This window comes from Flavobacterium koreense (assembly GCF_054776075.1).
The window spans coordinates 173,015-403,700 of the sequence record NZ_BAAHCF010000008.1 but is presented as its reverse complement, the minus strand read 5'-3'; the positions used below and the strand labels follow the sequence as shown (position 1 = coordinate 403,700).

At 31.8% G+C, this 230,686-nt stretch carries 199 protein-coding genes and 3 tRNA genes (2 of these 202 cut by a window edge); 119 read left to right on the top strand and 83 right to left on the bottom strand.

The window, feature by feature from the left end; genetic code table 11:
• Positions 1–1,073 carry the 5' portion of a tyrosine--tRNA ligase gene (tyrS, locus tag ACYU7A_RS05340; protein ID WP_460574706.1) on the bottom strand. The gene continues 223 nt to the left of window position 1, outside the view, so the window shows 1,073 of its 1,296 coding nt (coding positions 1–1,073); its start codon is at positions 1,071–1,073; its stop codon lies beyond the left edge, outside the window.
• Positions 1,074–1,203: 130 nt separating this feature from the next.
• Here tyrS and ACYU7A_RS05335 point away from each other — a divergent pair, with 130 nt between their 5' ends.
• The gene (locus tag ACYU7A_RS05335) at positions 1,204–2,205 is read left to right on the top strand and encodes an NAD-dependent epimerase/dehydratase family protein (RefSeq protein WP_460574704.1); all 1,002 of its coding nucleotides are present in this window, start codon (positions 1,204–1,206) and stop codon (positions 2,203–2,205) included.
• Here ACYU7A_RS05335 and ACYU7A_RS05330 read toward each other — a convergent pair whose 3' ends face one another.
• From ACYU7A_RS05330 to ACYU7A_RS05320, 3 genes are read right to left on the bottom strand one after another with little or no spacing between them, the layout of a single operon-like run.
• On the bottom strand, positions 2,206–2,580 hold the full coding sequence (locus ACYU7A_RS05330) for a DUF4296 domain-containing protein (protein ID WP_460574702.1): 375 nt from the start codon (positions 2,578–2,580) through the stop codon (positions 2,206–2,208).
• Between the two features lie 3 nt (positions 2,581–2,583).
• Positions 2,584–3,924 (bottom strand): dihydroorotase, encoded by a 1,341-nt coding sequence (locus ACYU7A_RS05325; protein WP_460574700.1) that lies wholly within the window; start codon positions 3,922–3,924, stop codon positions 2,584–2,586.
• A gap of 5 nt (positions 3,925–3,929) precedes the next feature.
• On the bottom strand, positions 3,930–4,655 hold the full coding sequence (locus tag ACYU7A_RS05320) for a polyprenol monophosphomannose synthase (protein WP_460574698.1): 726 nt from the start codon (positions 4,653–4,655) through the stop codon (positions 3,930–3,932).
• 104 nt (positions 4,656–4,759) lie between these two features.
• Between ACYU7A_RS05320 and ACYU7A_RS05315 the strand changes: the two genes are divergently transcribed.
• Positions 4,760–5,425: a DUF4271 domain-containing protein gene (locus tag ACYU7A_RS05315; protein ID WP_344816991.1), complete on the top strand. Its 666-nt coding sequence runs from the start codon at positions 4,760–4,762 to the stop codon at positions 5,423–5,425.
• An 18-nt stretch (positions 5,426–5,443) separates the two neighbouring features.
• Complete coding sequence (locus tag ACYU7A_RS05310; protein ID WP_345092103.1) at positions 5,444–6,193, top strand: uroporphyrinogen-III synthase; 750 nt, start codon at positions 5,444–5,446, stop codon at positions 6,191–6,193.
• A 79-nt stretch (positions 6,194–6,272) separates the two neighbouring features.
• On the opposite strand, the gene pckA is transcribed toward ACYU7A_RS05310, so the two are convergent.
• Both pckA and ACYU7A_RS05300 read right to left on the bottom strand, forming a co-directional pair.
• The gene (gene pckA / locus ACYU7A_RS05305) at positions 6,273–7,898 is read right to left on the bottom strand and encodes a phosphoenolpyruvate carboxykinase (ATP) (RefSeq protein ID WP_460574696.1); all 1,626 of its coding nucleotides are present in this window, start codon (positions 7,896–7,898) and stop codon (positions 6,273–6,275) included.
• A gap of 80 nt (positions 7,899–7,978) precedes the next feature.
• A complete protein-coding gene (locus ACYU7A_RS05300; protein ID WP_460574694.1) occupies positions 7,979–8,365 on the bottom strand; it encodes a DUF423 domain-containing protein in 387 nt (128 codons plus the stop codon).
• A 124-nt stretch (positions 8,366–8,489) separates the two neighbouring features.
• Between ACYU7A_RS05300 and ACYU7A_RS05295 the strand changes: the two genes are divergently transcribed.
• From ACYU7A_RS05295 to ACYU7A_RS05275, 5 genes are all read left to right on the top strand, one after another.
• Positions 8,490–9,251, top strand: coding sequence for a DUF3108 domain-containing protein (locus ACYU7A_RS05295; protein ID WP_460574692.1), 762 nt, complete (start codon positions 8,490–8,492; stop codon positions 9,249–9,251).
• A gap of 24 nt (positions 9,252–9,275) precedes the next feature.
• The gene (locus tag ACYU7A_RS05290; RefSeq protein ID WP_460574690.1) at positions 9,276–9,611 is read left to right on the top strand and encodes a hypothetical protein; all 336 of its coding nucleotides are present in this window, start codon (positions 9,276–9,278) and stop codon (positions 9,609–9,611) included.
• Between the two features lie 106 nt (positions 9,612–9,717).
• The gene (locus ACYU7A_RS05285) at positions 9,718–11,094 is read left to right on the top strand and encodes a saccharopine dehydrogenase family protein (RefSeq protein WP_460574688.1); all 1,377 of its coding nucleotides are present in this window, start codon (positions 9,718–9,720) and stop codon (positions 11,092–11,094) included.
• A 53-nt stretch (positions 11,095–11,147) separates the two neighbouring features.
• Entirely contained in the window at positions 11,148–11,618 is a 471-nt protein-coding gene (locus ACYU7A_RS05280) for an Lrp/AsnC family transcriptional regulator (RefSeq protein WP_298118511.1), read from the top strand.
• A gap of 25 nt (positions 11,619–11,643) precedes the next feature.
• Positions 11,644–11,922: a hypothetical protein gene (locus tag ACYU7A_RS05275; RefSeq protein ID WP_396143784.1), complete on the top strand. Its 279-nt coding sequence runs from the start codon at positions 11,644–11,646 to the stop codon at positions 11,920–11,922.
• Positions 11,923–11,970: 48 nt separating this feature from the next.
• On the opposite strand, the gene ACYU7A_RS05270 is transcribed toward ACYU7A_RS05275, so the two are convergent.
• The 3 genes from ACYU7A_RS05270 to ACYU7A_RS05260 all read right to left on the bottom strand — a co-directional run bounded on the left by ACYU7A_RS05270 (position 11,971) and on the right by ACYU7A_RS05260 (position 16,044).
• The gene (locus tag ACYU7A_RS05270) at positions 11,971–12,660 is read right to left on the bottom strand and encodes a zinc metallopeptidase (protein WP_460574685.1); all 690 of its coding nucleotides are present in this window, start codon (positions 12,658–12,660) and stop codon (positions 11,971–11,973) included.
• Positions 12,661–12,733: 73 nt separating this feature from the next.
• Positions 12,734–12,919: a hypothetical protein gene (locus ACYU7A_RS05265; protein WP_298304902.1), complete on the bottom strand. Its 186-nt coding sequence runs from the start codon at positions 12,917–12,919 to the stop codon at positions 12,734–12,736.
• 122 nt (positions 12,920–13,041) lie between these two features.
• Positions 13,042–16,044, bottom strand: a complete 3,003-nt coding sequence (locus ACYU7A_RS05260; protein ID WP_460574683.1) for a leucine--tRNA ligase — start codon at positions 16,042–16,044, stop codon at positions 13,042–13,044.
• Positions 16,045–16,264: 220 nt separating this feature from the next.
• Here ACYU7A_RS05260 and ACYU7A_RS05255 point away from each other — a divergent pair, with 220 nt between their 5' ends.
• From ACYU7A_RS05255 to ACYU7A_RS05235, 5 genes are all read left to right on the top strand, one after another.
• Positions 16,265–17,140 carry a cell division protein FtsX gene (locus tag ACYU7A_RS05255; protein WP_460574681.1) on the top strand — a complete coding sequence of 292 codons (876 nt, stop codon included), beginning with the start codon at positions 16,265–16,267 and terminating at the stop codon, positions 17,138–17,140.
• Between the two features lie 79 nt (positions 17,141–17,219).
• The gene (locus ACYU7A_RS05250) at positions 17,220–17,465 is read left to right on the top strand and encodes a DUF3098 domain-containing protein (RefSeq protein ID WP_298304913.1); all 246 of its coding nucleotides are present in this window, start codon (positions 17,220–17,222) and stop codon (positions 17,463–17,465) included.
• A gap of 80 nt (positions 17,466–17,545) precedes the next feature.
• Complete coding sequence (locus ACYU7A_RS05245; protein ID WP_345091915.1) at positions 17,546–18,355, top strand: undecaprenyl-diphosphate phosphatase; 810 nt, start codon at positions 17,546–17,548, stop codon at positions 18,353–18,355.
• A 3-nt stretch (positions 18,356–18,358) separates the two neighbouring features.
• Positions 18,359–19,042, top strand: coding sequence for a tRNA pseudouridine(55) synthase TruB (truB, locus tag ACYU7A_RS05240; protein WP_460574678.1), 684 nt, complete (start codon positions 18,359–18,361; stop codon positions 19,040–19,042).
• Between the two features lie 3 nt (positions 19,043–19,045).
• The gene (locus ACYU7A_RS05235) at positions 19,046–19,645 is read left to right on the top strand and encodes a hypothetical protein (RefSeq protein ID WP_460574676.1); all 600 of its coding nucleotides are present in this window, start codon (positions 19,046–19,048) and stop codon (positions 19,643–19,645) included.
• Between the two features lie 6 nt (positions 19,646–19,651).
• On the opposite strand, the gene ACYU7A_RS05230 is transcribed toward ACYU7A_RS05235, so the two are convergent.
• Entirely contained in the window at positions 19,652–20,242 is a 591-nt protein-coding gene (locus tag ACYU7A_RS05230; RefSeq protein ID WP_460574674.1) for a thioredoxin family protein, read from the bottom strand.
• Positions 20,243–20,423: 181 nt separating this feature from the next.
• Between ACYU7A_RS05230 and ACYU7A_RS05225 the strand changes: the two genes are divergently transcribed.
• The 4 genes from ACYU7A_RS05225 (at position 20,424) to ACYU7A_RS05210 (ending at position 25,173) form a co-directional block, all read left to right on the top strand.
• Positions 20,424–21,209 (top strand): patatin-like phospholipase family protein, encoded by a 786-nt coding sequence (locus ACYU7A_RS05225; RefSeq protein ID WP_460574672.1) that lies wholly within the window; start codon positions 20,424–20,426, stop codon positions 21,207–21,209.
• A 78-nt stretch (positions 21,210–21,287) separates the two neighbouring features.
• Positions 21,288–21,995, top strand: a complete 708-nt coding sequence (gene pyrH / locus ACYU7A_RS05220; protein ID WP_298304931.1) for a UMP kinase — start codon at positions 21,288–21,290, stop codon at positions 21,993–21,995.
• Between the two features lie 33 nt (positions 21,996–22,028).
• Positions 22,029–22,589 carry a ribosome recycling factor gene (frr, locus tag ACYU7A_RS05215; RefSeq protein WP_396143774.1) on the top strand — a complete coding sequence of 187 codons (561 nt, stop codon included), beginning with the start codon at positions 22,029–22,031 and terminating at the stop codon, positions 22,587–22,589.
• 103 nt (positions 22,590–22,692) lie between these two features.
• Positions 22,693–25,173, top strand: a complete 2,481-nt coding sequence (locus tag ACYU7A_RS05210) for a DUF5686 family protein (protein WP_460574669.1) — start codon at positions 22,693–22,695, stop codon at positions 25,171–25,173.
• Positions 25,174–25,215: 42 nt separating this feature from the next.
• Here ACYU7A_RS05210 and ACYU7A_RS05205 read toward each other — a convergent pair whose 3' ends face one another.
• On the bottom strand, positions 25,216–25,929 hold the full coding sequence (locus tag ACYU7A_RS05205) for a hypothetical protein (RefSeq protein ID WP_460574667.1): 714 nt from the start codon (positions 25,927–25,929) through the stop codon (positions 25,216–25,218).
• A gap of 57 nt (positions 25,930–25,986) precedes the next feature.
• The gene (locus ACYU7A_RS05200; protein ID WP_460574665.1) at positions 25,987–28,254 is read right to left on the bottom strand and encodes a cation:proton antiporter; all 2,268 of its coding nucleotides are present in this window, start codon (positions 28,252–28,254) and stop codon (positions 25,987–25,989) included.
• 185 nt (positions 28,255–28,439) lie between these two features.
• Between ACYU7A_RS05200 and ACYU7A_RS05195 the strand changes: the two genes are divergently transcribed.
• The 5 genes from ACYU7A_RS05195 (at position 28,440) to ACYU7A_RS05175 (ending at position 35,286) form a co-directional block, all read left to right on the top strand.
• Positions 28,440–30,860, top strand: a complete 2,421-nt coding sequence (locus ACYU7A_RS05195) for an efflux RND transporter permease subunit (protein WP_460574663.1) — start codon at positions 28,440–28,442, stop codon at positions 30,858–30,860.
• A gap of 52 nt (positions 30,861–30,912) precedes the next feature.
• Positions 30,913–32,346: an asparagine--tRNA ligase gene (gene asnS / locus ACYU7A_RS05190; RefSeq protein ID WP_298304945.1), complete on the top strand. Its 1,434-nt coding sequence runs from the start codon at positions 30,913–30,915 to the stop codon at positions 32,344–32,346.
• An 89-nt stretch (positions 32,347–32,435) separates the two neighbouring features.
• Entirely contained in the window at positions 32,436–32,825 is a 390-nt protein-coding gene (locus ACYU7A_RS05185; RefSeq protein WP_460574660.1) for a GxxExxY protein, read from the top strand.
• A gap of 170 nt (positions 32,826–32,995) precedes the next feature.
• Entirely contained in the window at positions 32,996–34,462 is a 1,467-nt protein-coding gene (gene rpoN, locus ACYU7A_RS05180) for an RNA polymerase factor sigma-54 (RefSeq protein WP_298304949.1), read from the top strand.
• Between the two features lie 218 nt (positions 34,463–34,680).
• Positions 34,681–35,286 carry a hypothetical protein gene (locus ACYU7A_RS05175; RefSeq protein ID WP_460574658.1) on the top strand — a complete coding sequence of 202 codons (606 nt, stop codon included), beginning with the start codon at positions 34,681–34,683 and terminating at the stop codon, positions 35,284–35,286.
• On the opposite strand, the gene ACYU7A_RS05170 is transcribed toward ACYU7A_RS05175, so the two are convergent.
• The 7 genes from ACYU7A_RS05170 to ACYU7A_RS05140 form a co-directional block, all read right to left on the bottom strand.
• Positions 35,281–36,042: a porin family protein gene (locus ACYU7A_RS05170; RefSeq protein WP_460574656.1), complete on the bottom strand. Its 762-nt coding sequence runs from the start codon at positions 36,040–36,042 to the stop codon at positions 35,281–35,283. The two genes, ACYU7A_RS05175 and ACYU7A_RS05170, sit on opposite strands and share 6 nt — an antisense overlap.
• Positions 36,043–36,106: 64 nt before the next feature.
• Positions 36,107–36,193 (bottom strand) — tRNA-Ser (locus ACYU7A_RS05165).
• A gap of 49 nt (positions 36,194–36,242) precedes the next feature.
• A complete protein-coding gene (locus ACYU7A_RS05160) occupies positions 36,243–37,268 on the bottom strand; it encodes an asparaginase (RefSeq protein WP_460574654.1) in 1,026 nt (341 codons plus the stop codon).
• Complete coding sequence (locus ACYU7A_RS05155) at positions 37,258–38,394, bottom strand: 1-acyl-sn-glycerol-3-phosphate acyltransferase (RefSeq protein ID WP_460574652.1); 1,137 nt, start codon at positions 38,392–38,394, stop codon at positions 37,258–37,260. The genes ACYU7A_RS05160 and ACYU7A_RS05155 overlap by 11 nt, the downstream gene beginning before the upstream one ends.
• A 65-nt stretch (positions 38,395–38,459) precedes the next feature.
• Complete coding sequence (locus ACYU7A_RS05150) at positions 38,460–39,227, bottom strand: TatD family hydrolase (RefSeq protein WP_460574650.1); 768 nt, start codon at positions 39,225–39,227, stop codon at positions 38,460–38,462.
• 141 nt (positions 39,228–39,368) lie between these two features.
• Positions 39,369–40,091 carry a tetratricopeptide repeat protein gene (locus tag ACYU7A_RS05145; protein WP_460574648.1) on the bottom strand — a complete coding sequence of 241 codons (723 nt, stop codon included), beginning with the start codon at positions 40,089–40,091 and terminating at the stop codon, positions 39,369–39,371.
• 4 nt (positions 40,092–40,095) lie between these two features.
• Positions 40,096–40,677 (bottom strand): RNA polymerase sigma factor, encoded by a 582-nt coding sequence (locus ACYU7A_RS05140; RefSeq protein WP_460574646.1) that lies wholly within the window; start codon positions 40,675–40,677, stop codon positions 40,096–40,098.
• Between the two features lie 323 nt (positions 40,678–41,000).
• Here ACYU7A_RS05140 and ACYU7A_RS05135 point away from each other — a divergent pair, with 323 nt between their 5' ends.
• The 9 genes from ACYU7A_RS05135 to ACYU7A_RS05095 all read left to right on the top strand — a co-directional run bounded on the left by ACYU7A_RS05135 (position 41,001) and on the right by ACYU7A_RS05095 (position 53,877).
• The gene (locus tag ACYU7A_RS05135; protein ID WP_460574644.1) at positions 41,001–41,447 is read left to right on the top strand and encodes a hypothetical protein; all 447 of its coding nucleotides are present in this window, start codon (positions 41,001–41,003) and stop codon (positions 41,445–41,447) included.
• 74 nt (positions 41,448–41,521) lie between these two features.
• On the top strand, positions 41,522–42,118 hold the full coding sequence (locus ACYU7A_RS05130; RefSeq protein WP_460574642.1) for a hypothetical protein: 597 nt from the start codon (positions 41,522–41,524) through the stop codon (positions 42,116–42,118).
• Positions 42,119–42,238: 120 nt separating this feature from the next.
• A complete protein-coding gene (locus ACYU7A_RS05125; protein ID WP_460574640.1) occupies positions 42,239–43,222 on the top strand; it encodes a hypothetical protein in 984 nt (327 codons plus the stop codon).
• 86 nt (positions 43,223–43,308) lie between these two features.
• Positions 43,309–45,315 (top strand): DUF7849 domain-containing protein, encoded by a 2,007-nt coding sequence (locus tag ACYU7A_RS05120; RefSeq protein WP_460574638.1) that lies wholly within the window; start codon positions 43,309–43,311, stop codon positions 45,313–45,315.
• 51 nt (positions 45,316–45,366) lie between these two features.
• Positions 45,367–45,780, top strand: coding sequence for a GxxExxY protein (locus ACYU7A_RS05115; RefSeq protein WP_460574636.1), 414 nt, complete (start codon positions 45,367–45,369; stop codon positions 45,778–45,780).
• A gap of 34 nt (positions 45,781–45,814) precedes the next feature.
• On the top strand, positions 45,815–48,400 hold the full coding sequence (locus ACYU7A_RS05110) for a CHAT domain-containing protein (protein WP_460574634.1): 2,586 nt from the start codon (positions 45,815–45,817) through the stop codon (positions 48,398–48,400).
• Positions 48,376–48,813 (top strand): retropepsin-like aspartic protease, encoded by a 438-nt coding sequence (locus ACYU7A_RS05105; RefSeq protein WP_460574632.1) that lies wholly within the window; start codon positions 48,376–48,378, stop codon positions 48,811–48,813. Before ACYU7A_RS05110 ends, ACYU7A_RS05105 begins: the two co-directional genes overlap by 25 nt.
• Before the next feature lie 69 nt (positions 48,814–48,882).
• Positions 48,883–51,174, top strand: a complete 2,292-nt coding sequence (locus tag ACYU7A_RS05100) for a T9SS type A sorting domain-containing protein (RefSeq protein ID WP_460574630.1) — start codon at positions 48,883–48,885, stop codon at positions 51,172–51,174.
• 84 nt (positions 51,175–51,258) lie between these two features.
• Entirely contained in the window at positions 51,259–53,877 is a 2,619-nt protein-coding gene (locus ACYU7A_RS05095) for a T9SS type A sorting domain-containing protein (RefSeq protein ID WP_460574628.1), read from the top strand.
• Positions 53,878–53,962: 85 nt separating this feature from the next.
• Here the strand turns inward: ACYU7A_RS05095 and ACYU7A_RS05090 are convergent, their stop codons facing one another.
• From ACYU7A_RS05090 to ACYU7A_RS05080, 3 genes are all read right to left on the bottom strand, one after another.
• Entirely contained in the window at positions 53,963–55,177 is a 1,215-nt protein-coding gene (locus ACYU7A_RS05090; RefSeq protein WP_460574626.1) for a TCR/Tet family MFS transporter, read from the bottom strand.
• Between the two features lie 88 nt (positions 55,178–55,265).
• Positions 55,266–56,489, bottom strand: coding sequence for a 2-oxoglutarate dehydrogenase complex dihydrolipoyllysine-residue succinyltransferase (gene odhB, locus ACYU7A_RS05085; RefSeq protein WP_460574624.1), 1,224 nt, complete (start codon positions 56,487–56,489; stop codon positions 55,266–55,268).
• 26 nt (positions 56,490–56,515) lie between these two features.
• Complete coding sequence (locus ACYU7A_RS05080) at positions 56,516–59,287, bottom strand: 2-oxoglutarate dehydrogenase E1 component (RefSeq protein WP_460574622.1); 2,772 nt, start codon at positions 59,285–59,287, stop codon at positions 56,516–56,518.
• Between the two features lie 115 nt (positions 59,288–59,402).
• On the opposite strand from ACYU7A_RS05080, the gene ACYU7A_RS05075 reads away from it, so the two are divergent.
• Entirely contained in the window at positions 59,403–59,945 is a 543-nt protein-coding gene (locus ACYU7A_RS05075; protein ID WP_460574620.1) for a hypothetical protein, read from the top strand.
• A gap of 40 nt (positions 59,946–59,985) precedes the next feature.
• On the opposite strand, the gene ACYU7A_RS05070 is transcribed toward ACYU7A_RS05075, so the two are convergent.
• From ACYU7A_RS05070 to ACYU7A_RS05060, 3 genes are all read right to left on the bottom strand, one after another.
• Complete coding sequence (locus ACYU7A_RS05070; protein ID WP_460574618.1) at positions 59,986–61,497, bottom strand: T9SS type A sorting domain-containing protein; 1,512 nt, start codon at positions 61,495–61,497, stop codon at positions 59,986–59,988.
• A gap of 243 nt (positions 61,498–61,740) precedes the next feature.
• A complete protein-coding gene (locus tag ACYU7A_RS05065) occupies positions 61,741–62,097 on the bottom strand; it encodes a hypothetical protein (protein WP_460574616.1) in 357 nt (118 codons plus the stop codon).
• The gene (locus tag ACYU7A_RS05060) at positions 62,090–63,064 is read right to left on the bottom strand and encodes a polyprenyl synthetase family protein (RefSeq protein WP_460574614.1); all 975 of its coding nucleotides are present in this window, start codon (positions 63,062–63,064) and stop codon (positions 62,090–62,092) included. The genes ACYU7A_RS05065 and ACYU7A_RS05060 overlap by 8 nt, the downstream gene beginning before the upstream one ends.
• Before the next feature lie 156 nt (positions 63,065–63,220).
• On the opposite strand from ACYU7A_RS05060, the gene ACYU7A_RS05055 reads away from it, so the two are divergent.
• The 5 genes from ACYU7A_RS05055 to ACYU7A_RS05035 all read left to right on the top strand — a co-directional run bounded on the left by ACYU7A_RS05055 (position 63,221) and on the right by ACYU7A_RS05035 (position 70,100).
• On the top strand, positions 63,221–63,751 hold the full coding sequence (locus tag ACYU7A_RS05055) for a YceI family protein (RefSeq protein ID WP_460574612.1): 531 nt from the start codon (positions 63,221–63,223) through the stop codon (positions 63,749–63,751).
• Positions 63,752–63,871: 120 nt separating this feature from the next.
• Entirely contained in the window at positions 63,872–64,468 is a 597-nt protein-coding gene (locus ACYU7A_RS05050) for a TetR/AcrR family transcriptional regulator (protein WP_460574610.1), read from the top strand.
• A gap of 10 nt (positions 64,469–64,478) precedes the next feature.
• Entirely contained in the window at positions 64,479–65,819 is a 1,341-nt protein-coding gene (locus tag ACYU7A_RS05045) for a TolC family protein (protein WP_460574608.1), read from the top strand.
• Between the two features lie 5 nt (positions 65,820–65,824).
• Entirely contained in the window at positions 65,825–66,892 is a 1,068-nt protein-coding gene (locus tag ACYU7A_RS05040) for an efflux RND transporter periplasmic adaptor subunit (RefSeq protein WP_460574606.1), read from the top strand.
• A gap of 31 nt (positions 66,893–66,923) precedes the next feature.
• Positions 66,924–70,100 carry an efflux RND transporter permease subunit gene (locus tag ACYU7A_RS05035; RefSeq protein ID WP_460574604.1) on the top strand — a complete coding sequence of 1,059 codons (3,177 nt, stop codon included), beginning with the start codon at positions 66,924–66,926 and terminating at the stop codon, positions 70,098–70,100.
• Between the two features lie 243 nt (positions 70,101–70,343).
• Here ACYU7A_RS05035 and ACYU7A_RS05030 read toward each other — a convergent pair whose 3' ends face one another.
• Positions 70,344–71,342, bottom strand: coding sequence for a TlpA family protein disulfide reductase (locus tag ACYU7A_RS05030; protein ID WP_460574602.1), 999 nt, complete (start codon positions 71,340–71,342; stop codon positions 70,344–70,346).
• Between the two features lie 159 nt (positions 71,343–71,501).
• On the opposite strand from ACYU7A_RS05030, the gene aspS reads away from it, so the two are divergent.
• The 20 genes from aspS to ACYU7A_RS04930 all read left to right on the top strand — a co-directional run bounded on the left by aspS (position 71,502) and on the right by ACYU7A_RS04930 (position 89,801).
• Entirely contained in the window at positions 71,502–73,253 is a 1,752-nt protein-coding gene (gene aspS / locus ACYU7A_RS05025) for an aspartate--tRNA ligase (RefSeq protein WP_460574600.1), read from the top strand.
• Positions 73,254–73,473: 220 nt separating this feature from the next.
• The gene (locus ACYU7A_RS05020; protein ID WP_298116537.1) at positions 73,474–73,674 is read left to right on the top strand and encodes a cold-shock protein; all 201 of its coding nucleotides are present in this window, start codon (positions 73,474–73,476) and stop codon (positions 73,672–73,674) included.
• Positions 73,675–73,876: 202 nt separating this feature from the next.
• Complete coding sequence (locus ACYU7A_RS05015; RefSeq protein ID WP_298303847.1) at positions 73,877–74,242, top strand: NADH-quinone oxidoreductase subunit A; 366 nt, start codon at positions 73,877–73,879, stop codon at positions 74,240–74,242.
• A 32-nt stretch (positions 74,243–74,274) separates the two neighbouring features.
• Positions 74,275–74,820, top strand: a complete 546-nt coding sequence (locus tag ACYU7A_RS05010; protein ID WP_298116535.1) for an NADH-quinone oxidoreductase subunit B — start codon at positions 74,275–74,277, stop codon at positions 74,818–74,820.
• Between the two features lies 1 nt (position 74,821).
• The gene (locus ACYU7A_RS05005) at positions 74,822–75,343 is read left to right on the top strand and encodes an NADH-quinone oxidoreductase subunit C (protein ID WP_460574597.1); all 522 of its coding nucleotides are present in this window, start codon (positions 74,822–74,824) and stop codon (positions 75,341–75,343) included.
• Between the two features lie 28 nt (positions 75,344–75,371).
• A complete protein-coding gene (gene nuoD / locus ACYU7A_RS05000) occupies positions 75,372–76,607 on the top strand; it encodes an NADH dehydrogenase (quinone) subunit D (RefSeq protein ID WP_298303839.1) in 1,236 nt (411 codons plus the stop codon).
• An 87-nt stretch (positions 76,608–76,694) separates the two neighbouring features.
• Positions 76,695–77,225: a complex I 24 kDa subunit family protein gene (locus ACYU7A_RS04995; RefSeq protein ID WP_396146636.1), complete on the top strand. Its 531-nt coding sequence runs from the start codon at positions 76,695–76,697 to the stop codon at positions 77,223–77,225.
• A 4-nt stretch (positions 77,226–77,229) separates the two neighbouring features.
• Positions 77,230–78,597 carry an NADH-quinone oxidoreductase subunit NuoF gene (gene nuoF / locus ACYU7A_RS04990; protein WP_460574594.1) on the top strand — a complete coding sequence of 456 codons (1,368 nt, stop codon included), beginning with the start codon at positions 77,230–77,232 and terminating at the stop codon, positions 78,595–78,597.
• Between the two features lie 13 nt (positions 78,598–78,610).
• A complete protein-coding gene (locus ACYU7A_RS04985; RefSeq protein ID WP_460574592.1) occupies positions 78,611–79,231 on the top strand; it encodes a hypothetical protein in 621 nt (206 codons plus the stop codon).
• A 53-nt stretch (positions 79,232–79,284) separates the two neighbouring features.
• Positions 79,285–80,331 (top strand): NADH-quinone oxidoreductase subunit G, encoded by a 1,047-nt coding sequence (locus tag ACYU7A_RS04980; protein ID WP_396146630.1) that lies wholly within the window; start codon positions 79,285–79,287, stop codon positions 80,329–80,331.
• A complete protein-coding gene (gene nuoH / locus ACYU7A_RS04975) occupies positions 80,331–81,362 on the top strand; it encodes an NADH-quinone oxidoreductase subunit NuoH (protein WP_345092030.1) in 1,032 nt (343 codons plus the stop codon). Before ACYU7A_RS04980 ends, nuoH begins: the two co-directional genes overlap by 1 nt.
• An 11-nt stretch (positions 81,363–81,373) precedes the next feature.
• Positions 81,374–81,919, top strand: coding sequence for a NuoI/complex I 23 kDa subunit family protein (locus ACYU7A_RS04970; RefSeq protein WP_298303831.1), 546 nt, complete (start codon positions 81,374–81,376; stop codon positions 81,917–81,919).
• A gap of 2 nt (positions 81,920–81,921) precedes the next feature.
• Positions 81,922–82,443, top strand: a complete 522-nt coding sequence (locus tag ACYU7A_RS04965) for an NADH-quinone oxidoreductase subunit J family protein (protein WP_298303829.1) — start codon at positions 81,922–81,924, stop codon at positions 82,441–82,443.
• 2 nt (positions 82,444–82,445) lie between these two features.
• A complete protein-coding gene (gene nuoK / locus ACYU7A_RS04960) occupies positions 82,446–82,766 on the top strand; it encodes an NADH-quinone oxidoreductase subunit NuoK (RefSeq protein WP_345092040.1) in 321 nt (106 codons plus the stop codon).
• Positions 82,767–82,772: 6 nt separating this feature from the next.
• Positions 82,773–84,668 (top strand): NADH-quinone oxidoreductase subunit L, encoded by a 1,896-nt coding sequence (gene nuoL, locus ACYU7A_RS04955; RefSeq protein ID WP_460574588.1) that lies wholly within the window; start codon positions 82,773–82,775, stop codon positions 84,666–84,668.
• An 11-nt stretch (positions 84,669–84,679) separates the two neighbouring features.
• On the top strand, positions 84,680–86,116 hold the full coding sequence (locus ACYU7A_RS04950; RefSeq protein WP_460574586.1) for a complex I subunit 4 family protein: 1,437 nt from the start codon (positions 84,680–84,682) through the stop codon (positions 86,114–86,116).
• Between the two features lie 61 nt (positions 86,117–86,177).
• A complete protein-coding gene (locus ACYU7A_RS04945) occupies positions 86,178–86,543 on the top strand; it encodes a four helix bundle protein (protein ID WP_344817038.1) in 366 nt (121 codons plus the stop codon).
• A 57-nt stretch (positions 86,544–86,600) separates the two neighbouring features.
• Positions 86,601–87,980 (top strand): NADH-quinone oxidoreductase subunit N, encoded by a 1,380-nt coding sequence (locus tag ACYU7A_RS04940; protein WP_460574584.1) that lies wholly within the window; start codon positions 86,601–86,603, stop codon positions 87,978–87,980.
• A gap of 115 nt (positions 87,981–88,095) precedes the next feature.
• On the top strand, positions 88,096–89,370 hold the full coding sequence (locus tag ACYU7A_RS04935) for a Y-family DNA polymerase (RefSeq protein ID WP_460574582.1): 1,275 nt from the start codon (positions 88,096–88,098) through the stop codon (positions 89,368–89,370).
• Positions 89,361–89,801, top strand: coding sequence for a LexA family protein (locus tag ACYU7A_RS04930; protein WP_460574580.1), 441 nt, complete (start codon positions 89,361–89,363; stop codon positions 89,799–89,801). The genes ACYU7A_RS04935 and ACYU7A_RS04930 overlap by 10 nt, the downstream gene beginning before the upstream one ends.
• 5 nt (positions 89,802–89,806) lie before the next feature.
• Here ACYU7A_RS04930 and ACYU7A_RS04925 read toward each other — a convergent pair whose 3' ends face one another.
• The 7 genes from ACYU7A_RS04925 to ACYU7A_RS04895 form a co-directional block, all read right to left on the bottom strand.
• Positions 89,807–91,477, bottom strand: a complete 1,671-nt coding sequence (locus tag ACYU7A_RS04925; RefSeq protein WP_460574578.1) for a sodium/sugar symporter — start codon at positions 91,475–91,477, stop codon at positions 89,807–89,809.
• Positions 91,478–91,596: 119 nt separating this feature from the next.
• A complete protein-coding gene (locus ACYU7A_RS04920) occupies positions 91,597–92,643 on the bottom strand; it encodes a UDP-glucose--hexose-1-phosphate uridylyltransferase (RefSeq protein ID WP_460574576.1) in 1,047 nt (348 codons plus the stop codon).
• A gap of 39 nt (positions 92,644–92,682) precedes the next feature.
• Complete coding sequence (galK, locus tag ACYU7A_RS04915; protein ID WP_460574574.1) at positions 92,683–93,852, bottom strand: galactokinase; 1,170 nt, start codon at positions 93,850–93,852, stop codon at positions 92,683–92,685.
• Between the two features lie 35 nt (positions 93,853–93,887).
• Positions 93,888–96,287, bottom strand: a complete 2,400-nt coding sequence (gene galA / locus ACYU7A_RS04910; RefSeq protein ID WP_460574572.1) for a beta-galactosidase GalA — start codon at positions 96,285–96,287, stop codon at positions 93,888–93,890.
• A 5-nt stretch (positions 96,288–96,292) separates the two neighbouring features.
• Entirely contained in the window at positions 96,293–97,303 is a 1,011-nt protein-coding gene (locus ACYU7A_RS04905; protein ID WP_460574570.1) for a glycoside hydrolase family 53 protein, read from the bottom strand.
• Between the two features lies 1 nt (position 97,304).
• A complete protein-coding gene (locus ACYU7A_RS04900) occupies positions 97,305–98,387 on the bottom strand; it encodes a glycoside hydrolase family 53 protein (RefSeq protein ID WP_460574568.1) in 1,083 nt (360 codons plus the stop codon).
• A 4-nt stretch (positions 98,388–98,391) separates the two neighbouring features.
• Positions 98,392–99,438 (bottom strand): aldose epimerase family protein, encoded by a 1,047-nt coding sequence (locus tag ACYU7A_RS04895; protein ID WP_460574566.1) that lies wholly within the window; start codon positions 99,436–99,438, stop codon positions 98,392–98,394.
• Positions 99,439–99,537: 99 nt separating this feature from the next.
• Between ACYU7A_RS04895 and ACYU7A_RS04890 the strand changes: the two genes are divergently transcribed.
• Positions 99,538–100,536, top strand: coding sequence for a GntR family transcriptional regulator (locus ACYU7A_RS04890; protein ID WP_460574564.1), 999 nt, complete (start codon positions 99,538–99,540; stop codon positions 100,534–100,536).
• Between the two features lie 36 nt (positions 100,537–100,572).
• Here ACYU7A_RS04890 and ACYU7A_RS04885 read toward each other — a convergent pair.
• Positions 100,573–100,652, bottom strand: a tRNA-Leu gene (locus ACYU7A_RS04885).
• A gap of 210 nt (positions 100,653–100,862) precedes the next feature.
• Between ACYU7A_RS04885 and ACYU7A_RS04880 the strand changes: the two genes are divergently transcribed.
• The 4 genes from ACYU7A_RS04880 (at position 100,863) to ACYU7A_RS04865 (ending at position 103,872) form a co-directional block, all read left to right on the top strand.
• Positions 100,863–101,804 (top strand): ribose-phosphate pyrophosphokinase, encoded by a 942-nt coding sequence (locus ACYU7A_RS04880; RefSeq protein ID WP_344817285.1) that lies wholly within the window; start codon positions 100,863–100,865, stop codon positions 101,802–101,804.
• A gap of 29 nt (positions 101,805–101,833) precedes the next feature.
• Positions 101,834–102,442: a 50S ribosomal protein L25/general stress protein Ctc gene (locus ACYU7A_RS04875; RefSeq protein ID WP_460574561.1), complete on the top strand. Its 609-nt coding sequence runs from the start codon at positions 101,834–101,836 to the stop codon at positions 102,440–102,442.
• Positions 102,443–102,676: 234 nt separating this feature from the next.
• Positions 102,677–103,297, top strand: a complete 621-nt coding sequence (pth, locus tag ACYU7A_RS04870) for an aminoacyl-tRNA hydrolase (protein ID WP_396143539.1) — start codon at positions 102,677–102,679, stop codon at positions 103,295–103,297.
• 44 nt (positions 103,298–103,341) lie between these two features.
• A complete protein-coding gene (locus ACYU7A_RS04865; protein ID WP_460574559.1) occupies positions 103,342–103,872 on the top strand; it encodes a hypothetical protein in 531 nt (176 codons plus the stop codon).
• A 44-nt stretch (positions 103,873–103,916) separates the two neighbouring features.
• On the opposite strand, the gene ACYU7A_RS04860 is transcribed toward ACYU7A_RS04865, so the two are convergent.
• The 3 genes from ACYU7A_RS04860 to ACYU7A_RS04850 all read right to left on the bottom strand — a co-directional run bounded on the left by ACYU7A_RS04860 (position 103,917) and on the right by ACYU7A_RS04850 (position 111,362).
• On the bottom strand, positions 103,917–106,562 hold the full coding sequence (locus ACYU7A_RS04860; protein WP_460574557.1) for a zinc-dependent metalloprotease: 2,646 nt from the start codon (positions 106,560–106,562) through the stop codon (positions 103,917–103,919).
• A gap of 124 nt (positions 106,563–106,686) precedes the next feature.
• Complete coding sequence (locus ACYU7A_RS04855) at positions 106,687–107,922, bottom strand: M43 family zinc metalloprotease (protein WP_460574555.1); 1,236 nt, start codon at positions 107,920–107,922, stop codon at positions 106,687–106,689.
• Positions 107,923–107,999: 77 nt separating this feature from the next.
• Complete coding sequence (locus ACYU7A_RS04850) at positions 108,000–111,362, bottom strand: zinc-dependent metalloprotease (protein ID WP_460574553.1); 3,363 nt, start codon at positions 111,360–111,362, stop codon at positions 108,000–108,002.
• A gap of 181 nt (positions 111,363–111,543) precedes the next feature.
• Between ACYU7A_RS04850 and ACYU7A_RS04845 the strand changes: the two genes are divergently transcribed.
• Entirely contained in the window at positions 111,544–112,473 is a 930-nt protein-coding gene (locus ACYU7A_RS04845; RefSeq protein WP_460574551.1) for a bifunctional riboflavin kinase/FAD synthetase, read from the top strand.
• A gap of 59 nt (positions 112,474–112,532) precedes the next feature.
• Positions 112,533–113,618: a biotin synthase BioB gene (gene bioB / locus ACYU7A_RS04840; RefSeq protein ID WP_460574549.1), complete on the top strand. Its 1,086-nt coding sequence runs from the start codon at positions 112,533–112,535 to the stop codon at positions 113,616–113,618.
• A gap of 68 nt (positions 113,619–113,686) precedes the next feature.
• On the opposite strand, the gene ACYU7A_RS04835 is transcribed toward bioB, so the two are convergent.
• Entirely contained in the window at positions 113,687–119,005 is a 5,319-nt protein-coding gene (locus tag ACYU7A_RS04835) for a T9SS sorting signal type C domain-containing protein (protein WP_460574547.1), read from the bottom strand.
• Positions 119,006–119,174: 169 nt separating this feature from the next.
• On the opposite strand from ACYU7A_RS04835, the gene ACYU7A_RS04830 reads away from it, so the two are divergent.
• Positions 119,175–119,603 carry a regulatory protein RecX gene (locus ACYU7A_RS04830; protein WP_460574545.1) on the top strand — a complete coding sequence of 143 codons (429 nt, stop codon included), beginning with the start codon at positions 119,175–119,177 and terminating at the stop codon, positions 119,601–119,603.
• A 40-nt stretch (positions 119,604–119,643) separates the two neighbouring features.
• Here ACYU7A_RS04830 and ACYU7A_RS04825 read toward each other — a convergent pair whose 3' ends face one another.
• The 13 genes from ACYU7A_RS04825 to ACYU7A_RS04765 all read right to left on the bottom strand — a co-directional run bounded on the left by ACYU7A_RS04825 (position 119,644) and on the right by ACYU7A_RS04765 (position 136,352).
• Positions 119,644–120,825 carry a beta-ketoacyl synthase N-terminal-like domain-containing protein gene (locus ACYU7A_RS04825; protein ID WP_460574543.1) on the bottom strand — a complete coding sequence of 394 codons (1,182 nt, stop codon included), beginning with the start codon at positions 120,823–120,825 and terminating at the stop codon, positions 119,644–119,646.
• 97 nt (positions 120,826–120,922) lie between these two features.
• On the bottom strand, positions 120,923–122,194 hold the full coding sequence (gene bioA, locus ACYU7A_RS04820; RefSeq protein ID WP_460574541.1) for an adenosylmethionine--8-amino-7-oxononanoate transaminase: 1,272 nt from the start codon (positions 122,192–122,194) through the stop codon (positions 120,923–120,925).
• Positions 122,195–122,295: 101 nt separating this feature from the next.
• Complete coding sequence (gene bioD, locus ACYU7A_RS04815) at positions 122,296–122,913, bottom strand: dethiobiotin synthase (protein ID WP_460574539.1); 618 nt, start codon at positions 122,911–122,913, stop codon at positions 122,296–122,298.
• A complete protein-coding gene (locus tag ACYU7A_RS04810; protein WP_460574537.1) occupies positions 122,914–123,321 on the bottom strand; it encodes a putative signal transducing protein in 408 nt (135 codons plus the stop codon). It abuts the gene before it with no gap.
• 7 nt (positions 123,322–123,328) lie between these two features.
• On the bottom strand, positions 123,329–124,486 hold the full coding sequence (locus tag ACYU7A_RS04805) for an aminotransferase class I/II-fold pyridoxal phosphate-dependent enzyme (RefSeq protein ID WP_460574535.1): 1,158 nt from the start codon (positions 124,484–124,486) through the stop codon (positions 123,329–123,331).
• The gene (locus ACYU7A_RS04800) at positions 124,483–125,007 is read right to left on the bottom strand and encodes a hypothetical protein (RefSeq protein ID WP_460574533.1); all 525 of its coding nucleotides are present in this window, start codon (positions 125,005–125,007) and stop codon (positions 124,483–124,485) included. Before ACYU7A_RS04800 ends, ACYU7A_RS04805 begins: the two co-directional genes overlap by 4 nt.
• Before the next feature lie 62 nt (positions 125,008–125,069).
• The gene (locus tag ACYU7A_RS04795; RefSeq protein WP_298307422.1) at positions 125,070–125,351 is read right to left on the bottom strand and encodes a F0F1 ATP synthase subunit epsilon; all 282 of its coding nucleotides are present in this window, start codon (positions 125,349–125,351) and stop codon (positions 125,070–125,072) included.
• An 85-nt stretch (positions 125,352–125,436) separates the two neighbouring features.
• Positions 125,437–126,948 (bottom strand): F0F1 ATP synthase subunit beta, encoded by a 1,512-nt coding sequence (atpD, locus tag ACYU7A_RS04790; protein ID WP_460574530.1) that lies wholly within the window; start codon positions 126,946–126,948, stop codon positions 125,437–125,439.
• Positions 126,949–127,173: 225 nt separating this feature from the next.
• On the bottom strand, positions 127,174–128,814 hold the full coding sequence (locus ACYU7A_RS04785) for a G-D-S-L family lipolytic protein (RefSeq protein WP_460574528.1): 1,641 nt from the start codon (positions 128,812–128,814) through the stop codon (positions 127,174–127,176).
• A gap of 34 nt (positions 128,815–128,848) precedes the next feature.
• Positions 128,849–131,716: a TonB-dependent receptor gene (locus ACYU7A_RS04780; protein WP_460574526.1), complete on the bottom strand. Its 2,868-nt coding sequence runs from the start codon at positions 131,714–131,716 to the stop codon at positions 128,849–128,851.
• 280 nt (positions 131,717–131,996) lie between these two features.
• Positions 131,997–133,847 (bottom strand): glutamine--fructose-6-phosphate transaminase (isomerizing), encoded by a 1,851-nt coding sequence (gene glmS / locus ACYU7A_RS04775; protein ID WP_460574524.1) that lies wholly within the window; start codon positions 133,845–133,847, stop codon positions 131,997–131,999.
• Between the two features lie 18 nt (positions 133,848–133,865).
• Positions 133,866–135,533, bottom strand: a complete 1,668-nt coding sequence (locus tag ACYU7A_RS04770; protein ID WP_460574522.1) for a DUF4270 domain-containing protein — start codon at positions 135,531–135,533, stop codon at positions 133,866–133,868.
• Between the two features lie 15 nt (positions 135,534–135,548).
• Positions 135,549–136,352 (bottom strand): glycogen/starch synthase, encoded by an 804-nt coding sequence (locus ACYU7A_RS04765; protein WP_460574520.1) that lies wholly within the window; start codon positions 136,350–136,352, stop codon positions 135,549–135,551.
• A 107-nt stretch (positions 136,353–136,459) separates the two neighbouring features.
• Between ACYU7A_RS04765 and panC the strand changes: the two genes are divergently transcribed.
• From panC to ACYU7A_RS04715, 10 genes are all read left to right on the top strand, one after another.
• The gene (panC, locus tag ACYU7A_RS04760) at positions 136,460–137,308 is read left to right on the top strand and encodes a pantoate--beta-alanine ligase (RefSeq protein WP_460574518.1); all 849 of its coding nucleotides are present in this window, start codon (positions 136,460–136,462) and stop codon (positions 137,306–137,308) included.
• Between the two features lie 14 nt (positions 137,309–137,322).
• A complete protein-coding gene (gene panD, locus ACYU7A_RS04755; RefSeq protein ID WP_298307399.1) occupies positions 137,323–137,673 on the top strand; it encodes an aspartate 1-decarboxylase in 351 nt (116 codons plus the stop codon).
• Positions 137,674–137,677: 4 nt separating this feature from the next.
• Entirely contained in the window at positions 137,678–138,637 is a 960-nt protein-coding gene (locus tag ACYU7A_RS04750; RefSeq protein WP_460574515.1) for a lysylphosphatidylglycerol synthase transmembrane domain-containing protein, read from the top strand.
• Between the two features lie 57 nt (positions 138,638–138,694).
• A complete protein-coding gene (locus ACYU7A_RS04745) occupies positions 138,695–139,849 on the top strand; it encodes an alpha/beta hydrolase (RefSeq protein ID WP_460574513.1) in 1,155 nt (384 codons plus the stop codon).
• Between the two features lie 37 nt (positions 139,850–139,886).
• Entirely contained in the window at positions 139,887–141,245 is a 1,359-nt protein-coding gene (radA, locus tag ACYU7A_RS04740; protein ID WP_460574511.1) for a DNA repair protein RadA, read from the top strand.
• A 39-nt stretch (positions 141,246–141,284) separates the two neighbouring features.
• Positions 141,285–141,749 carry a gliding motility lipoprotein GldH family protein gene (locus ACYU7A_RS04735; protein ID WP_460574509.1) on the top strand — a complete coding sequence of 155 codons (465 nt, stop codon included), beginning with the start codon at positions 141,285–141,287 and terminating at the stop codon, positions 141,747–141,749.
• 68 nt (positions 141,750–141,817) lie between these two features.
• The gene (locus ACYU7A_RS04730) at positions 141,818–142,573 is read left to right on the top strand and encodes a hypothetical protein (RefSeq protein ID WP_460574507.1); all 756 of its coding nucleotides are present in this window, start codon (positions 141,818–141,820) and stop codon (positions 142,571–142,573) included.
• Between the two features lies 1 nt (position 142,574).
• Positions 142,575–144,266 (top strand): DUF4139 domain-containing protein, encoded by a 1,692-nt coding sequence (locus ACYU7A_RS04725; RefSeq protein ID WP_460574505.1) that lies wholly within the window; start codon positions 142,575–142,577, stop codon positions 144,264–144,266.
• Between the two features lie 132 nt (positions 144,267–144,398).
• Positions 144,399–145,778, top strand: a complete 1,380-nt coding sequence (locus ACYU7A_RS04720) for a PQQ-dependent sugar dehydrogenase (protein ID WP_460574503.1) — start codon at positions 144,399–144,401, stop codon at positions 145,776–145,778.
• 1 nt (position 145,779) lies between these two features.
• Entirely contained in the window at positions 145,780–146,163 is a 384-nt protein-coding gene (locus tag ACYU7A_RS04715; RefSeq protein ID WP_460574501.1) for a cupin domain-containing protein, read from the top strand.
• 45 nt (positions 146,164–146,208) lie between these two features.
• Here ACYU7A_RS04715 and ACYU7A_RS04710 read toward each other — a convergent pair whose 3' ends face one another.
• The 3 genes from ACYU7A_RS04710 to ACYU7A_RS04700 all read right to left on the bottom strand — a co-directional run bounded on the left by ACYU7A_RS04710 (position 146,209) and on the right by ACYU7A_RS04700 (position 149,195).
• The gene (locus tag ACYU7A_RS04710; protein ID WP_460574499.1) at positions 146,209–147,249 is read right to left on the bottom strand and encodes an aldo/keto reductase; all 1,041 of its coding nucleotides are present in this window, start codon (positions 147,247–147,249) and stop codon (positions 146,209–146,211) included.
• 120 nt (positions 147,250–147,369) lie between these two features.
• The gene (locus ACYU7A_RS04705) at positions 147,370–148,335 is read right to left on the bottom strand and encodes an OmpA family protein (protein ID WP_460574497.1); all 966 of its coding nucleotides are present in this window, start codon (positions 148,333–148,335) and stop codon (positions 147,370–147,372) included.
• Between the two features lie 98 nt (positions 148,336–148,433).
• A complete protein-coding gene (locus ACYU7A_RS04700) occupies positions 148,434–149,195 on the bottom strand; it encodes an exodeoxyribonuclease III (protein WP_460574495.1) in 762 nt (253 codons plus the stop codon).
• 166 nt (positions 149,196–149,361) lie between these two features.
• Between ACYU7A_RS04700 and ACYU7A_RS04695 the strand changes: the two genes are divergently transcribed.
• Entirely contained in the window at positions 149,362–151,164 is a 1,803-nt protein-coding gene (locus ACYU7A_RS04695; RefSeq protein ID WP_460574493.1) for a GNAT family N-acyltransferase, read from the top strand.
• Between the two features lie 55 nt (positions 151,165–151,219).
• On the opposite strand, the gene ACYU7A_RS04690 is transcribed toward ACYU7A_RS04695, so the two are convergent.
• From ACYU7A_RS04690 to serS, 11 genes are all read right to left on the bottom strand, one after another.
• Positions 151,220–152,026 (bottom strand): M48 family metallopeptidase, encoded by an 807-nt coding sequence (locus ACYU7A_RS04690; RefSeq protein WP_460574491.1) that lies wholly within the window; start codon positions 152,024–152,026, stop codon positions 151,220–151,222.
• Positions 152,016–152,456 carry a hypothetical protein gene (locus tag ACYU7A_RS04685; RefSeq protein WP_396143610.1) on the bottom strand — a complete coding sequence of 147 codons (441 nt, stop codon included), beginning with the start codon at positions 152,454–152,456 and terminating at the stop codon, positions 152,016–152,018. The genes ACYU7A_RS04690 and ACYU7A_RS04685 overlap by 11 nt, the downstream gene beginning before the upstream one ends.
• Complete coding sequence (locus ACYU7A_RS04680; RefSeq protein ID WP_460574489.1) at positions 152,453–152,857, bottom strand: DUF2752 domain-containing protein; 405 nt, start codon at positions 152,855–152,857, stop codon at positions 152,453–152,455. Before ACYU7A_RS04680 ends, ACYU7A_RS04685 begins: the two co-directional genes overlap by 4 nt.
• Positions 152,858–152,860: 3 nt before the next feature.
• The gene (locus tag ACYU7A_RS04675) at positions 152,861–153,199 is read right to left on the bottom strand and encodes a TM2 domain-containing protein (RefSeq protein ID WP_298395397.1); all 339 of its coding nucleotides are present in this window, start codon (positions 153,197–153,199) and stop codon (positions 152,861–152,863) included.
• Positions 153,200–153,299: 100 nt separating this feature from the next.
• Positions 153,300–154,256, bottom strand: a complete 957-nt coding sequence (locus ACYU7A_RS04670; protein ID WP_460574486.1) for a 2-hydroxyacid dehydrogenase — start codon at positions 154,254–154,256, stop codon at positions 153,300–153,302.
• A 172-nt stretch (positions 154,257–154,428) separates the two neighbouring features.
• Complete coding sequence (gene mgtE / locus ACYU7A_RS04665) at positions 154,429–155,781, bottom strand: magnesium transporter (RefSeq protein ID WP_460574484.1); 1,353 nt, start codon at positions 155,779–155,781, stop codon at positions 154,429–154,431.
• Positions 155,771–156,550 (bottom strand): 16S rRNA (adenine(1518)-N(6)/adenine(1519)-N(6))-dimethyltransferase RsmA, encoded by a 780-nt coding sequence (rsmA, locus tag ACYU7A_RS04660; protein ID WP_460574482.1) that lies wholly within the window; start codon positions 156,548–156,550, stop codon positions 155,771–155,773. Before rsmA ends, mgtE begins: the two co-directional genes overlap by 11 nt.
• A 100-nt stretch (positions 156,551–156,650) precedes the next feature.
• On the bottom strand, positions 156,651–156,974 hold the full coding sequence (locus tag ACYU7A_RS04655) for a DUF4286 family protein (RefSeq protein WP_298309305.1): 324 nt from the start codon (positions 156,972–156,974) through the stop codon (positions 156,651–156,653).
• A 41-nt stretch (positions 156,975–157,015) separates the two neighbouring features.
• Entirely contained in the window at positions 157,016–158,788 is a 1,773-nt protein-coding gene (locus ACYU7A_RS04650) for a tetratricopeptide repeat protein (protein WP_460574479.1), read from the bottom strand.
• Positions 158,789–159,493: a hypothetical protein gene (locus ACYU7A_RS04645; protein WP_460574477.1), complete on the bottom strand. Its 705-nt coding sequence runs from the start codon at positions 159,491–159,493 to the stop codon at positions 158,789–158,791.
• Positions 159,494–159,571: 78 nt separating this feature from the next.
• The gene (serS, locus tag ACYU7A_RS04640) at positions 159,572–160,843 is read right to left on the bottom strand and encodes a serine--tRNA ligase (protein ID WP_460574475.1); all 1,272 of its coding nucleotides are present in this window, start codon (positions 160,841–160,843) and stop codon (positions 159,572–159,574) included.
• A gap of 180 nt (positions 160,844–161,023) precedes the next feature.
• Between serS and ACYU7A_RS04635 the strand changes: the two genes are divergently transcribed.
• The 4 genes from ACYU7A_RS04635 to ACYU7A_RS04620 all read left to right on the top strand — a co-directional run bounded on the left by ACYU7A_RS04635 (position 161,024) and on the right by ACYU7A_RS04620 (position 166,009).
• Complete coding sequence (locus tag ACYU7A_RS04635) at positions 161,024–162,943, top strand: M1 family aminopeptidase (RefSeq protein WP_460574473.1); 1,920 nt, start codon at positions 161,024–161,026, stop codon at positions 162,941–162,943.
• A 77-nt stretch (positions 162,944–163,020) separates the two neighbouring features.
• A complete protein-coding gene (gene rseP, locus ACYU7A_RS04630; protein ID WP_460574471.1) occupies positions 163,021–164,367 on the top strand; it encodes an RIP metalloprotease RseP in 1,347 nt (448 codons plus the stop codon).
• Positions 164,368–164,508: 141 nt separating this feature from the next.
• Positions 164,509–164,582: transfer RNA gene (locus ACYU7A_RS04625), tRNA-Asn, on the top strand.
• A gap of 218 nt (positions 164,583–164,800) precedes the next feature.
• Positions 164,801–166,009 (top strand): phage integrase SAM-like domain-containing protein, encoded by a 1,209-nt coding sequence (locus ACYU7A_RS04620; protein WP_460574469.1) that lies wholly within the window; start codon positions 164,801–164,803, stop codon positions 166,007–166,009.
• Between the two features lie 53 nt (positions 166,010–166,062).
• Here ACYU7A_RS04620 and ACYU7A_RS04615 read toward each other — a convergent pair whose 3' ends face one another.
• Entirely contained in the window at positions 166,063–166,311 is a 249-nt protein-coding gene (locus ACYU7A_RS04615) for a helix-turn-helix domain-containing protein (protein WP_460574467.1), read from the bottom strand.
• 97 nt (positions 166,312–166,408) lie between these two features.
• Between ACYU7A_RS04615 and ACYU7A_RS04610 the strand changes: the two genes are divergently transcribed.
• The 17 genes from ACYU7A_RS04610 to ACYU7A_RS04530 all read left to right on the top strand — a co-directional run bounded on the left by ACYU7A_RS04610 (position 166,409) and on the right by ACYU7A_RS04530 (position 189,380).
• Entirely contained in the window at positions 166,409–166,726 is a 318-nt protein-coding gene (locus ACYU7A_RS04610; protein WP_460574465.1) for a hypothetical protein, read from the top strand.
• A gap of 3 nt (positions 166,727–166,729) precedes the next feature.
• A complete protein-coding gene (locus ACYU7A_RS04605; protein ID WP_460574463.1) occupies positions 166,730–167,380 on the top strand; it encodes a hypothetical protein in 651 nt (216 codons plus the stop codon).
• Positions 167,381–167,691: 311 nt separating this feature from the next.
• Positions 167,692–168,039, top strand: coding sequence for a hypothetical protein (locus tag ACYU7A_RS04600; RefSeq protein WP_460574461.1), 348 nt, complete (start codon positions 167,692–167,694; stop codon positions 168,037–168,039).
• Between the two features lie 108 nt (positions 168,040–168,147).
• The gene (locus tag ACYU7A_RS04595) at positions 168,148–169,044 is read left to right on the top strand and encodes an AAA family ATPase (protein ID WP_460574459.1); all 897 of its coding nucleotides are present in this window, start codon (positions 168,148–168,150) and stop codon (positions 169,042–169,044) included.
• Positions 169,022–170,002: a DUF3871 family protein gene (locus ACYU7A_RS04590; RefSeq protein ID WP_460574457.1), complete on the top strand. Its 981-nt coding sequence runs from the start codon at positions 169,022–169,024 to the stop codon at positions 170,000–170,002. Before ACYU7A_RS04595 ends, ACYU7A_RS04590 begins: the two co-directional genes overlap by 23 nt.
• 93 nt (positions 170,003–170,095) lie before the next feature.
• Positions 170,096–170,320 carry a hypothetical protein gene (locus ACYU7A_RS04585; protein WP_460574455.1) on the top strand — a complete coding sequence of 75 codons (225 nt, stop codon included), beginning with the start codon at positions 170,096–170,098 and terminating at the stop codon, positions 170,318–170,320.
• A 543-nt stretch (positions 170,321–170,863) separates the two neighbouring features.
• Complete coding sequence (locus ACYU7A_RS04580; RefSeq protein ID WP_460574454.1) at positions 170,864–171,985, top strand: VapE domain-containing protein; 1,122 nt, start codon at positions 170,864–170,866, stop codon at positions 171,983–171,985.
• 118 nt (positions 171,986–172,103) lie between these two features.
• Complete coding sequence (locus ACYU7A_RS04575; protein ID WP_460574452.1) at positions 172,104–172,757, top strand: NUMOD1 domain-containing DNA-binding protein; 654 nt, start codon at positions 172,104–172,106, stop codon at positions 172,755–172,757.
• 148 nt (positions 172,758–172,905) lie between these two features.
• A complete protein-coding gene (locus ACYU7A_RS04570; RefSeq protein ID WP_460574450.1) occupies positions 172,906–173,175 on the top strand; it encodes a hypothetical protein in 270 nt (89 codons plus the stop codon).
• Between the two features lie 232 nt (positions 173,176–173,407).
• Positions 173,408–177,571: an AAA domain-containing protein gene (locus ACYU7A_RS04565; RefSeq protein ID WP_460574448.1), complete on the top strand. Its 4,164-nt coding sequence runs from the start codon at positions 173,408–173,410 to the stop codon at positions 177,569–177,571.
• A 270-nt stretch (positions 177,572–177,841) separates the two neighbouring features.
• Positions 177,842–181,357 carry a hypothetical protein gene (locus tag ACYU7A_RS04560; RefSeq protein WP_460574446.1) on the top strand — a complete coding sequence of 1,172 codons (3,516 nt, stop codon included), beginning with the start codon at positions 177,842–177,844 and terminating at the stop codon, positions 181,355–181,357.
• Positions 181,354–181,794, top strand: a complete 441-nt coding sequence (locus ACYU7A_RS04555) for a response regulator (RefSeq protein ID WP_460574444.1) — start codon at positions 181,354–181,356, stop codon at positions 181,792–181,794. The genes ACYU7A_RS04560 and ACYU7A_RS04555 overlap by 4 nt, the downstream gene beginning before the upstream one ends.
• Entirely contained in the window at positions 181,795–183,018 is a 1,224-nt protein-coding gene (locus tag ACYU7A_RS04550) for a phosphorylase family protein (RefSeq protein WP_460574442.1), read from the top strand. It abuts the gene before it with no gap.
• 117 nt (positions 183,019–183,135) lie between these two features.
• Positions 183,136–183,456 (top strand): GIY-YIG nuclease family protein, encoded by a 321-nt coding sequence (locus tag ACYU7A_RS04545; protein ID WP_460574816.1) that lies wholly within the window; start codon positions 183,136–183,138, stop codon positions 183,454–183,456.
• A 215-nt stretch (positions 183,457–183,671) separates the two neighbouring features.
• Positions 183,672–185,027, top strand: coding sequence for an alpha-amylase family glycosyl hydrolase (locus tag ACYU7A_RS04540; protein WP_460574440.1), 1,356 nt, complete (start codon positions 183,672–183,674; stop codon positions 185,025–185,027).
• A 95-nt stretch (positions 185,028–185,122) separates the two neighbouring features.
• Positions 185,123–187,141, top strand: a complete 2,019-nt coding sequence (locus ACYU7A_RS04535; protein ID WP_460574438.1) for a M13 family metallopeptidase — start codon at positions 185,123–185,125, stop codon at positions 187,139–187,141.
• Positions 187,142–187,277: 136 nt separating this feature from the next.
• Positions 187,278–189,380 (top strand): prolyl oligopeptidase family serine peptidase, encoded by a 2,103-nt coding sequence (locus tag ACYU7A_RS04530; protein ID WP_460574436.1) that lies wholly within the window; start codon positions 187,278–187,280, stop codon positions 189,378–189,380.
• A 406-nt stretch (positions 189,381–189,786) separates the two neighbouring features.
• Here ACYU7A_RS04530 and ACYU7A_RS04525 read toward each other — a convergent pair whose 3' ends face one another.
• Complete coding sequence (locus tag ACYU7A_RS04525) at positions 189,787–190,329, bottom strand: hypothetical protein (RefSeq protein WP_460574434.1); 543 nt, start codon at positions 190,327–190,329, stop codon at positions 189,787–189,789.
• Between the two features lie 134 nt (positions 190,330–190,463).
• On the opposite strand from ACYU7A_RS04525, the gene ACYU7A_RS04520 reads away from it, so the two are divergent.
• Positions 190,464–191,474, top strand: a complete 1,011-nt coding sequence (locus ACYU7A_RS04520) for a hypothetical protein (protein ID WP_460574432.1) — start codon at positions 190,464–190,466, stop codon at positions 191,472–191,474.
• A 105-nt stretch (positions 191,475–191,579) separates the two neighbouring features.
• Here the strand turns inward: ACYU7A_RS04520 and ACYU7A_RS04515 are convergent, their stop codons facing one another.
• The 3 genes from ACYU7A_RS04515 to ACYU7A_RS04505 form a co-directional block, all read right to left on the bottom strand.
• A complete protein-coding gene (locus tag ACYU7A_RS04515; RefSeq protein WP_460574430.1) occupies positions 191,580–194,720 on the bottom strand; it encodes a DEAD/DEAH box helicase in 3,141 nt (1,046 codons plus the stop codon).
• The gene (locus ACYU7A_RS04510; RefSeq protein ID WP_460574428.1) at positions 194,717–195,106 is read right to left on the bottom strand and encodes a (deoxy)nucleoside triphosphate pyrophosphohydrolase; all 390 of its coding nucleotides are present in this window, start codon (positions 195,104–195,106) and stop codon (positions 194,717–194,719) included. Before ACYU7A_RS04510 ends, ACYU7A_RS04515 begins: the two co-directional genes overlap by 4 nt.
• Positions 195,107–195,222: 116 nt before the next feature.
• A complete protein-coding gene (locus tag ACYU7A_RS04505; RefSeq protein ID WP_460574426.1) occupies positions 195,223–195,816 on the bottom strand; it encodes a 2OG-Fe(II) oxygenase in 594 nt (197 codons plus the stop codon).
• A 441-nt stretch (positions 195,817–196,257) separates the two neighbouring features.
• Between ACYU7A_RS04505 and ACYU7A_RS04500 the strand changes: the two genes are divergently transcribed.
• The 4 genes from ACYU7A_RS04500 (at position 196,258) to ACYU7A_RS04485 (ending at position 199,456) form a co-directional block, all read left to right on the top strand.
• Positions 196,258–197,589 carry an ammonium transporter gene (locus ACYU7A_RS04500; protein ID WP_460574424.1) on the top strand — a complete coding sequence of 444 codons (1,332 nt, stop codon included), beginning with the start codon at positions 196,258–196,260 and terminating at the stop codon, positions 197,587–197,589.
• Positions 197,590–197,847: 258 nt separating this feature from the next.
• On the top strand, positions 197,848–198,339 hold the full coding sequence (locus ACYU7A_RS04495; protein WP_460574422.1) for a nuclear transport factor 2 family protein: 492 nt from the start codon (positions 197,848–197,850) through the stop codon (positions 198,337–198,339).
• A gap of 78 nt (positions 198,340–198,417) precedes the next feature.
• Entirely contained in the window at positions 198,418–198,843 is a 426-nt protein-coding gene (locus ACYU7A_RS04490) for a hypothetical protein (RefSeq protein ID WP_344815923.1), read from the top strand.
• Between the two features lie 22 nt (positions 198,844–198,865).
• Positions 198,866–199,456: a globin family protein gene (locus ACYU7A_RS04485; RefSeq protein WP_460574420.1), complete on the top strand. Its 591-nt coding sequence runs from the start codon at positions 198,866–198,868 to the stop codon at positions 199,454–199,456.
• Positions 199,457–199,517: 61 nt separating this feature from the next.
• Here ACYU7A_RS04485 and ACYU7A_RS04480 read toward each other — a convergent pair whose 3' ends face one another.
• Entirely contained in the window at positions 199,518–200,465 is a 948-nt protein-coding gene (locus tag ACYU7A_RS04480) for an L-threonine 3-dehydrogenase (protein ID WP_460574418.1), read from the bottom strand.
• A 159-nt stretch (positions 200,466–200,624) separates the two neighbouring features.
• On the opposite strand from ACYU7A_RS04480, the gene ACYU7A_RS04475 reads away from it, so the two are divergent.
• From ACYU7A_RS04475 to ACYU7A_RS04465, 3 genes are read left to right on the top strand one after another with little or no spacing between them, the layout of a single operon-like run.
• On the top strand, positions 200,625–201,218 hold the full coding sequence (locus ACYU7A_RS04475) for a hypothetical protein (RefSeq protein ID WP_460574417.1): 594 nt from the start codon (positions 200,625–200,627) through the stop codon (positions 201,216–201,218).
• A 20-nt stretch (positions 201,219–201,238) separates the two neighbouring features.
• The gene (mfd, locus tag ACYU7A_RS04470) at positions 201,239–204,577 is read left to right on the top strand and encodes a transcription-repair coupling factor (protein ID WP_460574814.1); all 3,339 of its coding nucleotides are present in this window, start codon (positions 201,239–201,241) and stop codon (positions 204,575–204,577) included.
• A gap of 52 nt (positions 204,578–204,629) precedes the next feature.
• The gene (locus tag ACYU7A_RS04465) at positions 204,630–205,220 is read left to right on the top strand and encodes a hypothetical protein (RefSeq protein WP_460574415.1); all 591 of its coding nucleotides are present in this window, start codon (positions 204,630–204,632) and stop codon (positions 205,218–205,220) included.
• 176 nt (positions 205,221–205,396) lie between these two features.
• Here ACYU7A_RS04465 and ACYU7A_RS04460 read toward each other — a convergent pair whose 3' ends face one another.
• From ACYU7A_RS04460 to ACYU7A_RS04450, 3 genes are all read right to left on the bottom strand, one after another.
• A complete protein-coding gene (locus ACYU7A_RS04460; RefSeq protein WP_460574413.1) occupies positions 205,397–207,613 on the bottom strand; it encodes a M12 family metallo-peptidase in 2,217 nt (738 codons plus the stop codon).
• Positions 207,614–207,710: 97 nt separating this feature from the next.
• Positions 207,711–208,070 carry a YraN family protein gene (locus tag ACYU7A_RS04455; protein ID WP_460574411.1) on the bottom strand — a complete coding sequence of 120 codons (360 nt, stop codon included), beginning with the start codon at positions 208,068–208,070 and terminating at the stop codon, positions 207,711–207,713.
• Positions 208,071–208,161: 91 nt separating this feature from the next.
• Entirely contained in the window at positions 208,162–209,121 is a 960-nt protein-coding gene (locus ACYU7A_RS04450) for a S66 peptidase family protein (RefSeq protein WP_460574409.1), read from the bottom strand.
• 90 nt (positions 209,122–209,211) lie between these two features.
• On the opposite strand from ACYU7A_RS04450, the gene metG reads away from it, so the two are divergent.
• The 5 genes from metG to ACYU7A_RS04425 all read left to right on the top strand — a co-directional run bounded on the left by metG (position 209,212) and on the right by ACYU7A_RS04425 (position 215,136).
• Positions 209,212–211,272: a methionine--tRNA ligase gene (gene metG, locus ACYU7A_RS04445; RefSeq protein WP_460574407.1), complete on the top strand. Its 2,061-nt coding sequence runs from the start codon at positions 209,212–209,214 to the stop codon at positions 211,270–211,272.
• Positions 211,273–211,283: 11 nt separating this feature from the next.
• Complete coding sequence (locus tag ACYU7A_RS04440; RefSeq protein ID WP_460574405.1) at positions 211,284–212,288, top strand: adenosine deaminase; 1,005 nt, start codon at positions 211,284–211,286, stop codon at positions 212,286–212,288.
• A 10-nt stretch (positions 212,289–212,298) separates the two neighbouring features.
• Positions 212,299–213,732, top strand: a complete 1,434-nt coding sequence (locus ACYU7A_RS04435) for a hypothetical protein (RefSeq protein ID WP_460574403.1) — start codon at positions 212,299–212,301, stop codon at positions 213,730–213,732.
• A gap of 6 nt (positions 213,733–213,738) precedes the next feature.
• Complete coding sequence (locus ACYU7A_RS04430) at positions 213,739–214,428, top strand: HAD family hydrolase (protein ID WP_460574401.1); 690 nt, start codon at positions 213,739–213,741, stop codon at positions 214,426–214,428.
• Between the two features lie 84 nt (positions 214,429–214,512).
• Positions 214,513–215,136, top strand: coding sequence for a CatA-like O-acetyltransferase (locus ACYU7A_RS04425; RefSeq protein ID WP_460574399.1), 624 nt, complete (start codon positions 214,513–214,515; stop codon positions 215,134–215,136).
• Here ACYU7A_RS04425 and ACYU7A_RS04420 read toward each other — a convergent pair.
• The 4 genes from ACYU7A_RS04420 to ACYU7A_RS04405 form a co-directional block, all read right to left on the bottom strand.
• Positions 215,133–215,591, bottom strand: a complete 459-nt coding sequence (locus ACYU7A_RS04420) for a hypothetical protein (protein ID WP_460574397.1) — start codon at positions 215,589–215,591, stop codon at positions 215,133–215,135. The two genes, ACYU7A_RS04425 and ACYU7A_RS04420, sit on opposite strands and share 4 nt — an antisense overlap.
• A 221-nt stretch (positions 215,592–215,812) precedes the next feature.
• Positions 215,813–216,241 (bottom strand): HRDC domain-containing protein, encoded by a 429-nt coding sequence (locus ACYU7A_RS04415; protein ID WP_460574395.1) that lies wholly within the window; start codon positions 216,239–216,241, stop codon positions 215,813–215,815.
• Between the two features lie 22 nt (positions 216,242–216,263).
• On the bottom strand, positions 216,264–216,596 hold the full coding sequence (locus ACYU7A_RS04410; protein WP_298308794.1) for a single-stranded DNA-binding protein: 333 nt from the start codon (positions 216,594–216,596) through the stop codon (positions 216,264–216,266).
• 61 nt (positions 216,597–216,657) lie between these two features.
• Positions 216,658–216,981 (bottom strand): single-stranded DNA-binding protein, encoded by a 324-nt coding sequence (locus ACYU7A_RS04405; protein ID WP_344815910.1) that lies wholly within the window; start codon positions 216,979–216,981, stop codon positions 216,658–216,660.
• A gap of 396 nt (positions 216,982–217,377) precedes the next feature.
• On the opposite strand from ACYU7A_RS04405, the gene ACYU7A_RS04400 reads away from it, so the two are divergent.
• The 5 genes from ACYU7A_RS04400 to ACYU7A_RS04380 all read left to right on the top strand — a co-directional run bounded on the left by ACYU7A_RS04400 (position 217,378) and on the right by ACYU7A_RS04380 (position 222,336).
• On the top strand, positions 217,378–217,728 hold the full coding sequence (locus ACYU7A_RS04400) for a hypothetical protein (protein ID WP_298308789.1): 351 nt from the start codon (positions 217,378–217,380) through the stop codon (positions 217,726–217,728).
• A 79-nt stretch (positions 217,729–217,807) separates the two neighbouring features.
• Positions 217,808–220,165 carry a M20/M25/M40 family metallo-hydrolase gene (locus ACYU7A_RS04395; protein WP_460574391.1) on the top strand — a complete coding sequence of 786 codons (2,358 nt, stop codon included), beginning with the start codon at positions 217,808–217,810 and terminating at the stop codon, positions 220,163–220,165.
• Positions 220,166–220,172: 7 nt separating this feature from the next.
• Complete coding sequence (locus ACYU7A_RS04390; RefSeq protein WP_460574389.1) at positions 220,173–221,288, top strand: agmatine deiminase family protein; 1,116 nt, start codon at positions 220,173–220,175, stop codon at positions 221,286–221,288.
• The gene (locus ACYU7A_RS04385) at positions 221,288–222,097 is read left to right on the top strand and encodes an NAD(P)H-binding protein (RefSeq protein WP_460574387.1); all 810 of its coding nucleotides are present in this window, start codon (positions 221,288–221,290) and stop codon (positions 222,095–222,097) included. The genes ACYU7A_RS04390 and ACYU7A_RS04385 overlap by 1 nt, the downstream gene beginning before the upstream one ends.
• Positions 222,094–222,336: a CBU_0592 family membrane protein gene (locus tag ACYU7A_RS04380; RefSeq protein WP_460574385.1), complete on the top strand. Its 243-nt coding sequence runs from the start codon at positions 222,094–222,096 to the stop codon at positions 222,334–222,336. The genes ACYU7A_RS04385 and ACYU7A_RS04380 overlap by 4 nt, the downstream gene beginning before the upstream one ends.
• Here ACYU7A_RS04380 and ACYU7A_RS04375 read toward each other — a convergent pair.
• Together ACYU7A_RS04375 and ACYU7A_RS04370 are read right to left on the bottom strand one after the other, a co-directional pair.
• Positions 222,326–223,051, bottom strand: a complete 726-nt coding sequence (locus ACYU7A_RS04375) for a GLPGLI family protein (protein ID WP_460574383.1) — start codon at positions 223,049–223,051, stop codon at positions 222,326–222,328. The genes ACYU7A_RS04380 and ACYU7A_RS04375 overlap by 11 nt on opposite strands.
• A 64-nt stretch (positions 223,052–223,115) precedes the next feature.
• Positions 223,116–225,158 (bottom strand): M13 family metallopeptidase, encoded by a 2,043-nt coding sequence (locus tag ACYU7A_RS04370; RefSeq protein WP_460574381.1) that lies wholly within the window; start codon positions 225,156–225,158, stop codon positions 223,116–223,118.
• 135 nt (positions 225,159–225,293) lie between these two features.
• Between ACYU7A_RS04370 and ACYU7A_RS04365 the strand changes: the two genes are divergently transcribed.
• The 3 genes from ACYU7A_RS04365 (at position 225,294) to feoB (ending at position 228,458) form a co-directional block, all read left to right on the top strand.
• The gene (locus ACYU7A_RS04365; protein WP_460574379.1) at positions 225,294–225,989 is read left to right on the top strand and encodes an SCO family protein; all 696 of its coding nucleotides are present in this window, start codon (positions 225,294–225,296) and stop codon (positions 225,987–225,989) included.
• 127 nt (positions 225,990–226,116) lie between these two features.
• Positions 226,117–226,353: a FeoA family protein gene (locus ACYU7A_RS04360; RefSeq protein ID WP_345091368.1), complete on the top strand. Its 237-nt coding sequence runs from the start codon at positions 226,117–226,119 to the stop codon at positions 226,351–226,353.
• On the top strand, positions 226,353–228,458 hold the full coding sequence (feoB, locus tag ACYU7A_RS04355; RefSeq protein ID WP_460574376.1) for a ferrous iron transport protein B: 2,106 nt from the start codon (positions 226,353–226,355) through the stop codon (positions 228,456–228,458). The genes ACYU7A_RS04360 and feoB overlap by 1 nt, the downstream gene beginning before the upstream one ends.
• A 118-nt stretch (positions 228,459–228,576) precedes the next feature.
• Here feoB and ACYU7A_RS04350 read toward each other — a convergent pair whose 3' ends face one another.
• From ACYU7A_RS04350 to ACYU7A_RS04340, 3 genes are read right to left on the bottom strand one after another with little or no spacing between them, the layout of a single operon-like run.
• On the bottom strand, positions 228,577–228,972 hold the full coding sequence (locus tag ACYU7A_RS04350; protein ID WP_460574374.1) for a hypothetical protein: 396 nt from the start codon (positions 228,970–228,972) through the stop codon (positions 228,577–228,579).
• A gap of 19 nt (positions 228,973–228,991) precedes the next feature.
• A complete protein-coding gene (locus ACYU7A_RS04345) occupies positions 228,992–229,810 on the bottom strand; it encodes a ZIP family metal transporter (RefSeq protein WP_460574373.1) in 819 nt (272 codons plus the stop codon).
• Position 229,811: 1 nt separating this feature from the next.
• On the bottom strand, positions 229,812–230,459 hold the full coding sequence (locus tag ACYU7A_RS04340; protein ID WP_460574371.1) for a metal-dependent transcriptional regulator: 648 nt from the start codon (positions 230,457–230,459) through the stop codon (positions 229,812–229,814).
• A gap of 81 nt (positions 230,460–230,540) precedes the next feature.
• On the opposite strand from ACYU7A_RS04340, the gene ACYU7A_RS04335 reads away from it, so the two are divergent.
• On the top strand, positions 230,541–230,686 hold the 5' end (the start) of the coding sequence (locus ACYU7A_RS04335; RefSeq protein WP_460574368.1) for a transporter. It continues 598 nt past the right edge of the window; the window shows 146 of its 744 coding nt (coding positions 1–146); its start codon is at positions 230,541–230,543; its stop codon lies off the right edge, out of view.

The following is a 230,686-nucleotide window of genomic DNA, read 5'->3' as shown; positions in this document are numbered from 1 at the left end:
TCTTTAGCAATTTCGGCATTTGGAACACCATCAAAAACTTCTACAAAAGTAACATCATCCAATTGGGCTAAATCATCCATTGTTGGACTAAAAAAAGCATTCGAAGCAAAAATTGCTCTTTCTAACTCCTCTTTTCCGTGAACAAAAGTAGTTACTTCTTCTGCTAAACGTTTTTGTAAAACACGTAAATGTGGTGCTTCATGATGTTCTGCGATTAAAGCATCCACAGTATTTTTATCTAAAAATGTGAAAATCTTAATGTACTTTTCAGCATCAACGTCGGTTGTATTCAACCAAAATTGGTAAAATTTATATACTGATGTTTTATCGGCTGTCAACCAAACATTTCCACCTTCTGATTTACCAAATTTAGAACCATCAGCTTTGGTAATTAACGGACAAGTCATTGCATATGCTTTGGCACCTTCTCCATTCATTCTTCTCACTAATTCTGTTCCTGTTGTAATATTACCCCATTGGTCAGAACCACCCATTTGCAACAAACAATTTTGCGATTTGTACAAATGATGAAAATCGTAACCTTGAATTAATTGGTAAGTGAACTCTGTAAAACTCATTCCTTCACCAGTTTCTCCACTCAAACGTTTCTTTACAGAATCTTTTGCCATCATATAATTCACCGTGATTCGTTTTCCGACGTCACGAGCAAAATTGATAAACGAGAAGTCTTTCATCCAATCGTAGTTATTTACTAAAATTGGAGCATTAGCTGCAGTTGAATTAAAATCTAAAAAACGAGATAAAACACCTTTTATTCCGGCAACATTTTTTTCTAAAGTAGCTTCATCAAGTAAGTTTCTCTCATCAGATTTTCCTGATGGATCACCAATCATTCCAGTAGCACCGCCAACAAGAGCAATAGGTTTGTGTCCAAATTTTTCTAAATGAACCAATAAAATAATAGGCACCAAACTTCCAATATGCAACGAATCACTTGTTGGATCAAATCCAATATAGGTTGTTGTCATTTCTTTTAAAAGTTGTTCTTCTGTGCCTGGCATAATATCGTGCACCAATCCGCGCCATTGTAATTCTTCTACTAAATTCCTCATTTTATTCGATAATTTGCGCAAATATAGTTCTAAGATTTCAGATTTCAGATTTCAGATTTCAGATTTTCATAATTTGATTTAAAAAACTTTGTGACTTTGTGTCTTCGTGGCAAAACCATATCTTTACAAAATGATATTAGTTACTGGTGCAACAGGATTAGTCGGAGCTCATTTAGTACTTCATTTGTTAGAAAATGGTGAAGAAAATATTCGTGCTCTTTATCGAAATCAAAAAAATATAGAGAAAATAAAATCTCTTTTTGATTTGTATAAAAAAAGTGAACTATTCTCTAAAATAAACTGGACACAAGGTGATATTCTAGATGTTCCCTCACTAGAAATTGCTTTTGAAAATATTGATTATGTCTATCATTGTGCGGCATGTATTTCTTTCAACCCAGATGACGAAGATCAACTTCGAAAGGTAAATATTGAAGGAACCGCCAATATTGTAAATTTTTGTATTGACAAAAACGTTAAAAAACTATGTCACGTTAGTTCAATTGCTGCTCTTGGCGATTTAGCACAGCACGAAACCAGCATTACTGAAGAAACAGAATGGAATCCAGAAGTTTTACACAGTGATTATGCTATTTCAAAATATGGCGCCGAAATGGAAGTTTGGCGTGGTCAACAAGAAGGATTGAAAGTGGTAATTGTAAATCCGGGCGTTATTTTTGGACCTGGTTTTTGGCAACAAGGTAGCGGTGCTTTTTTTACTTCAATTGAAAAAGGAATTCCTTTTTACACTTATGGTTCTTCTGGTTATGTTGCTGTTACAGATGTTGTGAGAATAATGCGTCAATTGATGCATTCTGAGTGTAATGGAGAACGATTTGTATTACTTTCTGAAAACATTTCTTATAAAAACATAATCTACACTATCGCTGAAAAAATAAAGGCCAAAAAACCAAAAATAGAGGCAAAACCCTGGATGCTCAATATTGGATGGCGATTGGATTGGGTATTTTCTTCCATTTTTAGAACCAAAAGAAAAATATCTAAACATGCTGCGCAATCAATTCTAAATAGTGATGCGATTTCAAATGAAAAAATAAAAAACTATTTGAATTATGATTTTGAGGCTATTGACTCTTACTTAGATAAAATTGTAGTTCATTATAAAAAATAATTACTTCACAATTCCTTCTTCAAGATTTTGAACTGGAATTGGAGCACCGCTTAACTTCTTATTTTCTTTATCTAAGCGCTCTTTAACTTCTTCATACATTTTTTTATACTCTTTAATATCTGAAGCATAATATTGAGTACTTTTTGCGAAAGTTAAACTATCTACTTTATATTTTTCTTTTAAAAAAACACTTGCTTTAGGATAATTTCGAGTAGCCGAACCTTGATTTCTAGCCGCTTCTAGAATTGCTAAATCATAAATAATCTCTTTCATCTTATCCTTTTCGATAAGATTATCTGGCTTTTCAATTATTTCATTTTTGCAACTTGGTAGTACAAATGAAATTATAAATAAAATAAATACTATTTTTTTCATTTCTTATCTATCAAAAAGTAAACGTTTGCCAGCTTTAATTTCTTTGACTTTCGAATTTTCATAAACCAATTGTCCGTTTACAAAAGTATGTGTAATTCTTGATTTAAAATTGGTTCCTTCAAATGGTGACCAACCGCATTTGTATAGAATATTTTCTTTATTTACACTCCAAGGCATCGCTGGATTTACAATTGCTAAATCGGCATAAAAACCTTCTTTTATAAAACCTCTATTTTCTATTTTGAAAATCTTAGCCGGATTATGAGCCATTTTCTCAACGATTTTCTCCACTGAAATTTTACCTTGGTGATGCGCTTCAAACATAGCCACAACAGCGTGTTGAACTAATGGTCCTCCTGATGGTGCTTTTGTGTAAACTTGTTGTTTTTCTTCTAATGTATGTGGTGCGTGATCTGTTGCTATAACATCAATTCTATCGTCTAACAATGCTTTCCAAAGTCCTTCTCTATCTGAAGCGGATTTTACTGCTGGATTCCATTTGATGAAATTTCCTTTTGTAGCATAATCTTCGTCTGAAAACCATAAATGATGGATACAAACTTCAGCTGTAATTTGTTTTTCTTCTAACGGAATTTTGTTGGTAAACAAATCCATTTCTTTAGCTGTTGAAAGATGGAATACGTGCAATCTTGCTCCTGTTTTCTTAGCCAATTCTATAGCTTTGGAAGAAGACAAATAACAAGCTTCTTCACTTCGAATTAAATGATGAACCGTTGCAGGAATATCTTCTCCATATTCGGCTTTGTATTTTTCTAAATTAGCTTTAATGGTGGCTTCATCTTCACAATGTACCGCTATAAGCATCTTGGTATTAGAGAATATTTTTTCAAGAGTTTCAGGATTATCAACAAGCATGTTTCCTGTTGATGAGCCTAAAAATAATTTGATTCCTGCAACATTTTTCGGATTGGTTTTCAAAACTTCTTCCAAATTATCGTTGGTGCCGCCCATCATAAAAGAATAATTGGCATAAGAAGTTTGAGCCGCTATTTGATATTTATCTTCTAGTAATTCTTGTGTAACAGCGTTGGGTACTGTATTGGGTTGCTCAATAAAAGAAGTAATTCCGCCAGCAACAGCAGCACGACTCTCTGATTCAATATTACCTTTATGGGTTAAGCCTGGCTCACGAAAATGCACTTGATCATCAATTGCGCCAGGAATTAAATAATTTCCTTCGGCATCAATAACTTTACAATTGGAACTTTTGTGGCTAATGCTTTCGGCAATTTCTTTTATAAATTCGCCTTCAATAAGAACATCGCCTTCAAAAATTTTACCTTCATTTACAATCCTTGCATTTTTAATTAAAACGGTATTCATATTTTTTATAATCTATTAAATAACTTTTTTATTCTAAGAGATAAAACACCAAAAATGGCTTCTTTAATAATTGAACCACTCATTTTTGATTGTCCCTTAGTTCTATCCGTAAAAATCACTGGCACTTCTTGAATAATAAATTTCTTGGCAAATGCTCTGTATTTCATTTCTATTTGAAAAGCATATCCTATGAATTTAATTTTGTCAAGATTGATACTTTCTAAAACATTTCTGCTGTAGCAAATAAATCCAGCTGTAGCATCCATTATTTTCATTCCGGTAATCATTCTCACATAAACTGAAGCAAAATAAGACAGTAAAACTCTACTTAAAGGCCAGTTTACAACATTCACTCCTGTGACATATCTTGAACCAATGGCTAAATCAGCACCACCAAAATGGCATGCATCATACAATTTCTCTAAATCATGAGGATTATGTGAAAAATCGGCATCCATTTCAAAAATAAATTCATAATCATGAGCTAGTGCCCATTTGAATCCATGAACGTAAGCAGTTCCTAATCCAGCTTTTTTTGTTCTAACTTCAAGAAAAAGTTGATTTGGAAATTCTTTTTGAAGTTCTTTTACTTTATCTGCTGTTTTATCTGGCGAATTATCATCTACAATAAGAACATGAAAAGGTTTATGTAAAGAAAATACAGCTCTTACTATACTTTCAATATTTTCAATCTCGTTATAAGTTGGAATAATTACAATGCCGCAATTCATATTTGTTGATAAAAGTTTGTGCAAAAATACTCATTTTATTACTTCATAATCTTAATAAAATTATAATACTAATCAACAAATAAAATTTAGTAATTTTGCGGTTCATGATAGCATTAGAATTACATCCACGAATTATAGAAAACAAAGATTGGGCAACAATTATTTTTGTGCTTTCCTTATTTCTAATTGTTTTAGCAAAATCAGTCTTTGAAACGAGATTTAACGATTATATTCGATTAATTGTATCAGATAAATATACTAAAATATATCGAGAAAGTAGTCATTTAATGAGCGGATTTAATGTAATTCTATTTATAGTAAATATAATTTCACTTTCGTTTTTTATTCAATTAGTTTTAGTACACTACAATTATGGCATTAAAACCGATTGGATTCTTTTTACAAGAATTTTTACCTTATTGACCGTTTTTATACTTTCAAAATTTCTCGTAGAGAAGATTATTGCCGCAACATTTGGCATTGAAGAAATCATCGAGCAGTTTAATTTACAGAAAGTTACCTTCAGAACCTACATTGGATTACTACTATTGCCAGTTTCAATTATCCTGTTTTATGGTAATTATTCAACGAATTCTTTAATTATTACCGTAATTAGTATATTATTAATAATAAATTTAGTGACTTATCTTATTTCTTTGAAAAATTATCAAAATTTAGTATTCGGTAAGTTGTTTTATTTTATTTTGTATCTTTGCGCACTTGAAATAGCTCCATATTATTTCATATTTTATTTGATTACAAAAAATTAGAGTTTAAACATGGCAAATTTGAAAGTAAGAACGATTTTGGTTTCGCAACCAGAGCCAAAAGTAGAAAATTCGCCTTATTTTGATTTACAACAAAAGCATAAGGTAAAGATAGATTTTCGTTCTTTTATTCACGTAGAAGGCGTAAGCGCGAAAGATGTTAGAGCTCAAAAAATTGACCTTAACAATTTTACTGCAATCATATTAACAAGTAGAAATGCAGTAGACCACTTTTTTAGAGTGGCTGAGGAAATGCGTTATAAAGTTCCAGAAGATTTAAGATATTTTTGTCAATCAGAAGCTATTGCTTTTTATCTTCAGAAATATGTTGTTTATAGAAAACGTAAAATTTATGTTGGTCAAAAAGATTTTGCAGACATGAGTTCACTTTTCAAAAAATATAAAGATGAAAAGTTTTTACTTCCTGCTTCAGATCAATTAAATGCTGACGCGCCTGTGACATTAAACAACCTAAAAATCAATTGGACGCAAGCTGTTTTTTATAAAACGGTAATGAGTGATTTATCTGATTTAGCTGATGTTTATTATGATGTTTTGGCGTTTTTCAGTCCAACTGGAATTAAATCATTATTTAAAAACTTCCCAGATTTTAAACAAAATGACACGAGAATAGCTGTTTTTGGAAGCACTACTCAAAAAGAAGCTTTAGAACATGGTTTAAGAATTGATATTCTTGCTCCAACACCAGAAACACCTTCTATGACAATGGCTCTTGAGCGCTATGTTGCAGAAGCTAACAAAGGAAAATAAAATTTTATTTATAGTTATCAAAAAAGCCCAACATCACTGTTGGGCTTTTTCTTTGTTTAGGTATAGTTTGTTTGTTATTTTATAATTGTGGACCAGCATTTACTAAATTCTGTCCTTCAGCATTATCCGTATATTGCCCGAAGTTTTTAATAAATCTTCCAGCTAAATCAGTTGCTTTAGCTTCCCATTCGGCAACATTTTCGTAAGTATCTCTTGGATCTAAAATGGCTGGATTAACATCATGTAAAGAAGTTGGAACCTCAAAATTGAATGTTGGAATTACTTTAGTTTTCGCTTTCTCAATCGAACCATCAAGAATAGCATCGATAATTGCACGAGTATCTTTTATAGAAATTCGTTTTCCAGTTCCATTCCAACCAGTGTTAACCATATAAGCTGTAGCATTATGTTGCTCCATTTTTTTCACTAACTCTTCACCATATTTAGTTGGATGCAATGATAAAAATGCTTTTCCGAAACAAGCTGAGAAGGTTGGCTCTGGTTGTGTAACACCTCTTTCAGTTCCTGCTAATTTAGCCGTGAAACCTGATAAGAAATAATATTTAGTTTGCTCTGGAGTTAACTTAGAAACTGGAGGCATAACACCAAAAGCATCTGCTGTTAAGAAAATCACTTTTGTTGCATGACCAGCTTTAGAAACTGGTTTTACAATATTATGAATATGATTAATTGGATAAGAAACACGAGTATTTTGTGTTACAGAACCATCTTTAAAATCAATTTTTCCGTTGGCATCAACTGTTACGTTTTCTAATAATGCATCTTTTTTGATGGCACCAAAAATATCTGGCTCATTTTCTGCACTTAAATCGATGGTTTTTGCATAACATCCACCTTCAAAATTGAAAACTCCGTCGTTATCCCAACCATGCTCATCGTCTCCAATTAATTCACGTTTTGGATCTGTAGATAAAGTTGTTTTTCCTGTTCCAGACAATCCGAAGAAAACGGCTACATCGCCATCTTTTCCTTTATTTGCTGAACAGTGCATAGAAGCAATTCCTTGTAATGGTAAGTAGTAGTTCATCATTGAGAACAATCCTTTTTTCATCTCACCACCATACCAAGTTCCACCAATTAATTGTACTTTCTCAGTAAGGTTGAAAGCTACATAAACTTCAGAATTTAATCCATGAGCTGCGTAGTCTTTGAAACTTGTTTTTGAACCATTCATTACAATAAAATCAGGCTCACCAAAATTTTCAAGTTCAGCATCTGTTGGACGAATGAACATGTTTTTTACAAAATGTGCTTGCCATGCTACTTCCATAATGAAACGAACTTTCAAACGAGTATTTTCGTTAGCGCCACAAAAAGCATCAACAACAAACAATCTTTTCCCTGAAAGTTGATTTACTGTTGTTTCTTTTAACGCATTCCAAGTTGTTTGAGAAATTGGTTTGTTATCGTTTACCGCTTTTTCAGAATTCCACCAAATAGTATTTTCTGTAACAGCGTCTTTTACAATGTATTTATCTTTAGGCGAACGACCCGTGAATTCACCAGTCATTACGTTTACAGCTCCAAGTTCAGTCAACTGACCTTTTTCGTAACCTTGTAAACTTGAACTTAACTCTTCATTATATAAAAATTCAAAAGATGGATTGTATATAATTTCTTGGACATTTTTGATTCCATATTGTTCTAACGAAATCGATTTCGTAGATTGGGCAGTATTCTCCATAAAATTGTATTGTGTTGCAATTAATAAATTGACTGCAAAGGTAAAAATTAATTATTACAACGTTGTAGTTTATTAAAAAATTATGATTTTTTCTTTAAAAAATGTATTGTCAATATCGCCCAAGCCATTATTAATAGTAATCCGCCAATGGGAGTTATAAATCCAATTATTTTAAAATTAAAATCATTTAAACTATCTGTAGCCAATAAATAAATAGAACCAGAAAAGAAAATAATTCCTAAAATAGTGAGTACTAAAATTGTTTTTTTTGTTTTAAAACTCAAATGATTGTTTAATCCTAAAAAAAGCAAAAACAAAGCATGATACATTTGATATTTTACTCCAGTTTCAAATGTAACCAATTGATCTACAGTCAAAACTTTCTTTAAAGCATGAGCACCAAAAGCACCTAAAATAATTGCTGTCATCCCAAAAAAACCGGCTGCCGAAAATATTTTTTTATCCATAATAATCGTTCTTAATAATTTTTAACAAAAATATCAGTTATATATGGAATGCTAAAGGATTTTTATGTTTTCCTTTAGATTTTAACAATTATAAAATTTTATATTTGTACCATAATTTTAAGAAATGAAAAAAGCAACATTTATTATCGCTACTCTATTGATTTTCTGTTCCTTCACAGCAGATACGAAAGTAGTTATTCCATCAGGTGAAAAATTAGTTTATGCTGGTTCTTATAATATGAGTGGATTGATGACACAATTGGCTCAAGTAACCATGTCAACAGAAACTCAGAATACTTCAAAAAACACTTATTTACATTTGAATTGCGAATTAGCAACGTTTAGCAAATGGGATAAGTTTTTCAAAATAAGAGATATTTACGAAGCTTACGTAAACCCGACCACTTTAAAACCAAGTTTATATAAAAGAAGTGTTGACGAAGGTGGTTACACTAAAAAAGAAAAATACGTTTTCAAAGGAAATTCTGTCACAAGCACCTCAAAAAAAAGGAATAATCCCGAAACAACTCGTACTTTCAATATTGGTGCTTCGACTCTAGATGTAGTATCGTTACTTTATAAAGTAAGAACTATCGATTTTTCGAAAATGAAATCGGGACAAACTAAATCATTTACCATTGTTTTTGACGAAAAAGAAATTCCTGTTACATTGAAGTATATGGGAACAGAAAGCGTTAATGCCGGAAATCTTGGACAAAAAGAATGCTACAAATTATCTATTGGTGCAAAAACTAACAAGCTGAAAGGAACAGACAAAAACCTAATTTGGCTTACTGCCGATGCTAAAAAAGTGCCTGCATTAATGAAGTTTAGTATTCCTGTTGGAACAGGACAATTAGCATTAACTTCTGCAACTGGAATTTAATTACTGATATAAATTCAGCATAAAATGAGAAAGACTTTATTAATTTTATCGTTTGTGTTTGTTATCTTGAGTATTGTTTTTTCAATTCTTCCATTTGACACTTTAGCTCTTTTACCAATTGGAGTTGCCTTGATTTTGATTTTTATAACTTTTAAAAAGTCAGATGTCAATCAACGTAAACTTGTTAAATGGTTGTTTGCAATAACTTATATCTGTGCAATATTTGTATTGGGGAAAACTTATCTAATAAAAGATGAAGTGGAAAAAGACCAACAATTTGAACAACAAAAAATTGAAACTAAACAAGAAGCAAAAAAGGAACTTGAAGATTTAGAAAAAGACCTTGAAGGTTTAGAATAAAATATCAAATTCTAAAATATAAATTCCAATTTCCAATTTTAAATGTTGGGATTTGGAATTTTTTTATTGGAATTTCTTTAGTTTTGTATCCAATTACAAACAAACCATGAGAAACATACTAATCATAGGCGCAGGTCGTTCGGCTTCATCTTTAATTCAATATCTTTTAAACAAATCTGTTGAACAGAATCTTCATATAACAATTGGTGATTTATCTTTAGAATTGGCTCAAAGAAAAACCAACAACCATCCAAATGCAACAGCAATTCAATTGGACATCAACAATGAAACACAACGTCATGCAGAAATTCAAAAAGCTGATATTGTAATTTCGATGTTGCCTGCTCACATGCATATTGAAGTTGCAAAAGATTGTATTACTTTCAAAAAACACATGGTTACTGCATCTTATGTTTCTGATGCAATGCAAGGTTTGGATGCTGCTGCCAAAGAAAACGGGTTGATTTTCATGAATGAAATTGGGCTTGACCCAGGAATTGACCACATGAGTGCCATGAAAGTCATTGATGAAATTCGTGAAAAAGGCGGCAAAATGATTTTATTCGAATCCTTCTGTGGTGGATTAGTTGCTCCAGAAAGCGACAACAATCTTTGGAATTACAAATTCACTTGGGCACCAAGAAACGTAGTTTTAGCAGGTCAAGGTGGTGCAGCAAAATTCATACAAGAAGGCAAATACAAATACATTCCTTACAATAAATTATTTCGTAGAACCGAGTTTTTATTAGTAGAAGGCTACGGAAAATTTGAAGGTTACGCCAACAGAGATTCTCTAAAATACAGAAGCGTTTATGGTCTTGACGACGTGTTAACTTTATATCGTGGAACTATCAGAAGAGTTGGTTTTTCTAAAGCATGGAATATGTTTGTCCAACTTGGAATGACCGATGATACTTATGTAATGGAAAATTCTGAAACTATGAGTTTCCGTGAATTTACTAATTCTTTTTTACCTTATCATCCAACGGATTCTGTTGAAATTAAAATGCGTTTGGCTTTAAATATCGAGCAAGATGACATTATGTGGGACAAATTATTAGACTTAGATTTATTCAACCCAAACAAAATTGTTGGTTTAAAAAATGCCACTCCTGCACAAATTCTAGAACGCATTTTGAATGATAGTTGGACTTTACAACCCAACGACAAAGATATGATTGTAATGTATCATAAATTTGGTTACGAATTGGATGGAAAACAACAACAAATTGATTCCAAAATGGTGTGTATTGGTGACGATCAAACCTACACTGCTATGGCAAAAACTGTTGGTTTACCTGTAGCAATGGCAACATTACAAATCTTAAACGGAAACATAAAAACGCCTGGGGTTCAATTACCAATTAGAAAAGAAGTTTACGAACCTATTTTGAAAGAATTAGAAGAATTTGGAGTGATTTTCAAAGAAACTGTAATGCCTTACATTGGTTATAATCCTGATAAATTGGTAACCACTAACTAATAGTTGTTTTAATTTAAAACAAAATATATACTTTTGCTTTAAAATTATAACCAATGAAAATCAATCAGCTTCAAATTGAAATTGACGGAATCGATAAAGAAATTCTTCGTTTCTTAATGGAAGATGCTCGAAAACCAATATTGCAAATCGCCAATAAAATAGGAATTTCTGGAGCAGCAATTCACCAACGATTGAAAAAACTAGAAGATGCTGGAGTGATTTCGGGTTCTAAATTTATTGTAAACAATAAAGTTTTAGGTTATAAAACTATGGCTTTTATTGGTGTTTACTTAGAAAAAGCGGCATCCAATGCTGAAGCTGTAAAAGAATTAAAAAAAATTCCTGAAGTTTTAGAATGTCATTACACGACAGGAAATTGGAGCATTTTAATCAAAATTATTTGTAGAGATAACGAACATTTAATGCAACTTTTGAATAAAAAAATCCAACCTATTGATGGCGTCTCTCGAACAGAAACTTTTATTTCATTGGAACAACAAATAGAAAGACAAATACAACTTTAGATATTAGATTTTAGATATTAGATATATGAACCTCAACAAATTTTCAAAAGAAAACCTTACAATTGCTTTTTACACTATCTATATTTTGATAGCAGGTATTTGTTATGAACTTTTTCCTGGTGATGCAAAAACGCCTAATTTTGGTGTGCTTTTGTTCTATTTATTTGTTCCTATTAGTTTGATTTACTTTATGGTGCATTTAGTTCGTCAATTGTATAGTGGAAAAAGTCATGTGAAATGTCTTATCATACATGGAGTAGTTTGGTTGTCAATACTTATAATTTTATCAACCTTTGTAAAATAAAAAAATCCGTCTGTTATAGACGGATTTTTGTTTTATACTCGATTCAAATTAATCATCATTACTCCTTCCCATAAAGATAGAAATATAATATAACAAAGTTCCTATCGAACCAATTGCAGCTACAACATAAGTTCTTGCAGCCCATTTTAGTGAATCTTCTGCTCCAGCATATTCGGCTTGGTTTACCATATTTTTATTTTTCAACCATGCTAAAGCTCTATTACTTGCATCGTATTCAACTGGTAGCGTAATTATCGTAAACAAAGTTGTTGCAGAGAAAATCACAATTCCAACAAGTAATAACGATGGAAAAGTATTTACCATTAGTATACCAGCAAGTAAAATCCATTGAACGATATTGGATGCAAAAGAAACAATAGGTACCAATTTAGAACGTAATTGCAACATACTATATGCCGTTGCATGTTGTACAGCGTGTCCACATTCGTGAGCGGCAACTGCTGCAGCAGCGGCATTTCTTTGATTATAAACTGATTCACTCAAGTTAACTGTTTTATCAGCCGGATTGTAATGATCCGTTAATTGTCCTGGTGTTGAAATTACTTTTACATCATAGATTCCGTTATCTGCTAGCATTTTTTCAGCAATTTCAGCACCAGACATTCCGTTTTGTAAATGCAATTTTGAATAAAACTCGAATTTGCTTTTCAATCGGTTGCTTACGAACCAACTCATTAGCATGATAATTCCAGCTAAAACCATATATCCCATTCCCATAATTTTATTTTTAAAGTTTATAAAGTAATATCAAATTACAAGCCAAATTTAAAAAATGACAAGTTGACATTTATTATCTACAAATAGTTATAAACGCAATCAACTCACTAGCTTCATAATAAGTAAAAGAAATATTGACTATTTCATATCCTTCATTTACCTTTTTATCAAGAAAATGTTCAACTTCTTTAGCTAATTCCTCTTTCATTCCGCCAAAACCAGCAGTTTTCTTTAGAATGTGAACTTCGTGTTTTTTCATTGTACTTGTTTCTTACTTATACGTAAAAAATGAAAAATGTTACAAAATAGATATAAAAAACCGCAAATTCGCGAATTTCAATATAGTAATTTGCGAATTTGCGGTAAATAATAATTGAAAAATTATCCCACCAAGTTAATCACTTTTCCAGGAACGATGATTACTTTATTTGGTGTTCTTCCGTCTAATTGTTTTATGGTTCTTTCGTCTGCCATTACAATTTCTTGAATTTGCGGAACGGTTAAATCTAAAGGTAATTTAATTGTGAAACGCATTTTACCATTAAAGGAAACTGGATATTCTTTTTCAGATTCTACTAAATATTTCTCTTCACAAATTGGGAAAGCTACAGTTGAAACTGAACCTTCATGACCTAATTGCGACCATAATTCTTCAGCAATATGTGGTGCATACGGCGAAACCAAAATCGCTAATGGCTCTAGAATTTTTCTGCTATTGCATTTCATAGTAGCCAATTCGTTTACACAAATCATAAACTGCGAAACCGATGTATTGAACGAGAAATTCTCGATATCTTCAGTAACTTTTTTGATGGTTTTGTGTAATGATTTGTACATTTCTGCTGTTGGTTCGTCGTTTGTTACAATAGAACCATTATCATCAAAATACAAACGCCATAATTTCTTCAAGAAACCAGAAACTCCTGTAATTCCTGCAGTATTCCATGGTTTTGCTTGTTCCAATGGACCTAAAAACATTTCATACAAACGCAACGTATCCGCACCATAATCATTGCAAATATCGTCTGGATTGACCACATTGTATTTCGATTTTGACATTTTTTCTACTTCGCGACCAACGATATATTTTCCATCTTCTAAAATGAATTCAGCATCTTTATAATCAGAATATAACGGATGATTTTTGAATGCTTCAATGTTTAATTCATTTGTGATATCGTTTATAACAGATAAATCAACGTGAAGTTGTTGAAAATAAGAAATTAATTTTCCCCCATTACTTAATTCTATTATATCATTTGAATTAGGGTATTTATTTAAAACTTTATCAAGCATAAAAAACATAAATCCTGAATTGTTTTTGGAAACTTTATCATACATACCCTTTCCAATAAATATCGAAGGAAAACTGTTTGGCAAACCTCTTAAATCTTCTACATTATTTCCGTATTTATCTTCTATCTTCCATAAAACTCTATAAACAAACGCACTCATTCCCAAAATCATTCCTTGATTAATCAATTTTTTGAATGGTTCTTCTGTTGGTGCGTAGCCTCTATCTTTTAGGAACTTGTTCCAAAAACGAGAATATAATAAATGTCCGGTTGCGTGTTCGCTTCCGCCTATGTATAAATCTACGTTTTCCCAATATTTTAGTGCATCGGCTGAAGCAAATTCGTTTTCGTTGTGTGCATCCATATAACGCATCCAATACCACGAACTTCCTGCCCAACCTGGCATCGTGTTCAATTCTAAAGGAAAAATAGTTTTGTTATCAATCAAATCATTACCAACCACTGAACAATTCACACTATCCCAAGCCCAAGTTGTTGCGTTTCCTAATGGCGGTTGTCCGTCTTCGGTTGGCAAATATTTTTCTACTTCTGGCAAAACGATTGGTAAATGTTTGGCATCAATCATTTGTGGCAATCCGTTCACATAATACACAGGAAATGGTTCACCCCAATATCTTTGACGAGAAAAAACCGCATCACGCAAACGGTAATTGGTTTTGCCTTTTCCTTGTCCGATTTTCTCTAATTCTTCGATGATTTTTTTTGTTCCGTCTTTGTAACCCAATCCGTTTAAGAAATCAGAATTTACTAATTCGAAACCACCTTTTTCACCATAAGCTGCTTCGGAAATATCTTGATTGAAAATGTTTTTAATTTCAGGCATTCCGTGAATTCCCTTAAAGAAATTTGCAAAAGCATAATCACGCTCATCACCACATGGAACTGCCATAACTGCGCCTGTTCCGTAACCAGCCAAAACGTAATCGCCAATCCAAACCGGAATTGGTTCTTTGGTAAATGGATGTTCGGCAAACGCACCTGTGAAAACTCCAGAAATGGTTTTTACATCGGCCATTCTTTCTCTTTCCGAACGTTTTGCAGTGGCTTCAACATAAGCCTCAACCGCTGCTTTTTGTTCTGGAGTTGTAATTTGTGAAACCAATTCGTGTTCCGGAGCCAAAGTCATGAATGTTACTCCGAAAATAGTATCAGGTCTTGTAGTAAACACTGAAATACTGCCTTCTGCGTTCTGTAATCTGAAATCAACTGAAGCTCCAACTGATTTTCCAATCCAATTTCTTTGTGATTCTTTTATCGATTCACTCCAATCGATAGTATCTAAACCTTGTAATAATCTTTCGGCATAAGCAGAAATTCGCATCGACCATTGTGTCATTTTTTTACGAATCACAGGATGTCCGCCACGTTCTGAAACTCCGTTTACGATTTCGTCATTTGCCAAAACGGTTCCTAATGCTGGACACCAGTTAACTTCGGTTTCAGCCAAATACGTTAATCTATATTGTAAAAGAATTTTTTGTTGTTCTTCTGAAGAAAAAGCATTCCATTCAGAAGCTGAAAATGAAACGATATTGTCATCACAAACTGCATTTACTGAAGTATTTCCTTCATTTGAAAACAAAGTAATTAAAGTTGCAATATCCTCTGCTTTATCAGTATTTTTATTGTACCAAGAATTGAACAATTGAATGAAAATCCATTGGGTGTGTTTGTAATAATCGGCATTTGAAGTACGCACTTCCCTACTCCAATCGAATGAAAATCCGATTTTATCTAATTGTTCACGGTAACGCGCAATATTTTCTTTGGTGGTTGTATCTGGATGTTGCCCAGTTTGAATAGCATATTGTTCTGCTGGTAAACCAAACGAATCATATCCTTGTGGATGCAACACGTTAAAACCTTTGTGACGTTTGAATCGAGCAACAATATCGGATGCGATATAACCTAGCGGATGTCCAACGTGTAATCCTGCTCCAGATGGATAAGGAAACATGTCCAAAACGTAATATTTTGGTTTTTCGCTGTTATTTGATGCAGCAAAAGTTTGGTTTTCTGCCCAGTATTGTTGCCATTTGGCTTCGATTTGTTCGTGAAAGTATTTCATTCGTCCTTTTTACATTAAAATTTTAGCGGCGATAAACATTGCTATTGTAAGAATTTACTTTGTTAATTTTTTTACTTAAAACCTTGAAAGTTAATCGAAAGTTAATGTCTACGCTAATTGGCCACAAATTTACATTTATTGTACTAAACTCAAAACTTTAAACGTTATAAACTATGAATAAACAAATTCTTTATTATTTTTACGGCTTAAATTACAATGTATGTCATCAAATTTCGATAAATTTCAAAAAAGAAGAGTAATCACTTCCTATGTTTCAGTTGTGATGAGTGTGTTTTTAGTATTATTTTTACTAGGAATGCTTGGTCTTTTCATTATCAATTCTAAACGTTTATCAGATAACTTTAAAGAAGATATTGTAATGACTGTTTTCTTTAAAAACGAGGCTAACGATACTGTTTTCAAGAAATTTGAAGCTGAAATGACAGCTGGAAAATTTGCTAAAGATTTCAAATATGTTTCAAAAGAAACTGCTGCCAAACAACATAAAGAAGTAATTGGAGAAGATTTTATGCAATTTCTTGGAGTAAATCCATTGCAAAACTCCTATGATATTCACCTAAAAGCAGATTATGTAACCAATCCTGGTTTCTCTAAAGTGGAAAGTCAAATACGTAAAAATCCTTTGGTTGCCGATGTAGTTTATGACAAACAATTAATCACATTAGTAAACGACAATGTTAGAACCATAAGTATGTGGGTTTTAATTGTAAGTGGTGTTTTTGCTTTTATTTCTGTTTTGCTAATTAATAGTTCGATGCGTCTTTCTATTTATGCCAACAGATTCATCATTAAAACTATGCAGATGGTTGGTGCTACAAAATCATTTATTAGAAAACCATTTGTAAAAAGAAGCATTATTTTAGGAATTATTGGAGCTGCTTTGGCTGTATTAGCATTACTTGGAGTTCTTTTATATGTATCAACAAACTATCCTGCATTGGATATTTTTAAAGATATTGAATTAACTATTGTAGTTTTATTGGGAGTTTTAGTTCTTGGAGTTTTAATAACTTGGATAAGTACTCACTTTGCAACACAACGTTTCTTAAATTTAAGAACTGACGACCTATATTAGTATTCAGTGTTCAGAAATCAGTATTCAGATAAAAATAAAAATAACTTTCAGTACTAGTATTGAAATAAATTCAGCATAAATGAAAAATAACGAACAAAAACCAGATTTTCTTTTTGATCAAATCAACTATAAATTTCTTTTAATTGGAATTGCAGTTATTGCCTTAGGATTTATATTAATGTCTGGTGGTGGAAGCACTGATCCAAAAGTTTTTAATGAAGATGTATTTAGTTTCAGAAGAATTAGATTGGCTCCAACAGTGGTGTTAATTGGTTTTGGAATTACAATTTATTCTATTTTCAAAAATCCTAAGTCTAGTAAATAGTGAATAATAATCAGTGAATAGTTTTATAATTCTATTTACTAATTACTTTTTACTTATCACTCATCACTAATTACTGAAAAATGGATTTACTTCAAGCAATTCTTATTGCAATAGTAGAAGGATTAACAGAATATTTACCTGTCTCTTCAACCGCTCACATGATTTTTACAAGCTCTTTCTTTGGTATTCAAGAAGATGATTTTGTAAAGTTATTTCAAGTTTCAATTCAATTTGGAGCCATTCTCGCAGTTGTAGTTTTGTATTGGAAAAAGTTTTTTGACTTTACAAAAATCAATTTCTATATCAAATTGGCTTGTGCAGTTATTCCTGCTTTAGTTTTAGGAAAAATATTTGATGATAAAATTGATGCCGTTCTTGGTAATCCTATTCCAATTGCAATTGTTTTAATTCTTGGCGGAATTGTTCTACTATTCATTGATGGACGATTTAATACTCCTACAGTTGCTAACGAAGAAGATATTACAATCAAAAAAGCCGTAACTATTGGTTTTTGGCAATGTTTAGCCATGATGCCTGGAACAAGTCGTTCTGCAGCTTCTATAATTGGAGGAATGCAACAAGGATTGACAAGAGAAACTGCTGCAGAATTTTCGTTTTTTCTTGCAGTTCCAACAATGTTGGCGGTTACTACTTACTCGCTTTTCCTTAAAACTTATGAAGTTTCACAATTGAAAGGATACGAATTATTAACCCAATCTAGTGAGAATTTAAAATTGTTTCTTATAGGAAATATCGTTGCCTTTGTTGTTGCTGTAATTGCTATAAAATTCTTCATCGGAATCATTAAAAAATATGGTTTTAAACCTTGGGGTTACTACAGAATTATAGCTGGAATTATTTTATTGACTTATTTTTCTTTAAACAAATAAAATTTGGAAACAGCCGAAGATTTTCTTGAAGGTCAAATTCTTTTAATTGACAAGCCGTTAACTTGGAGTTCGTTTCAAGCAGTGAATAAATTGAAATACATTTTAAAAAGAAAATACGATTTACCCAAAAAATTCAAAATTGGTCACGCTGGAACTTTAGATCCATTGGCTACAGGTTTATTAATTATTTGTACAGGTAAATTCACAAAGAGAATTACAGAAATTCAAGCACAAGCCAAAGAATATACTGGAACAATTACTGTTGGAGCAACTACGCCAAGTTACGATTTGGAAACTGAAGTTGATGCTACTTTTCCAACCGAACATATTTCGGAAGCCTTAATTCTAGAAACAACCAAACAATTTCTTGGGGAAATAGACCAAAAACCACCTGTTTTTTCTGCTATCAAGAAAGATGGAAAACGATTATATGAACACGCACGTGCAGGAGAAGAGGTTGAAATTGCCTCAAGAAAAACTACAATTCACGAGTTTGAAATCACTAGAATTGCACTACCAGAAATAGATTTTAGAGTGAAATGTAGTAAAGGAACTTACATTCGCTCCTTAGCATTTGATTTTGGAATTGCACTTAATTCAGGAGCGCATTTAACAGCTTTGCGAAGAACAAAAATTGGTGATTACGATGTAATTAATGGCGTTTCGCCTGAAGCATTTGAAAATTAATTTATGAAAAAAATCTTCTTTTTTCTTTTTACCTTTTTGTCAATAACCACTTTTTCACAAACACAAAAAGACACAATAACTGACAAGAAAAGTCATTTAGAATCCTATAAAGAACAAGAAAAATCAAAACCCTTAAGTGATAATGGTCAATTTTTTATATTTGACATAAGTGTTCCGTTCAGAGGAAATGAAACCTATGGTGAAATTGATGAAAATGGAAATCGAAGTGATTACTGGTTTCTTCCTGATGGAATTGGAGCAAAATTTGGCTACGGAATTCATTTCAGCGAATGGATTGGACTGAGTTTGAACACCGGATTTGATGTCGTTGCCCAACAAAAACTATTCAGCGTTCCTGTTTATGCTTCCATAGTTTTAACACCAAGAATTAATGATGACGTTTCTTTATTATTTCAATATGGTTTAGGAAAATCTTTCGCAATAGGACGCGGTAATCTCTCAGGTTACTACAACAAATTTAGAATAGGTGTAGGTGACGAAATTATCATTTTTGCTGATGTCAGTTTAAATGGATTTGCAGTTAGAAACATTGAAAACACCGGAAGTATCAGTTTGGGATTGACCATTCCGGCATTTAAATAATAGCTATTAAAGTAACTCCATAATTTCCTTTTGAGTAGAAATTCCCTTGTCTTGCAAGTACCATTTTTGTAGTTCAATTTTAGCAGTTTCGTCAACAATTCCGTGAGCTGCTTTATAATCTAAAATTAGTTGTTTAGCGCCTTTTGGTCTAGGTCCAAAATCATTTATAACTTCGTTAGTAGCTTTATCAATAATAATTAACTTCGGAATTGATTTGGTTCCATTTGTCAAAAATAAATTCATCAAATCTTCATTATCATCACGAAGTACAATTCTTAAATCTATTTTATCTGAAACTTCTGCCATTTTATTAATAACTGGAAGTATTTGCGCAGCATCACCACACCAACTTTCTGAAATAACCAACCAAGTATATTCTTTAGACAGATTTTGTAAAATAGTTTTTACTTCATCAACAACTTGAATGGTTTTATCCAATCGATGTAATCTTGCTTCGTTCAATTGCGTGTAATGTATTAGATCTTCTCTTTGTTCATGACCAGTAGTTTTATCTTCTTTAGCCAAATCAGTTACAAAATCTCTATATTCTTGGTATGAAAAACTAACTTTCAAGCTTTTCTCTATAATTGAATTCATATGTAAATATTATTTGTTTTTTGGTGCATATGTATCGCTATTTTCATTGGTGTTTGCAAGCAAACAGGTTTGTATATGGCGATTTCATCTTTGTTAAATTTATTCTGCAAAATTAGTTTTATTTTTACAAATGAAATGTAACAATAATTACACTGAGGCGTAATCTAAACAAAAAACTGCAATGGATGTACAATCAAAATCAATCGGTTTGGCTTTATCTGGTGGTGGTTCGAAAGGAATTGCTCATGCTGGTGTTTTAAAATTCCTTGAAGAACAGAACATCAAACCAACACAAATTGCAGGTTCAAGTGCAGGAGCCGTAGTTGGTTCGTTGTATTCTTGGGGTAAAACACCAGAAGAAATTTTGTCTTTTTTTAAATCAATTTACTTTTTCCATTGGAAACATTTTACCATCAAAAAAGCTGGAATAATAGATTCTGAATCGTTCAGAAAATATTTTGAAGATATTTTTCAAGATGCAAAAATGAGTGATTTGCCAATTCCAATGCATGTAACTGCTACCGATATGGTTAAAGGAAAACTGAAAATTTTTAATAATAGTTCTCGAATTGTTGATGCTATTCTTGCCTCTTCTGCAGTTCCGGGTGTACTTTCTCCTTATGAAGTTAACGGAAATTTATATAGTGATGGTGGTATTTTAAATCATTTTCCAACTGATGTTTTGCAAGGAAGGTGCGACAATATTATTGGTGTTTATGTTAGTCCGATTCAAAAAATTGAAGCTAAAGATTTGAATTCTATCAAAGCTGTTACTACAAGAGCGTTTGATTTACTTTCTGCTAATTCTAATTTTCAGAAATTCAATCATTGTGATTGGGTTATAGAACCTGAGGAATTGGTGAACTTTAGTACATTTGAAACCAATAAAACTAAAATGGACAGCATTTTTGAAATTGGTTATCAAGCTGCAAAAAAATCATTTGAACAATTGAAGGATAATTTTTAAATTACTATTTCATAAAATCATATAATAACTATATTTGCACTAGAAATACACAACCTTGTTCAAAATAAATAACTACTAATGAAATACAAAAGAATACTTCTAAAACTGAGTGGTGAGGCATTAATGGGTGAAAGACAATATGGAATCGACCCAAAAATTTTAGCCGAATATGCTAATGAAATTAAGCAAATTCACGACAAAGGTGTAGAAATTGCAATAGTTATTGGAGGTGGAAATATCTTTAGAGGTGTTGCCGGAGCAAGTAACGGAATGGACAGAGTGCAAGGTGATTATATGGGAATGTTAGCAACCGTTATCAACGGAATGGCATTGCAAGGAGCACTAGAAGACAAAGGAATGTTGACTCGTTTACAAACTGCTTTAAAAATTGAAGCTATTGCTGAACCCTACATTAAGAGAAGAGCTGTTCGTCATTTAGAAAAAGGAAGGATAGTTATTTTTGGAGCAGGAACAGGAAATCCATATTTCACAACTGATACAGCTGCTGTTTTACGTGGTGTAGAAGTTCACGCTGATGTAATATTGAAAGGAACTAGAGTTGACGGAGTTTATACTGCCGATCCAGAAAAAGATAAATCTGCTGTGAAATTTGATTATATCTCATTTGAAGATGTACTTAAAAAAGGATTGAACGTAATGGACACAACAGCTTTTACTTTAAGTCAAGAAAACAAATTGCCAATCGTGGTGTTTGACATGAACAAAAAAGGAAACTTACTAAAAATCTGTGAAGGCGAAAATGTCGGAACAGTAGTAAATATATAATTAGAAAACTTTTAGAATAAAATCTGAAATACAATGGAAGAAATTGACTTTATAATTGATGAAGCTAAAGAAGCAATGAATGGTTCTGTAGCACACTTAGAAAAATCTTTTTTAAATATTAGAGCTGGAAAAGCTTCGCCACAAATGTTGGGTAGCGTTTTTGTTGACTATTATGGTTCACAAACGCCTCTTTCTCAAATTGCAAATGTGAATGTTCCTGATGCAAGAACTATTACTATTCAACCTTACGAAAAAAGCATGTTACAACCTATTGAAAAAGCAATTATGATTGCTAATTTAGGTTTTAACCCAATGAATAATGGTGATTTAATCATCATCAGCGTTCCGCCACTTACTGAAGAGCGTCGTCGTGATTTAGTAAAGCAAGCAAAACACGAAGCTGAAGAAGCAAAAATTGGTATTCGTAACCATAGAAAAGATGCCAATACTGATATCAAAAAACAAGAAAAAGAAGGCGTTTCTGAAGATGTTTGTAAAGTAGCGGAAGAAACTATCCAAAAACTAACCGATAGTTTTATTAAAAAAGTAGAGGAGCATTTAGTTCAAAAAGAAGCTGAAATAATGAAAGTTTAATTTTCGTTAAATGTATATTAAAATCCGTTCGATAGTTCGAGCGGATTTTTTTATTCCTACATTTGTCATAATTCTTTTACACGATTTAAACAAAATCATCTTAATGAGAAAATTTTGGATTTTTCTATTTATTCTGTTTTGCAATTATGCTATTTCGCAAAAAATAATGCAAGGTCAAGTAATTGATTATGACACCACTGTTCCAATTGCTTTTGCAAAAATCACTCACAATAACAAAACTATTTCATCCAATTGGGAAGGTAAATTTACTATTACAATAACCGATGATAAAAAACCCATAGTTGTCACATACAAAGGATATTATGATAAGAATTATCATTTAACTGTTGGCGCCAAATTTCTAATCATAAAAATGGTAAATAATAATACCATGAAAGAGAAAGAAATTTTTTCGGAGAATCAAGTAAATCTTATCATCAAAAAAGTCATTGAAAACAAGAAAAGCAATCAACCAGAAAAAGCTTTAAATACTTTTGAATATAAAAATTACGAACACTTATTGGTAACTGCAAATCCAGATTCTATTTCCAGTAAAATTGATACGCTTTACAAAAAATCTCTTTTTGGAAGAAAGAAAATGCAATTTGATTCTACCAATTATAAATTTAAAAAACTAGTTGAAAACCAACATATTTATCAAACTGAGAAAGTAAATTTATTACAACACAACAATTCTGGCACCAAAGAAACCTTGATAGCTTCAAGAATGGCTGGATTCAAAAAACCGCTTTATGAATATTTAGGATTAAATTTAGTTTCCTATTCATTATACGAAAATAGCTTGGATATTCTTGAAATTCCTATTCGAAATCCAATCTCAAGTTATGGAAGAAAATTGTTTGTTTTCAAAATTATTGATACTGTAAAAATTCAAGATAGAACGGTTTACAGAATTTATTTTCAACCTAAAAAATTAAATTCCAATAAATTAAGAGGATTATTATTTGTTGATGCTGAAAATTTCGCCATTGCAAAAGCATTTTATAGAATTTACGGAATTGTGAATATTAATGCTACTTACACCTTTAATTATCTAAAAGATCATAAAGTTTGGTTTCCTGAGAAAAGAAAATTTATTGTTGTAAAAGGAAACAATAGTGAAGATTTAAAAGTTTTTGGAGGAACCATAAAATTCAATTCAAGCATTGAAGGTTTGCAAAAAGACGCTTCCGACCAAATGTATCTCAAACTAGAATCTACACCATACGATGTAAAAATAAATGAGGCGGTTTCCTTCAAAACACCAAGTATCAAGATTGATGTTCCAGAAGCTAGTATGTCTAAGCCAGACTCATATTGGGAATCTTTAAAAAAAGACACTTTAGACAGAAGAAGATTGCGTACTTATACCAATCTAGATAGTTTATCTGTAGCGGAAAATATTGAACAAAAAATCTTTTTGGGTAAAAAAATAATCAATGGTTATGTTCCGGTAAGTTTTGTAGATATCGACTTAAAAACGTTGATAAAATTTAACAATTATGAAGGTTTTAGATTAGGAATTGGTGGCGTTACAAACAATAAACTTTCAGATAAATACAAAATCAGTGGCTACGTTGCTTACGGATTTAAGGATGACAAATTGAAATACGGAATAACACCTTCCTATTTACTAAACAAAGAAACTAATTCCTGGGTTAGTGCTTCTTATGTAGATGATTTGAGTGAAATTGGTCAAATCCAATTTGCTACACAATCACGTCGCTTTAAGATTTATGATCCACGACCAATAAATATTTCTACATTTTACAATCACAAAACCTATTCAACATTTATTGAAAGTAAATATGTTCCCAAAACTGACATTTATTTTGGTCTTGCTAGAACAGAAATTCAACCACTTTTTGGATATATTTATAATGCAAATGATAAATTGTATTCCAATTTTACTTTTACAACAGCACAGTTTGCGATACAATGGAGTCCTTTTAGTGGTTACATGCAAACCTCATCTGGACGACTTGAAATTGAAAAAAAATTCCCGAAATTCTCTTTTCAATTTACAAAATCATTTGAAAACATTCTCGACAGCAATTTTGACTTTTCAAAAATAGATTTGCGTATTACTCACGAAATTCCATTTCTTTCTGGACAAAATACTTCGTTAATTTTTCAAAGCGGATTTGCTTTTGGAAACGTTCCATTGACACATTTATATAGTATTGCGCCAAATAATTTAAATCGTGAAACGTTGTTTAAACGAATCACCTTTGCCGGAAAAAACAGTTTTGAAACCATGTTTTTCAATGAATTTTTCTCTAGTAAATATGTGAGCTTTCACGTAAAACACACTTTCAATAAAGTGAAATTAGCTTATAAAATAAAACCACTAATTTCTGTTGTAACACGAATGGCTTGGGGTGAAATGGACAAACCAGAACAACACATCGGACTACAATACAAAACTATGGAGCGAGGTTTTTTTGAAAGTGGTGTTGAAGTCAACCAAATTTTCAAAGGATTTGGATTGACCTTTTTTATGAGATATGGACCGAATGCTTTGCCAAAATTTGAAGATAATTTTGCTTTGAAATTGAGTTATGTTTTAGATTTAGGGTTTTAAGTAAATCACATTATGAAAATAAAAATTCATTCGTTTGATTGATTATTTATTATACTCAACATCTTCTATTAATGGTTTATAATTTTTAAATCTGTGAAAATAACCATTTTCATATTTCTCAATTTTTAATAATTTTTCCTTTCCGTTATTGCTAATATACTTTACTTTCAATGTGTCATCATATATTTCTACATTAGCAAATTCTCTTAAACTATCCTTTTCAATTTTAGCAAAAGCCGTTTGAGAACCTGCATAAACCCTGAAAGCATCAATGCAATTTAATTCTTTGTTATAACGTATGTTTGGAAAATTTTCTGAATTTTTGATGAATTTTAATTTTTCTTTTTCAAAAATAAATAATTTTCTAATTGTATTTGCTCCTCTTCCAGCAATTGAAGATTGAAAAGTAAAATCGTTAAATCCATCATTATTAAAATCTTCAATTTTTGGATCACAACTTAAAACGCCATCTTTTAAAAATTCTAACCTTTGAACTTTAATCCAATTTGTTCCTGCCTTTTTGTAAAGATTGATTTCTACATAAACACTATCGGGACTTCTGTATTTTTTTAAATTGATTTTAAATTTTCTTTTTAAACCAATTTCCGTGCTATCGGTAAAATTTTCTTCAAGCTCAATTTTTTGAACTTTTTCTACTTTTGATAGATTAATTAAAGATATTTTGTTCTCTTTTTTTCTTTCACTTTGACAATTAATCAAAGAAAATGACAAGAAAAGCAAAAATATATTTCTCATTTTTTTACTAATTTATTAATCTAAAAAAAACTCAATACTAAAAATTAATTTTTAATTCTATGGCTTAATAATCAAAACAGAAGGAATATTACTCAACCAAACGCTTTCTGAATCAACTAGATTTTTCCAACTTTCTAATGATATCATCATCATGTCTTGTTGCAAAAGAAAACCAGCTTTCATTTGACTTTCATCAATTATTGAGATTTTATCAGCATAAGAATTTTGAAGTGTATTAATTGCGTTTTCAATTACAAAATTATTTTTCACCTGATTATTAATGTCTAAAATGGTGATTTTTGTATCGTTATTATAAATCAACTTTTGCGAATATTCCATAAGAAAAGTATCATCTGAACCAAATATTGGAACAAAAACTTCGTCTACTTTTACTAAGTCTTTATCAATTAAAATTCCAAGTGGTTTTTTAGTTTTTGAAATCACTAAACGTGTTCTATCATCAAAAGGAGAATTTTCAAACAAACCTTCTTTTCCAGTGAATTTGTCTAACAACCTATCCGGATTGATAATTCTGGTTGTAAAACCAAGTACTTTTCCAAGAAACGAACCTTCAAAAATTGATTTCCCTAAACCAACCAAAACCAAATCATATTCACCTCTTACAGCAATATCTGCAATGTCAGTTTCAATATCAATGGTTGATTTGAATATTGTAGTCAACTTTTGATTTAAAACTTCAGATTCTTCCAAAATGGGTTCAAAAGTTTCTTTTTCATATTCCTCAAGATTATAAGAATGAACTTCATCACTCAAAGACAAGTGCAGAGCAGTAACGTTGCAATTCTCTTTCTGTTTTTTTATAAAACTATTGGCCAAACGCAATAATGATTTTCCTTTTTCATTGTTTCCAAAAGATATCAAAATCTTAAAACTACTATTACTAATTTCTTTAGGAATAATAACTTCTCTTCGCTTGAAAAAATAATTAATAATATCAATTGCTGGACCAGTCATGAAAGTTGTTACCAAAGCCATGATGACCATCATTGTAAAAACTTCAGCAGAAAGAACTCCTAAATCATAACCAATATTAAGAACAACCAATTCCATCAATCCTCGAGTATTCATCAAAGCTCCAATGGTCAAACTATCACGCCAATTTTGTCCAACAAATTTTGCTGCTAAAGCACTTCCAACAAACTTTCCTACAACAGCAACAAGAATAATCCATCCTGTAATTTCCCACAAATAAGGATCGTTTATCAAACCAATTTGGGTTCGTAAACCTGTGAACACAAAGAACAACGGAAGAAGTAAAATCAAAGCTACATCTTCAACTTTTTCTATAAAAATCTTTCTAATATTGATAATATCTGGCATAATAGCTCCAGTCATGAAAGCACCAAAAAGCGCATGTATTCCAATAACTTCAGTTAAATATGATGAAATAATTAAGGTCAAAAGAAAAATAGCTACAACAGGTTTGCTCAAATTATCTCTTTTCGCATATAAATCTCCAATTTTTTTGAGGAACGGTTTTACCACAAAAAGCATCATCAAAACATAAACTGTTGCTAAAAGAATGATATAAAGCGAACTCATAAAAGTTCCTGCTTTTACAATTGCAATAACGGCTGCAAGTAAACACCAAGCAGTAATATCATCGGCTGCAGCACAAGTAATTACAATAGTTCCGAGTTTTGTTTTATGGATGCCTCTTTCTTGAACAATTCTTGCTAAAACTGGGAATGCCGTTATACTCATGGCAATTCCCATGAACAAACTAAACGATAAAAACTCAACACCTTGTGGTGCGAATTTGTGATAGATAAAATAGGATAATCCAATTCCGAGTGCGAAAGGAAAAACGATACTTGCATGACTAATTACAACGGCTTCGTTAGCTTTGTTTTTCAAAACCTTCAAATCGAGTTCCATTCCTATGACGAACATGAAAAGAATTAATCCAATTTGGCTTAAAAACTGTAAATTTCCTAAAGATTCAACAGGAAAAAGCATGGCAGAATATTCTGGCATGTACATTCCAACAACTGATGGACCTAGAAAAATTCCGGCAATAATTTCACCAATAACACTTGGTTGTCCAATTTTTCTGAAAATCCATCCAAAGAAACGAGCCACAATTATTATGGTGATAATTTGCAATAACAATATTGCTAAAGGATGTTTTAAGTTGTGTATTAGTGAATTTAGAAATTGGCCAAAAAGGGAATCATTAGATGTTTTAGCTATTACATTTCTTCCTATTTCTAAAGATTTTCCTTTAGTAACAATCCAAAACATAAGTGCAATAAACCCTCCAGTTACACCAATATAAAATATTCCATTCTTAAATTTCCTCATTTTCCTCAAGCAACTTTTTTTACACTACAAATATGAGAAAACTTAATTGTAAAATTGTAAAATGATATAAAATTAATATAAAATTTACCTACAGAAGTTTAAGTCAAATTTCTACACAAAAGTATGATTTAGTTCTTTAATTTCAAGCGCTTTTCACTACCTTTGCACTCGTTTTAAATTTTCAAATGAAAAAGTTATCAGGTATTGGTTTTTGGGAATTAATTGCCCGAATTATCCTTAGAAATAGAATTTTACTCTTGTGCTTAGTTGTATTAATTACAATTCTAATGGCTTTTCAATGGAAAGACTTGAAATTTACTCACACAGAAGCCAACTTAATTCCAGCTGATGACAAGGTAAATCTAGACTATAATAGCTTTCTAAAAAACTTTGGTGAAGAAGGAAATCTTATAGTTATTGCTACAAAAGATAAAAAATTATTTACTCCAGAAATTTATAAAAAATGGAGTGAATTAATGCATCAAATAAAATCTGACAAAGAAATTGAATTGGTAATCACCGTTGATAATCTTCAAAAACTTACCAAAAACGACTCATCACAAACATTTGAACTAAAACCTTTAGTTGATCAATCAAAAACGCTTGACGAAAATTATTTAAAACAAATCAAATCGGAATTGTTCAACAAAATGCCTTTCTATGAAGGTTTGTTGTTTAATAAAAAGTCAGGTGCTATTCGATCTGCAGTTTATTTAGATAAGAAAATTGTAAATACTATTGCTAGAAAAGAATATGTTTTACATAATCTGATTCCGAAATTAAATAAATTTAAAGAGGAAACAGGAATTGAATTGCATACCTCAGGAATGCCTTATATTAGAACATTAAACGCCAAAACCATAGTAGACGAAATTGGAATATTTATTGGAGCAGCTTTACTGATTACTTCCTTAATTTTCTTCTTTTTCTTCCGTTCGTTTAGAGCTACTTTAATTTCTTTGGTTATAGTAATTATCGGTGTAATGTGGTCTTTTGGAATCATTGCACTTATGGGTTATGAAATCACGGTTTTAACTGCTTTAGTTCCAACTTTAGTAATTGTAATTGGAATTCCGAATTGTATTTTCTTCATTAATAAATACCATCAAGAATATCAAAAACACGCCAATAAAGCCAAAGCGCTTCAACGTGTAATTACAAAAACCGGAACGGCAACGTTGATGACTAACTTAACAACTGCGTTTGGTTTTGCAACTTTTATTGCTACAAATAATACTTTATTATCAGAATTTGGAGTAGTAACATCAATAAATATCATTGCTATTTATCTGCTTTGTTTGATAATAATTCCAATTTTCTTTAGTTACATTCCATCGCCAATTCCAAGACATCTTGGACATTTAGAACGAGAATATTTAACTTCTTTCATGAATTGGATTGTTCGAACTGTAAAATTCAATCGTGTTGGAGTTTATGTAACCGCTGTAATTCTTTTAGTCTTTGGAATCATCGGAATTTATGAAATTCGAATTTCGGGAAGTATTATTGAGGACATGCCTAAAAAATCGGCTTTCTTTGACGACATTCGTTTCTTTGAAAAAGAATTTGATGGTGTAATGCCTTTGGAAATTATGATTGACACCAAAAAGAAAAATGGTGCTATGAAGTTGACCAATTTGCGAAGAATGGAAGACTTGGAAGAAACGATAACTGATATTCCTGAACTTTCTAAACCATTGTCAATTGTAAATGTTGCCAAAAGTTTCAACCAAGCTTACTACAACGGAAATCCTGATTTTTACACTTTGCCTTCACCAAACGAAGAGTTTGCGTTGTTGCCTTATATCAAAAATTCTCTTAAAAATTCAAAAGACAATCAGTTGAAAAGTTACATTTCTGATGATGGAAGTGTAGCTAGAATCACCACCTTCATTAAAGACGAAAATGGTGAAAAGATGAAATCAATTGAAACACAATTGAGAAATAAAATCAACAAAATATTTCCATCACCAAAATATGAAGTGATTATCACTGGAAAAGCATTAGTTTTCCAAAAAGGAACTAAATATTTATTAGATAATTTATTATCATCATTATTGTTTGCATTTTTAATTACAGCAGGATTAGTAGCAATAATGTTCCGTTCGTTTAAAATGGTTTTGGTATCTATTATTCCAAATTTATTACCACTTTTAATGACCGCAGGTTTGATGGGATTTTTTGGAATTCCGTTAAAACCATCTACGATATTAGTTTTCGGAATTGCTTTCGGAATGTCAGTTGACGATACGCTGCGATTCTTAGCTCAATATCGATTAGAGCTTTCTAGAAACGATTGGAAGATAAAAAAATCGGTTTTTGCAACCTTTGACGATGCCGGAATAAGTATGTTTTATACATCAATCGTATTATTCTTTGGGTTTTCGGTATTCATGCTATCAAGTTTTGGTGGAACCATTGCTCTTGGTGGATTGGTAGCTTTAACCTTGTTTTTCGGAATGTTATCTAACTTAGTTTTACTGCCATCATTAGTATTAACTTTGAATAAAACATTAGCAAACGAACAAGAACTAAAAGAGCCAACTTTTGATATTTTAGAACATACTGATGAAGAGTTGGACGAATTAGAAAAGAAAAATAATTAATTTATATTTGCATAAGATATCTGATATCTAATATTTAAAATCTAATATTAAAATGAAACATACAAAAGTTAAAGACTTATTAAATAGCTCGAAAGCGAATTATGAAGTAAATGCAAAAGGTTGGGTTAGAACTTTTAGAAACAATCAATTTATAGCGTTGAACGATGGTTCGACAATTAACAATATTCAATGTGTTGTCGATTTTGAAAACACACCTGAAGAAACTTTAAAAAGAATTACAACTGGTGCAGCTGTTTCTGTAATTGGCGAATTAGTAGAAAGCAAAGGTGCAGGACAGAAATATGAAATTCAAGTTTCTAAATTAGAAATTTTGGGTGACTCTGATGCTGAGAAATTCCCAATGCAACCTAAGAAACATTCATTAGAATTTTTACGTGAAAACGCACACTTAAGAGTTAGAACTAATGCTTTTGGAGCAATTATGAGAGTTCGTTCTGTTTTGGCTCATGCAGTTCATACTTATTTTCAAGAAAAAGGATTTGTGTATGTAAACACGCCAATTATTACAGGTTCTGATGCTGAAGGTGCTGGAGAAATGTTTAAAGTTACGGCTTTACCATTTGACAACACACCAAGAACAGAAGACGGAAAAGTAAATTATAAAGAAGATTTTTTCGGAAAAGAAACTAATCTTACGGTTTCTGGTCAATTAGAAGGTGAAACTTTTGCAATGGCATTAGGTCAAATTTATACATTCGGACCAACATTTAGAGCTGAAAACTCTAACACATCTCGTCACTTAGCTGAATTTTGGATGATTGAACCAGAAGTAGCTTTCAATGATTTGAACGACAATATGGATTTGGCTGAAGATTTTATCCAATATGTAATTAAATACACAATGGAGAAATGCCAAGACGATTTGAAGTTTTTAGAAGGTCGTTTGTTGGAAGAAGAAAAATCAAAACCACAAGCTGATAGAAGCGAAATGGCTTTATTAGAAAAACTAAATTTCGTTTTAGAAAACAATTTCAAACGTGTTTCTTATACTGAAGCTATTGATATTTTAAGAGATTCTACTCCAAATAAAAAGAAAAAATTCAACTACATCATCAACGAATGGGGTGCAGATTTACAAAGTGAGCACGAAAGATATTTGGTTGAAAAACACTTTAAATGTCCGGTAATTTTATTTGATTATCCAGCCAATATTAAAGCATTTTACATGCGTTTGAACGAAGATGGAAAAACGGTTCGTGCCATGGATATTTTGTTCCCAGGAATTGGAGAAATCGTTGGTGGTTCGCAAAGAGAAGAACGCTACGATGTTTTAGTTGAAAAAATGAAAGCATTAGGAATTGACGAAGAAGAACTTTGGTGGTATTTAGATACAAGAAGATTTGGTTCGGCAGTGCATTCAGGTTTCGGATTAGGATTTGAAAGATTGGTATTATTTGTAACAGGAATGTCTAATATTAGAGACGTAATTCCTTTTCCAAGAACGCCACAAAACGCAGAATTCTAAGACACGGAAATTTGCCGCGAAGACACTAAGACACAAAGATTTAATTGATTTGTGACTAACTATTTTATAAGCCAATAACATTTTTATATATGCCATCAGAAAGAATTGAAGAAATAGCGAGAGTTATTGTGAACTCAGCATTTAAAGTACACAAAGAACTTGGACCAGGATTGTTAGAAAAAATTTATGAAGCCTGTCTTGCTTATGAAATTGAAAAAGCAGGATTAATTGTAAAAAGACAAGTTGATATTCCAATTATATATGACGGAATACAATTGAATGAAAAATTAAGATTAGATTTGATTGTTGAAAATCTTGTCATTATTGAAACTAAAGCAGTTGAGATTATAAATCCTGTGTGGCAAGCACAAATTATTAGCCACTTAAGATTAACAAATAATGAATTAGGATTTTTAATTAATTTTAATGTTCCATTAATTAAGAATGGAATAAAAAGATTTATAAACACAAAAAAGTAGCCACAAAGGCGCTAAGACTCAAAGAAAAAGTTTAAATTTCAACCTTTTCTATATTATTTTTTTAAATAAAAAAACTTTGTGCCCTAGTGTCTTCGTGGCAAAGAAAAGAAAAAAAACTTAGCGACTTTGTGCCTTCGTGGCAAGAAAAACAAAAAAATTAGTGACTTAAAATGTTAAAGCAAAACTTACAATTCAAATTATCTCAGAAATTATCTCCTCAACAAATTCAGTTGATGAAGTTGATTCAATTGCCTACTTTGGCTTTTGAGCAACGATTATTGGAGGAAATGAATGAGAATCCGGCATTAGAATCGGGTAAAGATGAAGAAGAAGTTTATGAAAAGGATGAACTTGACAACAATGACGAATATGATGATTATGAAGGAAGCGACAATATTGAAGCTGATGACATAAACATCGACGAATATTTGAGCGACGACGAAACACCAGATTACAAACTTCAATCAAATAATTATAGTGACGATGACGATGATCGCGAAAGTCCATTTGCTGCACCGGTAAGTTTTCATCAAGATTTAATTAATCAATTGAATACTTTTATACTTTCAGACGAGCAAAGAGATATTGCCGAATTCCTTGTTGGAAGTATTGACGATGATGGTTATTTACGTCGTGACATTCAAGATATAGTTGACGATATGGCTTTTACTCAAGGTATTTATACTGATGAGAAAATGGTTGAAAAAATGTTGCACATCATTCACGAATTAGAACCTGCTGGAGTTGGTGCACGTGACTTACAAGAATGTTTGCTATTGCAATTGAAACACAAAACTCCAACAGAATATGTTGATTTAGCCATTGATATAATCGGAAATCAATTTGATGCTTTCACCAAAAAACATTACGATAAATTATTACAGAAATACGGAATTTCTCAAGATCATTTGAAAAAAACAATTCATGAAATTGAAAAATTAAACCCAAAACCAGGAGGTTCTTTTACAGGAAATAATAAAGTTACCGAAAACATTGTTCCCGATTTTGCTATCAGAATTAACGATGGTGAATTAGAATTAACTTTAAATGGACGAAATGCTCCATCATTGCACGTTTCAAAAGATTACCAAGAAATGATGCAAACGTATAAAGATTCGAGAGACAAATCGAATTCTCAAAAAGATGCCGTGCAGTTTATTAAGCAAAAATTAGATTCAGCTAAATGGTTTATTGATGCTATAAAACAACGTCAGGAAACACTATTTGTTACCATGAATGCCATTATGCATTTTCAACAAGAATATTTCCTTGATGGTGAAGAAACTTCAATGAAACCGATGATTCTGAAGGACATTGCTGATATGGTTGGTCTTGATATTTCAACTGTTTCTCGTGTTGCAAATAGCAAATATGTTGACACGCCTTATGGTACAAAATTGATAAAAGAATTCTTCTCTGAAGCCATGAAAAATGATCAAGGTGAAGATGTTTCTACTTTAGAAATTAAAAAAATTCTTCAAAATACTATTGAAGAAGAAGATAAAAGCAAACCACTTCCAGACGATCAATTGGCAGAAATTTTAAAGGAAAAAGGTTATCCAATTGCTAGAAGAACTATTGCAAAATATCGTGAGCAATTAGATATTCCTGTGGCTCGAATGAGAAAGAAGATTTAATCTGAACTTGTTTCAGATTCTCAAAATAAGGAGCGAATGGTTTGGGCTTTTCTTGGTTTCCATATTCCTGCTATACATTACAATCCTTTATTTTGTTGCCTTCGAGTAGCCTCAGGCAACAAAATAAAGGATTTTCATTTCTATCAGGGCTAGTTTGGTTTTGTCTTTTGTAAAATTAGAATTTCAAAACGACTATATTTGTATAAAAATAACTCATTTTGAAAAAAATACTTCCTTTTTTTTCGTACCTCTTCCATCCTATTTTCATTCCGATATTGGGAACGGTTTTTTATATACTTTTTGGAGGTAATTATTACATAACAGAACAATATTATTTGCTATTGCTTCAAGTAATTATAATTACATTTTTCCTTCCACTGTCTTTCTTTTATTTACTTAGAACTTTTGGAAAAGTAGACACCATAATGCTCTCTGACTTGTCGCAAAGAAAAATTCCGTTGTTAATGCAAATGATTTTAACTGCAGTTTTAATTCAGAAAAGTGTTACTATAGAACGTTTTCCTGAATTGTATTTTTTCTTTCTTGGAGGAATTGGTAGCACCTTTATTGCCTTCGCATTAATTTTTGTCAAAATCAAAGCAAGTATTCACATGATTGCAATGAGTGCTCTTAGTTTTTTTGTAATTGGATTGAGCATGCATAATGAGTTAAACATCATTTATACCATTGCATCATTGTTTTTAATAACAGGAATTGTTGCTTCATCGAGATTAGCAATGAAAGCTCATACAATAGAAGAATTAATTATAGGATATGCAGCAGGAATGCTTCCGCAGGTGCTTTTGTGGATACTATGGCTATAAAATATAAAATTGTAACCCAAGGTTAAAAGTGGTCATTTTTATATCTTCACCATTAATTTTTGCTGATTTATAGATTGGACTTAATCCGTAATAAGCATAAAAATTCCAAGTATTCCAACCAGCTGCCATATAACAACCATATTGGAATTTATTCAAATCCGTATTAGACTTGTAAACTTTTGTTTGAACGTCATTCACAAATTTGTATCTATCACCAATTAAATAACTCAATTTGAAACCTGTATAAATTCTCCAAAATCTATGAGAATCTGGTGTTGAAGAACGCCATCTAAATTCAATTGGTAAATCTAAATAATGTAGTGAAGTTTTATTCTTGTCATAATAAATATCTGACGACAATATTTCATAAGTATTTTCAGTTTTACCAGCAACTTCTAATCTATTTTGATATAAATTATCGTTATAAATATTTAATGAATAACCTAATCCTGTTGCGATTGCAATGGTTCTATTTTTATTAATCGGCATGTCTCTCAAAAAACCAATACAGAAACCTGAAGAAAATTTGTTTTGATTAATTCCGCTTAAATTTTTCAAACTGTTGTAAGTAAAATTCAAATAAAATTGATCTTCTCTGTATAAAGAATCTAACACCTTTTTTTCCACAACTTCTTCCTGCGCAAAAGCACTAAAAAAGAAAAATAAAGTTATTATGGAAAAATAAAATCGCATAAACTGAGAATTATTTTGATTAGGATATAGAATTTGAAAACTTCCTTTAATTAATTTTAGCAACTAAAATGGGATTCGAACTCCTGCTTTAATTAATTTTTTCTAAAAATTTAAAAAAACATCTTAGCAGAGAGGATGGGATTCGAACCCACGATACAGTTACCCATATACAAACTTTCCAGGCTTGCTCCTTCAACCACTCGGACACCTCTCTAATTGTTGTACAAAGAACAATAAAAATTAGCAATAATCAAAGCGAAAGGTTAATCCATTTCTCCTCGCAATGACGTTTCAAAAATGGTTTTAAAAACATTTGAAGCTACTTTTTGACCTAATAAATACATTAGTTTTGTAATTGCCGCTTCTGTTGTAATATCTTTTCCAGAAATTAATCCGATTTTTTTTAATTGTGTGCTTGTTTCATATTGACCCATACTCACACTTCCACCAGAACATTGCGTTACATTGATGATATACAAACCATTTTTGATGGCTTTTTTCAAAATTTGAATAAACCATTCTTCCGTAGGAGCGTTTCCTGAACCATAGGTTTCTAAAACTATTCCTTTTAAATTTGGTATCGAAACAATAGCTGAAAAAACAGACTCACTTATGCCAGGAAACATTTTTACAACTACAACATTATCATCTAATTCTTTGTGAACGAGAAGTTTTTTTGTGTTTTTTGGTAATAAAGAAGCATTATTTACATTCAAATGAACTCCTGATTCTGCCAATGCAGGATAATTTGGCGAAGTAAACGCATTAAAATGTTCAGCATTAATTTTAGTCGTTCGGTTACCGCGATATAATTTGTACTCAAAATACAAACAAACTTCTTGAACGACCGGCTTTCCTTTTTGTTGTAAAGAAGCAATTTGAATTGCAGTGATTAAATTTTCTTTGGCATCCGTTCTTAAATCTCCTATCGGCAATTGTGAACCTGTAAAAACAATAGGTTTAGAAACATTTTCAAGCATAAAACTCAATGCAGAAGCCGAATAAGACATCGTATCGGAACCATGTAAAACTACAAATCCATCAAATTGAGCATAATTATCTTCAATAACCGAAGCAATTTGAACCCACTTTTCGGGATTCATATTAGAAGAATCTATAGGTTTTTCAAACGAAAAAGTTTCTATTTGACAATCTAATTGTTTCAATTCTGGAATTTTATCCAACAATTGATTAAAATCAAATGCTTTTAAAGCACCTGTTTCAAAGTCTTTCATCATACCAATAGTTCCACCGGTATAAATCAGAAATATTTTTGGTTTAGATTGCATTCTCGTATTTGGATTTATTCACAACAGGATTGGCATACATATTTAAAAAACTTTCTACCATAAAATCATTGGTTACATCAATCTTCATTTCCAATCGTCTTTCAAATAATGACTTTTCGTCTTCTGTATATTTGTCTGAATATTTGTTAGTCTTATTCAATAAATCATAAGCGATATAATTAGTTGGCCACAATTTATAAGATTGCAAAATAGAATCATCAATAACTTGCGCCAATGCCTGAATTTGCTTGTTTGAATTGTCATTTTCAGCTGAAATTAAATCTAATTCAGTATCTAAAACATCACCAACGTGAATATGAATTCGCTTTTTCTGACCAATAATTCCGCTTAATAAATTTACGAAATCTTCGTTTTTATCTTTTACATAAACCTCATCGTTAGCTTCTGCCATAAGTTGAGGCATTTTCAAAGCATCCGTTGGATCATATTCGTACGAAATTGAAACTGGAACAATTTTTAATTTCTTAAAATAATCCATTAAATTGACACCATCAGAACCCATTCCGAGCATTTTTAAAACTCCTGAATGTGTGGCGTCATTGCCATCTTTAGTTCTTCCTTCTCGTTGAGCAATCCAAACGGAACGGTTTTCTCTTAAAAGTAAATGTCCAATATATTCTGACATTAACTTAGAACTTTGCAACAATTCTCTTGGAGACAAACCTCTTTGAACCAAAAAATTACGATTTAATTTTGCCAATGTATTCATGAAATCTCTTTTCACAAGATTATCACCAATAGCAGAAGCCGTCATCACTAATCCATGATCAAACAAACAAACGTTCAACAAAGAAGTGTCTAAAATTATATCACGATGATTAGAAATAAACATATAAGAAGTGTTTTTTTCTAATTTTTCAAATCCAGAAGTAGATAATCCTTCCGATGATTTTTGCAATACTTTTTGAATCGCTTGATAGATAAAATTGCATTGAAAATCTCTGATAGAATGCGTACGTTTCAGTTGCTCTTTCCATACCTCATCATCAACATCAGGAAACGTAAAATTCATTATCGCTTTCATCATCGGATGATTTAACGACGCTTTTATAGCATCATTAACCTCGGTTTCATAAAACGGACGAATGGCGTCAAATTTTTGCATTTTAAATTTCATTTTTAAGAAAAACAAAATAACAAAAAATTTATGACTTTTTGATTATATAATGGTTAAATCCCAAAAATATCCTTAGAATTTTCTGTTGTAATTCGAGCAATTTCTTCAATGGGAAGATTATAAATTTCAGCCAATTTTTGAGCTACCAAAACGGTATAACTGCTTTCATTTCGTTTGCCACGATGTGGATTTGGAGCCAGATAAGGCGAGTCGGTTTCGAGAACAATATGTTTTAAATCGATATCTTTCAAGAACTGATCAATCTTTCCGTTTTTGAAAGTTGCAACACCACCAATTCCAAGTTTTAACCCTAAAGAAATGGCACGTTCTGCTTGAGAAAAATCACCTGTAAAACAATGAAAAATTCCGAATAAATCATTGCTTTTTTCACCTTCAAGAACTTCAAAAGTTTCATCAAAAGCATCTCGACAATGAATATTTATTGCTAAACCTTGCTTTTTTGCCAATTGAATTTGTTGTTGAAAAGCAAATTGTTGTTCTTTTAAAAAAGTTTTATCCCAAAATAAATCAACTCCTATTTCACCAACAGCATAAAACTTTCTTTTGGCAAATTCTGCTTCCACATGAGCCAATTCTTCAAGATAATTTTCTTTTACATAACAAGGATGTAATCCCATCATCAGGAAAACATTCTCAGGAAATAACGCTTCTAAATCATACATTTTCTGTGTATAAGTTGAATCAATCGACGGAATAAAAAATCGAAAAACTCCTGCATCAATAGCTCTTTGAATAGTTTCTACTCTATCGTCTTGAAATTGGGAAGAATATAAATGCGTGTGTGTATCAGTGAAAATCATTTTTTGTATTGTAAGTTGAACACTTCGACTCGCTAAGTGTAAAAGTTTTGAGTTGCAAAAGTAAGGAAAGAAAATGTGAAAATCATTAAGCACAAAAGCCACAAAAAAATAATTCTTTTGTGGCTTTTGTGTTTGAAATGTTTAATCCAAATCCTTCAACAATTTCTGCGCTTTTACATAATCCTCGGCATCGGCTGGAACTTGATTTAAGTAGGTTTTGCATTCATCAAACTTATTTTGCTTTAAATTGGATAATGCCAAATACCAAATTGCTTTGTCTTTATAAACTGAAGTTCCTGATTTAATATTGTTCAATAAAATTTCAGCTTTGGTATAATTATTAGTTTCAATTAATGCTATAGCATAATAATATTGCAACTCAGGATTGGTTAGATTTTGCACTTTCTCAAATGCTGAAACTGTTTTTTTATAGTCTTTATCATTAAATGCTTTTTGAGCTTCATTTAAAGTTGCATCTCCAACGCTTCGTTCCATAAAATAGGCATTTTCATGTTGATTATAATCGTCATATTCAGGATTTCCTTGCATCATAAACCAAGTACCAAAAGCAAGAACAACAGATGCCGCAACTGCATAATAGAAAGGTTTGAAAGCAATGACCTTTGATTTTTTAACTTCTTTTTCAGCAAAATTTTCTCTAGAAATTGACTTCAAATTTTCTTTGAAAGCAATAGTTTCTTTATCAAATTTAGTTGCTAAAAACTGTGTTGTTTCTTTATATAATTCAAACTTTTCTTGTAACTCAATGTCATTTTGAAGTTGGTTTTCAAATTCCAATTTTTCTTCTTGCGACATTTCGTTATTGAAATAATTTTCGAATGTTATGTACAATTGCTCGTTCATGACTTTAGTATTTTAATGATTTGTATCTGTTTGATTGCTGAATCATTTCGGTTAACTGACCCGTGCAAAGCGATTTCTTTTTGCGCACATAACCATACGTAACGTTCAGTTTTTCGGCTACTTCTTCCATCGTTTTGGTTACAAAACTTAGTTTGAGTACTTCTTGACATTTCTCGCCTAGCTTTTGAAACATTTCGTCGAATAACGATTGCTTTTCATCAAAAACTTCGGTTTGAAAAGTCATTTCTTGAACCGATTCATCTATAGATACATTATCATCCTGTAATGTTACCTCTTTATTGGATAATTTTTTTAATTCGTTGAGCCAACGTCTTTTGCATAGTAAAAAAAAGTAGGCATCAAACGGACAACTTAATTGCAAACCATTTGTTTTAGCTTGATTGTAAATAGTAATGAGAACTTCCTGGATAACATCTTGCGCTTGATCATCGTCACCGCTGTTGGTTCGGATGTAGCTTTTAACTTTTGGAGCAAACTTCTTATATATAGATTGAATAATACTGGAATTATTTTGGAGTAATCCATCGATATATAATTGGTCTGGATGAATATTTTTATCTGTCATAACTACCTTATTTACTGCTAATGTAGAAAAAAATTAATAATTGAGGTAACAAATTATAACACGAGTTGATATAGTGATATAAAGTTCATTGAAATAGTGTTTTAAAAAGTTAATCAAAATAATTCAGATTGTAAGGGTAACAAATTAAAACTACAATTGATATAAAGAAAAATACATCAATTAAGATTTATAAAGTTTCAAAAAGAAATTTGAAAAAATAGGGTAACAAATTAAAACACCAATTGATATAACAATAGAATCTGAAATAAATTCAGATTAAACAAAATCAAAACAATTAATAAAAATATTAAAACTTAGAAATCATGAAAAAATCAATCTTAACATTAGCAATCGTGGCATTATCATTTTCAAATATAAACGCTACAGAAGTAACAACAACTTCAAACACAATCGAAGCAACTTCAACTCTTACAAGAGATCAAATTAAAGAAGTATATGATTGGAACGTAAGAACAAATCAAGGTAATTATTCTGGAACAGCAAATTCATTGGAAGAAGCCAAAAGAATGATTGAATTGTCATCAGTAGGAGAAATAGTTTTAGATAGAAAAATTGAAAGTTTCTTTCAAGTAAAAGAAACCGTTTCGTCTAACAAAGTGAGATTATACTTCTGGGAAGTAACTACAAATTCTGGAACTGCAAAAGGGTTTTCAAGCTCTGAAAGTCAAGCCAAACGAATGATAGAATTAGTAAGCACAGGCGATATTTTAAGCTATAAAATTATACAAAGTGCCGATTTTGTAAAATAATTTAAAAAATAGGGTAACAAATTAGTTTCCCAATTGATATAACACTATAAACAACATTAAAAAACTTAGAAATCATGAAAACATTTAAAAACATCGTAACATTATTCTTTTTAGGATTAATAATCAGTAGTTGCTCAACAGGAACAACTCCAGTTCCAGTTCCTCCTTGTAGTTCAACAAACACCATTTTCAATCAATTGTATGCCAATGTGGTTACACTTCCTGGACATCAAAACAATATTACATTTGATACAGAAATTCACGAATACACTTTTACTTTATCTCAAAACAAAACCATTTGTAGTATTGGATATCAAAGTCAACTAGCAATTGCAGCTGTTCCTTACAAAATGGAAATTGTAGACAACAATACTAATACTGTTATTTATACTGGCAACCATGTTTTCTCTTCTGCAAATACAAGTTATGTTTCAATAACTCCAACACCAATAATAGCCAATCAATCTTACACCATAAGAAGAACAATGCTTTTAGCAAATGCCGGAAATAATTTTTCAAATATCATAGGAAGAGTTGTACATCAACCTGGAGCATTAGTAAGTTTTCCTCAAACTTTTGGGATAATGACTATTACTGGAGCCAATTTTTACCAAAATGGTGGTCCTTTAGTAAATATGGGAATTCCTTACATCGATTTTGCTTATTACTAGTAGATTAAAAAAAACTTTCAAAACTGGGGTAACAAATAATTATCCCAGTTGATATAACAATATAAAACAAAAAGAATCTGAAACGAGTTCAGATTGAAAACATCAAAAAAATTAGAAATTATGAAATCACTTAAAAACATCAGCCTTTTATTTTTAGCAACATTAGTTCTAACAAGTTGCTCAAACGACGACAACAATTCTGAAGTACAACTTCCTCCAAGTGCAGCACAATTTGCAAACATTAGAGAAACTGCTTTAGAGAATTTGACACAACATTTTACAATGACTGCCGGAACCGGAACAGTAACATTGACCTCTACAAAAGGAGTAACTATAATGATAAATGGAAACTGTCTAACAAAAAACGGAAACCCAGTTACTGGTGCTGTAGATATAGAATATGTAGAACTTTTTGATAAAGGACACATGTTAACTACCAATAAACCTACAATGGGTTTGATGCCAAACGGAGACAAAAATCTTTTAATTTCTGGAGGAGAATTTTATATCAATGCAACACAAGGTGGACAACAATTAGCAATCACTTGTAATATGGTTTTACTTGTCCCATCAAATCTTACTGAAAATGCTATTGATACTGCCATGACATTATGGGATGGAAACATGGATAATCCAGAAAATTTAGTTTGGGAAGCAGCAAATACAACACCTGCAGGACCTCAAGGTGGCGGAGTAGGATTTGAACAAAACAGTTATTATGTTACTTTTGGAAACTTTGGATGGTCAAATGTAGATAGATTTTATAGTGATCCAAGACCAAAAACGACTTTACTTGCAAGTGTTCCAAACGGATATGATAATACCAATTGTGCTATTTATTTATCGTATGATGGCGAAGGACAAAATGCTTTAGCAAAGTTGGATACTTACAACCCAACAACTAAAAAATTCAGTGAACATTATGGTCAAATTCCAATTGGTTTACAATGTCATGTGATTTTTGCAACAGAAGAAAATGGTCAATGGAGATATGCCATAAAAGGAGTTACTGTTGCTGCAAACGATGAATATACATTCACACTTGGCGAAACAACTGTTGGTTCTGAAGCACAACTTGTAGCAGCGATAAATGCAATTCAATAATAGTTAGGTTAAGTTTATTTTTGGAAAAGCGGTGATTTATTCATCGCTTTTTGTTATTTTTATAAATGCTAACCAACCTTTTTACAATGAAAAAATTAGTTTTACTCCTGTTTTTAACTACCTTTTTTTCTTTTTCTCAAACAAAAGTAAAAGATACAGTTACCAGAAAAGCTACTATTAGCTTTGATAAAAAAGGAAACTTGGTTTCTTTAAAACCAGAAACTCCTCCATTAAATCAAATTGCAGGTGCACCACCAGCAAGTTATAGTTACTTTTGGGAACTTGGCGATGGCAGTTATAGCAAAGCTAAAGAACCTAAAAAAGTATATAAAAAGAAAGGCGATTACAAAGTAAACCTTGCTGTTACAAATAATTATGACAATGGAAAACCACCTTCTACTCGACCAAAAACTGTTGCTATAACAGAAATTACTGATGACAAATCGGAGGATATTGCTTCTATTGAAATGGAAGATGGATTTAAAATATTCAACAATCGCGAACCAGTTCCTGAGGAAGAAATGATTATCGTTTTGAGTTATCAAAATCTTCTTGATTATGTTTCTAGCGGAAAATTATACTTGTTTTACAACGATAAAGAGTTTAAAAATAAAAACTTCGAACTATTAGAAACCCGAACACATTTTGGAGAAAGAGAAATTATTGAAAACGGAATTGCTTCTGTTGACGACAAAAATAATTCTAATGAAAATGTAGCTTCAGTTGATGATTATACTTATTTCAAAAAATCCTTTTCTACTGAAGATGAAAACTTAGATATGACTTTAGCAGAAAGTAAAGCCCTATTTTCAGATGTTAAAATTTTAGAATTTGATGCTATGAATTCTAAAGAAACTCGCAATGTTTTTATGAGTTTCAAAACAACTCCAGACATGATTAAAGACACTAGCGCAACTGTAAGAATGCGTGGCGTTTATGTTCCAGATAGAAACTACAAAAACCATAAAAAGAAAACACTAGAAATGGAGATTGTAACGTCACACGATCCTAATAAAATGTCTAGTAACGGAACTCTTATCAATTATAGATTGGTTCGATTTAAAACATTAAACTTCAAAACGCGCTTTCAAAATGATGGTGAAGGTCCGGCAAGAACCATTAGACTTGAAACCGATATTCCAGAAATGTTTGATAAAAAAACACTTCAAATTGTTGATTTATATCCCAAATGTCCAATCTGTCCTAAAAATGAAATTGTAAATTACAGTTGTTTGGATACGATAATTAAAAAGGACCAAATTCATTTTACATTTAAAAACATTTATCTTCCTGGAAGTCAACAAAAGAATGTAAAAGAACGCGATTCGACTAAAGGATTTGTAAAATATTCATTGAAATTTGCCAAAGATTTTCACAAGATAAAAACCAAAAGTAAAACGTCAATTTTCTTTGATAAAAACGAACCAGTAATTACCAATTATGCTGTAACAAGATTCAAACCCGGAATTTCAATTGGAGCAAAAGCTGGATACAATTATTTTCCAGATCAAGAAAACCCAAAGAGTTTTTTTGTTGGAGCTACAATTTCCCCATATAAATCTTATCGCTTTTATTGGCAATCGGAACTATATTTTAATCATCTTGAAACTGGCGGAAACAATACTACTTCACCTCTACTCTTGCAACAATTTTCGCCTCCAATTATACTGAGTAATGGAATTGCAGTTGATGCTGCTTTTACACAAACATCAAGTTCCTCAAAATTAACTAGAAATTTAATTGATATTGTACCTATTTCTTTACGTTATAACATCAACAATTATATTGGTGTTGGCGCTGGACCTCAACTATCCTTAATAATGAATGAAACTATAGAAAATGATTTTACAAAAAAATATTATGCTGTAAATTTTGGTCAAAATCCACCAATTCCAGGAAATGAAATAACCGATTTACAAGAATCTAATAGTTCAAAAACTACTTCAAAAAATTTCTCAAAAACCCAGACTAGTTTGTTTGCAGATGTAACTTTTGGCTTTGCCAGAATTGGACCAAGTGTTGGAATTAGATATTACAAAAACTTTGAAAAAGAGTTTGATTACTGGCAGTTTTATGGTATTTGGAAGTTTTAATTTTTTAAAACACAAAAGGCACAAAAGATTTATTCATAATATGATTGTTTAATGAAATTAACTAAAAGCTACTTAAAAGATTTAACGTACCAAATTAATGGTGCAGCGATTGAAGTCCACAAAGAAATTGGTGCAGGACTTTTAGAAAGTATTTACCATAAATGCATGATGCGTGAACTTGAATTTAGAGGTATAGAGTTTAAATCAGAACTTAAAGTACCTCTTTATTTTAAAGGTGTTAATTTAGAAACTGAACTTAGATGTGATTTACTAATTGAAAAATGTATTGTGGTCGAATTAAAATCAGTAAAAGAGTTTTCACCAATTTATGAAGCTCAAATATTAACCTACATGAGATTACTTGAGGTTCCAAAAGGTATTATTTACAATTTCAATTGTGTCAATTTGTACAATGAAGGGCAAAAATCATATGTAAATCATCACTTTAGCAATCTAGAAGAATAAAAACCTTTTGTGCCTTTTGTGTTTATAATAAATTATGCGGAAAATAATTCTTCTTTTCTTATTCACTCAAATGCTGTTTTCTCAAAGTAATGCGGTTACTTTAGAAGATAAAATCTATTATGCAATAGATGTATTTGTTGCAAATCCAAGTGATGAAAATTTGAAAAAACTGGAAATTTCAGAAAAAACATTTCATCCAAAATCAAAAGCTGAAATTCTTGCTTTGGTAATTTTAAAAAGTAATAAAGCTTACTATCAAAATCAATTTGGATTAACCAATAAAGCTATTTCAAGTTATGAAAGTGCATGGCAGTTGTTTCAAAAAAACAAACTTTCTGACTATGATATAACCGAATTCTGTTTAAAACCATTAGGTAATCTTTATACTATTATTGGGGATTATGACAATGCAGAAAATACCATAAAACAATACTTTTACATTGCTAATGTTGAAAAAAATCAGGCACAAAAGTATGCGGCTATTCTCAATTTATCCAATGTATATCAAAACTCAGGCAGAATTAATGAGGCAATCGATTTACTTGAAAAAACAATAAAAACAGAAAGATTAACTGCTACACAAAAAGGTGTTCTATTGAATAATTTAGGAAATAATTATTTTCTGAACACTAAATCTGACAAAGCAGAAAGTTCCTATTTACAATCAATTTCTTTATTAAAATCAGATAAATCTCAAATTGAAACTTTATCAAATGCTTATAGAAATTTATCAAAATTAAACCTTTATTCAGATGTGAAATTAGCAGATTCCTATTTTGAAAAAGCACGAAATGAGTTCAACAAATTATCAAATTTAGAACCACGAAAAAAAGCTCAATTTTGTATTGAAGAAGCCAATTTGTTATTCAAAAAAGGAAAAATATCGGAGGCAAATATCAAAATCAAAGACGCTTTTACGATTCTGATTCCTTATTATAACATATCTAAAGGCAATCTTCCCAATAAGAATTCTCTTTATGCAGAAACTACTTTATTAGATGCTTTAGATTTACAAGCCGAACTATTTTTAGCACAGAATCAACCAAAAAAAGCATTAGAAAGCTATCAACTTTCTTTTCATATAGAGGAGTTGTTTCAATCGCTTTTGGTTTATGAAAACTCTAAAATAATTTCGCAGATTAGAAACCGAAATCGAACCGAAAAATGTCTTGACATCTACTATTCGCTTTATCAAAAAGAGAAAAAAGTAATTTATCTAGAAAGTGCTTTTATATTGCAAGAGCAAACAAAATCGGCAGTTTTAAGGCAAACTATTTCGAAAAACAAAACAATTTCAAGAGAAGAAAAACTAATTTTAGAACAACTTCAAAATTGGAATACTATAATTAGCAAAGAGCAACAAAAATTAGATTCAGCCGATATTTCTGTAATCAATAACGCCATCAAAAAGCAAAATGAATTGATGCTATTATTGAAATCGAAAACGTCTGAAAAATCAAATGAATCCAAAATAGTTGCTATTAATAATTTGTATTCAAAATTAAAAAAAGACAAGGCAACTTTAGTTGAATATTTCTATGGTCAAAACAGACTATATAGTTTCACTCTAGAAAACGGAAATATAAAGTTAGATTTTATTAAAAATGACGAAAATTCCATTAGGACAATAAGATCATTTATTGATTATTTTTCTGATAGTGAAAAGATTACAAATCATGTTTCAGAATATAATCATGATGGATTTTTAGTTTATAAAATGCTGAAACTTCCAGCAAAATCAACTTATAAAAACCTCATCATTATTCCAGATGGAATACTAACTTTTCTTCCTTTTGAAGCTTTGATTACTAAAGAATCTAAGACAACCAATTTTGCCAAAATGAATTATTTATTGAATGATTTCACAATTGGCTATAATAATTCTGCTTCATTCTATTTGAATTCGGTTCCGTTTAAATTTGATAAAGAAACTGTTCTAGGTGTATTTCCGATATTTGAAAAAACCAATTTAGAACTAGCTTTTTCCAAAAAAGAAATGGAAGCTATTCAAGAGAAATTTGATGGAAGTTATCTTTCAAAAACCGAAGCAACATTTAAAAATTTCAGTTCAAATGCTCAAAATTATTCCATTCTTCATCTTTCAACACATGCCGATTCAGGCGATATTATAGATCAGGCAAATATCAAATTTTATAATTCCGAAATCTTATATTCTGAGTTATATAATTTAGAAATCAACCCAAATTTAGTGGTTTTAAGTGCTTGTGAAACAGGAATTGGCAAACTTTATAAAGCCGAAGGAGCCATGAGTATTGCGCGAGGATTTCAATTTGCTGGAGCTCAAAATCTGTTATTCTCCTTATGGAAAGTAAACGATTTTACGACTTCAATTTTGATGGAAAAATTCTACTCCAATATAAAATCTGGCAAATCCTATTATGAAGCTACCAATAAAGCTAAACTTGATTTTCTTTCTGATGAATCGATTCCAAACGCAAAAAAATCACCTTATTATTGGAGTGCCTTTGTATATTACGGAACATTAGAAACCAACTCTAATGGAAACTATTTTATTTGGTTTTCCATTTTAGGAAGTGCAATTGCTTTACTTTTGCTATTCAAAATTTTAAAAAAATGGAAGAACTCCAAACAACTTTAAAGAAAAACAATTACAAAAAAATTGCTTTCAAAGTTTCTAAAACCCAGCATTTACTGATAAAGGCAAGTATTAATGGCGTAAAAGGAAACTTTATTCTAGATACTGGTGCAAGTAATAGTTGTGTTGGATTTGAGAGCGTTGAATTATTTCAACTAAAAGCCAAAAAATCTAAAACTAGAGCTGCTGGAGCTGGTGCTACAGGAATGTTTACACAAATTGCAAAAAACAACACCTTACAACTTGGTAGATGGAAAGAAACTGATTTTCATTTGGTGGTTTTCGATTTATCACATGTAAATGAAGCATTACAACAATATAAAGCCAAACCTGTTCAAGGAATTATTGGCGCCGATATTTTATTACAAGGAAAAGCTATTATTGATTACTACAATCATTGTTTGTATTTGAAGTAATTCTAAATATCATTTAGAAGAACAATTCTTATATCTTTTTTAATACATTTGATACTTAATAATTTGATTATGAGAAAACTTTACACTTCAATACTTTTATTTTTTCTATTGACATTGTCTTTAAGTTCTTTTGGGCAAATTGTAGCTAATAGTAATAATATCTTCACAACATGCGGTTATTATGGGAATAATCCTTCGGATAATGTGCTTTTTAACGATACCTTAAATGGTAATGCCTTTTCTTATACTGATGTGACAATTACAATCATAAATAATCCATACAATGGTATTATAGATTTAGATATTGATCCATTATCCTCAAACTATGGTTTTTTGATTATGTATAATCCGACTATTTATGGTCAATTTACAATAGCATATCAAATATGTGAAGTAGCCAATCCAACAAATTGCGATATTGGCTATGTAACACTTTACAATGATCTTATTCCTGTTATGGCAAATGATGATGATTTTAGTGGAACTCCTATTGATAATTCTACTGGTGGAACCACTGCAAGTGTACTTTTAAATGATTATTCACCTTGTTATTATGGTCCACTTATTGGAAACGCTACTGTCTATGCAAATTCATCACTTCCAACTGGATTAACTTTAAATCCTGATGGTACAATATCAGTAGCAGTAAATACAATTCCTGGAGTTTATATTATAAGTTATACAGTTTGCGAAAATATGAGTGGAACCTGTGATAGTGCTTCAGCTTTCGTTTATGTGACTGGTGTTACTAATATTGTTGCTAATTATGATGATTTTAGCAGTCCAAATTATCCAAATTCAATGACTCCAAGTGTATTAAATAATGATACTGTAAATGGATATCCTGTAAGTTTTAATGATGTAAACTTTACACCACTTAATGTTCCTGTTGGATTTTCATTTACTGGAAATGGATATATTCTAATTGACTCAACTGTTCCCGAAGGAACATACAATATTCCATACCAAATATGTTCTAATATAGGTCTAGGTTGTTATGTGAATTATGCTTACGTAGTAGTTTTGAAAAATAGAATTTTAGGAAAAATAAAATTTGACGCTAACAATAATGGTTGTGATACTGGAGATGCTTATTTAAGCAATATTCATGCAAAAAATATTAACGGAACTACAACTTATACTTCTTATTCAAATTATTATGGTAATCAATATTATTTGATTGGAGATGCTGGTACAAATACGGTTTCAATTAATTTACCAAGTTATTTTACAGTAACTCCAGCAAATCAAGTTTTTAACTTATCTACGCCAGGAACTATAACTGCACCAGATTTTTGTGTAACTGCTAATACTAACGTTGATGACTTAGAAGTTGTATTAATTCCATTATTTAATGTAGTTCCAGGATTGCCTGCAATTTATAATGTCTGGTATAAAAACAACGGAAGTACAACGCTTAGTGGACAAGTTAGCTTTCAATTTGATAATAGTAAAATGACATTTTCATCAAGTAATCCGTCACCAAATAGCAATGTTGGAAATCAGTTGACCTATAATTTCACAAATTTAGCACCATTTGAAAGCAGAATGATAAGTAGTGTGAAATTTCAAGTGGCTATTCCTCCAACGGTTGATCAAGGTAATGTGGTAACGTTTTCAGGTTCAATTTCACCTATAGTTTCCGATTTGACTCCTTTAAATAATAATTCTAGTGTTAGCCAAACCGTTGTAAATTCTCAAGATCCAAATGACATTATTGTTCATGAAGGTAGTTCTATATCTTTAGCACAAGCACAACAAGATTATTTACATTACACTATTCGTTTTCAAAATATTGGAACTTCTGATGCGATAAATGTAAAAGTTGTAAATGATTTAGATACAAAACTAGATTGGAGTACATTTGAATTAATCAGCACAAGCCACAATTGTAGAGTAAAAAACAATAATGGTCACAACGAATTTTTATTTGAGGGAATTAATTTACCTGGAAGTAATAACGAGCCATTAAGTCATGGATATGTTACCTATAAAATCAAACCTATTTCGACAATAGCAATTGGAAACACTATATCAAATATGGCAAATATTTATTTTGACTTTAATGCTTCAATAGTTACAAATGTAGCTAATACAACAGTTAGCACATTATCAAACCAAAACTTCACATTCAATGATTTTAAATTTTATCCTAATCCAGTAAAGAATATTATAACAATTTCTAATGCTTCTTTAATTCAAGAAATAGAAATTACTTCACTACTTGGACAAAAAATTCTAACTAAAAAAATTAATGAATTACAAACAGAACTTAATTTAAGTGAACTTGCAAATGGGGTTTACTTTGTAAAAGTGAGAAGTGAAGGTCAAGAAAAAATTGTGAAAATTTTAAAAGAGTAAAAAAATACCTTATCAAATTATAGTAGTAAAATTAAATATGATTTGATAATTAATTTAATACATTTGATACTTAATTATTTGATTATGAGAAAACTTTACACTTCTATTCTTTTATTTTTTCTATTGACATTGTCTTTAAGTTCTTTTGGACAAATTAATGCTGTTGATGATTTAGCTTATCCAGTTCAACCATCAAGTACAACAGTTGCTACAACAGTTGGTAACGTTACTGCAAATGACACATTAAATGGAGTTGTGGTAACGACATATAACACTGATGTATCACCGATTACTACTGGTCCATTGAGTATTGATTCACAAGGTGTTTTAACATTAGCCCCAAATACTACATCAGGTACTTACACAATTACTTACCAATTATGTGAAGTATTAGCCATGCCATCAAATTGTGATACAGCTACTGCTACAGTTGTGGTATTGAATATAATAGAAGCGAATGATGATGTTTATCAAGTTGCTAATGTAACAACAACAACTATTGGTAATGTAATGAATAACGATACATTTAATGGTGTTGCGGTAATTTCATCATTGACAGATTTAACACCGATTACAACAGGACCATTGAGTATTGATGCAAATGGAGTTTTAACATTAGCACCAAATACACCATCAGGCACTTATACTATTACTTACCAATTATGTGAAAATGGAGCGATACCACAAAATTGTGATATAGCTACTGCTACAGTTGTAGTTTCAACAACACAAATAATTACTGCCGTTGATGATTCTTTTGTTTTTGATTCTTTAGGTGGAATTACTCCAAGTGTTTTAAACAATGACACAATTAATGGAGTACCAGTTATCCCAAATCTTGGTAGTCCAAATAGTGTTTTTGCAACTGCTATAAGTGTTCCTGCTGGGTTGACATTTAATCCTGATGGAACCATAAGTGTAAGTCCAAATTTACCAAGTGGAACCTATCCAGTAGTTTACCAAATCTGTGAAGCATTAAATCCAATAAATTGTGATACTGCTGTAGTGACTATTGTGGTAAACTACATTCCTTTAGAAATTGATATGGTTGCTACTTATAATGATTATAACAATGACGGATTTGTAAACGTTGGTGATGTAATTAACTATCAAATTACACTAACAAATATCGGAACTACCACAATGACTAATCTTACTGCTTGTCAATATTCAATGAATGTGAGTGGTGGAACACTTGCAAGTTTGAATGCAGGAGCTTCCAATAGTACTTTTTTCACTGGAGTTCATGTTATTACACAAGCAGAAATAAATGCAGGAAATGTATTTGGATTACTTTGTATTTGTGCAGGTTCAGGAGAACAAAATTGTTTAGACGGAATCAATACACCTTTAAGTCAATCTAATGGTATAAAACTTCAAGCATTTATAGATAGCAATTCTAACGGAATAAAAGATGCTTCGGAAAGTTTCTTTTCTGGTGGATACTTCAATTATTCAATAAATAGCGGCGCAACAACTAGTTTATATTCAAGTACTGGGATAAACTATTTGTATGAAAGTAATCCAGCTACAACTTATAATTTTAGTTATACAACACCTAATGCTTACTATACTTGTCCAACAACCTATACCAATATCACTGTGCCGAATGGTTCAGGAATAACCACTTATAATTTTCCAATAACTGTAATTCCTTATACTGATTTAGCAGTTTATTTAAGTCCTTCTGGAGGTCCAAGACCTGGCTTTAGCTATTACAATTATTTTACAATAAAAAACAATGGTACTCAAACCATCACTTCTGGAACCGTAACTTTCACCAAAGATAATGCTTTATCAATTTCTACTCTTCCACTTGGTGCAACCGCTACTGCAACAGGGTTTACTTATAATTTCACAAACTTACTTCCATATGAAATTCGATATGTATATTTAGGGCTTCAAGTTCCAACAATACCAACGGTTTCTCTTGGTCAATTGGTAACAAATACAGTTTCAGTAACAATACCATCTGGTGATGCAAATGTGATTAACAATAATGCAAGTTTGACACAAGATATTCGTGGTGCTTACGATCCAAATGACAAACATGAAAATCATGGAGGCAAAATTCTTCATTCTACATTTACTTCAAATGATTATTTAATGTATACCATTCGATTTGAAAACACAGGAAATGCTAATGCAATAACGGTTAGAGTTGATGATGTTTTAGATGCTGATCTTGATGAAAATTCAATTATCATGGTTGCTTCCTCACATAATTATGTTTTAAGCAGAATCGGAAGTAATTTATCATGGAAATTAGACGGTATCGATTTACCTCCATCAGTTCCAAATACGCAAATTGGTCATGGTTATATTACTTTTCAAATAAAACCTGATGCTGGTTATGCTATTGGTGACATCATTCCAAATTTCGCTAATATTTATTTCGATTTTAATCCAGCGATAATAACTGATGTTTGTAATACCGAATTTGTAGCAACCTTATCCAATCAAAACTTTGCTTTCAATAATTTGAATTATTATCCAAATCCAGTGAAAAATAGTTTATCAATTTCCAACGCTTCATTAATAGAAGAAATCGAAATTACTTCACTACTTGGACAAAAAATACTAACGAAAAAAATTAATGAATTACAAACAGAACTTAATTTGAGTGAACTTTCAAATGGGGTTTACTTTGTAAAAGTGAGAAGTGAAGGTCAAGAAAAAACGATGAAAATTATTAAGGAATAAAGTTATAATTCCAAAATAATAAATCCCAACTTCCAAAAATTTCAATGGAATTTGGGATTTATTTTTGGGTATTAGTGTAAATTATTTATTGGTTTTTTCTAAAAGAAAGGTAAGCAATAATGGTACTCAATAACATCAAAAATCCACCAAGCACAAAAGGAGCACCGGCAAACTGAAATGGAGCTTCTTTATGAGTAAAATAATAAAAAACGGTACTCATCATTGGTGGCCCAACAATAGCCGAAGCACTCATCAAACTTGACAATGTCCCTTGAATTTCTCCTTGCTCGTTAGCAGGAACTTGACTTGAAATAACAGCTTGCATCGCTGGACCAGCAATTCCTCCAAGACAATAAGGAATTAAGAAAGCAAACATCATCCAGCTTTGTGTAGCTGTAGCAAAAAGAAACATTCCAACAGTATATAATGCCATTCCAACATAAATACTTTTTTCATTGCCTAATTTTGGATTGATAACTCGTATTAATCCGCCTTGTACAATTCCGACCAAAAGTCCGATAGCTCCAAGTGAGATTCCTACCATTTTTTCATCCCAATTGAATTTGTACATTGTAAAATAACTCCAATTGCTATGGACAGCGTGTGAAGCCGTGTAAAGCAAGAAAATAGAAACTACAAGCCCTATTAATTTTGGATATTTTCTCAAATTCATAAAAGCACCAATTGGATTAGCTCTTTTCAAACTAAATTCTCTTCGGTTGTCTTTTGATAAGGATTCTGGTAAAATGAAATAACCATAAAGGAAGTTCAACAAACATAAAACTGCAGCGGCATAAAATGGAACTCTGGAACCATATTGTCCTAATAGACCACCGATTACTGGTCCGATGATGAATCCTAATCCGAAAGCTGCGCCAATCATTCCGAAGTTTTTGGCTCTGTTTTCTGGTGTGCTGACATCAGCAATATAAGCTGACGCTGTTGTGATACTTGCACCTGTAATACCTGCTATAATTCTTCCAATGAAAATCCATGTGATGGTTGGAGCAAAAGCTAACAATAAGTAATCCATTGAAAAGGCAAAAAGCGATATTAGAATTATTGGTCGTCTACCAAATTTATCACTTAAATTTCCAACTAATGGTGCAAAAACAAATTGTGTTATGGCATAAGCAAAAGTTAACCAACCACCAATTTTAGCCGCTTCACTAATATCTCCATGAATTAATTCTTTAATTAACTTAGGAATCACCGGAATAATAATTCCCCAACCTGTAATATCGATAAGCATGGTTATAAAAATAAAACCTATTGCAGCCGATTTTTTGTTTGATGCCATAAAAAGTATTGGTTAGTGAACGCAAATAAACGAAAAAATCCCAAACTCTAAATAGAATTTGGGATTTGTATTTTGGAATTTATTTTAATTACAATTCTAATGCTTTTTTAGCATTTCCACCCATTAAATGTTCTACTGGGTTTTCTAATGCTTCTTTAACAGCCACAAGGAAACCAACTGACTCACGTCCGTCAATGATTCTGTGGTCATAAGATAAAGCAACATACATTACTGGAGCGATAACTATTTGGCCGTTTTTCACGATAGCTCTATCAACAACATTATGCATTCCAAGAATTCCTGATTGCGGAGGATTGATAATTGGAGTTGACAACATACTTCCAAAAACACCACCATTAGAAATAGTAAATGTTCCACCTGTCATTTCATCAACAGTAATTTGTCCGTCACGAGCACGAATTGCTAATCTTTTAATTTCAGCTTCAACTCCTCTAAATGATAATGTTTCAGCATTTCTCATTACAGGAACCATTAATCCTTTTGGACCAGAAACCGCAACTGAAATATCACAGAAATCATAAGAAATTTTCTCTTGACCATCAATCATTGAGTTCACATCTGGGAATAATTGTAATGCTCTTGTAACCGCTTTAGTAAAGAAAGACATGAAACCTAAACCTAATCCGTGTTTCTCTTTAAATGCATCTTTATATTCAGCTCTTAAAGCATAGATAGCTGTCATGTCAACTTCATTGAACGTAGTTAACATTGCTGTTTCATTTTTAGCAGAAACTAATCTTTCAGCTACTTTACGACGCAACATTGATAATTTTGTTCTTTCAGAACCACGAGTTCCACCTGTAGGAGTTCCCATTGATGGCACTGCATTTACAGCATCATCTTTAGTAATTCTTCCACCTTTTCCTGTACCAACGATTTCAGTTGGTTGGATGTTTTTCTCGTCTAATATTTTTTTAGCCGCTGGTGAAGGCGTTTGTGTAGCGTATGTTTTTTCGGCAACTGGAGCCGCTTTCGGAGCTTCAACTTTTTTCTCTTCTACTTTTGGAGCTTCTGCTTTAACTTCTGCTACAGGAGCTGCACCACTTGGCTTAGCTGCACTTGTGTCAATCAAACAAACAACTGCACCAACAGCGACCGCGTCACCTTCTTCTGCTTTTAGGGTAATAATTCCGCTTGCTTCTGCAGGTAATTCAAGAGTTGCTTTGTCTGAATCTACTTCAGCAATTGCTTGGTCTTTTTCTACATAATCGCCATCTTTTACTAACCAAGTAGCAATTTCAACTTCTTTTATCGATTCGCCTGGTGAAGGCACTTTCATTTCTAAAATCATCCTTTTATAATTTTATATGTGTGTTATTATCTAAATAAATTTTTATCAAAAACCATTCTAATTGCATCGGCATGACGACGTCTATCTCTAGTGTGACTTCCTGCTGCTGGTGCTGCGTATGCTTTTAATGAAGCTAATCTCCAAGGCACTAAATTGAAATTCATCAACATATAGCTATAAGCGCCCATGTTTTTAGGTTCTTCTTGTGCCCAAACATAATCGTCTGCGTTTGGATAACTAGCAATAATTGCTTTTAATTGTTCAACTGGTAATGGAAATAATTGCTCTACACGAACCAAAGCTACATCATTTCTTTCTAATTTTTCTCTTTCAGCAAGAATATCATAGTAGAATTTTCCGGTAACGAAAACAACTGTTTTTACTTTTTTCTTATCTACTGAATTGTCATCAATTGTTTCTTGAAATTGTCCGTTGTATAATTCTTCTTGTGTTGAAACACACAATGGATGACGCAACAAACTTTTTGGTGAAAAATGGATTAATGGTTTACGGAATTTCGTTTTCATTTGTCTTCTCAACAAGTGATAGAAATTGGCTGGCGTTGTACAATCTGCAACGTACATGTTGTGACGTGCACAAAGTTGTAAATAACGTTCCATTCTAGCTGATGAATGTTCTGCTCCTTGACCTTCATAACCGTGAGGTAATAAAAGAACAATTCCATTTTGGTTGTTCCATTTGTCTTCACCGCATGAAATATATTGGTCAATCATGATTTGTGCACCATTAGAGAAATCTCCAAATTGTGCTTCCCATATAGTCAATGCATTTGGATTAGCTAAAGCATAACCATAATCAAAACCTAAAACACCATATTCTGAAAGGAAAGAATTAAACACATTGAACTTCCCTTTTTTATCTTTTAGTGAATTTAAAAGAATTACTTCTTCTTCACTATCTTCAACTTTTACAACGGCATGACGGTGAGAGAATGTTCCTCTTTCTACATCTTGTCCTGAAATTCTAACATCATAACCTTCTGTTAACAATGAACCATAAGCAAGTGATTCAGCTGTTCCCCAATCGATAACATTGTTATCATACATTGTTTTTCTATCGGTGATAATTTTTGTGATTTTGCTTATGAACTTTTTATCTGATGGCAAAGTTGAAATTTCATTGGCTATTTGATCTAATTTCTTTTTATCAAATTTAGTATCAAATTTTTGCAACATAACATCATCCGATACTTGTTCGAATCCTTTCCATTCGTCTTGCAAGAAAGGTTTGATAATCGTCAAGTCTTTTTTACGAGACGCTTGAAGATTCTCATCTAATTTATCTTTGTATTCGTTTTCGATTTTTGTGATATAAGCAGCATCAACGATACCTGCAGTAATCAATTTCTCTGCATAAATATCTCTTGGATTTCTATGCTTAGCAATGATTTTATATAAAACTGGTTGTGTAAAACGTGGTTCATCACCTTCGTTATGGCCATACTTTCTATATCCTAACAAGTCGATAAATACATCACGACCAAACTGCATACGGAAATCTAAAGCAAATAACATAGCGTGAACAACTGCTTCAGTATCATCAGAATTAACATGAAGTACCGGAGAAAGTGTCACTTTTGCAACGTCTGTACAATAAGTAGATGAACGTGCGTCTTGGTAATTAGTAGTAAATCCAACTTGGTTGTTGATTACAATGTGAATTGTTCCTCCTGTTTTGTAACCATCAAGTTGCGCCATTTGAACAATTTCGTATACAATTCCTTGTCCAGCAACAGCAGCATCACCGTGAACGGCAATTGGTAAAACTTTAGAGAAATCGTCTGGTGTATATTTATCTTGTTTAGCACGAGCAATTCCTTCAATAACTGCACCAACTGTTTCAAGGTGCGAAGGATTTGGAGCTAAATTGATGTTGATTTTTTTACCCGATTTGGTTTTTCTTTCAGAAGTTAAACCTAAGTGGTATTTTACGTCACCATCAAAGTATTCTTTATCGTAGTCTTTTCCGTCAAATTCTGAGAAAATATCTTGAGTTGCTTTTCCGAAGATATTGGCTAAAATATTTAATCTTCCTCTGTGCGCCATTCCCATTACGAAATGTTCTACACCTTTTTCTGCTGCAGATTCAATTAAAGCATCAAGTGCAGGAATAATACTTTCTCCACCTTCAAGTGAAAAACGTTTTTGACCTACATATTTTGTATGAAGAAAGTTTTCAAAAGAAACCGCTTCGTTTAGTTTTCCTAAAATGTGTTTCTTTTGTTCGCCATCAAAATTTGGTAAGTTATCGTTAATGTTGATTCTGTTTTGAATCCATTGAATAACCTCTGGTTTTCTCATGTACATGTACTCAATACCAATATGTTGGCAATATACATTTTTAAGATGAGCGATTATTTCTTTTAAAGTTTTTGGCTGATGACCAAGTACTTTTGCAGCATCAAAAACAGTATTCAAATCTGCATCGGAAAGTCCAAAATTTATCAAATCTAAATTTGGTTCGTAAATTCTTCTTTCTCTAACAGGATTTGTTTCAGTAAAAAGGTGACCACGTGTTCTGTAACCATCAATTAACTTAAGAACATTAAATTCTTTTTGAAGTTTTTCAGAAGCTTGTCCGTTATCTATAGAAGTTGCAGCATAATTGGCTACATATTCTCCTGCGTTTTCTTCATTGAAAGTTGCCATTCCAAAGTCGAAACCTTGAAAAAAGGCACGCCAACTTGGTTCAACACTATCAGGATTTACCAGATATTGGTCGTATAATTGTGCGAAAAATTCGGTGTGAGCTGCGTTTAAGAAGGAAAATCTATCCATGATTTAAGATAAAATAATCGTTGTGTTAAAAAAATTTATGCAAAAGTAAAATATTTATAACAATCTTTCAATGTTTTTACTACTTTTATGTCGCTAATTAACTATATATATACGTATGAAAAAGAATGCCTTACACAATTTAACAAAAAGATTAACATTTCTATTTTTTATTGCTGTCAGTTTATCTGTTTCTGCACAAGAAACCCAAGAAACAAAACCAAAAAGTGAGTTTTGGAGTAAAGTACAATTTGGAGGTGGATTAGGCCTTGGATTTGGTTCAGGTTTTACTAACATTGCAGTTTCTCCTACAGCTATTTACAATATCAATTCCTATGTGTCTTTAGGAACTGGATTGCAGTATAGTTTCTTAAAGCAAAAAGGGTTTTACTCTTCAAATATCTATGGAGCAAGTTTTATTGCACTTTTTAATCCAATCGAAGAAATCCAATTATCTACAGAATTAGAACAATTACGAGTAAATAGATCGTTTGAAGGACTTTTATCTGGAAGTGATAATTTTTGGAATACCGGACTTTTTGTAGGAGCTGGTTATCGAATGGATAATGTAACGATTGGAGCGCGATATAATTTATTTTTCAAGACTGATAATGGAGTTTACGGTGATGCATTTATGCCTTTTGTGAGAGTGTTTTTCTAATATTTACTTCTAAATCAAACCTTAATAAATTAGATATAGTTTATTCTTTAAATATTTTTTTTATAATAACTTCTCCATTTTTATTTGTAAGATTAACAAAGTAAATCCCTGATTTTAGTCGTGATAGATTTATTTCATTATTATATAATTCATTAAAAACTAAACGACCTAAATTATCATATATCTCAATTTTAGAAGCATCAAAATTTGATAAACTAATATGCAACAAATCTTTGAAAGGATTTGGATACACATTAACTATATTTGAATATATGAAATTTTCAGTTGATAAAATTTGAGGCGACATTTTAGCAATCCATGTTTTGTGATAATTAGATGGATCAACTGATATTATATCACCGTTTATAGACCTTGCATCACACAAAATAATTAAACCATTATCCGTGGTAAAATCTAAACTTGTTCCAAAATCTTCAGCTGTTCCTCCAAAAGTATTTTTTAAAATCAGATTCCCATTTTGATCAAGACGATCTATTTCAATATTATGATATGAATAGGTGTAATCGCTTCCTATAACCAAAATATTACCGTTAGAAGGATTTATTTTCATTTGCGAAAATTGTGTATGTAATAGACCTGGTAAAGATTTATTCCAAATTATATTACCTAAATTATTTAATTTAATAAATCTCCATGCGCCACCGGTTGCAAAATCTCCACTATTACCACTAGTTCCACCGCCAACAATGTATCCACCATCTAAAGTTTGTACTATTCCTGTTACCAAATCCATATTAAAACCTCCAAAAGATTTTTGCCATTCAAGAGTTCCTAAGTTATTTATTTTTATAACCCAAAAATCATAATTACCATGATTTGAAGTTATATAACCATTGGTAGAATTTGAGTGACCAGCGACTATATAACCACCATCTAATGTTTGAATAATTTCTATTGGATAATCATAAAGTGTACCACCAAAACATTTTTGCCACTCAATTGTGCCTATTGTATCTATTTTTACAACCCAATAATCATTATTACCTCCACAACTAAGTCCATTTAGGTCCCCATTAATTGATTCTGAATCTGATGCAAAAATATATCCTCCATCTGTAGTTTGAATAATGGTTCTTCCTAAATCTGCACTAGTCCCACCATAACATTTTTGCCATTGTATTAAACCTAGATTATTTAGCTTAACAACCCAAACATCTTGAGCATTACTACCAAATGGCAAACCATTATGACCACTTACATCACCATCGTTTGATTGAGTTGAAGCAATAAGTATATATCCTCCATCATTAGTTTGTTTAATATCAACTGCATCGTCATTACTACTTCCTCCTATAGATCGCTCCCAAATTACATTACCATTATTGTCAAGTTTAACCAAGTTACAATTTGTGATGCTATTTATCATCATTTTTGAACTTAAAACTAAATAGCCGTTATCATTAGTGCTAATGATTTTCTGAGGTCGATTCCCAGGATAGGTGTTATTACTATATAATTGCCATTGAATCAAAGGTGATTGCGAAAATGCTATAGAAAAATTTAGAAGGAAAAATAAAAAATAATTTCTCATATATATTAGTTTATTTGTATAAAGATAATTAAAAATAGTTTTAAAGGTAAAACATTGATTATCAATTAAAATAGTTATAATTTCAATACTTCCTACTCATTAATTGTAAGTACTTTATTTATAAATATTTTTCAAAACACTTCTATAATTTTATACCAATATATCGCTACAACTCCAAATTAAAAGGCTTTTATAATTACAAATTAATTGGCATTTTAAAATGTAAATATACTAAAAATATTTCTAATACTTACTCCTAAACCACACCTTCATCCATTCGCGTTTTAAAATTAAAAACGAGACTTGTTCGGAAAGTTGCATAATATCGGAACCATCTAATTTTTTTACTTGATCTTCGGGAACATCAACTATATAAAGTAAACTTAAGTATTCGGCGAATTTGTATTGAATTAATCGGTAAATTTTTTCGTGAAGTTGAACTTTTAATTCATCAGGTTTAGTACTTGGATGAAAATCTACAGGTTCATTTGCAAAATTGAAATCCTTATTTAATTGCTCAATAAGTTTTTTGTACAAATTCTCCTTTTCTGCTTCAGAAAGTAAGTGATCTGTTGATATTGGTGCTATAAAACTAGACATTTCTATTCATTAAGTTTTCCCCAAAAGCTTTTAACATTTGTTTTTTATCACTAGAAATATTCATTTTTTCTAAAGTTTCAAATGCTTTAAAAGTGTACTCTTGAATGGCTTTTTGAGTAGCCTCAGATGCCTTTGTTTGATTAAAAATTGATTTTACAGATTCAATTTTATCCGAATTATCACTTGGTTGAATCGAAAATAAATGTGTTAATTGCTCTTTTTCATCAGCATTGGAAAACTCCATTGCTTTCAGATACAAATAGGTTTTTTTGTTTTCAATAATATCACCACCAACTTGTTTTCCAAAGGTTTCTGGATTTCCAAAAGCATCCAAATAATCGTCTTGTAATTGAAACGCCAATCCTAAATTCAATCCGAAATCATAAATTAAATCGGCATTTTCTTTAGAAGTTTCGGCTACAATCGCACCCATTTTCATCGCTGCTGCAACAAGAACTGCGGTTTTGTATTCAATCATTTTTAAATATTCTGGAATAGTAACATCGTCACGAGTTTCAAAATCTACGTCGTATTGTTGTCCTTCGCAAACTTCAAGAGCGGTTTTGCTAAAAAGCTTTGCCAAATCTCTAAAAACTTCGGTATTGTATTGTTCAAAATATTGATAAGCCAATATCAACATAGCATCACCCGATAAAATTGCGGTGTTGACATTCCATTTTTCATGAACCGTTTCATTTCCTCTTCTTAAAGGCGCATCATCCATTATATCATCATGAACTAATGAAAAATTATGAAAAACCTCAACGGCCAATGCTGCTGGAAGTGCTAGTTTAAAATCGGCATCAAATACTTCTGCACTCATTAAAGTCAGTACTGGTCGCATTCTTTTTCCGCCAAGATCTAAAATATAATGAATTGGCTCATAAAGATTTCTTGGTTCTTTAGTTTCATATTGCGACTGTAAATAATCGGAAATAAATTCTTGGTACTGATAAATAGAATGCATAAAAGTAATTTTTGGCTAATTTACGTTATTCCAACAGGATTACAAAAGTGAATTTTTATCGAAATGTTAAATTTATGTAAATACTTTGGAAACTATTTTGGTATCTAAAGTTTCCAATATACATTTGTCAAATAATTCAACCTTAATCATCTGGAAATGACTATAGCTAAATGGAATTTGAATACCAATCAATCTGATTTCATGATTAGAGCGAAAAACTCAATAATTGCCTACCTAGACAGTTCATTCAACAAACTTTCGAGTACAATTGACATTGTAAACAATCAACTAATTAATGCTAATGTAGAATTTGTTTTAGATGTAAATAAAAAAGAAGGCAAATTAGAACACATTGATAGCAATTTGAATTTAAAGGATTTTATTAATTCAAATCAATATCCATTGGTAACTTTTAAATCTACTTCCTTTGAAAAAGTTAATAATGATATCAATTTTGTAAAAGGAAATTTAACAATAAACAACATTACAAAAGTGGTTGAACTCGATGCTAAAATTGCTGCATTAGAATCGAATAACCAATCATCAAAAGTACTTTTAGAAATTATAGGAGAAATTAATCGCAAGGATTTTGGATTATATTCTAATTCAAATCAAGAAAGTAATGGATTGTTAATTGGTTCAAATATTAATATTACAGCCAATTTAGAATTTGAAATCATTAATTAAATAAATGTTAAATTTATGTAAATAATTTGGAAACTATTTTAGTATTCAGAGTTTCCAATATATATTTGCACCCGAAAATAGATTAGATTAGAAAAGTTTATTTTCAAATAAATTAAAAAAATGAAAGAGAAAATCATTAAAAAAGCGACCGACATGTTTTTGAAACTTGGTTTCAAAAGCGTAACTATGGATGATATTGCTTGTGAAATGTGTATTTCTAAAAAAACGATTTACAAATATTTCAGTAACAAAGAAAAACTAATAGAAGAAGGCACAGAAGTAGTTCATCAAAAAATCCATACTTTAATGGATGAGGTTGTAGCCAAAAACTACAATGCTATCGAAGAGAATTTTGAAATGCGTAAAATGTTCAAGGAAATGTTTCAATCGTTTGATTATTCACCCGCTTTTCAGCTCAAAAAGCATTATCCAGAAATTTATGAAAAAATGATTGCAAACGAGATTGAAGATTGCAACACCATGTTTACACAAAATGTAGTAAAAGGAATTCAGCAAGGACTTTACCGACCAGAAACAGATGTTGAAGCTGCAACAAAATTTTATTACACACTTATTTTTTCAATAAATGAAAACACTTTATTAGAAAAAGACGCTTTTATACTTGAAGGAAAGGCATTAGAATATCACACTAGAGCAATTGCGTCGCCAAAAGGAATTATAGAACTCGAAAAACAATTATCTAACTTAAATATATAATCATCAATCCATGAAAAAACAATTAATATTAATCCTTTTCTTATGTGTTAGCTTTTTACATGCACAGGATAACAAACCGCTTACCTTAAAAGACGCCATTACATTTGCATTAGAAAATAAAGCAGCTGCTAAAAAAGCAAAGCTTGACGTAGAAAACAGTGAATATCAAATTCAAGAAGTACGTTCAAGAGCGTTGCCTCAAATTTCTGCAAACGGAAGTTTAAACCATAATCCAATTTTGCAAACAACTGTTATTGATGGAGCTGGATTTGGTGCACCAGGCACAACTATTCAAGCAGCTTTTGGTCAAAAATGGAATTCTGGAGCAGGAATTACCTTAAACCAAGCTTTATACGATCAATCGGTTTTTATTGGTTTGAAGGCTGCAAAATCCACAAGAGAATTTTATCAAATAAATGCGCAACTAACAGAAGAGCAAGTTATAGAAAAAATCGCAAATGCTTATTATCAAGTATATGTTACGCGTCAAAACTTAAACGTTTTAGATAATAATTTAAAAAACACCACCAAAGTTAAAGACATTATTAAAGGACAATTTGATAATGGTTTGGCTAAAAAAATTGATTTAGATAGAACTTTGGTTCGTTTATCAAACATCAATACTCAACGTCAACAAACAATAAATGCAGTTCAAATTCAAGAAAATTCTTTAAAATTTTTAATGGGAATGCCAATTGAAACTAAAATTTCTATTCCAGAAACTGAATTTGAAGTTACTGCAAATGCGCTTTCGCAAACGCCAGATACAACCAATAGAACTGAATATTTATTGTTAAAAAAGAACGAACAACTTTTAGAATATCAAAAGAAATCGGTTCAAGCAGCTTATTATCCAACACTTTCTTTAACTGGAAGTTACAATTATATTGGTCAAGGTCCAGAAATGCCTTGGTTTAAAAAACCATCTGATGGCGTTTATTGGTCAGATTTTGCTGCCGTTGGTTTAAATTTAAACATTCCAATCTTTAGCGGATTTGGAACAAAAGCTAAAGTTAGTCAAGCAGAAAACAAATTAAAATCGATTAAAGTAGATTTAGAAGAAACTAAATTGGCATTAGATTTAGAATTTGAAAATGCAAAAACTCAAATTGACAACAGTATCATTTCTATTAATAATCAAAAAGAAAATGCAAAACTGGCACAAGAAGTTTTAACCAATACAAACAATAATTACATTCAAGGTTTGGCTTCACTAACCGATTTATTGGAAGCAGAAAACGAATTGGTTGCCGCACAAAACAATTACACAACAGCATTGTTAGATTACAAACTAGCCGAAATTCAATTAATAAAATCAAAAGGAGAACTTAAAACACTAACCAACAAATAATAACGATGAAAAAAATTATAATAACAATAGTAGTAATTGTAGCCGCATTAGGACTAATTGGCTATGTATTAACTAAAAATAAAGCAGAAAACGAAGCTAAAACAGCTATTGTTGCTGAGAAAAACGCAACGGTTTCAGTAAGAATTGACACTGTAAAAACCGAAAATGTTTCTTTAGATTTCGTATCAAACGGAAATTTTGAACCTGTACAAGAACTAAAATTTTCTGCTGAAAAATCAGGAAAAATTACAAGTGTTTTAGTAAAAGAAGGCGATTTTGTTTCGGTTGGTCAAACACTTGCCATAGTAAGAAGCGATGTTATCAATGTTAATGCTCAAAATGCAAACGCTGTTTATCAAAACGCTGTATCAGATTACAACAGATTTGAAAATGCTTTCAAAACTGGTGGTGTAACGAAACAACAATTAGATCAAGCAAAATTGGCGATGGTAAATGCAAAATCGCAATTAACACAAGCAAACATTAATGTTGGCGATACCAGAATTAAAGCTCCAATTAGTGGCTTTATCAACAAAAAATATATTGAAGTAGGTTCAATAATTACAGGAATGCCAGCTACTGAATTGTTTGATATTGTAAACGTTTCTAAATTAAAATTAAAAGTTACTGTTAACGAAAGTCAAGTAGCGAGTTTAAAAGTTGGAAGTTCAATTAAGGTTACAGCAAGTGTTTATCCAGACAAAACTTTTTCAGGAAAAATCACATTTATTGCTTCCAAAGCAGATGAGAGTTTGAACTTTCCAGTGGAAATTGAAATTACAAACAATGCTTCGAAAGATTTAAAAGCTGGAATGTATGGAACGGCAGAATTTGCATCAAACCAACAAAAACAATCACTTAAAATTGTTCCTAGAAATGCGTTTGTAGGAAGTGTAAGTAGCAACGAAATTTTTGTTATTGAAAACGGAGCTGCCAAACTTAAAAAAGTAACAGCTGGAAGAATTCTTGGTGATAAAGTTGAAATTCTTAACGGATTAAACAATGGTGAAACGGTTATTGTTACAGGACAAATCAACCTTCAAGACGGAAGTAAAGTGGAAGTTATTAAATAGGTTTGTCATAAAACCTTAAACTATAAAATATATGAAATTAGCAGAAATATCCATAAAACGTCCGTCGTTAGTAATTGTATTGTTTACAATTCTAACACTTGGTGGACTGTTCAGTTACAGCAATTTGGGTTACGAATTGATTCCAAAATTTGAAACAAACGTAATTACTGTTGCCACAATTTATCCTGGTGCATCGCCAAGTGAAGTCGAAAACACAGTTACCAAAAAAATTGAAGACGCAATTGCTTCGTTAGAAAACATCAAAAAAATTGACTCGAAATCGTACGAAAGTTTATCGACCGTTTCGATTACATTAACTTCTACAGCCGATGTTAATATTTCGATGAACGATGCACAGCGTAAAATAAACGCCATTCTTAGTGATTTACCAGATGATGTTGAAACACCTTCTTTGAGTAAATTCTCATTAAGCGATTTACCAATTATGACAATTGGTGCCAACGGAAAAATGGATGAAGTAGCATTTTATGATTTAATTGATAAAAAACTAGCTCCAATTCTTTCACGTGTTGAAGGTGTTGCGCAAGTAAATATTATTGGCGGACAAGAACGTGAAATTCAGGTAAATCTTGATGCTGTAAAAATGCAAGGTTACGGATTGTCAATTCCGCAAGTGCAACAAAATATTTTATCCTCAAATTTAGATTTCCCAACTGGAAATATTCAAACACGTGAGCAAAAAATATTAATCCGTTTAGCCGGAAAATATAAAAATGTTGACGAATTAAGAAATCTAATTGTATCATCGCGAAACGGAATTCAAGTTCGTTTGGGCGATATTGCCGATGTTCAAGATACGCAAAAAATTACTGAAAAAGTAGCTCGTGTAAATCAGAAAAGTGCGATTATTTTACAAATTATAAAACAATCAGATGCCAATGCGGTTGCCGTGAGTGAAGAATTAGTAAAAACAATCGCCAAACTAGAAACCGATTATAAAGAAAATGGTTTAAAACTTGAAATTGCAAAAGATAGTACCATTTTCACCTTAGAAGCTGCCGATGCCGTTGTACACGATTTACTTATTGCCGTACTTTTGGTTGCTCTTGTAATGTTGTTTTTCTTGCACAGTATTAGAAACTCATTAATTGTAATGGTCTCTATTCCAGCATCATTAATCGCCACTTTTATCGGAATTTATTTGATGGGCTATACCTTAAACTTAATGAGTTTATTAGGATTATCACTTGTTGTAGGTATCCTTGTGGATGATGCCATTGTGGTTCTTGAGAATATTTATAGGCACATGGAAATGGGTAAAAATAAAGTCCGTGCTGCTTATGATGGAACTGCCGAAATTGGTGGAACTGTTGTATCGATTACCTTAGTTATTGTGGTGGTATTTTTACCTATTGCAATGAGTACAGGTTTGGTTTCTAACATTATTACACAATTTTGTGTTACTGTAATTATCTCAACTTTATTGTCATTAGTTGCTTCATTTACAATTATTCCGTGGTTATCTTCAAGATACGGAAAATTAGAACATATCACAGGAAAAAATCTTTTTGGAAGAATTATTCTAGGATTTGAAAGCTATTTAACACGATTTACAAATTGGGTTTCTAGATTATTAGAATGGTGTTTAGATCATTATTTTAAAACACTTGCTATAGTTTTAGTTATCTTTTTTGGATCAATGATTAGCTTATTTGGTGGTGGATTTATTGGTGGTGAATTCTTTGCGGCTTCTGATAGTGGTGAGTTTTTAGTTCAAATAGAAATGCCAAAAGATGCTTCGTTAGAACAAACCAATTTCATGACGCAAAAAGCAGAAGATTTTTTACAAAAAGAAGAATATGTTTTTAGTCAAATTACAACAATTGGTCAAACCAGTGAAGGTCTTGGCGCTTCGCAAGCAACAGCTTACAAGTCAGAGATTAACGTAAAAATGGTTGGATTAGACAAACGTTCTGAACCTGCAAATGTATATGCTGCAAAAACCAAACGTAAATTAGAAAAAGTATTAGTTGGTGCCAAAGTAAAAACGGTTCCGGTTGGTATTTTGGGAACTGCAGAAGATGCTACTTTAGGATTAATTGTAACTGGCCCAACTGTTGAAAGTGCAATGGAATTTGCAAAAGCAGCCGAAAAAGAATTACGCACCATTCCTGGAGCAACCGAAATCGAATTATCAGTAGAAGACGGAAATCCAGAAGTAAACGTAAAAGTGGATCGAGATAAAATGGCTGCTTTAGGATTGAGTTTACAAACTGTTGGTATCACAATGCAAACGGCTTTCAGCGGAAATACCGACGGAAGATTTAGAGCTGGTGAATACGAATATGATATCAACATTAAATACAATGCTTTTGATAGAAAAAGTATCGCAGATGTTAGTAATTTAATTTTCATTAACGATGCAGGTCAACAAATTAAACTAAATCAATTTGCAACCGTAACCGAAGGTTCTGGCCCAAGTGAATTGGAACGTAGAGATAAATCGGCATCGGTTACTGTAAAAGGTCAAAATGTAGGTGTTGCTTCTGGAACTATTGTAACGCAATGGCAAGAAAAAATTGATAAATTGAAGAAACCAACTGGTGTGAATTACATTTGGGGTGGCGATCAAGAAAATCAATCAGAAGGATTTGGAACGCTTGGAATTGCTTTACTAGCTGCAATTATCTTGGTTTACCTTGTAATGGTTTCGTTATATGACAGTTTTGTGCATCCGTTTGTGGTACTGTTTGCTATTCCGCTTTCGTTTATTGGTGCGATGTTGGCTTTGGCTTTAACCAATAATACGCTGAATATATTTACCATCTTGGGTATCATCATGCTTATTGGTTTGGTTTGTAAAAATGCAATTATGCTTGTAGATTACACTAACCAGCGTCGTAAAGCTGGAGAAACGGTTAGAACGGCATTAATTCAAGCCAATCATGCAAGGTTACGTCCAATTTTAATGACAACAATTGCGATGGTATTTGGTATGTTCCCAATTGCACTTGCCTCTGGAGCTGGAGCAGAATGGAAAAACGGTCTAGCTTGGGTAATTATTGGTGGATTAATTTCTTCTTTATTTCTTACACTTGTAGTGGTTCCTGTAATTTATCAAATTATGGAGAAAATCATTGGTAAATTCTCTAAAGGTGAAAAAGTGGATTATGAAGCCGAAATAGTTGCCGATTACGATCACAAAGAATTAAGTGAAGACGGTTTTAACCCAAAACACACGGTTTAAAAATAAAATAATATTTGAAAGGATGACTTCACAGTCGAGACCATCATCTTTGGATTAACTTATGCTACAGTTTTAACTTTGGTTATGGTTCCAGTAATGTTTTACTTGGTAAAACGAGTAAAATATAAACTTAGAGACAGAAGAGAATCAAGAAGAATAGCAACTGAAGAATAAAAATTGTTTAGTTAAATAAAAAAAGCTCCGAAAAATATTCGGAGCTTTTTATTTTGTACTAAATCTAAACTATTTTAAAAATGCATCAAGTTGCTCTTGTAATTTAGGATTTGATGGTCTATCAGCATCAGCATTAACCACTTTCCCAGTTGGATCGATTAAAATAAATCTTGGAATAGAATTAATTCCAAATGCTTTAATAAAATCAGACATCCAGTTTTTATCTGCATATAATTGGATTCCGCCAAGTTGTTTCTCAACTACAAACTTTTTCCATTTTTCATAATCTTTTTGCTCATCAACAGAAATACTTACAAAAGCAATTTTTTTATCATGATATTTCTCTTCAATTTTTTGAAGTGAAGGAATTTCTGCACGACAAGGTCCACACCAAGTAGCCCAAACATCAATGTAAACATATTTTCCTCTCAAGTCTTCTAACTTGGTTTTTCCACCAGCATGGTTTTCATAATCAAAAGATGGTGCTTGTGTGTTGTTTAATTTTTGTTGTTTTAATTTCTCTCCAAAATACATTTTCATTTGAAACATTTCTGTTTCCATAGCTTTTTTCTGAAGTGCAACAAAATTTGCATCCAATTTTGCAGCATCCAATTTAGCAATATCAGCTTTTTGCTTTTCTGTAATTTTAGCAGTAAATTCTTCCATAGTTTTAGCAGCAAAAAGACTTTCTGCATCAAACTTACTTTCACTTAATATTTTTTGAGCTAAATAATTATTTTCAGCAGCTCCTTTTCCAGAATATACAATTGACTCATCAAAATTCTGTGCATCCATTTTCATTTTTAAGTCAAAACCATTTTTCAAAAACAGTTCAGTATATTCAGCTCCATCAAACAATTGATACATTCCTTCTTTAATTTCAAATGATGAACTAAAATGCCCATCACCTTCTACTTTAATTTCTTTAACAATTATTCTATTGTTTTTAATAAAAAGTATATCGCCATTTCTGTGAGCAACATCTGCTTCAAACTTTACAACATTGTCTTGTCCAAAGCTTATATTTGATAACACAAGCGCAAATAAAAAGATTCCAAATTTTTTCATATTATTAATTTTAATTTAAGTAAAACCAAATGTAGTTAAATTTATTTACCATCAATTATTCATTATGAAAATATTTAGTGTTTATTTCGGTTGAAGTTTTTTACTTTTGCACCCAAGACCAAAGGTCGAATTGTTATTTATAAAAAAATTTTATTCCAAATGTATAGAAGTCATAATTGTGGCGAGTTGAACGCCTCACATATTAATCAAGAAGTTACACTTGCTGGTTGGGTACAAAAATCAAGAGATAAGGGATTCATGAATTGGGTTGATTTACGCGACCGTTATGGAATTACACAATTATTATTTGATGAAAGTCGTTCTGAAAAATCAGTTTTCGAATTGGCTAAAACTCTTGGAAGAGAATTTGTAGTTCAAGTAAAAGGAACTGTAATTGAGCGTGAAGCCAAAAATAAAAATATAGCAACTGGTGAAATTGAAATTCTTGTAAAAGAAATGACAATTCTAAATGCTGCTTTAACTCCTCCATTTACAATAGAAGATGAAACCGATGGTGGTGAAGACATCAGAATGAAATACCGTTATTTGGATATTCGAAGAAATCCAGTTAAAAACAGTTTGTTATTCCGTCACAAAGTAGCACAAGCCGTTAGAAATTACCTTTCTGATTTAGATTTTTGTGAAGTTGAAACTCCTTATTTAATTAAATCAACTCCAGAAGGCGCGAGAGATTTCGTTGTTCCAAGTAGAATGAACGAAGGTCAATTTTATGCTTTACCACAATCGCCACAAACGTTCAAACAACTTTTGATGGTTGGTGGAATGGATAAATATTTTCAAATTGTAAAATGTTTCCGTGACGAAGACTTACGTGCCGACAGACAACCTGAGTTTACACAAATCGATTGCGAAATGGCATTTGTAGAACAAGAAGATATTTTAAATGTCTTTGAAGGATTAACGCTTCATTTATTAAAAGAAATAAAAGGTATTGAAGTAGAAAAATTCCCAAGAATTACCTACGATTACGCCATGAAAACTTATGGAAATGACAAACCAGATATTCGTTTTGACATGAAATTTGGTGAGTTAAATGAAGTAGCACAACACAAAGATTTTCCAGTTTTCAATGCAGCTGAATTGGTAGTTGGAATTGCAGCACCAAATTGTGCAACTTATACTCGTAAAGAAATCGATGCTTTAATTGACTGGGTAAAACGTCCACAAGTTGGTGCTTCTGGAATGGTTTACGTAAAATGTGAAGCTGATGGAACTTACAAATCATCTGTAGATAAATTCTACGACCAAGAAGATTTGAAAAAGTGGGCTGAAATTACTGGTGCAAAAGCTGGCGACATGATTTTTGTGCTTTCTGGTCCGGCTGATAAAACTCGTGCACAACTTTCTGCATTAAGAATGGAATTAGCAACAAGACTAGGATTAAGAAATCCAGCTGAATTTGCTCCATTATGGGTTGTAGATTTCCCATTATTAGAATTGGATGAAGAATCTGGAAGATGGCACGCCATGCATCATCCATTTACTTCGCCAAAACCAGAAGACATGGAATTATTAGCAACCAATCCAGGAAAAGTTCGTGCTAATGCTTATGATATGGTTTTAAACGGAAACGAAATTGGTGGTGGTTCAATCAGAATTCACGATAAGGCTACCCAACAATTAATGTTCAAATATTTAGGATTTACTGAAGAAGAAGCTCGTAATCAGTTTGGATTTTTAATGGATGCTTTCCAATTTGGAGCACCACCGCACGGAGGTTTAGCCTTTGGATTGGATAGATTAGTTGCAATTCTTGGCGGACAAGAAACAATTCGTGATTTTATCGCCTTCCCAAAAAACAATTCAGGAAGAGATGTTATGATTGATGCACCATCTGTAATTGATGACGCACAATTAAATGAATTACATATAAAAGTTGATTTGAAGTAATTTATATCAAATTCTCAAATAATTTAAAAGCAACTATTTAAAAATTTATAAATAGTTGCTTTTTTTATTGCAAAATTTAGAATTTTTCAAATATTACACTGAAAATCATTCAATTATAATTTTAAATTATTGTAAATTTTTTAAACTTTTATTTAATTTTTGTTTGCTATGTCATAAATAAGTATATCTTTGACCATTATTAATTTTTTTACATTACAAAATGCGCACAGGTACAGTTAAATTTTTCAATGAGTCTAAAGGTTACGGATTCATTACAGATGATGAAAATGGAAAAGACATTTTCGTTCACGCTACAGGTATTAAAGCTGAAAACTTAAACGAAGGAGACAAAGTTTCTTACGAAGAAGAAGAAGGAAGAAAAGGTAAAGTAGCTGCTCAAGTAGTAGTTATCGAAGACTAATATATATTATTTTTTGATTGCCTAAATGGTCAAACGCTCTGAAAATTTCAGAGCGTTTTTTTGTTTTCATAAATATTATTTAGAATAGGTTTAAATAAACGATTTTAACGGATAAATAACAAACGTTTATCTAATGATTTTTGAGAATTAAATAATGCAATGTATATTTGTGGCTATTTTACAAATACTAACTTTTAGAGACATGCAATCTACTCAAATTGATTATTTACCAATCTTAATGCAAGCTGGACTAGCAATAGGATTTGTTGTCGCAACAATTATTGGTTCTAGTTTCCTTGGACCAAAAAGACATTCTAAAAACAAAGATAAAAACTTCGAGTGCGGTATTGAATCCGTAGGAAATGCGCGTATTCCGTTTTCTGTAAAATATTTTCTTGTTGCAATTCTTTTCGTGCTTTTCGATGTAGAGGTAATTTTCTTATATCCATGGGCAGTAAATTTTAGAGAATTAGGAGTGGATGGAATGATCAAAATGGTTATTTTCATGTTGTTACTTTTAGTTGGTTTCTTCTACATAATCAAGAAGAAAGCATTAGAGTGGGAATAGATTAATTACGAATTATAAATTACGAATTATAAATGAGTGATTCTAAAACAAAAATGGTTGCTCCACCAGAAGGAGTAACAGGTGAAGGTTTCTTCGCTACTAAATTAAACGACGTTGTTGGATTGGCAAGAGCTAATTCACTTTGGCCTTTACCATTTGCAACTTCTTGTTGTGGAATTGAGTTCATGGCTACAATGGCATCTCATTACGATTTAGCGCGTTTCGGTTCAGAAAGAGTAAGTTTTTCTCCGCGACAAGCCGATATGCTAATGGTAATGGGAACAATTTCTAAAAAAATGGCACCTATTTTACGTCAAGTTTACGAACAAATGTCTGAACCTCGTTGGGTGATTTCGGTTGGTGCTTGTGCATGTTCAGGAGGTGTTTTCGATACATATTCAGTTTTACAAGGAATTGACAAAGTAATTCCAGTAGACGTTTATGTACCAGGTTGTCCTCCAAGACCAGAACAAATTGTTGATGGTGTAATGCAATTACAAGAATTAGTGAAGAATGAATCTGTACGCAGAAGAAATTCTCCAGAATATAAAGAATTATTAGCTTCTTACAACCTATAATATGGCTTTAGAAACGGCATACATACAAGAAAAAATGACTCAAAAATTTGGAAACAAAGTTTTGAATTTTTCTATGAGTCGAGATGTTTTTTCATTCGAAGCTACTTCAGATGCTATCTACGAAGTAATTAGAACTTTAAAAACAGAAGAGGATTTAAATTTTCACTTCTTAACCGATTTATGTGGGGTTCACTATCCAGACAATGATGAAAATCATCAATTTGCAGTAGTTTACCATCTTCACAATTGGGTTGAAAATGTAAGAGTTAGAATAACTACTTATCTTAATGGTGAAAATCCTGAAGTTCATTCAATGACCGATTTATTTCTTTGCACCAATTGGATGGAAAGAGAAACTTTCGATTTCTACGGAATCAATTTTGTTGGTCATCCACAATTGAAACGTATTTTGAATATGGATGAAATGGTGTCTTTCCCAATGCGAAAAGAATTCCCAATGGAAGATAGCGGTAGAACAGATAAAGACGATCGTTTCTTTGGAAGAACGGCACAAAAAATATAAAACAAAATAAATAATTCAACATTATAAAATGTCAGACTTATTATTATTACCAGAGCATCGATATGCCAAAGTTATTGAACAAACTCGCAACGAAGACGGTAGCGAACTTTCAATATTAAATCTTGGTCCAACGCATCCAGCAACACATGGTATTTTTCAAAATATCTTGCTTATGGATGGTGAAAAAATTCTTGATGCAGAACCAACCATTGGATACATTCATCGTGCTTTTGAAAAAATTGCCGAAAATCGTCCTTTTTATCAAGTAAACGTTTTAACAGATAGAATGAACTACTGTTCTTCTCCTATTAACAACATGGCTTGGTGGATGACTGTTGAAAAATTACTAGAAATTGAAGTTCCAAAACGTGCTCAATATTTAAGAGTTATCGTAATGGAATTAGCTCGTATAACAGATCACTTAATCTGTAATTCCATTCTTGGAGTTGATACTGGAGCTTATACAGGTTTCCTTTATGTATTCCAATTTAGAGAAAAAGTTTACGAAATCTACGAAGAAATTTGTGGTGCTCGTCTTACGACAAATATGGGTAGAATCGGTGGTTTCGAAAGAGATTGGTCTGAAGCTGCCTTCAAAAAATTAGACACTTTTTTAACAGATTTCCCAGTTGCTTGGAAAGAATTTGAAAACCTTTTCGAAAGAAACAGAATTTTCATCGATAGAACTGTGAATGTCGGACCAATTACTGCTGAAAAAGCAATGCAATATGGTTTAACTGGACCAAATTTACGTGCTGCCGGAATTGATTATGACGTTAGAAAAGCACAACCCTATTCTTCTTATGAAGATTTTGAATTTGATGTTCCTGTAGGAAAATCAGGTGATACTTACGATAGATTTTGTGTTAGAAATGCCGAAGTTTGGGAAAGTTTAAGCATCATCAAACAAGCATTAGCTAAATTACCAGAAGGACCAATTCATGCTGATGTTCCTGATTATTATTTACCTCCAAAAGAAGATGTTTACCACAATATGGAAAGCTTAATTTATCACTTTAAGATTGTGATGGGTGAAGTTCCAGTTCCAGTGGCAGAAATTTATCATCCTGTAGAAGGCGGAAACGGAGAATTAGGATTTTATTTAATAACTGACGGAAGTAGAACACCATACAGATTACACTTTAGAAGACCTTGCTTTATTTATTACCAAGCTTACACCGAAATGATTAAAGGCGGAATGTTATCAGATGCCATCGTAATATTATCAAGTTTAAATGTAATTGCTGGAGAATTAGACGCATAAGAAGAAAGATTGCAGAATGCAGATTTTAGATAACAGATTGAAAAATCCTAAATCCTAAATCCTATATCGTAAATCTAAAATAAAAAAATGGAAAGATCACATATAAAACAAGAGATAAACATAACTGAATCATTGATGAACCGTATCAATGAACTAATCAGTCATTATCCTGAAGGTAAACAAAAATCGGCTTTACTTCCAGTTTTGCACGAAGTTCAAGATGCTCACGACAATTGGTTGAGTATTGAATTGCAAAACAAAGTTGCTGAAATTTTACAAATTCAAAATATTGAAGTTTACGAAGTTGTAACTTTTTACACGATGTTCAACCAACGTCCAATTGGAAAATACATGTTTGAATTCTGTCAAACTTCTCCTTGTTGCCAAAACGGAGTAGAAGATTTGATGGATTACACTTGTTCGAAATTGGGTGTAAAAGTTGGCGAACCAACAGCTGATGGTTTATTTGAAGTTCGCGGAGTTGAATGTCTTGGTGCTTGTGGATATGCTCCAATGATGCAATTGGGTGATTTCTACCAAGAGCATTTAACAAAAGAAAAAATCGATCAGTTAGTGTCTGATTGCAAAGACGGAAAAATCACTTTACACGATAAATAGTATCATGGGAAGAAAAATATTATTAGACAAAATAAACGTTCCTGGAATTAAAACTTATGAAGTATATCGTCGTGAAGGCGGTTACGCATCAGTAGAAAAAGCCTTGAAGAAAATGACTCCAGATGAAGTTGTTGAAGAAGTAAAAACTTCTGGACTTCGTGGTCGTGGTGGAGCGGGATTTCCAGCCGGAATGAAATGGAGTTTTATCGATAAAAAATCGGGAAATCCAAGACATTTAGTTTGTAATGCTGACGAATCAGAACCAGGGACTTTCAAAGACCGTTACTTAATGGAGTACATTCCTCACCTATTAATTGAAGGAATGATTACCTCAAGTTATGCGCTTGGAGCAAACTTATCCTACATCTACATTCGTGGAGAATACATGTGGGTTTACAAAATTTTAGAAAGAGCCATCGCCGAAGCAAAAGCTGCTGGTTGGTTGGGTAAAAATATATTAGGTTCAGGCTACGATTTAGAACTTTTTGTTCAAATTGGTGGCGGAGCTTACATCTGCGGAGAAGAAACTGCACTAATTGAATCACTAGAAGGAAATCGTGGAAATCCAAGATTGAAACCACCATTTCCAGCTGTTAAAGGTCTTTGGCAAAATCCAACCGTAGTAAATAATGTAGAAACAATTGCTGCTGTGCCTTGGATTATCAATAATTCGGGTACTGACTATGCTGCAATCGGAATTGGTCGTTCAACTGGAACAAAATTAATTTCAGCATCTGGAAACATAAAAAATCAAGGCGTTTTCGAAATTGAATTGGGTGTTTCTGTTTACGAATTCATGAATTCTGATGAATATTGTGGTGGAATGCAAACTGACAGACCATTAAAAGCACTAGTTCCTGGAGGAAGTTCGGTGCCAATTTTACCAGCCAATTTAATTTACAAAACTGCCGCTGGTGAAGACAGATTAATGACTTACGAAAGTTTATCTGATGGTGGCTTCGCAACTGGTTCTATGTTAGGTTCTGGAGGATTTATTGTTTATGATGACAGGGCTTGTATCGTTAGAAATACTTGGAATTTCTCTAGATTTTACCACCATGAATCTTGCGGTCAATGTACGCCATGCCGTGAAGGAACTGGTTGGCTAGAAAAAGTTTTATGGAGAATAGAAAACGGACAAGGACGCGAAGAAGACATAGAATTATTATGGAGCATTCAATCTAAAATTGAAGGAAATACAATTTGCCCACTAGGTGACGCGGCTTCATGGCCAGTTGCTGCGGCAATTCGTCATTTTAGAGATGAATTTGAATACCATATTCGTTTCCCAGAAAAAGTAAAAAATAGAGATCATTTTGTGAATGAGCCATTTGAAAAAGTGAAACATTTAGTAGCAAAACAAGAGGTCTAAATATATATTTTTGATGAAAAAAATATTTTTATTTTTATTATTTGTAACTCATATTTCGTTTTCTCAAGAAAACTCAATCAAAGGTTACATAGTTGACGCCAAAAATGACACAATAAAATGTACTTTTATTGGTATTTCCAATATGTTTAACAAAAAGCTTCTTAATCCTGCAGCTGTTTGTGATAAGAAAATTACTATTCAATTAGAAAATGGAGACCAATATATTTACAAACCATTTGCATTAAGTAGTATACATATTTACATGTCAGAAAACGCATACAATATGCCATATTTACCACATAATACAACCGGTTTCCAAGAAATAAAATTTGTAGGATTAAAAGAAGATAATTATAAATATTTTTACAGAGAAATAATTATTGGTAAGATTTCTGTTTACCACAAGTATAATCAAGACATGAGGGCAAATTTAACTACAAAAGAAATTTTTGTAAAAGATGATGAAATAAAAAACGTGTCTTCATTTAGTTATAGAGATGATATCGGTTCAATAATAATTGATTATCCAGAACTCTTTAAATTATGGATTGATGGAAATAAAAATTATAAGTTATATCAATCATTACAAGTAATAGAATTATATAACGAACATTTTAAAAATATTCAAAAATAGTTTCAAGTTTCGTATTAAAAATGAATCCGAAAACTTAAAAAAGAAAATTTACAATGAAAGTAACCATAGACGGTCAAGAAATAGAAGTAGAAGCAGGAACAACAATCCTTCAGGCTGCTCGTATGATTGGTGGAGAATCCGTTCCGCCAGCCATGTGTTATTATTCTAAACTAAAAGGAACAGGAGGAAAATGCCGTTGCTGTTTAGTTGACGTTACAAAAGGTAGTGAGGCTGACCCAAGACCAATGCCAAAATTAGTAGCATCTTGTGTTACTGGTTGTCAAGACGGAATGGAAGTTGCCAGCAAATCTTCTGAAAGAGTAACTGAAGCTAGAAAAGCAGTAACAGAGTTTCTTCTTATAAATCACCCATTAGATTGTCCAGTTTGTGATCAAGCAGGAGAATGTGATTTGCAAAATTTATCATTCGAACACGGAAAATCGGAAACTCGTTTCATAGAAGAAAAAAGAACTTTCGAACCTGAAGATATTGGTCCACACATCCAATTACACATGAACCGTTGCATCGTTTGTCAACGTTGTGTAGAAGTTGCAGATCAATTAACTGACGGAAGAGTTCACGGAGTTTTAAATCGTGGTGATCATTCACAAATTTCAACTTGTGTTTCGGCTGCAATCGACAATGAATTTTCTGGAAATATGATCGATGTTTGTCCGGTTGGTGCTTTAACTGATAAAACTTTCAGATTCAAATCTAGAGTTTGGTTCAACAAACCATTCAACGCACACAGAGAATGTACAACACCAGGATGTTGCGGAAAAACAACACTTTGGATGTTTGGAAACGAAATTCAAAGAGTTACAGCAAGAAAAGACGAATACCATGAAGTAGAAGATTTTATCTGCAACACTTGTCGTTTTGACAAAAAAGAAGTTTCTGACTGGGTAATTGAAGGTCCGAGAAGATTTGAAAAAGACTCTGTTATCAATCAAAACAATTATACACGTAAAATGGATAAAGTGGTGATTGAAACAGAAAAAGGAATATTAATGGGAAGAGATATTGATCGTAAAAAAATCAGTATGTCGGAAATTGATTATAACGAGAAAATTGACGGTAACAAAATAGATACAAAATAATGGATAGTGCATTTATAATAGAAAAAAGTATCTTTATTGTTGTGATATTTGCTGTCACAATGGTTATGGCAATGTATTCAACTTGGGCAGAACGTAAAGTTGCTGCATATCTTCAAGACAGAGTTGGACCAAACCGTGCTGGTTGGGGTGGATTATTACAACCTCTTGCCGATGGAATGAAACTTTTTGCAAAAGAAGAATTTGAACCAAATACTAAAAATAGATTTTTATTTTTTGTTGGTCCAGCCGTAGCAATGAGTACGGCATTAATGACCAGTGCTGTAATTCCTTGGGGTGATAGATTAGAGATTTTTGGTAGAACGGTAATCCTTCAAGCAACCGATACAGACAGTGCAATTTTATACATTTTTGCTGTTGTTTCACTAGGTGTTTATGGAATTATGATTGGAGGTTGGGCTTCAAACAATAAGTTCTCATTGATGGGAGCAGTTCGTGCTGCATCACAAATGGTTTCCTATGAAATTGCAATGGGTTTATCTATAATAGCTTTATTAATGATGACAGGAACATTGAGTTTAAAAGAAATCTCTGTTCAACAGCATGGTTTACACTGGAATGTATTCTATCAACCATTATCATTTTTAATCTTTTTGATTTGTGCTTTTGCAGAAACCAACAGAACGCCATTCGATTTGGCAGAATGCGAATCAGAATTAATTGGTGGTTATCATACCGAATATTCTTCCATGAAAATGGGATTCTATTTATTTGCTGAATATGCTAATATGTTTATTTCGGCAACAATAATTTCAGTCTTGTTTTTTGGTGGATACAATTATCCAGGAATGAGTTGGGCTATAGAAAATTGGGGTGTAAATATTGGAAATGTCATTGGAATTTTTGCTTTGTTTGCCAAATTGTGTTTCTTCATCTTTTTCTTTATGTGGATTAGATGGACAATACCAAGATTTAGATACGATCAATTGATGAATTTAGGATGGAGAATTTTAATTCCACTATCTATTGTCAATATTATTATAACAGGAATTTGCATTCTAGCTTTTAAATAAGAAAAGAAATTATGTCAACATCGATACAAAGTATATCATTATCAGGTAAGAAAAAACAAGTTTCTAATAAAGAAATGACTTTTCTTGAAAGAATGTACCTGATAGCAATTTTTAAAGGTTTATGGATTACCATCAAACACTTTTTTAAGAAAAAAGCAACGATTCATTATCCAGAACAAGTTCGTGAATTTAGTCCTGTTTATCGTGGTCAGCACATGTTGAAACGCGACGAACAAGGAAGAGAAAATTGTACGGCTTGTGGTTTGTGTGCGCTTTCATGTCCAGCAGAAGCGATCACTATGAAAGCCGAAGAACGTAAAAAAGGTGAAGAACATTTGTACAGAGAAGAAAAATACGCTTCAATTTACGAAATTAATATGTTGCGTTGCATTTTCTGCGGATTATGTGAGGAAGCATGTCCAAAAGATGCAATTTACTTAACTATCTCTAAAGAATTAGTTCCAGCACAATATAATAGAGAAGATTTTATTTTCGGAAAAGATAAATTAGTGATGCCACTAGAAATGGCTATGGCAAATACTAAAAAACTTAATTAATTATGTCACCGATACTTATCATATTTTACGTTTTAGCTGCTATCACATTAGCAACAGCGTTTTTGACCATATACAGCAAAAATCCTATTCATAGTGCTATTTATTTAGTGTTATGTTTCTTTTCAATTGCAGGACACTATTTATTGTTTAATGCTCAATTCCTTGCAATAGTTCATGTTATAGTTTATTCTGGTGCCATTATGATTCTTTTCTTATTCACCATCATGTTAATGAATTTGAATAAAGAAGATGAAGTTCACAAGCCAAGAATTACTAGACTTGGTGCCATAACAACATTTATTTTATTGAGTACAGCATTAGTTTTAATATTTATGTACTCAAAACCTTTCGTTGGCGATTATCCTACAACTGGTGAAGATTTTCAATCCATAAAAAAATTAGGAACTGTTTTATTGGATGACAAAGAAGGATTTATGGTTCCATTTGAATTTGCTTCTATCCTACTTTTAGTGGCAATGATTGGAGCTGTTTTATTATCAAAAAAAGAAAAACCAACTAAATAATCATGGAGAATATTTTAAATCAAATTGGTATTGAAAATTACATTTTCCTTTCTGTTCTTCTATTTTGTATAGGAGTCTTTGGAGTATTGTATAGAAGAAATGCCATCATTGTTTTTATGTCAATAGAAATTATGTTGAATGCAGTAAACTTACTATTTGTTGCCTTTTCAACGTATTGGCAAGATGCAAAAGGAGAAGTTTTTGTATTCTTTTCAATGGCAGTTGCTGCTGCAGAAGTTGCTGTAGGTTTAGCGATTTTAGTTGCTGTCTTCCGAAATATTGGTTCGGTAGATATATCAAATTTAAAAAACTTAAAAGGATAATCCCTAATGGAGAATAGTTTAGTTTTACTCTTATTATTAACCCCATTTGTTGGGTTCTTATTCAATGTTTTCTTCGGAAAGAAAGCAGGAAAAAACATTTCAGGTGCCATTGGAACAATAGCTGTTGTTGTCTCTTTTGCGATGAGTGTTTATTTCTTCATGCAATTAAATACTTCCGGCAAACCAATTCAAGTTAAATTATTTGATTGGATTCAATTAGGAAATCTAAAAGTTGATTTTGGAATTTTATTAGATCAATTATCATTATTGTGGCTATTATTTGTAACCGGAATTGGTTCTCTAATTCACCTATACTCTATCAGCTACATGCACGATGATGAAAATATGCACAAGTTTTTTGCGTATTTAAATTTATTCGTATTCTTCATGATAACATTAGTAGTTGGAAGCAACTTATTAGTAATGTTTATCGGATGGGAAGGCGTTGGACTTTGCTCCTACTTACTTATCGGATTTTGGTATAAAAACCAAGATTACAACGATGCCGCAAAGAAAGCTTTCATCATGAATAGAATTGGTGATTTAGGTTTCTTAATTGGGATATTTATTTTGGCAAATTTATTCTCTACTGTTGATTTTGTTCAATTAAAACAAATAGTTACTGGTATTAGTCAGATGCCTTATCCAAATTCATTTTGGTTACAAATTTCAATTGCTACTTTATGTTTATTTATCGGAGCAACTGGAAAATCTGCACAATTACCACTTTATACTTGGTTACCAGACGCAATGGCTGGACCAACTCCAGTTTCGGCATTAATTCACGCTGCAACGATGGTAACGGCTGGTATTTTTATGATTACAAGAATGAATTTCTTATTTGATTTAACTCATGATGTACAAAATATAATTGCTGTAGTTGGAGCAATAACAGCTTTAGTTGCCGCATCAATAGGATTACTTCAAAACGATATTAAAAAAGTATTAGCTTATTCAACAGTTTCTCAATTAGGACTAATGTTTTTAGCTTTAGGAATGGGTGCATATACTGTAGCTGTATTCCATGTTATAACACATGCATTCTTTAAAGCTTGTTTATTCTTAGGTTCTGGTTCTGTAATTCACGCTTTGCATGGCGAACAAGATATGCGTAAAATGGGTGGTTTACGAAAAGTAATGCCAATCACTTTTGCAACCATGTTAATTTCAACATTAGCTATTGCTGGTATTTTCCCTTTCGCAGGATTTTGGTCAAAAGATGAAATTTTAATGGTAGCTTTTGAACATAATAAAGTACTTTGGATTGTTGGTTCTATTGCATCAATCATGACAGCATTCTATATGTTCCGATTAATGTACTTAACATTCTTTAGAGAATTTAGAGGAACAGAAGAGCAAAAACACCATTTACATGAAAGTCCAAGTTTAATAACTTTGCCACTTATCATACTTGCTGCATTAGCTACTGTTGGTGGATTAATTAATTTACCTGGAAGCAATTGGTTAAATCATTTCTTAGAACCAATTTTAGCGACTAAACATGAACATCATGCTCTTGGAAGTCAAGAATATATGTTGATGGCTATTGCTTTAACAGGAGCAATTATCGGAATTGTTTGGGCGTATTCGAAATACATCAAACAAGGATTTGTTCCAAAAGAAGATTCAGAAATAACAGGTTTTTCAAAAACTATTTATAATAAATATTATGTTGATGAATTTTACACTTCATTAATCGTAAAACCTTTGAATGGACTTTCAAATTTCTTTAGAACAACTTTAGAACCTGCATTAGGAAAAGTAGTTTACGGATTTGGAACCGTTGCAAATGGAATTGGAAATCAAGGAAAAAAATTACAAACTGGAAGTATCGGATTGTATTTATTTGCATTCGTAATAGGACTTTTAGCCATAGTTAGTTATTTATTTTTAGCTCAATAATTTAAAACAAAATGAACGTATCACTTATATTAATACTACTCTTAGTTGGTGCCATTGCAACCTTCCTTTCTGGAGATAAATTCGCTTCTAAAGTGGCTTTATTATTTAGTTTGGCTGCTTTAGTATGCTCTTCAATATTAGTAAATCAATTTTTGGGCGGAATAAACATTAGCTTATCAAATCCTTGGATTTTACAACCTAATATCTCCTTTGCACTTAAAGCCGATGGATTATCATTAGCAATGGTACTTTTAACAACTTCATTGCTTCCATTAATTGTATTATCTTCTTTCGGAAATAATTTTAACAATTCTAAAAACTTCTATGGATTAGTTTTATTCATGGCATTTGCGATGGTTGGAACTTTCTTAGCAAGCGACGGATTATTATATTATATCTTTTGGGAACTTGCTTTAATTCCAATATACTTTATAGCATTAGTTTGGGGTAATGGCGATACTGAAGAACGTAAAAAAGCCGTAGTTAAATTCTTCATTTATACTTTAGGTGGTTCCTTATTTATGTTAATAGCATTTGCTTATTTATATACTAAAGCCGGAAGTTTCCTATTAGAAGATTTAACAAAATTAGATTTATCTACAACCGAACAAACTTGGATTTTCTTAGCCTTCTTTTTAGCTTATGCTATTAAAATTCCAATCATACCTTTCCATACTTGGCAAGCAAAAGTTTATCAAAAAGCACCAACCGTTGGAACAATGCTTTTGTCTGGAATTATGCTAAAAATGGGATTATATAGTGTAATTCGTTGGCAATTACCAATAGCTCCGTTAGCTGCTAAAACTTACATGCCAGTTTTAATTGGTTTAAGTATTGCTGGAGTTATTTATGGTTCTATAGTGGCATTACGTCAAAAAGATTTGAAGAAATTACTAGCATACTCTTCTCTTGCTCACGTAGGATTAATTGCTGCTGGTTGTTACACTTTAACAGCAGATGGTTTAAGCGGAGCTGTTTCTCAAATGATTGCTCACGGATTTGTAATCGTTGGATTATTCTTTGCGGCAGAAGTAATTTTTAGAAGATTTGAAACATACAAGATTGATGAAATGGGTGGTGTTCGTTCGCAAGCATCAAAATTCACTTCTATGTTTATGATTTTGGTTTTAGCATCTGTTGCCTTGCCAGGAACATTCAACTTTATTGGAGAGTTTACCGTTTTGTATAGTTTATCTCAAGTAAACATTTGGTATGCAGTTCTTGGTGGAACAACCATAATATTAGGAGCTTATTACATGTTAAAAATGTTCCAAAATGTAATGTTAGGAGAAACAAATACTAAATTATTTTCAGATGTTACAACAAACGAAATAATTGTCTTTGTGATAATAATTGCCTTTTTACTTTTCTACGGATTATATCCAAAACCAATTGTAGATTTGGTAATGCCAAGCATAAAAGAAACTCTAATTCAAATTAATAGATAATTTGATTTAGGAATTAGGAATTTAAATTTAGGATTCTTAGAATACGTAGAGTACACAAGTTATGACTAAAGAAGAATTAAAAGCAAGAACGAAAAAATTTGCAGTTGATACGTTTAAGTTTTTAATGGAAATTGAAAAAAACAAAGCTGTTGATGTAATTTCGTTTCAACTTTTTAAATCTTCATCATCTGTTGCAGCAAATTATAGAGCAGTATGTAGAGGAAAATCAGATGCTGATTTTTTAAACAAATTAAAAGTTGTTGATGAAGAAGCTGATGAAAGTTTGTTTTGGTTAGAATTTTTAAAAGAATTAGAAATTAAATACAATTCTGTCGAATTAGAAAGATTAATAAAAGAAGCCGATGAATTGGTGTCAATTTTTTCAGCTGGAATAAAAACAATTAAATCAAGAAATAATAAAAATTAAGATTTAATGGTGTTGGATAAAATCCTAAATCATTAAATCCTAAATCCTTAATAAAAAATGAATACATTAATAGCAATATCAGGTTTAGGCGTTTTCTGTCTTATAGCTGAAATCTTTAATTTTAGAAAAGCAATTGTACCTGTAGTTATCTTAGGTCTATTAGCAATACTAGGCACAACACTAAATATTTGGTCATTTGGAGAATTGTTAAACAGTCAATACACCAATATGATTGTTGCTGATAAATTTTCAAATGCTTTTTCATCATTATTCATTGTTCTTACTATATTTTTAGTAGCTATGAGCCATGATGTTTACAAAGATCATGAGACAAAAATTTCTGACTTTATAGCAATAAAAATTTTCCTTTTAGCCGGTGCTGTAGCGATGGTTTCTTTCTCGAACTTATCGATGTACTTTTTAGGAATTGAAACATTATCAATAGCTCTTTACATTCTTGCAGGAAGTAGCAGATTGGATATAAAAAGTAATGAAGCCGGAATGAAATATTTCCTAATGGGTTCGTTTGCATCTGGATTTATTCTATTTGGTATCTGTTTAATTTATGGAGCCATGGGAAGTTTTGATGTTACAGAGATTAGCGAAATGTCGCGCTCAGCAGAATTACCAATTTGGTTTCCAATAGGAATTTCGTTATTGACTGTAGGTATGTTATTCAAAATTGCTGCAGTACCATTTCATTTTTGGGCACCAGATGTTTATGAAGGAGCACCATCAATTGTAACAGCAACCATGAGTACTTTAGCAAAAGTTGTTGCTTTTGCTACATTATATAAATTATTGGCTACTATGAATGCTGATATCTCTTCGGCATACCAAAATATTATCGTAATAGTTTCAATTGCTTCTATGACTGTTGGAAATATTATGGCTTTACGTCAAAATAATGTAAAACGTATGTTGGCGTTTTCAGGTATTTCTCATGCTGGTTTTATGATGATGACTTTATTAAGCCTATCTAATTCATCTGGGAACTTACTTTATTATACGGTTGCTTATGCTTTAGCAGGAATTGCTTCCTTTGCAGTAATCATAAATGTTACAAGAAATAAAGACAATGAAGATATTTTAAACTTCAACGGACTTGGAAAAACCAATCCAGTAATGGCAGCAGTTTTAACAGCGTCACTTTTATCAATGGCTGGAATCCCAATTTTCTCTGGATTTTTTGCTAAATTCATGTTGTTTACACAAACTATTCAAGCTGGATTCCTAATCGTTGTTATTGCTGGTGTTATTAATTCTATAATTAGTGTTGGATATTATTTCAAACTAATTTTAGCAATGTATACTAAAGAACCAAGTGAAGAAAAACAAAGTACTCCATTCGTATACTATGCAGTTGGAATCGTTTCAATTGTATTAAATATCATCATCGGATTGTATCCATCTTTAGTTACAGATTTAATTAAATAAGAATATTATTTTTAAAATACTCAAAACCATCAAAAGCAATTTTGATGGTTTTTTATTTATCAACAATCGAACTATTTAACAATTGTGAAATTCAATTATTGACTAAATTTACAACATGTATGCTTTAGTCGATTGTAACAATTTTTATGCCTCGTGCGAACGTGTTTTCCAGCCTCAATATAATGGAAAACCAGTTGTTATTTTGTCTAATAATGACGGTTGCGTTATTTCTAGAAGTAACGAAGCTAAAGAAGTTGGTGTTCCAATGGGTGCGCCTGAATTTAAAATTCGTGAACTTCTGAAAGAGAAAAATGTTAAAGTCTTCTCTTCTAATTATCCTTTATATGGTGACTTGAGTAATCGTGTGATGAAAACTTTAGAAGCGTTTACTCCAAATCTTGAAATTTACAGCATTGATGAAGCATTTCTAAACTTTGATGGAATGTCGATTTCTGATTATCATGACTATGGAATTCAGATGAAAAAACGTGTACAAAAATGGGTTGGAATTCCAGTTTGTGTTGGATTTGCACCAACTAAAGCACTTTCAAAAGTAGCCAATAGAATTGCTAAAAAGTTTCAAGACAGAACACAAGGAATTTATGTAATTGATACGGAAGAAAAACGCATCAAAGCCATAAAATGGACTAAAATTGAGGACGTTTGGGGAATTGGCCGCAGATTAACAAAGAAAATGATGGCGCACAATATTCTAACAGCTTATGATTTTACAAAACCTCAACACGAAGCTTGGATTAGAAAAGAAATGGGCGTTATTGGTATGCGATTAAAATATGAATTGGAAGGAAAATCAGTTTTAGATTTAGAACCTATTCGGGAACAAAAGAAAAGTATTGCTACTACTAGAAGTTTTCCAAAACAGATTTCAGAATTTGACGATTTACGAGAACGTGTGGCAACCTTTTCAGCAGTTTGTGCCGAAAAATTGCGCAAACAAAAATCATGCTGTCAAACGATAATTGTGATGCTAGTCATTGATAAACACAAATACCAATCTCAAAAATACTATTTCAATAAAGCAGTTACTTTGCCTTATTCAACCAATTCAACTTTGACAATTTCAAATGTTGCCATATCCATGTTGAAAGATTTGTACAAAGGCAATGAAGGAATCAAATTCAAAAAAGCTGGTGTTATAGTTACTGAATTAATTGATGAAGAAAAAAAACAGCTTCAATTATTTGAAGAAGAAAACCCGAAGCATTTGGCAATCATGAAAGCAATGGATTTTTTGAATGCTAAAATTGGAGATCGAAAAGTAAAATTAGGAACACAAAATTTAAATCTAACTTGGAACATGAAGCAAAATCATTTGTCACCTAGATTCACTACAAGATTTAACGAAATACTAGAAATAAAATGTCACTAAAAAGCGAATCCTCTTTAACTTTCTTCCGGCCTGATTTGGAAAGCGAATTGAAAATACCTTACATAAAAGAAGGCGTTTCTGCTGGATTTCCATCACCTGCAACCGATTTTATGGAAAGTGGCATTGATTTAAATAAAGAATTATGTAAAAATCCTTTATCTACGTTTTACATAAAAGTAAATGGAAATTCGATGATAAATGCAGGAATAAATGACAAAGACATTCTTGTTGTTGACCGAAGTTTAGAACCTCAAAACAACAAAATTGCAGTTTGTTTCATCGATGGAGAGTTTACTGTAAAACGAATCAAAACAGAAGAAAATTGTATCTATCTAATGCCTGAAAATAAAAATTACCAACCCATAAAAGTCACAGACGAAAATGAGTTGATAATTTGGGGAATCGTTACTTATGTGATAAAAAATTTGTAATAATTTTACCAAAAAACAGTATATAAAGCTGCTGTAACGGCAACAATCACAAGCATTCCTACGGTGAAACTTGGTGACATTTTAAACATAGTTTTATCAACTTCTAAACCATTAGTTTGAAGACCTTTTTTAGTTTCATACATACTAATAAAGTACATTCCAATAACACAAATTAAAAATACAAATCCCATTCTATCAATAAACGGAATTTCATATACGCCATCAGCATTTGGCACAGCAAATCCCATCGGATTTAAGAATGATAAATCAACAAAAGCTGGCATAAATTTGAAAATGATAGAAAGAATGAATCCTCCAATTGTTGCAAATAACGCCGCGTTTGAAGTAGTTTTTTTCCAAAAGAAACCCAAAATAAACATCGCAAAAACACCCGGACTTACAAAACCAGTATATTCTTGAATGTATTGAAAACCTCCTTTTTTATCTATTCCTAAAAATGGTGCAACAACAACAGCAATAATCATTGCCGTGATTATCGTTAGTTTTCCAATGTTTACTAATTTTTTCTCGCTTGCCTCAACATTAATTTTTTCCTTATAAACGTCTAATGTAAAAATCGTTGCTATACTATTCGCTTTTCCTGCCAAAGAAGCTACAATCGCCGCGGTCAATGCTGCAAACGAAAGCCCTTTTAATCCAACTGGTAATAAATTCAATAAAATTGGATAAGCTCTGTCAGGATTTACGCTTCCGTCTTGTAACATCTCGGTTTGGAAATGTCCGTTTTGATATAAAACATAAGCTGCAATTCCTGGTAAAACGACTATAATTGGCATTAATAATTTTAAGAAAGCCGCAAACAAAATACCACCACGAGCTGTTTTTAAATCGGCACCTAAAGCTCTTTGAGTAATATATTGGTTACAACCCCAATAATTCAGATTGATAATTAACATTCCGCCAATTAGCACTGAAAGTCCTGGTAAATCCATGTAATTTGGATTCGATTTATCAAAAATCATATGAAAATGGTCATCGGCTTTATCTCGCATAATATTAAATCCGTTTATAACTCCATCTGAACCAAATTCGGTTGCTACTAAATTTAATGCTAAATATGTGGTAATCAATCCACCTAAAATCAAGAAAAACACCTGAATAACATCGGTGTAACCAATAACTTTCATTCCTCCAAGTGTAATCATAACTGCAAAAACAGCCAAAAAAATCATACATAAAGTAATATTCAAACCTGAAATACTACTAATTGCTAAAGCTCCTAAATACAATATTGAAGTCAGATTTACCAATACATATAATAACAACCAAAAAACAGCCATAATCATTGCGACGTTCCCATTATACCGCTGTTTTAAATATTGTGGCATGGTAAATATTTTGTTTTTGAGATATACCGGCATGAAAAAAACCGCAACGATTACCAAAGTAATTGCTGCCATCCATTCGTAAGTGGCAATAGCTAATCCCATTTTGAAACCACTTCCACTCATTCCAATAAACTGCTCAGCACTGATGTTACTTGCTATTAAAGACGCTCCAATTGCCCACCAAGTCAAAGAACCTTCGGCAAGAAAATAATCGTTACTACTGGTTTGCGCTTTCTTTTTTCGGTTGTAAATCCAAAATCCGTAACCTACAATTATGATAAAATAGAGGAAGAAAACAATATAGTCTTTGGTTGCTAGTGTTTGCATTGGTTTAGTTTAATGGTTAGTTATCAATTTTTTAACCATTAAGGTATTAAGGTAATTAAGTCTTAATGAATCTTAATTTCTTAATGGTTAAAGTTTATACTTTAAATTACTATTCTTAATTATTTCTTTTTAAAATGAACTTCAGATAATTCTCTTAAAATTTTAGCACTTTGTTCAGGTGAAATATCGCGTTGTGCTTCAGCAAGCATTTCATAACCGACCATAAATTTTTTTACGGTTGCGCTTCGCAATAATGGTGGATAAAAATGCATGTGAAAGTGCCATTCTGGATGCGAAACTCTATCCGTTGGCGATTGATGAATTCCTGCTGAATAAGGAAATGAAGTTTTAAATAAATTATCATATTTGACTGTAATTCCTTTTAGAATCTCGGAGAATGCTTTCGTTTCGTCATTGGTCATTGCTATGATATTTCCGAAATGTCGTTTGCTGATAATCATGGTTTCATAAGGCCAAGTTGCCCAAAACGGAACCAAAACCACAAAATGATCATTCTCAATAACGACACGTTCTTGCAACTTTAATTCTTGCTCAACATAATCTTTCAACAAACTGGATTGATTTTTATCGTAATATGCACGAAGACTTTTTTGAGTTTTTTCTATTTGAGTTGGTAAAGAAGATTGTGCCCAAATTTGACCGTGTGGATGTGGATTGCTGCAACCCATAACGCTTCCTTTATTTTCAAAAATCTGAACGTAATTGATGAAATCTTGACTTCCTAATTCGATGTATTGTTCTTTCCAAACTTTTACCACTTTCTCAATATCTGAAACTTCCATTTCGGGTAATGTGAGATTGTGTTTTGGTGAAAAACAAATTACTTTATTGATGCCACGTTCAGGTTTTAACTGAAATAAATTATTGGAATTATTTTCAAAATCAACTTCATCTCGTAACAAAGCAGAAAAATCATTTTCAAACACATAACAATCGGTGTAATTGTCATTTTTTACTCCATTTGAACGAACATTTCCTGAGCACAAATAGCAATTTTCATCGTGTTCTGGACGATTGTCTTCTGCAATTTTCTCGTTCTGACCTTGCCATGGACGTTTGGCTCGATGTGGCGAAACCAAAATCCATTCGTCTAGCAAAGGATTATATCTTCTATGTGGATGTTCGTTGTGGTCGAATTGTTGCATAATTTTAGTTTCTCGCAAAGTCTAAAAAGCGATATGATTTTAATTTTTATATTCTGATGTTCCTTTGGATATTTTGACTTTATATGATTTTAATTCTATGCCAAATTTGGAACGATATTGTGATGAAATTTTTTCAATTAGTTTCTTTTCTGAGCCTTTTTCTACTAGATTTATAGAACAACCTCCAAAACCGCCACCCATCATTCTTGCTCCTAAAACTGAAGTTTCATTGGCTACAGCATCAACTAAAAAATCTAATTCATCGCAACTCACTTCATATTCTTTAGACAAACCGTGATGTGTTTCAGTCATTAAATTTCCTAGCCTATTAAAATCTGAATTTTCTAAAGCATCAACGGCATCTTGGACACGTTGAATTTCTTTTACTACAAAATGACATCTTTTGTAAACGATTTCTCCTAATTCATTTTTAAGAGCATTTACCATTTCTTCAGTACAATTTCTAAAGGTTTTTACTTCTGGAAAATGACTTTTTATGATGGCTAAACCTTGTTCTACCTCGTTTCTTCTATCGTTGTAACCTGATGTTAAATGCGTATGTTTCACATTACTATCCAATAAAAGTAGTGAATATTTTTTGAAATCAGCTTTATGATATTCGTATGCTAAGGTATTGCAATCGAGTTTGATGACTTTATCTTTCTTTCCAAAAACAGAGGCAAATTGATCCATTATGCCACAATTTACACCTACAAAAGTATGCTCTGATTTTTGTCCGATAAGCGCAATTTCTTCTTTGGTTAAACCTAAAGCAAACATTTTATTGAAAGCATACGCAAAGCCACATTCTACTGCTGCCGAAGATGAAAGTCCCGAACCAATAGGAACAGAACTACTAAAAACTGCATTAAATCCGTCATCGAATTGCTTTTGTTCTTTTAGTTGTTGCAAAACCCCAAGAATATAATTAATCCACATGGTTTGATTTGGAACTAAAGTCTCTTTTAAATTAAATTCGAAAACCTCATTCAAATCTTTGGCTATGATTTTACAATCAGAATTTTTATTAGTTGAAATTGCGATGCAAACATATTTATTAATGGCTGCTGGCAAAACAAATCCGTCATTATAATCTACATGTTCACCAATAATATTGATTCTTCCTGGTGAAAGGAAAATATGTTCCGGTTTATTTTGAAAGGTTTTTTCAAAATGTTCCGATGTATTTTGTATTAATTTTTTTTTCATTTTATGAGTCCCGAAAAATCTAGGATTATTTCAAATTATTTTTGATTAATTTCCACTACAGTTGAAAGCAATCCGTTTGATTTTACTTCCAATTTTACATCTCCAACTGTTTTTCCAGCTTGAATAATCACTTGACATTTTCCGTTGAAAGCACTTCTTTGCCAAGCACCATCAGCACATTTATCAGGTTCATGCGAACTTGGATCACCATTTCCAACACCAATTATTTTAGCATCGCCAATTATTTTGAAATAAACCATATTGTTAGCATTTGGAACTTCTCTTCCTTTATCATCAACAATGGAAACATTCACCACTATGCCATCTTTTCCGTCTGCTAAAACTGTGGCTTTATCAGCAACTGCAATAACTTTTGTAGCGTAATTAGTAGTTTCAACTTTTGAAGTTAATTTCCTTCCGCTTTTATAAGCAACTGCTTCTAAAGTTCCTGGTTCGTAGTTGACTTCCCATTGCAAATGGCTGTTTCTTGGCATGACTTTTTTTCCTAAGCTTTTTCCGTTAAGGAATAATTCCACATCGTCAGCATTAGTATTTACCCAAACGTCAATTGGTTTACCTACTTTCTCTGGCCAATTCCAATGTGGTGAAATGTGCAGAATATCTTCATTTGTCCACCAACTTTTATAGTAGTAATAAATATTTTTTGGAAAACCGCAAACATCTAAAATTCCAAAATGCGAACTAATATTGGGCCATTTGTAAGGTGTTGGTTCACCACGATAATCAAATCCTGTCCACACAAAACCTCCAAGCCAATAGTCATTTTCTGCAGCTAATTTCCACCAAGTTTCTGCTTTACTTGCCCACCAAGGATGTGTGATGTCTTGGTCTGGAACGTAAGCTCTAATTTCATCTTTTTCATAGATTCCACGAGTAGTTACTGTACTTCCCATTTCGGTTCCAAGCAATGGTTGATTGGGATGATCGCAATGATAATCGGCAACAGCATATTCACGATAATTAAATCCGCGAATCGGAATTACTTCATTTACACCTTTGAATTCGTTAGGCATATCAGCTGCATATGTTGACGTTCTCGTTGGGTCTAACTCTGCTTGAATAGCTAAAAGTGTTTTTGCAATTCGTTTTCCATAATCGTTTCCTTGAATGTTTTGTTCCTCATTTCCAATGGACCATAAAAAAACGGAAGCGTGATTTCTATCGCGTTTAAGTATTCTTTTAAATTGGTCGATATATTCTGGACTACTGTTTAACAAACGTTGTTCATCAACAACTAACATTCCCAAACTATCACAAGCTTCCAAAAGTTCTGGAGTTGGTGCGTTATGACTTGCTCTGTAAGCATTAGAACCCATTTCTTTGAGTAATTTTATACGATAATATTGCATGAAATCAGGTAGCGCACTTCCAATTCCGGCATGGTCTTGATGATTGTTTGTTCCTTGAATTTTGATTTTTTTACCGTTTAAGAAAAAGCCTTCTTTGGCATCGAATTTAACTGTTTTTATTCCAAAACGTGTTTTCGTTTGATGTAGAATTTGGTTTCCTGATTTTACAACAGAAATTACCTTGTACAAATACGGATTTTCAAGTGACCAAAATGTAACATTGTTCAAATTCAAATTTTGCTTAATGGTAGTTTTTCCGTTAACCGAAAGTGCAACTTTTTGTTCAGAAGTTTTACCGAGTTGCTTGCCGTTTCTATCCGTAATTATGGAATAAACGACAGCATTAGAAGGTTGTAGATTTTTACATTCAACTTCTGTTTCAATAGTAATAGTTGCGTTTTTACCCTTTACTTTTGAATGTACAAAAACTCCATCATTTGGAATGAAAACTTTATCGGTAACATTCAACCAAACGTGACGATAAATTCCGGCACCTTCATAAAACCAACCTTCATATTGTGTAGCATCTACTCGAATTACAATAACATTATCGCCTTCAAAATTCACATAATCAGAAACATCATAAGAATTGCCAACGTAACCACTAAAATTGGTTCCGACATAAAATCCATTGAACCAAATTTCGGCATTTCTGTAAATTCCGTCAAATTGAAGTTCAAATCGTTTTCCTTCGTCTTTTTTATCAACAGAAAAATGTTTGCGATACCAACCAATACTCGTTTCAGGATAAGCACCACCAACTGGTTTATAACCATGACTATCCATTTCAACTTGGTCTGATTTTACAAAAGGAAGTTCGACAACCCAATCGTGAGGAACGTTGATTTTTTTCCAAGTGGTATCCACAAACTTTGGATTTACAATAGTAGTTGCATAGACATTAGACTTGTGAAGCAACGCTGTTTTTCCATAGTCAAAATCTTTGGAAACATCAGCCGAATTTCCAAAATGAAATTTCCAATCTTCGTCTAAACTGATTTTTTTCTGAGCAAAAGTTGTACTTAAACCCATAAGAATTAAAGCAAAATAGTATATTTTTTTCATCGTAATTATTCTTTAAATGCGTCTAATGCTGGTGATGGTTTTCCATCAGCTTGCCATGCGCTTAAACTGTAACCACTCCATGATTTTGCTCCTTGTGGTTCCCAATACATCACTCCCAAACCTCTTTTATTTGGAACTTTTTTAACGGCTTCAATAGTAGCTTTTAATAATTCATAAGTGTTTTGAACTTTGTCATCTTCACCACCAACTTCAACAATCATTACATCTTTATTATATCGTTGAACCATATCGTTTAGATTGAATTCTAAGTCGGCAATGGTTTCTTTATAATCTTTTTTAATCCAATAAGGATAATAAGAAAGTCCGATGATGTCGTATTTTACATTTTGAGCCGTAGCATTATCGAAGAACGTTCTGAATTTAGCATTGTTATTTCCTTCATCAACATGAACGATTACTTTGATTTTTTTATCTACAGCTTTTACAGCATCGTAACCTTTATTTAAAAGTTGCCCAAGCTGATTCCAGTTATCGGTGCTTCCTTCTGGCCACATCATTCCGCCTGGAATTTCATTTCCAACTTGAACCCATTCTGGAGTTACACCTGCATTTTTTAAAGCCGAAATCACTTCAAAAGTATGATTGTAAACATCGTTTAATAATTCAGGAAACGAATGATTTTTCCACGCAGCAGGTTTATTTTGCTTTGCAGGATCAGCCCAAGAATCGGAATAATGAAAGTTAATCATCACACGCATTCCCATTTTTTGGGCACGTAATGCCATTGCTACAGTTTCATCTTTACTACAATGTCCGCTTGCTTTATCATCATTTGGATTTACCCAAACACGAAGACGAACGGAATTCATACCTCTATCTTTTAGCAATTGTAAACATTCTTTTTCAGTACCGTCTTGGTCATAAAATTTGTAACCTGTGGCTTCCATTTGAGGCAACCAACCTACATCGGCACCTTTTGCGAAAGACGATTTAGAACTTTTACAAGAAGTAAAATTCAAAGCTAATAGCAATGTCAAAAAAAGACTTTTTCTCATATTAATTTTGGCTAAAAGCATCCATTACAGGAAGTGCATTATTATTAAAATCCCACAGCGCTTGATTTTCCCATGAAGAACCATTTGTAGATTGAGTTCCTCTAAAAGCTACCCATTCTGAACCCCAATAACAAAAACCTAGTCCATGAGAATTTTGCTTTACAAGGTTTTTTATTGCCAAAACAAAATTTTTCTGACCTTCATTGGATGCTGGATAAGTTGTAATTAATTGATCATTTTGTCCCACTATATTGTTGGTCCAATCGTTCCAATTTAAGGTAAATGGATAAGCTGTTTCTGCAATAATGACTTTTTTATTGTGTGTTTGTCCTAAAGATGTAATTGTAGCATTTACATCTGAAAGATTTTTCCCATGCCAAATTGGATAATAAGACAATCCGATATAATCATAATTTATTGCACTCATTTTATTGAAAAACCATGTGGCTCCACTTCCGATTCCGGCATAATGAAGCATTATTTTTGTATTAGGTTTTTGTGTTCTAATTTTAGCACTAATAGCAGTAATCAATTGTAAACTTTGATTTTCATTATTAATTAAATGTCCTTGAGGCCAAAGCAATCCGCTGTTGATTTCGTTACCTATTTGGATAATATCTGGATTGATTTCTGTTAAAATGGTTGCTGTATAATTTTCGGCTGCTGTTTTTAAATCATTAAAACTTAAACTTTGCCATTCTGCTGGAGTTGTTTGATTGGCTGGATCAGCCCAAGTATCTGAATAATGAACTGAAAGCCAAACTTTAAATCCGGCATTTTTAGCTCTTGTGGCAAATGTTTTTACTTCATTAAAAGTAGATTGATTTACGGTTGGATTTTTCCATAAACGAATTCTTATAGTATTGCAACCTGCATTTTTTAAAGTTGTTAATGCGTCTTGAGCGACACCATTGTTTTTGTAAATTGTACCTTCACTTTCGATTAAGGGTAAAAATGACATATCTGCGGCACGAATAAAATCATCCGTTGGCATTGGATTAGGTGTTGGTGTTTGTTGAGTATCATCACTTGAGGAACATGATGCTAATAAAAAACTGAAAATTAAAATAAATAGCTTTTTCATAACTTTATATTTTTTCGAATTTGAATGTGGTTTTATGATGATAAGTTTCGTCTTTTTTCAAAACTGCACTTGGAAAATGTTCGTGATTTGGTGCATCTGGAAAATTTTGTGCTTCAAAACAAATACCACTTAATGGATGGTAACTCGCATTTTCTTTTCCTTTGATTTGATTAAAACAATTTCCACCAACATAAATATGAATTGCTGGTTGGTTAGTAAAAACCGACATTTTCAAATTATTCTTTTTACTTATTAATATAGCCGAAACAGTATCGTTATCATTTAAAACAAAGGTGTTATCAATTTTAGTTGGACATTCTTTTGGTAAATTAAAATCGAATGGACTTCTAGCAACTTCAAAAAATCTACCTGTTGGTATATTATCAATATTGGTTTCCAAAGTTTTGGATGAATTTACAAATAAATCTTGATTCACAATATCTTCAGATTGTCCGTCTAAGTTAAAATAGCTATGTTGTGTGAGATTTATTACGGTATCTTCAGTAGATTTTGCAAACATATCTACTTTCAATTCGTTATCTTCAGTTAAGATATAAGTCACTTGTGTTGTTAATTGTCCTGGAAAATTTTCTTCATTGTCCTGACTTATATATTCCAACGTAATTGCATTTGTCGTAACATTCTTAACGTTCCATAATGCTTTGCTAAACCCATTGATTCCACCGTGAAGTTGATGAGAACCATGATTTTTAGTAAGTTCTACTTTATTTCCGTTTAAAATAAATTCAGCGTTATTTATTCTTCCTGCATATCTTCCAACTATGGCACCTAAATATGGAGCACTAGGTAAATTAAATGATTGAATATAATTTTCTAAAGTTTCAAAGCCTAGAACGACATCAACTTTTTCCTTTTTGGAAATTGGAATTTTTATTGAAGAAATTACTGCTCCATAATTAATCACTTCAACTTCAAAACCATTTTTATTGGACAAATTGTAACAAAAGACTTCTTTATCACTAGGTAAATAACCAAATGATTTGTCTTTTTTTGATTCTTTAAAATGTGAATTACGAATTTTTAACATCATTATTTTATTAATATAATATCAAAAGTAAAAAAATACATTTCTAAACCATACCAGTACCTACCAGTTTTTGTGTAACTTGCCACCAGTTATTTATTTCTTATGAAAATTATTACTGTTGATAATCATTCCAATTTACCAAAGTACAAACAAATTGTCCATTCAATAGAAGCGGCTATTTCTGAAAATCGATTGAAAAAAAATGACAAATTACCTTCGGTTAACAAGGTAAGTTTAGAATTTTCTATTTCAAGAGATACCGTTCTGTTAGCCTATGATGAACTTAAAAAAAGAGGGATTATTTACGCTATTTTAGGAAAAGGATATTATGTAAAAAGTGTAGAGTTGAGTTTTGAGCAAAGAATTTTTTTATTGTTTGATGAATTGAACATTTTTAAAGAAGACATCTATAATTCCTTTTTGGAAAAGATGAATAACACTGCTCAGGTTGATATTTTCTTTCATCATTTTAATATTGAAATGTTTAAGAAACTGATTAATGAAAGTAATGGGAACTATTCTAAATACATCATTATGCCAACAAATTTGGTAGGTGCGGCTTCATTGATAAAAACACTTCCCAAACAAGATGTTTATATTTTAGATCAAACGAATTCAGATCTGAAAGATTATCCTTCCATTCATCAAAATTTTGTAAAAGATATTTATGAAGCATTACAAAAAGGAAAACATTTAATTGACAAATATCAAAAGTTAATCTTAATTTTTCCTGGATTTCGGGAACCATTAGGTATGAAAATTGGATTTGAAAAATTCTGTAATGACAATCATCTAAATCATGAAGTCATCAATCATTTTGAAGAAAGAACACTTGTTAGAGGTGATATATATGTAATTCCAGACGATAGAGATTTAGTAAAAGTCATAGAAAAATCCAAAACTCAAAATTTAAAATTGGGCTTAGATTTCGGAATTATTTCCTATAATGAAACACCTTTAAAAAAAGTTGTTGAAAACGGAATCACAACCATTTCAACAGATTTTAATGAAATGGGAAAACAACTTGCAACGATGATTTTAGAAAATAAAAAAATCCAAATCGAGAATAAAAACAATTTGATTATCCGGAATTCTTTATAAATAAAAAAGCTTCTGAAAAATCAGAAGCTTTTTACGTACCCGGAGCCGGAGTCGAACCGGCACGGTTTCCCACAGGTGTTTGAGACCAGCGCGTCTACCAATTCCGCCATCCGGGCATTAGCAGACAGAAATAACAACAGTCATTTCATCGCATTAAAATTGACTGAAAAAATCAATTTGTTTTAACACGTTGCAAATGTAAATAAATTTTAAACACATTTTCAAGAAAATAGTTAAAAATATCCTTTCAGACTCGGATTTTATTTCTAAATTTGCACCTCGTTAAAACGACACACAACTAACTAACTACAAAACAACAAATTATAATGTCACATTTAGAACCAGAAGCAAAAATATTTGCCTGTTCACAAAGTGTTCATTTAGCAGAAGAAATAGCTAAAAACTATGGTATTCCGCTAGGCAAAGTAACGTTCTCAAAATTTAGTGATGGAGAATTCCAACCTTCGTTTGAAGAATCTATAAGAGGATTACGCGTTTTTATTGTTTGCTCTACATTTCCAACAGCAGACAATTTGATGGAGTTATTATTAATGATTGATGCAGCAAAAAGAGCTTCAGCAAGACATATAACACCAGTAATTCCTTACTTTGGGTACGCAAGACAAGACAGAAAAGACAAGCCAAGAGTGCCAATTGGAGCAAAACTAGTAGCAAAATTATTAGAAACTGCAGGAGCAACTAGAATCATGACCATGGATTTACACGCCGATCAGATTCAAGGTTTCTTTGAAAAACCAGTTGATCATTTATTTGCTTCAACTATTTTCTTGCCTTATGTGAAAAGTTTAAATTTAGAAAATTTGACAATCGCATCTCCAGATATGGGAGGTTCAAAAAGAGCTTATGCTTATTCTAAATTTTTAGAATCAGACGTAGTTATTTGCTACAAGCAAAGAAAAGCCGCTAATGAAATTGGTTCAATGGAACTAATTGGCGATGTAAAAGGAAGAAATATTGTTCTTGTTGATGACATGATTGACACAGGAGGAACATTAGCAAAAGCAGCTGATTTAATGATTGAAAAAGGCGCTTTAAGTGTAAGAGCAATTTGTACACACGCAATTCTTTCAGGTGACGCATACGAAAAAATTGAAAATTCTAAATTATTAGAATTAATAGTTACCGATTCTATTCCATTAAAGAAAGAATCAAACAAAATTAAAGTGGTGAGTTGTGCGCCTCTTTTTGCAGAAGTTATGCACATGGTGCAACACAACAATTCCATCAGTGGAAAATTTTTAATGTAATTTATTTTTATTAACTATATATTTTTACAATGAAATCAATTTCGATTAAAGGATCAGAAAGAGAAAGCGTGGGCAAGGTAGCAACCAAAGTGGTACGTAATGCTGGAATGGTTCCTTGCGTAATTTACGGAGGAAGTCAACCAGTACATTTTCAAGCAGAAGCAAAAGCTTTCAAAAGTTTGGTTTACACTCCAAATGCGCACACAGTTGCCATTGATTTAGGAGGTAAAAAATTTGATGCTATTTTACAAGACATCCAATTTCACCCAGTAAGTGATGCAATTTTACACATTGACTTTTTCCAATTGTCAGATGATAAAGAAATCATCATGGAAGTACCAGTAAAAATCACAGGAACTTCTCCAGGTGTACTTTTAGGTGGTGTTTTAAATTTAAATCAAAGAAGATTAAAAGTGAAAGCTTTACCAAAAAATCTTCCTGATTTCGTAGAAGCTAACATTTCTGAATTACAAATGGGTAATAAATTGTATGTAACTAAATTAGCTACAAACAATTTCAAATTAATGCACCCAGACAATACTGTAGTTTGTCAAGTGAAGATTTCACGTGCTGCTATGAAAGCTGCTCAAGAAGCTGCAAAAGCAGAAAAAACAGCTGCAAAAGGAAAGAAAAAATAATTTTTCCAAAACCTTTTATATCAAAGCATCAGTATTTATTTACTGGTGCTTTTTTTATTTGGAACGAATCAGTAGAAATTCTTGCAAACCTTATTCCTGCTGTACATTACAATAAAAAAATGGTAATTTCGAGAGCCTCAACCACCATTTTTTTATTTCAATTACCATCAGGGTTAGTTAGTAATCCATTTACATAAAATTCCATTTTCAAAACAATTATACTATTTTTACCACATGAATTGGTTTTCAAATATTTTCAAAAACAACAACAAACAAGAAGAAACCCCAATGAAGAAATTCCTTATCGTTGGCCTAGGCAATATTGGTGCCGAATATGTAAACACACGACACAATATTGGATTTAAAATATTAGATTATTTTGCCAGAAAAGAATCCATTTCATTTCAAACAGCAAAACTTGGTGATGTAGCAGAGTTTAAAACAAAAGGTCGTACTCTAATTTTACTAAAACCAAATACATACATGAATTTAAGTGGTAAGGCTGTAAAATATTGGATGGAAAAAGAAAACATTGAAAAAGAAAATATTTTAGTTATTACTGATGATTTAAACTTGTCTTTTGGAACAATCAGAATAAAATCTAAAGGAAGTGACGGTGGTCATAATGGTTTAAAAAACATACAACTTTTATTAAATTCAACTGAATATCCTAGATTTAGATTTGGTATCAGTGACGAATTTAAAAAAGGAAGGCAAGTAGATTACGTACTTGGCGAATGGAATGAAGAAGAAAAAACAAAACTACCTGAACGACTTGAATTGGGTAGCGAAATTATATCCTCTTTTGCTTTGGCAGGATTGGCAAACACTATGAATATTTATAATGGTAAATAATGGTATTCTTTTTGATTATCTTTATCTAATTAAATAAGTTAACAATGAAAAAACTATTCATAATCCCAACAGCAATTCTCTTTTCTTTCTGTTGTACAAACAAAGAAATAATGAAAAAAGAAGAAGAAAATAAAGTCGTTACAAAAACAGAATCACCTTGTCCATCTGATGGAGTTTGTACCACAGAAATACTGAAGAACAAAAGTTTAGTTATAAAAACTGACGAATTTGGATCAACGTATACACAAACTATAGATAGTGAAACTACTTCTGTAATAGTTTATCAGTACAATAGAATCGTAAAAGGTGATTTGCAAGACGCTGGTTACAGAGAAGAAATAATTTTTGAAATAAACAATAACGATACAGAACTAAATTTAACTAATAAGGAACTTCAACAAACTAAAATGCATTTTGGTAGATTTTGTTTCTGCAGAGGACAAACAGGTTATTATAAAGTAGAAGAAGGTAAACTAAATTTAAAGAAAACAAACGATACTATAACTTTAAATTTAGATTTTACTATTACTAAAGTTCCTCAAATAATTAAAACCATTACAACTTCTATAAACTAAAAAAGTCCCGATAAAATCGGGACTTTTTATTTATAATAGAATAATTATTCTACTACTATTTTCTTAACAATCTTTTTATCGCCATCTTGAATATTAACAAGATAAATTCCAGATTGTACATTATCTAATTGAAGTGTTTGTTCAAACACACCATTGTTTTGATATACATTATTGAAGATAGATCTTCCTCTCATATCATAAACAGCTACATTGATATCATTTCCTGTATTTGAATTAAACTTAACTGTAAAAGTTCCATCATTAGGATTTGGATATAATGAGAAGTTATCAAAAGAGAAACTATCATTTCCTAACAAGGCAATTGTTTGAGAGCAAATTTCAATAGAAAATGAGTTAATTGTACCTGTTGTACCAGTAACCAAATCTCTGAATCCCATTTGCCAATTTCCAGATGGATTAAATCCAATCATAGAATCTAAACTTCCAACAGGAATATAAGTTCCTTGAGTTGGGCTTGCACATGTTAATGCCGATCCTTGAGCATCCCAAGTCACATTCATATTCGCACCACTTGCACATCCTTGGTTATATAATGTTAGTAACGAACCTCCAGGTCTAACAACAGCAAAATTCAAGTGTTGAATGTTTGGGTGCGTAGCATTTACATTAATGTTTACATCAGAAATTGTACTTGTTGAAGTTGGAACAGTTATTGTTCTAATAGTATAACCAGTTGATCCATCTGTAGGAGAAAACGCTGTGTTGAATGGATAAGTAACGCAATTATTAGTCACAGAATAACCTATCAATATATTTTTACTATTAACTGCATAATAAATATTTTCTTTTGCTCTTACCATAATTCTAGCAGTTTGTGTAACCACATTAGGAACTGTGATTGTAGCACTTCCAGAATTTGGAACTCCAGAAGGAGTTAACAATGTTGGAAAAGTTAGACCGCCATCTGTAGATAAATAAATATCAACATTTGCAGAAAGAGTTTCAGCACCATTTCTAACCCATGTGATTGTTTGAGTACTTCCTTGAGCCCAACCTACAGTTATACTTTGAGAACTTACAGAAAATGGTCCTATTGTGTTACTAGCAGTTACTACAACATTATCTCTTGTTGTTTGACCTCCATTTGGTGTTCTATTATCTCTAACAGTTAAAGCAAAATTGTAAGTTCTACCAGCAGTAGAAACAACTTCCCAAGTTGAAGCGATACTTCCTGCAACAACAGTCGCCAATGCAGGCATATAACGTTCTGGTGCAGTTACTGGAGGATTAGATCTAAAACTTGGTCCAGACGTGTTGTTTGCCGCTGGTGGTTGAGTTGCAACAGCGTTGTCAGTTTGTTCCCAACAATATGTTAGTGAATCACCATTAGCATCTGTCACAGATTGAGGAAATAAGATAAATGGTGTTCCCTTTGGAATTGTTCTATCAACACCAGCATTTACTGCAGGAGGAGTATTACCATTTAAAGCATTTGGTGCACAATTTCCTGTTGATGTCGTAAATGTCATCATTTGATTTAAACTTACCGTATGAAAGTGAGCATCCGAATTAGATTGCACATCTGGAGCACAAATACCTGCATAACCCATGATAGTATTTCCAGAACCTGTTTCTACAGCAGTTCCAGCTGATCTATTACAATTATTATTTTGTGTGTGAGTTGCGCCAAATTGGTGCCCCATTTCATGAGCTACGTAATCAATATCAAATGGGTCGCCAACTGGAGCTGGTGAACCTGTAATTCCTCTTGCCTTATTTGAGGTACAAGGAGAATTTAATTGAGCTAAACCTCCACCACCAGTACTAACAGTATGTCCTATGTCATAATTTGCAGAACCAATAGCAGCGTCAATTTCAACTTGACTTTGATCAATTAGAATAGTAGAAGTATCATTATCAAAATTGTCAGAGTCTACAAAAATCACTAAATCATTGTTAGCAACTAAATTCATACGTAAAGACATATCTCTTTCGTATAATCCATTTACACGTGTCATAGTAACGTTCATAGCTGCTAAAACGGCTGCCTTTCTTTGAGCTAATGTTCCTGCGCCAACTCCTGCGGCATTAATATGATAAGCAGCATACTCAATTGTACATGCCATAGCTAATCTATATTGTCTAAATCTACCATCATTTGCGGCTACAGAACTAGTTTCAAGTAATCTTGGTGCAATTTCTTCATCTGGATTAAGACATGAGAAAAAAGTGCCACTTGAAATATTATTTCTTCCATAAACAATGTAGTTTTCAAGATCTTTTGTGTAAGTATCTATGTAATAAGTACCTGTACTACCTGTAAGAGACATTACATGTAATCCAAAAATTGTAGTACTAAAACGAATTGAAGAAGTTCCATCTACACTTACTCCAGTATAAGACTTAATATCTGGATATCTATTAGCTAAACCTGCTTCCATTACTGGAGCATCAAAAATTCTATAACTAGTAAATTCTCCGTTTTGATTTGGAAAGTCAACAATTACATTTGAAGTTCCTGCATTTTCAGAAGGAGCTTGTTGTAATTGTGCTTTTAAAGCATTGAAGTCAAGAGAAAATAATTGATATTCTCTTGGCATTGAAGCACGATTCATCTTGCTTAAATTTTTTACTCTATCCTCTGTGGTTTTATTCCATAGAGAACCTTGACCAAAACTCGAAACAAAAATTAAAACCGCACTAAAAGTAAATAGTAAGTTTTTTTTCATAATGTTTTTATTATTAATTGTTCAAATTTATTAAAAAAAATGATAATTTCTTAATTTAGAATCAAAAAAAAGAAGCCTCAAACATTTATTAACATTTGAGGCAAAATATTTTAACAAAAAAATATTACTTTTTAATTATCTTATCTGATTTCAAAAAGCTTTCTCCATTGTATATTCTTAAATAATAAACTCCAGATTCCAAATCTTCGATATAAACTTTATTATTAACTTCTTCAAGTTTTTGTGATTTAACCAATTGACCATTTACGTTATAAACCTCAACAAAATCAACTGATGTATGTGGAGAAGTAATAATAAAATATTGAGAAACTGGATTTGGATAAACCGCAATAGCTTGAATAGCACCAACTTCATCAAGTCCAAGTGATGCACAACCATTAGATGTTAATAAACTTGCTCTTGGTCCGTTTAATGTGTTTCGCATTATTGTTTTTTGACCATTTGTAAAAAATGCCATACAAGCATCATTAACATAATCCATATAATTCATAAACATTGACCCATTTGTTGTTGTAGTACAAGCATTAGTGTTATTAGGAAAAGTAGGGCATCCAGAATACGGATCGTTTGTTGCCGGCGTATCGGCTACTCCATCACTATTAAATACTGTACCACAAGTACTTCCGTTATCACCCCAAGGATGTAATAATCCGAAGTAATGTCCTATCTCATGTGTGGCAGTCCTTCCTTTATTGAAAGGAGCTGTAGCCGTTCCTGTATTTCCAAAAAACTGATCTCCAATACACAATCCATCATCAGGATTACCTGCGGCTGATGGCAAATATGCGAAACCTAATAATTGATTAGTAGTAAACCTTCCTATCCAAATGTTTAAATATTTTGTTGGATCCCATGCTGTTAATCCTGCACTTAAATAATAACTGTCTTCAAAAACAAAAGACGAAGGAACTGATTTTCTTTCAATACCTGTAGACGCAACTCCTGCTGGTGTTCTTGTTGCTTTGCAAAACAATATTTCTACATCGGCACCAAGACCTTGAAAAGCGGCTGGAACTACAGTAGAAAAATCTGAATTTAATTTTCTAAAATCATTATTCAATATTGTCAATTGTGAATTGATTTGAGCATCACTAATATTCTGAATTGATGTTTTATACAAAACATGAAATACAACTGGAATTGTAACAACAACATTAGAATTTTTATTAGACTGTGCTGTAATAGGATTTTGTAAATAATCCATAGTCTCCTGATGATGAATTGCAAAAGAAGGATTATTTGCTTTAAGCTCGTTCATTTTTTCTGTAGTAGCACAGGTTCGTTGTGAAAAAACATTTAACGAACTAATTGCTAATACAATAAGAATAATCTTTTTCATTTTTTAAATTTTAAGATTTCAAAAGTAAATAAAAAAGGGAAGTAATCACTTCCCTTTAAAAAATATTTTTACAATCGTTATTCAACCACTATTTTTTTAGTAATTTTCTTATCACCATCTTGAATATTAATTAGATAAACTCCAGATTGAAGATTGTCTAATTGTAATTTTTCATTGAAAAATCCATTATTTTGATACGTTTTAGAAAAAACTTCTCTTCCTCTAATATCATGAATTCCAATTAAAATAGAATTGTCAGATGAAGAATTGAATTGAACAGTAAAAGTTCCATTATTTGGGTTTGGATACAATGCAAAATTTTCAAATATGTTTTGATTAACTGCTAAGGCTGGCGCTATGTTACATAAATTCAAACTCCAAGCATTAATTGAGCCACCGTCTTGGTTGAAAGAATCTAAAACTCTTAAAGTCCAAGTTCCGTTCATAGGCTCTCCATTGAAAGCTGATAGTGCTTGAGCAGGGATAACTACACCAGAAATTGCTGGATTATTTCCACAAACTATAGGCACACCAGCATCATCAAATGTAGCCGTAATATCATTTAAAGCTACACTTGTACATGGTTGAGCCACCAATTGGACTTGAGTTCCTGCTGGGCTTATTAATGTAATTGTCATATCATTTACCCATGTATGAGTAATATCAATTGTAACATTAGCGTCAGAAACCGTATTAGTTGATGTAACATTTAATGTAGAATTTGCTGTTACATTTGCAGTTGTTGGTATTGTTATAGGCACATTTGTAGAAGTAGCGGTTAAGCAAGTAATTATTCCAGTAACAAACTTGTATCCTGAACTGAAATTACCTGTACATGAAGCGCTCACTGGAGCAACTCTCCAAAAATACGCTACACCTTCTGTCAATCCATTTACATTGTAAACATTAGTGGTAACACTTCCTGAGCTTATAATTGTATTAAATCCAGCATCAGTAGCTACTTGAACATTGTAAGAAGATGCACTTGGATTTACTGACCAAGTTAATGCCAGTGAAGTATTTTGTGCAACTGCATTATTTGCTGGAGTTGTTAGTGTAACATCTGGTAAACCTAAATATAAGTGAAAAGGAACGGTTTTTACATCTGCCCCAGAAGTTGCATTAACGTTTATGTTGTAAACTCCAGCAGGTGCAGTTAGCAAGTTATCAACTGTCATCACAACAGTTCCATTTGAAGAACTTAAAGATGCTGGGCTAAAAGTTACATTTGTTCCAGCCGGATTTCCTGTTGCACTAAAAGTTGTAGTTCCAGTAAAACCAGCTAATGCAACATAGTCAAAAGTATAAGTTGTTGATGGCACTGAACAAACTAATGTACTTTGTACGCCTGATTGAGTTACAGCAAAAGTTGAAGGTGCTGTTGTAATTGTAAAGTTTGTATTAGAAATATCAAAGAATATATGTTGAAATCCTTTTACCATTATTCTATTATTTGTACCTACATTATTTGGAACAGTTACCACAGTACTACCATTATTTGGAACTTTATTTGCTAATTGAATAGGATATGTTAAACCTCCATCAGTTGATAAAAAGACATCAACAAAAGGAGAGTTAACACCGTTTCCTGTTGTTCCTGCCACATTCCATGTAACCGTTTGGTTTGTTCCTGCTATCCATGAAACAGCAGTATTAGGTGTGTTTACCACAAATGGCCCTGCAGCTGCATTAACTGTAACCACCATATCTGTATAAGCTGTTTGACCAACTTTTATTGGTGCAGTTGAGCTATACGGAGAGTTATCTCTAACTGTTAATCTAAAATTTAATGTTCTTGAAACAGAACTTAAAGCTTCAGACAACATTCCTGCATCTCCTCCAACATGACTAGTTGTAGCTGAATTTGCAATTACAGATGATAATTTTGGAAAATATCTACTCGGTGAAGCCGTTGGAAGCCATGAAATAAAGTTTGGTCCAATAGTTTTAGTAATACTTGCATTACTATTTGCTCCTGTTGATGATGCTCCATCGTCATTTTGTTCCCAGCAGTAAGTTAATGCATCACCTGCATCAGCATCTGTTGCAGAACCAGTAAGTACAAAAGGTGTACTTCTTGGAATGATATAATTTGGTACTGAAGCTACTACTGGAGTTGCGTTTGTTCCTGTTAAAGATGTTGTAATAGGACACAGTTTTGTAGCTAAATTATTTTGAATTTGCTCAATAGTCGCTTCATGGTAAATATCAATAGAATGTGGGGCTACATCTTGACCTGTAATTCCAGCATACCCCATAATTGTTACTCCTGAACCAACTTCTTTATTAACTCCTGCTCCTTCGTTATTATTAGAGAATGTATGGTTTCCTCCTAATTGGTGTCCAATTTCATGTACTACATAATCGATATCAAAATTATCTCCTTGTGGGATTCCATCAGCAGGAGAAGTAATACCTCTTCCTTTAGTACCACCTGTACCAGCGGCAACACCATTCACACAAACACAACCAATACAACCTGCGTTTCCACCACCACCGCTTGCACCAAACATATGACCTACATCATAGGCTGCATTATTAACAGCCAAAGATGTACCTGTTCCTGTTAATGTTGTATTAAGCGCTTGTTGTAACTGAGTATTCCAATTTCCCATTGTGGTATATGGGTCAGTAGTTGGATTGTAATAAATTACATTTGTTGAACCAGCAACTAAATTAAGATGAAGTGCTAAATCTTTTTCATAAACACCATTACAACGTGTTAATGTTGCATTAAAAGCAGCAACAACTAAACCAACTTGACTAGCATTAGTTGCTCCAAAATAATTTGAGTATTCTGCGTTACATGATTGAGCTAAACGCATCGTTTTTAATTGTCCTGCGCTTGATAAAGCCGTTGCATTAGTAGCTACTCTATTACCAATGTCATGAACTAGTTTTTGATCTTCAGTAGAGCAAGTCCAAGCTAATGCTCCTTTTTGTCTTTGAGATTTAAAAACTGCATAAGTTGTATGATCTTGAGAATAAGCTTCAATAAATTCACTTTCTTTATCAGCTCTAAAAACCATAGTTTGTATTCCTTGTGGTGAAATACTTAATTTTAAAGTTGCATATCTATCTGTAATACCTTTACCTGAATAAGCTCTTATTTCAGGAAATTGTGCTTGCAAATCTGGTTCAAAATTAGAAGCTTCATAAACTTCAAATTCTTCAATTCCTCCATCAGCATTTGGTAGAGATATAATAGTTGAGCGAGAAGATGCCCCATTCCCAACAATTGAAAATAATTGTTGTCTTAAAGGTGTAATATTTAAATCAAATAATTTAAAATCTTTAGGAAAAGCTAGTCTTGCAACTGCTTTATCTTTATTGATTATTCTATCGTTAGGATTATGAGAAATCCAAAAGCGGTTAGATTGTGAATACCCTATTGTAGTAAGTATAAGGGTAATAAAGGTTAATAGTGTAGTTTTTTTCATAAATTGAGTTAGTTAAATAAGGTGGTAAATATATAAAAGGTTGTTTAATAAAAAAACTAAAAAACTAGATTTCATATATTTATGAATTAAAAAACTTTCAAAAAACACTATAGTAGCGTATTCACTTAATTTTTTTGTATCGATATAAATAAATTACCTTTGCAGCTAAAATTTATTTTTCTTGAAAACCTTTAGCAATATTAAAGAATATAATAATAAAAAATCGGTTGTTACCATCGGTACCTTTGATGGTGTACACATTGGTCATAAAAAAATTCTTGAAAGAATAATTTTTAACGCTAAAGAACTTAATTGTGAAAGTGTAGTTTTAACCTTTTTTCCACATCCGAGAATGGTACTACAAGATAATTCTGTTGTACAACTTCTAAATACTGTAGATGAAAAAACAATACTTTTAGAAAAAACAGGAATTGATAATTTAATCATTCATCCATTTAATCAAGAATTTTCAAGACTTACAGCCGAAGAATTTGTTAAAGAAATCTTGGTCAATCAGCTTAATATTCGAAAAATAATTATTGGATATGATCATCGTTTTGGAAGAAATAGAACTGCTGATATCAATGATTTAATAGTTTTTGGTAAAGAATACGGATTTGAAGTAGAGCAAATTTCAGCTCAAGAAATAAATGATAATGCGGTAAGTTCTACCAAAATTAGAAATGCCATTTTAGAAGGAAACATAACTTTGGCTAATAACTACCTTGGTTACAATTATTTCTTTTCAGGAATTGTTGTAAAAGGAAAACAACTCGGTCGCACAATCGGATTTCCAACAGCTAACATTAAAATTAATGAAGACTATAAGTTGATTCCGAAAAACGGCGTTTATATTGTAAAAAGTAATTACGATAAAAAAACAATTTTCGGATTAATGAATATTGGCACAAGACCAACAGTTGATGGAACAAATCAAACTATTGAAGTCTTTTTTCTGGATTTTGATAAAACTATTTATGACAAAACCTTAACTATTGAAATTATAGAATTTATTAGAGATGAACAAAAATTTGATTCTTTAAACGACTTGAAAAATCAAATAAATGAAGATAAAATTTTTGCTGTAAATTATATAAATACCCACTTTTAAATCATTGTTTGTTACAAAGTAATTAACTACTTTTGAAACATCATTAAATATCCTTATCAATGAGCATTACAAAACATAATTGGACTAAAGAAGAAATTATAGCGATATACAACAAACCCTTAATGGATTTAATGTATGAAGCAGCAACTATTCATAGAGAACATCATGATCCAAATGTAGTTCAAGTTTCTACATTATTATCTATAAAAACTGGTGGCTGTCCAGAAGATTGTGGTTATTGTCCACAAGCAGCTAGATATCATACAGACATAGAAGGCAACGATTTAATGTCGGTAAGCCAAGTAAAAGCACAAGCTCTTAGAGCAAAATCGAGTGGTTCATCAAGAGTTTGTATGGGTGCCGCTTGGAGAAATGTAAAAGACGGACCAGAATTTGACCAAGTTTTAGAAATGGTTCGTACCATTAATAAACTAGAAATGGAAGTGTGTTGTACACTTGGAATGTTAACTGAAAATCAAGCGCAACGTTTGGCAGAAGCTGGTTTGTATGCTTACAATCACAACTTAGATACTTCTGAAGAATATTATAAAGAGGTAATTTCAACTCGTGGATTTGAAGATAGATTACAAACAATAGACAACGTTCGTAAAACTAATGTTACGGTTTGTAGTGGTGGAATTATTGGAATGGGAGAATCTATAGAAGACAGAGCAGGAATGCTTGTGGCGCTTTCAACATTAAACCCTCAACCAGAATCGGTGCCAATTAATGCACTTGTAGCTGTTGAAGGAACACCAATGGAAAACGAAAAACCAGTTGAAATTTGGGAAATGATTCGAATGGTTGCCACTACAAGAATTATAATGCCAGAAACTCAAGTTAGACTTTCTGCTGGTAGAACTGAAATGTCTCGTGAAGGTCAAGCTATGTGTTTCTTTGCTGGTGCAAATTCAATTTTTGCTGGTGACAAACTTCTTACAACACCAAATCCTGATGTGAATGAAGACATGAAAATGTTTGAAACTCTTGGATTACAACCTCAAAAACCCTTCATCAAATTGATGCAACCAAAAACTGTTGAAGCTGAAGATTCACAATTTCAAGCTTTGGGAGAAAAACCTAAATGGTCTCGTCCTGAGCACAAAATTGAAAGAAATCTAGAAGCTTCTGGAAAAGGAAAATAATAAAATCTAAAGCATAAAAAAAGTCCCAACCTTTATAAGATTGGGGCTTTTTAGTTTTAAGAAACTGACTAAAGAATTACTTTTCTAGTAACAACTTCACCATTTTCTAATTTTATTTTCACAATCAACGCTTGATTTGTAGCTGTAATATTATTTATTATTAAATCGTTTGAAGCAATATTAGTCTTCTTTATAATTTCTCTTCCTAAAACATCATAAACCGTTACCTCGCTCAATAGTTCATTGATAGTTCTAATTTTAATTTGACCATTATTAGCCGACATGAAAACTGAATTTTCAATAGATTCGAAATTTTCATTACTCAATGCTGCTGTTGTATATCTTAAAACAAATCTATCATTGAAAGTTCCAACTGAAGATGTAAAGTTATAAGGCGCTTGTCTTAAATCATGAATAATATTTAACTGCTTATCTTCTAAATAAATATCTTGATTTTGCTCAAACAATCCATCTACTTTCTTGATCGCTATAGTATGATTTCCTGCTGCAACAATTCTGATTCCCATTGGAACAAGATCAAAATTATTGAAAGGAAGTGGTCGTCCTTGAATAATAAACGGCTCTGAATTGATGATGGAAAACATACTTAGTTCTGATGTTGGTCTAAAAATACAATCATACAAATGGTCAACACCTAGGGTTGAACTTGTTGAATATCCTAACAATGTTCTGTCCATTTGTCCAGAAGTAGTATTGATAATATCCAACCAAATTCTGTGTTTTTCCTCAACAGGACCAACAGTATTTGTTGAAACACCTCTAAAGAAATCAGTATTATCATACTGAACCATTGAAGCATCACTTCTCATATTATTAGTAAAAGTTATGTTATTCGGAGTTGCAGTTGTATGAAGCATGTTCACCATAAATCCTTGTCCAGAAGCAATTTTTCCTGCAAAAGTATCTGGATCTGTTGAACCTAAACCATTGTATTTGATATAGTCTGAAGACGAATAATTGTACTGATAATTGCTATAAAACGGACTAACATTTGAAGTTGGATTCAAACCATGTGTCCAAATCCATACAGCACCTTCAATCTTAGTTTGATTTTGAACCAAGAACTCTTCAGCATCAATCGCTGATGGATATGGATTCCCAACCAAATTCCAATTGTCATCAAATCTTGTTGTTAATACGTTATTCGGATTGGTTAAATCAGCATCATAGTCTGCTCCATTATAATTTCCTCTATAAATATCAAAATTGAATTGACCATTGTGAGGTTTTCCTGTAAAGATTGTACTTAATCCAACTGGTGTTGCAGAACCATTAGAAGCTCTGGCAATGTATCCTTTTCCTTTAGTCATATTTCCAGATGCTGTTGCCCAATTTCCTAATGTTCCATTAGCATTAGCAAATAAAGTATTCCATTCGTAACGATTATTAGTTGGAACGCCAGTAACTGCAAAATTTTCTGTTGGTGCACTCCAATAAACATAATCAAAATTCTTAGCTTGAGCAGTTCTTGTTAGCTGAAATTTGGTTCCTGTATATATACCTGTGTTGTTATCAGTTTCGTCAACTTGAATAAATTGTCCGTTATTAGCTATTGATAAATCTCCATTGTGATTTAATCTTTTATAGGCAAAAACAAATCCATTAGAATCAATATTTAAAGCTCTTGTTGCGTTAATTGTTAAATCACCTTCAGCAATTAAATCATTAGAAATAGCGGTATTAAAGTCATTATCTAACACTACATTGTAGAATAACTCTGTTCCTCTTGGAGCAACATTATTTATTACTTGAGGAATACTTCCTTTAAAATGAATGGTGCTTTCGCCTTGATCAAAATTAGTTTCGGTACCATTATTATTCCAATTTCCATACAAATAAAGTTGACCATCTGGCGTTCCGTTAGAACCATCATTCATATCTAAAGTTCCAGAAGCTCCGATAGTAACATTTCCGTAAACTTCCAACTCATTATTAGGATTTCCTTGAATAGTTAATCTTCTTCCGTTGATGTTGAGATTGTTACAAACCGCCAAATCAGCATAAAAATCTGAATACGTTGCTGTGTAATCTATTACTGAATTATTAATAGAAGTTACATTATCTATAATTACATCAACAGTTTCATCTGGAACAGTTAATCTACCCCAATTTGAACAATTGAACCAGTTGGTATCAAAATCACCAACCCATTGTCCAGAAGTTTCACTAGTTCCAATGATAAAGGTTTTTCCTGCTCTGTTTGTTGCACTACTTGTTGCGTCAATGGTATATCTTGTAGTTCCTATAACCCAATTTGTTGTAATATTAGCAATTTCTCTAATTATATTTCTAATTGATGTACTACCATGTTGAGCACTATTTCTATAATACCCACTGATTGTATTTGCTACGGCGCTTTCAACATTAAAACAAGTTAATGCATTTGGCAAGCGAGATTGTCTATTACTTCCTCCACCATTCACACCACTACATGCCGATGTAAAAGGAACCCATCCAGTTTTGATAGTAAATCCGTGAAGCAATGTTCCTGTTAAGATATAATTAGCTTCATTGGTGTCTATAGTTCCATCCGAAACAAAATTCCCTTGCAATAAATAGATTTGTTCTCCATCGCCATTAGTTGTTGTAATATTAGGAGTTGATCCAACACCAAAAGGTTGTGAATTAATAAAATCAGCCGTTCTATCTGTTAAAGTTGTTCCAGTAATAACACCTACATAGCTAAATACATTTGAACTATTTGTGTTTAAAACCAAAACAGAACCTGCTGTTATATTACCTGATCCATTATATGTGAAATTTGTAACTCCAGGAGACGAACTAGGATCATTTCCTGCTCCACCCCATTTATCAGTTCTAACATTAGCTGCAGCTCCAGCTTCATATCTTGAATTAGCAATAGAAAAAGTGGTTCCCGGAATGATATCTACCATTGTTGCAACCATGTATTGATCGTCTGGACCGCTACCAGCATATTGTCCGTCAAATCCAACAAACACTAATTCTCCTGGTTTAAATACTGTTGCTAAATTTGGCGTAAAACTAGTTTCAACTCCAGAACTCCATTCTGTTCCTTTTCTAACAAAAATTTCAACATAATAAGTTACACCATTAGTTAATCCAGTAATAGTAACAAAATTTCCAACACTATTAAAAACAACTTGGTTTGGTGCAGCATAAACCGTATTTGGCACATAAGCGCTTCCGTTTCCAGAAGGTGCAAAAGTAATACCCGGTGTAGTAGTAACAACTGCCAGAACTTCATCATAACATGCAGCATTTGGATTGCTCCAAGTTACTGTTCCCGAAGTATTGGCTGGTGTTGAACCAAAACCTGTTACATTAGGAACAGCAGTAATTTGAGTAATTGTTGTTGCTGTTACTGAATAAACTGAGGATGCTCCATTATTTTTGTAAGCATACAAAGCATAAGTATAAGTTATTCCTGGAGTTAAACCTGTAATTGTTGCAGAAGTTCCTGTTCCAATATATAAAACCCTAGAGGTTGTTGCATTATAAGTTGGAGCTAAACTATAATCTAAATTAAAACTTTGTGATGAAGCTACTATTGTAGTAACTGCATTTGGAACTCCTCCATCTCTCACTACAAGTAAATACCCATCAAATGTTCCTGTTGCTGGTGCAGCCCAAGTCAATGATTGAGTTGTATTAGAAGTACATACTCTTGTAAAAGAAGTTGGAACTGCTGGAGCAGAAGGAGAGATGGTTTGTAAACCACCAGCAGTTGTGGTTCCTCCTTTTGCTCCAGCGGCAAATGTTACATTTGTAGTTGCTATTGCATTCAAAGCAATCGTATTGTTTAAAGTTGCAGATGGTGAAATATCTGCCGTAATAAATATATACCCAATAGTTCCTGCTGTAATTATCTGTGATGTAAAACTTGGAAAAGTATGTAATCCTGGACCCAATGTTAGGGTTTTTGTGCTCAAAGTTGCATCAGCTGCATCTAAAACATTGTTAGCAGAATAACGAACTTTTAAATTTATAAGATCGGCAGCAACATAAGTTCCATTTGTAGTTGCTGTTACACCTTGCAAAGTTGCATTTGCAGTAGCAACTGAAAGCTGAAACTTGTGTAAAATTAAATCTGTTGTTCCTTGAGGCACATTTGCTGCAGTAACTTGAGTTCCATTATTTGCCAAAGTTATTGCAGGAATTGCCGCAGTTGTTGTACAATTTGTAGTTACTATTGTTGCAGCTGTTCTATAATTTAATGTACCTGCAACACTTAAATATCCATTAAATGGAACTAGTGAGAAAAAATAATTTGTTCCACTGTTTAATCCAGTTGCGGCATAAGTTGTTGTTGTTCCTGTGTTAGCAGTTTGTCCTAAAACAATTGCATCTCCAAAAACAGTTCCTGGAGCATGATAAGCACCATCTGTTGGAACTCCTGTTGGAGCCGCTCCAATTCTGTAAAGGATAATATATCCATCTCCTCCAAGCGTGTTGGCTGCTGGAAAAGTTAAATTAATTACAGAAGTATTAGGTACGCCTACAGCACAAGTGAATGTACCAGCGCCGGGTTGAGCCGTTGGTTCAGTTGACAATGTATAGAAATTCACCGAAACCGGTGCAGTAGTATTATAACAATCTAAAGCATTATAGGAATATATAGTAGCTGTATATTGTGTTTCAGGATTTAATCCAGTTACATTTACACTAGTTCCACCTCCTAAATAAACCACTCTATTATTAACATCAATTTGACCTGCTGTTGCATAATTTGCATTAGGTGTATAAGATGTACTTGTAGAAGGATCTAATACTATTGAGGCAGTTGGACGAACAACTACCATTGAACCAGAAGTTGAAGCTCCATTTGTCCAAGAAATTGTGGCACCATTTGTTAATGGATTACTAAAAGTAATACCTGATGCTTGGTTTAAAGGAACAGTGCATGGTCCTAATCCAGTAAAAAGTATATCATCTATTCGAACACCTTGTCTTCCTCCAAGAATTCCTTTGTTAAATCTTAATTTGAATTGTGTAGATGTTGATGGTGGTATGTTAAAAACCCCAGATGCTATCAAAGTAGCCGATGTTGGAATTGCAGAAGTAAATGTCGTTGTTGACCACGTCAATCCATTATCTTCTGAATATTCAACAAATACAGGTGCATTTGGAGCTCCAGCACCATAAGTTCCAACTAGAAAACTCAAAGAAAGACCAGAAACATATGAACTAACATCAAATGGTTCTGAAATTATGTAATCAGAATCTTCCAATAACCAATATGTTCCTTGCTGAATTGGTTGCACAGCGGTCGTATTATTATAAGTCCATAATGGCGAAGCTGCAGAACAAGCTGAACTATAAATTGTAGTTTGTCCAAAAGATAAAACATTATAAAGCAATGCCAAAAAAAGTATTTTAAATTTCATAAAATGAATTTAGTTTTTTAATTTTTCAATAACAATTTGGGACTACAAAATTACTTCTAATTCACACAATTTCAATACATTTGCGTTATTAAATTATTAACAAATTTCATGCCTTTTTAACGTTTTGAACTCAAAATCAACTAGTTCTGTAGAGGATATTCTACAAAAGATGGAATATTACTGTTCTTACCAAGAAAGATGTCACATTGAGGTGTCTGAAAAATTGCGTGGTTTTGTATTAAATCAAGCCGAAAAAGACCGAATAATTGTGCATTTAATTGAAAGTAATTTCCTAAACGAAGAACGTTTTGCGTTAGTTTTTTCAATTAGTAAATTTCATCAGAAAAAATGGGGCAAAATTCGAATCAAAAACGAATTGAAAGCAAGAAAAATTTCAGATTATTTAGTTACCAAAGCACTAAAAGAAATCCCATCTGAAGAATATGAAATGACTTTCGAAAATTTAGCAGAAAAACATTGGGAATCCATTACAGAAAAAAACGATTTGAAAAAACGTAAAAAATTCTGCGACTACTTACTTCGTAAAGGATGGGAAAGCGAAAGGATTTATGAAAAAGTAAAGGAGCTTGAGAAATAGTTTTCAGTTTTCAGTCGCAGTTAGCAGATGATTACTTCAACTAAAACTCTTTTGACAAAAGAATACTTACTGCGTTTCCTCCGAAACCTACAGCATTAATTAATACTTTTTTTATTTCTTTTCTTATGGTTTGCTTTTCAGCAAATGGTACTTCGATGAATTGATTGTGTTGCATCATCATAATTGCCATTTCCATATTTAACATTCCTGAAGCTCCAAAGGTGTGGCCTACTTTCCATTTGTTTGTGGTAAGCATTGGATGATTTGCCTGTGCTGAGCCTGTCGAAGTGCCAAAAACTTTTTGAATTGCTTTATACTCTGAAGTATCACCTTTCAAAGTTCCTGGCGCGTGCATTACTATGGCATCAACATCTTCTAATTTGGTATTTTGCAAAGCCATTTTCATGGATTTTTGAAAACAATTGGCTTCGTCTGAAATCGAAATATTGTGTTCAATATCATCAGTCGCATAGCCAATTCCTTCTATGTAAGCTAATGCGTTTTGGTTGTAACCAACTTCTAAACAAGCAACAGCAGCACCTTCACCAAGAACCATAGTGTTTTTGGTTTTTTTAAAATCGAAAGCACGACAAGGATATTCGGAAGTTTCTTTAGAATAAATTTTTAAAGCGTGCATCTGAGCAATAGTGAAATCGGTCAATGGTGCTTCGCTTCCGCCTACTAAAAACTTATTTGCCATTCCTGATTGCAACCAAGCTACGGCATTTAAAACCGCGTGTAAAGCTGTTGAACACGTTATAGAATGGGATATTTCTGGTCCGTTGTTTTTTAAATCGTGTGCTACCCAAGAAGAAATATTTCCTAGAGTTGTGGTTGGAGATGCTAAGGTTGACGTTTTTCCGGTTTCGAGAAATTCTTTGTGGTGTTTTTCAAATAATTGCGTTGCGCCACGAGAAGAACCAATATTGATTCCGAAGTCATCACCTTTTTTCCAACCTGCATTTTTTATGGCTTGTCGTGAAACTAAAATAGATAGCAAAACCGTTTCGTCTAAAGCTTTGTACTTAATTTCACTCTTTTTTAATTCTTCAATTTCATTTCTAATTTCTTGAGGAATTGTGGCTACAAATTGTGGCTTTCCGTTAAAGTCTTTGGTTGAAATTAAGGTTCCATTTGAAAGATAATTGCGCCAAATAGCCTCAGGGTTTTTTCCTAAAGGTGAAATGGATGCTAAAGATGTTATGGCAATTTTTTCTTTCATGTTAAATAACACAGAGATTCACAGAGGAATCACAGAGTTTTAAATAAAAATAAAGTCTTTGAATATTGCTTTGAATATTTGTTTAACGAATGCAAATTTAAACTATTTCCAAAGCATTTTCGATGGTTTGATAGACTTTTTGTAATTGATTTTCGGTGATGATGTAGGGTGGCAAAATGTAAACTATGTTTCCAACTGGTCGTAAAATTACTCCGTTTTCGATGAAGAAATTGTAGAGTTTGTTGCGCATCGTTCCGTAGTAACTTTCTTGGGTTTCGGTTTTGATTTCCAGGGCAAAAATTACGCCGAGCACTCGAGTGGTTTTTACTTTTGTATGGTTTTTTATTTTGGATTGAAATGCTAAATGCGATTGATGAACCGTTTGAATATTTTGCTGAATTTCATCGGTTTGTAAAAGTGAAATACTGGCTAAAGCCGCAGCGCAACCTGTAGGATTTGCTGTAAAAGTGTGTCCGTGAAATAGTGCTTTGTCAGTGTCATCATGGTAAAATCCTTCGAAGATTTCTTGAGAGAATGTCGTGATTGCCATTGGAATTGTTCCGCCTGTTAATGCTTTTGAAAGACACATCATATCAGGTTTGTTTTCAAGATAATCACTAGCGAATGTTTTACCTGTTTTGCCAAAACCTGTCATAACTTCGTCAGCAATAGTGAACACGTTATTTTGGTTACAAATGGTAATTAATTTATCTAAAACTTCTGCTGAATACATTACCATTCCTGCAGCTCCAAGCACTAATGGTTCAAAAATAAACGCTGCAAATTCGTTGGTTTTTACAAGATTTTCTAAAGTTTTTATAGTTTGTTCTTCGTTGCCTTTAGTTGGAACTGGAATGCGAACAACCTCTAGAAGCGAACCTTTGAAAGCTTCTGTAAAAAAAGTAATTCCGCTGGCAGCCATTGCTCCGAAAGTATCACCGTGAAAAGCATCTTCAAAAGCGATGACTTTAGTTTTTTTGATTCCTTTATTATAATTGTATTGTAAAGCGACTTTAATACCTACTTCAACAGCAGTGGAACCATTATCGGAATAGAAAATTTTCTGTTGATTGGAAGGTAGAATTTCCATTAGTTTTTCAGATAATTCTACTGCTTTATTGTGAGTAAATCCTCCAAATAAAACATGTTCTAAAATAGTTAATTGCTCATAAATAGCATCCGCCATAACTTTGTTGGAATGTCCGAAAGGGTTCACCCACCATGAAGCAATGGCATCGATATATTCTTTACCGTTTTCATCCCACAACAATGCGTCTTTCCCTCTTACGATTGCAGGAAAATCAGGCACAGTTTTGTGTTGTGTGTACGGATGCCAATTGTGTTTTTTGTCTCTTTGTGAAAAGTTCATTTTGCTAGAATATAGAAAATAGAGAATAGAACATAGACTTGTCTCTAAATATTTTTGCAAAGATAGTTAAGTCTATTTTCTTTATTCTATTTTCTATTCTCTTATAATGTTAAAAGATTCTCTCGAAACTTATCAGCGTAATATTGAATTACATTTTGATCGAAATAAGGTTCGTCGTCAATTCTTCCAATGAATTTGGTTTTGGTTTTATTCAGAATAATTTCTTCGGTAGCTTTATTTTCATCACCAGAAAAAATGATTCCTGCTACTTTCAAATTTCTGCTTTTTAAAGCTTCAAAAGATAGTAAGGTGTGATTGATGCTTCCAAGATAATGGCGTGAAACCAATATTATTTTGTAATCGGGTTGAATTAAATCAATAATGCAATCGTTGTCGTTTAAAGGAACTAATAATCCGCCTGCGCCTTCTACAACAAGATGGTTTTTTGTTTTGGGCTCGACTATTTTTTTCAAATTTATTGTAATTCCGTCTATTGCTGCTGCTAAATGTGGACTTGCAGGTGTGTTTAGTTTATAGCTATTTTCGTGAATAATGGTTTTATCATTACAAATATAACGCTGAATTTTATGACTATCAGAATTGTCTAAATCGCCTGCTTGAATAGGTTTCCAATAATCGGATTCTAGTGCTTGAGTTACAATCGCTGATGTAATAGTTTTACCTACATCGGTGCCGATTCCTGTGATGAATAGTTTCATTTAATTAAATTCAAATTTACATGATTGACATTTGTATTTATGCTTAGAATAAAACGGCATATACACAACTAATACTGAAAAAAGAAAAGCTAAAAATGATCTAATATCTTTAATTGAAGTGACCATTTCAACTTGTTCAGCATTGCATTTTGGACATTTAATAAGTTGATTGTTTTCGTTTAGTGAATATTGACTTACATCTGAAAGAACAAGTTGAGCTTTCTCAAAATCTTCACTTTTTACAAAAAGCTTAATGCCTCCAACGGCATTACTATACAAAGGATTTGAATCAACAATATTGTTATCCCTAATAAACACTTGAATTCCTTCAGACTCCAATTTACCCTTATAAATTAAAGCCTCCGATGAATATTGATAACGACCTACAATTTGAAATTGTTCCTCCATATCTTATTTAAAACACAAAAGTACTCAACAATCGCAAGACTTCTGAGATTTCTTTTTCAGAATTATAGGAATGCAAACAAAAACGAAGTCGTTCTTGACCTTCTGGAACTGTTGGCGAGAGAATAGCTTTTACATCAAATCCGTTTTCTTGCAATTGATTAGCGATTGATTTTACCTTTTCGTTTCCTGGAATTATAGCACATTGAATAGCTGATTTGCTATAAACAAACATTGGCTTCAAACCCATTTGCAATTTCTCTTGATTGAAAAATTGAATGTTGTTTTTAAGTTTTTGAATTGATTCTTTTTCAGACTTTAAATACTGATAAGCTATTAAAATTGTAGCAACTGAATGTGGAGAAAGTCCTGTTGTATAAATAAAACTTCGTGCAAAATTAACTAAATACGATTTCAATTCTTGGCTTCCTAAAATGGCTGCACCATGACATCCTAATCCTTTTCCGAATGTCATGATTCTTGCAAAAACTTTATCTTGCAATCCTTGATATTGAATTAATCCTTCACCTAAATTTCCGAAAACGCCTAATGCATGTGCTTCGTCAATGACCAAATAGCAATTGTATTTTTCGCATAGAGTTACTAGTTCTTCTACATTTGGAGCATCACCATCCATGGAAAAAACCGATTCGGTAACAATATAAAAAGTTTCGGGTTTCGGGTTTCGAGTTTCGAGTTGTGAAATTATTACTTTTTCTAAATGATTGAAATCATTGTGCTGAAATTTATACGATTTTGAATTACTCATTTGAATTCCATCACGAATAGAAGCGTGGCATAATTCATCATAAAGAATGATATCGTTGCGTTGTGGTAACGAACTAAAAAAACCCACATTAGCATCGTAACCCGAATTGAAAATTAATGCGGTTTCTGATTGATGGAAATTGGCAATATAGTCTTCTGTCTTTTGATATAAATTGTGGTTTCCTGAAATTAATCGAGAACCTGTTGCGCCATTTATTTTGATGTTATTCTCTTGAAGATAATCATGTGTTTGATTGAAAATTTCCTCAGAATTAGCAAAACCTAAATAATCATTGGAAGCAAAATCTATTAAATTATTAGAAACTGGCAATTTTCGCAAAGCATTATTTTGCTCGCGTTGTTGCAGTTTTTGTGTTAATGATTTTGGGAAGTTTTTCATAATTCTGTTTTGTCTATCCATTTGAAATTACCTCTTTCGGTTGCGTCTAACAAATCAAGACTTAACTTATCAGAAAACATTATCCCAAAATTAATTGCATCAATTGTGTTATCAAAATAGGCTATAGTATAATGTTTATTACCCTTATACCATAATTTGACTTCAAAAAAAACTTCTTGAGGATTTTTAAAAACTGAAACATACTCTAATGTTGGAATTTTAGAATAATAATTTAAGCCTACTAAACCCACACTATATCTTGACTTTAAAGTCTCTTTTTCTAAATTGATAGAAATTGACTTTGTTAAGCTGAATGAAAATCCTCCGACTGATGCAAAAATTGCCAAAGTAATTAATGACAAGCAACCATTTATGGATTCTGCGTTAAATCCAAGAATGTAAAAGATATATAAAACATATAAAATGCAGCAAATACCAAATGCAAAAAACAATGAACCTATGACGACTTGCCATAAAGGTCTTTTACCATCACTTAAAAATATTTCCTTCTTTAAATCCATACTCCAAAAATAAAAAAAGCCAAACAATAATGCTTGGCTTTCTTACTTTATTTTGAATTGTTTTAGTCGGCTAAAACAATTACTTTATTGTCTTTCATTTCAATAGTTCCTGAAGAGATTTCAAGAGTGTAGTTTTGATCGTTTACTTTTGTAAATTTATCTTCTACTTCTTTTTCAAACTTAAAGCTCGTTGCAGTAACTTTTACTGTTCCTTGCTTTAAAATAGAAACTATTGGAGCGTGATTGTTCAATATTTGAAATGAACCATCTACACCTGGTAAAGAAACCGAAGTAACTTCTCCTTTAAATAATGTAGCTTCTGGTGATACTATTTCTAAAATCATTTTTTTTTATTTAGGATTCTGGATTTAGGATTTGGGATTTTAGGAATATTTAAATCCTAACTCTTCGATTCCTCAATCCTAATTCTTATGCTTCTGCTAACATTTTTTGTCCTGCTTCGATAGCGTCTTCGATTGTTCCTTTAAGGTTGAAAGCTGCTTCTGGCAAGTGGTCTAATTCACCATCGATAATCATGTTGAATCCTTTAATAGTATCTTTAATATCAACCAAAACTCCAGGAATACCTGTAAATTGCTCCGCTACGTGGAAAGGTTGAGATAAGAAACGTTGAACTCTACGAGCTCTTGATACCGATAATTTATCTTCTTCTGACAACTCTTCCATACCAAGGATAGCGATGATATCTTGAAGTTGTTTGTATTTTTGAAGAATTTCTTTTACTCTTTGAGCACAATTATAGTGGTCATCACCTAAAATAAGTGGTGTTAAGATACGAGATGTTGAATCTAGTGGATCTACCGCTGGATAAATACCAAGCTCAGCAATTTTACGAGACAATACTGTTGTTGCATCTAAGTGAGCAAACGTTGTTGCTGGTGCCGGGTCAGTTAAGTCATCCGCAGGAACGTAAACCGCTTGTACCGATGTAATAGATCCTTTTTTGGTAGATGTAATTCTTTCTTGCATCGCACCCATTTCTGTTGCTAAAGTTGGTTGGTAACCTACCGCAGATGGCATACGTCCTAAAAGTGCTGATACCTCTGAACCTGCTTGTGTAAAACGGAAGATATTATCAACGAAGAAAAGTACGTCTTTACCTTGGTCTGAACCTGCTCCATCACGGAAATATTCTGCGATAGACAATCCTGATAAAGCAACACGTGCTCTAGCTCCAGGTGGCTCATTCATTTGTCCGAAAACGAAAGTAGCTTTCGAATCTCTCATTCCTGGCTTATCAACTTTAGTTAAATCCCAACCTCCATTTTCCATAGAGTGCATAAATTCTTCACCATATTTAATAATTCCAGACTCTAACATCTCACGAAGTAAGTCGTTTCCTTCACGAGTTCTTTCACCTACTCCTGCGAATACAGAAAGACCACCGTGACCTTTAGCGATATTGTTAATCAACTCCTGAATCAATACTGTTTTACCAACTCCAGCACCACCGAACAATCCAATTTTACCTCCTTTTGCATAAGGCTCGATAAGATCGATTACTTTGATACCTGTAAATAAAACTTCAGAAGATGTAGATAAATCTTCAAATCTTGGTGCTTGACGGTGAATTGACATTCCGTTTTCACCTGTTTTTGGTAAATTTCCTAAACCATCAATTGCATCACCAATTACGTTAAACAAACGTCCGTAAACATCTGCACCGATTGGCATTTGAATTGGGTTTCCAGTAGAAACTACATCTGTACCTCTACTTAAACCATCTGTAGAATCCATAGAGATAGTACGAACTGTATCTTCTCCGATATGAGATTGTACTTCAAGTACAAGTAAAGTACCATCTTTCTTAGTGATTTCTAATGAATCATAAATTTTTGGTAATTCAGCATCTTTAGTGTTGAATACTACGTCAACTACTGGTCCGATGATTTGAGAAACTTTTCCTATTGCTTTTGACATTGCTTATGTATTTATTTAATAGCGTTTTAGAAATGAAAAAATGATGTCTTTTTTCAGAGTGCAAAGATAAATTTTCTAAATAGAAAATCAATAGCAAAAAGCTATTTTTTTACGCATTTTTTGATTTTTTTTCTATTTGAAGATTAAATCATAGAGAAATCAATATTCAATAAACAAAAAAACCACCAACCGAAGTTGATGGTTTTGTATAAATTGATTTAATTCTTATAAAGATGAAGGAAATGCTATTTTATATTTTGACAAATCAACACCTTTTAAATTTGAACCATATGTAGTATTTATAGCTTCAATAAATTTATTTGCAATTAATGCATATCCTCTTTGACAAGGATGCACACCATCATATGAAAATGCACCACCAGTTGGATAAGCGTTCGTAATTACATAATTATTAGAGCCAATACCACCATTAGCTACTTGACTCATAATTGCATTAGCGTCAACAAAAGCGAGACCTTTAGCTAATGCCAAAGATTTTATTGTATTGTTGTATGAATCAGTAGCGGTTTTGATAATTGCAGCTTCACTAAAAGTAATTGTTGAACTATCAGGCATAGGATATGTAACTCCTATTGTATTATTTGTAGCAGGAAAACCAGGTTGTGTAGCACCAATTGTACCTCTTGCAGACAACAAAATATAATCTCTGTTAGAACCTGATCCAATTGCATGACGCGAGTTTTTATACAAATTTGCTAAAAATCCAGCAGTAGGTGCAGGATAATTAAAAGGAGCACCCATAAATAATGTAACAAAATCCGAAGTAGGATCATAAGTTAATGATTCATCAATAATCAACAATGGATTAGTTTTAGAATATGTTGTTGTATTACCATCTAGAACACTAGCTTGCAATGTTTGGAAGCGAGCCGCTTGACCATGTGCTATTAAAGAAGCATTCATAGCACCAAATAAACCATTTAATTGACCAACTTGAGTTGCTGTTAATGGTACTGGATTAGTTGGAACTGCTGTAAAAAAAGGAATGGTTGTCACATAAGGTATATTAGCAACAACGCCTTTTGCCCCATTCTTTGTTAATCCTGTAGTTCCGTCAAGTAATTGACTATAAACATTAGCAAAAACATTAGGGTCCGTTATGTCGTTAGTTCCATATGTTGAAGGATTTAAATTTCCAACTTGATTTATTCCAGTTCCTCCTGAAGTAGCATATGATAATACATCATTATTACCTATCCATAGTGAAAAAAAAGTAGGTGATTGAGATGTAGCATAATTAAGCATTGAAACAGGAGAAGATTGTGACATAAATCTAGCAAAATAAGGATTTGCTGTTCCACTCGGAACTCCAGACAAAAGACCATATGTAGGTGATAATAAATGGAAACTTTTGGCTCCAGGCACACCTACATTATTGTAAGGTCCTGCTGCAGAAACTGCTGGGTTTGTAATTTCGGTTGTTGGAGTACCTGGAATAGGAAAAATTCCTGGAGTATATAATAAATTGGGGTTTGGAGAAGGATTAGGAGTAGCAGTCAAGCTATTTAATGCCATTCTTGTTCCTTGGATAACATTATTAAAAAATGTTAGTCCTCCCAAATTATCATTAGTATATGGAATTTTAAAATCTCCTCCTCCTACAAGTTTGAATTGTTGAGAAAGGATGTTTGGATATGATCCTTCTTGACCTGCTTTAAACAATGCATTATCAGAAAAACCTGCTGTCAAAGAATTTCCAACTGAAACGTATTTTGAAAAATTAGCTGAACCTGAAGTTAAAGGAAGACCATCAGATGAATTATTATCAACTATTGATTCATCTTCACTATTACAAGCTATAAAGGTTAACGAAACCAAGAATAGCCATTTGAAATTTTTTATCATAATTTTAAGTATTATAAATATTATTAAAAATAAATTATGGAGTTATTGTCCAAGAAGCAAAATATTGTTGACCGATTAGACCTGCTCCAAGAACTTGTTGGTATTCTGGCCCACCAATATTAGCAGCACCAACTTTGATTATAGATTTTAATTTTGGTATACTATAATTGATTTGTGCATCAATAACCGTTGCAGCATCAATCATACCATCAGCAAATGTAGATTCCCATTTGTACTCGTCATTCCATCTTCCGCTTAAATTGAAACCAAAGTTTTTAAACAATTTATCATTACTAATAGAAGCTTTAACTCTGTGTTTAGGTGTGTTGAAACCTGCTTCAAAACTTGGATCTAAAGACTGGTCAAAATCAAATTCAGCATAGTTATAATTTGCGCTGATTTCAAAATTTCTAGGTAATTTGTATGCAAGACCTGCACCAAACCCTATAGATTTAATTTCGATATTAGTATTTGTATAAAGTTGAAAGGCTCTTGTGTTTCCATTAACAAGTGCATGTATAGACTGAGTGCCTGGATTTGTTGTTGGTAAACCTACATATGGTGCAGGATTATCTTGCGCTGTACCATAGGTTGGAGCAACAACTGTTATATTTCCAATAAAATCATTGTAGATGTTATAGTAACCATTTAAATCATAAGATAATTTTTGAACTTGTCCTCTATACCCTAATTCAAATGCTTTCACAGTTTCAGGTTTTACAAGTCCAACATTAGCCTTTTTTAATAAAGCTGCAGCAGCAACAGGATTCGTTGAAGCTAAAGCAGCAAATTGCTGAGCTGAAGCTGAAGTATAAGAATTATAATAGGCATTATTACCATTAATAGTTGAAGTTGAACCTCCTGCATAACCAATACCTTGTCCATCTGTTCCGTTATTAATAGGTAAAGTTTCAGAATATCTAATTAAGTTATCTGGTGCAGAACCTAGTAAAACTGCGCTACCAACATTAAAACCAATATATTGATCTTGAGTAGATGGATTACGGAAACCTGTTTGGAACGAACCTCTAAAAGTATGTGCTTTATTTACGCCAGCGGTATATACAGCAGAAACTCTTGGTGAGAAGTTACCATCAAAGTTTTTAGCTTTATCATAACGAACAGATGCTGTTAATTTCAATCTGTCTTCCATTAATTTCTTTTGAATTTGAGTATATGCTCCATATTCATTATAATTAATTTGGCTTGTGTAATCTGTGTAGATTCTTCCAAATGAGTTTAATTCGTATAATCTAAATGAACCTCCAACTTGAATTTCAGCAAATTTTATTATGTCTCTAAAGTTATAATTTGCATCTGAATGATACATATAAGAGTTGTCTACTAATTTTGAACCTGTTAATACGTTAGGGTCAGCAATTACTTTATTGAATGCGTTTTTAAATTCAGGTGTTCCTGCTTCGTGTCTTATTCCGCTTGGTGCAGATGGATTTGATGGATCTACGTAAGGAACCAAAGGAAACCCTAATGGAGCTATATTGTAATCTGCAAACTTTCTTGCTAAAATATGAGCATTGTCAGCACTTTGTCCAGCTAAAGAAGAATAAGTATAGGCTGCTGCATAATCTGTAAACCAGTTCTTATCTGCTTTCCATTGCCTATTTATATTTAAAGCAGTAAAAGTCATATTATAAGAATTTCCACCATCTTCTGTTGTGAAATAACCTCTAACGAAGAAATTTTTACCTTTCAATTCTAATTTATGCTGTTGCATGAAGAATCCGTTCAAATAATATCTATTTGCTCCTTGATAAACAGTGTTACCAAAACCAAATTTACTTTGCCAGATAATTTCTGTGTCATTTGCCCATGGTTTGAAATGTAAAGAGAAATCAATTTTAGCATTTTGAACTTTACTATCAGTTAAATCAGTCTCATTATAACCAGTTCTTGAAACTTTATCACTTGGCAAACCAGATGCGCTTATTATTGTTGAAGCTTCATCACCGTATACATTTAGACCATCATAACCATAATGACTTCTAGTTCGTCCTGAAACATTTCTATCTCTGTAATCTGTAGCAAACCAATCTGTACCATTCATAAAAGTGAAATTGGCTTTTGCAGCAAAATGTTTAGTAAATGCATGAGCAACTCTCACTCCATAATCATAATACAAATTGCTTCCTGCTGCATTTTGATTTGTCATACCATACTTTGCATATGCCGTTACTCCTTGTTTATCAAAAGGACTTTGACTGGTCATAAATAAAATACCATTAAAAGCATTTGCTCCATATAATGCAGAAGATGCTCCAGGAAGTAATTCAACACTTTGAACATCGATTTCAGAAATACCAATAAGGTTTCCTAAAACGAAGTTTAATAATGGTGAAGAATTATCCATACCATCAACTAATTGCATGAATCTTGTGTTAGCTACAGTAGCGAAACCTCTTGTGTTGATAGACTTAAATGACATACTACTTGTATTCATTTGAACCTCTTTTAGATTTTCAAGACCGTCATAAAATGTAGGCGAAGCCGTTTTCTTGATGTCTTTAATTGTCATTCTTTCAATTGTTACTGGAGACTCTTTTACTCTCTCTGGAGCTCTAGAAGCTGCAACTACAATCTCATCCAATTGTGTGTCTTGATTTTCCATCTTTACTTCAACTTTTTGGGATGCTGAAGTAACTTCAATTTTTTGCGTCGCAAATCCGATGCTTGACACCTCAATTGTAAAAGGTGGTTTTTTGGTTACTTTGACAATAAACTTACCGTCTCCATCTGTTACGGTACCTGATGGCTCGCCAACAACTTTAACGTTTGCGCCAGGAATTGGTTCGTTTTTACTGTCTTTTACCGAACCTGAAATTGTGCTTTGAGCAAATGAAATGCTGCAAAAAAACAACGTCAAAATAAAATAATAAATCTTCATTAGGTTTGATTTTTGTTGGTTTAAGTAGCCAAAATACAAATAATTTTTATATTATTAAAAAAAGTGTATATTATTTTAATATTTGTCATTTTTTTTAACTCTTTTCGATTAATCCGCAATCAAAAATCTTTATGTTTTTATTAACTTATTGTGAATATTACTAAAAAAATAGTATGCGTACATAATAAATAGTGTGTTTTTTTAAATTAATCATAAAAATGTTAAAATAAAAAAGCGAGAAAAATATTTTCTCGCTTTTTTTATCAAATTCGTATATTATTTACTCAACCGTTACCGATTTTGCTAAATTTCTAGGTTGATCAACATTACACCCTCTCAATACAGCAATATGGTAAGATAAAAGTTGCAATGGAATTGTAGTTAAAAGTGGTGAAAGCGCATCTGAAGTTTCAGGAATTTCAATCACATGGTCAGCAAGTCCTTTTACTTGAACATCACCTTTAGTAACAATGGCAATAATTTTTCCACTTCTAGATTTGATTTCTTGTATATTACTAACCACTTTATCATAATGTCCTTGCTTAGGAGCAATTACAACTACTGGCATTTTTTCATCAATTAAAGCAATCGGACCGTGTTTCATTTCTGCAGCTGGATAGCCTTCTGCATGAATATAAGATATCTCTTTTAACTTTAAAGCTCCTTCTAAAGCAACTGGAAAATTATATCCTCTACCTAAGTATAAACAATTTGGAGCATCTTTATATATAGAAGCAATTTCTTTAGCAATTTCATTTGTAGAAGACAATGCTTCAGCTACCTTTTCTGGAATCACTTCTAATTCTTGTAAATATCTGTGGAAGTCAGAATTTGACATAGTTCCTTTGGCTTTTGCAAGTCTTAAAGCTATCATTGTCAAAACTGTGATTTGAGTTGTAAATGCTTTTGTCGATGCAACTCCAATTTCAGGTCCAGCATGAGTATAAGCACCTGCGTGAGTTTCTCTAGATATTGAAGATCCAACAACGTTACAAACACCAAAAACAAATGCGCCTTTTTCTTTTGCTAATTTGATTGCTGCTAAAGTATCGGCAGTTTCTCCAGATTGAGAAATCGCAATAATCACATCTTTACTTGTAATAATTGGATTTCTATATCTAAATTCTGAAGCATATTCTACTTCAACTGGAATTCTTGCAAATTCTTCAATAACATATTCGGCAACTAAACCTGCATGCCATGATGTTCCACATGCAATAATTATTATTCTATCGGCATGAAGAAATTTTTCGATATTATCTTCAACACCTGCCATTTGAATTAATCCGCTATTTGCGTGAAGTCTTCCTCTGTAAGTGTCTTTAATTACATTTGGTTGCTCGTAAATTTCTTTAAGCATAAAGTGATCGTAACCACCTTTTTCTATTTGCTCTAAGTTCATTTGCAATTCTTGAACATAAGGATCCACCAAAGAGTCGTCTTTAATTTTTCTTATTTTCAATGGTTTGTGCAAACGTACTATAGCCATTTCTTCATCTTCTAAATAGATTGCATTAGAAGTATATTCAATAAAAGGTGATGCATCAGAAGCTATAAAAAATTCATCCTCACCAACTCCAATTGCTAATGGGCTACCTAATCTTGCAACAACCATTTCATCTGGTTTTTTCTTATCAAAAACACAAATCGCATAAGCTCCGACAACTTGATTTAAAGCAATTTGAACTGCTTTTCCAAGTTTTAGATTGTCTTTTTTCTGAACATCTTCAATCAAATTTACTAAAACCTCAGTATCAGTATCTGATTTAAAAACATATCCTCTTTTTATTAATTCTTTCTTTAATGGTTCATAGTTTTCTATAATCCCATTGTGAATTATTGCTAAGTCTCCAGAATTTGATAAATGTGGATGTGAATTTACATCATTAGGAACACCATGTGTTGCCCAACGTGTGTGTCCCATACCTATGGTTCCATTAGTTGTAATTTCTTTGGATGATTTTTCTTCTAAATCGGAAACTTTTCCTTTAGTTTTAGAAACTTTTAAATCTGTTCCGTCATAAAGCATAACACCAGCACTATCATAGCCACGGTATTCTAATCGCTTTAATCCTTTTATAACAATAGGATATGCTTCACGATATCCAATATAACCTACAATTCCACACATATTATTATAGTTATTTAGTTAGTCAGGTTTGGTATAATAAACTTCTAATTTTAATCTTTGATTACTAGGAACACTTGGATTTGATCCAAATAAAATAGTCCCCAATGGATTTACAACAGACATAACTGGAACAAACTTTGTTGTAACAGAACCATTGTTGAAAGGTGAAAATAAATTAACATTCAACGGATTGGTTATCGCTTCTGTAACCACTAATCCTAATTTTACATTAGTTGAATCTTTCAAAATTAAATTTCTAACGTGATTAGTGATTTTAATTTTATAAGTAGTTCCTCTATCGCTTGTGTTTTTTTGAATAATTCCACCATGAACATATTTGTTGTATTTTGAAGAATTACTTGTAGTTAAATCGGAGTAATAATCAATCAGTGGTCTTTTATTGTTCAAATCATAAAGATAAATCCTGTTTGGCTCTGGTGCTACCGTTCCCATAGCTGAATTATCAATAGTAAAAGTTAAATTAGCTTCATTTACTAGCCATTTTTTTCCATCAATTGGATTCCTTAAACGATCTAACTCATCTGGGATTTGATTTGGAGAATTTTGCAAAACACCATCTACATATCCTATATTATCTTCTTTTTTAAACAAATCAATAACTGTCATTGAACCACCCATTCCGCTTAAATATAGTTTATCATCTCCAACAGTTGTGTTTGGTGATGTTACTGGGTTTGACCAATCGCTATTAATTAGATTTACAGTATGTCCGCCCAATTTAATATCTATTGTCCTTCTAATTAAAGTTGTACTTGTATCAGATGTGTTGTCTCTGTAAACTATTCTAATATATCCATTTGCAAAATTTAATTTCGCTAAGGAACCTTGATTTACAGAAGAGGATGCATTATCAACCTTAAAATATAATCCTCTGAAGTAATTTTCAAAAGCATTATTGTTATACAAAACTCCTGCTGGAGCATTGAATATTTTATTTCTAAAAAAATCTTTTCTTAAACTTAACAGCATACCTGGAGCTAAGCGCTCTTTTACAGCAACATTTGTAGTTCCAATATTTTTATATAGTTTAATTTGTTTATCACTAAACTTAAACTTGCTGTTCTGAGAATTATCTGGTGTTGCTGTGCTATCTTGAATGTTTCTATTATCAATGTTTAACAATGTTCCAATATTTGAATCGAAATCAGCTTGCTGATTAGAATAATAATGTTGTGGTTCTTGAAAACCTGTTGCAGGATCGTTATCTCTCAAATAATAATTGGATTCATATACTTTTAAATCAATTTCATCTGTTCCATGAATTGAATCTAACTCATAAGTACTATCTCCAGTGTCTGTATTAGTGCTTAAAAAAGTACTATAGTAAGGAACATATAAGTAAACTGAATCGATAATTATATTAGTCGAAGTTCGATAAAATTTCGGATTAGAAGTAACCATTTGTAATTGCGTAACAAAACTAGCTTTAGTTTTTCCAAAAACAGGATTGTTATAATATCCCAAAGAGTTTACAGGCAAATCGCTTGTTCTAAATACTCCTATATTTTGATTGTATGCAACAACATCTATTGCTTCTTTGTTTAAACTGTAGTTGTCATTCCCTACAATTTCGGAACCCAGTTCATTAAAATCTTTGTCGCAAGACGCGAAAAAAAGAATTGATAATCCGATAATAAATGTTTTGAATAAGAAATTAAATTTCATGTTTTGTAAATTATATTATAACATCTTTTTGTAAAAAGAAGTGTAAGCTTCTGCGAATCCTTCTTTGGGAGCGAAAGGTAAAAAAGGTTTCCCTGAAGATTCTATAAATTTTGTTAAACTTGGAGAAAGATTTTCAGAAGCTATAATTACTGCATCAGAATGAGTTATAGAAGTTTTGATAAGATTTTCATAATTAGGAACTTCCAATTCAGCAACTGCATCTTCTGGAACACCATCAAATTTAATCTTGTTAATCATTTCTACATCTAAATTTCCATCAAACGATTGGCTGTAAACTGAACTCACAATCTTAGTTTCAGAAAATAATGCTTCGTCTTTATAAAAATGCTTCATATAAACAGGAAGCATTGAAGCCATCCAACCATGAACATGAATAATATCTGGAACCCAATTCAACTTTTTAACTGTTTCTACAACACCTTTAGCGAAGAAAATTGCTCTCTCATCATTATCTGGATATAAAACACCATCCTCATCAGAAAAAGTTGCTTTTCTTTTAAAGTATTCGTCATTATCTATAAAATAAACCTGAATTCGTTCTTTAGGTATTGATGCTACTTTGATAATCAAAGGCATATCGACATCATTTACAACTAAATTCATCCCAGAAAGACGAATTACTTCGTGCAGTTGGTGTCTTCTTTCATTTATATTTCCATATCTAGGCATGAAAATTCTGATTTGTCCGCCTTGATCATTAATCATTTTTGGCACGTCATATGACATTAGAGAAACTTCATTCTCTGCTAAATAAGGCACCACTTCAGATGATACATATAATATCCTCTTATCTTCCATTATGTTATGTATGTATTTATTGGCAATAAAAAACATGCAAAATTACAAAAATTTATGCAGATAATTACTAAAGTAGTAAGTTTGTACCCTATTTAATAAAAAAACACATGCACATTTTCAGTAAAAAGGCAGATTTAATCAATCATCTGAAAGAGAATAACCTCGATAAATCCACAGTAGGATTTGTCCCAACTATGGGAGCATTACACGCAGGACATCTCTCTCTGCTTAAAAAATCTATTGAAAATAATGCAACAACAGTAATAAGTATTTTTGTAAACCCAACTCAATTTAATAATCCAGAAGATTTAAAAAAATATCCAAGAACATTAGAAAGTGATGTAGAAAAAATTAAAACAATTTCTGAAAAAATTCTCATCTATGCTCCAACGGTTGAAGATATTTATGAAGGAAATACTAAATCTCAACATTACAATTTTGATGGTCTAGAAAATCAAATGGAAGGTAAATTTCGTCCAGGACATTTTGACGGAGTTGGAACTGTTGTAAAAAGATTATTTAAAATTGTAAATCCAACCAATGCCTATTTTGGTGAAAAAGATTTTCAACAACTACAAATTGTGAAAAAACTAGTTGAAAAAGAAAAACTTTCTGTAACCATAATTGGATGTCCAATTTTTAGAGAGCAAAACGGATTAGCGATGAGTTCTCGAAATGAACGCCTTTCTGAAAACGAAAAAAAGGAAGCCTCAATTATTTTTAAAACATTAAATGAAGCTAAAATTCTTTTTGGCACGAAATCTGCTAAAGAGGTTGCTAAGTATGTGACAAAAACCTTTTTAAATCATCCAATATTTGAATTGGAATATTTTGAAATTGCTGATGAAGCTAGCCTGTTAACTTGTAAAAGAAAAAACAAAAAGAAAAAATACAGAGCTTTTATTGCAGTTTTTGTTAACAAAATAAGATTGATAGATACTATTTCACTAAATTAATTTAACTTTGCCCCATGCAAATTCAAGTTGTAAAATCAAAAATTCATCGCGTCAAAGTAACTGGCGCAGATTTGAACTATATCGGTAGCATTACTATCGATGAAGCTTTAATGGATGCCTCAAACTTAATTGAAGGCGAAAAAGTTTCTATTGTTAATATCAATAATGGAGAGCGTTTTGAAACCTACGCTATTAAAGGCGCAAGGAATTCTGGCGAAATCACTTTGAATGGTCCTGCAGCAAGAAAAGTGCATGCTGGCGATATTATTATCATTATTTCGTATGCTACTTTAGATTTTGAAGAAGCAAAAGGATTTAAGCCCTGGTTGGTTTTTCCTAATGAAAATGATAACTCTTTGAAATAGTCCTTTGAAAAATCAAGTAAGTAAATGGTTGTCGATACTAATTCCTATACTTTTAGGAGTTGGAATAATTGTTTATCAATACTCTAAATTTACTGATGCTCAAATCAATGAAATAGTTGGATACTTTAAAAATGCCGATTATTTTTATGTTTGCCTAGCTGTTTTTGTTGGATTTATAGGAAATGCCATTCGAGCTTACCGATGGAAATACATGTTAGACCATTTGGGTTATGACTCTTCTTTCCAAAACAATTTCATGGCAGTAAATATTGGTTACTTACTAAACTTGACCGTCCCAAAATCAGGAGAAATTTCAAGAGCTCTAATTGTAAAAAAATATAACAACATCCCTTTCGACAAAGGATTTGGAACCATTGTCGCCGAAAGATTGATAGACATGATTTTTCTATTATTCTTTATGTTACTATCTGTTATCCTTCAGTTTAAAATAGTAAAAGCCTTTATTCTTGATAAAATTCCTTTACATTTAATAATGTTGCTTTCAATTTTTGGATTTGTATTTCTGGTAATTTTTATACTAATTTATAAATACTCCAAATTAAAAATAGTAGCTGTTTTTAAAGAAAAAATTTCTGGTTTGAAGGAAGGATTGTTAAGTATCATTCACATGAAAGAAAAATGGAAGTACTTCTTTCAAACGATCTTAATTTGGGTGTCCTATTTAATTACCTATTATGTTGCCACTAAAGTAATTCCTGAAACTTCAACCCTAACATTTGAAGCCATTATAACTTGTTTTGTTGTAGGAAGTATCGCGATTGCGTTTACTAATAGTGGTTTTGGCGCTTATCCGTTTCTAACATCTAAAGTACTTTTGTTTTATGCTATTGCAGAACCAGCAGGAACAGCCTTTGGTTGGATTATTTGGACCTCTCAAATGCTATTAGTTTTGCTTTTGGGATTGTTGTCATTTTTATTACTACCTATCTTAAATAGAAAATAATTTATTATATTGCTTGTTTTTAAAAACTTTCTTTAAGTCAATCAAAACAACCAAAATATGAAAAAAATTATTTTATTCTTATTAATGACACTTAGCTTTAGCGGTTTTGGTCAAAAATTAAAAGATAGTATCCTTTCAAAAAAATTAGATACTTACAGACATTTAACAATATCGCTTCCTCCTTCATACGATAGAGAAACTAAGAAAGTCTATCCTTTACTTTTTTTATTAGATGGTGATTATCTATTTGATCCTTTTCAAGGCGCTATAAGTTATGGGAATTATTGGGATGATTTGCCAGAAGTAATCATTGTAGGCTTAGCTCAAAATAGAGATAATGAGCGTGACTCCGATTGTACATTTGATGACAGCACAGGTTTACCTGAAGGAAAAGGTGAAAGCTTTTTCGAATTTATTGGTGGTGAACTTTTACCATTTCTTCAAAATAAATACAGAATTTCTCCTTTCAAAATAATTGCTGGTCATGACGTAACTGCTGGTTATATGAACTTATTTCTATACAAAGACAATCCTTTATTCAACGCATACATTTCATTAAGCCCAGAACTTGCTACAGAAATGGAGGTACGAGTTGCAGAACGATTAGGGACATTCAAACAAAATATGTTCTATTATCAATCTTCAGCCGATGGAGATATTAAGAAAATGAGAGCCAAGATTGCTACTTTAGACGAAAATATAAAGGCAGCTAACAATACTAGTCTAAACTACAAATACGACGATTTTAAAGGAGCCTCTCACTATTCACTTGTTTTATATTCAATTCCAAGTGCTCTGTATCAGTTTTTTGCTGCTTACCAACCAATTTCAACTTCTGAATTTCAAGAAAAAATTGTCAAATTGGAATCAGGTTATGTAGATTATCTTAAAAATAAATATGAGATTTTAGAAAAAGCATTAGGTATTAAAATGCCAATACGTCTTAATGATTTCAAAGCAATTGAAGCAGCAATTCTTAAAAACAAAGCCTACAATGAATTTGAACTACTAGCACAGCTTTCTAAAAAAATGTATCCAAAATCAATGCTTGGAGATTACCATATGGCAATGTTTTACGAAAATACTGGCGATATTAAAAATGCTGTAAGACATTACCAAAATGGTTTTCAAATGCAAGAAATTGGCGATTTAACCAAAGACATGATGCTTGGTAAAGCAGATGAATTAAGAGTTCAAATTAAAAAGAAATAAATCTGAAATATAATCAGAACAAGCAATACTAATATAAATGGCCAAAATCAAAACTTCTTTCTTTTGTCAAAATTGTGGCACTCAATATGCCAAATGGCAAGGACAATGCAATGCTTGTAAAGAATGGAATACTATTGTAGAAGAAGTAATTCAAAAGGAAGAAAAAACCAGTTGGAAGCCAACATCTGAAGTAAAAAAAGCTCCAAAACCATTAAAAGTAACCGAAATTGATTCGTCTGAAGAAGTTCGAATGAACACGCTTGATGGCGAATTAAATCGTGTTCTTGGTGGTGGAATTGTGCCTGGTTCATTAATCCTTCTTGGTGGCGAACCTGGAATTGGAAAAAGCACCTTATTACTTCAAATATCTTTAAAATTACCATATAAAACGTTGTACGTTTCTGGAGAAGAAAGTCAGAAGCAGATAAAAATGCGTGCCGAAAGAATTACACCCAATGGTGATAATTGCTATATCTTAACAGAAACTAAAACTCAAAATATCTTTCGTCAAATTCAAGAAATTGAACCCGAAATTGTAATTATAGATTCCATTCAAACGCTTCATACTGATTATATAGAATCAACCGCAGGAAGTATTTCGCAAATTAGAGAATGTACTGCAGAATTGATAAAATTTGCCAAAGAAACCAACGTTCCTGTAATTTTAATTGGTCACATCACCAAAGACGGAACTATCGCTGGGCCAAAAATATTGGAACACATGGTCGATACGGTTTTGCAATTTGAAGGCGATAGAAATCACGTGTACCGAATTTTACGCAGTTTAAAAAACCGATTTGGTTCCACAGCCGAACTCGGAATTTATGAAATGCAAGGTTCCGGATTGAGAGAAGTTTCCAATCCATCTGAAATATTACTTTCTCATCGTGAAGAAGAACTTTCTGGAACCGCCATTGCCTCAACACTTGAAGGAATGCGTCCGTTGATGATTGAAATTCAAGCATTAGTTTCAACCGCAGTTTATGGAACACCTCAACGAAGTACAACAGGTTATAATGCTAAAAGATTAAACATGCTTTTGGCTGTTTTAGAAAAACGCGCTGGTTTCAGACTAGGAACAAAAGATGTTTTTTTGAACGTTACTGGAGGAATATCAGTTGATGACCCAGCAATTGATTTGGCGGTTGTGGCTTCGATACTTTCGTCAAATGAAGATATCGCCGTTGGAAAAGATGTTTGCTTTGCTGGCGAAGTTGGTCTATCGGGTGAAATCCGTCCAGTAAACAGAGTCGAACAACGCATTCAAGAAGCAGAAAAACTTGGTTTTGCTACTATTTTTGTTTCTAAATACAATAAACTTTCTACAAAATTTCCAGGAATAAAAGTGATTTTAGTATCTAAAATTGAAGAAGTTGTAGAACATTTGTTTGGATAATAATTTAGTTATCAATTACGTTATCTAAAAAACCAAACCATGAAACTAAAATTTATTTTCCCAATCTTCGCTGTTTTCTTACTAATTTCTTGTTCAGAAAAAACAGATTATAAAAAATTTATCAAGCTTCCTGAAGACCACAGATGGCTAAAATCAGATTCCAAAATTTTTGAATTTACCATTGACGATGACACAAAGTTATATGATGTTACCTTTGAGTTTAGTCATATTTATGATTATCAATTTGCAAGTGTTCCCATAAAAATTGATGTTAAAAATCCATCAGGTGAAGAAGAATTTCACAACATTGATTTCAATATAAAAGACAGCAATGGCAAACCATTGGCAGACTGTGGTGGCGATATTTGTGACATGTCGATGAATGTTATTGAAAAAACTAAACTCCTAAAAGGAAAATATCAAATAAAAGTAGGTCACGATTTTAATGGACCTTACCTTCCGAATGTTATTGGAGTAGGAATTAAAGTAACACAATCGAAATAATTTGCATTGCTTCCCAACCTTTTCATAAAAATAGTACTCTTTATATTTATATCTAAATACTAAATGTTATGAAAAAGAAATTTTCTTTAGAAATAAAAACACCTTGCAGCGAAAACTTCGATAAAATGATTCCAAATTCAAATGGTTCATTTTGTAATTCTTGTGCTAAAAACGTAATTGATTTAAGCACAAAAACCAATTCGGAAGTAGCAAGATTTATAGCTGAAAATAAAAACAAAAGCATTTGTGCCCGATTGAAAACTTCACAACTTGAAGAAGAATTTGAAATAAACGAAATTTCTAAAAGCAACAATTTTAAATATGCTGTTGCTGTTGCTGCTTCAGTTTTATTAACTTCTACTGTTGTTGGTCAAGAAAAACAATCTGTAAAAACAGAACTTGGTTGTTCCGAACCTACAGGTTTTAAACATGGAAAAATTGCTTATCAAGAAGGAAAAATGGTATCCTTTGTTTTGAGTGGCAAAATTTTAGAAAAGTCAACTAAAAAACCTTTGTCAAATAAAAAATATCCTGAGCTTACCATTTTTGTTTCGGGTTCGAATGTTACTGCAAAAGTAGATCCAAAAACTGGAGCCTATTCAATTCCTGTTATACTAGACAAGAAAACTACAGAACTATTTATTACAATAAACTCTAATGATTCAAGTTATTCTAAAAGTATGAAAATTGATTTGTCAAAAATCAGAAATAATAGTTTAATTTTAAACCTGTCAATTGATTCAGAAACCGAAATGGAAAACTATAAAATTATGGGCGGTTTGGGTGTGAATTATATTGACAATAAAAAAATGAAAAACTCATAAAATGAAAAAAACACTCTTACTTACCTTACTAATTTCAGCAATTTCTTTTGCTCAAAAGCCTATTTTTACTTCGGCAAAAGTAAAATCGGCAACCGTTTATTTTAATGCTGCCGAACTGCAACAAACTACAACCGTAAATCTTCCTGTGGGAACAAGCGAAATCGTAATTAAAAATGTTGCTGATTATTTGAATGAAAACACAATTCAAATTGGCGCGCCAAGTTCAGTGACGGTTTTGTCAGTTCAGTTTACTCAAAATTATATTTCAGAATATGAAATTGACGAGAGCAATCCTGCGATAAAAAAAGTGCGTGATAGTATTACTTTGGTTCAAAAAGAGATTAAGAAAATTCAAATTGAAACCTATTCGCACCAACAAACTATTGGTTTATTAGACAATAATCAAACGGTTGCTGGAGCCAATTCAGGATTAAGTGTAACCGAATTAATAAAATTGGTCGACTATTATAAAGCCAAAAGAACAGAATTAGACAACGCTATAGTTTCATTGCAAGAAAAAGAAGCAAAGTGGAACGTAAAACTCAAAGCTTTAAACGATAAATTAGTCATCAATACCCAAAAAGAAGACAAAACTTCTAAAGGAAAATTGGTACTTCAAGTAATGAATGAAATTGCAGGAAACGTAAATCTTGACATCAACTACATTACCAATTCCGCAACATGGAATCCGTTTTATGATTTACGTGTGGATAATGTAAAAGATCCAATCAACATGATGTACAAAGCACAAGTAACCCAAAATTCAGGTATCGATTGGAAAAAAGTAAAACTAACTTTATCAAGCGGAAATCCGAATCAAAATAATCAAGCTCCATTATTGAGTTCTTGGTTTTTGAGGTATCGAGAAGAAGAAAAAGATAGTAATTACTTCAGAGGAAATGTTTATTCAAAACAAAATGTAATTCAATCAATACAAGGAAGAGCGGCTGGTTTGCAAATAGGATATGCAAATGATGCAAATGGAGATAACCAAAGTACAAGATTCGACTCATTACCAAATGGAAAAATAATTGCAAGAAGAAATTATGACGGAATTGACGACTTCACAGACATCAACGAAAACCAACTAAACGTTTCTTTCGATATCGATATTCCTTATGATATTTTATCTAATGGAAAAGCACATTCTGTAGCGTTGAAAGAAATTAAATTACCTGCAACTTACAAATATTATGCAGCGCCAAGAGTCGATAAAGAAGCCTTTTTATTGGCAGAAATCAATGATTATTCTAAATACAATTTATTGCCTGGTGAAGCCAATATCATCTTTGAAGGTTTGTATGTTGGAAAAACAATCATAAATCCTAATCAAACTGCGGATACTTTAAATTTAAGTATGGGTAGAGATAAAAAAATCAATATCAAACGTGAAAAAGTAGTTGACAAAAGCGGTACTAAATTTTTATCTTCTTACAAAGAGCAAACGTTTACCTATGATTTAACCGTGAGAAACAATAAAAAAGAAGAAATTTTTATGTTGTTGAAAGATCAATATCCATTGAGTACGGACAAAGAAGTTACAATAGAATTATTAGAAGATGGAAAAGCAAAAGTAAACACCGAAACCGGAATTCTAACATGGGAATTGAAACTCGCACCAAACGAAACCAAGAAAATCAGAATCAGTTATAAAGTGAAATATCCAAAGGATAAAGTAATCGATAATTTATAAGCATAACTAACTCAAGCAGAGAAAAAGCGTAAAGAATTTAAAACTCTTTGCGCTTTTTTGTTTTTGTAAATCACTATGAATGAAATACTTTAGAAAAATTTCATTAAATTTACGATTGCTAAACTCACTGCTATGAAAAAGATTTTACTTTTAGGTATTATAGTATTGTCCTTTTTTGGACATTCCCAAACTATTGCGCTACAATCATTTGCAACAGGTTTTAATAGTCCTGTAGAAATTGCAAATGCAGGCGATTCGCGATTATTTGTTGTACAACAAGGAGGATTGATTCGAATTTTAAATTCAAATGGTACTGTAAACGCGACACCTTTTCTAAATCTATCTACCATTATTAGTTCTGGTGGAGAAAGAGGATTATTAGGTTTAGCATTTCATCCGAACTATACTACAAATGGTTTTTTCTTTGTTAATTATACCAATACTTCAGGAAATACAGTAATTGCTAGATATTCTGTAAATTCTGGTAATCCAAATATTGCCAATACAACAGGAACTATTTTAATGACAATTGCGCAACCTTTTACAAACCACAATGGCGGAAGCATAAAATTTGGACCAGATGGTTATTTATACATCGGAATGGGTGACGGCGGAAGTGGCGGTGATCCTGGAAATAGAGCTCAAAACATCAATGAAAATTTAGGTAAGATGCTTCGAATTGATGTGAATTCAACCGTTGCTCCTTTTTATACAAGTCCTTCAACAAATCCTTATGTTGGCGTAGCTGGAAATGACGAAATTTGGGCTAGAGGATTACGAAATCCATGGAAATTTTCATTCAACAGATTAAATGGCGATTTATGGATTGCTGATGTAGGACAAAATGCTTTCGAAGAACTTAATAGAATACAGAGTCCTTTACCTAATACTGGGTTGAATTTTGGTTGGAAATGTTATGAAGGAAATGCAATCTACAATACAACAGGATGTAACCCTGCCAATACAATGACATTTCCTTTTTATCAATATCCTTTATACAGCAATGGTACTTGTTCTATAACTGGAGGGTATGTTTACACAGGATCAACTTATCCAAACTTACAAAACAAATATGTTTTTAGTGATTATTGTGATAATAAAATCAGAACTATTGACAATAATGGAATTGTATCCACTTCTGTTGTTTTTCCAAATAACGATTTTGTAACTTTTGGTGAAGATTATTTAGGCGAATTGTACATCGCTGGAATTTCGTCTGGAACCATTTTTAGAATAATCGACACATCGTTAAGTACTTCTGAATTTTATAAAATGGGGTTTTCTTTGTATCCAAATCCAGCAAAAGGATTGTTTACTATTAAAAGTTCTGATGAAAATTTAGCAACAAAAATCGATTTATTCGACCTTACTGGGAAATTGCTTTTGACAAAAAAATTAGAAAACAGTCCTGAAAATACGATTGCCACAACTTCACTTTCTAAAGGAATGTATTTAGTTACTTTAGAGACTAAAAACGGAACGAGTTACACTACAAAATTGATTATCGAATAATATGCTCGAACCATTTATCGTAACAACAATTACAACAAACGAAAACGGAATTTCTGTTTTTTCAGAAACTGATTTTGAAGTGAGTCAACGTGGAGGAATGTTTTTAACGGAACAAATTGCCTCCAAAAATTTCAGAATTAGAAAAAGTGATGTGGGTTACGAAACCGATTTTCATTTAAGTGGTGACCCAACTTTAATAATTATCTTAAAAGGAACTTTGAAAATTGAATTGCAAAATGGTGAATTCAAAACATTTTCTGCAGGAAATTATTTCATTGCGAAAGACAATTTACCTGAAAATGTAGTTTTCGACAACAAAATTCACGGACACAAAGCAAGTGTAATTGGCAATGAAACGCTAGAAGCAATTCATATTAAGTTGTAATCAAACTGAACACTGAACACTGAACACTGAACACTGATCACTGAATCAAGGTGCTGGATTTGGATGAATCTCTTGAATTCTTTCAATTTCAGATAAAATTTCTTTAGATAGAACTACTTCGAATGCATCAATGTTTTCCTTTAATTGTTCCAATGATGTTGCGCCAATAATTGTTGAAAGAACAAAACTTTGTTGATGAACAAAAGCTTCAGCTAATTGAACCAAAGTTAATCCATTTGCTTCGGCTAAGTCTTTGTATAATTTTGTTGCTTTAAAGCAATTGTCGTTGTTGTATCTAGTGAAATTTGGAAACAATTTCAAACGAGAATTTTCAGGATATCCATTCAAATATTTGCCTGATAAAAATCCGAAAGCAAGAGGAGAATACGCTAATAATCCAACATTTTCTCGCATACAAATTTCAGAAAGTCCAACTTCAAAAAGACGATTCAACAAAGAATACGGATTTTGAATGGTTGCAATTCTTGGTAAATTATGCTTTTCGCTTTCGTTTAAAAACTTCATCACACCATATGGGTTTTCGTTAGAAACTCCAATATGTTTTATCTTTCCTTCTTTAATCAATCCATCATAAACCGATAAAACTTCGAAGAAGTTGTCTTGCCATTTGGTATCCAATTCGGTAACGCCACGTTTTCCAAACATATTCATTACTCGTTCTGGCCAATGCATTTGATACAAATCGATGTAATCTGTTTGAAGGTTTTTCAAACTCAATTCTACCGCTTCGTGAATGCTTTTTTTAGAAAAATCTAACGGTTGACGAATGTATTCCATGCCACGATTTGGACCTGCAATTTTAGTTGCCACAACCAATTTTTCTCTTTCTGTGGCTCCAATTTTGTGCAACCAACTTCCAATATGTCGTTCCGTACTTCCAAAGATTTGAGCATTTCCACCAATGGGATACATCTCTGCAGTATCAAGAAAATTTATTCCTCTTTCAATGGCATAATCCAATTGTGAATGTGCTTCGGCTTCAGAATTTTGATTACCAAAAGTCATTGTGCCTAGACAGATTTTACTGATTTTTATATCGGAATTTGGAAGTGTTGTGTAGTTCATTTTATTTATTTGAAAGTGCAAAGATACAAAGTAAGAAAGGGTTTTAAAAAGAAAAAAGTTCAAAGAAATCTCTGAACTTTTACTTTTAACTTTTAAACATTATTAAACTTTTAAACCAATTTAAAGTTCATTCAACATTTTAGAAATCTCATCTAATTTTGGAGTTAAAATTATTTCGATTCTTCTGTTTTTTGCTTTTCCTTCTGGTGTATCGTTGCTCATTAACGGTGCAAATTCACCTCTTCCAGCAGCAGTTAAATTATCTTTTTTAACACCTTTATTTTCTGATAAAATATTTACAATTGCTGTTGCTCTTTTTGTAGATAAATCCCAATTATTTTCGATTCCGCCACCAATATTTCCAAGAATTTTGTCGTCATCGGTGTGACCTTCAATCAAAACTGAAATATCTGGATTATCGGCAAGCACTTTTCCTACAGCAACAACTGCTGTTTTTCCTTCAGCGCCAACTGCCCAACTTCCTGTTCCAAAAAGTAATTTATTTTCCATTGAAACATATACTTTTCCGTTACGTTGCTCTACAGTTAATCCTTTTCCTTCGAATGCTTTCAATGATTTAGAAAGTGTTTCTTTCAACTTTTTCATGCTTGCATCTTTAGCCGCAATGTAGGCTTCTAATTCGCTCAAGCGTTTTGAACTTGCATCTAACTCGGCTTTCAATTTATTCAAACGTTCTTGCTCAGCAGCCATCGATTTCTCTTTAGCTTCCAATTTTGCAAGTAATTCTCTGTTTTTATTGATGTTAGCCGTCAATGCTTCATTGCTATCTTTTTCTAAAGCATTGTAGGATGCTTGAAGTGTTTTCAGGTTTTTATCCGAAGCTGTAAAATCGGCTAAAAGTTTATCACGTTCTGCTTTCAACTTATCATATTCCGATTGTAATTTAGACTTATCAGCTTCCAATTGGTTTTTAGATTTGGTTAAATCTTCGTTACTATCGGCTAAACTTCTGTTTTCTTTTTTCAATTCGGCAAACTTGTTTTCCAAATCGTTGTATATTTTTTTAGAAACACACGATGTTGAAAGTGCCACAATCAATAATCCTAAGGAAATTCTTTTAATCATTTTAAATTTATTTTTTTGAATCGAATCAAAATTAAAGCATCAAATTGGTTTTTGGTCTATTGGTTTTATTTGTTATTGACATTGTTATTGACAATTTTCTAATCAATCTCAACCACAATCGGGCAATGATCAGAATGTTTGGCTTCAGGTAAAATTACTGCTCTTGTCATTCTGTCTTTTAAAGTTTCAGAAACTAGATTATAATCGATTCTCCATCCTTTATTGTTTCCTCTTGCTCCGGCGCGATAACTCCACCAAGAATAATTATGTGGTTCTTTATTGAAATGACGAAAACTATCTACAAATCCTGATTTCATAAAACCATCCAACCATTTTCTTTCTGATGGCAAGAATCCTGAAACCGTTGCATTTCTGATTGGATCATGAATATCAATAGCTTCGTGACATATGTTGTAATCACCACAAATAATCAAATTTGGAACTTCCTTTTTCAAGTGATTGATATAATTTTGAAACTCATCCATATATTGAAATTTGAAATCCAATCTATCGATATTGGTTCCTGAAGGCAAGTATAAACTCATAATGGAAACATCATCAAAATCTACTCTAAGGTTTCTTCCTTCAAAATCCATGTGTTGAATTCCGGTTCCGTAAACTATATTTTTAGGTTGTGTTTTACACAAAATAGCAACGCCAGAATATCCTTTTTTCTCAGCTGGAAAATAATATTGGAAAGGATAACCTGCTTCCGCAATTTCAAGAACAGGAATTTGATCTTCTTGAGCTTTAATTTCTTGTAAACAAATTACATCGGGATTTGCTTGTTGCAACCAATCTAAAAAACCTTTTGTTATTGCGGCTCGAATGCCATTTACATTATAGGATATGATTCTCATAATTGAATTTTATAGTTTTTCAAAAATAACTAAAAACCTGAAATCTATCTATGTTAAATCTAAAATATAAGTTTTGTTTAACCTTTTTTTGATTTCTGCATTTTTTCAAAAATCCATTCAAATAGAATTACTATCTTTGTTTCTTGCTCAATAAACAAATAACTGAATGGGTTTAGTCACTGCTAAAGAAGTTGCAAAAGCAATAAACGCTGATAAGTACGGAGTTTTCGGTACTTTTTCGGGTTGGTTGCTAATGAAAATTTTAAAAATTTCTACCTTAAATAAAATTTATGATAGAAATAAGCACATAAAAGACGTTGAGTTTTTGAATGCAATTCTAAACGATTTAGAAATTAAATTTGAAATCCCTGAAGAAGATTTTAAACGTCTTCCAAAAGATGGTGCCTACATTACTATTTCCAATCATCCACTTGGTGGAATTGACGGTATTTTGTTATTGAAATTAATGTTGGAAAAAGAACCAAATTTCAAAATCATAGCCAATTTTTTATTGCACAGAATTGAGCCAATGAAGCAATACATCATGCCGGTAAATCCGTTTGAAAATCATAAAGATGCTAAATCTAGCGTTATCGGAATTAAAGAAACGTTACGTCATTTGAGTGATGGAAAACCTTTAGGAATGTTTCCTGCTGGTGAAGTTTCTACATACAAAGATGGCAAATTAGTAGTAGATAAAGCTTGGGAAGAAGGTGCAATTAAAGTAATTAGAAAAGCCCAAGTTCCTGTTGTTCCAATATATTTTCATGCGAAAAATAGTCGATTATTTTATTTTCTTTCTAAAATTGGCGGCACACTTAGAACAGCAAAATTACCATCAGAATTATTTTCTCAAAAAGATAGGATTATTAAAGTTAGAATTGGAAAACCTATTTCTGTTGCCGAACAAAATGAATATAAATCAATTGATGAATATTCTGAATTCTTGAGAAAGAAAACCTATATGTTGGCCAATTCTTTCAATGAAGAAAATAAATTATTGAATGTTCCTAACTTAAAAACTCCGAAAAGTCCAAAGAAAATCGTTACACCTGCAAGCCAAGAAAAAATGATTGCCGAAGTGGAAGAATTGCGTAAAACCGATTCTAGATTTTTTCAAAGTAAGAACTATGAAGTATTTTTTACAGAAGCCAATAAAATCCCAAACATTCTTCATGAAATTGGACGTTTGCGAGAAATCACTTTCCGAGAAGTTGGTGAAGGAACAAACGAATCTATCGATTTAGATAAGTACGACAAATATTATCATCACATGTTTTTGTGGGATGAAGAAGCAAAAAAAGTTGCTGGTGCTTATAGAATGGGATTAGGTTCCGAGATTTTTCCTAAATATGGAATGGATGGTTTCTATTTGAATGATTTGTTTCGATTTGAAACTGAATTGCACGATATGATGAAAAGTTCTATCGAAATGGGACGTGCTTTTATCGTAAAAGAATACCAACAAAAACCAATGCCTTTGTTCTTACTTTGGCGCGGAATTATTCATACAACCTTACGTTATCCTGAACATAAATTTTTACTTGGTGGCGTAAGTATCAGTAATCAATTTACCGATTTTTCTAAGTCGTTGATGATTGAGTTTATGAAATCCAATTATTACGATCCTTACATTGCGCAATATGTGCATCCTAAAAAGGAATTTAAAGTAAAATTAAAAGATGCGGATAAGGATTTTATCTTCGATGAAGCAGAAGCCGATTTGAATAAATTTGATAAAATCATTGACGAATTAGAACCTGGAAATTTAAGATTACCGGTTTTAATCAAGAAATACATAAAGCAAAATGCACGTTTAGTTGCCTTCAATGTTGACCCATTATTCAACAATGCTATTGATGGTTTAATGTACATAAGAATTGCTGATATTCCTGAAAGCACCATGAAACCTGTAATGGAAGAATTTCAAGCCGAATTGGAAAGAAAGTTGAGCGAGAAACACGAGTAGTGGTTCAGTGTTCATAATTATAAAAAAAGCTAAACTTTTCAGTTTAGCTTTTTTTTTATTCCACATTATTCTTAATCAAAACCTTGTAATCTTCCCACTCTTTTTGGGTTAGAGTTTGTATCTTTTTGTATTTCTTACCTTTAAGATAATCTAAAATATATTTTGCTCTTTCCTCAGAATCGGGATGCGTTGAAATCCATTCTAGAGTATTAGGCACATTCTGAGCTTGGGCTAATTCATACATGAAATCGGCCATTGGCTCTGGATTGATGTCAGCTTCTAATAGATATTTTACACTTTCCATATCAGCTTCTTTTTCTAACGTTCTGTCGTATGCTGTAGAAGACAAAGTATTCAAAATTTCTTTTAAAATTGCTCCGCCTTTACCACCTGTTGCAGCAGAAAGAATTACTGATAATCCTATTTCTTTAGAAAGTTTTTTCATCACGTGATTGTTTTGAATATGCGCAATTTCATGACCTAAAACACCTTGCAATGCTTCTTGTTTTTTGCAATCTTCAATCAATCCTGTATAAACTACTAAGTGATTATTAGGTAAAGCAAATGCGTTTACTTCGTCTTTATCAATAATGTGAACTTTCAATGAATCACGTTCAATATCGTTGGCTTCACAAATTGGCAAAATCAATTTATCTAATGTTTTTACAATAGAATCATTCAGAATTACATCTTCCGTATCTTGAATTTGATCCCAAATTAAATCGCCAATATTATTTTCGGCAGAAGCGGTTCTTTTTTCAATTTCGAATAAGGAAACAAAGTCAATTCTTGATAATCCGAAGAACATTCCGAAGAATAAAACTAGAATAACGATTCCTTGAACTAACGTTTTATTTATCATTTGGTTTGCAGATTAAATTAGTTAAACTTCCAAAAAACCATTGTTGTACATGAATTCCTTTTCGTGTTTGAACGGCACTATAAATAGTAGAAACAAACTCTAATAAATTGAAAAAAATTACCGTAAACAAATACGCAAAATAATAATTGGTAGGTTTTTCTCCTCTAAAAATAATTGAAACAGTCCACCAAAATCCGAAGCTGTTCATGCAAAGCAAAGCCATTTGTGAAAATAAAGCTTGAAGACAATGCCAACGAACAAAATAAGTTCCTTTTCTGTTGGCTAAATAGAAGAAAAAAGTTGCAAACAAATTGATTATTGGCAACGGCAAACCAGCAACTAAAGCTACCAAAGACATCAAATAACTATTAGATGCTTTTTCAGATTCGTGCTCTGAAGGTTTGTAGGGAAAAGTAGTATCGTATATCATAATCCTTTATATATATTCCAAATCCAATTGAGTAGTACTAAAATAATTAAAGTAATCGCTATCCATTTTGTTCGAATGATTTCTTCTGTTTTTTTATACCAAAAATAGAAGGTGTCCTTTTTTGTAATTATATCAAATAAAATCCAAATTGGTGCAATCACCATGAGTATAGCAACAATTATTCCGAAAGGATTCATTTGAAGTGAAGCAGCAAAATTTCCTTCTAGAAAAAGCTGAACCGCACGAGTTGTACCACAAGAAGGACAAGCATAACCTGTCACATTTTTGATAATACAAACAGTTAAATGAGAACTTTCGGAATAATTTATTTTATAAAAAAGATAGGCTAAGCCAAAAAAACAAACTATAAAAACAATAGCATATAACTTGTTTTTGGTCATTGTTTAGTATAACGAATTTTGGAAAGTTTCCATGTTTTTTTCACGAGTTGCTCCCATGATTAAAAACCAATCAATAATTGCCCAAATTCCTAATCCACCACAAGTTAATAACTTTCCAATTCCCATTCCTGTATCACCAATCATGAATCTATCAATTCCTAATTGACCTCCAAGTAATGAAACAATGATACTTGTTGTTGGATCTTTAAATTGCATAGTTTGAACCATTCCCCATTTTGAATCATCAAGAGTTAATAATTTTTCTCTTACTGCCATTAAATGATGTGCTTCAAAAAATTTTGAATTGGTCATCATGAACATATCTACTTTACTTGATTCCATAATTTTTGTTTTGTTGGTTAGTGTTATTGATTTTTAATTTTACTAAAATATAAAATTTTAATAATAAGACGAACAATTACTACAAAAGTTACTAAAAAAGTTATCCTTTATAATAATTGACGATTTTATCGACAATAGTTTGTGCTAATTTTTGATGACTTTCAAAGGTCCAACCAGCAATATGTGGCGTAAGAAGAACTTTATCTGAATCTAATAAATACTGAAAAGCTGCTGGTTTCTCAGTGTCTATAAATAAGTTTTCAAACGAAAGTTTTTCATATTCTAAAACGTCTAAACCTGCGCCGAGAACTTTTCCTGATTCTAATGCATTCACTAAATCGGTAGTTACTACATTTTTCCCTCTTGATGTATTGATAAACCAAAATGGTTTTGAAAACGAATTGATAAATTCTGTATTTACCATTTTATCGGTTTCTGGCGTCCATGGAAGGTGTAAACTCAAAACATCGGCTTGTTTTTGAAGTTCTTGCAATGAAACTTGAGTAGCGTTTTCATCGGAAACATGTTCTAAAATATCGTGACAAAGTACTTTTACATCAAATCCACGTAGTTTTTTGGCAAAAGATTTTCCCATATTTCCATAACCAATTATTCCTACAGTTTTACCTTCTAGTTCGTAACCTCGATTGCCTTCACGAATCCATTTTCCTTCGCGAACTAACTTGTCGGCGCGATTTAATTTGTTCATTAATGACAATAACATTCCGAGTGCATGTTCGCCAACAGCATTGCTATTTCCTTCTGGCGCAGCAATTAAATGAACGCCTTTTTCTATTGCATAATCACAATCGATGCTTTCTAAACCTGCGCCAACTCTGGCAATAAATTGCAAATTGGTTGCTTTGTCGAGAAATGTTTTATCGATTTTGAATCGCGAACGAATCACAATTCCTTTATAGTTTTGGATTTTTGCTTCGACTTCTTCTTTTGTGGAAGTGAAATCTTCTTCATTAGTGAAACCTGCTTGTTCAAGTTGATTCCATAATAACGGATGATTGCTGTCGATGTGGAGGATTTTTACAGTTTCGGGTTTCAAGGTTTCGGGTTTCGGGTTTCGGGTTAATGCAAATTTGTTGGTTAAAGATAAACATTTTTTGAAAACCGAAACAAAAGGAAAAGACAAATACAATCTAGCCCTGATTGGAGGAAATGCCGTGCATGACGTAAAGCAGGAAAATGGTTTATAAATAATGACCAAGCCATTCGCTCTAAAACCCTAAAATCAATTTAGCAATCGAAAAGTAAATTAAGATTCCACAAATATCGTTACTTGTAGTGATAAATGGTCCTGTGGCAAGTGCTGGATCGATTCCGAATTTATCTAGGATAAGTGGAATGGAAGTACCTATTAAGGATGCAATGATGATTACTGAAACTAAAGCGATGGTCACAATTACTCCTATTTTGGTTTCTACACCTAATAGAAAATGGCTTCCTATAAATAATAAGGTTGCTAGAATTAATCCATTGAATAAACTCAAGGAGATTTCTTTTAACAATCGATTAAATATGGTGCCGCTGATGGTGTGATTAGCCAAACCTTGAACAATAATTGCTGATGATTGAACGCCAACATTTCCTGCCATCGCGGCAATTAGTGGTGTGAAAAAGAATAATTCTTTATGAAATTGCATCGCGCCTTGAAAACTTTCGAGCAATGTTACGCTTATAAAACCTCCAAAAAGTGCAAGGACTAACCAAGGCAAACGTGCTTTGGTCAATTCAAGAATGCTATCATCAGCTTCAACGTCTTGTGAGATACCGGCAGCTAATTGGTAATCTTTATCAGCTTCTTCCTTGATAACGTCAACGATGTCATCAATGGTAATTCGACCAACCAATCGTCCCATTTCATCAACAACTGGAATGGCTTCCAAATCGTATTTTTGCATGATTCGTGCTACCTCAACATTGGAAGCATTGACACGAACAGAATCTACTTTTTTGATGTAAACTTCACTAATTGGTGTTTTAGTGGAAGTGGTCAATAAATCTTTTAAAGATAATCTTCCTTTAAGACGATTTTCATCATCAACGACATATATAGAATGAACACGAGTTACATTTTCAGCTTGAATTCGCATTTCTTTTACGCAAGTTAGTACGTTCCAATTTTCGTTGACTTTTACCAACTCTTTTCCCATCAAACCTCCGGCTGTATCTTCGTCGTAACGTAATAAATCTACAATATCTTTAGCATGCTCAACGTCTTCAAGCTCAGAAATTACTTCTTCTTTTTTGCTTTGTGATAGTTCGGCAATAATATCTGCTGCGTCATCGGTGTCAAGTTCATCAAGCTCTTCAGCAATTTCTTTGGCAGAAAGTCCGCGAAGTATTTTTTCACGAACGTCGTCTTCAAGTTCGGTTAGAATTTCGGCAGTAATTTCGCTATCTAATATTTTGAAAATATAGATGGCTTCATCGGTTTCTAACTCATCAAAAATTTCGGCAATATCAGCATGGTGCAAGTCGTTCAACAAAATTTCCAACTCTTGGTCGTTCTTTTGATGAATTAATTGCTCTATTTGAACTAAAAGTTCTTTGCTGATTTTAAACTGCATTGGCCTCTATTTTTTGGGTAAGTTCAATAAATTGTTCTACCGATAATTGCTCTGGTCGAAGATCAAAAATAGTATCTTCTCTTAAATTATCGGACAAATTTAGTGATTTTAAACTGTTTCGCATAGTTTTTCTTCGCTGTTGAAAAGCAGTTTTAACTACTGTAAACAACAACTTTTCGCTACAAGGCAAGGAATAATTCTCTTTTCTACGCATACGCATCACGCCAGATTTTACTTTTGGTGGTGGATCAAAAACGGTTTCGTCAACGGTAAAAAGATATTCAACCTCATAAAATGCTTGGGCTAAAACTGACAAAATTCCATAGACTTTACTTCCTTTTTTAGAACAAATTCTTTCAGCAACTTCTTTTTGAAACATGCCTGAGAACTCTGGAATTTGATTGCGATATTCTAAAGTTCTGAAAACTATTTGAGTAGAAATATTGTAAGGAAAGTTACCAATGATTGCGAATTGTTTTCCGTCAAAAACCTCGTTGATATTGTATTTCAAGAAATCTTTAGAAATGATTTTATCTTTAAGTTTTGGATAATTGGCATCAAGATACGCTACCGATTCTGTATCGATTTCAATAACATAAGTCGTAATTGGTTTTTCCAATAAATATTTGGTCAAAACACCCATTCCTGGACCAATTTCTAATAAGTCATCATAGCCTTCAAGATGTAAAGTATCGGCAATGGCTTTAGCGATAGATTCGTCTTTTAAGAAATGTTGTCCGAGGTGTTTTTTTGCTTTTACTTTTTCCATTTATGCTGAATTTATTTCAGTGTGTTGTTTGCCACAAAGGCGCTAAGTCGCTAAGTTTTTTTCTCGCAAAGGCTCAAAGGCGCAAAGCAAATTGTTTGTTTTAATTCGTCTGAAAAAATTCCGAGATCATTTCCAACTCCGTTCTGAAAGCTAACATTTTGTCTCCAAAAAGTCTTGCTCCTTCTTCTCTTAATCTTGGCGCATCTTCATCGTAATAGCGTTGCAAAGTTTCCTTGCTATCAGTAGTGTATTGAATGGCGTAGGTTGTTCCGCCCATTTCTTCTTCAACTAAAACTTTTACCATTCTAGCTGAAGAGAATTTTCCAGTGGCAAGAACGTCATTTATGTGTTTGGTTTGCATCCAATTCATCCATTGATTGTGGACACTTTCATGGATGTTTACTGTTACGTTGTATAATATCATATGATAATAAATTGCTGTTTTTAATTACTGCTATCTAAATACTAAATTGAATCACCTCGAAGTTTCCTGTATTTTTTCTGTGAAGTTACATAGTGAATACTGTCTTCATGTTTAGTGATAACTTCTTCATAAAGTGGTTTTGCTTTTTCAATATCATTCAATTGATTGTAAATTTCGGCAGAATAAAATAATGCCTCATCTATATAGATACATTCTTTAAAATTATCTAAAATCAACTTATAATTTGCCAAAGCAGCATTAGTATCACCTAATTCTTCATTGATTTTTCCAATTCTTAATAAGGTTACTGGTTCAATGGCATCGCCTTTATTTTCTTTTAAAATAGCTTGAAAAGCAGTAAGTGCATCTTGCTTTTTCTCTTGATATAATAAAAAATCGGCGCGAGCAAATTTCTTTAAGGCAACTTGTGTCGAATCTTCAACAGTGTTATCTGAAATTAAAAGAAATAAATCTAAAGCGTCATTAGCAATCAACTGGGTTGAAGCCGATTTTAAAACTTTCAATTGGTGTTCTGCCCATTTAAAGTCAGCTTTAAAATAACTAGTTTTGGCTGTTTTTAAGCTTGCTTCTTGACCAATAGGACTATTGTTAGCGTCATTCTCAATTTGCGAATAATAGATTAAGGCTTGATTGAATTTTTCTTCAAATAATAAAATATCTGCCAGCTCCATTTTAACTTCTGCCACTTGATCTCTATTCAATGGCATTTCTAAAACGTTCTTCAAAATTACTTTCCCAGTTTCTGCATCTTTCATGTTAAATGTCACAAAATGTGCTTTAATTTTCAAAAGAGATAAAGAAAACGGACTAACACCAAACTCCTTTATTAAATTATCCAATTCAAGATTAATTGCTGGATAATCTTTAGGAAGCGCTTTATCAATTTTCATTTCCATTAAATAGGAATGTGATTGAATTTGCAAATCCAAATCTTTAGTGTTTTCAAGAACAAAACCTAATATTTCTTTTGCCGCTTCTTGATCATTTTCTTCAATAGCTAATTGACCTAAATTTACAATGTTTGAAAAAGATTCTGGATTTCTTTTGTAAATAGCTTTTTCTTGAATAAAGGCTTTTCCATACTCCTTTTGTTGAACATAAAACCAACTCAAAAATTCATTCCAAAATATATCTTGATTTTTTTGAATTCTAACTAGTAGGGCTTTCTTTAAAGCATCGTTGAAAGTTACATCTGTTTCTTCCGTTGTAAAACGAGATAACTGATTTTGAATCATAATCAAGTTTTGAGGATTGGTATATGCTTCTGTCAAGAACATGTCAATCATCTTATCTGTTTCGCCTTTCTGACCATAAAGCAAAGCCATTTGGAAATTAAAATTGAACTTGGGCTCCAACGAAACTGCTGTTTGATAAGCCAATAAAGCATAATCCACCAAGGCTTTTCTATCAAAAACATAGGCTATTTGATACACCTCACTTGGATTCTTCTTAATTTTATCAATAGCTTGATCGTAATACTTGTTGGCCTTTTCTTGATTTTTTTGAAGTTGATAATTATACCCTAATTCAACTAAGAAATTGCCTTGTTTGTATTTGTCTAATCGTTCCTGAATAGCTTTTTCTGCCTTATCAAATTGTTGTAACTGCTGATAACATTCTACTGCTTTCTGAAAATAATTGAAATTATTAGGCTGTGCTTTTAGCAGTTCTTCATAACTTACCAAAGCCTTTTCAAACTCACCTCTATCAAAGTAGTTTAGCGCCAATTGTTCGTTTTGACCATGAACAAATAGTGATAAGAATATAAATAATAAAGCAATGATTTTTTTCATTTAATAATCAATTTCTGAATCAGTGGTTAAATCTTCTAATTTTATTAGTTTTTCAATTTTAATGCTTTTCCAAGTTGTTTTTGGATTACTTTCTTCAAATTCGTTCATTCCTGTAATTAGTTCTTTCTTTTTAGATAGAAAATTAATGCTCTCCGATTCACTTTCACCCGATGACCTATGAAAACTATCCGAATCATATCCTATTAAAACAAAACTATTATCTTGAAATCTAAACTTGTATTTTCTATCTGTTACATACCAACTACCACAGCTTAACCAATAATGCAAATCTATATTTAGAATGCCATTTTTAATTTCAATTCCGCCATTTTCCATAAATGGATCATCCAAACAAGGACTTTCTGAATCATCTTGCGAAGGAATAAATTTTTTATTGATACTTTTCAAAACATATTTTGAATCTGTTTTAAATAAAACCAACAAAAACCTTGGATTGACATTCAACGTGTCTTTTCCAAAACCTCCGTTTAAAACAATATTTTCTGTTGCAGTGTTTTCAATTACAAAGGCAACATCATTAATTTTATCTTTATTCAAATCGCCTTCTGACTTTGCAATAATCTTCCATTTTCTTGGAACAAAGTCAGTAATTAACTTTCCTTCTTTAGGAATAATTGGCTGGTTATTTTGTGAATTCACAAGGGTAACTGAAACCAAAAAGAATAAATATAATAATTGTTTCATCAAATACCTTTAAAAAACAATGTACTAAAGTAACACATTTTGTGCCAATTTAGTACATTATTTATATAAGATTAACTTTTAGTTAATAATGTCAAATCCTGTGTATTTACGCAACACTTCTGGAACTACAATTCCTTCTGGTGTTTGGTAATTTTCTAAAATTCCAGCTAAAACTCTTGGTAACGCTAGCGAACTTCCGTTCAACGTATGTGCCAATTGATTTTTTCCGTCTTTATCTTTAAATCTTAATTTCAAACGATTCGCTTGAAAAGTTTCAAAATTAGAAACTGATGAAATTTCTAACCATCTGTCTTGAGCCGTTGAAAACACTTCAAAATCGTAAGTTAATGCAGAAGCAAAACTCATATCACCACCACAAAGGCGTAAAATTCTGTAAGGCAATTTCAATTCACGCATAATATCTTTTACGTGCTCTACCATTTCATCCAATGCTTCATAAGATTTCTCTGGATGTTCCACACGTACTATTTCTACTTTATCAAATTGATGCAAACGATTCAATCCACGAACGTGTGCGCCATACGAACCTGCTTCTCTACGGAAACATGGTGTATAACCTGTACATTTTACTGGCAATTCATTTTCAGATAAAATAACATCTCTAAAAATATTAGTTACTGGAACTTCTGCTGTAGGAATTAAATACAAATCATCAGTAGCATCATGATACATTTGACCATCTTTATCAGGCAATTGTCCCGTCCCATAAGCAGACGCTTCGTTTACAAGATGTGGTACTTGATATTCAAGATAACCTGCATCGGTATTTTTATCTAAGAAATAGGTAATTAAAGCACGTTGCAATTTTGCTCCTTTTCCTTTATAAACAGGAAATCCTGCGCCTGTAATTTTATTTCCTAATTCAAAATCGATGATGTCATATTTTTTTACCAATTCCCAATGTGGTAAAGCACCTTCATGCAATTTTGGAACATCACCTTCTTCAAAAACATTTAAGTTTTCTTCTGGAGTTTTTCCTTCAGGAACAATAGCTGCTGGAAGATTAGGTAATAAATATAGTTTCTGAGTAATTTCATTGGCTAAAGCATCCACTTTTTCAGATAACTCTTTTCCAAGTTCTCTCAATTGAACCGTCTTTTGCTTTAAAATTTCAGCTTTAGATTTCTCACCATTCTTCATCATTTCACCAATATCTTTAGATAATTTATTGGATTCGGCAAGAGTGTTTTCTAATTCAGCTTGAGAACTTCTTCTCAAATCATCTGTTTGAACAATTTCTTCCACAATGGTTTTGGCATCCATGTGTTTTTTGGCTAAAGCTTTAACAACTTTCTCTTGGTTTTCTCTAATAAATGCTATCTGTAACATGACTTAAATTTTATAAGATTGCAAATTTAAGGAATTGATTTCTATTAATAGAATATTACAATGAGTTTCTATTATTGTATGTAAAGTCATCTATTTTAAGAACTTAATTCTATTTTTAGTAAAACTTTACAAATTGTAAAACCAAAAAATTACTATATTCGCAAAAAATTGTTAATTCAAATGAGAAAAACCTACTTACTTCTAAGTCTTTTTTCAGTTTTCTTTTCCTTCGCCCAAAAAGAACAAGAGGAACTAAATGAAATTGTTAATGCTGAAATGAAATCGGCTTCTAATCTTATGGCAGTTGCTGTAAATCCGAACACTCTTAATTACGATGTAACTTACCATAAATTAGAGTTAACAATAGATCCTGCAGTATATTTTATCTCGGGAAAAGTCACAACAACCTATACGGCTCTTGCTAATATGAATACTGTTACTTTCGATTTAGCAACAGAAATGGTTGTAACTTCTGTGAAAATTGGAACTAACAATTTAACGTTTGTACAAAACGCTTCAGACGAATTAATAATCACTTTGCCAAGTACTCAAACAACTGGAACTCCTGCAACAATTGAAATCATTTATTCTGGTGCTCCTCCAAGTGGTGGATTTGGTTCATTTGCAGCAACAGCACATAACGGCACACCTGTACTTTGGACATTATCAGAACCATTTGGCGCTAGAGATTGGTGGCCGTGTAAACAAGATTTAAATGACAAAATTAATAGTATCGACGTATTTATAACTGCTCCTTCTCAATATGTCGCTGTTGCTAATGGTTTAGAACAATCTCAAGTTGTAAATGGCGCAAACAAAACAACTCATTTTCATCACAATTACCCAATTCCTGCTTACTTAATATGTATTGCAGCTACTGATTATACTGTTTACACACAAACTGCAGGAACAGCTCCAAACACTTTTCCTATAGTAAACTATATTTACCCTGAAACCTTTACTCCAACAGTTCAAACACAATTAAATCAAACTCCGCTGATAATGAATTTTTTCAGCTCTACTTTTGAAATATATCCTTTTCATTTAGAAAAATACGGACATGCACAATTCGGCTGGGGTGGCGGAATGGAACATACAACAGTTTCTTTCATGAACAACTTTAGTAGAGGATTAATTGCTCATGAACTAGCACACCAATGGTTTGGTGATAAAGTAACCTGCGGAACTTGGAAAGACATATGGTTGAATGAGGGTTTTGCAACTTATCTTGCATCCTTAGTAATTGAAAATTTCGATGGAAACGCAGCATTCATTACCGACAAAACAAACATGATAAACAGCATTACTTCACAACTTGGTGGTGCAGTTTATCTAACAGATACTGAGGCTCTAAATGTAGGACGTATCTTCAGTTCAAGATTATCATACAACAAAGGCGCGATGGTTTTAAACATGTTACGACTAAAAATGGGTGATACAATGTTCTTTCAAGCATTAAGAAATTATCTAGCTGACACTAATTTAGCATTTAAATATGCCGTAACTAGCGATTTAAAATCTCATTTAGAAGCCGTTTATGGAAGTAGTTTAACTGAATTTTTTAATGATTGGGTTTTTAATCAAGGATATCCAACTTATAATATTACTGCACAAAATTGGGGTGCTGGGCAAGCTAAGATTACTGTAAGCCAAACACAATCTCATAGTAGTGTTTCGTTCTTTGAAATGCCAATTCCAGTAAGATTAACTGGCACTGGAGGGCAAACATTTGAAACAATTTTAGAAAATACAACCAATAATCAAGAGTTTATCATATCGGTTCCTTTCCCCATTACCAATGTAGTTTTTGACCCAGAGAAAGATATAATCTCTAAAAACAACACGGTAACATTAGGTAATGAAAATTTCAATTTAGAAAAAGCTATTGCTCTTTACCCAAATCCTGTGTCAAATGAATTACACATACAAATACCAAGTAATATTTCTATAGAAAAAGTAACCATTTTCAATAATTTAGGACAAAAAGTTATCGAAAATAATACTGCTAATTTTTCTGTAAGCCAATTATCATCTGGTGTACATTTCGTTCAAATTCAAACATCTGAAGGGACATTTCATAAAAAAATTATAAAAAATTAGACATAAACAACATATTTAGTAAAAAGTAAGGTGAAAACCTTACTTTTGCTTTTTTTATAACAATACAGAATTTAAAAATGGAATTTGTAATTAAACTTTCTCAGTTTTTACTGAGCTTATCAATACTTATCGTTCTTCACGAATTAGGACACTTTATACCTGCCAAACTATTCAAAACAAGAGTTGAAAAATTCTATCTTTTCTTTGATGTAAAGTATTCATTACTTAAAAAGAAAATTGGTGAAACAGAATACGGAATTGGTTGGCTACCTTTAGGTGGTTATGTAAAAATTGCTGGAATGATTGATGAAAGCATGGATACAGAACAAATGCAAGGTGAACCTCAACCATGGGAATTTCGTTCAAAACCAGCATGGCAACGTTTAATAATAATGCTTGGTGGTGTAACCGTAAACTTCATCCTAGCTTTCATAATATACATAGGGATGACTTTCTTCTATGGCGATCAATACATAGCAACATCTGATTTAAAAAATGGTGTTTGGGTAAACAATCCAGTATTAGAAAAAGCAGGAATAAAAACAGGTGACAAGATTATATCAATCGACGGAAATTCTGTTGATAAATTCCACGAAATTAATCAAAAAATACTTTTAGCTAAAGACGTTGTAATCGAACGCGAAGGAAAACAAGAAACAATAAAATTGCCAATAAATTTTATTGACCAGTTAATGAAATCTGAAAGAGGTTCGTTAGTAGAACTTCGTGTACCATTTGTAGTATCTGGTTACCCAGAAAAATCGCCAAACAAAGAAGCAGTTAATCCAAAAGATATTATTAAAAGTATTAATGGAACTTCTATTCAATATGCAGATCAAGTTAAATCTATTTTAAATAATTTGAAAGGTAAAAGCGTTGAAGCAATTGTACTTCGTGATGATAAGGAAATTAAAACAACCTTAAAAGTAAATGAAAGTGCTAAATTAGACTTGATTTCTGCGTCTCGTTTACCATATAGTAACCTTGAAAAATTGGGATTATACAAAGTAAACAAACAAGAATATGGTTTCTTCGAATCATTTCCTGTTGGAATACAAAAAGGAGCTGAGCAATTATCTAGCTACGGAAAACAACTGAAAGCAATATTCACTCCTAGTACTGGAGCATACAAAGGAGTTGGAGGTTTTGGAGCAATCTTCAATATTTTCCCATCATCATGGAGTTGGGAAGCTTTTTGGAGCATTACTGCTTTATTATCAATAATGCTTGGTGTAATGAATTTATTACCTATTCCGGCGTTAGATGGAGGTCATGTTATGTTCTTATTATACGAAATGATATCAGGGAAAAAACCAAGTGATAAATTTATGGAAAAAGCACAACTTGTTGGTTTTATATTGCTTATCAGCTTGTTAGTGTTTGCAAATGGTAACGACATTTACAAAGCAATCGTAGGAAAATAAAAAAAATAAAAAAATTATTCTTTTTTGTTTGCAAAAAATAAAAAACGCTTTATATTTGCAACCGCTTAGCAGATAAAAAATATCTTTTTATTCTTGATTAGCCACAAAAAAAGTTCTTAAAAAAATTAAAAATATACAGTTTCCTTCTTAGCTCAGTTGGTTAGAGCATCTGACTGTTAATCAGAGGGTCCTTGGTTCGAGCCCAAGAGAGGGAGCTTTTTAAAAATCCAGTTTATTTATTTAGACTGGATTTTTTGTTTTTATCAATATTCTTTGATGTTTACAAACTTTCTCTAAAAGAAGTACTATTTGAAATTATACCAAGATTTAAATAAAAAAGGTTCCCATTGAGGTTCCCATTAAAAATCTCGAGGTTCCCATTTTTTTAAAATCGAATTGTATGCCAATTGTCTAATTAAAATCAATTGGAATCATGCACCAAGAAAAAATCTCCATTTTGTTTGTAATCAATCAAGCAAAAACAAATCAAAAAGGAATTTGTCCTATTTATTGTAGGATAACTATCAACAAAGAGAGAAAACAATTCTCTACAGGAAATTCCATTAATCCTAAAGATTGGAATTCTAAAAAGCAATTAGCTGAATCAAAACAAATAGATTACACAGTTCTAAATGGTCAATTATCCCTCATTAAACAAAAAATCAATAACATCTACTTCAAGCTTCAAATTGAAAACGAAACTATTAAAGTTGAAAACATTATTGATTCCTATTTTCAAAAACCATCTAAAAAAGAAGATTCTGTAATTAGCTATTTAAATAAAGATTTAGAAAAATTAAAAAAACTAATAGGTAAAGATTTAAAACAATCCACCTGGAATAAATTTAACTACGCTTACAATGATGTTGCTTCATTTATAAAGTTTTCTTTTAAACAAAAAGACATTCCTTTAAATGAGTTAAATTTGAATTTCTTAGAGGAGTTTGAATACTATTTAAAGACAGAAAAGAACAACAAACAAGTTACTTTAAATAAAACTATTCAAAGATTTAGAAAACCAATTAAAAATGCAATTTCAGAAGGTTACCTTGATAAAGATCCTTTTCTAATGTATAAAGCTAGCCGAGTAAAAAAAGAGATTGTTTTTCTAACAACTGATGAACTAAACAAATTAGAAAACTATTCATTTGAACAAACTAGATTAAATCAAGTTAGAGATTTATTTGTCTTTTGTTGCTATACTGGTTTAGCCTATTATGAAATGACTAATTTAAAATCAGACAACATTTCTATTGGATTTGATAATATGGAATGGATTCAAATGAAACGTGAAAAAACATCAAAACAAATAGCTATTCCAATTTTACCAAAAGCAAAATCAATTTTAAATAAATATGAAAACTCTCTCCCAAAATTAAGTAATCAAAAAGTAAACTCCTACTTAAAAGAAATAGCTGCAATTGTTGGAATTAACAAAAACATTACCCATCATATTGCTAGGAAAACTTTTGCTTCCACAGTCCTTCTATATAATAATGTACCAATGGAGATAGTATCAGAACTATTAGGACACTCTAATATGACTATTACTCAAGAAAGTTATGGGCAAATTGTAAGGGAAAAAGTTAGTGATGCAATGATCAATTTATCAAAAAAAATGAATAATTACGGGAAACCGTAAGGAATTAAAATTAAAGCTCTCTAAACTTGCTACATTAAAAAATTGTAGTAAGTTTAATTGTCTTTTTGAGTAACTTTAATATTATCGAATACATCCTTAATATCTATTTCTAGGGCATTGCAAAACCTTAAAAGTAAATTTAAAGTCATTCTTTGTTTGTTTCTAAAAACTCTTCTAACAGTTGTTTCAGAACAATCTGAAGCATTTGCAAACCTAGAATTGTTTCCATTGAATTTTTCAAGGAACAATTTGTAAATTTTATTTACTACATTTTTTTCTATTTGTTCAAAATGCTCAAGCATTCTACAAAGAAAAATGAGATAAGATTTTTATTCTCGACATATAAGTCGAATTTTAATATATTTGTTTAACCTAAAATTTAAAAAAAGTTTTAATACTATGGAAAAAAAAATTGAATTTACAATCAATCGTATGATTTTAAAAAATCTATTAATTAGTTTAATATTAGCAATAATAACAGTGTATGTTTTAGAGTTAATAGTAATGGAAAAACCAAAATATGGATATATCTACGGTACTAATACATATTATGTTAATACAGCTTTTAACGAAAGTATATTTGGAAATTCTTCTAAATTACAATGTGCCTTTTTAGCACTATTTCAAGATGACGATATGTTTGTTGTGTTTATTATTTTTATAATTTATTGGGTTATATCAATAATCAATCACTTTGTTAAATTCAAAATTAAATAAATTATGAAAATATTTGATTTAATATTGTTATCTGGATCGGAACAAGCAAAAATGCTAGTTATGGTATTATTCTCAATTGCTTTGTTTGTTTTAGTGCCATTATTATTTGGTAAAAAGCCTAATGAAGAAACTTCGTCTAAATTAGAAGAAGACAAGAAAGATAAAAAAGACAAAAAAATAAAAAATAATACCAGTGTAAAAATAAGAACAGATGGATATTATATCTCTAAATATGTAGCACCAGCTGAATTTAATGAAATTATATCAATTCATTTCTTTATTATTTTCACAAAAAATGGCTTTGTTGGATTATTAGAAATTGAAGATTATGATGAATGGAAAATGAACAATACTGACGAAGATATAAAAGAACTAATTTTAGAGTCCAGTGAAATTACTGAAATTAAAAACCCACAAATTTTAGCAAGGTATAAACTAAAAGATAGACAGATTACAATGAAATTTTATGATCCAAATGACTATTCAAATAGTGATCTTGAAAATATACTTAATTATGTAAAATGGTACGGAAGCATAATTAACAACGGACTAGTATTATCTTTCGACAAGGCTTATTACAATGATGCACTTCAAGATTATGTTATTGAAAATCAATTAAAAAATTTAAAATTTCAATTTAAACAGTTAAATTAAAAACTATAAAAACAAAACTTTTTTCTCATTTCTTATTTTTATCTATTCTAGTATTTTAGAAAACCCTTTTATTAATTATGGTATTCCTGTTGTATTTATTATAGTTTTAATATTTAAAGATAGTTTCAAAAAAAAATAATTTTTTCTAATTTTTTTGAAAGTAAACGTAAACTAAACTAAACATAACCCCGGACCTTAATACAAGTTTGGGTGATCCCGCCCTAGTTGAAATAAGAAGTTGTGATTTCACTCCACTTCTTTCAATTCTTGCGGGATTTTCCGTTATGTCTAATCTATAAAATTAAAAAACTATGGTTACAATCGTAGGTTACAAATCATTCGAAAAAGAGAATGGTGAGAATTTTTACTGCCTTGTGGTTCAAGGTGGTTTAGAAGCTGTAAAAAGTCAGCAAACAGGTAGAACTTATATTACTGCAAAAACTGTAAATGTACCAACAACCTTTAACGAACAAACTTGTTCAGGGTTAATTGGAGAAAAAATCAGTGGTGTTGTTAAGAAAGTTAAAACAGACCCTTATGATTACACTGTAACAGAAACAGGTGAAATCATTCAACTAAATCACAGATATGAATTTGTGAGTGAAGAGGACAGTATTATTGAATCAAATGTTATTGAACAAGAAATTCCAATTCACTAATTGTACACAAAGAAACATATGTAAGGAGCTTCAGAAATGAGGCTCCTTTTTTTATTAAAAAATAACATATGTCTTCTATTTTTTTAATTAATACTAAATAACAAAACTATGAAGTTACAAATTGCTACAAGGCATCAAGTAAAATTAAGACTAGGTCTATCGGGCGCATCAGGATTTGGCAAGACATACTCTGCCCTACTCTTAGCCTATGGAATAACAGATGATTGGTCAAATATTGCAATCATAGACACTGAAAACGGAAGTGCTTCTTTATACTCTCACTTAGGAGGATATAATGTTTTGACACTCACAGAACCTTATACTCCTGAAAGGTATATTCAAGCAATAGAAACTTGTGAATTATCAAATATTGAAGTAATTATCATTGATAGTATTACCCACGAGTGGAACGGAAAAGGAGGCTGTCTAGAAATACACGAATCATTAGGAGGTAGATTTTCTGATTGGGCGAAGGTTTCGCCTAGACATCAGACTTTCATTGATAAGATTTTAAATTCAAGTTGCCATATAATAACAACGGTAAGGCGAAAAATTGATTATTCTTTAGATGTTAATAGCAATGGAAAAACACAAGTGATTAAACACGGAACAAAAGAAGTCACTAGAGAAGGTTTTGAATATGAATTAACGGTCAATTTTGAACTAATCAATGATAAACATCTAGTTAAAACAAGTAAAGACAGAACAGGATTATTTTCTGAATCTCCTGAATTTATAATTTCATCTCAAACAGGCAAAAAACTGATTAAATGGTGCAATTCAGGAATATCAATTGAAGATGTAAAACTTGAAATTAAACAAGCTGAATCTTTAGAGGATTTGAAAATCATTTATGAGAAATACCCAAGTCTAAAGAAGTCAACACATCCATTAATAATGGAACGTAAAAACGAACTTGAAAACATCAATTCTCAAGTTTTATCAAAAGAAGAAGTCATCCAACCAATAAAAACAGAAGAAAATGGAATTAGTAATAAACAGTAGTATTAATAACCAAGTTATTGAAGAAAGTGAAGTAATTAATAAAACTTCAAGCTTTATTGAAGCCAATACACAAAAGGTTACGCTTGACCACCTAAAAAATGATTGTATTATTCCTGTATTTTCTAAAGATAATGAATCTACAATTTCACACTATCAGTTCATAAACAAAGCGTATGAAGTAGTCCAGGAATTATTTCCAGATTTCACTCCTAAAGAGCCTGATATTAGAGTATCTCATATTGTAAAAGGCAGGATTCCTTCAGCTATAGGGAAACCAGCTAAAGATTTATTAGAAGAGGAAAAAACGCTTTATTACGAACGTTGTGCTTTCTTAATTGAATTACATCAAGCCAAAGAAGTTATTAATGGAAATACACTTTCATTGTCAATTGGGGGCGTAAGATCTTATAATCAGGAAAATCTTTATAGTAAAAAATCGGTTGAAAAATTCAAAATCTTTATTGGTTATCAGAATAAGGTTTGTACCAATCTCTGTGTATCATCCGATGGATTTAGTAATGAAGTTAGGATATCATCTGTTAATGAATTGAACACTGATATGTATAATCTATTTAGTAATTATGATAGAATTAAACATTTAAGTATGATGGAAAAAATGAATCAATTCCATCTAAATGAAAATCAGTTTGCACACTTAATTGGTAAAATTAGAATGTATCAACATCTCGAAAAGGATGACCAAAAAAGTAAAGGTAAATTCCTTCTAAACGATGGACAAATGAACTCTGTCGTAAAAGATTATTACAACTGTCCAAACTTTTCAAGAGATGAAAACAAAAACATTTCTCTTTGGAACTTATACAACATATTAACTGAAGCTAATAAGAGCAGCTATATTGATTCCAATTTAGAGAGAAATGTAAATGCATACGAGTTTATAAATATGACCGCAAATTCGTTGCAAAATAACCAACCAAATTGGTTCTTACAATTATAATACTATAGCTTTTTTATAAAGAAACATCTAAAAAATACCGATGCAAAAAAGCAACTATATATTGTAAAAATGAACAAAAATCAATTAGCAGAAATGCTCAAATATAGCTCTCCAAACATAATTTACGTTGTAACATGGAACAATATATTAAAACAGGTGTTTTGTCCTTTTAAAGTTCGAGTAAAGAATGACATTGGAGAGCTATTTAGAAATCAAATTGCTTGGGTTGAAGAGGTTAAAGTAACCCCAGAACTCAAGACAGTTTACATAATAAATGGTAGCGCTTATTATTACTACCATTTTAATATTATTATATAGCTGTTTTGCTATATCGGAGTTATGTTGTATTTTGAATAACCAAGCTTTTGAGCCGTTCTCTCCGTTATCAAAAAAACACTGAAAAAGTTGTTAGCTAAATCAATTTACATCCACAATATACTTTTTATTGTGGATAGTAGATTGAAATAATCTCTAAAATGGGAACAAATTTGAAATAAAAAAATGATGAAAAAGCTATTAGGAGCCTCACTTTTTAGGTAAATAATTGGGTTTAAACTTGATTTCGCTTTTGAAATAATGTATTTTTGTGTAAATGACTTCATAAGATGGTTCTCATCTTTTACTTTCTAAAATCTTAGAAAGGAAATTTCCAAAACATTTAAAGCATAAACAATAACTTAAATCCAACGCCTATGATTTAAAGAATTTAAACAAATATTTCCAATTCGACATTAACTGATGTTGAATCTCAATGCTTATTAAATAAGTTTAATGGGTAAAGTATGGTAAAACTCTCGCCTAATGGAAGACGGATTATGATATAATGAGGAGAGAATTTTTAATATTAATAAATTTTAAATTATGTTTCAAAAACATATAGAGAAGAAATATGACTTCTTAAGAAATGAAGTAACAAATAAAATCTTATTCAAAGAAAAAAATGAAAATGAGTATAGACTTTTTGACGAGATTAGCTTCAATACAACAATTATACAATTAGAAAAAAAAGGATATAAATTGAATCCTAATAAGTTAAGTACTTATTTATACTCAAAATATGTCGAATCATTTGATCCTTTTAAAAAATACTTTGAATCATTACCAAAATGGGATGGTAAAATAGATTACATAAATCTTTTGGCAAAAACAATTAAAACTACCAATGATGAATACTTTCAATGGATATTAAAAAAATGGATAGTAGGTTTAGTTGGCTGTTCGTTCAATGAAGACATAACTAATCAAAATGTAATAATTTTTTCAGGTGAACAAGGTGTTGGTAAAACTACATGGGTAAGAAAATTAATGCCTGAAAATTTTAAACCTTATTTATTTGAAGGAACAATAATCCCAAGCGATAAGGATACAAAATTTTACTTAGCGGATAAGCTGTTAATTAATATGGACGAGTTGGTAAGTTTTGGAAAATCTCAAAATGAATTTTATAAAGGATTAATAACACTTGATTATATTGAGCAAAGAAGACCTTATTCTAGGGAAGCAATGCGATTAATGAGAAGAGCTTCATTTATTGCGGGCACAAATAACACAGAAATTTTAACTGATTTAACGGGTAACAGACGTTATTTATGTGTGGAGACTATTGAAATTGATAAAAAACACTCAATTGAAATGGACAAAGTATATAGCCAGGCTTATTATTTACTTATGAATAACTTTAAATTTTACTTTGATGCAGATGATATTAAAAAAGTAAATGAAGAGAATAAAAAATATTTAAAAACGCCTGAAGAATATGATATAATTGAAGAACTTTTTGAATTACCTCAAGAAGATTCAAATTATATTTTGATGAATGCTTCTGAAGTTTTAGATTATATAAAAGAGAATAGGAAACCCCATAAAAACATTAGTGTTGAACAGATTGGTAAGACACTTATTTCATTAGGTTTTAAAAAAGGAACGAGACAAAAAAAATATAAAATAACACTAAAGTACAAACCTCTAAATATTGCATGTTAAACAACAGGTGTATATGGTAGATAGGTTTTTTTCTGAAAAATAAAATAAATTCAAAAGTTTAAAAGTTTTTACAATTTAACCTATACACCCTATACACCTATCAAAAATTATAAATGAAATGAAAAATGTAAACGGAATATTATATAAAGTGACGAATAAAACAACCAATGAAAATTATATTGGTGCAACAACTAAAAGCATAGAGGAAAGAAAAATTGACCATTTTCAAAAATCAGAAACTAACAATTGTTATAAATTTCAAAACGCAATTAGTACATATGGTCAAGACGCCTTTATTTGGGAACAAATAGATACAGCTTCATCAATTGATGAATTAGCCAAAAAGGAAATAAAATACATTGAAAAATTTGAAACAAATACAAAAGGTTATAACTCGGATAAAGGTGGTGGATTCAAAAAAACCATTTATAAATATAATTTAGATGGTTCTTTAAATTCTACTTATGATAATCTAACTGATGCAGGAAATTCTTTAAGTGCAAAAAAACAAGATATAAGTCGAGCTTGTTGGAGTGTGAATCACACTTTAGGTGGGTTTTTATGGAGTTATGACTATTTCGATATCTTTAAGCCTAATACAGACAATAGAAAAAAAGAAGTACTTCAATATAATTTAAATGGTAATCTACTAGCAAAGTATATTTCAGCTTCCGAAGTATCAAGAAAAACAGGAATATCTAAAACTTGTATAACTAGATGTTGTAGAAAAGAAAGACAAAATTCAGGAGGTTTCCTTTGGGAATACTCTTAAAATTGAGACAGCCTTAACGGGCTGTTTTTTTATTGAGATAATGTAAAATACATAGTTTTCTAAACTAATTGAAAAACAGGTATTTATACGTAGTGTCATTAATACAATTTGTTGTTCCTTTGTTACTAAACCAATCAAAAATAATAACATGGGAACAACAATTGGAACCGTACTGATATCATATGATGTAAGTGCAAAAAATCCAGAGGTAAAAGCTGCATTAATAGCTTTACAATATTTTGATAATTTTACTTTTGGAACGGGCACTAAGGTATATTACTTACCAAATACTACGTTATGGCATAAAACTAAAACATCAGACCAAGCTATGGAAGATATGAAAAAAGTTTGTAATGATTTAAAAGTTACACTTGAAAAAGCAGTTGCTGTCAAGGCAAGTGAATTTGTCGGACTGTAAAATAAAACGCCCAAATTAAAAGGGCGTTTTTATCATTTGTCACTTAATTTATAACTTTGAATCATTACCAGTAATCGCGATACTTTAACCAACGTATTTTACAGTAACTTCATATTTAAAAAAATATTTTTCGCTTTTAAAAAGTTATTAAGTATTTCCTTTTGGAAATATTTTTTTGTAAGGTTGATATATACTAAATTTGATTAGTAAAAAAATTCTCAAAGACATTACTATGGCTAATCTAATATTTTTAAACGCTTTAAGAGATAAACTTAAAGGAGGAAACACTAAATCCATCCATTTAAATGCTTTACCTGGAAGATATGCAACTAGATTAGACATTGCAAACCTAAATTACATAAAACCAAAATTAGCTGAATCATTTCTAGAGCTCTTGTTCAGTAAATCTTGCTTTGAATTTAAAATCTCATTTGATGAAATAGACATAAGTTCATTATCAATCGACGAACATAAAAGATTAGGATTATTGTCAAAAAGATTGAACTCACTTAATATAGAAAATGAAGATAATTATAAAGAACACGGAATAAAAACTTTTAGTTTTGGTTTTCCATTATTGATAATGCCCTCTAAAAGTGATCCAAAAAAAATAATAAAAGCACCATTATTCATTTGGCCATTAGAACTAATAAAGTCAACTAATAAAATAAATACTTGGTCAATTTTAAGAAATAAAACTAAAAATGAGACAGGAAAAATAGTTGATGAAGAGATTCATTCAGTTGGTTTAAATGAAGTTTTACTTTCCTTTTTAAAGAATGATAAAGACGTAATCATTCCCCAGATTAATGAGGACTTACTAGAAGATGCTATTATTGATAAAAAAGAACTGATTGATGAATGCTTAAAAGTCTTGAGTATATTAAATCCACACTCATCAAATAGCTTTGATAATTTAACAAAGAAACTAAATGAAAATATAGAAAACATACCAGAAGCAAAAACCTTAGAGTCATATGCAAATAATTTAGGTAGTATTTATTTTGGTGGGGTTTTTGGATTATTTAGAGCACAGAAAGAAAGCATAATAACTGATATCGATAAATTAATTGAAAATTTTAATTCTTTTGAATTTGAAGATTTGAAAATAGAAGGGTTCTCAGGAACTCCTCATAGTGCTGTAGAAACCGACCCAAGTCAACAGGAGTTACTTAATACGATAGGACTTGATACAAAAAAAATAATTCAAGGACCTCCGGGAACAGGAAAAAGTCAATCTTTAACAGCATTAATCACAAATGCACTTGCCAATAATTTAAAATGCTTGGTTGTATGTGAAAAAAAAACTGCTTTAGACGTAATTAAAAACAACTTACATGGTGAAAATGCTCAACTAGGAGAATTAGCAGCAATAATAGAAGACTTAAACAAAGACAGGGATGGTATAGTCAATTCGGTTAGAGAAAGAATAAAAATACTACAACAAGGTTTGAGCTATTTTAACTCAACTAATTACATTTCCATTAATCAAGAAATAACTCAAAATATTAATGAGATTAACTCAAGTCATAAATATCTAGATGAAAAGATTTACAAAGGAAAGAATTGGACAGAGTTAGTTGGTGAATTTTTGAATAGAGAAAAAATAGCAGATCCGACATTATTAAAAAATAAATTAGACCATAATCAATTTAAGTTTGATAAAGATGAAAATGAGCTAATAAATATTATCTCTAATTTAAAAAAAGGGAAACAACTTTTTAGTGAAATTAAAAATAAACAGCATCCTTTGAATATTTTGGATGATAGCATTTTTCTTGAAGAGAATCCAAGAGCTGTAGTCTTAAAATTGGAAAACAATGTTTTGACTGCGAATAAAAAATTTGTAGCACTTTTAGAAGAAACTAATTCAGATATAGATGAATATTGTAAATGGTTAGATAGCCACTTCAATGAATATTCGATATCTATAAAAAATGGAATTGATGATTACATTTCATTCATTGAAACCAATAAAATAGAATATGGTGAGATATTTCTAAGTGATAATAGTTTTACAAATATCAAAGTTAATCTTCTTAGTGTTTTTTCAAAAAGATATAAAACACTTAAAACAAATAAATTACTTATTCTGAACAAAATAAGTGATGTAAAGGAAAGACACTTAAAACACAATTATTTTAGTCATGATTATATTGAAATTAATAAGTCCAATTCCTTAGTTGATTATGTTGAAAATATAAACAAACTAAAGGATTCTTTTTTAATTTGGTCTGAAAATATTGAGGAATTTAAAAATAATTACAAGTTGAATATTAATTTTGAAAGTATTCATTTTAATTATGACAAAAGTGACAATATTAATAAAACAGAAAAAAAATACAAACAGATATTAGAATATTTCGAAAGCAATAAAATCTTAAAAAATTCAATCTCACTAAAACCAAAACATAATGAGAAAAGAATACAAATTGAAGGACTCCTCAATGATTTAAAAATAGTGACTGATAATCTAAATTCATTCAGAGAATATTATGATTGGAGAAAATTCTATATACAACTAACAAATCTACACAAAAAGATAATTAATTCATTAATTGATTTAAATGAAACTGAGTGGGAACCGACATTTGAAAGTTGGTACTATTACTGGTTACTAGCATTGAATGAAAAGGAACAATTACCAAAAAATGATTATAAAATTTTAGAATTATACGAGGCTAAATCCCAATTAAAAGGGAATCAAATAGAAAGTATAATTAACAATTGGTCTAAAAAACAATCAAATTCTATTAGAAAAGCTCAAAGCATAGGTTTAAATCCGATAAGCTTATTTAATAAAAAAGGAGCTCCCGGACAAAGAAGAAATTCTTTAAGAAAAATTGTAAACACTGATTTTGATTTATTTACAGATTTTTATCCTGTTGTGATGATAAGTCCATCAGTATGTAGCTCTATTTTACCATTAGTTGAAGGTCTATTTGATGTTGTAATTTTTGATGAGGCTAGTCAGCTAAGAATTGAAGATACATACCCTGCTCTAATAAGGGGTAAAATAAAAATAGTTTCAGGAGACAGTCAACAAATGCCTCCAACAAATTTTTTTCAAGGAGGAAATGCATTGTTGAGCCCAAATGAATATGATTATGATGAAGAACAAAGTTCTCAAGAAATTCAAGATTCAATTCAAAAAGTTAACAATTCTTTGGAATTGGCAGATAGTGAATCTTTATTAGTTTATGCAGAGAACAACAACTACAAACAATCATATTTAAAGGTTCATTATCGCTCTCAACATCCTAGTTTGATTGAATTTTCCAATCATGCTTTTTATGGGAAACGATTAATTCCAATGCCAGCAAAAATTGAATATAAGCCTATTCAATATATTGAAGTTAATGGAGTTTATGAAGATTCCGTTAATAGAGATGAGGCAAAGCAAGTGATTAACATATTATTGAATCATATAAAACCACTAAAAAATGGAAAATACCCTTCAGTTGGTGTTGCAACATTTAATTTATATCAAAGAAATTTAATCTTAGAAGAAATCTCCAAAGCCAGACAATTAAAACCTGAATATGATAAAAAAATTGCAGATTTAGGATCAGATTTATTTGTTAAAAATTTGGAAAATATTCAAGGTGATGAAAGAGATATTATAATTATTTCTACAACATTTGGAAAAAAAACAGATGGTACATTTAGGCAATTATTTGGGCCTATACTGCAAAAAAATGGATTCAAACTTCTTAATGTAATAATAACACGTGCAAAGTATAAGGTTTATTTATGTACTTCAATTCCTCCAGAACACATCAATCAATATTCATCTTTACTTCAAGAATTTAAAAATAATGGTAGAGCAATTTTTTACTCATATTTAGCCTATGCAAAAGCCATTAGTGAAGGTAATATTGAAACAAAAGAATTAATATTGAAACAACTTTATGAAAATTGTGATACGAAATCATTTGATATTGAATACGGTACTTTAGGCTCAGAATCTCCTTTCGAAGATGAAGTGTATTATAGATTAGCCAATCGGATTGGTCAAGATAGAATCCAACAACAATATAAAATTGGTGGATTTAGGATTGATTTAGTGGTTAAATCTAAACTTACTGGAAAACCATTTATTGCGGTAGAATGTGATGGCGCTAAATACCATAGTAGTAATGAAGCATACGCATGGGATATGTTTAGACAAGATCGTCTAGAATTACAAGGTTTTAAATTTCATAGAATTTGGTCAACAAACTGGTTTAATTATCCAGAGAAAGAACTCACTAAACTTGTAGATTTCATTCATAAAAATGATTTAGAAGAAAGAAATGAAATTACATCTTCAATAAATGATAATATTTTTGAAGAAGAAAAAATTGACTTAAATTTTTCTATACCAGAAAATTTAAAAACGACATTATTTGATTAAAATAATTTTAAATTAAATCTATATAAAAAACATCATTTTAAGTAATAAAGGATATTCTATGTGAGATAATTTATAATTAATTAACTATTATACATTTTTCAATTATAAACAGGCAATTTATATTGTCTTCATGATGAATTTTTAATGCTTTTTATATTTATGTTCAATAAGTTCATTAAATTGTAGAAAAACAAACATTAAAAAAACATACAAAATACATTAAATATCCTAAAATAAGAAAATTAATATTGGCTAAAATATAAATAAATAATGAGTAAGAGTAGCGACCATAGAATTAATAAAGTCATGTCTATTAAAAAAGGCAAAATTCATAAAGAACTTCTAAAAGGTTTGATGAAATATGAAACTTCTTCTTTGGATAGGACTTATATTTTATCAAAATTATCAAACTCATTCACAAATATTGTTTACAATAATCCACTCCCAGATTTTGATTATAAAATTTGTCAAGAGAGGGCATCTATAGCTAATGATGATACTACAATAATTAACGAACTTTTCTGGAATTTGGAAACGTTGATTAAATATTCAAAACAAATTAACAAATTTTTGGTTTTAGAAAAACAAATTGAAAATTTTTATCTTTTGAATAAAAATGATGACTGCTTTGATATTTTAAACATCTTAGATGACGAAGTCTGTCACTCAGTTTTTGCTATAAACACTGAATTCCTAATTAATGAGCTCGATAATAATTCACATGAAAATAATAATATATTGCAAAATATATCTGAAGAAGAAATTGAAGCTAAACTTTATATAACCTTACAACTTGATAAATTAAGAATTGAAAAAGCATTTAGTTCTTGGCAGTATGATGCTATTGTTGAACAAGAAAAATTAACATATTCAAAAAACCCAGAATATGTTGACTATATTGACTTTAAGTACGATCCTGTATTTCCAAATCACGATCAAAAATTAAGTAATATACCTTTTGTATTAGGCTTTGAGTCTGACTTTTCTGTTATTGATAGATATAAATCTACTCAGAAAATTATATCATTAATATTAAGTCAAAAAGAACTTAATGAAGAAGATGAAAAAAGATTTTTTATTAAAATTGATGAGTTAAAATCAATATTTTCTGATTTTTATTGGCAAAAGCTAAGTTTAATAGGAACTAATGATTGTTTAGAATATAATTTTGGGGAAGAAAAGGTGTTTTATATTATTCAAGATTTGTTTTTTGAGGAAAATTATGAACAAGTCAAAATTATTTGCAAAGAAACTTTAGAATCTAACCCAAGATGTTCTGAGATATACTTGTTTTTTATAAAATCAATAATTATCACATGTGATGACATCAATAAATACCTCCCTTTAGAGTCACAATTGCGCAAAATATTAAAATCAATAAAATTAATTTTAGAAAAGGGCAAAAATTACCTCCAAGAAAGACAAAACCTTCTTGACCATTTTTATCAAATTTCTCATTTCAAATTCTCAATTCCCATATTAGAATTTTTAACTTATGAATATTATTTTTACACTACTAATAATGTTTTATATAGTTCAATTCTGAATATAGATCCTATTAGATATAATTTTTTCAATCATTTTAAAACTGACAAAAAAACACAAAGTATTAAACATCAATTAATTAAATTTAAAACATATGCGTTTTTATTTGATGAAAGTGAACTTCAACTGAAAGAAATGAGTTTATTTGCTAAAAAAATATATTTATCTAAAATGTTAATTAGTGAAAAATATGAGCAAACTTTAAATCTATTAAATGAATTTAGTACTCTTGAAAATGATAAAATTGAAAAGTTTGAATTTATAAATACTTGGCTCAATAAAAAATATTTGAATTGTTACATTGAATTAAAAAGATTTTCAGAATTCTCAGAACTAATTGTCAAAAGTTATTTTAGAAATGATTATGCGTACACTCACTATTTTGATGAAGCTATAGTAGAAATCATCTTAGATAGTGAAGATATTGATACTAATAAAAATATTTGTATTCCAATATTATTTGAAATATACAATCAATCCCAGACCATATTGTATGATAGTATAGCTAATTTTTTAATAGCTCATTCTCTTTTCATCCCTTCAGAATTAATTAAAAGTAATTTAGATTTTAGCCATGAGCAACTAATTCACTTTTTTGAAAAGGTCTGTACAAAAGAAAATATTGAGGACTCCCCATTTTTAAACACAATTGAAGCTGTTGAAAATGAAAGGATATTAATTTTAAATCATTTAAAAATTTTAAATCCAAGTAAGACTGAAGAGTATAATGAACAAATATTAAAAATAACTACCGAATCAAGTATTCGTCTTGGGTTATTACATATTCATGAAAGTAGAATATATGTTGATACTTTAAATATTTTTAAAATAGTTGAAACACATGTTTTGGAAATTTTTGAAAGATATCTTAGTTTAACAGATACCAATATAGTTGATATTACATCAATAAAACTTAATGAACAATATTCGCGGGAGAGTTCAAATCTTCCATACTATTTTATAAATCCTGTTGATGATGATTTACTACCATTTTATAAAATTGCAAATGACCCTTTAAAAGACTCTAATGTAGTTATTGTACCTAAGATGCGTTTTGTATACTTCACAACTATTTTTAATACTATCAAGAATCTATTTGTTTTTGATGAAAGTTATGGGTTTAAAGGTTATTTAAGTATGAGGATTAGACATGGAACATTTTCAAATGTTTTGAGAGGTGTGTTTGATAAACATCATTTAGTTAGCCAACTCGAGTCAAATTCATTTGAATATAAAAATGTTGAATATTGGAATGACAAATTTGATGAAATCCCAAATGTAAATTTATTACAAGTACAAGATTTATTAAAAAGCTTTTCCAGAGAAATAGACAGAATTATAGAAGTTGGACTTTTATGGATAAATGTTCAATCTAAAGAAAACCCTTCTATAAACGCAGTATTTGATTTTGAATATACTAGTGATGAAATAACATATATTTTCACTAATAGAGTTGGCAGAATTACTGATTTTAATGAATTTGTTAATTTGATTTTTGATATCTTATATGAAAAATTAGAAAAAAATTTATCTATTTTACAAAATAAGATTTCAAACGAATTAACCCCGGAGCTAATAAAAAGTTTAGATAAATTAATAGATGACATTCAGATTTTAAGTTTACCTCAAAATAAAAAAAATCTTATTAGAAGCAATATTTTAAGTTGTAGGACAGATATTTTAATTGTAAATAATGAAATCAACAATTGGTTTAAAATTTCATATAATAAGTCCATCGAAGAGTTTCCACTTGAAATGATATTAAAATCAAGTTTGAAATATATTGATATAATTAACAGTAATGCATTTACAATTGGGAATGTTGTTATTGAAGATTTTACACAATCTCGATTTAATGGAAAATATTTTGAATCATTTGGTGATATCTTTATAAATCTTTTTGACAATATTATTAGTAAAAATCGAGATTTAGGCGAAGATTTAAATGTATATATAAACATTAAAGAAGAAGAAAATATTCTGACAATCAATGTTAAAAATAACATTTCTAAAAGCATCAATATTAATGACCTTTCAAAATCAGTTGAAATGATAAAGAAAAAAATAACTGACTATGTAGATGATTCTCCTATAGGTTTCGAAAAAGGATCAGGTTACTTAAAAATTTGTAAATCTATTTATATAGGTTTAAATCAAAAGATTTACTCTATTACTCCTATATTTGATGAAAATTTTTTTGAAGTTAAAATAGAATTTAATATGAAAGATTTAATTGTATGAATGGATTATTAGTTGAGGACGACCCAGAAAAAGCAATGGAAATTTTAAATTATATCAAAGAAAATTTCTCAAATTGCCAAATGACATATAGACTTTCTTACCAAAGTGGTTTAAAAGAAATCTTTAATATGGATTTTGATTTTATTCTATTAGATATGAGTTTGCCATCATATGACCAAGGTGCAGGCAGTTTTTCTGGGAAGCCCAGAAATTTTGGAGGTAGAGAAATTCTTAAAGAAATGAAAAGATATAAAAAAAGTTCTATTGTTAAAATAATTACTCAATATAATGAATTTGATGGTGGATTACTTTCTTTAAAAAGTCTTGACTCACAATTAAAAACAAAATACCCTCAACTTTATTATGGATATATCTACTACAAATCAAATCAAACAGAGTGGGAAAAAGAATTATATAATTTTATTAATACATTATAAATGGTTGTCTTTATAGTTGATGATGATATTACAAAAACAACTAAAATTGAAGAGGTCCTTAATAGGTTGTCATTAAAACTTAGAATTATCAAGTCTTCAAACTCTGTGGATGCTCTAAATATTCTCTTACAAGAAAAAATAATTGATTTATTAATTCTGGATATAAATTTACCTGTTAGAGAAGGAGAGTTCCCAAAAGCAAATGGAGGTTTATCAATTCTTAATCAAATAATAAGAAGACCTGAAACTTGCAATCCAACATCAATTATTGGATTAACCGCTCATCAGGATTTAAAAAAAATTACTGATAAGTATTTCAATAAAGAAGGTTGGATAATTGTTTCATATAATACAAAACTTAGTGACTGGGAAGATGTTCTCACTAATAAATTAATATATCTATCTAATAAAATAGAAATGAAAACAACACACAACGTATTAATACCTACAATCGTCATTTTAACTGCTATAAAACCTGAGTATTTGGCTGTTAGAGCACATTTAGTAGATATCTATGACAATGATGTAAATGATACATCGTATGAAATTGGTACGTTTCAGTATTTGGAGCAAGATATCGCAAAAGTTATAATTAGGGAATGTGGTCCAAGAAATGCAAATGCAGCACAAGAAACTGAAAGAGCTATACAATATTTTTCACCATCGTGCATTCTTTTCGTAGGAATTGCAGGTTCTCGCAAGCCTAATGATTTCAAAATTGGAGACGTTATATTTCCTATTAAAATTTATTCATATGAAGGAGGAAAAGACATGAAAAATTCTTTTAGTGCTCGTCCTGAAATGGATTCATTGACTTATGCATTAACAGAAAAAGCCAAAAAAGAGAGGCTAAAAAATGACTGGAAATCATTTATCAAAGGAGAGTACAAAACTGATCCAAAGGCAGATTTAGGGATAATAGCATCGGGTGATCTTTTAATTGAACATTATGACTCTTCAATAGGGAAACTGTTGACCAAACATTATAATGATACTTCCGCAGTTGAGATGGAAGGATTTGGTTTTGCTAAAGCTGTTTCAAAACAAGGTAGAGAATCTCAAAATATAATGTACGGTGTGATTAGAGGGATTTCTGATATCATTGGGAATGAGAATTTACAAAATACTGATCAAGATTTAAGACCAGATAATGCTAAGGATTTTGCTTCAGATTCAGCAGCAGCATTCACATATTGGCTAATATACAAAATATTCAAAATTTAAAAAAGGCATACAATTCGACACCAAAAAAAATAAAACAATTTCAATATATTGGATTTACAGGTATATCCTACCTTGGTTCGAGCCCAAGAGAGGGAGCTTTTTAAAAGTCTAACAGAAATGTTAGACTTTTTTTGTTTAAAAAAACCTATCAAATGTTTTCTGTTTATATTTTACATTCTTAAACTCAATAAATTTTACATTGGTTTTACATCAAACTTCGATTTAAGACTACATTTCCATTTTAATTCAGAAAACAGAAAGTTTACACATAATGCTAATGACTGGACTCTCATTTTAAAAATTGATTGCGAAAATAAAAATCAAGCATTACATATCGAAAAGCATATTAAAAAAATGAAAAGTAAAATTTATATTCAGAACCTAATTAAATACCCTGAAATTATTCAAAAACTCTTGTTCAATCACAAAAACTGTTAATCAGAGTCCCGAAAGCTTTCGGGATTGGTTCTCCCGATAGCTATCGGGACAAGAGAGGGAGCTTTTAAAGCCTTTACATTTTTGTAGAGGCTTTTTTTTATTCCTACAAATTACCTTTTTCTTTCAAATCATACCAAAAAATCAAAACCAAATTGGTAGCTATATCAAGATTTTTTGTGATATTTACTTTTTCTAACTATCAAATTCTTTTCATCATGAAGAAAATTCGTATTCCAATACTTTTGATTATTGTTGTACTTTCTTTTGTTTGTTGCAAAAAAAGTAAACCAGAGACTGAAAACAATGAACTTATTGATGGTCATCCTGCTTGGATTATGCAAAGCAACATCTATGAGGTTAATGTTAGACAATATACTTCAGAAGGCACTCTAAATGCTTTTGCTAAACATCTTGACCGACTCAAAGCAATGGGAGTTGAAACTATTTGGTTCATGCCTATAAATCCAATTAGTAAAGTAGATAGAAAAGGTTCTTTAGGAAGTTACTATGCAGTTTCCGATTTTACTTCTATTAATCCAGAATTTGGCACATTAGAAGATTTTAAAAATGTAGTAAAAGCTATTCATGATAGAGGAATGAAAGTCATTATTGATTGGGTTCCTAATCATACTGGAGCAGACCATCGTTGGTTAAAACAACATCCTGATTTTTATGTAAAAGATAGTACAGGAAAAGCAGCAGTAGCTTTTGATTGGGCTGACGTTAGACAATTAGATTTTAAAAATCCGGTCTTACAAGATAGTATGGTAGCAGCTATGAAATTTTGGATAAAAGACACAGACATTGATGGATTTCGATGTGATGTTGCCTGGAATGTTCCAGCTAATTTTTGGAAAAAATCTATTCCACAATTGAAAAAAATGAAGAATGTTTTTATGCTTGCTGAAGGTGATAGCACGTATCTTCCAAAAAGTGGTTTTGACGCAGTCTATCCTTGGCATATGTTCAAAATGATGGAAAAAGTGGCCAAAGGAAAAAGACCTGCGTTTAGTTTAGATAGTATCAACAAAGAAAATGAAACGCGTTATCCAAAGAATACCATCCAAATGTATTTCACTAGCAATCATGATGAAAACAGTTGGAATCATGCTGATTATGGCACTTTCCCAAATGATGTACATGCGCCTTTTGCAGTATTTACTCAAACAATGAAAAATTCGGTTCCACTTATTTACAGCGGACAAGAAGAACCTACGTTAAGAGCATTAAAGTTTTTTGACAAAGATCCGATGGAATTTAAAAATCTTAAAAGAGAGAAATTCTACAAAGCATTACTTCATCTAAGAAAAAGAAATATAGCGCTCTCTGCAAATGCATCCTTCAAAAAAGTTGATGTAGGAGATAAAAATGTAATATATGCGTACACCAGAGAAAAAGACAACAAAAAAATCCTTGTTATTTTAAATTTTTCTGATAAAGAGCAAAGTATCAAAATTTCTGATAAAACACTATTAGGAAAAGCTCATAATGTTTTTAACGAAAAAGAAGAAACCTTAACTAATAATGAGAGAAAAATAAAGCCTTGGGGTTATGAGGTTTATGAATACTAACACATAGCTAATTTTCAAGAGTGTGTAACATTTCATTCAAAATGATTACTAATAAATAGTTACTTATACTAAACAAACTAAAATTAAATTAAAATATGAAAAACATCAAAATCTCTCTTCTTGCAGCAACCGTGCTTTTGGCATCTTGTAGCAAAAAAGAAGAATTGGTATCAGGTATTACCAAAAAGAATATGGATACCTTAGTAAAACCTGGCGATAACTTCGACCGTTTCGTTAATGGAACTTGGGCTAAAAACAACAAAATTCCTGCAGATAAAGCATCCTATGGTGCTTTTGACATGCTGTATGACAAATCGCAAAAAGACGTTAAAGCTATCATTGAAGAAGCTTCTAAAGGAAGTTTTTCTGAAGGTTCAGACGAGCAAAAAATTGGAGACTACTACAGCTCTTATACAAATCGTAAAGACCGTGATGCAAAAGGCGTAACCCCTATTCAATCGGAATTAAAAGCTATTGATGCTATTGCAAATTATACGGACTTAGCAACCTATTTCGGAAAAGCTAACAGAACTGGAGTATCAATTCCTTTTTCAGTTGCTGTTACTGAAGATTTTAAAGATCCAAAAAAATACACTTTAATGACTTGGCAAGGTGGTTTAGGACTTCCTGAAAGAGAATACTACCTACAGAACGATGCCAAAATGTCGGACATTCGTAAGAAATATGTAGCGCATATCGAAAAAATGTGGCAACTAGTTGGATTACCAAATGGCGCTGAAAGTGCAGCTAAAGTTATGGCTTTAGAAACTACTTTGGCAACCAACCACATGAAAAAAGAAGACACTCGTAACACAGCAGCGCTTTACAACAAATATGCTTTAACCGATTTAAAATCGTTAATGCCAGATTTTGATTGGACTGCTATGTTAAAAAATGCAGGTGTTGCTAACGAAAAAAATATTGTAATTGCTCAAGTTGCTTACACAAAAAGCTTAAACAATATCATCAAAAATACACCTATTGATACTTGGAAAACATATTTAAAATGGAGTTTAATTAACAACACTGCTGGTTACTTAAACACTGCTTTAGACAAGCAAAACTTCGAATTCTACGGAAAAACATTATACGGAACAGAGCAACAAGAAGAAGATTGGAAAAGAGCGGTTAGTGCTGTAAATGGTGGTTTAGGCGAAATTGTTGGTAAAGTATATGTAAAAAAACACTTTACTCCAGAAGCTAAAGAACGCATGACAGCTATGGTAAAAAACCTACTTAAAGCATACGCAGCAAGCATCAAAGAATTAGATTGGATGAGTGCTAACACTAAAAAAGAAGCCCTTGCCAAAGTAGATAAATTCATGATTAAAATTGGATATCCAGACAAATGGAGAGACTACTCTGCATTAAAAGTTGCTAAAAACGATTTGTACGGAAATGCAACCAGAGCTACCGAATTTGAATACAACCGTATGCTAAACAAATTAGGAAAACCTGTTGATAGAGGTGAATGGGGAATGAATCCTCAAACAGTGAATGCTTATTACAACCCTACGCTTAACGAAATTGTTTTTCCAGCGGCAATTCTTCAACCACCTTTCTTTAATTTAGCGGCTGATGATGCTGTAAATTATGGTGGAATTGGAGCTGTAATCGGACACGAAATCGGACACGGATTTGACGATCAAGGAAGTACTTTTGATGGTGAAGGTGTAATGAGAAATTGGTGGACTCCACAAGATTTAACAGCTTTTCAAACAAGAACAAAAGCGCTTGTTGACCAATACAACAGCTTTAAAGCATTTCCAGACTTAAACCTAAACGGAAGTTTTACTCTTGGTGAAAACATTGGTGACTTAGGTGGATTGAGCATCGCTCTAAAAGCTTACAAAATGTCATTAAACGGAAAAGAAGCTCCAAAAATGGATGGTTACACCGGAATTCAAAGAGTGTTCCTTGGTTGGGGACAAGTTTGGTTAGACAAAACTCGTGAAGAAGCCTTGAGAAATCAAGTAGCTTCCGACCCACATTCGCCTGCTAAATTTAGAATTAATGGTGTGGTTAGAAACATCCCAGAATTCTACGAAGCATTCAACGTAAAAGCAACAGATTCACTTTATTTAGCTCCAGAAAAAAGAGTTAAAATTTGGTAATCAAATTCAAATCAATATTAAAACCCAGCAGCAATGTTGGGTTTTTTTAGCTTTAATTTCTGATAAGGAAATTTAAAAAATCTTAACAAATAAATTCACTATTTTTGTTTTGCAAACACTTCAACACAATCAAAAAATGAAAAAATCAATTTTAATAATGGCTTTGGCACTCCCAATTACACTAATGAGTCAAAACAAAATGCAATATCCAACTACCAAAAAAGGTCAAGTAACCGATACCTATTTCGATACCAAAGTAGCCGATCCTTACCGTTGGCTTGAAGATGATAGATCCGAAGAAACTGGATCGTGGGTGAAAGAACAAAACCGTCTTACTTACGATTATCTTAGTAAAATCCCATATCGTGATGCCCTAAAATCAAGACTTGAAAAACTATGGAACTACGAAAAAATAAGTGCACCTTTCAAAGAAGGTAACTTTACGTATTACTATAAAAACAACGGACTTCAAAACCAATCAGTACTTTACAGAAAAGATGCAAAAGGCGAAGAAAGCGTATTTCTTGACCCAAATACTTTTTCTAAAGACGGAACCTCATCACTTGGTGGTGTAAATTTTTCTGAAGATGGTTCTAAAGTAGCTTACTCTATTTCTGAAGGCGGTAGCGATTGGAGAAAAGTAATTGTTATGGATGCTGTTACCAAAAAAATATTGGAACCAACTTTGGAAGATATTAAATTCAGTGGCGTGTCTTGGAAAGGAAACGAAGGCTTCTATTATTCAAGTTATGACAAACCTGATGGTAGCGAACTTTCGGCAAAAACCGACCAACACAAATTGTATTACCACAAAGTAGGAACACGTCAAAAAGACGATAAAGTGATTTTTGGCTTAGACCAAAAAAGAAGATATGTTGGTGGTTATGTAACAGAAGACAATCATTATTTAGTGATTACGGCTTCTACATCCACTTATGGAAATGAATTGTACATTCAAGATTTAACCAAACCAAATAGTCCAATTGTAACTATTGTAGATAATTTCAATAGCGATAATTCTATCATTGACAATCAAGGTTCTAAATTATTTATTGCTACCGATTTAAATGCTCCAAACACACGAGTTGTAACCGTTGATGTTAGCAATCCGAAGCCTGAAAATTGGAAAGACCTTATTCCAGAAACCGAGAACGTTCTTAATGTTTCAACAGGAAGTGGTTTTCTTTTTGCCAACTACATGATTGATGCAGTTTCGGCTATCAAACAATATGATTATTCTGGAAAATTGGTAAGAAACATCCAATTGCCAGGAATAGGAACAGCTGGAGGTTTTGGTGGTAAAAAAACAGAAAAGGTGCTTTATTACTCTTTTACAAATTATACTACGCCGGGTTCAACGTATTCATTTGACCCAAAATCTGGTGATTCTAAAGTATATCAAACACCTAAAATTGATTTCAATTCCAACGATTACGAATCTAAACAAGTGTTTTATACTTCCAAAGATGGAACTAAAATCCCAATGATTATTACCCACAAAAAAGGATTAAAATTGGATGGTAAAAACCCAACTATTCTTTATGGATATGGTGGATTTAATGTGAGTTTGACACCAAGTTTTAGTATTTCAAATGCCGTTTGGATGGAAAATGGTGGTATTTACGCTGTAGCCAACCTTCGTGGTGGTGGAGAATACGGAAAAAAATGGCACGTAGCCGGAACTAAAATGCAAAAACAAAATGTATTCAACGATTTCATTGCTGCTGCAGAATATCTAATCTCAGAAAAATATACTTCTTCTGATTTCCTAGCCATTCGTGGTGGTTCAAATGGTGGATTACTTGTTGGGGCAACCATGACGCAAAGACCAGATTTAATGAAAGTTGCACTACCAGCAGTTGGTGTAATGGACATGTTACGTTACCACACTTTTACCGCAGGAGCAGGTTGGGCATACGATTATGGAACAGCCGAAGACAGTAAAGAAATGTTCGAATACATTAAAGGCTATTCACCAGTACACAATGTAAAACCAAATACCAAATATCCTGCAACTATGGTGACCACTGGTGACCATGATGACAGAGTAGTTCCAGCACACAGTTTTAAATTTGCTGCCGAGTTGCAAGACAAACAAGCTGGAGAAAACCCAACATTAATAAGAATAGACATAAACGCCGGACACGGAGCTGGAAAATCAGTAGCAGCATCCATCCAAGAAAGTGTAGATATTATGGCATTCACACTATACAATATGGGAATAACAAAACTTCCTTAATCAGTATTCAGTAATCAGTGTTCAGTATTTATGTCAACTGAACACTGAGCACTGATAAAACTAAATGTCTTTTTTAGATTTCTCCTCCTTTGGAGGAGTGGCTGAAAGCCGAGGTGGCTTTTAATTTTCTTAGATAAAACATCATTCTAAAAATCAGAAAACACTCAAAATGAAATTAATCACACTAACTTAGTGCTCAACACTGAACACTGATTAAACTATATCTTTTTTAGATTTCTCCTCCTCTGGAGGAGTGGCTGAAAGCCGAGGTGGCTTTTGATTTTATTAGATAAAACACTCCAAATGAAATTAATTACACTAACTTAGTGCTCAACACTGAACACTGAACACTGAACACTGAACACTGAACACTGAACACTGAACACTGAACACTGAACACTAAACCCTACTCCTTCTTAGGCAAAGGCGCACCAACAGCAACAGAACAAACATGTCCTTCTTGACCGTGTGGTGGATTCATTCCTGGAGCCGTTTCTACTGGAGCAGCGATAGTTGCAGGTAGGTTATTATTTGTAGTTGTAATTGTAGCACCATTTTGAGTTACCGTACCAGGTGTTGAACCAGCAGAAGTTATTGTTGCCGATTGCGTAGAAGCTGTTGTAGTTTTTGCTGGAGCCGAATTCAATGGAGCACCAACAGCAACATCACAACGATGTCCTGGTTGACCATGCGCTGGATTCATTCCTTTTCCAACTTTTACAGGTTGAGCCGTTGTTGGCGTTACCATGCCATTTGGTGTAGTCATCATAGGCGCACCAGGCTGTGCGGCAGCAGTTGATGGTGTTGTAGGATCGGCAGTTGGACCTTTAAAATCATCCGAAAAGGCAGAGGTTTCTGGATTAGTTGAAACTACATTAGTTTCCTCTTCCTGCTTACAAGAAACAAATCCTAAAGCCACTAAAACTATACATGATATTATATTCTTCATAACAATTCTTTTTTTGATAACATCAAATATACAAGTTTTATAAAACAAAACAATAAACTGGCTGTCATTTTAAAAAATTCTAATCGCTACTCCAACTAAAAAATCACTACATTTATACCTCATAAAATAATACTATGTCTGTCGCCAAATACACGCTGCTGCTTTTGTCATTACTTGTACTTACCTCAAGTTGCAACCAATCACAATCTAAGGAAAATAAGCCATCAAAAGTCAAAGTAGATACTGTCAAAGTAGCCAAAGTCATCACTTTAGATACCGTCGATTATCAAAAAAGAATGGTAGCACTAAGCAATGGCGACACTACTGGAAAATGGCCAGTAAAAACCGTACATCCTTTGCCTGGAGCACTTTTGCCTTACAAACGTATCATCGCTTTTTACGGAAACCTCTATTCTAAACGAATGGGAATATTAGGCGAACTTCCTAAAACGGAAATGCTCAACAAACTAAAAGAAGAAGTAGCACTTTGGAAAGCAGCCGATTCTACGGTAGAAACTGTACCTGCGTTACATTATATTGCTGTTACCGCTCAAGGCAAAAATGGTAGCGGTAGCAACTACCGACTAAGAATGCCGTTCAAACAAATTGATACCGTGATGGCTTGGGCAAAAGAAATTGACGCCTTAGTTTTTCTAGACGTTCAAGTGGGTCACAGCACTGTGAAAGAAGAAATTGCAACACTAACCGATTATTTAAAACTTCCCAACGTTCACTTAGGCATTGATCCCGAATTTTCTATGAAAGGTGGCGAAGTTCCTGGTGCCAAAATTGGAACCATGTCGGCAACCGATATAAATGATGCCATAGATTTTCTTACTACTTTGGTTACAGAAAACAACCTACCACCAAAAGTATTGGTAGTGCACCGTTTTACCAAAAAAATGATTACCGACTACGACCAAATAAAACCAACCGCGCAAGTGCAAGTAGTAATAGACATGGACGGTTTTGGCAGCAAAGAACTAAAAAAAGCCACTTGGATGCGAACCATCTACCCAGAACCTGTTCAATTCACGGGCTTCAAACTCTTCTACAAAAACGACAACGAAGGCAACGCCACAATGTACACACCACAAGAATTACTACAATTCACACCAAAACCGATTTATATACAATACCAATAAAAAATACTTCCTCAACATTCTCCTCCTTTGGTGGAGTGTCCGAAGGACGAGGTGGAAAACACTACCTTTTTAAAAACCTCTAACGAAAGTTGGAGGTTTTTTTTGTTAACCAATTGACATTTTTGCAGATTCTTTCCACAAATAATTAGGCATTGGTTCATTAAGTTCCCATTTAATACTCATTGGTTTTGATCCTTCTGTTTCTCTAAAATTAGCTTCACCTATAAAAACATAACCAAGAGTATTTCCGTTTTCATCATTTGCTTTTTCTCGAACAAAGAGTAATATTTTTTTATTCAATTCACCATGATTTATATATGATAATCCTTTACTTGTTTCGGGTCCATAGGCATTATGCGATTGCCAGTGAAATAATGTTTCACTTATAGCATAATCATCATACATTGTGGTTGGTGAGAAATTTTCCTCTGATTTAATTAAATTTATAAAAAGTATTTCTGTATTTAACTTTTTATTTTCGGCAGCTCCTTCTCTATTTGAAGATTTTTTATCAAATGAACTTAGTCCAAAAGCGACTAAGATTTGATCTCTTGTATAGCGTGCATGTAACTTTAATGGTTGTTCGTATGGAAGTTTAATGTCAATTTCTTTAAATCCAATTTTGTCAATTAAAATTTCTAATATTTCAATGATTTCATTAACAAGAACTTTATTTTTCCCTATTTGTTTTATACTTTTCTCTAATGAATCAAAACCGCCTGCGTTTTGCCAAACATCATAATGCAACATTAATAGCATAGTTTTTTCATTTTCATTAAAATCTTTGATTTGAATATTAAAATCAGATTTAGCAATTTTTAAAATGAAATTGAAATAACTTGTAGAATTTGTGGACAACCACTTTTTACCAATGGCTGAATAAATTTGCTTTTCATTAATTGGTTCAAAATCATCAATAACTCCTGCTTTTTGGCATAATCTTGACCAACTATCTTTTTTATAAATTGTTTCAACTGATAAGTTATTTAAACTAATAAAATTCTCTAAAGTTAATGGCAATGTTGTTTGATGTTGAAAATTTCTAATCTTTGCTATCAGTTGATTTATATTTAAAGATGTTGCTTTTTTGATATTTTCAAGAATAGTTTCTTTTGCTTTCTTTTCTAAAATAATTGAACATCCTAAAGGTAAATGAGGAAAATCATCTTCAATTTCTTTTTGAACTGATGTGGTTGTTTTTCCAATTAATGCTCTAAATTTACTTTCAAAATCGTATTCAGGTCTTGAATTTCCGACAAAATCTAAAACTGTCAAACAATCTTTTCCTTCTGCTAAACGCAATCCACGACCTAATTGTTGAAGAAAAACTGTTAAACTTTCTGTTGGTCTTAAAAACAAAACTGTATCAATTTCTGGAATATCTACGCCTTCATTAAAAATGTCAACTACAAACAAATAATTGAATTCTTTTTTCTTGAATTGAGCTCTAATTCTTTCTCTATCTGTTGAATTTTTGCTTGTCAAACATTCCGCTTTTAAACCTGCTAAATTGAACTTTTCTGTCATGAAAACTGCATGCTCAACTGTAACGCAAAATCCAATTGCTCTAACATCGTTTATATCGTTTGTGTATTTCTCAAGATTTGAAATTATTTGACCAACACGCACATCATTTTTTGTATATAAACTTGTCAATTCACTTGCGACATACTTTCCTTTCTCCCATTTAACATTTGTTAAATCTATACTATCTGTAATTCCAAAATATTGGAACGGACTCAATAATTTCTTATTTAAAGCTTCAGGAAGTCTAATTTCAGCAGCAATACGATTACAGAAATCTTCTAAAATATCTTCTCCATCCATTCTTTCAGGAGTTGCTGTTAATCCCAAAAGAACTTTAGGTTTAAAGTAATTTATTATAGGTCTATATGTTGATGCCGAGATATGATGAACTTCATCAACAATTATAAAATCATAATACTCTGGTGAAAGTTTAATTTCTTTAAGTCGATTATTTAAAGTTTGAACCGAAGCAAAAACATATTCATTTGAGTTTGGTTCTAATCCATCAACCCATAAATCACCAAAATTATTGTCTTTTAAAATTCCTTGAAAAGTTGCTTTTGCTTGTTGTAAAATTTCTTTTCTATGAGCGACAAAAAGTAACTTTGATGATTGATTATTATTTCTAAAATTTTTATAATCAAAAGCAGAAATTACTGTTTTTCCAGTTCCTGTTGCGGCAACTAAAAGGTTTCTATATCTATTATGAACTGATCTTTCAACTTCTAATTTTTCAAGGATTTCACTCTGATAATGAAACGGTTTTAAATCAAAATAAGATGTTGTAAAAGTGTATTCTTTAGAAAATTTTCCTTGTTTTAAAGCTTCAACTAACTTTACAGAATGAATATTTCTATCATATAATTCAAACTCAGAATTTTGCCAATAAGCTTCAAAAGTTTTCTTGAATTTATCTATAATATGGCCAACTTCTTTGGTTGTTATTTTTAGATTCCATTCTAATCCATCTGTTAATGCAGAACGAGAAAAATTTGAAGAACCAATATATCCAGTGTGAAAACCTGTTTTTCTTTGAAATAAATAAGCTTTTGCATGTAACCTTTCATTTCCTGTATTATAAGAAACTTTAACTTTTGTGTTTTTTAATGAAGATAAAAATTCAACTGCTTTTGCATCTGTTGCGCCAATATATGTAGTTGTAATTACTCTTAGTTTTCCGCCTCTATCTGTAAATTCTTTTAATTCACGTTCTAAAATTCTAATTCCTTTCCATTTTATAAATGAAACTAGCAAATCTATTTCATCAGATGATAAAATTTCCTTTCGTAACTCACTTTCTAAAGTTGTTCCAGAATTTCCACCTGTGAAAAGTTCACTATGAATTAATCTTGTATAAGGTGTAATTTCTTTTAAGTGTAAATCTAAATCTGTAAAATGATTGTCAACTTTAGTGAAAACTGCTTTCAAAATTTTACCTTCAGTTTCAATTAAATCATCTTCAAACTCTTCTTTTTTCAATTCTTCTTTTAAAAAAAGAATAATTTTATTGGCAATCGCAATTTGAGTTTCAAGAATATCTTCGCCTTTAATTAAGTTAAAAGCTTGTTTTATGGTTCTACCAATATGTTGAGATAATAATTGAGCTGCTTCCGCTTTATCAATTGAGGTTTTCTTTACTTGAAAAGTATTCTTATCTAATTCGTTTAATTTATAATTGATTAGTTTCGTAACTAATTCTTCATATAATCCTTGGTTCATAGTTCAAGTTTTAAAAATTCTTCCACAATTGGCAAATCTGCTTCTGCCCAATCTAAATTTAATAATTCTGATTTATCAAGTAGTTTATAATCTTTATGTTCGGACAAAATGATTTCTCCAGAAACATAATTTGAGATAAAAGGAATCAAGTTGATTTTAAAAGTACCATAATCATAAATACTATTTGATAATTTCTCTAAAATTTCAATTTCAATATTTATTTCTTCTTTTATTTCTCTTTGTATACCATCAATTTCATTCTCATCCTCTTCTAATTTTCCTCCAGGAAATTCCCATTTTAATGGCAATTTCATTTTTTCACTTCGTTGAGTTACTAAAATTTTATCTTCAATTAAAATGATTGCGCATGTAACATTAATCATCATTAAATTTTTTTATAAACTTAACTATAATTTTTCTTTTTCATGCTAAAATTCATATTGAAATTTGATTCAAAAAATGAGACAGAAAACGATTTTATTAAAGATTTTTTAGTCAATTACTAACCTCTCTTCAACCAACCAGTCACACTAAACCTTCTTTCATTGGTAACTAAAACTTCGTGTTGGAGTTCGTCGCTTTTAAAGAAAACCGTTTTGCCTTGCATCGGTGCAATGGCTTGGTTTTTGGGTTTTTGGTGTATAAAGAGTTCGCCACCATCTTGGGTTTTCCAATGTGGGTTCAGGTAACTCACCATCGAGAATTGGCGTTTGTTGTCGTCTTCAAATTGGTCTAAATGCGCTCGGTAAAAACTCCCAATTTCATACAACGAGTAATGAAACTCATAGCTTTTTATGTTGGTAAAACAACTTTCGTTTAAGTACTCAATAAACGCTTCTATCTTTTCTAGAAACTCTGTTTCGTGGCGGTTGTTGTGGGCTTTGTCTAGCCAATAAATCTTGTCGTTTCTTATCAAATCGTCAAAAACTATTTTTCCGTCATTGCCAACACCAGCGGTAATCATTTGTTGGTCGTCACTCAAAGCAAGTAAATTGGCTTTCAAATGATAACACAAATCATCACTCAAAAAATGATCGGCAATGCCTACTTTATCTGTAATATAACTCGCAATCAAGGTTTCAAAATTCGCATCCATACCACATTTCCCACACTTGATTAGACAAGATGCCGAAAGGTAGTGCTATAAAAACCAGTAAAGTCTTTATTTAACGTTTAGTACAAGAATTAACTCATAATTCATAATTCATAAATAATACCTTAGTGTATGCGTAGTGTATGGCGAGTGTATCATTTATGTATGCCGAGTGTATGCTAGAAGTATGGATGAAGTATATAAGAGGTATAGCAAAGGTATGGTTGTGGTACCCTTGATAAACAATCGAACAACTCAAAAATTAGCGCATTATCAAAATTACCCAATATAATTTTATTAATTTTAATAAAAGAGCGTTATAACTCATTATTTAATAAAAATAAAAACACAACCCTATTTTTTTATTCAATTTAGAATTAAAATAGTACTATTTTTATAATTTTACCCTATTATTTTTAGGGTATATTGTAAAAATAAATAAAAATGGGTTTAGAAAAACGTTGGATATCGGCTTTTGTAATTATTACTATGGTAGCAGTGACAGGTTTGTTTTGGCAACACCAACCGCCTACTACCAATTTCAACGAAGCCAACACCATTAACTTTGCCGATGTAGCTTGGTTGCTCACAGCATCGTGCTTAGTTTTATTAATGACACCCGGATTATCTTTTTTCTATGGCGGTATGGTAGGCAAGAAAAACGTCATTTCTACCATGCTCAAAAGCTTCATCTGCCTTGGAGTCGTAAGTTTGCTATGGGTAACCGTAGGATTCAGTCTCTCCTTCGGAAGCCCAATAGGAATCAACCTCAACGGAACATATTATGGTATTATAGGCAATCCGCTAGATTTTGCCTTCTTCGATCAAGTAGAACTTTTGCCTCACAAGGCGTTAGGTTCTAGTATTCCTTTCATATTGTTTGCCCTTTTTCAAATGAAATTTGCTGTGATTACGCCTGCAATCATAACCGGCGCTTTAGCCGAGCGTATTCGCTTTATCTCTTTCCTCTTGTTTATTTGTTTGTTTACAGTTTGTATTTACGCACCGTTATGCCACATGATTTGGCATCCTCACGGCCTATTAGGTAGCTATTTCGGTGTAAAGGATTTCGCAGGAGGTACAGTGGTGCACATGAGCGCAGGTTTCGCAGCATTAGCAGGAGTCATTGTTTTGGGCAAAAGAAAAAACAGCGAACACATTCCAACCAACATTCCTTTCGTACTTCTAGGAACAGGATTGCTATGGTTTGGCTGGTTTGGTTTCAATGCAGGTTCCGCACTTGCAGCCAACGCAACAGCAGCCATGGCATTTGCAACAACCACCATCGCCTCAGCATCAGCCATGATGACGTGGGTATTTTTTGATAGATTAAACGGAAGAAAAGTTTCCGCACTCGGAGCATGTATCGGAGCAGTTGTTGGTTTAGTAGTCATAACACCATCGGCAGGTTACATAACCATTCCACAAAGCATCTTCTTCGGATTCATAGGCGCCATAGTTTCCAACAAAATGGTCTACTGGAAAAAGCTAAAGCAAATAGACGACACACTAGACGTATTCGCCTGTCACGGCGTCGGCGGAATCATGGGTATGATTCTAACAGCCATCTTCGCTCAAGGAGAAAACGCCAGCTTACTTCACGGCGGCTGGAGTGTTTTTGGTCACCACATGATGGCCTTAGTTTTAGTTTCTGCATTCACCTTTGGTGGTGCTTATCTTTTATTCAAACTAACCAACCTCATAATCCCAATCCGCGTCACAGAAGAATCAGAAGATTTAGGGTTAGACTTGTCGCAACACGGTGAGAAGTTTTAATGATTTTTGCCGCAAAGACACCAAGGCACGAAGGTTTTCTCTAATTTTCTTAGCATAAAAATCACATTCATAAATCTTTATGTAATAAAAAACTTTGTGCCTTAGCGACTTTGTGGCGAATAAACTTAGCGCCTTGTCATAAAAAACTTTGTGCCTTTGTGCCTTTGTGGCGAATAAACTTTGTGCCTTATCATAAAAAAAACTTAGCGTCTTAGCGACTTTGTGGCAACTTTTTGTATTTTTATCAAAACAAATCCCATGAAAAAACTACTCCTCACACTAGCACTTATAACACAATTGTCCTTTGCACAAGACAAGCAAGCAATAAACACCATGTTAGACAATTGGCACAAAGCAGCAGCCGACGTTCAATTTGACAACTACTTCAGTTACCTAACCGATGATGCCATTTACATAGGAACCGATGCTACAGAAAACTGGAATAAAAAGCAATTTCAAGCTTTTGCAAAACCCTATTTCGATAAAGGTCGCGCATGGAGTTTCACTGCTTTAGAAAGAAACATCTACTTCTCAAAAGACGGAAAAACAGCTTGGTTTGACGAACTGTTAAACACCCAAATGAAAATCTGTAGAGGTTCAGGAGTATTGGTCAAAGTAAAAAATACTTGGAAAATAAAGCACTACGTTTTGTCCATGACAGTTCCAAACGACAACTCTGATGAAGTTACAAAAATAAAGGCGCCAATAGAAGATGCGCTGATTGAAAAACTAAAAACTAAAGTTCCTTAATTGGAACTTTTTTTATACCCAATAAAACCAAACCTTTTTTATTCTCGTACATGACTCTATAAACAAATCAAGAACGTCATGAAAATTAACAAGAAAGTAAAAATCGCTCTACTCAGTCTTCTGGGAATCGGACTATTATTTTTTGCAATATTAGTCTATCACATAGCTAATGCTAGACCTATTGAAAATGCAACCATCCAAATCAGTCGAATTGATTTTGACAAACCATTTGATTCTATTGGAACAGTTGAAATAAGAGAAAAACTACACGCTATTAAAGGTGTAAAAAGTGACATTATTGTCAAAAACAATGTGGTGGTTTACTTTCACGACAACACCATAGCCAACTCAGAAAAGGTGTACAACGAATTAATGAGCAAAGGAAATTATAAAGCAGAACGTTTTGTATTACCAGCCAATCTTGCCAACAAGCAAGTGTGTCCAGTAATCAAGAAAGACGGCTTGAGTTATAAGTTTACCAAATTAGTACAATCAATTTTTTAATTAATCTTTAAATATAAATGCTATGACTAAATTTTCAAAACTTGCACTTTGTGCATTGGTAATTGGAGCATCAGTGTTCACATCTTGTAGTGATGATGATGAAACACAAGCAGCTCCAGAGAAACCATCAATCTACGCTAGATTAGGCGGAACAACAATGGTAGCCGATCCAGATAATCCCGGACAAATGATTGAGCAAGGTCGTTTGAGCTACAGAAAAGTAGTAAATTCAACCGTTGGACTAATCGTTGCTGATGTTCAAAGTGGTGCTTCAGGTAACTTAGGAGCGCATTTCGCACCAGTATTAACAGAAGTTGGTGCAGGAAACACAACTAATTTAGCCATTCTAGTAGACAACTTAACCGATTTCTTCTCGTTCAATACAGGAGGAACAAATGCAGTAAATACTTACTCAGGTCTTGACATGGTTAATGCTCATAATCCAGCAACTAATCCAAGAATGGGTGTAAAATCTACTAATGCAAACTACGACAAATTTGAAGGTTATGTAGGAGCTGCTGCCGTTGCTAACGGTGTACCAGCTAACTCAGAACTATACAACGATGTGGTGGCTGTATTAGAATCTCTAAGAGCTCCAATTGTTCAACAATAGGATTTTTTTGTTTAGAGTTGAGCGCTACCTTGTTCTTGGGGTAGCGCTTTTTTTATATCTATTATTTTTGCTTTTTCAAGTTTTCCAACATTTCAACGGTCATGTTTTCTATGTTGAAATCGTTACTCCAACCCCAATCTTCTCTTGCAGAAGTATCATCAATAGAAGCAGGCCAACTATCAGCAATCTTCTGACGGAAATCTGGATTATAATCTATGGTAAAATTAGGATAGTGTTTCTTAATCTCTTCAGCAATTTCTTTTGGAGTAAAACTCATCGCCGATAAATTATAAGAAGAACGAATTTTAATCTTTTCTGCATCGGCTTGCATAATGCTAACGGTAGCTTTAATCGCATCATCCATATACATCATAGGCAAAGCAGTATCTTCTGAAAGAAACGAAGTGAACGAACCTTTTTCAATTGCTTTGTGGTAAATATCTACCGCATAATCTGTAGTTCCACCACCTGGTTCGGTAGTCCAACTTATTAATCCTGGATAACGAATACTTCTTACATCAACGCCATATTGATGGTGGTAATATTCACACCAACGCTCGCCAGTTTGTTTAGAAATTCCGTAAACGGTTGTTGGTTCCATGATGGTATATTGTGGCGTATTGTCTCTTGGAGTTGTTGGTCCGAAAACCGCTATACTTGAAGGCCAAAATATCTTTTTTATTTTTCCAGCTTTCGCCAAATTCAATACGTGAAATAGTGAGTTCATATTCAAATCCCAAGCAAAAGCTGGATTCTTCTCAGCTGTAGCAGAAAGTAAAGCTGCCATTAAATAAACATCGGTAATCTGATATTGTTCAATCAAATGCTCAATCTGATTGTAATCTAAAGCATTGACAACTTCAAAAATTCCGTTGTTAACGATATCATTATTTAATTTTCGAATATCGGAAGCAATCACGTTGTCATTTCCGTAAATACTTCTTAATTTGGTGGTTAACTCGGTACCTATTTGCCCACAAGCACCGATTATTAATATTTTAGTAGTCATAGTTTGTTTGTTTGTACTACAAAGATAACGTTTTCGTGAGAATGATGTTACAGTTTCCATTTGAAAAACAATTAGTGAACATTTATAAAACCTTTCACAAAATCTCTAAAACAAAACTCCTACTTTTGTACTTTTGTAATCAAACCCATTATTCTTCTAATGAAGTTATCATCGATATATCTAGTTTTCTTTATATTAGTATTGGCATCGTGTCAAAACGATAACACTACACTGATTATTGAACAACAGAAAGAAGCAAAGAAAAAAGAAGTCATTTTCAACAACATCAACCGCGGATGGATTTTTAATATTGCACCTGTAGAACCTATAACACAAAGCCGCATCAACAGTTGGATGGAATGGCGTAACTTTCTAACAGAAATCAATCAAAAACCAAAAAGTACCATTGGCGCTTTTCAGAAAAAATCGAAAGCGCTTTCTGTAAAAGTAATGGACTTAAACAACAATATTCCATTAGAATTCAATAAGCCACAAGTCAAAGCCAGAATCGCAGTTGTAACAACCAAAATAAAATCGTTGGATTTATTCATTCACCTAAATCAAATTCCAGATGCAAAAGTTGTAAAACTTGTTGGCGAAATTAATATGGAAGTAGAATACCTTCAATTACAGATGGAAGAAATTGTAAAAAGAAGTCTTATACCAAGAGAAGATGGCGAACCAGATATTTTGAGTATGAAAGACTCAACAAGAGCTGTTCCATCGACAAACATTGATCCCGATTTAGAATAATTTTGAGTAAAAATAACGTCATTTCTGTCTATCAAAAGTCGGCAAAAGTCCAGCTTTTATCTAATGCTTTAGAGCAACGTGATTCCAAAATAAACGCAAAAGGTTTATTGGGTTCGGCGTTGTCTTTTGTAATTCAATCTACTTTTGAAAAAGCAGAATTACCTTTTCTTTTGTTGTTCAGCGATAAAGAAGAAGCGGCTTATTACCTCAACGATTTAGAGCAACTCATCAACGATCAAGATGTGTTGTTTTATCCAGGTTCGTACCGTCGTCCTTATCAAATTGATGAAACAGACAACGCCAATATTCTACTAAGAGCCGAAGTTTTAAATAGAATCAATTCGCGTAAAAAACCAGCTATAATTGTTTCCTACGCCGAAGCCATTTTTGAAAAAGTAGTTACCAAAAAAGACCTTGACAAAAACACTTTAAAAATTTCTGTAAACAATAAAATCGCCATTGATTTCATTAACGAAGTATTATTTGAATACAATTTCAAAAGAGTAGATTTTGTCACAGAACCAGGAGAATTCTCAGTTCGTGGTGGAATTGTAGATGTTTTTTCTTTTTCAAATGATAATCCCTACAGAATAGAATTTTTTGGAAACGAAGTAGATTCCATCAGAAGTTTTGATGTTGAAACACAATTATCTATTGAAAAACTCAAGAAAATCTCCATTATCCCAAATGTAGAAAACAAATTCTTCGAAGAAAACAGAGAAAGTTTCTTAGACTATATCGACCAGAAAACGGTGCTTTTCATTCAGAATACCGATTTGCTTTGCCATCAATTAGACAAACTTTTTGCGAAAGCAACAGAAGTATTTGCCAAATTAGACGCCACCATAAAACATCTTGAACCTAAAGATTTATTTCTTAATCAAGAACAATTTTTAAAGAAAGCCTTGAACTTTTCTGTAGTAGAATTGAGCAATGCGCCAACTTATAAAATTGATAAAACAATTGAATTCCATATTCAACCACAACCTTCCTTCAATAAGCAATTTGATTTATTGATGAACAACTTGGCAGAAAATCACTTCAATGGAATTAAGAATTATTTGTTTTGTTCCAATGAAAATCAAGCCAATCGTTTTCATGATATCTTTGAAGACATAGATGAGGAAAATCATGAAAGCGTTCGCAAACAATATAAAACCGTAGTTTTTCCATTGTTTAAAGGATTTGTTGATGAAGAAAACCAAATAGCGTGTTACACCGACCATCAAATATTTGAACGTTACCACAAATTCAATATTAAAAATGGTTATTCTAAAAAGCAAACCATAACTCTAAAAGAGCTGACTTCCTTGACCGTAGGCGATTATGTAACGCACATCGATCACGGAATTGGAAAGTTTGGAGGATTGCAGAAAATTCAAGTTGAAGGTAAAACGCAAGAAGCTATAAAATTGGTTTACGCAGATAATGACATCGTTTATGTAAGCATTCATTCGCTGCATAAAATTTCTAAATACAACGGAAAAGACGGCGCACCACCAAAGATTTACAAGCTAGGAAGTGGCGCTTGGAAAGCTTTAAAACAAAAAACAAAAGCAAGAGTAAAACATATTGCCTTCAACTTAATTCAGCTTTACGCAAAGCGAAGATTGGAAAAAGGATTTGCTTGCGCACCAGATAGTTATTTACAAAAAGAGTTGGAAAGTTCATTCATTTATGAAGATACACCCGACCAAATTACAGCAACTCAAGACGTAAAAGCCGATATGGAAACCGATAGACCAATGGACAGATTAGTCTGTGGTGACGTTGGTTTTGGTAAAACAGAAGTTGCCATTAGAGCAGCATTTAAAGCCGTTGATAATGGAAAACAAGTAGCCGTTTTAGTTCCAACTACAATTTTGGCGTACCAACATTATAGAACTTTTTCTGAACGATTGAAAGACATGCCAGTTTCTGTAAATTATTTAAATCGTTTTAGAACTGCCAAAGAAAGAACCGAAACCATTAAAAATCTTGGTGAAGGAAGAGTTGACATCATCATTGGAACCCATCAATTGGTAAACAAAGATGTAAAATTCAAAGATTTAGGATTGTTGATTATTGACGAAGAACAAAAATTTGGTGTAAACGTAAAAGACAAACTAAAAACAATTTCAGCCAATGTGGATACGTTGACTTTAACGGCGACTCCAATTCCGAGAACGTTGCAGTTTTCTTTGATGGCTGCTCGTGATTTATCAGTAATTACAACGCCTCCACCCAATAGATATCCAATTGAAACGCATGTGGTTCGTTTTCACGAAGAGTTAATTCGCGATGCCATTTCGTATGAAATTCAAAGAAACGGACAAGTATTCTTTATCAACAACAGAATTGAAAACATCAAAGAAGTTGCCGGAATGATTCAGCGATTAGTTCCAGATGCAAGAGTTGGAATAGGTCACGGACAATTAGATGGTAAAAAACTAGAAGAATTAATGTTGGCTTTCATGAATGGTGAATTTGATGTTTTAGTAGCCACAACGATTATTGAAAGTGGTTTGGATGTGCCAAATGCAAATACGATTTTCATTAATAATGCGAATAATTTTGGTTTGTCTGATTTGCATCAAATGCGTGGTCGTGTGGGAAGAAGTAATAAAAAAGCGTTTTGTTATTTCATCACGCCACCCTATTCTGCCATGACCGATGATGCTAGAAAACGTATTCATGCTTTAGAACAATTTTCAGAATTAGGAAGTGGATTTAACATTGCCATGAAAGATTTAGAAATTCGTGGTGCCGGAGATTTATTAGGCGGAGAACAAAGTGGTTTCATCAACGACATCGGATTTGATACCTATCAAAAAATCATGAACGAAGCCATTGAAGAGTTGAAAGAAAACGAATTCAAAGATTTGTATCCAACAGAAAACGACATCGAAACCAAAGAATATGTAAAAGATTTACAAATCGACACCGATTTTGAATTGCTTTTCCCTGACGAATACATCAATAATATTACTGAGCGTTTGAACTTATACAACGAATTGAGTTTAATTAAAAACGAGGAAGCATTACAAGTATTCGAACAGAAATTAATCGACCGATTTGGAGCTTTACCAAAAGAAGCTAATGCCTTACTAAACAGCATCAGAATAAAATGGAAAGCAACTGCTATTGGAATCGAAAAATTGGTAATGAAACAAGGAAAAATGGTAGGCTATTTTGTAGGCGACCAACAAAGTGATTTCTATCAATCGAATCGTTTTATGAAAATGGTACAGTTTGTTCAAATGAACAGTAGCCTATGCAAAATGAAAGAAAAAGAAACCAAAAACGGACTGCGTTTATTGTTGACTTTTGAAAATGTAAAAAGCATTAACAAAGCTTTGGAATTGATGAATAAGATTTAGTTTAAACAGAAAGGTTATAAACATTTATTGATTAATTTTACTAAAAAATAGTATGAAATATCATGATAATTCAAGTTTTGCTTCAGATTCAATAGGGATTGATATAAATTTAAAGAAATTAAAATTTCTAATACCCGAAATATTTGGACCTATTCAACAAATTAAATACAAACTCAAGAATTGGGGCTTTTCAACTCATATTGAAACAATTTCTGAGCATGTAAAATATGGAGATAGTCAAGGTGCAATAGTTGTAAAAACAGACCCATTATTAATTGCAGCTTACAATGAAGATATTGATTGTATCGTTATGTTACTATTTGAAAAAAGAATCCAAGAAAGATATAATTTTAAAGTTAAAGATAGGCTTGTTTGCGTTAACACATTCGCAAAAATTCAACAATTACAATCTGATTTAATTCCAGGAAAAAATAACTCTAAAATGTGGACATTAGTGCATCCAATAATTGCTGATTTAGTTTCATTAGACGAAGATAAAATTGAAAAAAGGAAAAATGAAATTGGTGATAATGGCTATGAATATATTTGGCAACTTGCAACAGATTATTTGAAGTTAAAAAATGGAGCCTCTAGAATCGGAAAGCCATTATATTCCGATCAAGTTATTCCACTACCTTTTTAATTTGGGCTCAATTATTTAATCAAGATGTCTCATTAAAATTTAAAAACACTAATTTATACCAAATCTAAAACATAACTCAATTTCAAGGAAAAACAAACAAAGCTTTGAAACTAATCTATAGAGTACAAAAAAAGCCATCTGAATTAGATGGCTTTTTTTGTACTCTATAGATAGTGTTATCTTCTTAGTACTTTGAAATTAGCTTCTTTATCACCATCAAACTTCAATTTGAAGAAATAAGTTCCTTGGGCAAAAGCTGAAATATCAACATTAGTAGTAGTTTCATTCAAGTTTTTATCTAACAACAATTGTCCAGTAACATTATAAACTTGGATTTGATTGATAGCTGTTTTTGAATTGATTGTAACCTTTCCATTAGATGGATTTGGATAATAACTAAAATCAATATAATTGTTACTGTTAGTATTTAATCTTGGCGAACAAGTAATTGTTGCAACAAACCCACTGTCAATTACTCCTTGATCAGAATAAAACTTAACAGTTAAAGAACCGTCAACAGCAGTTGAAACAAATGGACCAGGAATATTTGTTCCAGTAGCTCCACCCGGATTCATTAATGGTGCAGCAGTTGAATTTCCATCATAAACATATAAATAATCATAATCTACCTCAAGTGAAAATGCCGAAAAGGTCAGTACAATTTCATTGTTTGCAACATTTGGAATAATAGTTCTTATTACAGTTTCCATATTAGTATAATCTCCTGTTGCACCACCAGAATCTGTAAATACAATACCACTACAGAAGTTTGCTGCAGTCACAAAAATTAATTGTCTTCCTCCAATTTCAAGACCAGCTGAACAACTTGGGCTTATTTCTGCCACATAGTATGAATTTGGATTTAAACCATTTACAACATAATTATTTGTGGTTACAGTAACCCAACTACCAGGTGTTCCTCCAAAAGGATACACTCTAACTTTCCAAGCAGTAAATGTTCCAGAATCAATCCAACTAATTGTTGCTGTATCTGTTCCTACATTATTTATCGATATAGATGAAACTGTATTGATACAAGTATTTATACAATCTGTACTCAAACAAGGACCATTATTTACAGCTGTTAAAACAGCATTTTTAGGTTGTGTACCAAATCCATTACTGAATTTAATCCCCACACCACTAACTAAGTGACAATAACTCATTATAGTTCCTTTTGCAGTTGTTGAAGGAATAGTTAAAGGCGTAGTTCTACAAGAATAACCTTCTGCTGATGAACCCAAAGCCGACGATGCACAATTATCAATAGCTGTATTGTTTCCGTTCCAAGCACAAGAATGAGTGTGTCTAGAACCTAATAAGTGACCAAACTCATGAGTAATTACTTGAACGGTCCATGAATAAGTAGGTACGGTTGGATAAGGCGCATTGGTATAAGCAAAATTCACATCTGAATAACTAAAATTGTTTTGAGAACACAAACCATTTATTCCAACTGCAACTCCTCCCAATCCTCCTGGATCAATTCCAACTAATTGTCCAACATCTCCATCAAAAATAGGTCGCACTTCATTGAACTTATACAAGTAAGCTGAAGAAGAAGTTCCTATTCCTTCATAAGGATCTAGAGTAGTCCAAATGAACATTGATTTCAATGATACTGTAATACCATCTTGTTGATATAATGATTTAACATTGTTAAAAACGGAAGTCATCCAATTGGTAGTTGTTGTAGTGCTATTGCCATTTGATTGAAATAAATTATAGTCAATTTCAAAATACATTGTAACACATCTTACACTATTGATATCTCTATTTGCAACTATTGTCTCATCGCTATGAAGTGATTCATCATCTTTGAATGAACATTCAAAACCGCTTCCTACTTGCATTTTGGAATCGGAATAAACAATATAATCCGTAAAGTTATTATGGTTTTTATTATCAAGTCTTCCAACCACAAGATTGTTTAATTCATCATTGGAAGCAATTCCGTTGAACTCATTATTAAAGAAATTAAAAGATGCTATAGAATTGTAATCACCTTTAACTATTCCACGATAGTGAACTCCTTTTTCGTAAGGAATATTTTTTGCTTTATCAGTGTCTACATGAAATCCTTCTGCAAATATATTTACTTTATATAAATCTAATTTTACAATTGACCCATTGTAAGGAATAGACAATTCTATAAATTCATATTTATTGGCAACGATATCGTTAACAATAGTTGTTTTAATAGTTGCTAATGTAGCATCAGTGACAACATTATTTATGTTCTCATCTGGTTTATCTTGTGAGGCTGTTAAAACCGTAAATGGTCTAAAAACAACTCGAGATGCTTCTAATTCTTGAATCTTTTTCGCAACTTCATTCTGTGCAAACAAGAAAACAAAACTAAACAATGAGGCAATTGTAAAGATTTTTTTCATAGTATTTAAGGTAAAATTATGTGGTAAAGTTAATAAAAATGTAATTAGTTTATAATAACAACAAAATAAATGTGTGATTTTTATAAATTGTTTAATCTTAGAAGTAAAAAAAAGCGTCTTCCAAATGTTCTATCTTCAACTCGTTGTCTTCTTTATAAACCGAAATAATATCAAATCGAACTTCCAAATCTAAATCATTGGAAATCAAATACTCATTTACGGCTTTGACCAAAAGTTGGATTTTTTTAGGCTTTACAAAATCTTGAGGTAAACCAAACTCAAGTGAGGAACGAGTTTTTACCTCAACAATGGCAAGTGTGTTTTCTTTTTGGGCAATGATATCAATTTCGGCTTTTTGGAACGTCCAATTAGTTTCAAGAATCGCATAGCCATTCTGTTGCAGAAAGTCTACAGCTAATTCTTCTCCTAATTTTCCTAAATCGTTGTGTTCTGCCATTTTTTAGATTGTTGGATTTTTTAGACTATTGGATTGTTGAATTTCTTTGAATGCTTTTTCTAAAAATCTAATAATCCAAAAATCTAACCATCTATTCAAAAACCACTTTACTCTCTATATCGTTCACTTCCATTGTAACTTGTTTTCCAAAAATCAAGGCTCGATTATCTGCCATATGGCCAGCAGGAAAATTGTAAATTACAGGAATATTGTAATTTTTAGTAACATCTTGAATGATTTCTAAAGCATTTTTACCCCAAGGAATTTCGTTGTCTTTCATTTTAGTCATTCCTCCAACAATGATTCCTTTCAAACTTTCAAGACAACCATTGCGTTTTAAATTCATCATCATTCTGTCGATATGATATAAATATTCATCTAAATCTTCAATAAAAAGAATCTTATCAGAACAATCTATAGCCGATGGCGAACCAAATAAACTATATAAAATAGATAGATTTCCTCCAACTAATTCACCTTTGGCTGTTCCGTATTTATTCATAAACTCACATGGAACAGTATATTCTATATGCTCACCAAACAAAGCTTTTCTTAAAGTCTCTTTAGCTTCTTCACTAGCTTTAGAACTTACAGGCATAATACCGTGAATTGAGGCATAACCCATAGTATTCAAATGACTATGTAAAACGGTAACATCACTAAAACCAACTATCCATTTTGGAGATTGCTTAAATTTTGTGAAATCTAATAAATCAATCATTCTCACTGTTCCATAACCACCACGAACGCACCAAATAGCTTTGATATTCGGATTGTCTAATTGTTCTTGAAAATCGGCTGCTCGTTGCTCGTCAGTTCCAGCTAATTGATTATTGTCTAAACCAATCGTAGAACCAACAACTACTTCTAAACCCCAATTTTTTAACCATGAAATAGCTGGTTTTAGATTGTCTTCAATGTTTTTACGCGCTGTTGCTACAATAGCAACAGTATCGCCTTTTTTTAAATTAGGTGGGAATATCATCTTTTTTTGAGCTTGAAGGTTTATTGAGAAAATAAAAATTAGAATATAGAATGTAAATTTCTTCATTTTTGTTTTTAAAACTGAACTACAAATATATAAATTAAGTTGAATTGAAATCTATTGCTTATTTTTGCAAGATATATACCGAATTTTATCATGTTAGAAAATCCAAAAAGATATACCATAACGGCAGCATTGCCTTATACCAACGGACCAATTCACATCGGGCATTTAGCTGGAGTTTATGTTCCAAGTGATATTTATGCACGTTATTTAAGATTGCAAGGAAAAGATGTTGCGTTTATTTGCGGAAGCGATGAACACGGCGTTGCTATTTCGATGAAAGCCAAAAAAGAAGGAATAACTCCGCAACAAGTTATCGATAAATACGATGGAATTATTCGTAAATCGTTTATTGATTTTGGAATTTCGTTTGACAATTATTCTAGAACTTCTTCTAAAATTCATCACGATACAGCATCTGATTTTTTTAGAAAATTATACGATAACGGCGACTTTATTGAAGAAGTAACTGAGCAATTATATGATGCGAAAGCCGACCAGTTTCTTGCAGATAGATTTGTGGTTGGAACTTGTCCAAAATGTGGCAATGAAGAAGCTTATGGTGATCAATGCGAAAAATGTGGTTCGACACTAAATGCAACTGATTTAATCAATCCAAAATCGACTATAACTGGTGAAACTCCAATTTTAAAATCGACTAAGCATTGGTTTTTACCTCTAGATAGATATGACGATTTCTTAAAAGAATGGATTTTAGTTGGTCATGCAAAAGATTGGAAAACCAATGTTCTTGGGCAGGTAAAATCATGGTTAGACGACGGATTAAAACCTCGTGCAGTTACACGTGATTTAGATTGGGGAATTGACGTTCCTGTTGAAGGTGCAGAAGGAAAGAAACTTTATGTTTGGTTTGATGCACCAATTGGTTACATTTCGTCAACCAAAGAATGGGCAGCTCGTGAAGGAAAAGATTGGGAACCGTATTGGAAAGATGCCGATACTAAATTGGTTCACTTCATTGGAAAAGACAATATTGTTTTCCATTGCATTATTTTTCCTGCGATGTTGAAAGCCGAAGGAAGTTTTATTTTACCAGATAACGTTCCTGCAAATGAGTTTTTGAATTTGGAAGGAAACAAACTTTCTACTTCAAAAAATTGGGCCGTTTGGTTGCACGAATATTTGTTAGATTTTCCAGATAAACAAGATTCTTTGCGTTATGCCTTAACATCAAACGCTCCAGAAACTAAAGACAACGACTTTACTTGGAAAGATTTTCAGGCAAGAAATAATAATGAATTGGCTTCTATTTTTGGAAATTTCATCAATCGTGTTGTTGTTTTAACTAACAAATATTATGATGGAATTGTTCCTACTCCAAATGATTTTACAGAAGTTGACGAACAAACTTTAGCTGAATTAAAAGCGTATCCTGCGGTAATTTCTTCGTCAATTGAAAGATTCCGATTTAGAGAAGCACAAGGCGAATTGATGAACGTTGCTCGTTTAGGAAATAAATATTTAGCCGACGAAGAACCATGGAAAATGGTAAAAGAAAATCCAGAACGAGTAAAAACTCAAATGTATGTGGCATTACAAATTGCAGCTGCCTTGAGAGTTTTATCAGAACCTTTCTTGCCATTTACAGCATGCAAATTATCAGGAATTCTAAAAACTGATTTGAATTTGAGTTGGAAAGATGTTTCTGAAAGAACCGATTTACTTCCATCTGGAAATCAAATTGGACAAGCTGAAATTTTATTTGCTCAAATAGAAGACGCTGAAATTCAAAAACAAATAGACAAACTAGAAGCTACAAAAGTGGCAAATAAAGCAGAAAACAAAGTGATTGAACCACAAAAAGAAACGTCAACATTTGAAGATTTTTCAAAATTAGATTTGCGTGTTGGAACTATTTTAGAAGCTGAAAAAATGCCAAAAGCAAACAAACTTTTAGTTTTAAAAGTTGATACTGGAATAGACGTAAGAACCATAGTTTCGGGAATTGCAGAACATTTCTCACCAGAAGAAGTAGTTGGAAAACGCGTTACAGTTTTAGTAAACTTAGCTCCAAGAGCATTGCGTGGAGTAGAAAGTCAAGGAATGATTTTGATGACCAACAACGCAGACGGAAAACTGGTTTTCGTAAATCCAGACGCTGATGGAGTTGAAAATGGTGCGTTGATTAGTTAAAAGAAAATTACATGAAAAACTTCATACAAAAACTTCCAAAAGCAGAACTTCATTTACATATTGAAGGTTCATTTGAACCCGAATTAATGTTTGCTTTGGCGCAAAGAAATCAAATTGATATTCCATATAAAACTATTGAAGAAGTTAAGCAAGCTTATAAATTTTCTTGTTTGCAAGATTTCTTAAATATTTATTATGCTGGCGCAAGTGTGCTTATTCACGAGCAAGATTTCTACGAATTGACAATGGCGTATTTAACCAAATGTCACGAAGAAAATATTATTCACACCGAAATAATGTTTGATCCACAAACACATACACAACGCGGAGTTGCTTTTGAGACTATAATCAACGGAATTCAACGTGCGCGAAATGAAGCACAAGAAAAATGGAATATTTCTTCTTTGCTAGTAATGAGTTATTTGCGTCATCTTTCTGAAGAAGATGCTTTTGAAACCCTGAAACAATCGTTGCCTTATAAACATTTAATAAAAGCTGTTGGTTTGGATTCATCCGAAATGGGAAATCCACCATCTAAATTCTATAAAGTATTTGAAGCTTCGGCGAAAGAAGGTTATGTTTTGTTAGCGCATGCTGGCGAAGAAGGTCCAGCCGAATACGTTTGGGAAGCAATTGATGGATTGAAAATTGAAAGAATTGATCACGGAAATAATTGTTTGACAGATGAAAATTTAGTTAATGAAATTATCAAAAGAGATATGGCTTTAACGGTTTGCCCATTATCAAATTTAGAATTGAAAGTCGTTACCGATTTAAAACAGCATCCTTTAAAAACCATGCTGAATAAAGGAATTAAAGCAACTGTAAACTCAGATGATCCGGCTTATTTTGGTGGTTATTTGAATCAGAACTTTACGGCTATTCAAGAAGCGTTGGATTTATCAAAAGAAGATTTAGTGACTTTATCAAAAAATTCGTTTCAATATTCATTGTTGGATGACAAAAGAAAAAATGAATTATTACGTTTAGTTGATGAATATTCAATAACCAATTAAAAAAAATATTATGAAAAAATTACTATTCGCCTTAGCTTTACTTATCACTTCCATTTCTTTTTCACAAGAATTAGTAAAATCTGTTCCTTTAAAAGTTGCAAAAAAATCAGATGTTTTTCAAGTTGTAGATTCTGAAAAAAAACAAGTTCTGTTGTTTTTTAGCAACAAAGATGGTGTAAAAACAATTCGTTTTGATGAAAATTTTGAACTTAAAGATTCATTATCAGGAAATCGTCCCTATCAAGAATATAACGATATTATTGGTTATAGCATTTCTAACAACAAGTATTATTCTTATTGGGCAAGCACAAACAGCAAAGAAATTGCTTATCAATGTTTTGATTTTGAAAACAAAAAAATTGATTTCAAAACATACCAATTAGAATTTACCAAAGAAAAACCTATTGAAAAAATAACAGTTAATAATGTTTTTTATTTGATTACCATATTAAAGAATACAAGTACATTAAATTTTTATGTATTTAAAGATGGTCAAATGGAAAAGAAAAGTGTCGATTTATCAGATAAAACTTTTATCGATAAAGAAAACAAGAAAACCAATCTTTGGGAACTTATTAATTATGGATCTAGTTTTCAACCTTCATTAAACATTCAAAACATATTGAATGAAACTCCTCCTTCGCTAACTTTTAGTGCTAACAAAAGAAAAGCGTATGTTAATGGTAGTAATCTGATTTTTACATTTGATGAGAATACTGGGTTTACTCAAATGCTAAATTTTAATTTAAGTGACTTTACAGTTGTTCAAAAATCATATTCACAATCATATGTTCAAGAAACTGAATTTGGTGGTTTAGAATCAAATTCTTTTTTATTGAGTGACAAAATTGTTCAGCTAAAATTAAATTCTGATGTTTTAAAAATTTCTGTTAAAGATCTTGAAGGAAGTGTTCTGAAAGAATATGATGCCTATGCAGAAAAAGAAATAAAATTTAAAAACTCAGAAATTATTCAAGAAAATGGGAAAATATCAAACACAAGGGTTTTAGATAATTCAAATCAATTATTGAGAAAAATTTACAATCTAAATCCTTCTATTTCTTGTTACAGTCAAAATGATAAAATATATGTAACGCTAGGAAGTGTTTCTTTGGTACAAAGTAATAATGCAACAATGTATGGCGGAATGATTGGTGGATTTACAGGAGCTCTAATTGGAGCTGCTATTTCTTCAAATTACTCGGTTAACAATTTGAATTCTTACGAAAAAAGAAAAGTTGTTTACATAAATTGTTTGTTTGATAATGACTTCAATCATGTTGACGGACAATTAAAAAAATTAGCCTTTGACGAACTTAGAGTTTTTGCAGATAAAAACGAAGATTTAGTTTGCCAAACTGTTTTTAGATTAAACTCAGCTTTATTTTATGGTGGTTACGATAAAGAAAAAAGAACATATTCTTTTTATAAATTCAAAGATTAATTAACCATGAATCCAAAAATAATTGCTTTTGATGCCGACGATACTTTGTGGCACAACGAACCTTACTTTGATGAAGCTCAAGCAAAGTTCTGTGAACTATTTGCAGATTATGCTTCCAAGCAAGAAATTTTACAACTGATATTAAGTCATCAAGTGAAAAATCTTCCTTTGTATGGATTTGGAATAAAAGCATTTACCCTTTCTATGATTGATTCTGCTTTAGAATTGACCAATGATCAAATATCGGGACAAGGCATAAAAAAAATTATTGCTATTGGTAGAGATTTACTTCAAAAACCTGTAGAACTTTTACCAGAAGTGGAAGATGTTTTGCAACAATTAAAAGGAAAATACAAGCTTGTTGTAGCAACCAAAGGCGATTTGAAAGACCAACACAGAAAATTACACGATTCTGGAATTGGACATTATTTTCACCATATTGAAGTAATGAGCGACAAAAAAGAATTGGATTACGAAAAAATGTTAGGTCGTTTAGACACAAAACCTGAAGATTTCATCATGATTGGAAACTCCTTAAAATCGGATGTTTTGCCAGTTTTAAACATTGGAGGACATGGTTATCATATTGCTTATCACACCACTTGGGAATATGAAAAAATTGATTTTGAAATAGAACATGATAACTTCAAATCGCTTGAAAAAATCTCAGACGTTTTACCATTATTATTACAATAATTGAAAATTATTTTAACCGCAAATTCGCAAATTATTTAAAAATGAAGAAGACAAATTTGCGAATTTGCGGTAAATTATTTTTTTATGAAACAAAAACTCAACTTAGAAACCTGGAATCGTAAAGAACATTTTCTGTTTTTCAAACAAATGGAAGAACCTTTTTTTGGTGTTACAATTACAGTTGATTGCACCAAAGCTTATGAAAAAGCAAAAGAAATGGGAGTTTCATTTTTTACTTATTACTTGCATAAAACGCTAGTTACTGTTAATTCTATCGAACCTTTTCGTTACAGAATAATTGACAATGAAGTTTATATTTTTGATAGAATTGATGTTTCTTCAACCATTTTAAGAGAAGACAAAACCTTTGGATTTTCACAAATAGAATATTCCAAAGACTTAAACCAATTTGCAGAAAATACAAAAAAAGAAATCACAAGAATTCAATCAACAACAGGACTTTTTACTAGAGAATATTCTGAAAATCTAATTCATTTTTCTGCATTGCCTTGGATTAATTTTACTTCTTTTTCACATGCAAGAAGTTATACTTGGCCCGACAGTTGTCCGAAAATATCTTTTGGAAAAATGATGGACGAAAATGGTAAGAAAACAATGTCAATGTCCATCCACGTGCATCACGGATTGATGGATGGATTTCATGTTGGAGAATTTGTAAAGCTATTTCAAGAATTGATGAATCGTTAGAAAATATAAGTCCAATTTTCTCCATCACTTATCACAATTAATGTTTTGAAAAGTGCATTTGGAGGCATATTAATTGGTTGGGCAGTTGGTCCACTAGAATCCTTTGCATAGAGATCACTTGGAGCTGTCGAAAACAAGTAAGCAGTTTGAGAATTTGAAATATTTCTTAAAATATAAATCCTTCCTGGAACATCAACTGCATTTGGCAAAATAAAATCGGGTCCGTTAGTTCCTGATGTTGCAACTGGTGTTAGAGAGATGTAAACACCATCATTTATCAATCTCCTATTCGATGGAGAACCTCCAGTAAAAACTGCAGAACCTGCAACATTAGAATTGACAATACCTACTTCTTTAATGGTCAAGTTTCCATTAATATCCAATGTACTCATTGGAGTTGATGTATTAATTCCAACTTGAGAAAATCCGCTTTGAAAAAAGCAGCCAAACACCATTAAAAAAAGGATTTGTTTAAAGTGGAACATCTTTTTAAAGTTAATTATTTATTGTATTCTAAATAAAGATATTAAAAAAATCAACAGTTGTTAATTTAATCTTTCCCGAAAACGTTTTCGTGTTAAAAACTTCTTTGTTTTCGTAGCATTGCTTCTACATAAATAAAAAAAAGCGACAGAATTTTACTTCCGTCGCTTTATTTAAAGTTCAATTAATTCTCTTAAAAAGCATTCAATACCGATAAGATATCATCTCCGTAATTTAAGGTTCTCGATTCTCCAAAACCTTTCACTGTTTTAAGTTCGTCTAAATTTTGTGGTTTCGATTTTACAATAGAAATCAAATGTGAATTATGACAAATTCTAAAAGACGACCAACCTAATTTTTGAGCTAAATCATTGCGCCATTGTTTCAAGGCAGTGAAGATTTCGTTCTCTTGTTCATTAAGTTCTATAACTTCTGTAAGTTTTGAATCACTTTTTTTCAATTCATAGAAAACTACTGCCGACCAAAAATCTGTTGTTCCTGTGGTTACAAAATTGGTTGAAGTAAGCTTCACCTCTACCGAATCTAGAAACGCATTCATACGAGATTGATCTTGCTGGCAATTTTCTTTATCTAAGCGAATATTAAATACTTTGATGTTCATCGTGACACTTTTTTACGTTAGACTATTTACCTAAAAGCAATAACTCGTTGGCAACAATTTCGGTGATATAACGCTTGTTTCCTTCTTTGTCGTCATAACTTCTGTGCGTTAGTTTTCCCTCTATAGCGATTTCTTTACCTTTGATAACATATTTCTCAATAATGTCAGCTACTTTTCCCCAAGCGGTAATTCGATGCCATTCTGTGTTCTCAACTTTCTCACCTTTATTATTAGTGTAACTCTCATTGGTAGCAATAGTAATATTAGCTACTTTCTTTCCTCCATCAAACGTTTTGATTTCTGGTTCTTGTCCTACGTGTCCGATTAATTGTACTTTGTTTTTAATTGCATTCATGGCGTGTAAATTTTTAATTGTTTTTGTTATTTGAAAATTATTCTAGATTTGAAATTGTAAATTATTTGCTCATTAAAACAAGCTCGTTTACCATTACTTCTGTGATGTAGCGCTTGTTTCCGTCTTTGTCATCATAACTTCTGTGAGTAAGTTTACCTTCAATGGCGATTTCTTTTCCTTTAGTTACATACTTTTCGATAATGTCGGCTGTTTTTCCCCAAGCGCTTACTCGGTGCCATTCGGTGTTTTCAACTTTATCACCGTTTTCTTTGTAATAAACTTCATTAGTAGCGATAGTAAGATTGGCTACTTTTTTTCCTCCTTCAAATGTTTTGATTTCTGGTTCTTGACCTACATGTCCGATTAATTGTACTTTGTTTCTCATGGCGTGTAAAAATTTAAATTGTTATTATTTTATGTTATTTGTTGTCTTATTTAAAATTGCTATTGAAATTGCTATTGAAATTGATTTTTGCAATTGTTGTTTCATTTCGACGATGCAAAGTTGTGGCGGCTTGCAAACTTTATTCGGTTGATTACCATTTAAAATCGGTTGTAAATATTTGTAAACGTTTGTAAACGGAAATTTTTTATTATATTTGACTGATTTTTAAAGAATTGAGGATAGCAAATTGTTTTATGTATATTTTTAAAAAATTAGAAGAAATACAAAAGACAAAACCAATCTAGCCCTGATTGTAGTGGCACGAAGTAGAACGAAAAGCAGGAATAAGGAAACCAAGAATGCCCGAGCCATTCGCTCCTAAAAACATTTAAAACTATGAGTAAAAACTGTTTAGAATGTAACGAAAAAATTGTTGGTCGCGAGGACAAAAAGTTCTGTAGCGATGGTTGCCGAAATGCGTACAACAACAAAATTAACAAAGACAGCAACAATTACATGCGCAATGTAAACAACAAATTGCGCAAAAATTACCGCATCTTAAGTGAAGCTAATACGGAAGGAAAATCAAAAATTACAAAGACCAAATTACTGAGTAAAGGATTTGACTTTGATTATTTTACGAATATTTTAAACACCAATACAGGAAATACGTATTACTTTGTGTACGATCAAGGTTATCGTTTTCTGGAAAATGATTTTTATATGTTGGTGAAGAAGGAATATTAGAAAGTACGAAGTACGAAATTATTGAAGTTATAAAAATAATAAAGTATCTAAAAAAGATACAGAAACAAGTTCAGTATAAATGAAAAAAAACTACTCTTCTCTATATATAATGTTAGTGCTTGTGGCGCTATTGTTTGGCATTTTTTATTTTATGATGCCTCAAAGTTATGACACAACTGAAGCGCCACTTTCGGAATTTTCAACCAAACGTGCTTTGGCAAAAGTGAAAGAAATGACAACCAAGCCACATTATGTGGGTTCGCAAAATCATGAAGTTGTTGCGCAATATTTGGTCAAAGAATTGCAAAATTTAGGTTTGCAAACGTCACTTCAAGAAGGTTTTACGATGACTGAAAAGGGCACTTTGGTAAAATCTAAAAATGTATTGGCAAGGATAAAAGGCACTTCTAATACAAAAGCATTGTTGCTGCTTTCTCATTATGATTCAGCGCCACATTCTTATTCTCACGGCGCAAGTGATGATGCTTCTGGTGTAGCAACTATTCTTGAAAGTGTTCGTGCTTTTTTACACACAAAAACAAAACATAAAAACGACATCATCATTTTATTTTCGGATGCTGAGGAATTAGGATTAAATGGCGCAGCGCTTTTTGTAACGCAACACCAATGGGCAAAAGAAGTTGGTTTAGTGTTAAATTTTGAAGCTCGTGGAAGTGGCGGACCAAGTTATATGTTGATGGAAACCAACGAAGGAAATGCCAAAATGGTTGATGGTTTTTCTGATGGGAAATTACGCTATCCGGTTTCGAATTCGTTGATGTATAGCATTTATAAAATGTTGCCGAATGATACTGATTTAACTGTTTTTAGAGAAAGTGGTAAAATTCAAGGTTTTAATTTTGCCTTTATTGACGATCATTTTGATTATCATACTTCGCAAGATAAATACGAACATTTAGATCCAAAAACATTGGCGCATCAAGGAACGTATTTGGTTCCGTTGTTGAACCATTTCTCTAATGCTGATTTGACGAACTTAAATTCCAAAAACGATAAAGTTTATTTTTCTATTCCGTTTTCATTTGTGAGTTATCCTTTTGAATGGATTTTGCCGATGTTGATTATTGCTTTCGGACTTTTTTTAATCTTCATTTTTATAGGTTTAGGAAAACAACTTTTACGTTTAGACGAGATTATAAAAGGATTTATTCCGCTATTAGGTTCGTTAATTATTGGTGGTGGAATTACTTTTTTGGGATGGCGAATTTTGCTTGCCATTTATCCACAATACAACGATATTCTTCACGGATTTACTTATAATGGTCACGATTACATCTATGGATTTGTGTGTTTGACGTTAGCAATTTGCTTTTTATTTTACGGAAAAACGGCTAAAAAATATTTGGAAATGAATCAGATGATTGCTCCATTATTTATTTGGTTACTATTAAATATTGGATTTTTCATGAAACTCCAAGGCGCAGGATTTTTAATAATTCCAGTAATTTCTAGCACATTTATGTTGGGATATTATGTGATTACTCAAAAAACAAATTCGGTTTTAAATCTGATTTTAGCAGTTCCAACTTTGGTAATCTTGGCGCCATTTATTCAAATGTTTCCTATTGGTTTGGGATTGAAAATATTGGTTGGAAGTTCGATTTTAACGGTTTTGAGTTTTGTTTTACTATTACCAATTTTTGGTTCGTTTACACAAAAGAAACTCTGGGCAACTTTGTTCTTTTTATTAGCCATTGGTTTCTTTATAAAAGCACATCAATCGAGTGGTTATGTTTATGGAAAAGCGAAACCTAACAGTTTGGTTTATGTTTTAAATGCTGATTCCAACAAAGCGAATTGGGCAACTTACGACACTAATTTAGACGAATGGACCAAAGGCTATTTGGGTGAAAATCCGAAAGATGCCAAATCATTAAATACTAATAAATTGTATAGCAAATATGGTTCAGAATTTATTTTTATGAGTGATGCACCTTTAAAAAATATTGCAAAACCAACGATTGAATTCCTGAAAGATTCTGTAATTGGAACGAAACGTTATTTGAAAATTAAGCTTTCGCCAAATAGAAAAGTAAACCGATATGATATTTTTTCTAATACAAAAATCAACAATCTGAGAGCCAATGGAGTAAAATCGATTGACTTAGAAAGTAAAATTTCGGGCAAAATAAGCAATAAGATTTTGAGTTATTATGTGGTGGATAATCTACCTTTGGAATTAGAATTTTCGATTTCTACAAGTGATAAATTGGATATGAATTTTGTAGAAAGTTCTTTCGATTTGATGACCAATCCAATATTTAGTATGGCGAAAAGACGTGATTGGATGATTCCGACGCCATTTGTTTTAACGGATGCTGTAATTGTGAAAGGAAAAGTGAAAGCGAGTGAAAAACTTGAAATTATGGTTGGATATTTACCTCCAAAAACAATAATAAAAGATACAATTAAATAAAAAAATTATGAGCAAAATGATTTTTCTAAACCTGATACTTTTAATCACTATGATTTCATGTCAAGACACTAATGAAAACGATACTACTTCGGATGAAATTTTATACACAATGCCCGAAGAATCTGAGCCTCATGAAGGAACTTGGTTGCAATGGCCACATCATTATCAATATGGTTTAACTTATCGAAATGAAATCGATCCAACTTGGGTTGCCATGACGCAAGCATTAGTTACAAGCGAAAAAGTTCATATAATTGCGTACAATGAAACTGAAAAAAATAGAATTATTGCTTTATTGACCGCTTCAAGTGTTTCTTTGACTAATGTAGATTTTAAAATTTATCAAACTGATGATGTTTGGGTTAGAGATAACGGACCAATTTATGTTCGCGATAAAAACGGAAATTTAGTAATTGAAGATTGGGGTTTTAATGGTTGGGGTGAAAAAGCTGACTTTGAAAAATGTGATTTGATTCCGGCAAAAATTGGAACTGACCAGAACAAAACGGTTGTAAACTTAAACAACGAAATGGTAAATGAAGGTGGCGCAGTCGAAATTGACGGAAACGGAACTTTATTGGCTACAAAAAGTGCTATTTTGAACACAAATAGAAATCCTGGATTGACACAAGCAGATGCAGAAGCGATTTTTAAAACTTATCTTGGAGTTACTAATGTAATTTGGCTTGATGGCGTTGCGGGATTAGAAATTACTGACATGCATATTGATGGTTTTGCTCGTTTTGGAAACGCTACCACAATTGTAACCATGAGCAATGCAAGTTTATTAGAATGGGATGTAACTCAAGCCGATATTAATAAATTATTGGCTGCGAAAAATAAAAATGGAGTTGCTTATACCTTTGTAAATTTACCGCTAACGCAAAATAATGTTATTACTGCAACCGGAATTAATCTTGGTTATAAAGGCTCGTATGTCAATTATTATATTGCTAATAATAAAGTTTTGGTTCCAAATTATAACGATGCAAATGATGCTGTTGCCAACCAATTAATTCAAAATTTATATCCTACACGAACAGTTGTTGGTATTGATGTTAGAAATTTATATGCAAATGGCGGAATGATTCATTGTGTAACACAACAGCAACCTGTAAATTAATGTCTCAAATTAGTATTTTAGGTTGTGGTTGGTTGGGATTTCCATTAGCAAAATCATTGTTAGAAAATGGATTTTCAGTAAATGGTTCTACAACTTCTGTAGCGAAAATTGCCGTTTTGGAAAAAGCCGGGATTTCAGCTTTTCAGATTAATTTATTTGAAGATAGAATTGAAGGAAATCTAGATTTATTTTTATCAAATTCAAATGTTCTAATTATAGATATTCCTCCAAAATTGAGAGGAAACTCCTCAGAAAATTTCGTTGCTAAAATCCAAAATATAATTCCATTCATAGAAAAATCATCGGTTGAAAAAGTGCTTTTTGTGAGTTCGACCTCGGTTTATGAAGATACTTCAGATTTGCGTAATGTTTCAGAAGAAACAATTCCAAATCCTGATACCGAAAGCGGAAGGCAATTGCTAGAAGCCGAACAACTTTTGCAAAGCAATAAAAATTTTCAATCTACAATTGTACGTTTTGGCGGATTGATTGGTGAAGACAGACATCCAATAAAATTTTTGGCAGGAAGAAAAAATATCGAAAATCCGGAAGGTCCAATAAACCTAATTCATCAAGTAGATTGCATTGGAATTATTGAGGCGATTTATGAAACCAATTCTTGGCAAGAAACTTATAATGCTATAACACCTTATCATCCAATTCGAAAAGAATATTACACTCATAAAGCAATCGAACTAAATTTGCCTTTACCTGAATTTGACGAAAGTAAAACTTCTATTGGGAAAACGATTTTGAGTGATAAAGTTACATCGGTTTTGAATTATGAATTTAAAAAGAAAACTTTATGAATTCAAACGATTTAATAGGAACTATTGGTGTTGGAATAATTCTTATTGCCTATTTTTTAAATATGTTTTCATTGATTCCAAACAATGGAAAGTTATTTTATTTACTTAATATTATTGGTGCAAGTATTGCTTGTTTTGCATCTTATCTTATTAATTATATTCCTTTCGTAATTCTAGAAGGAACATGGGCTTTGGTTAGTGTGGTTGGCTTGATTAAAAGTTGTAAATCTAATACTTAGTTGTAGGAAACCCTCTTTCCTCTGCCAATCTATTCATTTCAATTAAAAACTCTTCTTCTGTAACCACTTTTCCTTTTGTTGGCTTCTCTAGAATAAACATTGGCATTTTTTCTGGAGAAAGAATTTCAGTACAATAGTATTTTCTTTTTTTATCGGTTAACTCTAAAATTAATCCATCTAATCCGCCAAAATCTTTTGGTCCGATTTGATATTTTAATGCTGGTGCATACCAAGCAATGGTATAAAATGTTTTGTCTTTACCTTTAATTGTTTTAACCTCTGTTGAAACTGCTTTATAACAAGTGTAACCTAATATTTCTTTGGTTTCGTTTGATAATTCCCATTTAAAGTCTTTTTGTTTTTTATTGACGATAAAATAATTATCCAAAAATATCTTTTGCTCAATATAGTTATTAGTTAAACCATCAAAAAAATAATTACTGTCGCCACCCAAAGCTTTTCCCATGTGAGCTTCAGAAAAGGACATCTTATCATGTAAAAACCATAAAGATTCCTTTCCCTTAATTCTTAATGAATAAGTTAAATCTTCTAATTGTTGTTCCATTTTAAGAAGATATTCTTTAATTGACTTCGAATTTTCATCTGTCGGATCATACATAGATTCTGAACTTGTAACTTTGTAAACAAACTCCATTTTTTCTTGAGAAAACCCAAAAAAGCCGAACAATAAAACCAATACTACTATTTTTTTCATTTTAAAAATCTTTATGTTAAAACGATAAAAGGCACAATTTCTTGTGCCTTTTAATGATTTTATTTTACCAAATCTTAACTCGATTCTCTGGCTTAACATATAATTTATCTGTTTCTTTAATATCGAATGCTTTATAAAATTCATCAACATTTACTAAAGGAACATAAGCACGATATTGTCCTGGAGAATGCGGATCCGTTTTTACTTGATTTTTAATGGCTTCATCACGCATTTTACTTCTCCAAATAGTTGCCCAAGAAATAAACAAACGTTGCTCTGGTGTGTAACCATCAATTAATCCAGGATTTCCATTTTGTTTTAAATGTATTTGTAATCCATCATAAGCAGCGTTAATTCCACCCAAATCACCAATGTTTTCACCAAGAGTAAATTTGCCATCAACAAATGTTCCAGGCAATGGTTCTAATGCACTGTATTGAGCTGCCAATGCACCACCAAGTCCTGTAAATTGTTTTAAATCATCTTCTGTCCACCAATTTACAAGGTTTCCATCAGCATTGTATCTTGAACCTGAATCATCAAATCCATGAGAAATTTCGTGACCAATTACCGCTCCAATTCCGCCATAATTTACAGCTTCATCAGCTTTGTAATCATAAAACGGTGGTTGCAAAATGGCTGCTGGAAAAACAATTTCATTGTAAGATGCATTATAATATGCATTTACAGTTTGTGGTGACATTCCCCAACGAGTTTTGTCTACTGGTTTTTGCAAATCATCGATATTATTTTGAAAACCCCATTTAGATAAACTTTTCATGTTATCATAGTAGTTTCCGCCTTCTTCAATACTCTTAATTTCTAATTTAGAATAATCTTTCCATTTGTCTGGATAACCAATTTTAACAACCGATTTTCTCAATTTATTGATTGCTCCTTTTCTAGTTTCAGGAGTCATCCATGGTAAATTATTGATTCTATTTTCAAAAGCTAAAAAGATATTATCTATCATTTTTCTTGCTTTTTCTTTAGCTTCAGCTGGAAATTTTTGTTCAACATACAGTTTCCCTAATGCCTCACCAACGGTTCCGTTTACAACTTGCAAAGCTCTTTCTTCTCTTGGACGTTGTGCTTTTGCTCCTTGTAGTGCTTTACTGTAAAAATCCCAATTTGCCTTTTCTAAATCGGTAGTTAAAACATCTGAAGATTTATTTAGTAATGACCAACGTAAATAGGCTTTCCATTCGTCAATTTTATTTTCTTTAAAAATAGTTTCAAGAGCCGTCATGTATTTTGGTTGCGATACAATAACTGAATCCAATTTTGAAATTCCAACACCTTTAATATAGCTATCCCAATTTACCGATGGCGTTAATTTTTGTAAATCAGCAACCGACATTGGATTGTAAGTCTTTCTTCTATCTCTTCTTTCTACTCTGTCTAATCTTGGCGTTGCCATAGCAGTTTCAATAGCTAGAACTTTTTTAGCATTAGCTAAAGCAACTTCTGGTTTATCACCTATAAGTTGAAGCATTCTTGCTACGTGAGCAACATATTTTTCTCGTTTTTCTTTAGAATCAGCATCTTCAGAAACATAGTAATCTCTATCAGGCAAACCTAAACTTCCAAGTCCAATATTTACAACATTTCTGTTGCTGTTTTTTGCATCTGGACCAACTCCAATTCCATAAAAACCTAATCCACCTTGGGGTTGCATTTCAATAATTAACTTATTTAAATCGGCAATAGATTTTACGGCATCAATTTTAGCTAAAGTTGATTTTATTGGTTTTATTCCAAGTTTATTTCTTGAAATAGTATCCATATAAGTTTTATAAACATTAACCGCTTTTGCTTGATCTGATTTTGGATCTAACTTTTTTGACGCAGCATCTTTTAAAATTGCCAAAGCATCTTTATCTGTATTTTGACGTAATTCATCAAAGCTTCCCCAACGTGTTCTATCGGCTGGGATTTCTGTTTTATCAAACCATGTTCCATTTACATATCTAAAAAAATCATCTCCTGGTTTTACTGACTTATCCATTAAATCAAGATTGATTCCTGGATTTTTTTGTTGTGCATTAATTTGATTTAGAGCAAACAAACTTGCTACAACAAAACCATATTTAATTGTATTTTTCATTTTTAATTTGATTGTTTCTACAAATCTATTCATTTTTTCATTAATCAAATGTTAAAAATCACTTAATCACAAGTACAATAATTAACGATAATCTGTGTAAACAAAAGTTGTTTCGTAATTTTGCAAAAAAAACATATGCTTTCCAAATTAAAACAATATAGAATATTCATTGGTTTTTTTGTCATTTTTTCGATTGTTACCATTAGTGCTTTTTACTCAGTTTTAAAACCAAAACCTAAACTTCCTATATTCAACCCAAGTGATGTAAATCCTGAATTAGTTGATTCTACGATACAATATGTTGCCATAGATCACGAAATTGCTGATTTTAAATTTACCAATCAAAACGGCAAAGTTGTTACCCAAAAAGATTATGAAGGAAAGATTTATGTGGCTGATTTTTTCTTTACAACTTGTCCAACAATTTGCCCAAAAATGACCAATAATATGGTTTGGTTACAAAATCAAATTAAAAATAATCCTAAAGTGATGCTCTTGTCACATTCGGTTACACCAGATATTGATAGTGTTCCTGTTTTGAAAAAATATGCTTTAGAAAAAGGTGTGATTGATAGCAAATGGAACTTAGTTACAGGAAATAAAAAAGACATCTATTATATTGCAAGAAAATCGTATTTAGCAGTAAAAACTGGTAAGCCAGAGGAAATGTATGATATGGTTCATACAGAAAATTTTGTGTTGGTCGATTCAAAAAGAAGAGTGCGCGGATTTTATGACGGAACCAATCTTGACGGACCAACAGAGCCCGGAATTAAAAATGTAAAACAACTTTTGGAAGACATCTCCATACTTTGTGATGAAGAAAAGTAGTTAAATTGAAACTTAACTCATAATTATATCGTAAACAAGGTTAAATAAAATCTTAAACTTGACAATAATCATGTTTTTTAAGTTTCAAATTCTTATTTTTGTATTTTAATTCAATCTAAATAAAGCTTTGGAAACCACAATTGCTCATCTTAAAATTGGTCAAAAAGGAATTATATCCGATTTTAATATCGATGAAATTCCATTGAAACTCCTAGAAATGGGCTGTCTTCCTGGCAATACCGTTGAGTTAATTCAAATTGCGCCTTTTGGTTGTCCGCTTTATTTTAATGTCAATGACTCTCATGTGGCTATTAGATTGGAAACTGCAAAAGAAATTAATGTGGTCATTGAATCTAAAAATTAATGGCACAAGAAAATATTAAAGTAGCGCTAATTGGTAATCCAAACACTGGTAAAACATCTGTTTTTAATCAGCTAACTGGCTTGCACCAACAAGTTGGAAACTATCCTGGAATTACTGTTGAAAAAAAGATTGGCTCATGTAAATTATCTGAAAATGTTAAAGCAACAATTCTTGATTTGCCTGGAACCTATAGTTTAAATGCAAGCTCAATCGATGAAAATGTCGTGATTGAATTGCTGATGAACAAAAAAGATGAAAATTTTCCAAATGTAGTTGTGGTAGTTACTGAAGTTGAAAATTTGAAACGAAACTTACTTCTTTTTACTCAAATAAAAGATTTAGAAATTCCAACGATTTTGGTTATCAACATGAGTGATCGAATGAAATTAAAAGGAATTGAATTAGATATTCCTCATTTAGAACAAGAATTAAAAACTAAAATTGCTCTTGTTAGTTCTAGAAAAAATTTGGGTATTGATAAAATCAAAGATTTAATTCTTAATTATAAATCACTTTCAACCGAGCCTTGCTTAAATGCTTCAAGTATTGATGTTGAATATTTTGACAAATTAAGAAAAGCCTTCCCCAATCAATTAGTTTACAAACTTTGGTTGGTCATTACTCAAGATGTAAATTTCCTAAATTTAGAGCGAAACGAAATGAAAAGTTCGTTTACAAAATCGCATGCCGATTTAAGACGATTGCAACAAAAAGAAACCATAAAACGCTATCAATTCATCAATGATACTTTAAAAATTGGTCAAACCATTGACAATACTAAAGCATCTGATATTAGAAATAAATTAGATAGAGTTTTAACTCACAAAATTTTTGGTTACCTAATCTTCTTCTTTATCTTGTTTGGAATCTTTCAATCCATCTTTGATTGGTCAAGTATTCCAATGGATTTTATTGATAGCACATTTGCCAATTTGGCTTCTTATGCAAAAACCCATCTTCCAGCAGGTGAATTTACAGATTTAATAAGCGAAGGAATAATTCCAGGAATTGGCGGAATCTTAATATTTATTCCACAAATTGCATTTTTATTTCTGTTTATTTCTGTTTTAGAAGAAAGTGGTTACATGAGTCGTGTAGTTTTTTTAATGGATAAATTAATGCGTCGATATGGACTTTCTGGAAAAAGTGTTGTACCATTAATTTCAGGAACCGCTTGTGCCATTCCTGCCATTATGGGTGCAAGAAATATTGAAAATTGGAAAGAAAGATTAATCACAATTTTAGTTACACCTTTCATAACTTGTTCAGCAAGATTGCCTGTTTATGCTATTCTTATAGCTTTAATAATTCCTGAAGAACGCGTTTTAGGATTCATAAGTTTACAAGGTTTAACTTTAATGGTTTTGTATCTTTTGGGATTTGTTGTAGCCATTTTTTCAGCCTATATTTTAAATAAAATTCTGAAAATAAGTTCCAAATCTTACTTTGTGGTTGAAATGCCTAGTTATAAAATTCCTTTATTTAAGAACGTAGCCATAAATGTTTTAGAAAAAACTAAAGCATTTGTTTTTGGAGCTGGAAAAATCATTTTAGCCTTATCAATTATTTTGTGGTTTTTGGGTTCGCATGGACCAGATAAAGATTTTAAAAATGCTCAAAAAATAGTAGAACAAGAAGTTTACTCAAGTCCGACACCAATAAATCCATCTGTAATTCCTGATAGAATTTCCGAATATAAATTGGAACATTCCTATATTGGATACATTGGTAAATCTATTGAGCCTGTAATAAAACCATTAGGATACGATTGGAAAATTGGGATTGCTGTAGTAAGTTCTTTTGCCGCACGTGAGGTCTTCGTTGGAACGCTTGCAACTATATACAGTGTAGGAAGTCATAGCGATGAAGAAGCAACCATAAAAAACAGAATGGAAGCCGAAATTAATCCTGATGGAACAAAAATTTTCAACTTTGCTACAGGAATTTCATTACTCCTTTTTTATGCTTTTGCAATGCAATGTGTGAGTACTTTAGCTATTGTAAAAAAAGAAACTAACTCTTGGAAATGGCCAATAATTCAATTGGTTTTCATGAGTGGATTTGCTTATGTAACTGCTTTAATTGCTTATCAATTTTTGAAGTAATGGTACAAGAAATTCTAACTTATATTGCTTTGGCTATTGCTCTACTTTTTTTGTATCAAAAGTTTTTTGGTAAAAAAAAGCCTAAGAAAAATTGTGGGAATGATGATTGTGGATGCAGTTAATCATTATAAGTAATAGATATAAATTGCTTTTTAGGTTTTACAACAATTCCTTCTTTTGGGTATGGTAAAACGGTAATCCATTTTATATTTCTAGAACTTTCAGGTAAATAGTTCACCAACCATTTTATATTTTCCTCTTTATTTTTTGAGTTCAGTGTCAATCTTTTTTCTTCAATCAATTGTTTGTCTTTGTAAACTTCAATTATTACCGAAACTTCTCCAGCCCATACACAAGTCACACCTTCTGGACAACGAGAATCGTCAAAAACACTTTTCAATTTTAAATAATATCCTTTTTTTGGAATGCATTTTTTTGGTGTTATTTTCTCTATTTTCTGTGAAAAGAGAGAAAAACTGAAAAGTAAAAATGAAAGTAATACTATTTTTTTCATAGTTCAAATATATCATATTTTATCCTAAGGCAACATCCAAAGTCATCATTACAATAAATCCGCCAATTAATCCTAAAGTAGCAATATCTGTATTCTTATCCTGTTGTGTTTCTGGAATTACTTCTTCAACCACTACAAATATCATCGCTCCAGCTGCAAATGCTAATGCATATGGCAAAAGCGGTGTAAAAAAAGTAACTGCAACGGCTCCTAAAACCCCTGCAACTGGTTCTACTAAAGCAGATGATTGTCCATACATGAAACTTTTCCAACGGCTCATTCCCATTCTGCGTAACGGCATTGAAACAGCAATTCCTTCAGGAAAATTTTGAATTCCAATTCCAATGGCTAAAGTTACTGCTCCAGCAATTGATGCTTCAGGAATTCCGGCGGCAACTCCGCCAAATAAAACTCCAACGGCTAAACCTTCAGGAATGTTGTGCAAAGTAATTGCTAAAACTAACAAGGTAGTTCGTTGCCAAGGTGATTTTACACCTTCAGTTTCTTGAAAATTAATGTGTAAATGTGGAAGTAGTTTATCTAATCCAAAAATAAAAAGTGCACCCAATCCAAATCCAACTGCAGCTGGAATTACTTTTACAAATCCTTCACCTTTACTCATTTCAATTGCAGGTGCAAGCAAACTCCAAAAACTTGCCGCTATCATAACGCCTCCAGTAAAACCAAGCATTCCATCGAGAACTACTCGATTCATATTCTTAAAAAAGAACACAAATGAGGCTCCAAATGCAGTTAGAAACCAAGTAAATAATGTGGCATACAAAGCTGCTAAAATCGGGTCAATACTCTCGAAATAATCTAAAATTGTTTGAAACATATTATTTTACATATAAATTATTAGCAATTTTATTTGATATCGTTAATTGTCTTGAATCAATCTGAACTAGTAAAGTATCATCAAAACTTTCTTTCTCTTTAACAGTGATTTTTGAACCTAATGCAATTTTTTGCTTATCTAAATACTGTAAAAATTCTGACGAAGAATCTTTAACACCAACACATTGATATTCTTTGTTTAATTCAGTTTCAGATAATAATAATTTGTTTATTTTTTTAATCTCTCCATCAGCATTTGGAATTGGATCTCCATGCGGGTCAAACAATGGAAAATCTAAAAAAGCATCCAATTTATTAATCAAATTTTCTGATTTTATATGTTCTAATTCTTCTGCGATTTCGTGAACTTCATCCCAAGAAAAATTAAGTTTATCTACCAAAAAAACTTCCCACAAACGATGCTTTCTTACAATCATTTTGGCAGAATAAAAACCTTTATCAGTCAAAGTAACACCTTGGTATTTTTGATAGGAAACCAACTCTTTTTCAGATAATTTCTTCAACATATCAGTTACCGACGAGGCTTTTGTATCTAACATTCCTGCAATTGCATTAGTGTTAACTCCTTTCGGAGAAACTAATGATAAATGGTAAATTACTTTAATATAATTTTCTTCAGAAATAGTCATTTTGAATCAATATTTTGACAAATATAATACTATTTTCAATTTGTTTTAAAATATTTTTTAGTTTTGTCTAAAAATTAATTTATGAAAAACAAAATTTTGTTGTTATTTCTACTCATCTCAACTTCAATTTATTCTCAAACGACAGAACCAATTCAAGCGGATAGACCCGATCAAACGGAAACTCCTGCACTCGTACCAAAAGGAATGTTTCAAGTAGAAACCGGATT

What these genes read in the sequence shown, in the direction of transcription:
- ACYU7A_RS04365 (WP_460574379.1), top strand. Translation starts at nt 225,294, where the DNA reads ATGCTTTCCAAATTAAAACAATATAGAATATTCATTGGTTTTTTTGTC.
- ACYU7A_RS05035 (WP_460574604.1), top strand. Translation starts at nt 66,924, where the DNA reads ATGAAATTAGCAGAAATATCCATAAAACGTCCGTCGTTAGTAATTGTA.
- ACYU7A_RS04440 (WP_460574405.1), top strand. Translation starts at nt 211,284, where the DNA reads ATGAAAAACTTCATACAAAAACTTCCAAAAGCAGAACTTCATTTACAT.
- ACYU7A_RS05250 (WP_298304913.1), top strand. Translation starts at nt 17,220, where the DNA reads ATGAAAAATAACGAACAAAAACCAGATTTTCTTTTTGATCAAATCAAC.
- ACYU7A_RS04560 (WP_460574446.1), top strand. Translation starts at nt 177,842, where the DNA reads ATGAGTAAGAGTAGCGACCATAGAATTAATAAAGTCATGTCTATTAAA.
- ACYU7A_RS04695 (WP_460574493.1), top strand. Translation starts at nt 149,362, where the DNA reads ATGGGTTTAGTCACTGCTAAAGAAGTTGCAAAAGCAATAAACGCTGAT.
- galA (WP_460574572.1), bottom strand. Translation starts at nt 96,287, where the DNA reads ATGAAAAAAATATACTATTTTGCTTTAATTCTTATGGGTTTAAGTACA.
- ACYU7A_RS04370 (WP_460574381.1), bottom strand. Translation starts at nt 225,158, where the DNA reads ATGAAAAATACAATTAAATATGGTTTTGTTGTAGCAAGTTTGTTTGCT.
- radA (WP_460574511.1), top strand. Translation starts at nt 139,887, where the DNA reads ATGGCCAAAATCAAAACTTCTTTCTTTTGTCAAAATTGTGGCACTCAA.
- ACYU7A_RS05205 (WP_460574667.1), bottom strand. Translation starts at nt 25,929, where the DNA reads ATGAGAAATATATTTTTGCTTTTCTTGTCATTTTCTTTGATTAATTGT.
- ACYU7A_RS04995 (WP_396146636.1), top strand. Translation starts at nt 76,695, where the DNA reads ATGGAAAGATCACATATAAAACAAGAGATAAACATAACTGAATCATTG.
- pyrH (WP_298304931.1), top strand. Translation starts at nt 21,288, where the DNA reads ATGAAATACAAAAGAATACTTCTAAAACTGAGTGGTGAGGCATTAATG.
- ACYU7A_RS04925 (WP_460574578.1), bottom strand. Translation starts at nt 91,477, where the DNA reads ATGCAAACACTAGCAACCAAAGACTATATTGTTTTCTTCCTCTATTTT.
- ACYU7A_RS04825 (WP_460574543.1), bottom strand. Translation starts at nt 120,825, where the DNA reads ATGAAAGAAAAAATTGCCATAACATCTTTAGCATCCATTTCACCTTTA.
- ACYU7A_RS05125 (WP_460574640.1), top strand. Translation starts at nt 42,239, where the DNA reads ATGAAATCACTTAAAAACATCAGCCTTTTATTTTTAGCAACATTAGTT.
- ACYU7A_RS04475 (WP_460574417.1), top strand. Translation starts at nt 200,625, where the DNA reads ATGAAGTTATCATCGATATATCTAGTTTTCTTTATATTAGTATTGGCA.
- ACYU7A_RS04430 (WP_460574401.1), top strand. Translation starts at nt 213,739, where the DNA reads ATGAATCCAAAAATAATTGCTTTTGATGCCGACGATACTTTGTGGCAC.
- atpD (WP_460574530.1), bottom strand. Translation starts at nt 126,948, where the DNA reads ATGTCAAAAGCAATAGGAAAAGTTTCTCAAATCATCGGACCAGTAGTT.
- ACYU7A_RS04395 (WP_460574391.1), top strand. Translation starts at nt 217,808, where the DNA reads ATGAAAAAAAACTACTCTTCTCTATATATAATGTTAGTGCTTGTGGCG.
- ACYU7A_RS04565 (WP_460574448.1), top strand. Translation starts at nt 173,408, where the DNA reads ATGGCTAATCTAATATTTTTAAACGCTTTAAGAGATAAACTTAAAGGA.
- ACYU7A_RS04380 (WP_460574385.1), top strand. Translation starts at nt 222,094, where the DNA reads ATGAATTCAAACGATTTAATAGGAACTATTGGTGTTGGAATAATTCTT.
- ACYU7A_RS04645 (WP_460574477.1), bottom strand. Translation starts at nt 159,493, where the DNA reads ATGAAACAATTATTATATTTATTCTTTTTGGTTTCAGTTACCCTTGTG.
- ACYU7A_RS05030 (WP_460574602.1), bottom strand. Translation starts at nt 71,342, where the DNA reads ATGAAAAAATTTGGAATCTTTTTATTTGCGCTTGTGTTATCAAATATA.
- ACYU7A_RS04930 (WP_460574580.1), top strand. Translation starts at nt 89,361, where the DNA reads ATGTCACTAAAAAGCGAATCCTCTTTAACTTTCTTCCGGCCTGATTTG.
- ACYU7A_RS04875 (WP_460574561.1), top strand. Translation starts at nt 101,834, where the DNA reads ATGAAATCAATTTCGATTAAAGGATCAGAAAGAGAAAGCGTGGGCAAG.
- ACYU7A_RS04935 (WP_460574582.1), top strand. Translation starts at nt 88,096, where the DNA reads ATGTATGCTTTAGTCGATTGTAACAATTTTTATGCCTCGTGCGAACGT.
- ACYU7A_RS04550 (WP_460574442.1), top strand. Translation starts at nt 181,795, where the DNA reads ATGGTTGTCTTTATAGTTGATGATGATATTACAAAAACAACTAAAATT.
- ACYU7A_RS04575 (WP_460574452.1), top strand. Translation starts at nt 172,104, where the DNA reads ATGAAAAATGTAAACGGAATATTATATAAAGTGACGAATAAAACAACC.
- ACYU7A_RS04615 (WP_460574467.1), bottom strand. Translation starts at nt 166,311, where the DNA reads ATGCTTGAGCATTTTGAACAAATAGAAAAAAATGTAGTAAATAAAATT.
- ACYU7A_RS04765 (WP_460574520.1), bottom strand. Translation starts at nt 136,352, where the DNA reads ATGGAAGATAAGAGGATATTATATGTATCATCTGAAGTGGTGCCTTAT.
- nuoF (WP_460574594.1), top strand. Translation starts at nt 77,230, where the DNA reads ATGGGAAGAAAAATATTATTAGACAAAATAAACGTTCCTGGAATTAAA.
- ACYU7A_RS05330 (WP_460574702.1), bottom strand. Translation starts at nt 2,580, where the DNA reads ATGAAAAAAATAGTATTTATTTTATTTATAATTTCATTTGTACTACCA.
- ACYU7A_RS04495 (WP_460574422.1), top strand. Translation starts at nt 197,848, where the DNA reads ATGAAAAAACTACTCCTCACACTAGCACTTATAACACAATTGTCCTTT.
- ACYU7A_RS04400 (WP_298308789.1), top strand. Translation starts at nt 217,378, where the DNA reads ATGAGTAAAAACTGTTTAGAATGTAACGAAAAAATTGTTGGTCGCGAG.
- ACYU7A_RS05185 (WP_460574660.1), top strand. Translation starts at nt 32,436, where the DNA reads ATGCCATCAGAAAGAATTGAAGAAATAGCGAGAGTTATTGTGAACTCA.
- ACYU7A_RS04980 (WP_396146630.1), top strand. Translation starts at nt 79,285, where the DNA reads ATGAAAGTAACCATAGACGGTCAAGAAATAGAAGTAGAAGCAGGAACA.
- ACYU7A_RS04795 (WP_298307422.1), bottom strand. Translation starts at nt 125,351, where the DNA reads ATGATTTTAGAAATAGTATCACCAGAAGCTACATTATTTAAAGGAGAA.
- ACYU7A_RS05335 (WP_460574704.1), top strand. Translation starts at nt 1,204, where the DNA reads ATGATATTAGTTACTGGTGCAACAGGATTAGTCGGAGCTCATTTAGTA.
- ACYU7A_RS04415 (WP_460574395.1), bottom strand. Translation starts at nt 216,241, where the DNA reads ATGAACATCAAAGTATTTAATATTCGCTTAGATAAAGAAAATTGCCAG.
- ACYU7A_RS05245 (WP_345091915.1), top strand. Translation starts at nt 17,546, where the DNA reads ATGGATTTACTTCAAGCAATTCTTATTGCAATAGTAGAAGGATTAACA.
- rseP (WP_460574471.1), top strand. Translation starts at nt 163,021, where the DNA reads ATGGAATTTGTAATTAAACTTTCTCAGTTTTTACTGAGCTTATCAATA.
- galK (WP_460574574.1), bottom strand. Translation starts at nt 93,852, where the DNA reads ATGAAAAAAAAATTAATACAAAATACATCGGAACATTTTGAAAAAACC.
- ACYU7A_RS05255 (WP_460574681.1), top strand. Translation starts at nt 16,265, where the DNA reads ATGTCATCAAATTTCGATAAATTTCAAAAAAGAAGAGTAATCACTTCC.
- ACYU7A_RS04705 (WP_460574497.1), bottom strand. Translation starts at nt 148,335, where the DNA reads ATGATTAAAAGAATTTCCTTAGGATTATTGATTGTGGCACTTTCAACA.
- ACYU7A_RS05070 (WP_460574618.1), bottom strand. Translation starts at nt 61,497, where the DNA reads ATGAGAAATTATTTTTTATTTTTCCTTCTAAATTTTTCTATAGCATTT.
- ACYU7A_RS05115 (WP_460574636.1), top strand. Translation starts at nt 45,367, where the DNA reads ATGAAATTAACTAAAAGCTACTTAAAAGATTTAACGTACCAAATTAAT.
- ACYU7A_RS04570 (WP_460574450.1), top strand. Translation starts at nt 172,906, where the DNA reads ATGGGAACAACAATTGGAACCGTACTGATATCATATGATGTAAGTGCA.
- ACYU7A_RS05155 (WP_460574652.1), bottom strand. Translation starts at nt 38,394, where the DNA reads ATGCAAAAATTTGACGCCATTCGTCCGTTTTATGAAACCGAGGTTAAT.
- ACYU7A_RS04460 (WP_460574413.1), bottom strand. Translation starts at nt 207,613, where the DNA reads ATGAAAAAAATCTTTACAATTGCCTCATTGTTTAGTTTTGTTTTCTTG.
- ACYU7A_RS04385 (WP_460574387.1), top strand. Translation starts at nt 221,288, where the DNA reads ATGTCTCAAATTAGTATTTTAGGTTGTGGTTGGTTGGGATTTCCATTA.
- nuoD (WP_298303839.1), top strand. Translation starts at nt 75,372, where the DNA reads ATGTCAGACTTATTATTATTACCAGAGCATCGATATGCCAAAGTTATT.
- ACYU7A_RS05275 (WP_396143784.1), top strand. Translation starts at nt 11,644, where the DNA reads ATGAACCTCAACAAATTTTCAAAAGAAAACCTTACAATTGCTTTTTAC.
- ACYU7A_RS05055 (WP_460574612.1), top strand. Translation starts at nt 63,221, where the DNA reads ATGACTATAGCTAAATGGAATTTGAATACCAATCAATCTGATTTCATG.
- ACYU7A_RS05265 (WP_298304902.1), bottom strand. Translation starts at nt 12,919, where the DNA reads ATGAAAAAACACGAAGTTCACATTCTAAAGAAAACTGCTGGTTTTGGC.
- ACYU7A_RS04500 (WP_460574424.1), top strand. Translation starts at nt 196,258, where the DNA reads ATGGGTTTAGAAAAACGTTGGATATCGGCTTTTGTAATTATTACTATG.
- ACYU7A_RS04945 (WP_344817038.1), top strand. Translation starts at nt 86,178, where the DNA reads ATGACTAAAGAAGAATTAAAAGCAAGAACGAAAAAATTTGCAGTTGAT.
- ACYU7A_RS05130 (WP_460574642.1), top strand. Translation starts at nt 41,522, where the DNA reads ATGAAAACATTTAAAAACATCGTAACATTATTCTTTTTAGGATTAATA.
- nuoH (WP_345092030.1), top strand. Translation starts at nt 80,331, where the DNA reads ATGGATAGTGCATTTATAATAGAAAAAAGTATCTTTATTGTTGTGATA.
- ACYU7A_RS04850 (WP_460574553.1), bottom strand. Translation starts at nt 111,362, where the DNA reads ATGAAAAAAACTACACTATTAACCTTTATTACCCTTATACTTACTACA.
- ACYU7A_RS05235 (WP_460574676.1), top strand. Translation starts at nt 19,046, where the DNA reads ATGAAAAAAATCTTCTTTTTTCTTTTTACCTTTTTGTCAATAACCACT.
- ACYU7A_RS04505 (WP_460574426.1), bottom strand. Translation starts at nt 195,816, where the DNA reads ATGGATGCGAATTTTGAAACCTTGATTGCGAGTTATATTACAGATAAA.
- ACYU7A_RS04800 (WP_460574533.1), bottom strand. Translation starts at nt 125,007, where the DNA reads ATGGATTTAAAGAAGGAAATATTTTTAAGTGATGGTAAAAGACCTTTA.
- ACYU7A_RS04535 (WP_460574438.1), top strand. Translation starts at nt 185,123, where the DNA reads ATGAAAAACATCAAAATCTCTCTTCTTGCAGCAACCGTGCTTTTGGCA.
- ACYU7A_RS04405 (WP_344815910.1), bottom strand. Translation starts at nt 216,981, where the DNA reads ATGAGAAACAAAGTACAATTAATCGGACATGTAGGTCAAGAACCAGAA.
- ACYU7A_RS05150 (WP_460574650.1), bottom strand. Translation starts at nt 39,227, where the DNA reads ATGATTTTCACTGATACACACACGCATTTATATTCTTCCCAATTTCAA.
- panD (WP_298307399.1), top strand. Translation starts at nt 137,323, where the DNA reads ATGCAAATTCAAGTTGTAAAATCAAAAATTCATCGCGTCAAAGTAACT.
- feoB (WP_460574376.1), top strand. Translation starts at nt 226,353, where the DNA reads ATGGCACAAGAAAATATTAAAGTAGCGCTAATTGGTAATCCAAACACT.
- ACYU7A_RS04635 (WP_460574473.1), top strand. Translation starts at nt 161,024, where the DNA reads ATGAGAAAAACCTACTTACTTCTAAGTCTTTTTTCAGTTTTCTTTTCC.
- odhB (WP_460574624.1), bottom strand. Translation starts at nt 56,489, where the DNA reads ATGATTTTAGAAATGAAAGTGCCTTCACCAGGCGAATCGATAAAAGAA.
- ACYU7A_RS05315 (WP_344816991.1), top strand. Translation starts at nt 4,760, where the DNA reads ATGATAGCATTAGAATTACATCCACGAATTATAGAAAACAAAGATTGG.
- ACYU7A_RS04435 (WP_460574403.1), top strand. Translation starts at nt 212,299, where the DNA reads ATGAAAAAATTACTATTCGCCTTAGCTTTACTTATCACTTCCATTTCT.
- ACYU7A_RS05295 (WP_460574692.1), top strand. Translation starts at nt 8,490, where the DNA reads ATGAAAAAAGCAACATTTATTATCGCTACTCTATTGATTTTCTGTTCC.
- ACYU7A_RS04580 (WP_460574454.1), top strand. Translation starts at nt 170,864, where the DNA reads ATGTTTCAAAAACATATAGAGAAGAAATATGACTTCTTAAGAAATGAA.
- ACYU7A_RS05100 (WP_460574630.1), top strand. Translation starts at nt 48,883, where the DNA reads ATGAGAAAACTTTACACTTCAATACTTTTATTTTTTCTATTGACATTG.
- ACYU7A_RS05270 (WP_460574685.1), bottom strand. Translation starts at nt 12,660, where the DNA reads ATGGGAATGGGATATATGGTTTTAGCTGGAATTATCATGCTAATGAGT.
- ACYU7A_RS04450 (WP_460574409.1), bottom strand. Translation starts at nt 209,121, where the DNA reads ATGAAGAAATTTACATTCTATATTCTAATTTTTATTTTCTCAATAAAC.
- ACYU7A_RS05090 (WP_460574626.1), bottom strand. Translation starts at nt 55,177, where the DNA reads ATGGCATCAAACAAAAAATCGGCTGCAATAGGTTTTATTTTTATAACC.
- ACYU7A_RS05160 (WP_460574654.1), bottom strand. Translation starts at nt 37,268, where the DNA reads ATGCAATCTAAACCAAAAATATTTCTGATTTATACCGGTGGAACTATT.
- ACYU7A_RS05040 (WP_460574606.1), top strand. Translation starts at nt 65,825, where the DNA reads ATGAAAAAAATTATAATAACAATAGTAGTAATTGTAGCCGCATTAGGA.
- ACYU7A_RS04985 (WP_460574592.1), top strand. Translation starts at nt 78,611, where the DNA reads ATGAAAAAAATATTTTTATTTTTATTATTTGTAACTCATATTTCGTTT.
- ACYU7A_RS04340 (WP_460574371.1), bottom strand. Translation starts at nt 230,459, where the DNA reads ATGACTATTTCTGAAGAAAATTATATTAAAGTAATTTACCATTTATCA.
- ACYU7A_RS04610 (WP_460574465.1), top strand. Translation starts at nt 166,409, where the DNA reads ATGGAAAAAAAAATTGAATTTACAATCAATCGTATGATTTTAAAAAAT.
- ACYU7A_RS04600 (WP_460574461.1), top strand. Translation starts at nt 167,692, where the DNA reads ATGGTTACAATCGTAGGTTACAAATCATTCGAAAAAGAGAATGGTGAG.
- ACYU7A_RS05290 (WP_460574690.1), top strand. Translation starts at nt 9,276, where the DNA reads ATGAGAAAGACTTTATTAATTTTATCGTTTGTGTTTGTTATCTTGAGT.
- ACYU7A_RS05110 (WP_460574634.1), top strand. Translation starts at nt 45,815, where the DNA reads ATGCGGAAAATAATTCTTCTTTTCTTATTCACTCAAATGCTGTTTTCT.
- pth (WP_396143539.1), top strand. Translation starts at nt 102,677, where the DNA reads ATGAATTGGTTTTCAAATATTTTCAAAAACAACAACAAACAAGAAGAA.
- ACYU7A_RS05300 (WP_460574694.1), bottom strand. Translation starts at nt 8,365, where the DNA reads ATGGATAAAAAAATATTTTCGGCAGCCGGTTTTTTTGGGATGACAGCA.
- ACYU7A_RS05195 (WP_460574663.1), top strand. Translation starts at nt 28,440, where the DNA reads ATGAAAAAGTTATCAGGTATTGGTTTTTGGGAATTAATTGCCCGAATT.
- ACYU7A_RS05045 (WP_460574608.1), top strand. Translation starts at nt 64,479, where the DNA reads ATGAAAAAACAATTAATATTAATCCTTTTCTTATGTGTTAGCTTTTTA.
- ACYU7A_RS04515 (WP_460574430.1), bottom strand. Translation starts at nt 194,720, where the DNA reads ATGAACCAAGGATTATATGAAGAATTAGTTACGAAACTAATCAATTAT.
- ACYU7A_RS04810 (WP_460574537.1), bottom strand. Translation starts at nt 123,321, where the DNA reads ATGGAGGAACAATTTCAAATTGTAGGTCGTTATCAATATTCATCGGAG.
- ACYU7A_RS04780 (WP_460574526.1), bottom strand. Translation starts at nt 131,716, where the DNA reads ATGAAGATTTATTATTTTATTTTGACGTTGTTTTTTTGCAGCATTTCA.
- ACYU7A_RS04770 (WP_460574522.1), bottom strand. Translation starts at nt 135,533, where the DNA reads ATGAAATTTAATTTCTTATTCAAAACATTTATTATCGGATTATCAATT.
- ACYU7A_RS05005 (WP_460574597.1), top strand. Translation starts at nt 74,822, where the DNA reads ATGGCTTTAGAAACGGCATACATACAAGAAAAAATGACTCAAAAATTT.
- ACYU7A_RS04540 (WP_460574440.1), top strand. Translation starts at nt 183,672, where the DNA reads ATGAAGAAAATTCGTATTCCAATACTTTTGATTATTGTTGTACTTTCT.
- ACYU7A_RS04675 (WP_298395397.1), bottom strand. Translation starts at nt 153,199, where the DNA reads ATGGAATCAAGTAAAGTAGATATGTTCATGATGACCAATTCAAAATTT.
- ACYU7A_RS04940 (WP_460574584.1), top strand. Translation starts at nt 86,601, where the DNA reads ATGAATACATTAATAGCAATATCAGGTTTAGGCGTTTTCTGTCTTATA.
- ACYU7A_RS04785 (WP_460574528.1), bottom strand. Translation starts at nt 128,814, where the DNA reads ATGATAAAAAATTTCAAATGGCTATTCTTGGTTTCGTTAACCTTTATA.
- ACYU7A_RS04715 (WP_460574501.1), top strand. Translation starts at nt 145,780, where the DNA reads ATGCTCGAACCATTTATCGTAACAACAATTACAACAAACGAAAACGGA.
- ACYU7A_RS04345 (WP_460574373.1), bottom strand. Translation starts at nt 229,810, where the DNA reads ATGTTTCAAACAATTTTAGATTATTTCGAGAGTATTGACCCGATTTTA.
- ACYU7A_RS04890 (WP_460574564.1), top strand. Translation starts at nt 99,538, where the DNA reads ATGAAAATTATTACTGTTGATAATCATTCCAATTTACCAAAGTACAAA.
- ACYU7A_RS05140 (WP_460574646.1), bottom strand. Translation starts at nt 40,677, where the DNA reads ATGACAGATAAAAATATTCATCCAGACCAATTATATATCGATGGATTA.
- ACYU7A_RS04965 (WP_298303829.1), top strand. Translation starts at nt 81,922, where the DNA reads ATGTCACCGATACTTATCATATTTTACGTTTTAGCTGCTATCACATTA.
- ACYU7A_RS04685 (WP_396143610.1), bottom strand. Translation starts at nt 152,456, where the DNA reads ATGATATACGATACTACTTTTCCCTACAAACCTTCAGAGCACGAATCT.
- ACYU7A_RS05145 (WP_460574648.1), bottom strand. Translation starts at nt 40,091, where the DNA reads ATGAACGAGCAATTGTACATAACATTCGAAAATTATTTCAATAACGAA.
- ACYU7A_RS05210 (WP_460574669.1), top strand. Translation starts at nt 22,693, where the DNA reads ATGAGAAAATTTTGGATTTTTCTATTTATTCTGTTTTGCAATTATGCT.
- ACYU7A_RS05280 (WP_298118511.1), top strand. Translation starts at nt 11,148, where the DNA reads ATGAAAATCAATCAGCTTCAAATTGAAATTGACGGAATCGATAAAGAA.
- ACYU7A_RS04690 (WP_460574491.1), bottom strand. Translation starts at nt 152,026, where the DNA reads ATGATAAATAAAACGTTAGTTCAAGGAATCGTTATTCTAGTTTTATTC.
- ACYU7A_RS04735 (WP_460574509.1), top strand. Translation starts at nt 141,285, where the DNA reads ATGAAACTAAAATTTATTTTCCCAATCTTCGCTGTTTTCTTACTAATT.
- ACYU7A_RS04655 (WP_298309305.1), bottom strand. Translation starts at nt 156,974, where the DNA reads ATGATATTATACAACGTAACAGTAAACATCCATGAAAGTGTCCACAAT.
- rpoN (WP_298304949.1), top strand. Translation starts at nt 32,996, where the DNA reads ATGTTAAAGCAAAACTTACAATTCAAATTATCTCAGAAATTATCTCCT.
- ACYU7A_RS04520 (WP_460574432.1), top strand. Translation starts at nt 190,464, where the DNA reads ATGTCTGTCGCCAAATACACGCTGCTGCTTTTGTCATTACTTGTACTT.
- ACYU7A_RS04590 (WP_460574457.1), top strand. Translation starts at nt 169,022, where the DNA reads ATGGAATTAGTAATAAACAGTAGTATTAATAACCAAGTTATTGAAGAA.
- ACYU7A_RS04805 (WP_460574535.1), bottom strand. Translation starts at nt 124,486, where the DNA reads ATGAAAAACTTCCCAAAATCATTAACACAAAAACTGCAACAACGCGAG.
- ACYU7A_RS04720 (WP_460574503.1), top strand. Translation starts at nt 144,399, where the DNA reads ATGAAAAAGATTTTACTTTTAGGTATTATAGTATTGTCCTTTTTTGGA.
- ACYU7A_RS04950 (WP_460574586.1), top strand. Translation starts at nt 84,680, where the DNA reads ATGAACGTATCACTTATATTAATACTACTCTTAGTTGGTGCCATTGCA.
- ACYU7A_RS04605 (WP_460574463.1), top strand. Translation starts at nt 166,730, where the DNA reads ATGAAAATATTTGATTTAATATTGTTATCTGGATCGGAACAAGCAAAA.
- metG (WP_460574407.1), top strand. Translation starts at nt 209,212, where the DNA reads ATGTTAGAAAATCCAAAAAGATATACCATAACGGCAGCATTGCCTTAT.
- ACYU7A_RS04510 (WP_460574428.1), bottom strand. Translation starts at nt 195,106, where the DNA reads ATGATGATTAATGTTACATGCGCAATCATTTTAATTGAAGATAAAATT.
- ACYU7A_RS05320 (WP_460574698.1), bottom strand. Translation starts at nt 4,655, where the DNA reads ATGAATTGCGGCATTGTAATTATTCCAACTTATAACGAGATTGAAAAT.
- ACYU7A_RS05095 (WP_460574628.1), top strand. Translation starts at nt 51,259, where the DNA reads ATGAGAAAACTTTACACTTCTATTCTTTTATTTTTTCTATTGACATTG.
- ACYU7A_RS05050 (WP_460574610.1), top strand. Translation starts at nt 63,872, where the DNA reads ATGAAAGAGAAAATCATTAAAAAAGCGACCGACATGTTTTTGAAACTT.
- ACYU7A_RS05325 (WP_460574700.1), bottom strand. Translation starts at nt 3,924, where the DNA reads ATGAATACCGTTTTAATTAAAAATGCAAGGATTGTAAATGAAGGTAAA.
- ACYU7A_RS04860 (WP_460574557.1), bottom strand. Translation starts at nt 106,562, where the DNA reads ATGAAAAAAAACTTACTATTTACTTTTAGTGCGGTTTTAATTTTTGTT.
- ACYU7A_RS05010 (WP_298116535.1), top strand. Translation starts at nt 74,275, where the DNA reads ATGAGTGATTCTAAAACAAAAATGGTTGCTCCACCAGAAGGAGTAACA.
- ACYU7A_RS04835 (WP_460574547.1), bottom strand. Translation starts at nt 119,005, where the DNA reads ATGAAATTTAAAATACTTTTTTTGGCATTGCTTTATAATGTTTTATCT.
- ACYU7A_RS05020 (WP_298116537.1), top strand. Translation starts at nt 73,474, where the DNA reads ATGCGCACAGGTACAGTTAAATTTTTCAATGAGTCTAAAGGTTACGGA.
- ACYU7A_RS05200 (WP_460574665.1), bottom strand. Translation starts at nt 28,254, where the DNA reads ATGAGGAAATTTAAGAATGGAATATTTTATATTGGTGTAACTGGAGGG.
- ACYU7A_RS04480 (WP_460574418.1), bottom strand. Translation starts at nt 200,465, where the DNA reads ATGACTACTAAAATATTAATAATCGGTGCTTGTGGGCAAATAGGTACC.
- bioD (WP_460574539.1), bottom strand. Translation starts at nt 122,913, where the DNA reads ATGAAACTATTCATCACAGGAATCGGCACCGATGTAGGTAAAACTATT.
- asnS (WP_298304945.1), top strand. Translation starts at nt 30,913, where the DNA reads ATGAAACATACAAAAGTTAAAGACTTATTAAATAGCTCGAAAGCGAAT.
- ACYU7A_RS04585 (WP_460574455.1), top strand. Translation starts at nt 170,096, where the DNA reads ATGCTCAAATATAGCTCTCCAAACATAATTTACGTTGTAACATGGAAC.
- ACYU7A_RS04900 (WP_460574568.1), bottom strand. Translation starts at nt 98,387, where the DNA reads ATGAAAAAGCTATTTATTTTAATTTTCAGTTTTTTATTAGCATCATGT.
- ACYU7A_RS04425 (WP_460574399.1), top strand. Translation starts at nt 214,513, where the DNA reads ATGAAACAAAAACTCAACTTAGAAACCTGGAATCGTAAAGAACATTTT.
- ACYU7A_RS04730 (WP_460574507.1), top strand. Translation starts at nt 141,818, where the DNA reads ATGAAAAAGAAATTTTCTTTAGAAATAAAAACACCTTGCAGCGAAAAC.
- ACYU7A_RS04650 (WP_460574479.1), bottom strand. Translation starts at nt 158,788, where the DNA reads ATGAAAAAAATCATTGCTTTATTATTTATATTCTTATCACTATTTGTT.
- ACYU7A_RS04420 (WP_460574397.1), bottom strand. Translation starts at nt 215,591, where the DNA reads ATGGTGTTTGGCTGCTTTTTTCAAAGCGGATTTTCTCAAGTTGGAATT.
- ACYU7A_RS04530 (WP_460574436.1), top strand. Translation starts at nt 187,278, where the DNA reads ATGAAAAAATCAATTTTAATAATGGCTTTGGCACTCCCAATTACACTA.
- ACYU7A_RS04865 (WP_460574559.1), top strand. Translation starts at nt 103,342, where the DNA reads ATGAAAAAACTATTCATAATCCCAACAGCAATTCTCTTTTCTTTCTGT.
- ACYU7A_RS04920 (WP_460574576.1), bottom strand. Translation starts at nt 92,643, where the DNA reads ATGCAACAATTCGACCACAACGAACATCCACATAGAAGATATAATCCT.
- ACYU7A_RS04465 (WP_460574415.1), top strand. Translation starts at nt 204,630, where the DNA reads ATGAAATATCATGATAATTCAAGTTTTGCTTCAGATTCAATAGGGATT.
- ACYU7A_RS04375 (WP_460574383.1), bottom strand. Translation starts at nt 223,051, where the DNA reads ATGAAAAAAATAGTAGTATTGGTTTTATTGTTCGGCTTTTTTGGGTTT.
- ACYU7A_RS04390 (WP_460574389.1), top strand. Translation starts at nt 220,173, where the DNA reads ATGAGCAAAATGATTTTTCTAAACCTGATACTTTTAATCACTATGATT.
- ACYU7A_RS04350 (WP_460574374.1), bottom strand. Translation starts at nt 228,972, where the DNA reads ATGAAAAAAATAGTATTACTTTCATTTTTACTTTTCAGTTTTTCTCTC.
- ACYU7A_RS04970 (WP_298303831.1), top strand. Translation starts at nt 81,374, where the DNA reads ATGTCAACATCGATACAAAGTATATCATTATCAGGTAAGAAAAAACAA.
- ACYU7A_RS04680 (WP_460574489.1), bottom strand. Translation starts at nt 152,857, where the DNA reads ATGACCAAAAACAAGTTATATGCTATTGTTTTTATAGTTTGTTTTTTT.
- pckA (WP_460574696.1), bottom strand. Translation starts at nt 7,898, where the DNA reads ATGGAGAATACTGCCCAATCTACGAAATCGATTTCGTTAGAACAATAT.
- rsmA (WP_460574482.1), bottom strand. Translation starts at nt 156,550, where the DNA reads ATGGAAAAAGTAAAAGCAAAAAAACACCTCGGACAACATTTCTTAAAA.
- ACYU7A_RS04555 (WP_460574444.1), top strand. Translation starts at nt 181,354, where the DNA reads ATGAATGGATTATTAGTTGAGGACGACCCAGAAAAAGCAATGGAAATT.
- ACYU7A_RS05075 (WP_460574620.1), top strand. Translation starts at nt 59,403, where the DNA reads ATGAAAAAGAATGCCTTACACAATTTAACAAAAAGATTAACATTTCTA.
- nuoL (WP_460574588.1), top strand. Translation starts at nt 82,773, where the DNA reads ATGGAGAATAGTTTAGTTTTACTCTTATTATTAACCCCATTTGTTGGG.
- ACYU7A_RS04485 (WP_460574420.1), top strand. Translation starts at nt 198,866, where the DNA reads ATGACTAAATTTTCAAAACTTGCACTTTGTGCATTGGTAATTGGAGCA.
- ACYU7A_RS04545 (WP_460574816.1), top strand. Translation starts at nt 183,136, where the DNA reads ATGTTAGACTTTTTTTGTTTAAAAAAACCTATCAAATGTTTTCTGTTT.
- ACYU7A_RS04410 (WP_298308794.1), bottom strand. Translation starts at nt 216,596, where the DNA reads ATGAATGCAATTAAAAACAAAGTACAATTAATCGGACACGTAGGACAA.
- ACYU7A_RS05015 (WP_298303847.1), top strand. Translation starts at nt 73,877, where the DNA reads ATGCAATCTACTCAAATTGATTATTTACCAATCTTAATGCAAGCTGGA.
- ACYU7A_RS05285 (WP_460574688.1), top strand. Translation starts at nt 9,718, where the DNA reads ATGAGAAACATACTAATCATAGGCGCAGGTCGTTCGGCTTCATCTTTA.
- ACYU7A_RS04725 (WP_460574505.1), top strand. Translation starts at nt 142,575, where the DNA reads ATGAAAAAAACACTCTTACTTACCTTACTAATTTCAGCAATTTCTTTT.
- ACYU7A_RS05120 (WP_460574638.1), top strand. Translation starts at nt 43,309, where the DNA reads ATGAAAAAATTAGTTTTACTCCTGTTTTTAACTACCTTTTTTTCTTTT.
- bioA (WP_460574541.1), bottom strand. Translation starts at nt 122,194, where the DNA reads ATGAACTTTTCACAAAGAGACAAAAAACACAATTGGCATCCGTACACA.
- ACYU7A_RS04710 (WP_460574499.1), bottom strand. Translation starts at nt 147,249, where the DNA reads ATGAACTACACAACACTTCCAAATTCCGATATAAAAATCAGTAAAATC.
- ACYU7A_RS05065 (WP_460574616.1), bottom strand. Translation starts at nt 62,097, where the DNA reads ATGTCTAGTTTTATAGCACCAATATCAACAGATCACTTACTTTCTGAA.
- ACYU7A_RS05135 (WP_460574644.1), top strand. Translation starts at nt 41,001, where the DNA reads ATGAAAAAATCAATCTTAACATTAGCAATCGTGGCATTATCATTTTCA.
- ACYU7A_RS04455 (WP_460574411.1), bottom strand. Translation starts at nt 208,070, where the DNA reads ATGGCAGAACACAACGATTTAGGAAAATTAGGAGAAGAATTAGCTGTA.
- ACYU7A_RS04745 (WP_460574513.1), top strand. Translation starts at nt 138,695, where the DNA reads ATGAAAAAAATTATTTTATTCTTATTAATGACACTTAGCTTTAGCGGT.
- ACYU7A_RS05060 (WP_460574614.1), bottom strand. Translation starts at nt 63,064, where the DNA reads ATGCATTCTATTTATCAGTACCAAGAATTTATTTCCGATTATTTACAG.
- ACYU7A_RS05105 (WP_460574632.1), top strand. Translation starts at nt 48,376, where the DNA reads ATGGAAGAACTCCAAACAACTTTAAAGAAAAACAATTACAAAAAAATT.
- ACYU7A_RS05260 (WP_460574683.1), bottom strand. Translation starts at nt 16,044, where the DNA reads ATGAAATACTTTCACGAACAAATCGAAGCCAAATGGCAACAATACTGG.
- panC (WP_460574518.1), top strand. Translation starts at nt 136,460, where the DNA reads ATGCACATTTTCAGTAAAAAGGCAGATTTAATCAATCATCTGAAAGAG.
- ACYU7A_RS04880 (WP_344817285.1), top strand. Translation starts at nt 100,863, where the DNA reads ATGTCACATTTAGAACCAGAAGCAAAAATATTTGCCTGTTCACAAAGT.
- ACYU7A_RS04595 (WP_460574459.1), top strand. Translation starts at nt 168,148, where the DNA reads ATGAAGTTACAAATTGCTACAAGGCATCAAGTAAAATTAAGACTAGGT.
- ACYU7A_RS04490 (WP_344815923.1), top strand. Translation starts at nt 198,418, where the DNA reads ATGAAAATTAACAAGAAAGTAAAAATCGCTCTACTCAGTCTTCTGGGA.
- aspS (WP_460574600.1), top strand. Translation starts at nt 71,502, where the DNA reads ATGTATAGAAGTCATAATTGTGGCGAGTTGAACGCCTCACATATTAAT.
- ACYU7A_RS04620 (WP_460574469.1), top strand. Translation starts at nt 164,801, where the DNA reads ATGCACCAAGAAAAAATCTCCATTTTGTTTGTAATCAATCAAGCAAAA.
- mgtE (WP_460574484.1), bottom strand. Translation starts at nt 155,781, where the DNA reads ATGCAGTTTAAAATCAGCAAAGAACTTTTAGTTCAAATAGAGCAATTA.
- bioB (WP_460574549.1), top strand. Translation starts at nt 112,533, where the DNA reads ATGAGCATTACAAAACATAATTGGACTAAAGAAGAAATTATAGCGATA.
- ACYU7A_RS04855 (WP_460574555.1), bottom strand. Translation starts at nt 107,922, where the DNA reads ATGAAAAAGATTATTCTTATTGTATTAGCAATTAGTTCGTTAAATGTT.
- frr (WP_396143774.1), top strand. Translation starts at nt 22,029, where the DNA reads ATGGAAGAAATTGACTTTATAATTGATGAAGCTAAAGAAGCAATGAAT.
- ACYU7A_RS04905 (WP_460574570.1), bottom strand. Translation starts at nt 97,303, where the DNA reads ATGAGAAAAAGTCTTTTTTTGACATTGCTATTAGCTTTGAATTTTACT.
- ACYU7A_RS05230 (WP_460574674.1), bottom strand. Translation starts at nt 20,242, where the DNA reads ATGAATTCAATTATAGAGAAAAGCTTGAAAGTTAGTTTTTCATACCAA.
- ACYU7A_RS05080 (WP_460574622.1), bottom strand. Translation starts at nt 59,287, where the DNA reads ATGGATAGATTTTCCTTCTTAAACGCAGCTCACACCGAATTTTTCGCA.
- ACYU7A_RS04700 (WP_460574495.1), bottom strand. Translation starts at nt 149,195, where the DNA reads ATGAGAATCATATCCTATAATGTAAATGGCATTCGAGCCGCAATAACA.
- nuoK (WP_345092040.1), top strand. Translation starts at nt 82,446, where the DNA reads ATGGAGAATATTTTAAATCAAATTGGTATTGAAAATTACATTTTCCTT.
- serS (WP_460574475.1), bottom strand. Translation starts at nt 160,843, where the DNA reads ATGTTACAGATAGCATTTATTAGAGAAAACCAAGAGAAAGTTGTTAAA.
- glmS (WP_460574524.1), bottom strand. Translation starts at nt 133,847, where the DNA reads ATGTGTGGAATTGTAGGTTATATTGGATATCGTGAAGCATATCCTATT.
- ACYU7A_RS04895 (WP_460574566.1), bottom strand. Translation starts at nt 99,438, where the DNA reads ATGATGTTAAAAATTCGTAATTCACATTTTAAAGAATCAAAAAAAGAC.
- ACYU7A_RS04525 (WP_460574434.1), bottom strand. Translation starts at nt 190,329, where the DNA reads ATGAAGAATATAATATCATGTATAGTTTTAGTGGCTTTAGGATTTGTT.
- ACYU7A_RS05225 (WP_460574672.1), top strand. Translation starts at nt 20,424, where the DNA reads ATGGATGTACAATCAAAATCAATCGGTTTGGCTTTATCTGGTGGTGGT.
- ACYU7A_RS04830 (WP_460574545.1), top strand. Translation starts at nt 119,175, where the DNA reads ATGGAATATTACTGTTCTTACCAAGAAAGATGTCACATTGAGGTGTCT.